Below are 222,514 nucleotides of genomic sequence, written 5' to 3'. Positions count from 1 at the left end.
ACATCAGCTATGAGCCGGTTCCGATCGAAACCAACGCTGAAGCGCAGCAGCAGTACCTGGCAGGCGCCTGTGACGTCTACACCACCGACGCGTCTGGTCTGGCGGCAACCCGCGCGACCTTTGATGATCCTTCGGCGCATGTTCTGCTGCCCGAAATCATCTCCAAAGAGCCGCTGGGCCCGCTGGTTCGTCACGGCGACCACGAGTGGGGCGACGTTGTCCGCTGGAGCCTGAACGCACTCGTCGCAGCTGAAGAGCTGGGCGTGACCTCCGCCAATATCGGCGAGATGGCTGCAGGTACCGAGAACCCGGAAATCAACCGTCTGCTGGGCACCGAAGGCACCCTGGGCGAAATGCTGGGTCTGTCGGCTGACTGGGCGAAAAACGCCATCGGCGCCGGCGGCAACTACGGCGAAGTCTTTGCGAAGAACATCGGCGAAGACACTCCGATTGGTCTGGCACGCGGTCTGAACGCACAGTGGACCGAAGGCGGCCTGCTCTACGCACCGCCCTTCCGCTAAGAACGACTGAGGAAAGGGCGCAGGACCAACCTGCGCCCTTTTTTCCTACCGACCTATCCTAACAAAAACGCTTGAGGTCTGACGCGAGCAGGGAACCAACCCCGCCGATCAGTTGACCTATAAGCCACGGGGATCACACATTCATGTCAACTCTCACTGACCCTCCAAAGGCACAGTTTCAGCTGTCCATGTTGGTCAACGATACCCGCTATCGTTCGTTGACCTTCCAGGCGATTGCTGCACTGGTTCTGGCCTTGGCCATCTGGTATCTGGGGAACAACCTTATTCAGAACCTGCGGGCCGCGGGTCTGAATATTTCATACGGGTTCCTTGGGGATCCATCCGGTTACGACATCAACCAGCGTCTGATCGAATACGACAGCCAGTCCAGCCACGCGCGTGCGGCGGTTGTTGGTGTTCTGAACACGCTGCTGGTGGCCGTTCTTGCCTGTATCACCGCCACCATCTTTGGTGTGATTGCGGGTGTTCTGCGCCTGTCGAACAACTGGCTCGTCTCCAAATTGATGGCCGTTTATGTGGAAATCTTCCGCAATATTCCGGTTCTGATCTGGATCATCATCATTTTCACCGTCATGACCGCCGTGATGCCGGGGCCTCGGGAATTCCGGGGTGACAACGCCACGTCGAGCATGCTGTTTGACCTCTTCGCCTTTACCAACCGTGGTGTCTACATCCCGATGCCCTGGTTCGAGAGCGGTTTCTTCGCCTCGGGTGCGTTGAACTGGCTGGTGATCATCGCAGTGTTGGTCGGGTCCTTCCTTGTGATGCGCAGGGTCGAGACCAACGCGACCAAAACGCAGGAAAAGACCGGCGTACGTCCCAACACCAAGCTGATTGCCTTGGGCGTCTGGCTGGTGCCACTGGCGCTGGTCCTGTTTGTCATGGGCCTGTCCTGGGAAGTGCCTGAGCTGAAAGGCTTCAACTTCAAGGGCGGTATCAAGATCGGTGGGCCGCTGATTGCCCTGTGGTTTGCCCTGTCGATCTACACCGGTGCCTTCATCGCGGAAAACGTGCGTGCGGGTATTCAGGCGATCAACAAGGGTCAGACTGAGGCTGCCGCAGCACTGGGTCTGCGTCCGGGCCGGATCATGAACCTCGTGGTGCTGCCGCAGGCGCTGCGCGTCATTATTCCGCCGCTGATCTCCAACTTCCTCAACATCACCAAGAACTCCTCGCTGGCGATTGCTGTGGGCTATGCCGACATCACCGCGACCCTGGGCGGCATTACGCTGAACCAGACCGGCCGCGCCATCGAATGCGTGCTGCTGCTGATGTTGTTCTATCTCACCGCGTCGCTGCTCATCTCCATGGTGATGAACGTCTACAACGCATCTGTGAAACTGAAGGAGCGCTGAGACATGAGCGATACACACGCACAAACTGTCGCCTTTGTCCGCGAAACCCAGATCCCACCGGCGCCGCCGCCGGGCCGCGAGACCGGGGTCTATAAATGGATGCGCGAGAACCTGTTCTCCAGCATCCCCAATTCGATCCTGACCCTGGCGGCGCTGGCGCTGATCTATGCTCTGCTGAGCAGCACCCTGCCGTGGTTGCTGAATGGCGTCTGGACCACCAACTCTCTCGCGGAATGTCGTGAGGTTCTGGATGGCAAGGTTGGCGCCTGCTTCTCAGTTCTCACTGAGCGTTGGAACCAGCTGCTCTATGGCTTCAAATATCCAGGCACGGAATATTGGCGCCCAAATCTTGCATTGGTGTTGTTGCTGGTCGCATTGGCACCCGTGCTGTTCTTTGATCTGCCGCGCAAGCTCCTGGCCTTCACCGCAATCTATCCTTTCCTGGCCTTCTGGTTGATCTGGGGTGGTTCCATCCTGGTGCCGATCGTTGCCCTGCTTGGCTTTGTTGCTGCCGGGTTCGTGTTTCAGAAATTCGGTAAGGGCAGCTTTGCTCTTGGGTTCTTCGGTGCGATTGTTGCGGCGATCGTGGTCTGGAATGTCGGCGGCTTTCTGATCCCGGAAGGGGCGTCTGACAACGCGATGCTGTCGGCTGTGCCCTCGCGAGATCTGGGCGGCTTCATGCTGAACATGATGCTGGGTGTCACCTGTGTGTCGCTGTCGGTGCCGCTTGGTATCGCGCTGGCACTGGGGCGTCAGTCCAACATGCCTCTGATCAAGTGGATCTGCGTCGTTTTCATCGAATTCGTGCGTGGCGTGCCGCTGATCACCCTGTTGTTCGTGGCATCTGTGATGCTGTCCTACTTCTTCCCGCCAGATGCCACCGTGGACCTGTTCCTGCGCGTGGTCATCATGATCACCCTGTTCTCTGCGGCCTATATCGCCGAAGTGATCCGGGGCGGTCTGGCCGCGCTGCCCAAGGGGCAGTATGAAGCAGCAGACAGTCTGGGGCTGGATTATCCGCAGGCGATGCGCCTGATCATTCTGCCGCAGGCCCTGAAGATCTCGATCCCCGGTATCGTGAACGTGGCCGTCGGCCTGTTCAAGGATACCACGCTGGTGTCGGTCATCTCGATGTTCGACCTGGTGGGCATGATCCGTGGCCCAATCCTCGCCTCCACTGAGTGGAACGGCGTTTATTGGGAACTCCTCGGCTTCGCCGCCTTCCTGTTCTTCATCGTCTGCTACGGCATCTCTCAATACTCACAGTGGCTCGAGCGTCGTCTCGCCACCGATCACCACTAAGGAGTTCAACATATGTCTGAACTTATGTCCGACCGCGCCATCGACCGCTCCAAAATGCAGGTGAGCGACGAGGTTGCTATCGAAATCAACAATATGAACAAGTGGTATGGCTCGTTCCATGTGTTGCGCGACATCAATTTGACCGTCAATCAGGGCGAGCGGATCGTGATCGCGGGACCGTCGGGGTCCGGCAAATCCACCCTGATCCGCTGCCTCAACGCGCTGGAAGAGCACCAGCAGGGCAAGATCATGGTGGATGGCACAGAACTGTCCAACGATCTCAAGAATATCGACAAGATCCGGTCCGAGGTTGGCATGGTGTTCCAGCACTTCAACCTGTTCCCGCATCTGACGATTCTTGAGAATTGCACGCTGGCGCCGATCTGGGTGCGCAAGACGCCCAAGAAAGAAGCCGAAGAGCGGGCGATGCACTTCCTGGAAAAGGTGAAGATCCCCGACCAGGCGCATAAATATCCGGGCATGCTCTCCGGTGGCCAGCAGCAGCGTGTGGCGATTGCCCGCTCGCTGTGCATGATGCCGCGGATCATGCTGTTTGATGAACCGACGTCGGCACTGGACCCGGAGATGATCAAAGAGGTGCTCGACACTATGATCGAGCTCGCAGAAGAGGGCATGACCATGCTCTGCGTGACGCATGAGATGGGCTTTGCCCGTCAGGTGGCGAACCGCGTGATCTTCATGGATGCGGGGCAGATCGTGGAGCAGAATGAGCCGGAAGAGTTCTTCAACAACCCGCAGAGCGAGCGTACCAAGCTGTTCCTGAGCCAGATCCTCGGCCACTGAGGTCTGTCTGCTATGATATTGAAAAGGCCGGGCGTCTGCCCGGCCTTTTTTGGTTTGCGGCCCTGGCCAGGGCAGTGTCAGGGAGCACCGGCAGGGGGCGCTGCCCCCTGACCCCCGGAGTATTTCTGGAAAGATGACAGGGCGCAGTTGCGCAGATGCTAGCTGTGGTGTGCGAAGATTTCGCTGGTGCCATCCTCGCGGATCAGCAGCGTCGCGAAGGGTTCGATGTCGTCGCTGATCTCCATGCCGGGAGAGCCGATCGGCATGCCGGGCACGCTGAGACCGCGGGCACCCGGGCGTTCGGCGAGAAGGCGGCTAATATCTTGTGCGGGCACATGGCCTTCGATCACATAGCCCGCGATTATTGCAGTGTGGCAGGAGGCCAGCGCATCGGTGATGCCAAGCCGGGATTTCATCTGCCAGAGCTGATCGTCGCTGACATTCCGGACATCTGTCTGGAAGCCTGAGGTGCGGAGGTGGTCCACCCAACCGGTGCAACAGCCGCAGCTTGGGGACTTCATCACCTCTATCATCGGGGTGGCGTCTGTGACGGCCCATGCGCCTGTAGCGAGGGGTAGCGTGGCGGTCGCGGTGAGCAGAAAGGATCGGCGGTTCATCTCAAAGGGGCTCCATATGCGGTGGTCTCAAGTCCCCCAGATGGTAGGGGATATCCGCAAAAGGGGGCGAAGGGGTTCCCGTGTGGGAGCGACAGGATGCCACAGATGCGGTGGCCGCAGCGCCGCGCTAGCGGCGCCACGCCCAACGGGAGCGGTTGCATGGTGATGCAGCTGTGACGGGCGGGAGGCCTGCGGGTGCGGCGCTGTCAGGTCTGGGGTCAGGCGCCCAGCAATTCACGCGGGACAGTGAACTCTGCCACCTTGCCGCTGCTCCACGTCAGATCGGCCCAGCTGTCGATGTCGAAACGGGCGATCAGCGTGGCGCCGGTAGGGAAGTCGTCAAACCGGGAATGATCCGGCGGGTGGCGGACGATGGAATGGGCAAAGGCGGCAAGTCCGGGGTTGTGGCCCAGAATCAGCACCCGCTTGTGTTCGGCCTCACGCAGCACCTGAAACAAGATCTCCGCGCTGGCATGATAGAGCCGTTCGATGAAAACCGCAGGCGCACCAAGCTCCATCAGATCACAGGTCTCGCGGGTGCGCTGCGCCGAGGAGGAGATCACTTGATCCGGGATCATCCCGATTTCGCGCAACCAGGTGCCGACGGCCGCGGCGGAATGGCGGCCACGGTTGTTCAGCGGGCGGGCGTGGTCGCTGGGGGCGGAGGTATCCCAGGCGGATTTGGCGTGGCGGGTCAGGATCAGCGTGCAGGTCATTTTATGTGAAAATACCTCATGTGATGGGCGGATTGCGCCGGGAGACGGTCAGCGCCTGCGCTCAATGGGCAGGCGCGGCGGGCGAGGCAGCCATCGGACAGGCAGGGCGCACCTGCGGGGCTGTCTAGATGGTCATGGCAGGCTGCCAGATCATAGGGGCCACCATCGTTCAGGGCGGCCACCGGGCAGGTGGTCAGGCAGGGGCGGGCATCGCAGCTGAGGCAGGGCGTCTGGGCCCGTGGTGCAGGTGGCAGGTCCAGAGGAGTGGTGAAATAAAGCGCACTGCGAAAGGAAATCATCATACCGTAGCGATCATGCACCAGCATTTGCGACGGGGATGTGAAACAGCGGCCCGTTGTCAGCGCCCAGTCCACAAACGGCGCATAGGGCGGGCCTGTGAAGGGGAAGGCCGGTGTGGCCTGCCATGTTTCTGCCAATGCGGTGATGACGCGGCGCGACCAGCGGTCAACCGGGTCGGCAGCGCCGTCCTGCGCCTCTGGGCTGCCGCGAAAGTGTGTCCAGAAGGACTGCGCCGTGCCCAGCAGGATCAGCGTGCCATGGGGGAGGCCGGGGGCGGCATCCACGGGCAAGGAAGCGCCGGGGAAGCGGGACATGTCTGCAGGTGAGGGATGAAAGCCGCCGTAGATATCCAACCCAAGCCTTTCGGCGGCGTTTTGCAGCCGGGCGTAACCTTGGGTGGTCTCAACAGGGTCAGCGACAGGTGCCGCTGCTAAATCCATGGCAACGGGCCTGTCCGTGTCGGGGGGGCTGGTCATGGCCCCAGTCTAGCGCAGTTTGGCCAGTTTCCCTAAGGGGATTTCACTGTCGTCAATTGGGCGTAAAGCGCGCCGAAGCAATCAAGTAAAGCTCAGGGGCGGATCATCGACCCGGCCCCGTGGTCGGTGAACAGCTCCAGCAGCACCGCGTTGGGCACCCGTCCGTCGACGATGGTACAGGCCCGCACACCGCTGCGGACGGCCGACAGTGCGGTTTCGGTTTTCGGGATCATGCCGCCGATGATCACACCGTCGCGGGTCATCGCCTCGACGTCGGCGGCTTTCAACTCTGTAACCACCTCACCTGCGCCGTTCTTGACGCCGGAGACATCAGTGAGCAGCAGCAGCCGGTCGGCCTTCAACGCGGAGGCAATGGCCCCAGCGGCGGTGTCGCCATTGATGTTGAAGGTCTCGCCATTGGGGCCTGCGCCAATGGGGGCAATGACCGGGATCATGTCCTGTTCAAACAGGTGGTGGAGCACGGAGGGGTCCATCTGCGACGGGGTCCCGACAAAGCCGAGATCCGGGTCCGCCTGGGTGCAGGTGATGAGATTTGCATCCTTGCCCGAAAGGCCAACACCGGCGCCGCCTTGACGGTTGATCGCCTGCACGATGCGTTTGTTCACCACGCCGGACAGCACCATTTCGACCACATCCATGGTGGCAGCATCGGTGACCCGCTTGCCGTTCACGAAATCGGATTTGATCTGCAGTTTTTCCAGCATGGCATTGATCATCGGGCCGCCGCCATGAACGATAACCGGATTCACCCCGACCTGCCGCAACAGCACGATGTCGCGGGCAAAGGTTTCCATCGCCTCGTCGCTGCCCATGGCGTGGCCACCCAGTTTGATCACGACGATGGCACCGTCATAGCGCTGCAGATAAGGCAGGGCGCTTGAGAGGGTCTCGGCTGTAGCAATCCAATCGCGGTTCATGTCTTGTTTCTTCATCGTTGCAATCCCTGGAACTGGCCGCAGCAAACGGCGCAGGCGTGGGCCATGTGTTACGCGGTTCTGCTCGCTGTGCCAAGCATCGGGCAGAGTATTCGCCCCATTGCAGTTGCCTGTTGGGGTGCTAGGTTCGCCTCAACGTGCCGATGATGTGGCGCCGATCGTCTGACTGTCAGACGGAACCTCGGGACTGGCTTTGGGCCAAGGATGGTAACATGCGCAAGAAGACCCTGTTGTTGACCGGTGCAAGCCGGGGCATCGGCCATGCGACGGTGCAGCGGTTCAATGCCGAAGGCTGGCGGGTGATCACCTGTTCGCGCCAGCCCTTTCCTGCCGAATGCCCCTGGGGGGGAGGGCAGGAAAACCATGTGCAGGTGGACCTCTCCGACCCGACGGACACCATCAACAAGGTGGGGGAAATACAGGAGCTACTGAACGGGCAGCTGGATGCGCTGGTCAACAATGCCGGCGTGTCGCCCAAGGGACCAAAGGGCGAGCGGCTGAGCACGCTGGACACCGACCTGATGACCTGGGGCAAGGTGTTCCACGTGAATTTCTTTGCCTCTGTGGTGCTGGCACGGGGACTGAAGGATGAGCTGGCCGCGGCCAAGGGATCTGTTGTCAATGTAACGTCGATTGCGGGCAGCCGGGTGCATCCCTTTGCCGGGGCGGCCTATGCCACATCCAAGGCGGCCCTGGCGGCGCTGACGCGCGAGATGGCCCATGATTTCGGCCCGCTGGGCGTGCGGGTCAATGCGATTGCGCCGGGAGAGGTGGAGACCGCGATTCTGTCGCCGGGCACCGACAAGATCGTGAAGAAACTGCCGCTGCAGCGTCTGGGCCAGCCGGAGGAGGTGGCCGCGGCGATCTACTATCTGTGTTCGGACCAAAGCTCTTATATCTCGGGTGCGGAGATTGAGGTGAACGGCGCCCAACACGTCTGATATCGGCTCTACCTTGCGGATTAGAGACAAAACGCCCCCGGATCAGCGGATCACGGGGGCGTTTGACATGTCACTGAAAGGGAGCTGGCGTCATTCCAGCCCGGCGATGATGGACCGCAGGGTGGCGATACCGTCGCCCTTCTCTGAGGAGGTCAGGACAATCTCGGGATAGGCGGCAGGGTGTTTGGACAGGGCGCTGCGCACCTGTTCCATCACCGCGGCGCGGTCCTTGTCCTTGACCTTATCCGCCTTGGTCATCACGCATTGGAAGGTTACGGCAGAGCTGTCCAACCGGGTCATGATCTCGTCATCGACCTTCTTGATCCCATGACGGCTGTCGATCAGCACAAAGGCGCGACGCAGGGTCTGACGGCCGGAGAGATATTGTTTCAGCAGGCGCTGCCATTTCTCCACCACGGGCAGGGGCGCATTGGCATAGCCATAGCCGGGCAGGTCGACCAGATAGAGCTCTGGCCCTTGGGTGAAATAGTTGATTTCCTGTGTGCGCCCCGGCGTGTTGGAGGCACGGGCCAGACCTTTGGTGCCGGTGAGGGCGTTGATCAGGCTGGATTTGCCCACATTGGAGCGGCCGGCAAAGCAGACCTCGATGCGGTCGGCAGGCGGCAGGCCTGACATCGCAACCACGCCTTTGACAAATTCCGATTGTCCGGCAAACAGCTTGCGACCCTTCTCGGTCATGATTTCATCTGGCGTCTCGGCCAGGGGGAACGGCATCTGCATCAGAGCACCTTTACAGTATCGCCGACGCGGATCGCGCCGTCTTGGATGACCTCTGCATAGACAGCAAAGTCCTGATGACCCCAGCTCTCGCGCAGGGTCTTCAGCGTATCGGCGTCGCGGACGCCGGTCTCGGGGTTGGTTGTGGTTGCAAGGCAGCGCACGGTGCGCTCGCGGACGGTCAGCACCGCCTCGCCAATCTGGACATTGCGGCCGATCCAGTCGTTTTCCTCCCAGGCGGTGTCTGTGTCGAACCAGATGTTGCCGCGCCAGCGCTGCGGGGACAGCGGATTGCCGATGGCGGTCTCCACCGCGCGGTGAGAGGCCCAGTTGCACAGGCTGATCGACGGGAAATCGCTGTCGGTCATGCCCCGTCCCGGCACCCGCAGAATACGGGCGGAGGCGGCGCGATCTTCGGGCATCAGGGGGCGTACCCAGTCAAGGAACCGGGGCAGGTCAGCCGCGCTATCAGGATTGAAGGTCAGCGCATCCTGCGTCGGGTGGGTCAGTGTCACCGCGCCCTTAGCCGCGTCGTAAACCGCCTCAATCGCCATCAGCTGTGGGGCCTTGGCCACACGGCTGAAGTTGGCGCAGGGCACCCAGGCGCTGCCGTCAGCCTTGGAGGCCTCATGGGCAACCGCCCAAACGCGATCGCCGGGCAGACACTGCCCGGCGACCAAAGAGGCGCTCTCCAGCGGCTCCCGACCATGTGATTTGATCGGATGCCGCCAGATATGAGTTATGCCTTCGCTCATTTCTTTTCAGCCTTCGGCGTCTTTTTGAAGCCAGATTTGATATTGCCGAACACATCGGGTTTGTAGCCGTGGCTGCGCATAATCAAATACTGCTGGGTAAAGGTGATGGTGTTGTTCGCAATCCAGTAAACCACCAGACCCGAGGCAAACCCGCCCAGCATGAACATGAAGACCCAAGGCATCCAGGCAAAGATCATCTGCTGAGTCGGATCGGTCGGCGCCGGGTTCAGTTTCTGCTGCAACCACATGGAGATACCCAGAAGGATCGGCAGAATCCCGATGAAGATCGTCGCCATCAGCGTGCCTTCGACCGGGGCGGCAAAGGGCAGCAGGCCGAAGAGGTTCATGATCGAGGTCGGATCTGGCGCGCTCAGATCCTGGAACGGACCAAAGAACGGCGCGTGGCGCAACTCCAGCGTAACGAAAATCACCTTGTAGAGCGAGAAGAAGATCGGGATCTGGATCAGGATCGGCAGACAGCCGGCGGCCGGGTTGACCTTTTCCTTCTTGTAGAGCGCCATCATCTCCTGCTGGAGCTTCTGACGGTCGTCGCCCGCTTTCTCCTTGATTTCCTCCATCCGCGGCTGCAGCTCTTTCATCTTCGCCATGGAGGCATAAGATTTATACGCCAACGGGAAGACCAGAAGCTTGATCAGCACGGTCAGGCCGATGATCGCCCAGCCCATGTTGCCGATCAGCGCGTTCAGCCAGTGCAGGACCGCAAAGATCGGTTTGGTCAGGAAGAAGAACCAACCCCAGTCGATGCTGTCGAGGAAGCCCTCGATGCCGTCTTTCTGGTAGCCGCGAATGGTGGCCCATTCCTTGGCGCCGGCAAACAGCATGGTGGTGGCTTCAGAGGTGTCGCCATCCGCCACTGTGACGGTCGGCAGCACGATATCGGTCTGATAGATCTCGCGACGCTCGTCGAATTTGGCGATGGAACGAAAGGCCTGACCCGGCTCTGGCACGAGGGTCGACATCCAGTAGTGGTCGGTGAAACCGATCCAGCCATTGGTTTCAACCTGGGTCACCTCGGCGCGGGCACCGCTGCGGGCGTCCACCTCGAAATCGGTCATGTCGTCATAGTCGATTTCGGCGAGGGTGCCGTCCGCCATGCCAATCACGCCCTCATGCAGGATGAAGAAGTTCTTCAGATCCTGCGGCTCGCCATGGCGGGCCAGCGTGCCGTAAGGCGCCAGCGCGACGGTGTTGCCGGAGGCGTTGGTGACCGATTGCGTGATGGTGAAGAGATAATCCTGATCAACCGCGATGGTGCGGTTGAAGGTCAGCCCCTTGCCATTGTCCCAGGTCAGGGTGACCGGGCTGTCCGGCGTCAGGGTTGCGTCACCTTCGGCCTGCCACAGGGTGTTGGCACCGGGCACATCATCAGGGCCAAGACCAGCACCCGGCGCCCAGCCATAGAGCGCGTAATAGGCGTTCGGATCACCGGCGGGGGACAGCATCTTGACGATGGCGGCATCCTCTTCCAGCGAGACGCGGTAGTCCTTGAGGGACAGGTCGTCAAGACGCCCGCCCAGCAGGGAGATGGTGCCGGAGACGCGGGGCGTGTCGATGGTGAGACGCGGCGCATCGGCGACCGCGTCTGCCTCAGCGGTGACAGCGGCGCCTTCGCTGCCAGCTGCGGGGCTGGCGGCGGCTGGCGCGGTCACGACGTCGCCCGCAGGCGCAGTCTCGGCCACAACAGCGTCCGGCTGCGGTTCCGGCGGTGGGAAAAAGACATACCACCCCAGAATCACCAGGAAGCTAAGCGCGGTTGCGAGAAGAAGGTTTTTGTTCTGATCGTCCATTGGGGACCGCCACCTCGTGTATGGAATGACAGGGTGTGGTTCAACAGAGATGCCCCCCAAAGGTCAAGCGGAATCGCCCCCATGGCGGCCTCGCGACGCGGATGACGGGGTATTTCCTTGTATCACCGCTGTAAAAGGTCGAATTGCCGCCTCACGACGAGTGGAAGGGCGGGCGGCAGGGGAGCGGGTCGGGCTGAGGTCACCACGCAGGGTCACATCAGATCCGCATCAAGCCCAACCTCAGAATAGGCAGGCTCTGGAAGGCGGGGCGTTGGCTGGAACGGAAGGCTAGAGGCGCAGGGTCCGGCGACGGGATTGGCAGGCAAGACGGGCGGCCCGCTGAGGTAGCCAACCTGCGACCGGTCAGATTGGTCATGGTCAGGGGGGGGCGCTGTGTGCTCGGGGCTGGATGCCTTGCGCAATGACTGTATGGATTAGTTGCCCTGACGCCCTATCGTGGGCGCCTCTTGCAACTTGGCCTCATGCGCGGCGATCCAGTCGAGTGTTTGGTCAAACGGCATGGGGCGGCCAATGCCAAAGCCCTGCACATGATCACAACCCAGCTGCGACAGGAGCGCGTGTTCACCGACGGTCTCCACCCCCTCGGCGAGGGTGGCCAGATCCAGCCGTTCGGCCATGGTCAGGATAGCAGCGATCAGTTTTTGCTGTTCGGGATCGCGGTCCGCCTTCATCACGAAAGAGCGGTCAATCTTGATCCGCGAGACGCGGAACCGCTGAACCGCCGCAATGGAGGCATGGCCGGTGCCAAAATCATCCAGATCAATACCGCAGCCCAATTCGCCAAGGGCGGCGATATTGCGCACGATCATATCATCCGGACGATCCGTCATCACGGTTTCGAGGATCTCTATGCTGAGCCGATCCGGCGTGAGGCCAAACCGCTCCAGCTCCCAGCTGATCCGCTCGACCAGATTGGCGTTGCGCAACTCATCCGTGGCGAAGTTCACGCCGACAGAGGGTACGTTGAGGCCAGCCGCATCCCAGGCCTTCAGCGCGGTCAGTGCGTTGTAGAGCATGATTTCGCTCAGACGCTCCATCAGGCCGGCGCTTTCCAAGGTCGGGAGGAAGGACATCGGCGCGATCATGCCGCGCACCGGATGGGCCCAGCGGGCCAAGGCCTCGAACCCGGAGACACGGCCGGTGTCGGTGCAGATCTGTGGCTGGAACCAAGCCTGGATCTGGCCATTTTCCAGCGCCTCAGTCACCTCATCCAACATATCGCCGCGGGCCTTGCTGCGCTGATCCATCTCGGGAGAGAAGGCGCGAATGCCGGAGGGGCCGTTGTTCTGAGCATCCAGCAAGGCGGTGCAGGCCGCGCCCATCCAGTCGTTGCCGGTTGGTCTGGGGCTGCGGCTATGAAGGCAGAAGCCGACCGAACAGGAGATGTAAAGCGACGCGCCATCCACTGCGATCGGCTCTTCAATGGAGGATTGTAGGCGCCCGGCCATCTGGATCGCCAGTTCGAGATCCATCTGCAAAACCGGCGTGAGGCAGATGGCGAAACGCGAATCACCTATGCGGGCGACGTAATCCTGCGGGCGCAAGATAGACATAATGCGGTCACCACAGCGGTTGACCAGCTGATCGGCGGTTTCCTGTCCGTGGCGCTGTGCCAGCTCCTTGAATTCATCAAGTTCGACGATGAAGACCGCAGACCGCAGGCCAGTATCGGCGGCGCTATCATAGATCTCGGAGACGATTTCATCGAATCCCTCGCGCAGCATCATCCCGGTAAGGCTGTCGCGGGGCATGGTCGGGCGACGGAAATAGGCAAATCCGCCTGAAGCGGCAAAGATCAGCGGCAGACCGAGGGCCACGGCCAGCAATGCCGCCTCGCCGCCCAGCCAGAAGGTTGCCAGTGTAAGGGCCGGCAAAAACGCAAGCAGCGGCGGCCCGAGCAGCACCGGGGCAATCCGTTTCCTGACCTGTGTCAGCGTCTGCGACAGCGTTTTTGTCATCTGTAGACCTTTCACCTACGGCATATGGCGCCTGCTGTAGACTAAGGTCGCGGTCTGACCGGCAAGTTAACGCAAATCGGGAATCTCATCGGAATCTGCCCTCAAATCGGGATTTTTCAGCATAAGCGCAGAAAAATCGAACAGTTTGGGGTCCAGAAGATGCGACGGGCGGGCATTCATCAGGGCGCGGAACATCACTTGACGGCGTCCCGGGCTGTTTGATTCCCACTGATCGAGAATCTGTTTGACCTGCTGGCGCTGCAATCCGTCCTGACTGCCGCAGAGATCGCAGGGAATGATCGGGTAATTCAATGCTTTGGCGAATTTCTCGCAATCCGCTTCGGCAACATGCGCGAGGGGGCGGAACACGAACAGATCCCCTTCCTCATTGACCAGCTTTGGCGGCATGGTTGCCAGACGGCCGCCGTGGAAGAGGTTCATAAAGAAGGTCTCAAGAATATCGTCGCGGTGATGGCCAAGAACCACGGCAGAGCAGCCTTCCTCACGGGCGATCCGGTACAGGTTGCCGCGCCGCAGACGCGAGCAGAGGGCGCAAAATGTGCGCCCCTGCGGGACCTTATCCATCACGATGCTGTAGGTGTCCTGATATTCGATGCGGTGCGGGACCCCCATCTTCTCCAGAAACTCGGGCAGCACGGTGGCTGGAAATCCGGGCTGACCCTGATCCAGATTGCAGGCGAGCAGATCCACCGGCAAAAGCCCGCGCCACTTCAGTTCATAGAGAACCGCAAGCAGGGTATAGCTGTCCTTGCCACCGGAGAGGCAGACCAACCATTTCGGCGTGCTGCCGTCCTCGCGCCGTTCCACCATGCCGTATTGGTCGATCGCCTCGCGCGCGTAGCGCACGATCCGTTTGCGGAGCTTCTTGAACTCCGTCGTCGAGGGGGCGCCGGCGAACAGCGGGTGGATATCGTCCAGATCATCATCAAGCATGGGCGCGCCCTAGCCGAGGATCGGCGTTTTGCCAAGAAGAAATGGCTCCGCAGGCGCGTCGCAATGCCAGGATCGGAGGGCAGGCCGGGTGGCAGAGTCATCCAAAACCGGGGCCGCTGCGTAGCCAACAGCGAGAGACACAAGACAAAGATGAGGTGTGCGACATGGCATTTGTGACGGAAACACCACGGCGGTTTCGGTTTGGGCGCTGGGCGGCTCTTGGCGCGGGGGCAGCAGCTGTAGCGGCATTGGCGTCTTGCGGGCGGCCCAGTCTGACGGATGAAAAGCTAAGTGATAAGACCTTCAATCTGGAGGAGTATTTTGAAGGTAAGACGGTAGCTTATGGGCAGTTCGCGGATCGGTTCGGCACTGTGCGGCGCCGGTTCAAGGTGGATATCACCGGTGAGTGGGACGGCCGTGTACTGACGCTGGCGGAGAATTTCCGCTACGCCGATGGCAGTACCGAGCAGCGGATCTGGTCGCTGACCAAGACCGGGGAGAACACCTGGGAGGGCAGCGCCGATGGGGTTCAGGGCATCGCCAAGGGTGAAGAGCGCGGGGACACCTTCAACTGGGGCTACACAATTGATCTGCCGGTGCCCGGGGCCGACACCATGCGGGTGACATTTGATGACTGGATGTGGCTTCTGGAGGACGGCAGGTTGCTGAACAAAGCATATATGAGCCGCTATGGCGTCACGCTGGGCGAAGTCACGATTTTCTTTGAGAAGCTCTGAACGGGTTATCTGGGGCCAGCAGCCGGGTCCTGTTTGGCCCGGTCATGGTCGGGGTCACAGCCGGGCACCGGATCGTAGCCATCCCCGCCGAGGGGGTGGCAGCGCCCGATTCTGCGCGCGGTGAGCCAGGCGCCCCTGATGGCGCCGTGTTTCTCCAGTGCCTCCAGCGCATAGGCTGAGCAAGTGGGCTGGTAGCGGCAGTTGAAGCCGACCCATGGGCTGAACAGCAGCCGGTAGGCGCGCACAGGCAGAGCGAAGAGATGGGCGAGCAGGGTCATGGCGCATAGATAGGCGCGATCGAGCCCCATAGCAATCTGCGGGGGTGTCGCGGCTGCCGGGGGAGGGCGCACCAGCAGGCGCGGCCTGATGGGACTACTTGCCGTGAATTTTCTTCAACGCGTAGATCAGATCGTTTTTCAGATCGTCGAACGGGCGGTCAGCGGTCCCACCGGCACGGCCAATCAGCACATAATCCCAGCCAGTGCGGCCGTGGATTGGCAGAATCATCCGCGCCACCTCGCGCAAGCGGCGTTTGGCGCGGTTGCGGGCTACCGCATTGCCGACCTTTTTGGAGCAGGTAAAGCCCATGCGAATGCCATCGCCGACGGGATCATCAGCGTGGCGTTTGCGGCCCTGAACCATCATCCCCTTGGTGCCCTGACGCCGTGCCCGCGCCGCCGCGAGAAAATCACGGCGCTTGGCGATCACAACGGGTTGCGGCTGGGGGAGGCTGCGTGCGGGTGTTTCAGACGCAGAAACGGACACCGCCGGAGACCTGGTCCCTTGGGCAGCTGAGCCATCCTTGGGGGTCTCCGGCGGTGTCATGTCCGTCTGAACAGTGCTGGGCGCGATTACGCGCTCAGCGACTTACGACCGCGTGCGCGGCGTGCGTTCAGGATCTTGCGGCCTGCCTTGGTGGCCATGCGCGCACGGAAGCCGTGGCGGCGTTTGCGAACCAGGTTCGAAGGCTGATAGGTGCGTTTCATCGCTCCGGTCTCCAACTGTTTACATCGGGACGGCGCGGAATCGGCCACCCGGGGGTCTATCTCGAAGCCCGGTCTCTAGAAGGGAATGACCTGCGAGTCAAACCCCAACGCTGTTGTTTTCTGCACGAAATGCAACATTTCCATGAAAACCGGACGCTGGAGGCTCTCTAACAGAAGAGAATTGTAACAGACAGGGGGCAGATTGGTGTTTGGCTCACTTTTTCGCAGGGGATGATCAAGCGGACGTGAAGAGGTGGCGCATGGTCTCGTGCAGGGCCTATTTACCGGATAGCCAGAGACAAAGCCCATAGGGCCTATGTCGACCAATCCGAATAACCGCAGCTGCGGGACGATGAACGACCGGTCAGCCATGGCCCCAGACAGCAGGATTTACATAAGATGCCCGATCAGTCCGACCAGCCAGATATCGGAGATAATTCACAGACCCAGACCCCCGCAGACGAATCGGGGGGGAGGGGCGAGAAAAAACCAGCGCTGACCCGGTTTCTGCCGCTGGTGCTGGTGCTGGTGGTTGCGGTGATCGGCGCGATGACCTTGGGCGACTATCTGACGTTTGAGACGCTGCGCGACAACCGGGTGGCGCTGTTGGCGTTTCGTGATGACAATTATCTGGGTCTCGTTGGTCTGTTTGTGCTGGCCTATGTGGTGATTGTCGTTTTCTCGCTGCCCGGTGCGGCTGTGGCCTCTGTCACGGGTGGCTTCCTGTTCGGGTTGGTTGCGGGCACGGTGTTCAATGTGCTGGCGGCCACGGTCGGGGCTGTTGGCATCTTTCTGGCGGCACGTTGGGGGCTTGGGGCGATGCTGACCCACCGGTTGGAAACGGCAGAGGGGCGGGTGCGAATCCTGAAGCAGGCGCTGCGGGAAAATGAGATCGAGGTGCTGCTGCTGTTGCGTTTGGTGCCGGCGGTGCCGTTCTTTGTGGCCAATCTCCTGCCCGCGCTGGTCGGGGTCAAGCTGATCAATTTTCTGTGGACGACGGCAGTGGGCATCATTCCCGGTGCTGTGGTCTTCACCTGGATTGGTGTGGGCCTTGGCGCGGTGTTTGACCGGGGCGAGACGCCGGATCTGTCGATCCTGTGGGAGCCGTTTGTGATCGGGCCGATCCTTGGTCTGTGTGTGTTCGCGGCCCTGCCCATCCTGCTGAAGAAACGCCGCCCTGCAACCCCCGGAAAGGACCAGTGACCATGCATGAGATAACTTGCGATCTTCTGGTGATCGGGGCCGGGTCTGGCGGATTGTCCGTCGCGGCAGGGGCGAGCCAGATGGGCGCCGACGTGGTGCTGCTGGAAGGTCATAAGATGGGCGGCGATTGCCTGAACTACGGCTGTGTGCCGTCCAAATCGCTGCTGGCCAGTGCCAAGGTTGCTTATGGTCAGGCCCATGCCAGCGCCTATGGTGTCGCGGATCAGGCGCCGGTGGTGGATTATGCTGCCGCGAAGGATCATGTGCAGGACGTGATCGCCACCATCGCGCCCGTGGACAGTCAGGAGCGCTTCGAAGGCTTTGGTGTGCGGGTCCTTCGCGACTACGGGCGGTTTGTCGATGATCGCGTGGTCGTGGCGGGTGAGCACCGGATCACAGCCCGCCGGATTGTGATCGCTACGGGGTCCTCTCCGCTCGTGCCGCCCATCGATGGGCTGGCGGATGTGCCCTATTATACCAATGAAACGCTGTTTGAGCTGCGCGAGCGGCCAGAGCATCTGCTGATCATCGGCGGCGGTCCTATCGGTATGGAAATGGCGCAGGCCCATATCCGGCTGGGCAGCAAGGTGACCGTGATCGAGGGCGACCGGGCGCTGGGCAAGGATGACCCGGAGCTGGCAGCCATCGTATTGGACCAGCTGCGCGGCGAAGGTGTCGAGACCGCCGAGGGCGCGCAGGCCGAAACGATCACCTCTACGGAAGCCGGGGGCATTCGCGTGCGCACCAAGGATGGGCGTCAGTTCGACGGCAGCCATCTTTTGATGGCGGTCGGGCGGAAGGCCAATATCGACAAGCTGAATCTGGAAGCCGCTGGGATTGAGACCAATCGCGCGGGAGTGGTGGTTGATGACAGCCTGCGCAGCAGCAATCGCCGGGTTTATGCCATTGGCGATGTGGCAGGCGGGATGCAGTTCACCCATGTGGCGGGGTATCACGCCGGTGTGATCATCCGCTCGATCCTGTTTGGCCTGCCGTCCAAGGCCAAAACCAATCATATCCCCTGGGCGACTTATACCGCGCCGGAACTGGCGCAGGTCGGCCTAACGGAGGCGCAAGCACGCGAGACACATGGCGACCGGCTGGAGGTGGCGCGGTTTGATTATCACCACAACGACCGCGCCCTGGCTGAACGCAAAAGCAAGGGGCTGATCAAGGTGATGGTGGTCAAGGGGCGCCCCGTCGGGGCCTCCGTCGTGGGGTATCAGGCGGGGGAGCTGGTGGCGCTGTGGTCCATGGCCATCGCCAATAACCTGAAGATGAGCCAGGTTGCTGGCATGGTGGCGCCCTATCCCACCATATCGGAGGTGAATAAACGCGTCGCAGGGGCCTATTTCTCGCCACGGCTTTTTGATAGTCCAATGGTGAAACGAGTGGTGCAATTTGTGCAGCGCTGGCTCCCGTAACGCCGGAAGGGGCTGAATGCTCAACACGCTTTCAGGCAGATTCCTGATCCTGACCACGGTCTTCGTGATGTTGGCCGAGATCCTGATCTTTGTGCCCTCCATCTCCCGGTTTCGGCTCGATTATCTGGCAGACCGGCTGGAGCGGGCGCAGATTGCCTCGCTGGCGCTGCTGGCCGATGACATGCTGGAGACCGAGCTGGAGGCTGAGCTGCTGGAAAACGCAGGCGTCTTTAACGTGGTGCTGCGACGGGATGAGGTGCGCCAGCTGGTGCTGTCCTCACCGATCCCGGCCCCGATTTCGGGCACCTATGATTTGCGGATGAGCAGCCCGTTTGCGCTGATTGGCCATGCGATGCAGCGGCTGGTGACGCCGGAAAATCAGATCATCCGGGTAATCGGCGCGCCGGTGCGTGACGCCGGGCTGCTGATCGAGATCACGATTGAGACCGACGGGCTGCGGGCTGCGATGATCGACTATGGCGTGCGCATTCTGCTGTTGTCTGCGGTGATCTCCATCTTTACCGCAGTGCTGTTGTTTGCGGCGGTGCGCCGGTTCATGGTGAAACCGATCAAGGGTGTCATCGGCTATATGCAGCGCTATGCCGCCGCACCGGAGGACGCCCGCGGCATCATTCATCCCACCGCCGGGGTCCGCGAATTGCGTGAGGCGGAAGAGGCGCTGATGCAGTTGCAGACCGAGCTGACACAGGCGCTGAAGCAGCGTGAGCGGCTGGCGCAGCTGGGCGGTGCGGTGGCCAAGGTGAGCCATGATCTGCGCAATATCCTGACCTCGGCGCAGCTGTTCACCGACCGTATCGAGATGAGTGAAGATCCGCTGGTGCGCCGCCTTGCGCCCAAGCTGGTGAATTCGATCACCCGCGCGGTGTCGCTTTGCGAGGGGACGCTGGCGTTTGGCCGGGCGGAGGAACCGGCGCCGACCTTTGGCCGCGTCGCCCTGCATGGGCAGGTGGAGGATATTCTGGAAAGCGAGAGCCTGGCCGGGGGCGCTGAGGGGCGGGTCCGTTTCCTGAATGAGGTGCCTGTGGATCTGAGCCTGCGGGCCGATCCCGAGCAGCTGTTTCGGATCGTGATGAACCTGGTGCGCAACGCGCGTCAGGCGATCGAGGCCACGGGGCAGGAGGGGCAGATCACCCTCTCTGCCCGCGAAGACACCGAAAGCTGGTGGATCTCGGTTGCGGATACCGGCCCCGGTCTACCGCCAAAGGCACGAGAAAACCTCTTTACCCCGTTTCAGGGTGGCATCCGCAAAGGCGGCACCGGCCTGGGCCTTGCCATCGCCGATGAGCTGGCGCGCGGTCATGGTGGCATGGTGGTTCTACGCGAAACCGGTCCGGAGGGCACGGTGTTTGACATCTGCCTGCCCAAGGGGGACGGGACGCTTTGAGGGTTGGTCGGCGGTAACCCATACCGGATGCGCAAAATTACGAAAACCTGCGCCAAGCTGACATTTTAGGCTTGCACCCGCGCGCCGCTGCGCATAAACCCCGCCGCAGTGGACCGATAGCTCAGCTGGATAGAGTACTTGACTACGAATCAAGGGGTCGGGGGTTCGAATCCTCCTCGGTCCGCCACTACCTCCCTTGTGGGACGACACATAGTTTTGCCATTTGGCACCCATAGTCGTTCCACTGGCGATAGACCCTTCATTTTCGTTGATTAGCTGTGTGGCAGTCGGTGATCGCTAATACCGGAATCCGATTAGACAGAGGTGGTTGGGTCTGGCCGCATTTTTCGTGACTGCGGGTCTGCTCACTCAAGGTGCGGACGCGTAAGCCGCAGCTTCCCAAGAACCGAAGTTGACCAATTCTGCAATTGGCTTTCATGAGGCGAAGGCTGCGGAGCATTCTCAACAACCTTCTGTCTATCTTGGCTATTCAGTAGATTTATCTGCTCGCTGGCTGGCGTAAGCTTTGAGCATCATTTCAGTGTACTCAACGGTACTGGAGGTGTGCTCGCCCAACCCCGGCCAAGCAAAAGGCAACTCCCGCAGGCATAGCTCTTGCTCAACATTGATTCCGAGAAGAGCCGCTACCTTCAGAGCAGAAACTGGTTCCTTGTACTCCGGCCAAAGGTCTTCATCAAAGGTGAACCGAGACCGTATTTTCGCTGCAGCCAGGTCGGACACAACAGACGCGCAACAAAGCGCTATTTCGCTGCGGTTGCGCCAATGGCTGCTTTCGGTCACAGCAAAAGAATCATTGAAGTGCCTGCGACTGCCAGAAAAGCTCCGGCAATAGCTTGGAAGCGAGGGATCAAGCCCTCTTTAAGCCAAAGGATAGGAAGTATCAGGACGGGCGAAAGAGAGCCCAAAACGGCGGCGATCCCCGCATCAAGCGATGAGAAGGCATAAAGCAGGAGAGTCGACGAAACGCCATATCCGATAAAACCCGGTAGAATGGTTCTGCCAAGAAGATAGGGCGTGACAAAAGCCTTCGGCTGGAAGGATTTCGCAGGCCAAAGAGCCACAACGGAAATCAGAAATGCCGCTCCCAGCAAGCGCAGTGCCGATACTGCCAGCGGATCGGTTCCGGCCTGCATCGCGGGTTTGACAACAAGAAACCCAAAACCTTGAAACGCAGTAGCGGTGATGCCCAGTACTATGATGATTGCAAGACTGCCAGTCGTCCTGTCGCTTTCTGAGCGTTCGTCGCTGCCGAAAAACACAGCAAGCCCCACGCCAAAAAGAGCTATGGCGGCTCCTATGATGTTATTCAAACCCGGCGTTTCATTAAGCCACACATATGCCATGACACCAACCAGAGGCGCTTTAAGCGACAAGATAAGCTCGGTGCGCCTTGGCCCCCCACGTCGCAAACATTCGATCATGGCGAGATTTCCCAGAACAATGCCGATAACCGTGCTTGCGATAAATGCAGGCCAATAGGCCCATTCGATGGTCGTCCAGTATCCGAGCAGGCTGACAAGGGCAGCTAGGATCGCAGAACATGCAAACAGTTGAATTCGGGTGAATTCGAATGCACCTAACTGACGTGCTGGCCACTGCGCCAGAACGATGCCTGTTGCCCATCCAGAAGACGCCCCAACCGCTGCAAGAACAGGAAGAATAAGCATGACAGTATTCCATAGATTCGCTACACTATCGGTATCAATATATCGCTACACAAAATGTAGCAACAGGAGGTTTCTATGACAGATGGGATACCCGTTCCGGGTCAGCCGGTCAGAGGTTCCAAATCGGGCAAGCCAATCATGGCGCTGTTTGATCTGCTTGGCCGGAGTTGGGCGCTCGGAATTGTGTGGCAACTTTCAGAAAGGCCGCTCACATTTCGTCAAATCCAAACGGCTTGCGAGAAAATGTCCCCGACTATTTTGAACCGACGCCTCAAAGAACTGGTGGCCAGCGATATCGTGGCGCGAAGCGACCATGGCTACCAGCTTACTGACAAAGGTTCGGAGCTATTCACCTTCCTCAAGCCGCTCGGCTCATGGTCTAAGGAATGGGCTGAGGGGCTAACTTCGGACAGTGACGATCGTTGCGGTTAGGACGCTGCCATTTATGCGGAGCGCAGCATTGCTCAATATGGGCTCTTCACCCTATTTCGCCGCTTCCGGCCCGGAGGTCGGCTCATTAAACACGAACGACCGCCCCGCGAAAGAGACCACTGAAGTTCAAGGGTTTAGCCCTTTTCGCTGATGGCCGGTTCCGTCCTGTCCCTATCGAGGTGCTTGCTGCGTTGGCATTCGGCGGCACTGAGCCCGTTTTACCGGATGCTGCGCCGAGATTGAATGTCAGCTTGGTATTGTCGGTTTGATTTCAGAAGTTGGCCGAACGTCAGCGTAACTGGCAGCCAACGGTGCCATGATTGCCGCATGAACCATCGCGGCGGGTACGCTGACATCGTCGTGCAAAACATTGGCGGCAGCGCAGGCATCTTGAGCGACCGTAACTTTAAAGCCCAGATCAACGCCCCCACGGACAGTTGCATCGATGCACATCTGGCTCATGGCGCCACAAATGACGAGGTGACCAATCTGGGCTTTGCGCAATAGCGGCTCTAAATTGGTGCCGACAAAACTGTTTGGCCTGCTTTTTTCGACAATACCTTCACCGGCCTTTGGCGAAACGCGGTGGTGAATTTCCGCTCCCTCGGATTCGGGATGGAAAAATGGGGCCGCATCTGATGCCATCAGATGTCTTACATGGATCACTTTCAAACCGGCATCGCGCGCTGTTGCGAGCAGGTCGGCAGCGTTTTCCACAGCGGCGTCCATGTTTGGCAAAGGCATCTTGCTGCCGTCAAAGCTGGGGAAATAGTCGTTCTGTATATCAATCAGGAGGAGAGCGGATTTGGTCATAGTGTTCTCATTTCAACATTGGTTTGAGTTCATATGCGTGTGTACAACGTGGTGCCATGTGGATACGATTGGCGGAAATGACAGATCATGTGCCAAATACGCCAAAAGTCGCAATTGTCGCTTACTCAGGGGCTCAGCAATCCGCTCTGCACGGGCTTCGAGAGATGTTCGATGTTGGCAATAGTCTTGTTGACGAAGACAATGGTCCGCAGATTGCCCACCAGATCTTGACACCACCCGAATTCGAACATCGACGGGATGTAGACGCTATCATTCTGCCACCGAACCTGACAGGGAAGAGAGGTGGAGATGATCAGGCGCTGCACCGTTGGATTGCACATCAGCATGGCGAGGGTACAATCATTTGCTCTGCCTGCGCAGGAAGCTTCTGGTTGGGACATGCGGGCATTCTAGAAGGGCGTCCCGCTACAACACATTGGGCGCTTGAGGCGGAGTTCAGGTCTCAGTTCCCCAAAGTTCGCTTGAGTCCCGAGCATATACTCGTCGATGACAATGACATCGTGACTGTCGGTGGCGTGATGGCATGGGTGGATTTAGGGATTCATCTGATTGGCCACTGGCTTGGCGCGGTTGTCGTTTCGCGCACCTGCCGCCAGATGTTGATTGATCCGGCGGGTCGGGAACAGCGCAACTATCGTTCTTTCCGCCCCCACATGGCGCATAAGGATCAAACCATCCGAACACTGCAAATCTGGATGGAAGGTAACGTGGAGGCCGATCTTTCAGTTGGGGGTCTGGCCCATAGAGCAGGTCTTTCTGAACGATCACTGCACCGGAAGTTTTTGCACAGCACGAACCTTTCCGTAAACCGATATGTGCAGGAGCTTCGTGTTGAAAAGGCCAGGGGGCTACTCGAACTCACAGCTCTGACGGTTAGCGAGATTTGCTGGCAGGTTGGGTACCAAGATGTTTCTGCATTTAACCGTCTTTTCAAGTCCATTTCTGGCCTCAGCCCTGGTGAGTATCGACAACGTTTCAGAATTCATCCCGAGTAAATGAAGTGAGCGGTTCTCTGTTTGCGGGATCGTCAAGTGCGGGTTCTATTTGTGGTGACCTGCAAACATAATCTGCTCGACCTGCAATCATCGCGATTTTCAGCCCGAATTATTTGCATCTATCGAAGGGGCCAAACCCGAATTATTTGCGAATGAACCCACATTATTTGCAACCAGCCTGCAATCATCCGGTTCAGCTCACAATAAATGCGAACGGAGCTTTCTCTGTGTTTTCAATCATCTGACTTCTCATCGAATTGCCCAGGTACTGAACGTAGATTGTTGGACGAGATTTCGAGACAATATTCTTCAGCGGTTGTGGCACCGTGGATGGCCGTGCTCTGCTGTCTGGAAATCCCCGTTTCCTGAACTGCCCAAGGTCGGCTTAGCCCAGTCCAGTCCCTGGCTGTCTGCGCGGCGAAGGCTCTAGCAGAGCCCAATTTACCGGATGCTGCGCTCTGCATGAATGGCGGTTTTGTTGACTGTCAGCTTGAAACAAGCTTGACGTGCAGCGCAATTCCTTTTTGTAACAGCGCCCGAATAAGCGTTAGGCTTCTTCAAGTTCCTATAGGACAAACCTGTCAACCCGGCTCCGATCAGGCGTTCAGCCAACGTATCCGAAAACAAATATGACATGGATAAAAATTTATCATGCCACATATGATGGCCAGACACTTTTTCCTTGTCGAAAGCAATACGATCCAGGCTCTTATCCCTGTCTTTGTAGTCTTCATTAAACTTATCAATGAACCCGCGATCATTCCTTGGCGGAACACACAGGGTGTCATGCAACGTATCTAATCGCTGGCAAATCACCATCCAATAGCCGTCGCCAATTTTCACTTTCCCTTTGCTGTCATAATATTCCATCGGGAAAAACTGGTGCATTCCAGGTTCAAACTCTTCAACAATATCCTTGAAGGTCTGGTTGACCAAATCAAGACTGCCGGTCTGGCGGTTGACGTCCAGCAACTTCGCGCGCTTGATGCCTGGGCCTGAGCGCTTCAATTTCGTCGGAAAATTCTCGTCAACTTTAACAGAGCGCCCCTTGTGCCAAGAGGACTTGCCAATGCGCACCCCCCCGTCCGGCGTCAAATCGGCGACTTCCGCAGCCCTCAACTTGCCATCCATGCCTTCAAAAAAATTTCCAGGCTCGACGTCCAGGGTCGGATCATAGTCTGTGTTGCCGCCCGCCATCGCATAAACCATGATATACCTCCTTAGTGCTGATGTGGTGTGTCTTCAGAAACGGCCGCGCCTTGTTGCAACGCGCCCATCTTCTCCAGCGCCTCCGCATCCACCAGCTTGGCGATCACCGGATGCAGGCGCAAGTCGCCATCCTTGATCACCTGCTTGAAGTTGCGCAACATTCCCGACAATGAGGCGGGTCGGCTGCACCGCTTCCCCATTTTGAGCTGCATTAAACAGATGAACGTAGAACAACGCACACCGGAACTTCGCAAGGCGCCTGCGAATGACAACTCCGTCCGCAACCTGTAGATTGCCGCTGACAACCTCGCTGCATCCCGAGCGAATGGCCGCGCTTCACGCCGCATGGCGGCGCTGAAGATGATGCAATCTCGGCGATTTTGGTGCTGCGAGCGCACGCAGCGAGAAATGGCAATGGCAGCCTTGGGCTCTTTTCTGCCACTCACCGCGGCCTTTGCAAACGGCTGCTTCGCTGGCTGGGTCAGATATGCTTGACGTTTGGGTCAGAATTGCACGGTGCAATTCACTCATTTATTGAGGTTTTGGCTGCCGATAGAGTCAAAGTTTCGTGACGTTCCACACTCCCTTATAAGAAGACGCGCTGATTTGCGGTATGGCGAAGGTAGCCATCACTGCCCCGTTCTTTCTCTTTCCACATGATCGCTGCTGGTTTGAAGGTAATAGGCTGAGGAAAGCTGTTCCTGTTGATCTGCGACGCGGTGAATAAGGCGGGGTTTGGGATTGCCGTTCGGTGGGCACTGCGGCCCCGCAAGCGCAGCCAGGAAGAGGGTCTGGTCTATTAGGTGGGAGGCGGAAGTCAGCGCGCGCTTTCTGGGCATCACAGGCATTTTGCGTGTCGATACCCCGCTTGCCAAAGGGGCTAAGGGACGGTTCGCCTGCCACCATTTCGACCGTTCTGAAATTTGAGATGCGGCGGCTGAATCGCGTCATCTTATGCGCAACTGTCAGAAAGTACTTTCAGAAACCTTCTAGTCGCGAACGTTTCATCCGACCACGGAGGTCTTTTTGCAATCTCTTACAGCGAGAGATTTGAAAAGGTAAACCGTAAGGCCGGGTCTGCTCTGAATTGATCACTTATTGTGGGCAGGACCAGTCGCAACTGCGCCAACATGTCGTCACCACGACGGGATGCATGCATCAGTGCTATTGGCTTGCCGATAGTCTCACCTCTCGACACCATCCAATCAATGGCATTCTTCAGGCCACCGGGGATCGCAGGGCATATTCAGGGCTTGAGATAATGAGCGCATCGCTTTGCCGCACCTAGTCTGTAAACCTCTGAGCGGCGGGAGGCACCGTGCCATGTTCGGCATCCGACGAGAACACGGGTAAATCGGCTAAGCCAGAAAAACGCCTATCTCGTGGCTGGCAGCAGTGATCTCGGCACCTGCATTTAGCATCGCAGTATTTATCGAACCAGCGCGGGCTCCCAGAAATGGCGAGAATTCTCATGTGCTCACGTCTAGGTCAGAGCGGCGGGGCCTCAATGGCTGCAAAGACCCGCATCGGGTCGGGTTCCTCTGACATTCGATATTCCCCTTAAGACCTTCCCGGTATTGAGCGGCAGCGGGGACGGTTTCAGAACGGTCATGGCGCGTTTGTCAGATGCAATGCGCCAGTTAATCTCGGCAGGTGGTATGTGTGGGGTAGATATTCGCGCTGATTTGCCGCCGGGGGATCCATTGAGGGCATACACAGGCTCTTGTAAGTTTTTTAAAAAAAACTGGGGGATACAAGCGATGATCCGTGGACACCGGATAAAAAATTGCGCTGCCGCTGAGGACAGGATCCTGCTGATCCCCGAGGGGCTTCACGATTTTGCCGGGGCGGAGGTGATCATGACCAGTGGTCGTGCCGGGATCTTTCATAAGCTGCTGTATCAAGATGCCTTTGGGACGGAGTTTCTTTCCAACGCGCCCTGTCTTGCATATGTGCTTCGAGGGCGCGAAACTTTTGTCGACGCGGATGGCGACGAGACAACTGTGGTAACGGGGGACACGCTGCTGGTGCCGCGGCATCATCACATGGTGTCTGAGTTCTCAAGTGAAACGGGGCCGCTTGAGGCGGTCTTGTTCTTTTTTAGCGATGCTGTGATCGCGGAGTTTCTGGCTGCGACCTCACATGGAGTCACAACGGCACCGCGCAGCCGGACTGCCCTGTTTGCGGGGTCGCCATCGCTGCACGAATATGTCAGTGCGCTTCCCCGGGTATATGGCGGCCTGCAAGCCTCTCCCGCACTTGTGAAATCGAAACTGTTGGAGCTGCTGTTGCTGCTGGATCTGCATGACCACCAGGGGCAGCTATGGCGATTTCTTGTCCATGAGAACTCCCAGCGCGCCCGTCGCAATATCAAGCAGGTCATGCGGGCACATGCGCTCGCGGATCTTTCGGTTGCGGATTACGCGACGCTTTCGGGGCGGTCAGTTTCGACCTTTCAGCGTGACTTCAAGCGTGCCTTTGGCGAGGCGCCGAGTGTCTGGCTGCGGCGCGCGCGGCTGGACCATGCTCGGGTCCGGGTGATCGACGGCAAAGATACCATTGCCGACATCGCGCTAGCAGCAGGGTACTCCGACACCTCACATTTCATCAAAGCCTATAAGGCCCATTTCGATCGGACGCCGAAGCAGCACCGTTTGCAACTGGCCTAATCTGGCGTGTGTAACTGACCTATAAACCCGATTTTTGAGGCTGGTTTTCTATCTCTAGATGCAGGTTGCGGTGACACTGCCCCTGTCACAAAGAAGGAGACTATTCATGACGATTTGGGTCACGCTTGAAATGCGCGTAAAGGACGGAGCGTTTGACGCATTGTCAGCGTTTCTGGAGGTAAGCCTGCCAAATGTGCGCGGCTTCGACGGGGCGTTGAGTGTTACGCTTTATTATGATGCGCAAACAATGGCGTTCCTCATCCACGAAGAATGGCTGAGCCGTGAGCACCATCAGGCCTATCTCGCCTTCATTGAAGAACGCGGAGTTATGGCGGCGCTGCTCGGGTTCATGGAGGGGCCACCTAAGGTTACCTACTACGACAGGCTGGTGGTGTGATGGCCGGGTTGTTGCGCCTTTCCCGGCGCAGTGTGGTTGCTGCAATGCCCGTCTGTCTGCTGGCGTGGCGCGCAGCGGCTTGGGGTGTGCCTGACACGCCGGCACCCGGTACTCAGCACGTTTTGCGAGTCGAAACGGGTATATCGGAGGCTGCGGCGGCTTCTCTGGCGACGGCGTTGCGGCGCGCAACAGGATGTCTGCGTGTTGATGTCTTCCGGGGTGAGGGGCAGGAAGTTGCGATGTTCCAACGCTGGCGCACGCAAGCCGATGGCGACGCATTCTGGTTGGGCCAGACCGACGCGCGGGCCTTGGCCTACCTGAGCAGGCTCGAGATCTAACCCGATTATCCGCCAGGGTGTGCGGCGGCGTGGTCATCGGCCTCTGTCGCTGGCGATAGCCTGCAGAGGATATCGATCTGGCGCGTCCTCAATCGGTCACGAAAGACCAATTGGTCTTTCGTGTTTCTCCGGGGCGGTGATGCTACAGGGACAGGGTCTGCAAGACTGCGGCAGCGTTGTCGCGTTGGTGGAACGCCCTGGGCGCCTGAGGGCAGCGTTCCAGATCTGCCAAGGTCACGACGTTCCCCTTGGCCTTATGCACCTAGGCCGCTTGAACTGCTCCGGGAGCGTAGGACCAACAGAGGGCCATGAGGCTTGCGCGGCAGGGATTTACGCGGCGTGGCGATTGGCGATGTCGCGACGTCTGAGGGAGCGGCGGGCGAGATCGCCGTAGGTTTTGCGGACCTGACGGCGGCCGGGCTCGCCTGACAACCCATGCACGGTTGCCAGCTCCGGGAATAGTGTCAGCAACTCGCGCAGGTCATCTACGGACAGGCCGCGGATCGCCTCCGGGCCGGGCCAGAAGGTTTCGGTCGCGATGCCTTCAGCAAAGATGACTTCATGCTGCTCCGTCATCAGGTGGACATAGGTGACAGGTGTCTGCTGCGTCACCTGTGCTGCAAAACCGCCATCCATTTCCGCAAGAAGTTTCGCGGAAACAAAGCTTTCGTCACGTGGTTGTTCCGGCATCAGGCAGCCGTCATTGACGATCAGGCGGTGTTGCGGGGACAGCAGCATCGGTCGGTCCGGTGACAGCAGGCCGCCCGGACGCAGGCAGTAGGGGCGCAATTGTGGGCGGTGCATAAGATCGGCCGCGCTGAGGTGGCGCCTGCCAACCCAGATCACCGGCTGAAACCCATTGTCTGCGGTTTGCAGCAAATCCCCGACCCGGATCTGACCCGCAGGGACAGCGCCCCGGCGCGTGGCCAATAGCACGTCAGGCGTAAAGCAGGGAATGCCCGCCGCGTAGAGCTGGTTGTGACTGCTCATTTGCGCAGGTGTGACCCCCTGAAGCACCAGTTGCTCCCCGCCGGGGAAGGTCAGGAGCGCATTGCCGAACCCATCGTCTGCCACGGCGACATCACCGGTGCGCACGGCTCCGTTGGTTCCGCTGCCACCCGCCAGGTCTGAGACGTCGAGTTGGTCATTGTAAAACCCGTTGCCATCGTCATCGTTCAGGTCGAAGTCGCTGACGGTATCGACGCCACCGCCCTCCGTCAGGATCAGCTCATCGTCGCCAGCTCCACCGGTGATGGAATCATCACCTTCACCAAAAGTGATGGTGTCGTCGCCAGCGCCTGCATCGATATCCACCCCGGCGTTGTCAGTCGAAGCATCAACAATATCCGCCTGGTCGGTCAGGGTCAGCTGTTCAATCTCGCTGAAGGAGATGGTGTCGGCGCCATCGGTAATCTGGCCGGCTTCATATCCGGAATAGGTGACGGTAACACTGCTGGTGACATTCGACAGGTCGATGTGGTCGGAATCATTCCCGGCCTCACCGCCAGAGATGGTGTCATTGCCAAAGCCATCCGACATCTGGAAGGTATCGGCATCCGCCTCGCCATACATCTTGTCATCGCCGGCGCCGCCGACCAAAAGGTCATTGTCATTGCCGCCGTACATGGTGTCGGCACCATCGCCGCCTTCCAGTGTGTCATTGCCGTCTGTAGCGACGATGCTGTCATCACCGGTGCCGCCGACCAGGCTGTCATCGCCTGCCGAATTGCGTAGCGTGTCATTGCCTGCGCCACCAATCAACGTGTCGTTGCCAAGGCCGGTTGTCAGACTGTCGTCGCCGTCGCCGCCGTCGATATAGTCGTCACCATCCCCGCCCGCGATGGTATCGGCGCCGAGGCCCCCCATCAGCGTATCGTTTCCGGTGCCGCCATCCATCACATCGTCGCCGGTGCCGCCATCCAGGCTGTCGTCGCCCGTCTCGCCATACATCAGATCGTTGTCGGCACCCCCAACCAAAAGGTCGTTGTCATTACCGCCGTACATGGTGTCGGCGCCATCGCCGCCTTCCAGCGTGTCATTGCCATCTGTGGCGACAATGCTGTCATCGCCGGTGCCGCCGACCAAACTGTCATCACCTGCCGAGTTGTTCAGCGTGTCGTTGCCCTCTCCGCCAAGGAGCGTATCGTTGCCGATGCCGGTTGACAGTCTGTCGTCGCCCTCACCGCCCTCGATGTAATCGTCCCCATCGCCGCCAGAGAGCGTATCGCCACCGGCGCCGCCAAGCAGGGTGTCGGCCCCTGTGCCTCCCTCCATGACATCGTCGCCTTCACCGCCGTCCAGCAGGTCATCACCTTCCTCGCCCAGCAGGGAATCATCGCCCCCCTGACCATGGACAATATCATCACCGACGCCAGCCATGACCGTATCTGCCCCCTGGTCGATGATGGTGGTGACCGGATCCTCCAGAATGTCGCCAGATAGGGTGAACCCAGCCAAGCCCGCACGGGTTTGCAGGGTGAATTCAATTGAAGAGCGGTCCTCAAACGAGGCGGAGAACCAAGAGTCCTGATCGGTGTAATCATTCAGCTCTGATCCGGTGGCTTTGACTACATCTCCATTGATGTCGGTGGTCAGAGAAGAGTCTGCCGAGACGCCAAAGGAGGTAAAGCTGCTGCCATCGATGATGACGGCTTCGGCGTCGCCGTAGTAGCTGTTGTCGTCGATATCATTGAAGGTCGCGGTGGAGTTGAGGTAGACCGTCTCACCGGTGGCCGGATCAAAAAATTCAAGTCGGAACTTGGCCTGATCGCCAGGCTGATCCCCATCCAGCAGGATTTCTGCGCCGCTAGTATACCCAAATTCCACCGACATATTGGCGTTGGATTTTTCGACCAGAACCAATTTGCCGGAGATGCTGGTGCCGTCCTCAAGCGTGGCGACATTGCTAAACACAGCGTAGTTGCCGGCCGAACCTGTGCCACCATCATGGGATACGCTGTGCATATTGTTGATATCAAGGGTCAGCGGAGAGGCCTGCATCCCTTGGTCAAACCCGTCCCCCATGTCGCCATAGATGATGTCGTCGCCGTCGCCGCCGTCAATCAGGTCGTTGCCTTCTTCACCGGCGACAGTGTCGTCCCCCTCGCCGGCATCCATGGTGTCATCACCCGTGGTGCCGCCAAGTTTATCCTTGCCCCTGCCACCGATCAGATTTGTGAGGAGATTTTCGAGCCAATTTGAAAGGGGCATGGCGGGTCTCAATCCTTAACCGATTTATACAATTGTTGTGCTGACCATAGTGCGCGCTGCATGGTCGATGGTGGGGACACACATGAGCAGAAGCTTAGGTGTTTCGCGATAACAAAGCGTAAATCGGCAAGGCGGTCTGCTGCGCAGCCGAGCAGCAAGCCTCGTAGGGTGGAATGCGACGTGCGGCGCGGGCGCTACGAGGTAACAGGAGTGGGCGCTGTGCTGTTTGACGGGTTCTGCAGTAAGGTCGCAACCGGTGCTGCAATCCGACGCCGCACCAATGGACACGCTGTGCCTAAACGGCGCCCGCAGCAATCACTGGTCTCTTCGGGAGAAGATGACGTTGTGCTGGAATTTTTAAGGAAGTTTGGTGGAGCCTAGCGGGATCGAACCGCTGACCTCCTGCATGCCATGCAGGCGCTCTCCCAGCTGAGCTAAGGCCCCGAACCGCCGCGTTTCGTTTCCGTCTCGCGGTGTGTGTCGGTGATTTAAGGGAGGCTGGCGCGTGCCGCAAGCGGAAAATGCACCATCGTCCGAGATTTTTTCAACACCGGTTTCCCGGCGGTCATTCGCGGTATCCGGGGGAGGTGGCAGCACCTCCCCCAAGGGCCTTGTGGCCTTAGGACTCGTCGTCTTCGGAGGCGACGTCGGCGATCTCGTCGAGCGAGACGTTGTCCTCGTCATCATCATCGTCCAAGACGTCGTCGCCCAGATCCAGATCGACATCATCTGCATCATCAAGCACCGCGTCATCACCGTCGGTGTTTTCCTTGGCCTTGCGGCTGGCCGCATCTTCGGCGTCGGCTTCGATCATGCGGCTTTTGCCGTTGTTCAGTTCGACAACCTCACCGGTGTAAGGGCTGACGATCGGGTTCTTATTCAGGTCGTAAAAACGTTTGCCGGTTGTCGGGCAGACGCGCTTTACACCCCATTCTTCATTGGGCATGTGGATCCCCTTGATTTTCTGCTGAGTCGGTTCGACGATTCAGGTGCCTTGCCATATGCGCCGGGTGCTGTCAAAGCCTTTGCCAAAAGGGGAGGCCGTCATGGCTGATCATCACCTGCCCGGAGATCCGCCGGTTCCGCTGACGCTGCGCCGCTCTGCGCGGGCACGGCGGATCAGTCTGCGCATCTCAGGGCTGGATGGTCGGGTGACGCTGACGTTGCCGTCACGGGTCCCGGATCGCGAAGCGCTGGAGTTTGCGCGAGAAAAGGAAGGTTGGATTCGCGGGCATTTGGCGAAGCATCCGGAATGTATCGACGTGGATTACGGCAGCGTGCTGCCGATTGATGGCCAGCCACGGCATGTGGTTGCTGGGCGGGGGCGCAGGGTGCTGTTGGCACCAGGTCAAGTGACGGTGCCGGGGGGCGCCAGCGGGGCGAAGCCGGGGCGCCGGATTCAGCGGTATCTACAGGAGCTTGCGCGTGACAGGCTGGCGGCGGCCTCTGATCACTACGCGGCGGCGCTGGGTCGTCCATATAGACGTATCAGCCTGCGGGATACCCGGTCGCGCTGGGGATCGTGTTCGTCCGACGGGGCGCTGATGTATTCTTGGCGGTTGATCCTGGCACCGCCGGAGGTGCTGCGCTATGTCGCCGCGCATGAGGTGGCCCATCTGGCGGAGATGAACCATTCGCCCGCATTCTGGGCGACCGTCCAGCAACTATATGGCAACTATGATGGCGCGAGAGAGTGGCTGCGCAGCGAGGGCAATCAGCTGCATCGCTACCGTTTCTGAGGGCATTGGGGCCATGGGCCTGTGTTCGGCCAGCTGTACCAGTTGACCTGATCGGGGTTTGTGATCACAACACCAATATGTCCGATCCTGTACCCAACCCCATTCGCCCGACTGTTGAGCCTCCCACCGGCTCTGCCCATGACCGTGTCTATCGCGCATTGCGCACTCGCATCATGCACGGTGAGATGGCACCGGGGGAGGCGCTGACGCTGCGCGGGATTGGCCGTGAGTTTGAAGTCTCAATGACGCCCGCCCGCGAATCGGTGCGGCGGTTGGTAGCAGAAGGGGCCTTGTTCCTGTCGTCTTCTGGTCGGGTATCGACACCGGAGCTGACAAATGAGCGGATCGAGGAACTGGCAGCCCTGCGGGCGCTGATCGAGGTCGAGCTGGCCAGTCGGGCCCTGCCGCGCGCGCATATCGCGCTGATCGACCGCTTGCAGAGCATTAACAGCAATGTGGCTGAGATGATCTCCAAACGGGATGCTGTTGGCTATCTCCGAACCAATCTGGAGTTTCACCGTACGCTATATCTGCGGGCGCAGGCACCGGCGATGTTGGCAATGGCGGAGACCGTCTGGCTGCAGCTGGGGCCGACGATGCGGGCGCTTTATGGCCGGTTGCGGCGCACCGAACCGCCGCAGAACCACAAGTTGATCATTGCCGCGCTGAAGGCGGGGGATGAGCCGGGCTTGCGACTGGCAGTGCGTTCCGACGTGACGCAGGGGCTGCGGATGCTGACGGGATAGGTCGCGTCGTCATTTGCCGCTGAGTGCATCACCGAGGGTCTTTGTGCCGCGGTCACTGGCCTTGGGCACGACGCGATACAGTGCATTGATGCAGCAAAACAAGGCAAAGCCCAAGAGGCCGAAACAGAGGGCGGTGACGAGAATCTGGCCAAAGACTTGTTCCCGTAGCCAGTCGAATACACTGCCGATACCACCTGGGTTGTCGGCAGACGCAAACATGGCGGCCTGAATGATCAATACACCGATAACACCGATGACCACGCCGTTTGCAGCGACACCAATCTTCAATAACGTATTGAGGCGTTGGGTGATCGAGTTGGCTTTGAGATGTGTCCGGTAGTTTTCACTCCAAGCCTTGTGAAGGTAATAGCCTGCTGCGCCCAGTGTCATCAGTCCAACCGCGCCTAGAAGGATTGAGCCAGCGGAAGAGGACACCAACCGTGTAAATTGCCCACCGCCGGACGCATTACCGGACCGATGGTCGATCAAAACTGTAATGGCTATGCCTGCCATGACGAGGTGCACAAGACCCGTCACTACCATCGCCGTACGGGCGATCAGCCCCTTGATACCAGCCCCGTATGCTTCGAGGTCCCAGACGCTGTCGACCACACGCCAGACTGCGTAGGCCATAAGTCCCAGAATGATTGCGAGTAGTACAATTGTCCCCCAGCCACCATCCAGCCATTCTAGTGCTTCCGTGGTGCCTTTTGCCCCGCCGCCCTGCCAGATCGACCAAAGCGATGTGCCAGCGATCGTCAGGTAGACCAGTGCCCGCCCGCCGTAGCCTGTTCGCATGATGGGTATTGCCCAAGAAAAGTCATCTGGGTTGATCTGATCAAGGATCTCGTTGCGGGTTTTCTGAGAGGGCAGGGCGCGATTTGCGAACCCCGATAGCAGGTGATCTGACATGTTGGCGCTCCTGACCATGGGAAAGGATATTTGCTAGTCAAATGCACAAACCCGCAGGATTGTTCCGAATCAGCTTGGCCCCATACGAACAAACATAAAAAAACCTCGGCGCAAAGGCCGAGGTTTCATACCGAAATCAGGGTGTTGCGCGTGGCCCTAGGCCGCCAACCCCTTGGAGCCGATGTCCAGGAATTTCTGGCGACGATCCTTGATGAGGGCAGCGGCGTCCATACCTTCTAGCTCTGCCAGCATCTCTGTCAGCGCGCCACTCACCGCCTCAAAGGTGGCTTCAGCATTGCGGTGGGCGCCGCCAAGCGGCTCGGGGATGATCTTGTCCACCACGGCCAGCTCCTTGAGGTTCTGAGCGGTGAGGCGCAGGGCTTCGGCGGCTTCGCGCATCTTTTCGGCATCCTTCCAGAGGATTGAGGCGCAGCCCTCGGGGCTGATCACTGAGTAGACCGAATGTTCCAGCATCGCCACGCGGTTGGCAGAGGCAAAGGCCACAGCCCCGCCAGAGCCGCCTTCACCAATGATGATGGAGATCAGCGGCACACCAATTTTCAGGCACATCTCGGTAGAGCGGGCGATGGCCTCGGACTGGCCGCGCTCTTCCGCGCCCTTGCCGGGGTAGGCACCAGCCGTATCCACGAGGGTCACCACCGGCAGACCAAAACGTCCGGCCATTTCCATCAGGCGGATTGCCTTGCGGTAGCCTTCGGGACGGGCCATGCCGAAATTATGGGCGATACGCGCCTTGGTGTCCGAGCCTTTTTCATGGCCGATCACCATGACCGGTTGGTCGTTGAACCGCGCCAATCCGCCCATCACCGCCAGATCATCGGCAAAGTTCCGGTCGCCGGCCAGCGGGGTATATTCGGTGAACAGCGCATCAATATAATCACGGCAATGCGGCCGTTCGGGGTGACGAGCGACCTGGCATTTGCGCCAGGGTGTCAGATCCTTATAGAGATCGATCAGCAATTGCGCCGCCTTGGCGTCAAGGGCGGCGGCCTCATCGGTCAGATCAGCTTCTTCATTTGCCCGTGCCAGGGCGCGCAGTTCTTCCGCTTTGCCTTCGATTTCGGCCAACGGTTTCTCAAAATCCATGTACTGGGTCATGTCGTCTCACTCGGGCGGTTTGCCCGATATATGGCCCCAAGGGCCGACGGATGCAACTCAGCAAGATTTGTGAAGTGCTACTATGGCATCCAAATCGGGTCAGAAGAGGGACGTTTTCCATGAGCAACGCCTATGAGGACCGCATTCTGCGGGTGCTGGGCTATATCTACGACAACCCGGAGGGGGATCTGTCGTTGGATGCGCTGGCGGATGTGGCGGCGATGTCGCGGTTTCACTGGCATAGGGTGTTTCGCGCCCTGACCGGGGAAACTTGCGCGCAGGCGGTGCGCCGGATCCGGCTGCATCTGGCCGCAACTGCGCTGGTGCAGGACGCAGCCCCGATCGAGAGCATCGGCCGCGCCGCAGGATATCCCAATAGCCGCTCTTTTGCGCGTGTCTTTGCCGAGGCTTATGGGGCGTCGCCCGCGGCCTTTCGCAGGAAGGGCCGTCTTCTGCCGCCCAATCCCAATCTGATGTCCCAAGGAGACCCCATGTATCCCACCACCATTCGCGATGAACCCGCCCGCACCCTGGCCGCATTGGCCCATAAGGGGGCCTATAGCGAGATTGGCCGCAGCTTTGAGGCGTTCTCAGCCCTGTGTACGGCGCGCAATCTTTGGCCGCAGATGCGCCAGATGATCGGTGTCTATCTCGACAGTCCAGATACAGTCCCGGATGCCGAGCTGCGCAGCTATGCCGGGGCCAGCACGGCCGAAGGTGTTGCCCTGCCTGAAGATATGGAAGAGGTAGCGTTGCCTGGTGGGAAGACTGCCGTGATGACCTACAAGGGGCCGTATTCCGGCATCCATGCCGCCTATGGTGATTTGTTCGGCGCGTGGTTGCCCCAGTCGGGCGAGGAGCCTGCTGATGCGCCCTGCTACGAGATCTATCTTAATGATCCGCACCAAGTCGCACCGGAGGAGTTGCTGACGGAGATCTGCCTGCCGCTGAAGTGACGCTCAGCGCTGCAGCAGGATCGCGGCCAGCGACGCAAGAAGCAGGGCTGCCATGGTCCAGTTGAAGGCCCGCAGCTGTGCGGGGCGGGTCAGCAGCCGACGCAGCTGCTGGCCCAGCAATGTCCAGGTCGAGGCCGAGAAACTGCCCACCAGCAAATAAGTGCCCGACACCCAGAGAATGGCAGTCACATCGCGGCTGGCCGCATAGAGGGTGATTGCGCCAAGGGCCATCGCCCAGGCCTTGGGGTTGACCCATTGGAAGGCGCAGGCCTGAAGGAAGCTCAGCGGTGTCCCCTGCGCCTCGCCATCGCGTGGCGGGGCCGCATTGGCAACTTTCCACGCCAGCCACAGCATATAGGCCACCGAAAGTGCCGTCATGATCCACGTGAGCGCGGGGAAGGCATCAAACAGCTGCATCACCCCAAGGCCAACCGGCAGAATCATCAATGGAAAACCAACCGCGACACCCGTGAGATGCGGAAGGGAGCGGCGAAAACCGAAGTTGGCGCCGGAGGCCATCAGCATCAGATTGTTGGGGCCGGGGGTGAAGACAGTGCCAAAGACAAAGCCAGCGAGGGCGAAGAAGAGTTCGTAGGTCATGGCGATGAAGATGAAGAGTATTTGAGCGAATGAAATTGCGTTCTCTATGCGTTGGCGTCATATTTTGCAATAAATGGCGAAACTGGATCAAATAAACGACAAGATATTGCAGGAGCTGAGCCGCGACGGGCGGATCAGCAATTTGGAATTGGCGGATCGTGTAGGGCTGTCGCCTTCTGCCTGTTTGCGCCGGGTGCAGGATCTGGAGCGCAGCGGGGTTATTACCGGTTATCGGGCGGTGTTGAACCGGCAGGCGCTGGGAGTTGGTTTTGTCACCTATATCGGGGTGGGGCTGGGCGAGCACACCAAAGAAGCACAAGAGGCCTTTGAAATCGCCATGCGGCGGGCGCCCGAGGTGGTGGAGTGCCACAATATCACCGGCACCATCGAGTACCTTCTGCGGGTCGAATGCGCGGATTTGCCCAGCTACAAGCAGTTTCATACCGATATTCTGGGGACGTCTCCCTATGTAACCTCGATCACCACCTATGTGGTGATGGGATCGCCCAAGGACATGCGGGCCTGAGAGCCGGGGCGTGGGATATTGAGTATTTGGAGAAAGGTGACGGGGTTGGCGTCAGCCCGCCCCTGTGAGGCTCCGCATGGCGATGGCAGGGGAGGCCAGCACCGGGATCTCTGTCTCAATCAGCGCGGCGGCTCCAGCCATGGAAGCCTGCGCCAGCACCACGCAGGAAGTATCGGCCACCAAGGCGAGGCTGGTGCCGACCCAGGTGGCGATCTGTTGGTGGAACAGATCGGTATCGCCTGCAGTGAAGTGCGGCCAGAGGCCGGTCAGAGGCAGAGTGCGAATTTCTGCTGATGTGTCGAGGTCGCTGAAGGCGCGCTCCAACAGGGCCGTAGAGGGCGCGCGTGTGCTTTCCAGACAATACGCAATCAGCACCGGCCCGCCGATCTGTGCTGCGGCCTGCATCATCGGCCAGTCGAGTCGGATGGCGCCGAGACTTTCGGCCAGCTCTCCGAATGTGGTGCACGTGCAGAGGATGGGGCTGGTCAGGCGCTGGATTTCGGTGGTGATTTCCCGGCGCAGGGCGTCGTCAATGCCATCTTGCGCCCGCTCCAGCCAGTCGGGACGGACGATATGGTGTAGCTTTGCAGCACCCGCCAGCGCATCGAAAGTGGCGACATGGGTCTTGGCCGTGTGAATCAGGGTGAGATCGACCATGTGCTTCGCCTGCCTTTGTCTCTGTCTTGACGGCCATTGTTTTACCGGGGGCATTGTCGCACCCCCGGTTTTACAAACCGTTAGCCGTTTTGGGCGATCAGCTCCGATTGCGCGACGATCACCTCGGCTTGTTTGATAGAGGCGATATCGACCAGACGGCCCTTGTAGACTGTTGCGCCTTCGCCTTTGGCCTTGGCTTGTTCCATGGCTGCGAGGATCTCACGCGCCTCAGAGACTGCTTCATCAGATGGGGTGAAAACCTGATTGGCCAACGCGATCTGTTTCGGGTGGATCGCCCATTTGCCCACCATGCCGAGGGTGGCGGAGCGTTTGGCCTGGGCGATATAGCCCTCATCATCGGAGAAATCCCCAAACGGGCCATCCACTGGCAGAATGCCATGGGTGCGACAGGCGGCGACAATGGCGGCCTGGGCCCAATGCCAGGGGTCCGACCAGTGTTTTTCGCCAGCGCGCAGCATATAGTAATCCTCCTGCGTGCCGCCGATGCCGGTGGTCTGCATGCCCATGGAGGCGGCGAAGTCTGCAGCCCCGAGGCTCATGGCCTGAAGGCGCGGGCTGGCGGCGGCGATGGCCTCAACATGGGCGATGCCGGCGGCCGATTCGATGATCACCTCAAAGGATATCGGTTTTGTTCGGCCCTTGGCGCGTTCAATCGCGGTGACTAAGGCGTCAACAGCATAGACATCTTCGGCGCAGCCCACTTTGGGGATCATGATCTGGTCCAGCCGGTCACCAGCCTGCTCCAGGAGATCGACAACATCGCGGTACCAATAGGGTGTATCCAGCCCATTGATCCGCACGGAGATATATTTGTTGCCCCAGTCGACCGTGTTCAGGGCCTCGATCACATTGGCACGGGCTGCATCCTTATCCGACGGGGCGACCGAATCCTCTAGGTCGAGGTTGATCACATCCGCTGCTGAGGCTGCCATTTTCGGAAAGAGTTTGGTGTTGGAGCCTGGGCCAAACAGCTGACAGCGGTTCGGGCGGGCCGGGGCGGCGGGTTGGATGCGAAAGCTCATGTCAGCGACCTCTGGGTAATGATGTGTCGTAGTTGCTTGCTGTTTTGGTATTAAATTGCATCGCGGCCCGCAAGCGTTTTGTGCAGTCGCAGCATTGCGAGCGCAGAAACAGTCACTGGGGGGCCGAGTTGCACGACAGCGTAAGCAAGGAACCGGCGTATATGATCATTGATTGGGAAGATCTTCGGGTTATTCCTTCTGTAATCGAAGATTCATGCGCCAATTTTCAGATGTTGCGCAGAATTCGGGATCCTCTCGCAGGCGCGCTCTCCTACACTTGCGCGGAACTCGACTTTTTCTGAGGAGGCCCCGCCATGATCGAGACCCCATATCTGCTGTTCCTGGGCGATGCGCCCGACATGCTGGCCGCCAAGGTGGCCATCGGTATTCGCGACTGGCGCCCGGATCACGCCGTGGGTCAGATCCGCCTGCCCGGCTGTGGAGCCGATCTTGGGTTGAGCGATATGACGCTGGCCGAGGCCAAGGCGGCGGGTGCCAAGACACTGGTGATTGGTGTGGCCAATCGTGGCGGTGTGATCTCCCCGGCGTGGAAAGAGGTGCTGATTGCAGCCTTGGAGATGGGGTATGACCTGGCGTCTGGTCTGCACAATCTGCTGCGGGACGAGGGTGATCTGGTTGCGGCGGCCCAGACCCATGGCGGCACCCTGCATGATGTCCGCGTGCCGACCGTCGGCTATCCGATCGCCAATGGCGTGAAGCGCAGCGGCAAGCGCTGCCTCGCTGTTGGCACCGATTGTTCCGCGGGAAAGATGTATACCGCCCTGGCCATGGACGCTGAGATGCAGAAGCGCGGCATGAAGTCGACCTTCCGCGCGACGGGCCAAACCGGCATTCTGATCACCGGCCACGGCGTGCCGCTCGACGCGGTAATCGCGGATTTCATGGCAGGGTCCATTGAGTATCTGACCCCGGATAATGACGATGACCACTGGGATCTGATCGAGGGGCAGGGTTCATTGTTTCACGTGTCCTATTCTGGTGTGACCATGGCGCTGGTGCATGGGGGCCAGCCAGATGCGCTGATCCTGTGCCATGAGCCGACCCGTGAGCATATGCGGGGCCTGCCGGGTTATAAGCTGCCGAGCCTTGAGCAGCTGCGTGACACCGCGCTGCCGCTGGCGCAGGTCTCCAATCCGGAGTGCAAGGTCGTGGGTATTTCGGTGAACACCCAGCATCTGAGCGAGGAGGAAGCGAAATCCTATCTCGCCGAGGTTGAGGCCCGCATGGGGCTGCCAGCGGTGGATCCCTATCGCCATGGTGCGGGCCGTCTGGTGGACGCGCTGGACGCTGTGTGATCTAACCCCTGCTGCCGCTGGGGGTGAGCCGAACGGTTCGAAGCCTCCGGCGGGAGTATTTTTGGAAAGATGACATTGGGGTGCCCGGCCGCGCGGGTGTCCTTTGGGCCTTTTCCGGTTCTTTAGACAAAGACAACTACCGCAGTTATGGAGAGACATATGCAGATCAGCGTGACACCCGATATTTTCAAGCTGGCGCAGGTCTTTACCATCTCCCGAGGATCACGCACCGAGGCCAAGGTGCTGACCGTGCGTATCGAACAGGATGGCGTGACGGGCTGTGGTGAATGTGTGCCCTATGCGCGCTATGGTGAGACGCTGGAGAGTGTGACGGCTGAAATTGAAGGTCTGCCAGAGCGTTTCAACCGCGAAGAGCTGCAATCGCTTTTGCCTGCAGGGGCCGCGCGCAATGCCGTTGATTGCGCGCTGTGGGATCTGGAAGCGAAACAGGCGGGCAAGCGCGTGTGGGAGCTGGCAGGTCTGCCGGAGCCAAAACCAGAAATCACCGCCTATACGCTGTCACTGGACAGTCCCGAAAACATGCAGGCGCAGGCCGCCAAGAATGCCCATCGCCCACTACTGAAAATCAAGCTGGGCACCGCCGACGATATGGCCCGCCTGGAAGCGGTGCGCGCTGGAGCCCCTGAGGCCCGCATCATTGTCGATGCCAACGAGGGCTGGAGCGCCGAGGTCTACGCTGACCTTGCCCCACATCTGGTACGACTGGGAGTGGCGCTGGTGGAACAGCCACTGCCTGCGGGGGAGGACGCTGCGCTGCTGGGGATGGAGCGTCCAGTGCCAGTCTGTGCCGATGAGAGTTGTCATGATCGCGAGAGCCTCGCAGCCCTTGAGGGGAAATACGACGTCATCAACATCAAGCTGGACAAGACCGGTGGGCTGACGGAGGCGCTGAAACTGCGCGACGCGGCACTTGCGCGGGGCTTTGAGGTGATGGTGGGTTGCATGGTCGGATCCTCGCTTGCCATGGCGCCTGCGACACTGGTCGCGCAGGGGGCGGTGGTCACCGATCTTGACGGGCCGCTTCTGTTGGCCGAAGACCGTGCGGAACCGTTGAAATTTGACGCAGACGGCGTGCACCCGCCGGAAGCGGCCTTGTGGGGCTAAGGAGAGCACAATGACCCGTACCGTATATGTGAATGGCGACTACCTGCCGGAGGATGAGGCCAAGGTCTCGATTTTTGACCGCGGTTTTCTGATGGCGGATGCTGTTTATGAGGTGACCTCGGTTCTGGGCGGCAAGCTGATTGATTTCGAAGGTCACGCCGTACGTCTGAAACGGTCGCTGGACGAGCTGGAGATGGCGGAGCCTTGCTCGAAGGAAGAGCTGCTGGAGATCCACCGCAAGCTGGTGGAGTTGAACGACATCGACGAAGGTCTGGTCTATCTGCAGGTCAGCCGTGGCTCTGATGGGGATCGTGATTTTGTGTTTCCCTCGGCTGAGACCACGCCGACCATCGTGCTGTTCACCCAAAACAAACCCGGTCTGGCGGACAGCCCGGCGTCGCGCAAAGGCGCTAAGATCATCTCGATCGAGGATATTCGCTGGGGCCGCCGCGACATTAAGACCGTGCAGCTGCTTTACCCCTCCATGGGCAAGATGATGGCGAAGAAGGCCGGGGCCGATGATGCCTGGATGATTGAGGATGGTCACGTGACCGAAGGGACCTCTAACAACGCATATTTCGTGAAGGATGGCGTGATTGTTACCCGCCCGCTGTCCAATGACATCCTGCACGGCATCACCCGCAAGGCGGTTTTGCGCATGGCAGAAGAGGCGCAGATGAAGATCGAAGAGCGCCTGTTCACCATTGAGGAAGCGAAAGAGGCAGATGAGGCGTTTACCACATCGGCCTCCGCCTTTGTGATGCCGGTTGTTGAGATCGACGGCGTAGCGCTGGGCGATGGCAAACCGGGCCCGATCGCCAAGCGCCTGCGCGAGATCTATCTGGAAGAAAGCATGAACGCGGCGATCTGATCACGCGCTCATCACGTGCGAGAATAAAAGGCCGCCCGCATCACTGCAGGGCGGCCTTTGTACTGAGCGCTGCGGTTTTCGCAGGCTTGCGGCCTCAGAGTAGGGCGAGCAGCTGTTTCGCGGCCTCTTCCGAGGAGGCGGGGTTCTGACCGGTGACCAGCTTGCCGTCGGTGATGGCAAAGGAGGCCCAGTCGTCGCCTTTCTCGTAGGTGGCGCCATTTTCAGCCAACATGTCTTCCACCAGGAAGGGCACCACGTCGGTGAGGCCGACGCCGTCTTCTTCGCTGTTGGAGAAGCCGGTCACGCGTTTGCCCTGTACCAGCGGCGCGCCATCGGCGTCTTTGGTATGGCGGAACACGGCTGGGGCGTGGCAGACAGCGCCGATGGGACGGTCGCTGTGTGCGAAGGCCTCGATCAGGCGGCGGCTGTCGGCGTCTTCGGCCAGATCCCAGAGAGGACCGTGACCGCCGGGATAGAACACCGCGTCAAAGCCATCATCTTTGACCTCTGCCAAGACCTTGGTGTTGGCCAAGGCGTCCTGCGCGGCGGTATCTTCCTTGAACCGGCGGGTGGCATCGGTCTGGGCGCTTTCATCATCGCTCTTGGGATCGAGCGGGGGTTGCCCCCCTTTGGGGGAGGCCAGTGTGATGTCGGCGCCTGCATCTTTCAGCGCATAGTAAGGCGCGGCGAATTCCTCCAGCCAGAAGCCGGTTTTTTCGCCTGTGTCGCCCAGTTTGTCATGGGAGGTGAGAACCATCAGGATTTTCATCTCGGGTCTCCTTATATTTTTTAAGTTCAGATCAGTCGGCGAGGTGGATGACACGTTTGCCAAACGCTTCGCCTCTCAAAAGACCAACGAATGCTGCGGGCGCTTGTTCCAGACCTTCGATCATTTCTTCGCGGTATTTCACTTTGCCATCCTGCACCCAGCCGGTCATCTGCTTGGCGAACTCCGGGTAGAGATGGCCGAAATCGTCAAAGACGATGAAGCCGCGCATGGTGATGCGTTTGCGCAGCAACTGGCCCATCAGGTAGTTCATCCGATCAGGGCCGTCGGGGAGGGCAGTGGCGTTGTACTGCGAAATCAGGCCGCAGAGCGGGATGCGGGCAGAGGGGTTGAGGAGCGGCATCACCGCGTCAAAGACAGCGCCGCCGACGTTTTCGAAATAGATGTCGATGCCATCTGGAACCGCCTTGGCAAGGTCGTCCGCAAAGCTGCCGGCCTTGTAATCGATGCAGGCGTCAAAGCCCAAAGTATCGACCACGTGCTGGCATTTCTCCGCACCACCCGCGATGCCAACCACGCGCAGGCCGAGGATTTTGCCGATCTGGCCAACCGTTGCGCCGACCGGGCCGCTGGCGCCTGCGACGACCAGTGTTTCGCCTTCTTTTGGCTGGCCGATCTGGGTGAGACCCGCCCAAGCGGTGAGGCCCGGCATGCCCAGAACACCAAGCGCCCAAGACGGGTTCTGCGGGGTCTTGCCCATATTGATCACACCGGTGCCATCCGACAGCGTGTAGTCCTGCCAGCCACCGAATGCGACGACCCAATCGCCTTTTTCATATCCCTTAACGTTGGATGTAACGACCTCGGCAACGGTGCCGCCCACCATGACCTCATCGATCTCGACCGGCGCGGCATAAGAGGGCGCGCTGCTCATTCGGCCACGCATATATGGGTCCAGCGACAGATACTCGTTGCGCAGCAGCATCTGGCCTTCGCCTGGGGTGGGCACTTCGGTGGTTTCCAGGCGCAGGGTGCTGTCGGTTGGCTCACCCTTGGGGCGCTCGGCGAGGACGTACTGGCGGTTGGTGGTGGAGGTCTGTGTCATATTGGGGTCCTTTCTGTAGGGATTAGACCGATCGTCTAGTGAACGGTAAATTTTTTACGGCACACAAGGGAGCCAGAATGTTTCTGACAGGTTAGGTGTGCCCGGGTGGGGGGAGCATGGCCCGGGTCTGGACCATGGCGGTGTTGAACGGGGTGCTGTCCTGCGACAGATGCGCCATCAGGCTGGCGCCAAGCCAGATCTGATAGAGTGTGATGGCGGTATGGATTGGGTCGACGCTCGGGCTGAGGGAGCCGTCCCGTTGACCTTTGCGCAGGCAGTCAGCCAGCCGCGCTGTAATGCCTTCGACAGCCTGTTGCAGAATGCCGCGCATCGCGGGGGAGAGGTCGGCAATTTCGGCGGCCAGTTTGACAATAAGGCATTTTTGACCGGCCATGTCCGAGCTCTGCCGCTCCTGCCAGGCGGTGACATAAGACAGCACCTGATCGCGCCCGGTCAGCTCTGGGTTGTTCAACGTGGGCGTCAACTCAATCCGGTACTGGTCGACGTAGTGACGCAGCAGGGCGCAGCCGTAGTCTTCTTTGGAGGAAAAGTAGTGATAGAAGGACCCCTTCGGCACCTGCGCCGTCGCAAGCAGCTCCGTCAGCCCGACGGAGGTATAGCCGCGCTGCGCCGTCAGTGCGCGTCCAGTGTCCAGAATATGCAGTCGGGTGTCACTCATGCGAGTAGACATAAGATCACTAGACCGATTGTCTAGTGGGGTTGGCAACTTTTTCTACCTGTCAAAACGAGACAAGGCCCCGCGTCTGCGAGGCCTTGCGCTGGCTGACATCAAGTGATCGGGAGGTGTTACTTGATCATCAGCTGAGGGGAGACAACATCAATGCCCAGAGCCTTGCCGACCGCGAAATAGGTCAGCTTACCAGCGTGGACGTTCAGGCCATTCAGCAGATGTGGATCGTCTGCGCAGGCTTGCTTCCAGCCTTTGTTTGCCAAATTCAGCAAGAATGGCAGAGTGGCGTTGCCCAAAGCCTGGGTCGAGGTGCGGGCAACAGCGCCGGGCATGTTGGCCACGCAGTAGTGCATTATGCCGTCGACCTCATAGATCGGGTCGGCGTGGGTAGTGGCCTTTGACGTCTCGAAGCAGCCGCCCTGGTCAATGGCGACATCCACCAGCACTGCGCCGGGTTTCATCTCGCTGAGCTGGGCCCGTGAGACCAGCTTTGGTGCTGCAGCACCGGGGATCAGAACCGCGCCGATCACCATGTCTGCATCACGCACCAGCTCGGCCGTGGCGCCTGCGGTGGAGTATTGGTTCTTGAAGTCGCGGCCGAAGACATCGTCGAGATATTTCAGGCGTGTGAGGGAACGGTCGAGGATGGTGACATCCGCACCCATGCCAGCAGCGATCTTGGCTGCGTGGGTGCCAACGACGCCGCCACCGATCACCACAACCTTGGCCGGGGCCACGCCAGGGACGCCGCCCATCAGCACGCCGCGACCACCGTTGGCCTTCTGCAGGGTGTAGGCGCCCACTTGTGGGGCCAGACGGCCGGCAACTTCGGACATCGGCGCCAGCAGCGGCAGGCCGCCACGGTCGTCGGTCACGGTTTCATAGGCAATCGCGGTGCAACCGGAATCCAGCAGATCACGGGTTTGATCGGGATCGGGGGCGAGGTGCAGATAGGTGAACAGCAACTGGCCTTCGCGCAGCATCTTGCGCTCAACGGCTTGGGGTTCTTTCACCTTCACGATCATGTCTGCGGTGGCAAAGATCTCCTCGGCGGTGTCGATGATTGCGGCACCTGCTGTGGTATAATCTTCGTCGGTGAAGCCAGCGCCCATCCCGGCACCGGCCTGAATTAGGACGGTATGGCCATGGTTTACGGCTTCGCGAGCGGCGTCCGGTGTCATCCCGACGCGGAATTCCTGCGGCTTGATCTCAGTGGGGCATCCGATTTTCATGCGATCTCTCCTCCAGCATGCTTGCGCTATGATGCCGCAGGAGCGATGAGATTTGCTGCTTTTTTAGGCGAAATAAAAAGGTGCATATAGAAGGTTCTTCTAATATGTTCATCCTTCATCGAAGGATCTTTCGCAATATGTCACTTGACCACACAGATCGTCGCATCTTGCAGGTGTTGCAGAAGCAGGGACGGATTTCCAACGCCGAGCTGAGTGAGCAGGTAAACCTGTCGGCATCGGCCTGCCACCGGCGTGTGCAACGGTTGGAGACAGACGGGTATATTCGTAATTACGTCGCTCTCCTGGACGCGCGCAAGATGAACCTGCCGGCAACCGTCTTTGTGGAGATCACGTTGCAGAGCCAGGCGGATGAGCTGCTGGATGCCTTTGAGAAGGCGGTGGGGCGCATTCCCGATGTGTTGGAGTGTCATCTGATGGCGGGGACGGCGGATTACATCCTGAAGGTTGTGGCTGAAAACACCGATGATTTTGCCCGCATCCATCGCCAACACCTGACCCGGCTGCCTGGTGTGGCGCAGATGCAGAGTTCCTTTGCGCTGCGCACGGTGTTTAAAACCACGGCGCTTCCGGTCTGATCTACGCGTCTGCGCGGGCCTTTGCGTGACTTGTCAGGCAGGGGGATCTGGGAAAGACTGCCCCGACAGAACAAGACGGCAGGATTGTCGCGGGCGGGGGCGTATGGACTGGGACTATATCATTATCGGCGCAGGCAGCGCGGGCTGCGTGCTGGCCAACCGATTGAGCGCGGCAGGCCAGCGGGTGCTGCTGCTGGAGGCGGGCGGCAAGGACAACTACCATTGGGTGCATATCCCGATGGGGTATCTCTATTGCATCAACAACCCGCGCACTGACTGGATGTATCGAACCGAGGCGGAGGCGGGGCTGAACGGGCGCGCGCTGATCTATCCGCGCGGCAAGGTGCTGGGCGGCTGTTCGTCCATCAACGGAATGCTCTATCTGCGTGGACAGGCGGCGGACTATGATGGCTGGCGCCAGCGCGGGCTCACCGGCTGGGGCTGGGATGATGTGCTGCCCTATTTCAAGAAATCAGAGGATTACGTCGACGGTCCGTCTGACATGCATGGGGTCGGTGGCGAATGGCGGGTGGAAAACCAGCGCCTGCACTGGGATGTACTGGACGACTGGATGCAGGCTGCTGCGGAATGGGGCCTGCCTAAAGTCACCGATTTTAATACCGGCACCAATGAGGGCGTCGGCTATTTTCGGGTGAACCAGCGGGGCGGCTGGCGGATGAACACCGCGAAGGCGTTTTTGCGCACGGCGACTGGTGAAAATCTGAAGGTAGAAACCGGCGCCCACACCCGGCGTATCCTGATCGAGAACGGCCGTGCCGTAGGGGTGGAATACAGTCAGGGCGGTGTCGTGAAAACAGCGCAGACGGGCGGTGAGGTGCTGCTGTCTGCGGGGGCCATCAACAGCCCACAGATCCTTCAGCTGTCTGGTCTGGGTCCGGCAGACCTGCTGCGCGACCACGGGATTGCGGTGCAGCGGGACATGCCTGAGGTTGGTCAGAACCTGCAGGATCATCTGCAATTGCGTTGCGCCTGGCGACTGCAAGGGGCAAAGACACTGAACACTCTGGCCAATTCGCTGCTGGGCAAGGCAAAGATTGCGGCCGAATATGCCCTGCGCCGGTCCGGTCCGATGTCGATGGCGCCGAGCCAGCTGGGGGCGTTTTCCCGTTCGCGCCCGGATCTGGCGACGCCGGATCTGGAGTATCACGTCCAACCGCTGACGCTCGACGCCTTTGGTCAGCCGCTGCATGATTTTCCGGGATTGACGGCAAGCGTGTGTAACCTGCGACCTGAAAGCCGGGGAGAGGTAGCTATCGCCAGCGCGGATCCCATGCAGGCGCCCCGGATCGCACCGAAGTATCTCTCGACCGAAGGCGACCGTCAGGTGGCCGTGGCGGCCATCCGGCAGGCGCGGGCGATTATGGGGCAGGGGGCCATGCAGCGTTATGTACCGCAGGAGCTGAAACCCGGCGGCGGTTCGGATGATGAGGCGGATCTGATGCAGGCGGCAGGCGCGATTGGGACAACCATCTTTCATCCGACCTGCACGGTACGGATGGGCGCGGAGGAGGCGGCCCCGGTGGACGGCGCGCTGCGTTTGCGCGGGGTTGGTGGGCTGCGGGTGGTTGATGCCAGCGTGATGCCGGTGATTCCCAGCGGCAATACCAATGCGCCGACGATCATGATCGCGGAAAAGGCAGCTGATATGATTTTGAGCGATCATCGCGGGTAATTGGCCGCGCGGGCAGCATGCCCCCTTGCGTCTCCCGCCAATATTCGATTCCCTGTTCCGATCCGGCTGGCGCGTGGCCTGCGGGACGCGCTGGTCTGTTTCAGCGACCAGAGGGGCTGACAGTGCTGATCGCTTGCCTGACTGTGACACGAAACGATCACATCCGCCTGCTACAGCCGCGTGACTGACCAAAGACCGACCAAGGAGCTTTAGTGTGACCAGCGACCATGACCCTGATTCCTTTGACTGGCTGGACGCCGAACTTCAGGACACGCTGGACGAGGATTTCGAGATCGAATTCGCCGAGCCGATGCTGTCAATGGAATTGCGCAAGATCTACCGGTCACAACACCCGGAGATGCTGGATCGCAAGGTCTATTTTCGCAACTTGCTGCGGTTGCAGGCTGAGCTGATCAAGGTTCAGGATTGGGTCCAACACACCGGGGCCAAAGTTTGCATCCTGTTTGAAGGACGCGACAGTGCCGGCAAGGGTGGGGTGATCAAGCGGATCACCCAGCGGCTCAATCCACGGGTGGCGCGGGTGGTGGCGCTGCCTGCGCCCAGTCGCCGTGAGCAGAGTCAGTGGTATTTTCAGCGTTATGTGCCCTACCTGCCGGCTGCCGGCGAAATCGTGCTCTTCGACCGGTCCTGGTACAACCGGGCCGGGGTCGAGCGGGTGATGGGCTTTGCCAGCGATGATCAAGTCGAGCAGTTTTTTCAGGACGTTCCGGAATTTGAACGGATGCTGGTGCGGTCGGGCATTATTCTGCTGAAATATTGGTTCTCCATTACCGATGAGGAGCAGCAGCTGCGGTTTCTCATGCGGATCCACGACCCGATGAAGCAGTGGAAACTGTCGCCAATGGATCTGGAGAGCCGCATCCGCTGGGAGCAGTATACCAAGGCCAAGGAGGACATGTTCGAGCGCACCAACATTCCCGAAGCGCCCTGGTATATCGTGGAAGGGAACGACAAGAAGCGCGAGCGGCTGAACTGTATTGAGCATCTCCTGACCAAGATCCCCTATTGCGATGTCCCGAGTGAACGCGTGTCGCTGCCGGATCGCGAATATAAGCCCGATTACGAGCGCAGGGTGCTGCCGGACGACCTCTATGTGCCCAAGATTTACTGACCATAGCTGACGTGGCGGCCGCACTGGAAACGGGCGCAGATGTGCCATGCTGGCGTTTCTGCGCGGGTATGAGGCGGGGAAGAAGGAACCCGGAGCGGCAAATGCCTTGGTTGTAAGGGGGTAAGACAAGCGCCTGATGGGGGGGAGACGCTGCCTGCTCCGGGTTAGACCATCGGGTGTTCCAAATCCGATGGAGCGGGCAGCTGCTGGGGAAACGCGTCAGCCTGCCCGTGCATTAACCACAGTAGCGCAGTTTGTTCAAAACGAACACACGTATTGCGTGTATTTTTTGATAAAATATTAAGTTTATAAGTGACGGATTGTCGCACTCGCTATTTATGGGGAGGCCAAAAACGACAAACCCCCGCGGCTGAGCCTCGGGGGTCGTCATTTTGCGTCCAGAACTGCGGACAAAGGGCTCAGAGGAGGCCTTCGCGCTGTGCTTTCTTACGTGCCAGTTTACGGGCACGGCGAATCGCTTCAGCTTTCTCGCGCGCTTTTTTCTCGGACGGCTTCTCGAAATGTTGCTTGAGCTTCATTTCACGGAAGACGCCTTCACGCTGCAGCTTTTTCTTCAGGGCACGAAGCGCCTGATCGACGTTGTTGTCGCGAACACTAACCTGCATGTGGTTTTCACCACCTTTCTAAGTTGAGTTGCAAGGATTTGCAGGAAGTGGCCGTATAGCAAGGTCGCCCTAGCTTGTCCAGTACCGGGCCAGTTACTGGGCAGGGCCACTGCGGCGATAGATCGCGGCGCGCCAGTGAGACGATTGGCCGGGTGGATATTGCCCCTGCGGCATCAGATATCTTGTGTCAAACAGATGCGATTGCAATTAGTAAGACGTGAAATTTCGGAAGGCGAGACCATGACGATTGAGGATCACACCGACCCGCGCACTGAGCCTGAGGCAGGAGATATCATTGGGCAGCTGCTGGATGCAGCTCTGTTGCATGTGCCCTTTGATGGCTGGAGCGCGCAAACGTTTGCGGCGGCTGTCGAGGAGGCAGGGATCACGCCAGCGCTGGCCGAGGCGCTGTGCCCGCGTGGGGCGGTGGATCTGGCGATTGCCTTTCACAAACGCGGCGATCAGCTGATGCTTGACCGTCTGGCCGAAGAGGACATGACCGGCCTGCGGTTTCGCGACAAGATCGCACGTGCCGTGCGGCTGAGGTTGGAAGTGGTCGATGACAAGGAAGCCGTGCGCCGCGGCACCACGCTGTTTTCCCTGCCGCAATACGCGGGCGACGGAGTTCGCCTGATCTGGGGCACTGTCGATGCGATCTGGACTGCACTGGGCGACGCATCCGAGGATATCAACTGGTACACCAAACGCGGCTCGCTTGCCGGGGTCTATTCGGCAACGGTGCTCTATTGGTTGGGGGACGACAGTCTGGAGCATCAGGCCAGCTGGGAGTTTCTGGATCGTCGGATCGACAATGTCATGCAGTTCGAAAAGCTGAAGGCTCAGGTACAGTCCAACCCCCTGCTGAAACCATTGCTGGTGGGGCCGAACTGGCTGGCGCAGCAGATCAAGGCGCCTGGCACCCGTGATGATCTGCCGGGCAGCTGGTCCGCGCCGCGGCGCTGAGCCGCGCAACGTTACAGCGATCCGCAGCGGTGCGGGACCTATGACAGTCGGGCGTCCTTTGCTAGTCAGTGACAACAGCGGAGGAATGCGAATGACCGAAATGATGCGCGCGATTGAGATCCAGGAGCCCGGTGGCCCGGATGTTCTGCAGGCCTGTCAACGCCCGGTGCCGACACCCGGCCATGGGCAGGTGGTGGTGAAAGTCGCCTATGCGGGCGTCAATCGCCCCGATGCGCTACAGCGTGCTGGCAAATATGCTCCGCCCCCGACCGCAAGCGACCTGCCGGGGCTGGAAGCCTCAGGAGAGGTTGTTGCCCTTGGGGCGGGGGTCAGCGAGCTGGAGATTGGCGACCGCGTCTGCGCCTTGCTGCCCGGTGGAGGCTACGCCGAATATGTGGCGACCCCGGCGGCGCATTGCTTGCCAATTCCTGAGGGGCTTTCACTGAAGCAGGCGGCCTGCCTCCCGGAAACCTGTTTCACGGTTTGGTCCAATGTCTTCACCCGTGGTGGCCTACAGGCGGGGGAGCGGTTCCTGGTGCATGGTGGCTCGTCCGGGATTGGGACGACAGCCATTCAACTGGCATCGCAGCTGGGCGCACGGGTGTTCACCACCGCCGGGTCGGATGAGAAATGTGCGGCCTGCCTGAAGCTGGGGGCCGAGCGGGCAATCAATTACCGGGACGAGGATTTCGTCGAGGTATTGAAGGCTGAAGGTGGCGCCAATCTGATTTTGGATATGGTGGGCGGTGACTATATTCCCCGCAATGTGCGCGCATTGGCGGATGATGGACGTTTGGTGCACATTGCATTTCTGTCCGGGCCGAAGGTTGAGCTGAACTTTGCCCAGATCATGGCGCGGCGGCTGACGCTGACGGGCTCAACCCTGCGCCCGCAAAGCGATCTGGCCAAGGCGCAGATCGCCCAGGATCTGCGCGAGGTGGTCTGGCCTCTGATTGAGGCGGAGAAGTTTGCCCCGGTGATGGATCAGACATTTGCGCTAGAGGATGCGGCCGCCGCCCATACCCGGATGGAGGCATCGAGCCACATCGGAAAAATCGTACTGGAGGTCGGTGGCGAGGTGTAGACCGCACTGGGTGGGTGGCTCAGCAGGTGTCACCCGCCGCTTCCCTTGCTTGCCGTCACGCAATGGCACGACGATAGAGATGCCAGGTGGCGTGCCCCAGTACAGGGACGACCACGATCATGCCGACAAACATCGGAATCGCACCAAGAATGAGTAAGGCGGTGACGATGACGCCCCAAAGCAGCGAGACGAGAAGGTTCTGACGCACCACCCGCAGAGATGTGGCCACTGCGATCGGAAGGCCGACATGGCGGTCCAACAGCAGCGGAAAGGATACAAGGCTGACCGCGAGTGCGGCAAATGCAAAGACCGCGCCCACCGCGCTGCCAATCACCAGCATTGCCCATCCGGGTGCGGTGGTGAAGGTATCCCGCGTGAAGCTGATCACCGACTGTGGCGCCTCTGGGCCAAGTGTCCGGTTGTAGATGGCGGCGGCGACCGTCAGCCACAGGATGCAGAGCGCGGCAAGATACAGGCCCAGCATCAAAATCGACAGAAACGCGGGAGACCGCAGCACCGCAAAGGCGTCCATCCAGCGCGGCGTGAACCCGGCCTCACGGCGCGATGACATCTCATACAGCCCGACAGCGGCCACCGGTCCGACCAGCGCAAAGCCCAGAACCAGCGGGAACACCAATGGCAGCAGGTTCATCGACAGGCTGAGCACCACGAGGGCAACACCAATCAGCGGATAAAGGAAAACAAGCGCCATGGCGTCGGATCGGCAGGCGGTGAAATCTTGCCAGCCGGCCCGCAAGGCAGCGCCCAGATCCGTGATGTCCAATTGCAGTACGCGCGGCATCTTGCCAACCTTGTCGCTACCAAGGTGGTCCACCGAGGCGGAGACGTGAGAACTGGTTAGGCCAAAGGACTTAGCCAGCCAGCTGATGGGATTTCCGATGGTGCGTTCCATGATCCTTCCTCTCGTGTTGGCGCAGGGCGTACGGAGGGGGCGGGTCAGGTGGAGGCGGGCGTAGTCGGTCCGGATCAGTGACGCCCCAAGCCGGTGCGTATCCGCATGGTACCATAAAATCAGCGCAAAGTATGTCACTATGGTGCGAGGGGGCGAGGGTTGGCAGGCGAGCGGGTCGGCGGGCAGAAGCCGTACCAACCTGACAGGGGGGTTAGCGGATCGGCTCAAACACCGCGTTTTTCTGTGTGCAATCGCGGATCACGTCGCGGCCGCAGGGAACTGGTTGCAGATCGTGGGACAAACAGATCCGGGCCTCCTGGATGTGACCGTCGCGGCAGGTGATGGTCAGCGTGTTGGAAGCCAGCTCTGGGTTGTCCTGCAGAAAAGCCTGCTCGACCAAGCTGGCAGGCAGCGTCACCGGTTGCTGCAGTTTGCGGAAGGCGGCGGGACGTTTGATCTGCCCATAGGCCTGTCTCGACAGCTCAAAATAGGCGCGGGGCGACAGGCCGGAGCAAGTGCCGTGTTTCTTCCACTGATGCCAGGCGAGGCCGGGGCTTCCCATGATATCCGCCATCTGCCGCGTCTGCTGGCGGTTTGGCGGGGCCTCGGCTGTGCGGCAGTAGCTGGGCCAGCCGCGGTGAAACTGCGGCCACAGACCATGCAGGGTCCAGCCGTGGTCATGGCGGGGGTCGCATTGGTCGGATTTCCTAGCATCCCCCTCCAGTGCGCACCAATTCGGTGACCAGCTGAGCGCCAGAACGTAATAGTCGAATTGTCCGGCAATCTCACCTTCGGCCTTTGCCGGTGTTGTTGTGCCGACGTTCAGCCCGACGCCCATGACTGCAATAAGGGCCGCCATCAGGGCCAGTTTGATCCCGCGCATTCGCCTCTTTCCTTATAGAAACATCGCGACTATATAGAACTGAAGTTCCCCGACAACGGAAACCGCCCCAAATCGGGGAAGCCTCTTTCAGGCGACGGGAAAGATGTATCTGGGACAACCGTGTTATTAAGGAGATGAGCGCATGGCAAAACCGTTGATGGCCAAGGCGACCGCCGTGTGGCTGGTGGACAATACCACGATCAGCTTCAAACAGATCGCCGATTTCGTTGGCATGCACGAGCTGGAAATCCAGGGCATTGCAGATGGCGATGTGGCTGCGGGCGTCAAGGGGTTCGACCCGGTTGCCAACAACCAGCTGACGCAGGACGAGGTCGACAAGGCCGAGAAAAATCCGCTGCATAAGCTGAAGCTGAAGTTCAACCCGGCTGCCGCTGGCGAAGAAAAGCGCCGTGGCCCGCGCTATACCCCGCTGTCCAAGCGTCAGGACCGCCCGGCCTCGATCTACTGGCTGGTGAAGTTCCATCCGGAACTGTCCGATGGCCAGGTGTCGAAGCTGGTTGGCACCACCAAACCGACCATTCAGGCGATCCGCGAGCGGACCCATTGGAACATTGCCAATATCCAGCCGATTGACCCGGTTGCTCTGGGTCTGTGCAAACAGTCCGAACTGGACGCCGCCGTCCAGAAGGCTGCGGCCAAGAAGGCTGCCGAAGGTGGCGTGATGAGCGATGACGAGCGTCGCAAGCTGGTGTCGACGGAACAGTCGCTGGATATGGACGCGGAACCCCGCATGCCGTCTGCGATCGAAGGTCTCGAAACCTTCACTCTGGGTGGCAACGACAAGCCTGATGCGGCCGAGGAAGAGACTGTTGTGGATGCTGACAGCTTCTTCAACCTGCCTGCCGGTAGTGACGATGAGGACGAGGACGAGGACAACATCGATCCCCGCTTCTAAGATCCGCAGGCCGCCGGAGTGGTGGCATGTCAGATAGCAAAGACCACGGTGCGCGCTGCGTTCCGTGGTCTTTTTGCGTCTGGGGGCGACTGATGCTGTAGGTGCCGCCACGGCGATTTCGTGACGCAGGATAGGGTGCGTGGAGGTCGATTATTCGACCGTCACAGAAAATTCGCCTTTCGATGCCGATCCCTGCATTTTTCTGACTTTTCCGCCTTGACGCGCGGGCGTGGCTGGCGTACCTCGCACCCCGACGGCGCGGTAGCTCAGTTGGTTAGAGCGAACGACTCATAATCGTTAGGTCGGGAGTTCGAGTCTCCCCCACGCCACCATTCTTCTCTTGAAAATATAGACTCGACCACTGGCAGATTGCCGGATGCAACCTGCGCTTTTCAGGCGATGAGCGGGTATTACAGCTGGCCTCGGTTGCTCTCGTCAGAAGCCGATGGGGCGAGGCCTGCCACGGGCCTGTTGCAAAGCTTTAGATGTCCTTACGCGCGCGCAGGGCGGCTGTGATGGTGCCTTCATCTAGATAGTCCAGCTCTCCGCCGATGGGTACGCCCTGGGCCAGCGACGTCAGACGGACCTGCCCGCTGAGTTGATCAGCGATGTAATGTGCCGTCGTCTGGCCGTCGATTGTGGCGTTGAGCGCCAATATGACCTCGTTGACCTGTTCGGCCTGCACCCGGTCCACAAGGCGGGGAATGCGCAGCTCCTCCGGGCCGACCGCGTCCAAGGCCGAGAGTGTCCCGCCGAGTACGTGATAGCGCCCTTTGAAGACACCCGCACGTTCCATGGCCCAGAGGTCCGAGACATCCTCCACCACACAGAGCTCGCCGTTCTCACGGGTCATATCCTCGCAGATGGTGCAGAGATCACCGGTGCCGACATTGCCGCAGTTCAGGCACTCCCGCGCGGTGGCGGCCACCTCGCTCATGGTCTCGGCCAATGGGGTCAGCAGCAGGGCCCGTTTACGGATCAGGTGCAGCACAGCTCGGCGGGCAGAGCGTGGCCCCAGCCCCGGCAGCTTGGCCATCAGGGCAATCAGATCCTCGATATCGGTGGTTGAGTTCTTGATCATGCCTAACACCCCTGTCTGCCCCGCTATATAGGCTGATTGCGCCCTCGGAGTACAAGGGGGCGCAGGGCAACTGTTCAGGTTTTGTTTTTGCGTGCGCGCGGCGGACAAAAGAAAAGGCGACCCGAGGGCCGCCTGATGTTGTGTCTATGGTGCCGAGCGTCAGAACGGCAGCTTGATGTCCTTGGGCAGGCCCATGCTTTCGGTCAGGCTGGCCATTTCTTCCTGCGCTTTTTCGGCGGCTTTGGCCTGTGCATCCTTGATCGCGGCGAGGATCAGGTCTTCGACAACTTCCTTGTCGTCGCCATTGAAGATCGACGGATCGATATCCAGCGCTTTCAGATCGCCCTTGGCCGAGGCCGTTGCCTTCACCAGACCTGCGCCTGCTTCGCCGGTGACCATGACATTGTGCAGCTCTTCCTGCATCTGCGCCATTTTGGTTTGCAGTTCCTGTGCCGATTTCATCATCTTGGCCATATCGCCAAGACCGCCGAGGCCTTTGAGCATCTGTTTTCTCCTAAGTGCGAGGGCGCAGGGCGCCGTAAGTCATCACCGCACATATTGCAATTGCGAGGCCGATGAACAAGTGGGGTGGTCCAAGGCAGCCTTCAGCAAGGGCGGAGGCTTCCCCATAATCAAGCGCGTTTTCATATCGGTCAACCGCAAGGACAAAGGCGATGCCGGCCCAAAGCACGGCGGCGATTACGTAGGTCGGGCGGTTTCGTGTGGCCAGAGCGATGCCCGCAAGGGCAAGCAACGCAAGGGACACGGGCAGGGTGGAGAGGTTAATCAACTCATCCCAGGCGGGGGCGGGACCATCACCTGGTTGCCAAAACGGTCGTGCCTCATCACAGGCCTCTGCAAGGGCTGCGGCGGGAAACAGCGTCGCCATGAAGCCTATCGCCCAAGTCACTCTTCCTCGAAGGGATCCCATTCGTCTTCTACTTCGGGCAGGGCGTCTGCTTCGACCTCGGCGGCGAGATCTTCTGCTGTGCGAATGTGTTTGATCTTCGCCTTGGGGAAGCTCTCAAGAACCGCCTGCACCATCGGGTGGGTGCTGGCCTCCGCTCGCAGGGCGTTCTCAGCGGCGTTGTCGCGCTCAGTGATGGTTTCACCGCCACCCTCATTGGCGAGGGAGATCACCCAACGGGCATGGGTCCAGGTCTGCAACTGCTGGCCAAGACGCGCGGCGAGATCCTTGGGCGCGTCATCCGTGGGCTGGATGGTGATCCGGCCGGGTTGGTAAGACACCAGACGCAGGTAGGTTTTCACGTATTCCAGCAGCAAACCGTCGCGTTTTACCCGGATCAGTTCGATCACATGCTCAAAGCTGGGATAGCGGGCAAGCGCACTATCTACCTGCGGGGCGAGCGCGGTTGCCTGTCCGTTGCCTGCCGACATCGTTGGTCCGCCCTGGGGGCCGCTTGGCATGCCGCCCTGCGGTCCGGGTTGCTGAGGGACGTAACCGCCTGCGCCTTGGGGGGCGCCAGATGGTCCGCCAGAGTTCCCCGTCGGCGCGTTCATATGACCGCTGGGTGGCGGGGACGGCGGCGTATCCTGCAGGGTGCGCATCAGCTGTTCAGGCGTCGGCAGATCTGCCACATGGGTTAGGCGGATCACCGCCATTTCGGCCGCCATCATTGCATTGGGGGCTGCGGCGACCTCTTCCAGCGCCTTCAGCAGCATCTGCCACATCCGCGTCAGGACACGCATCGGCAGCGCCTCTGCCATTTGGCTACCACGGGCGCGCTCATCCGGGCTGACAGTGGGATCTTCCGCCGCATCGGGGGTGATTTTCACCACGGACACCCAATGGGTGATTTCGGCCAGATCGCGCAGGACGGCCAGCGGGTCGGCCCCCTCGGCATATTGCGCGCTGAGTTCGGTCAGCGCCGCAGCCGCGTCGCCTCGCAGAATCATGTCGATGAGGTCCAAGACCCGCCCGCGATCCGCCAGCCCCAACATGGCGCGGACCTGATCCGCGGTTGTCTCGCCGGCGCCATGCGAAATTGCCTGATCAAGAAGCGAGGTGGCATCGCGGGCAGAGCCTTCGGCGGCGCGGGTGATGAGCGCCAGTGCGTCATCGGCGATTTGCGCGTTTTCTGCCCTCGCGATCTTTTGCAGAAGGGCAATCATCACCTCAGGCTCGATCCGGCGCAAATCGAAGCGTTGGCAGCGCGACAGGACGGTCACTGGTACCTTGCGGATCTCCGTGGTCGCGAAGATGAATTTCACATGTGCGGGCGGTTCCTCCAGCGTCTTCAACAGCGCGTTGAAGGCGGAGGTCGACAGCATGTGGACTTCGTCGATGATGTAGATCTTATAGCGGGCAGAGGCTGCGCGGTACTGCACCGAATCGATGATTTCGCGGATGTCGCCCACGCCCGTTCGGCTGGCGGCGTCCATCTCCATCACATCGACATGCCGACCTTCCATGATCGCCGTGCAATGTTCGCATTTGCCGCAGGGTTCCGTGGTGGGGCCTCCCTGACCATCCTCGCCGATGCAGTTCATGCCCTTGGCGATGATCCGTGCGGTGGTCGTCTTACCGGTGCCGCGAATGCCCGTCATGATGAAGGCCTGGGCAATCCGGTCGGCGGCAAAGGCGTTTTTCAGCGTCCGCACCATGGCGTCCTGGCCCACCAGATCGGCAAAGGTTTCGGGCCGGTATTTGCGTGCCAGAACCTGGTATTGGCCAGACCCTTGGTCCGGTGCTTGGCCTGCTGTGTCGCCTGCTGTGTCGCTCATGATCTCTCGTGCCAGATTCGGGGGTCGGTCGTTTGTATTCGGGTAAAGTAGGCAAGCGCGCGCGTGGCGTCCACCGCTGATGCAGATCCAGAAGGCGCAGGTGTCCACCGCCAGAGCGGACCCAGAAACCATTAGGTGCCGGAGGGGCGGACCGCTACATTGAAGGATGTGATCATCCGGGGGGATTGGTGGCGCAGGATTTGCGGCGCGCTTGGCAGTGGGGGCTGACAATGGAGCATGGATCTGAGGGTGGCGATACCGATAGCGCGCAGAGAGGCGCACCGCTGGTGCTGCACGCGTTGTCGGTGACGGATGGTATTTTGGCGCTGTGCCCGCTGCCGGGGGCAAGCGGGGATTATCAGGCCGACATAGAACATATTCGAGAATGGCAGCCCGGGTTGGTGATTTCCCTGACCACGGTTGAGGAACACGCCGCCGTTGGCGCAGCGAGCCTCGGCAGTGATTTGCAGAGCCTTGGCAGCCGGTGGATCCACCTGCCGGTTCCCGACTTCAGCACGCCACCTCCGGACATTCTGAACCGTTGGCCTGAAGCCAGCCATATGGCCCGCAAAGCGCTTGTCGGGGGTGGTCGGGTGTTGGTGCATTGCCGGGGCGGCTGTGGCCGGTCGGGAATGGTTGTGCTGCGATTGATGACAGAATGCGGTGAGCGGCCCGATCTGGCGCTGGCGCGCCTGCGCACGGTGCGCCCCTGTGCCATTGAAACTGAAGAGCAGATGGCTTGGGCCTATGGCCCAAGACGCATTCCCGGCAACGCGCGCTGACTTGGGTAACTTGGGAGCGCGGCGCCGCAAATTGGTCAACCTCGCCATGGTGTTTCATTCGGATGCAGCGCCGCGCAATCGCGGCGCCGGAGACCGGTTCGACAGGTTGATCTGGGTCGTCAGGCGGGCACGGATTGCAGCGCTGCCGCTGTGCGCGCGGGTTGCGGTGTCAAGGGCAGAGCCTGAGCCAAGCCACAGGGGTATTCCCGCAGGCAGGTAATGGGGCGGCTGTTCGCAGTTTGGCAGAAAAGTGCGTCCGCGAATTGGTCAAGGCTGCCCTGATCCACCTCGGGAGAGATGCCGAAGTAGATGCGGATGCGATCGTGGCTGGCCGCAAACCGTGCCTGGCAGGGCCGGTCGCAGGCGGTCAGTTCACAGGTGCCCGCAATTTCAAAGTCATCAGTTGTGACCGCACGGGCCTGTCCTAAAGCAGCGGCCAGGCGTGACAGCATGCGTTCTGCCGCAGGGCAGGGTTGCCCCAGATGTTGGCAATTGCTGAGTGAGTAGCGGTGTGTTGTGTCAGTCCAGTTCATTGCGCCCTCCGCGCGAAGGAGGGGATGAATGGTCAGAGCTGGCAGGCCAATGGGCAGACATGCAGACCCTGCCAGAACACCCCGCCTGGTTTCGAGTTTCTTGTCTGATGGCAGGTCTCCTGACTCGCGGGTCGTCACAACACCGGTGCCTTCCCAATGCGGCAGGTCCATATGGACCTCGGCATCAGTGGCATAATCCGGGGTCGCTCACCGCTTACAGTTGCGGGGGCAGTCGCGGCATTGATCTGGCAAGTCTGCCATCTCGCACCGTGTTCCCTTTTCATCCTGACCACCCGAAGGCGATACAGGAACCATCTATCGAAGAGCTAGCGGGGGCGGGGGCGAGTCGTCAAGCATATCGTCGGGTATGTCCCGGAATTACTGACCCGTACTGGCGCTACAGATTGTGCTGCCGGTTCAGCGGTATCTATATATTGTGCTGCCTAGCATCTCTTATGCGGAAGTGATGCTTTGCGCTCACTGCCGCCGACCAGTCATCTCATAAGAAAGGGAAAGGTGAGAGGTTGGACATCGACCCAAGCGGGGCTCGTTGTGGCTGCTTCCTTCCGGATCTGACCAGGTTGGCGAGGCGCTTGCCCGCGCCAACCTCTCGACCCCGATATAGGAGGGCAGGCGGAGAATGGCAAGCCCGTGCGATGCGCAATGTAAACGGAGCGACGAGGTGCATCATATGCTCTGACCTTACAATCTGACGCCAATCCGCAAGAACCCGTCGGGCGTGGTACCACGCAGGCTGTGGCGGGACGGATCAAGATCGCTGAGATAAGCGCGGGCCCCGGGGCCGGTAAAGATCTCGGCCTCGGTGGAGGCGTGGCTGACCAGGCGCCAGGGCGCAGGTGCGTGTTCCAATGGGTCACGGTCGAGACGCCCGGCCACATAGTCACGGATCACGTCTCTGACCCGTAATGGGGGGATCGGCAGCGGCGTGGCGGACTGGGCCATGGCGAAATTGCCGCCACCACCGATGCGATAGCTGCTGACTGCGACTGCGAAATGCTGGCTGTCGCGCACTGGCGCTCCCTTCCAGCGGAGGTTGCGAATTCGATGGCTGTCGGGATTGGCCAACTCGCCATCGATTGCAAACCTCGCCGGTGCGGACACATCGATATCATATTGAACACCAAAAATAACGTCGAAGTTGTGGCCAGCCCGGTCATTGTCAAGCAATGGTTCACCAGTTGAGCCCGGCGCGATCTGATTGAACAATCCGGCCGACATCTCCAGCCAGGCGCGCAATTGGGCGCCATTCAGAACCACTGTGCGTAGCTCATTTGGGAACGGCTGGATATCGACGACATGGCGCATATACATCTGTCCAACCGGCACATCGGTATAGTTCGACGGACCAGAGCGCGCGCCGAACTTTCCAGGCGCCGCAGCAGAAAGCAGTGGCAGATTGCTTGCCACAGTATCTGTCAGGGCCGGGCGAACCGCAGCGGCCTGTGCCCGAGCCACCAGCGCCAGCGCTTGATCGTGTCCAAGAAAGGTAAAATAGGAATGCAGCGGTTGGCTCGTGCGTCCGACAGGTTGCGCCATGCGGCTTCGTGTTTCGGCATGATCTTCTGCGAGAGCCTCTATGACCGAGGTGTCTTCGTCGACTAGGGGGGTCAGAACACTGTCCGTGTCACAGGTCGGCCTGCGTTCTGCAATAGGGCGGAGCGCACTGGAGGCATAGGTCACCTCCCAGCGACCTGTGCTGAGCCTAATACTCAGATCGATCACTCCGAGATGCGAGCCATGGGCACCCGGCATGACAATCGGGACCGAAACTGGATGCCGCGGATCAGGCAGCGTCAGGTGTGTGTGACCGCCAATGATAGCGTCCAAGGAGCCAAGGTTGGCAAGCGGATGAAGGGCATTCTCGATGCCATAGGCGGCGCCTGTTTCCCCGATTCCAGTGTGGGCCAGAGCCACGACAATATCGCAGCCGTTCCTCCGTAGCGCCGCAGAGTGCTTGCTCGCCGATTGCACCATGTCATCAATAGTAACTTTGCCGTGCAAAGCATGGGCTGCCCATTTGAGTGTTTGCATCGGCAGGACCGACAGCAGTCCGATTCGCAGCGGCGCAGTATTGTCGGCACCAGGAAGCACGCGCTCCAATACGGCAGACTGACAGAACGGCAGTGACAGCTGCGGGTTCAGGGCTCGCATATTGGAACACAGGACCGGACAGTTGATCCGAAGCAGCGCCTGTCGCAACTGATCCAATCCAAAGTCGAAGTCATGATTTCCAAGGCCGATGGCGTCATAGTTGAGCAGATCAAACGCGCGTGCAACCGGTGCAGGGCGGACCTCACTGAGCTCTAGCGGGCGCTCTGCAATCGGGGTTCCGAATATGCTGTCGCCATTGTCCAGAAGCAGGGTGACAGCACCGTTTGCGGCCGCCTCGCGGCGCGCCTGAGCGATCAGCGTGGCCACACGCGAAAGCCCCAGCGCAGGATCAGGTTGATCGGAATAATAATCGTGACTGAGCAGGTTTGCGTGAAGATCTGTGGTCGCCAGAATACGCAGGGATCCGACCTTACTGTCTTCGGCTTTATCCGATCCTGTCATTTGGTATTTCTTAGAGGTCGCACGGTAAATCCCGAGGTGGCGTTGGTTGCCAATTTATTAACAAGCCTGTTTGCCTCTTTGAAGCAATCAAATGTGACACTCGAAAGCCGCTTATTGCTGAGAATTCTATTCAATCGTGTTGCTTTCCTCTTGAGATGCTGCGGAATTAGGGTTTTCACCCGCTAGGCAGGGCCAGAACTTTCTAGGTTACTGTGGCGTAGAGGAAACAACTTTACACCCTAAAGTTGCATTCTTGCGACGATTTCAGGTGGAGTGGCGCATGTGTGCGCAGACGTAGAATTAGAGGGCGCGATGCGACAGGCAGAACAGGTGACATTTGGCGGCAGTGGTTTGGACCGGGCGGCGCATCTCAGGGACGATCCTGCGGCTTTGGCTGCGCTGTGGAAAGGTGGGAACTGTCGTATCTTGTTGATCTGGCGTGGAAAGCCATTGTGCACCCTGCCTTCAGAGGTTGCCGTGGCATCAGACAGTGCGATTGTCCCTGAGGCTCTGGCCTGGATCCGGCCCGATCATCCTATGGTCACGGGCGCGGCGGCGGGTGCTGTCTTCCTCGGGATCTGTACAGCAGGGCGGGCACGATTCTCGGTTGATATCAGTGATTGGCAGCCGGACAACCTTGACGATACAGCGCTGCTTGGCTTTGTGGACAGCAGCGAGCAGCGGCATCCGGATCTGCCGCAGGGCACTGGATTTGTCGAACTGCGCCGCATCATGGCGCAGCTCAGCCGCGAGGACGCAGAACTTGCGGCGACCGCACGGGCGGTGTTTGGCTGGCATCATTCGCATGGGTATTGTGCCTGCTGTGGTGCCAAAAGCGATATGGCGCAGGCGGGGTGGCAGCGGGTCTGCCCCAGCTGTGACGCCGCGCATTTTCCGCGCACTGATCCCGTCGTGATCATGTTGATCACGCATGGCGATGCGGTACTGGTCGGGCGGTCGCCGGGATGGCCCGAGGGGATGTATTCCCTGCTGGCCGGGTTCGTGGAACCAGGCGAAACACTGGAGGCCGCTGTGCGGCGTGAGACTGCGGAAGAGACCGGCGTAGAGGTCGGTGCCGTCAGCTATCTGTCCAGTCAGCCCTGGCCATTTCCAATGTCGCTGATGTTCGGCTGCGCGGGCGAGGCGCTGGGGCGTGAGATCACCATTGATCCCAAAGAGATCGAAGATGCGATCTGGGTCTCACGTCAAGATATGATGACGGTATTCGAAGGGGAGCACCCCGATATTCGCCAGCCGCGCAAAGGTGCAATTGCGCATTTTCTGTTGCAGAACTGGCTTGCAGATACGCTGGATTGAGACGAATAGTAGCAGTCAGTACAAGACCGCCATCGGATTTTCCGATCCGCTGTAACAACAGGACGCCCATGGATTTTTCCAGCAAAGAAGACATCGACGCACCAATTGCAGAAGTCTTTCGATCAATCGCAGATTTCGAAAACATGGAGCGTATGGCGCTGCGTCGGGGTGTGGATGTGCAGCGGATGGGGGATGTTCATCACCCCGAAAACGGGCTGGCCTGGGAGATCGAGTTCCAGTTTCGCGGCAAGAAACGCAATCTGCACCTATCGCTCAGCACTTATGAACCTGTGACACAGATGGTGCTGACCGGCACAGGCAGCGGCCTGGATGGCGCGATGGATATCGAGTTGCTGGCCCTGTCGCCGCAGCGCACCCGCTTGTCGGTGACCTTATCGCTGACACCCAAGACGCTGTCGGGGCGTTTGATGGTTCAGTCCCTGAAGCTGGCGCGCAGCAAATTGAACCGCGGCTTCAAGAAACGCGTGTCCGAGTTTGCCAAACAGACCGAAGACCGGGTTGGCCGCTCCGCCTGACGCGAATTGCAGATCAGAAACGATCGTCATTCGCCGGGTAGACTCCCAGGATTTCGATGTTTGTGGTGAAATAGGCCAGTTCATCCATGGCGAGGCGGACATTGGGATCGTCCGGATGGCCATCAATATCAGCATAGAACTGGGTCGCGGTGAAGGACCCGTCGACCATGTAGCTCTCGAGCTTTGTCATGTTGATGCCATTGGTCGCAAAGCCACCCATCGCTTTGTAGAGTGCGGCGGGTATGTTGCGAACCTGGAAGACGAAGCTGGTGATCATGCCATGGTTGCCCCGGCGGTCCATATTCGGCTCGCGCGACATGGTCAGGAAACGGGTGGTGTTATTGCCATGATCCTCGATATGGCGGGCCAGCACCTCCAGACCGTAGATCTCGCCAGCCAGTTCACTGGCCAGCGCGGCGTGGGTCTTGTCCCCTTGTTCGGCCACGTCACGGGCAGCGCGGGCATTGTCGGGGCTGACACGGCCGTGGATGTTGTTTTCGCTTAGAAACCGTGCACATTGCGGCAGCAGCACGAGATGCGAATGCGCCTCTTTGACGTCTTCAAGCTGCGCGCCCGGTACGCCAAGAAGATTGATATGCACGCGCACAAAGGCTTCGTCGATGATATGAAGACCACTGTGCGGCAGCAGGCGGTGAATGTCGGCAACGCGCCCATAGGTGGAATTCTCCACCGGGAGCATGGCCAGCTCAGCGGCGCCGCTGCGCACGGCGTCAATGGCGTCCTCGAAATTGCGGCAGGGCAGCACGTCCATGTCAGGGCGTTCCTTGCGGCAGGCTTCGTGGCTGTAGGAGCCAAGCTCCCCCTGAATGGCAATTCTCTGGGTCATAACTGCGACATCCGTGCAAAACTTCAAAAAACGGGCGTTTCGTCGCGCTGTCTATACCTTGCCACTTGAGAGGGGAAGCCTTAGACACCCTCCCAGACAGCTGAAATGGACTCGCGATCATGTTTGACACGATGACCCTTACCAAAGCGACCGCAGGCGTTTGCGGCGCGTTCCTCGTGTTCCTCCTGGGCAAATGGGCCGCAGAGGAACTCTATCATACCGAAAGCCATGGCGAGGCTTCTTATGTGATTGAAGTGGAAGAGGCAGGTGCGGAAGAAGTTGCTGAAGTCGTAGACTTTGGTGAACTGATGGCCGCTGCAGACGTTGGCAAAGGTGCCAAGGTCTTCAAGAAATGCTCCGCCTGCCACAAACTCGAAGCCGGTGAAAACGCCACTGGCCCCTATCTCTATGGGGTGGTTGATCGTCCGATCGCCGCAGCGGATGGCTTTGGATACTCTGCCACTCTGGCCGGTCTTGGCGGTGAATGGACAGCAGAAGAGCTGGATGCCTTCCTGACCAAACCGTCGCAATACGCGCCGGGCACCACCATGAGCTTCAGCGGGCTGAAGAAGCAGAAGGATCGGGTGAACCTGATCGCCTATCTCGACAGCCTCGACGACTGATTTTCATCGACTTTTGACAGAATAAGGAGACCGCGCCATTCGGCGTGGTCTTTTTCCGTTTAAGGGGTGAGCGGCGCAGAAGTGATCAGGGTCGACCGCGACTTGGCAATTTCATGCCCCTTCGGTTCTTGACACACGGGAAATTCAGCCAATCTGAACTTGAATGTTAGGGGGGCAGCCGCTTAGCTTTGGGTCAGACAATGATCCTGGCAGCGAACGCCGGACAATGGAGGTATTGGCAGATGAAGACGCCCACCGCACCCCGCCGCGCCGTTTCGGCCCGAGTGGTTGATCCGCAACCATTTTTTCGCATCGTGATGACAGGGTTTGCCACGCTCATCATCTGCGCGATGGCGGCCTCGCTGGCCTTTGCTGAGGAGCGGGTGATCAAAAGTCACGGTTTCACTGAATTCGGAGAGTTGAAATATCCCGAAGGCTTTGCCCACTTCGACTACGTCAATCCTGAGGCCCCGAAAGGCGGCGAGCTGTCTCTCTCTGCGGTTGGAACCTTCGACAGTATGAACCCCTACACCCGTAAGGGCCGTGGGGGCGCCATGTCGGCTGATCATTTTGAATCGCTGATGATAGGCTCCTACGATGAACCGGGATCCTACTATGGTCTGCTGGCCGAGAGTCTGGAGTATCCGGAGAGCCAGGACTGGGTGATTTTCAACATGCGCCCTGAAGCACGGTTTTCTGATGGGACGCCCGTCACGGCTGAGGATGTTGTCTTTTCGCACAACCTTCTATTGGAGCAGGGGCTGCAATCCTACGCGGAGGCCGTCAAAAAGCGCATTCCCAAGGCCGAAGTGCTGGGGCCGCATCGGGTGAAGTTCTATTTCTCGCCGGATTTCCCGCGCCGGGCAATGATCACACAGGTTGGTGGAACCTCGGTGTTTTCCAAGGCCTGGTTTGAGGCAGATCCGGAAAACCGGCGTCTGGATGAGCCGCGATTGGACCCAGGGATCGGGTCTGGTCCATATGTGCTCGAAAGTGCTGACGTGAACCAGCGTATCGTCTATAAACGCAGCCCTGATTACTGGGGCAACGACGTGAATGTAAATGTGGGGCGCCACAACTACGATCGCATTCGGATTGAGTATTTCGGCGATAGCGTTGCCGCGATGGAAGGGTTCAAGGCCGGGGTCTACACCATGCGCCCGGAGAACAGCTCCAAGAGCTGGGCCACTGCCTACGGGTTTGACGCGGTTAAAGAGGGCGATGTGGTGAAGGGGGAATTCCCCGATGGTAATGTTCCCGCTGCCAGCGGGTTTGTGATGAACCTCCTACGCCCCAAATTTCAGGATCCCCGCGTTCGTGAAGCGATCCAGCTTGCCTATAATTTTGAATGGACCAACGACAGCCTGCAATATGGGCTGTTCGCGCAGCGCCATTCGTTCTGGCAGGATTCAGCTCTTGAAGCAAAGGGGCTCCCAAAGGGGCGCGAATTGGAGGTGTTGCAGGATCTGGGTGATCAGATTGACCCGGCGCTGCTGACAAGTGAGCCAGTAATGGCGCATAGTTCAAAACCTGCGCGGCCAGCGGATCGGCGCAACCTGCGCCGGGCGATGAAACTGCTGGATGAGGCGGGCTGGGCTGTTGGCGATGACGGGTTGCGCCGCGATGCCAAGGGAGAAGTGCTGAAACTGGAATTTCTGATCGATTCGCCCACGATTGAGCGAATCGTGCAGCCCTATATCGCCAACCTGCGGCAGATGGGGGTGGATGCCATCTCTAACCGGGTTGATTTCGCGCAATATACCAGCCGTCGCCGTGAAAAAGACTTCGATATGATCACCTTCGCCTATCCAAAGTACCTGCAGCCCTCGACCGGGTTGTACCAGCAGTTTGGATCCGATGCGCATGAGTTTTCCGTGTTTAACCCGGCGGGGATGGCGGATCCGGCGGTTGATACGCTGATTGGTGCCATCGTAAAGGCGGAAGATCAGGAAGAGCTCTACGCCAATGTGCGTGCGTTGGACCGCGTTCTTCGGGCCAAGCGATTTATGGTTCCCACCTGGTATCTGGATGTGAATTGGGTGGCCTATTGGAATTTCTATGAGCAGCCCGAGACCTTGCCGTTGTTCGATCTGGGGCTGCGCGATGTCTGGTGGGTCAACGCCGAGAAAGAAGCGGCATTGAAATCCTCTGGCGCGTTGCGGTAAGCGCCTGACATGGCAGCCTATATCCTTAGACGTTTTCTCCTGGTGATCCCGACGCTGTTCGGGATCCTCGTTATCAATTTCGCTCTGGTGCAATTTGTGCCGGGTGGTCCGGTCGAACAGATGATTGCACAGCTGGAAGGCGGCGGCGATGTATTCGAGGGATTCGCCGGGGGCGGCGGTGACGCTGGCGGAGAGGCCATCGCAGCCAATGACAATTACGCTGGTCGACAAGGGTTGCCGCCTGAGTTGATCGCAGAGCTGGAGCAGCAGTATGGCTTGGACAAACCGCCGTTGGAGCGGTTTTTCCTCATGCTCGGCAACTACATGCGCTTTGACTTCGGTGAGAGCTATTTCCGCAAGATTGATGTGATGGATCTGGTTCTGGAGAAGATGCCGGTGTCAATCTCGCTGGGGCTTTGGTCGACATTAATCGCCTATCTGATTTCCATCCCATTGGGCATCCGCAAGGCTCTGCGGGACGGCAGTCGGTTTGATACATGGACCAGCGGTCTGATCATCGCCGCCTATGCAATCCCCGGTTTTCTGTTTGCAATCCTGCTCTTGGTGTTGTTTGCCGGCGGGTCCTATTGGCAGATTTTCCCGCTGCGGGGGCTGACCTCTGACAACTGGGAAAACCTCAGCCTTTTCGGTAAGATCGCCGACTACTTCTGGCACATCACGCTGCCGGTTGTGGCCTCGACCATTTCGGCCTTTGCCACGCTGACACTGCTGACCAAAAATTCGTTCCTGGATGAGATCAAGAAGCAATATGTGATGACCGCCCGCGCCAAGGGGCTGAGCGAGCGGCGGGTGCTTTATGGTCATGTGTTCCGCAATGCGATGCTGATCGTCATTGCGGGCTTTCCGGCGGTTTTTATCGGGGTCTTCTTCTCCGGCAGCCTGATCATTGAGACGATTTTCTCTCTCGACGGTCTGGGGCGCCTGGGGTTTGAGGCCGCGGTGGCGCGCGATTATCCGGTGATCTTTGGTACGTTGTTTATTTTCGGACTGATGAGCCTCGTGGTCGGGATTATCTCCGACATCATGTATGTGATTGTCGATCCGCGTATCGACTTTGAAAAGAGAGAGGGCTGACAGATGGCATTGTCCCCGCTCAACCAGCGCCGCTGGAGCAATTTTTGCCGCAATCGCCGGGCTTTCTGGTCGCTTTGGATCTTTTCCGTTCTGTTCGGGATTTCGCTGTTTGCTGAGTTTGTCGCCAATGACAAACCGATGCTGGTGAACTACCGGGGCGAATATTTCACGCCTGTGTTCAACTTCTACCCGGAGACGGCTTTTGGCGGGGATTTCCAGACGGAGGCCGCTTACCGTGATCCGGAGGTACAATGCTTGATTGCATCTGGCGGTGTTGAGGACTGCTTTGACGATCCCGAAGGAATTCTGGAAGAGATCGAAGCCGGCACGTTTGCGGCGGATGGGTTTGTGGAAGGGTGGGCGATCTGGCCGCCGATTCCCTATTCTTTCAACACCACGGTCGACCGGCCCGGTGCGGCACCTTTGCCACCAAATGGGCAAAACCTGTTGGGCACGGATGATACCAAACGCGATGTATTGGCGCGCGTCATTCACGGGTTTCGTCTGTCGATCCTGTTCACCCTAATGGTCACCGGAGCCGCCACCTTGGTGGGGATCGCAGCGGGTGCGGTTCAGGGGTTTTTTGGTGGCTGGCTAGATCTGATTTTCCAGAGGGTGATTGAGATCTGGGGCTCCATCCCGCAGCTCTACGTCATCATCATCATGTTCGCCATTCTGGGACGCAGTTTCTGGCTATTGGTGGTACTGATGATCCTGTTCAGTTGGACAGCCTTGGTCAGCGTGGTCCGGGCGGAGTTCCTGCGTGCCCGCAATCTGGAATATGTGCGCGCGGCCAAGGCATTGGGGGTGGGCAATATGACCATCATGTTCCGCCATATGCTGCCGAATGCAATGGTTGCGACCCTGACGTTTCTGCCGTTTATCGTGACCGGCACCATCGGGACGCTTGCTGGGCTGGATTTCCTTGGCTTTGGGCTGCCATCCTCCGCGCCGTCGCTTGGGGAACTGACATTGCAGGCCAAGCAGAACCTAGAGGCGCCCTGGCTCGCTTTCACCGCGTTTTTCACCTTTGCGATCATGCTGTCCCTGCTGGTCTTCATCTTTGAAGGGGTGCGCGATGCCTTTGATCCGAGAAAGACATTCTCATGAACACTGACACCTCTCAGCTCCTGAATGTCCGCGATCTGCGGGTTTCCTTCCGCCAGGATGGCAAGGTGACAGAGGCAGTGCGCGGTGTGTCCTTTTCGGTGGGCCGCGGGGAGACGGTCGCGTTGGTGGGGGAGAGCGGTTCCGGCAAATCGGTTTCGGCGCTGTCGACAGTCTCACTGCTGGGTGACAGCGCCACGGTCACTGGTTCCGTTACTTATGATGGCACCGAGATGGTCGGCGCCAGTGAGCGCCATCTTCGGCAGGTACGAGGCAATGATATCAGCTTCATTTTTCAGGAGCCGATGACCTCTCTCAACCCGCTGCACACGATTGAGAAACAGTTGGCAGAGTCGCTTGCTCTGCATCAGGGGCTTGGCGGCACGGCGGCGCGGGAGCGGATTGTGGATCTGTTGAACCGGGTTGGTATCCGGGACGCAGAGACCCGTCTGGACGCGTATCCGCATCAGTTGTCCGGCGGGCAGCGCCAGCGGGTGATGATCGCCATGGCTCTTGCCAACAAACCCGATATCCTGATCGCGGATGAGCCGACAACTGCCCTTGATGTCACCATTCAGGTGCAGATCCTCGACCTGCTCGCGGATCTGAAATCCAGCGAGGGCATGGGGTTGCTGTTCATCACCCATGATCTGAGCATTGTCCGCCGGATCGCGGATCGCGTCTGCGTCATGCAGGCGGGTGAGATCGTTGAAAGCGGTCCCACGGCTGAGATTTTTGCTAATCCGCAGCATCCCTACACGCGCAAACTGCTGGATGCCGAACCGACTGGCCAGCCTCAACCGGTGCCGGAGGATGCCCAGGAGCTGATCCGCACCGAAGATCTGAAGGTGTGGTTTCCCATTCAAAAAGGCTTACTGAAACGCACTGTCGGCCATGTGAAGGCGGTAAACCCAACGTCGCTTTCGGTCCGCGCGGGTGAGACGTTGGGCATTGTGGGCGAAAGTGGCAGCGGCAAAACCACGCTGGCATTGGCCATCATGCGTCTGATCGCCTCTGAGGGGCGGGTTGAGTTTCAAGGACAGGATTTGCGGCAGTGGTCAACCCGCGATTTGCGCCGATTGCGGGCGGATATGCAGATCGTGTTTCAGGATCCTTTCGGGGCACTTAGCCCGCGAATGACCTGTGCGCAGATCATTTCCGAAGGGTTGGCTATTCACAATGTGGATCAGGACCGTGATCCGCGGGATCTGGTCGCTGAGGTGATGGCTGAGGTGGGGTTGGATCCGGCATTTATGGATCGCTACCCGCATGAATTTTCAGGTGGCCAGCGGCAACGGATTGCGATTGCGCGGGCGATGGTGTTGCGGCCGAAACTGGTGGTGCTGGATGAGCCAACATCGGCACTGGACATGACTGTGCAGGTGCAGATCGTCAATCTGTTGCGCGACCTGCAGGAGCGGTATGGGCTCGCGTATCTGTTCATCTCGCATGATCTGAATGTGGTACGGGCCATGTCACACAAGATGATCGTGATGAAGCAGGGTGATGTGGTTGAGGCGGGATCGGCCGCTGACCTGTTCAACAATCCGTCAGATCCCTACACGCAGCAACTTCTGGCCGCAGCCGGGTAGGCTGCGGTTCGCGCAAGCATTTCCGGCGCTGCACAGTTTTGCGCTTTGATTGTCGCGACAGAATGGCGCATCCGGCTATAGAGCCACAGTCATTGGCCCGTTGAAACGGGTAAATCATTGTCTTTGTTGGAGCGTGAAGCGTCACCGTCGTTGGCAACTACGGCTGCAGTCGCTTCGCAAGCTAAAGACTAACGCGGAGTCGCCAATTGTGATTTACGCCGCACATGTTTAAATTGACACTGCCAGGTGAGCATTAGCCTTAGCGCAGATCAAATCGGACCTCTCATGAACACTCCTACCATTCAGAACGTCAATTGCGGCGATTGCCCTATTCGTCACCGTGCCGTTTGTGCGCGCTGTGATGCGGATGAGCTAGAGGTGTTGGATTCGATCAAATACTATCGCACCTATGATGCGGGCCAACCAATCACCTGGTCCGGTGACCGGATGGATTTTGTAGGCTCCGTTGTCTCGGGCATCGCAACCCTGACGCAGACCATGGAGGACGGGCGGACCCAGATGGTTGGTCTGCTGCTGCCCAGCGATTTTGTTGGCCGACCCGGACGCGATACGGCAGCTTATAATGTGGTGGCAACCTCCACCGTGGTCATGTGCTGTTTTCGCAAGAAACCGTTTGAAGAGATGATGGCCCATACCCCGCATGTGGCGCATCGTCTGCTTGAGATGACATTGGACGAGCTGGACGCTGCCCGGGAATGGATGCTGGTTCTAGGGCGTAAAACGGCGCGCGAAAAGATCGCCAGCTTGTTGTCTATTCTGGCCCGGCGCGATGCCTCCTTGCAGCTCCACAAAGACAGCAACCGTCGCGTTTTTGATCTGCCGCTGACCCGCGAGGCTATGGCAGACTATCTGGGGCTGACGCTGGAAACCGTCAGCCGCCAAGTTTCCGCCCTGCGCAAGGACGGCGTGATTGAGCTTGAAGGCAAGCGGCATGTGACCGTGCCTGACATGGGGCGCCTTATGGAAGAGGCGGGAGATGACAGCGACGGCGGCTGCCTGATCTGACCACTCCTTGAGGAAGCGAAGGGGCCGAACGTGTCGCCCCCTTCTTACTTGAGCCCTTGCATTAGTGGGCCATCATAACCGGCACTTTTGCCTTCTCCAGCATATTGCGGGTTGCACCGCCCAGGATCGCCTCACGGAAACGGGAATGCCCGTAGGCCCCCATCACGATCAGATCTGCCGCTGTATCGACTGCATGTCGGTTCAACACGTCCGAGACGCGGGTCATGGTTTTGCTGAGCACATCAATCTCGCATTTGACCCCATGGCGCGACAGCATCTGGCACAGCAACCCGCCCGGATCTGAGCGCTCCGGTCCGTGCTGCGGCGGGTCGATAACAACGACGCGCACCACATCCGCCGCCTGTAGCATTGGCAGTGCTTTGCGAATAGCGGTCATGGCTTCGATGCTTTCGTTCCAAGCCACCAATACGGTTTTTGGCTGCGCGGGCAGGGGCGCATCATCCGGCACCACAAGCACAGGCGCGCGGCCTTCGAAAAGGGCCGCTTCGACAATGGCCTCCGCCTCGGCGGGACGGTCCTTGCCGTAGGGCTGGCCCAGCACAACAAGATCACAAAACCGCGCCAAACGCGCAACGTGGCGGCCAATATCAGCCATCTGTGCGACACCTGTCTCAACGTTAAAGCTGACCGCTGACCGGGTCAGACGCTCGGTCGCAGTAGCTTCGATGCCACTGACCTCTTCCTTGGCACGGGCCAGGGTTTCTTGCAGCACCATCGCATTGGCACCAGCGTAGTAATAGCCGGTTTGGGTGCGATCCACGCCAAGGCACAGTGCGTCAACATGGCCGTCGGCCAGCCGGGTCAATGAGATCGACTGCTCCAGCTGAGTGTCGGTGTTTGCGGGGGTGGTCAGAACAGTCAGCAGTGTCTTGTAGGACATATTAACCTCGCAGGGATATGTGCGACCGCAACGAACTTGTGGTTGTGCCGCGAGTTGCGTCATTATGAAGGTGCTTCTCACATTCTGCGGCAAACTGTCTTGATACAGATCAAGGCGTTGTCTGGCGCAGTTTTGCATTTAGGGCTCAGAAAAAACTGTCTGACGCGGACCAGAGAATCGTGTCGGGCAAGGAAAAGGGACGCAAGATGTCTAATTATATCAAGCTAATCGTGCTTGGTTTGGTCACGCTCTTCGCGATGATCGCGACCAATTATGCGCGGGATTTGGCCTATCAGGTTCATGCGATCATCATCATGATCGTGGCTGGCGGGCTGTTTCTATACACCCTTCGACACACCGATGAGCCTGTGGTTGCAACGGGATCGCTGCAGGGCGAGTACTTTGACAGTGTGGTGCGCGCCGGTGTGGTGGCAACCGCGTTCTGGGGCGTGGTCGGGTTTCTGGTGGGTGTCTTCATCGCTTTCCAGTTGGCCTTCCCGGTCCTGAACTTTGAGTGGGCGCAGGGGCTGGCCAACTTCGGGCGGCTGCGGCCTCTGCATACTTCGGCAGTGATTTTTGCCTTTGGTGGCAATGCGCTGATCGCGACCTCATTCTACGTGGTGCAACGCACCTCGGCCGCCCGTCTCTGGGGGGGTAATCTGGCGTGGTTTGTGTTCTGGGGCTATCAGCTGTTCATCGTGCTGGCGGCGACCGGCTATCTGTTCGGGTCAACCCAGTCCAAGGAATATGCAGAACCGGAATGGCATGTTGATCTCTGGTTGACCATCGTCTGGGTGGCCTATCTGGCGGTGTTCCTGGGCACCGTGATCAAGCGTAAGGAGCCGCATATCTATGTGGCAAACTGGTTCTACCTTGCGTTCATCGTGACCGTTGCCATGCTGCATTTGGTCAACAACATGACGATCCCCGTCAGTATCTGGGGTTCCAAATCGGTGATCATGTGGTCGGGCGTGCAGGACGCGATGGTGCAATGGTGGTACGGTCACAACGCTGTGGGCTTCTTCCTGACCGCGGGTTTTCTTGGCATGATGTACTACTTCGTGCCGAAGCAGGCTGAGCGTCCGGTGTTCTCATACAAGCTGTCGATCATCCACTTCTGGGCATTGATCTTCCTCTACATCTGGGCGGGTCCGCACCACCTGCATTACACCGCTCTGCCGGATTGGGCCTCGACCCTTGGTATGGTGTTCTCGATCGTGCTGTGGATGCCCAGCTGGGGTGGCATGATCAACGGTCTGATGACCCTGTCCGGGGCCTGGGACAAGCTGCGCACCGACCCGGTGATCCGGATGATGGTGATCTCGATCGGCTTTTACGGCATGTCCACCTTTGAAGGTCCGATGATGTCGATCCGTGCCGTGAACTCGTTGTCGCATTACACCGACTGGACCATTGGTCACGTTCACTCCGGCGCGCTTGGCTGGAACGGCATGATCACCTTTGGTGCGCTGTACTTCCTGGTGCCGGTTCTGTGGAAACGCGAGCGTCTCTACAGCCTCAGCCTGGTGTCCTGGCATTTCTGGTTGGCCACCATTGGCATCATTCTCTACGCGGCATCCATGTGGGTGACCGGCATCATGGAAGGCCTGATGTGGCGTGAAGTCGATGCCAACGGGTTCCTCGTGAACTCCTTTGCAGACACGGTGGCTGCGAAATTCCCGATGTACGTGGTGCGCGCTCTGGGTGGGGTCATGTTCCTCGCTGGTGCCCTGATCATGTGCTACAACCTGTGGATGACTGTACGGCGTGCGCCGGCCAAAGAGGCCAGCCTGACCGTCGCAGTCCCTGCTGAATAAGGAGGGCCCGAGCAATGGGAATTCTCGACAAACACAAAATCCTCGAGACCAACGCGACCCTCCTGCTGGTGTGTAGCTTCCTAGTTGTCACCATCGGTGGTCTGGTCCAGATCGCACCGCTGTTCTGGCTGGAAAACACCATCGAAGAGGTGGAAGGCATGCGTCCCTACACCCCGCTGGAGCTGGCCGGGCGTGATATCTACATCCGCGAAGGGTGCTACGTCTGCCACAGTCAGATGATCCGCCCCATGCGCGATGAGGTCGAACGTTACGGACCATATTCGCTGGCCGCAGAGTCGATGTATGACCACCCGTTCCAATGGGGATCAAAGCGAACCGGTCCGGATCTGGCCCGTGTGGGCGGTCGCTACTCGGACGAATGGCACGTCGATCACCTGCGCGATCCGCAGTCGGTGGTGCCGGAATCCGTGATGCCAAAGTACGGCTTCCTTGAGAACAACCGGATTGATGGTGAATACATCGGTGATGTGATGGCGGCGAATGCGTTTGTCGGGGTGCCGTATTCCGAAGGGATGCTGGAGAACGCACAGGCAGACTTTCGTGCGCAAAGCAATCCTGATGCCGACTATGACGGCCTGCTGGAGCGCTATGGCGAAAAGGTCAGCGTCCGGAACTTCGACGGTCAGCCCGGGATCTCCGAAGCTGACGCTTTGATCGCCTATCTGCAGATGCTGGGGACCTTGGTTGATTTCTCGACCTTTACCCCCGTCGCCAACCGCTGATTGGAGGCAGACATGGACATTTATACTCTGCTTCGGGAATTCGCCGACAGCTGGATGCTGCTCTTCCTGTTTGTGTTCTTTCTGGCCGTGGTGGTCTGGGCGTTTCGCCCCGGCAGCACCAAGGTTTACAAGGATACCGCCAACATCCCCTTCCGGCATGAAGACAAACCCGCCCCAGAAATGGGTAAAGCCAAGGAGGCGCGGTCATGAGCAAGAAAGTGAAGAAGTTCGAGGACGACCCGAACACCACCGGCCACAGCTGGGATGGAATCGAGGAATTCGACAACCCGATGCCGCGCTGGTGGCTCTGGACCTTCTATGCGACCATTATCTGGGCCATCGGCTATACCGTTGCCTACCCGGCCTGGCCGGGGATCCAATCGGCAACAGCCGGTGTGTTGGGCTGGAACTCCCGGGCGCTGGTCGCTGAGGAAATCGCAGCTGTGAACGAGGCCAACGCCCCGATCAACAGCCGTCTGGAGGAGATTGAGCTGGCGTATATCACCACCGATCCCGAGTTGAACGGCTATGCGGTTTCGGCTGGTTCGGCGGTGTTCAAGACCTGGTGCGCCCAATGTCACGGCGCTGGCGCAGCCGGGGCGAAAGGGTATCCGAACCTTCTGGATGACGACTGGCTTTGGGGCGGGTCGATGGAGGACATCCACGCCACCATCGCCCATGGTATCCGCAATGAAGAGAGCGACGATGCGCGCTACTCTGAGATGCCAGCCTTTGGCCGGGATGAGTTGCTGGAGAAGGAAGAGATTGATCAGGTCGTGAACTATGTGATGTCTCTTTCGGGTGAACCTCAGGATGCCGCCAAGGTCGAGGCGGGGTCTGTGATCTTCGCGGACAATTGTGCTTCTTGCCACATGGACGATGGCACCGGTGACCGCTCCCAGGGGGCGCCGAATCTCGCAGATGCCATCTGGCTCTATGGTGGGGATCACGCGACACTGACCGAAACCGTCTACAACTCGCGTTACGGGGTCATGCCAAACTGGAATGCGCGCCTGACAGAGGCCCAGATCCGCGCGGTCACCGCCTATGTGCACCAATTGGGTGGCGGTGAATAGGGCTGCGCCCTTTCATACAGTATCAGCATCAAGCGGGGCTGCCTTTGGGCGGCCCCGTTCCGGTTCAGCATGTTGGCACATGGTTGATTTTCCCCTTGAAGCTACAGTCACTGTAGGATGTAGCAGGGGTGGGCAATCAAATAGGTGATCTCATGCCCAATACCCGTTTTCTTGACGTAACACCGATGCTCGACAGCAAGGCACCAGCGATAGCTGCGTTGATCTCAGAACGTGGCTGGCAGCAGCTGTCCCCTCATGAACGGATCGGTGCAGCCTATGACTACGTCCGCGATGAGATCCTGTTTGGCTATAATGTGGCCGACACGCGCCCCGCCTCGTTGGTACTTGCGGATGGCTACGGTCAGTGCAACACAAAGGCGACGCTGCTGATGACCGTGTTGCGCGCGCTTGGTATCCCGTGTCGACTGCACGGGTTCACCATCGACAAGAGCCTACAACGCGGAATAGTGCCTGAACTTGTGTATTGGATGGCACCACGCAACATCCTGCATTCTTGGGTTGAGGTTCGTCTGGACGCCCGATGGATCAATCTTGAGGGGTTCATTCTAGATCAGCAGGTCTTGGGTTCGTTGCAAGCGGCGTTTCCGGGCCGGACGTCGTTATGTGCCTATGGCGCGGGGACCGATTGTCTGCAAGCGCCAATGGTCAGCTGGCAGGGGCGAGATACCTACATTCAGCGAACCGGTATCAATGGCGATCTTGGTGTTTTCGACAGTCCGGATGCGTTCTTTGGCGAATATGAACAGGCACTGACTGGGGGGCGGGGGTGGCTCTACCGAAACATCATTCGTCATTGGATGAACCACCGAGTGGCTGCGATCCGGCGCGGGGCTGTGCCGGCGCTGCCTGGCGGCGATAACGCACTGATGCCGGATGTTCCGGCTCGGGTTTTTACGGATCGCTGAAATCGCAGCACCTATTTTACGGGTCTTTGATCCCTATCAAATACCCAAGCAGCGTTTCTGGGTAATATCCCTTCTTGAGACAGTGCCGTCGGTTCGCCCTTTCCAGCGCCGATGGCTGTCCAGTTCGCCCTCCTGCTTTGCAGGGGCGGACCCGGCGTCGGCTTTTCGATCTGTTCGCGCGTTTCCTGAAAAGCCGACGCCCTGACGCTCCCAGAAGACTGACAGGGCTGATGTGTCCTTGTGAACGCCGCGCTACCCAGCGCGCAGCGATCACGCTATGCTCTTTCTCAGAGAGAAGGTGCTTAGCGAATGAGCCTGCGCTCTGGTGTCACATCTGCGACGCGGCGACGCGCGGGGGCTTGTCGCAATAACATGTAAACACCTGTATTATATGAGATTATGGTGGGTGCTGTAATTTCGGACAGAATGCCGCGCCCGGTTGACGGCGTCCGAGTAGCGGCAAAGATGCGTTCCGTATATGCGTTTGATCCACGTCAAGGTTCGTCCGTGGCGCATCTGGGACAACCGCTGCAACAAAGCAAGATTTGGAGTGAGTCCGTGAGCGATTCCGATCCCGCCCCCAGCCTGTATGCCGCCCATGAGCCGATATTCCCTCGCCGTGTGTCCGGGCCGTTTCGAAACCTGAAATGGTATATCATGGCGGTGACGCTGGGGATCTACTACCTGACGCCCTGGATCCGGTGGGACCGGGGCCCGGCACTGCCGGATCAGGCGGTGTTGCTGGATCTTGCCAACCGGCGCTTTTATTTCTTCTGGATCGAAATCTGGCCGCATGAGTTCTACTTCGTCGCCGGCCTGCTGATCATGGCCGGTCTGGGGTTGTTTCTGTTCACCTCGGCGCTTGGCCGTGTCTGGTGTGGCTACACCTGTCCGCAGACTGTCTGGACCGACCTGTTCATTCTGGTGGAACGCTGGATCGAAGGGGATCGAAACGCACGATTGCGTCTGCATCGCCAGAAAAAGCTGGATTTCCGAAAGGCGCGGCTGCGGGTTACCAAATGGGTCGTCTGGCTCCTGATCGGGCTCGCAACCGGGGGCGCATGGGTGTTCTACTTTGCGGATGCACCAACCCTGCTGCGGGATCTTCTGACGGGTCAGGCCCACCCCGTTGCCTATACCACGATGGCCATTCTGACCGGCACCACCTTCCTTTTTGGCGGCTTTGCCCGAGAGCAGATCTGCATCTATGCCTGCCCCTGGCCGCGTATTCAGGCCGCGATGATGGATGAAGATACTTTGACCGTAGGCTACCGCGAATGGCGCGGAGAGCCACGTGGCAAGCCTCGCAAGACCGATGAGCCCGGTTTGGTGCATGGCGACTGCATTGACTGCATGGCCTGCGTCAATGTCTGCCCGATGGGGATCGACATTCGCGATGGGCAACAGATGGAATGTATTACCTGCGCCCTCTGTATCGATGCCTGTGATGATGTGATGGAGCGGATCGGCAAGCCGCGCGGATTGATCGACTACATGGCGCTGAGCGATGAGGCGAATGAGCGCGCAGGACATCCCCCGAAGAACATCTGGAAACACATCCTGAGGCCGCGGACCATCATGTATACGGCGCTATGGGGGAGTGTTGGTCTGGCGCTGTTGTTTGCCCTGTTCATCCGCTCTGACATCGAACTGACGGTTGCTCCGGTGCGCAACCCGACCTTTGTGACCCTCTCCGACGGATCGATCCGCAACACCTACGACGTTCGGCTGCGCAACAAGACTGGTGAGCCTCGTCCGTTTGAGCTGTCGATCAAGGGGGAGCCTGCAATGCAACTGGAACTGGAAGGGGTCGATGGCACGATTGTCACCGTACCTGCGGATACCAGCTTCCTTCAGCGGGTCTATATCGTGGCACCAAAAACCGCCGAGGCTGCATCTGCACGCAGTACGCCAGTACGGATCTGGGTCGCTGATCTCGACAACGGAGAGCGCGCGTATAAGGATACCAGCTTTAACGGGCGGGGAGCCGGGCAATGAGTGAAGGTAAAACATCACGGCAGTTCACCGGCTGGCACATGCTCATGGTTTTTGGCGGGGCGTTCACCGTGATTATCGGCGTCAATATTGCGCTGGCGGTCAATGCGGTGCGCACCTTTCCGGGGCTTGAGGTGAAGAACAGCTATGTCGCCAGCCAGAGCTTTGATGCCCGCCGCGATGCGCAGCAGGCGCTGGGCTGGTCGGTCTATGCCTCGGCTATCGGCGATCAGGTGAAACTGGAAATCACCGATGTCGATGGTGCCCCGGTTGAGGTCGCCGCGTTGCGCGCGACCCTTGGCCGTGCGACCCATGTGAAGGACGACCAGACCCCGGATTTCCGGTTTGACGGCACGGCTTATGTTGCTCCGGCTGAGTTGAGCGCTGGAAACTGGAACATCCGAATGGTCGCACGGGCGGAGGACGGTACGGAGTTTACGCAGCGTGTCATCCTGCATGTGGCGCGGTAAACGATGAGCACCGCCGTCCGCCCTCAGCTTGCGGCCTGTCCGGGCTGCGTTGCCGCACCAAATGGCACAGTAGAACAGGCGCCAACGGAGGCGCGTCTGGCGCTGTCACTGCCCAGCATTCACTGTCAGGCCTGTATCTCAACCGTTGAGCGCGGATTGAACGCGGTGCCGGGCGTGCGGAGCGCACGGGTGAATCTCACACTGAAGCGCGCGCTGATTGAGGCGGACCCCGACGTGCGCGCATTGGATCTGGTGCCGGTGCTGGAACGCTTGGGGTTCGAGGCGCACGAGCTGGACCTCGCGGCGCTAAGTGCAACCCAGACAGATCAGGCCGGTCGTGACCTGTTGATGCGGTTGGCGGTTGCCTTCTTCGCCTCCATGAACGTGATGCTGCTGTCGATTTCGGTCTGGTCCGGGGCGAGCGACGCTACCCGCGATATGTTCCATTGGATCTCTGCGGCGATCACCTTCCCGGCGATCTTGTTTGCGGGGCAGCCGTTCTTTCGCAATGCTTGGCAAGCCCTTCGGGTGGGGCGGTTGAACATGGACGTGCCGATTGTTCTGGCAATTGTTCTGGCCCTGCTGACATCGCTGTGGGAGACCTCCCTGTCCGGAGAGCATGCGTATTTCGATGCGGCGCTGACGTTGACCTTCTTCCTGCTGGCCGGGCGGTATCTGGATCATCGCACCCGCGCGGTCGCCCGGTCCGCTGCGGAGGAATTGGCCGCCCTGGAAGTGCCGCGTGCGCTACGCCTGGATTCGGCGGGGCAACCGGTGGAAGTGGCGGTCGCAGATCTGGTCATTGATGACCATATTCTTGTGCGCCCAGGTGGGCGAATGCCCGTAGATGGCGTCGTGCTGGAGGGGCAGTCTGAACTGGACCGATCCCTGCTGACCGGCGAAACGCTGCCGGTTTTTGCCGAAGTCGGAAGCTCGGTTTCTGCGGGTGAGGTCAATCTGACCGGTCCCTTGGTGATCCGCGCGACGGCGGTCGGGAACGAAAGCTCTCTGCATCAGCTGGCGGATCTTGTCGCCATCGCGGAATCCGGACGCTCGCGCTATACCTCATTGGCGGATCGTGCGGCAAAGCTTTATGCGCCGGGGGTTCACATTCTGTCGGGGCTGGCCTTCCTCGGCTGGTATCTCTTCACCTTCGACATGCGGGTCGCGCTGAATATCGCGGCAGCTGTCTTGATCATCACTTGCCCCTGTGCGCTGGGGCTGGCGGTGCCTGCGGTGACCACGGCAGCCTCGGGCCGTTTGTTCAAAAAAGGTATGTTGATCAAACATGCAACCGCGCTGGAACGTCTGGCTGAGGTGGATACCGTCGTTTTCGATAAAACCGGCACGCTGACCAACGGGCAGCCGCGCTGTGATGATTTCGACCAATTGTCGTTGTCGGACCAGAGGCTGGCCTATGCGTTGGCGCAGGGATCGGACCACCCGCTGTCAGTCGCAATCTGCCGTGCGGCCGCGCAGGCCGGGATCAAGGCGGCCGTCGTGACGGCACAAGAAGAAGTTCCCGGATATGGCAGTGAAGCCTTGTATGGGGGGCAACGTGTGCGTCTTGGTCGTGCGGCCTGGGTCGGAGCCGAACCGGGGGAGAAGACAGCGGCCTATCTTGATCGGGGGGCAGGCGCACCGCAGGCTCTGACGTTTTCCGACAGTCTGCGGCCCGGCGCTGCTGACGCCGTTAGGGCGCTTTTGAACGCGGGCAAAGATGTCTGGCTGATCTCCGGTGATGCAGAGGGGGCGGTTTGTGATCTTGCAACGCGTCTTGGAATTAAGAGCTGGATTGCCGCAGCCTTGCCACAAGACAAATGTGACCAAGTATCACTGTTGTCTCAGCAGGGGCATCGGGTGTTGATGGTAGGCGATGGGCTTAATGACACGGCAGCGCTGGCGGCGGCCCATGTCTCCATTTCGCCGGCCTCAGCGCTGGATGCAGCACGGGTGGCCTCAGATATTGTTCTGCTTGGGCAGGATCTGTCACCTATCGCTGAAGCCTGCACCGTTGCCCAGAAAGCCACCCGCCGCATCCGCGAGAATTTCCGCATTGCGACGCTTTACAATGTGATCGCAGTTCCCCTCGCAGTCGCTGGGCTTGCGACCCCATTGGTGGCCGCCTTGGCGATGTCGACCTCGTCGATTACAGTATCCCTGAACGCGCTGCGCCTGCGTTAGTGACCCGCGCAGGCTGCGGCTGATCCAGACCAAGAGAGTTTTGATGAGCGTACTGACCTATCTGATCCCGATATCCCTGTTCCTGGGAGGCGTTGGCCTTGTCGGGTTCCTTTATACCGTACGTTCGAATCAATATGATGATCCTGAAGGGGACGCCCGCCGCATCCTAAGCGATGAGTGGGACGATCATCCAAAGCCCTAATAAGGCCCTTTCCAACCTGTAGCAGTCAGTCACAAGAAAAGGCGCCTCAGGGGCGCCTTCTCCTGTTGGCTCTGCGATCCCGCGGTTAGGAGGGACCGACCGTTTCGCAAGTGATATTGCGGGCAGAAAGGCGGCGGCAGGCGAGGGCCGCACTCTCTTTGGTCATGCCAAGAAAATTGGCATCAAAGCCACGAGGTGTTCTGACAACTTTGCGCAGGCTGCCGTCCAGGGTGGCCATTTCGGCCAGGGCCGTACGCAGCAGCACCTTTTCAGCCTGATAGCGGCTGCCGTAGCGCCCGACATTGATCCCCCAGTACCGCCCGCCTGATGTAGACAGGCGGGTGACAACGACGGGTTCCGGTTCTGCGGTCGTCTGGTTTTCGGCCAGCCGCGCGGGACGGGCCATCGGACGCAGCCCGACAAAGGGACGCGGCTTGGCGATCGGGGTTGAGGCCTGCTCGGCGACGGCAGCGATGACTTCTGCCTCCGCAATTGCTGCGGTGATGCTGGCCTGTAGCACATCGCGATCCAGCTTTGGTGCGGCTTCGCTTGCGGCTGAAGGTGCTTCGCTGGTTGGCGCATCGGCGGTCGTGGTGCTTGTCTGCGCCTCTGCCAGCAGCGTCGATGTGTCCGGTTCGGCGGATGCCGGGCGACCTTTGGGACGCAGGCTGGTCTTTACTAGACCCGAAACGCGGATGGTTTTGCCTGCGGCACCATTTGGCGCGCTGTCACCAGCGCTGGCCAACTGCGTTCCGAGACCCCGATTGCCTTGATAAGGCGGGCGAGCCGGGCGGCGGAGTTTGGCGCGACTGGGCGCGCGGCGAAAGCCGAGATCCAGCAGTTCGGCCACCTTGGCATTGCGGGAGGTAGAGGATTTGCCACCAAAAACCGTTGCGATGACCCGTTCATTGCCACGTTCGGCCGAGGCGACGAGGTTGAAACCGGCTGCACGGGTGTAGCCGGTCTTTATCCCATCGGCGCCACGGTAGGCCGCCAGCAAGCGGCGGTTGGTGTTGGGCACCTTGCGCACGCCCGCATCCGTCGAGCGGCGCGAGAAGAGGTTGTAGTATTCGGGATAGTCATAGAGCAGATGCCGCCCCAGCGTTGTCATGTCGCGGGCAGTGGACATATGCCCCTTCTGGGTCAGGCCGTGCGCATTTTTGAAAGTGGTGCGCGACATGCCAAGCGCCTTGGCAGTGCGGGTCATGCGCCGGGCAAAAGCGGCCTCAGATCCGGCCAGTGTCTCGCCGATGGCGGTGGCGGCATCATTGGCGGATTTCACTGCAGCGGCGCGGATCAGGTAACGAAAGGCAATGCGCTGACCAGTTTTCAGGCCCAGCTTGGAGGGCTGTTCAGAGGCAGCGTTGCGGCTGATTTTTACCTTGGTATCGAGGCTGATCTCGCCGTTGCGGACCGCCTCGAACGCGATATAGAGCGTCATCATCTTGGTCAGGGAGGCGGGGTGCAGCCGGGTATCAGCGTTGCGCGAGTGCAAGACCTCTCCGGTCCGGGCGTCAATCACCATCGCAGCGTATGGCGCAGCCATTGCATCGGGGGGCGCAGTTGCGACCATCGATAGGAAAATAACCAGTCCCAAGACCCAACGCCCCAGACGGGAACACGCCCGTCCTGCGCGGATCAGCGGAGTCCGCCTGACCTGCACGATATCTGCCATTTTTGCCTCTTGCCGCCGGTTTTCCGACTGACGTTTTTTGCCTGTATTAAAAAAGCGTAACACAGGGTCTGTTCGGAATAAACAGTGAGGTTTTTAAGGGAAAATAGCGAACGGGCCAGAGGCTTCGATATCTAGTGGAGCACCCGGAGAGCACCCACTACATCGGCGGTTGGTTAAGGAAGTGTTAGCAAAAAAAGTCGCAGAGCTTGGGGTCTTGGGCGGTTGGGCGCTGCCATCTGGTGCAGGGATGCAACAAGGTTGAGCGCAGGCACTTCCTGTTGGCTCCTCGCCAGTGTGATGGGTCGCTTGCGGCACTCTTGCCCGGGCGCCTCATCAGGGGTGATGCTGGCCGGTAAAGTAGAAGGGACCTGTATAGGCCAGTTCCAGAGAAAACGCGCAGGGGGCAGAGATTCGCGCGGTGATAGCCGCCCGCAGCGCCGCAAGTAACGTGTTGGAAAAATCTGCATCGCGATGCGGCTTCACCAGCACGGAGACCTTCACCGCAACATGGGTGTGGTGATAGGCATCGGTCGGGTAACCGCGCCCCTTGCAATCGCCCGCACCGTCGTCGTGGGACAGGATGACCTGTTCGATCTCAGCAAGGATCGCAGGGATATCGAGATCGAGATCGCTGCTGTATTTTATTTCGGCATGAGGCATGGGCGTATCCATCGGGTTGGGCCATTGTGCGTTGGGTGAGGCCGGGGGCGGATCAACTGATCCGCGCCACCAGCGCGGGCAGGGCGCTCAGATCGGCAATTTCAGTATATCGGGAGCTGTGAACCGGGGCTGGGGCGTATTCCACTTCCCAGACCAAACCATGCGGTACATAGGTGCCCCAGCCGCCCGCCTCGATGATGGGCACCACGTCGGATCGCATGGAGTTTCCCACCATCATCGCATGTTCTGGACCATCGCCGTGTCGTGCAAAAATCTCGGCATAGATCTGAGGCGTTTTCTCCGACACGATCTCAACGCCGTCGAACAGATCCCCCAAACCGGACTGCGCCAGTTTGCGCTCTTGATCCAAAAGATCGCCCTTGGTGACCAGCACCACCCGGTGGCTGTCAGCCAGCGCCTCAACCGCGTTTTGCGCATTGGGCAGCAATTCGATCGGATAGGATAGCATCATCTGGCCTGCGACAATCAACTCCTGAATCACGCTTGCCGGTACGCGGGCATCCGTCACCTCAATGGCGGTTTCGATCATCGACAGAGTGAAGCCTTTCACGCCGTAGCCATAGCGTCCAAGGTTCTGCTTCTCCGCGGCCAGCAGACGCGCTCCGAGAGCTTGCGAATCGAGGTCCCGCGGGACGTGGTCCCTCAGCAATTCAGCAAAGCGATCCTGAGTAATGCGGAAAAATCGTTCATTATGCCAAAGGGTATCATCGGCATCGAAGCCAATTGTTGTCAATTTTCGGGTCAATACGACACGCTCAATGCCTTTTCCTATTCACCAGAAAGGCTATATAAGCGGAACACCAAAATCCATCCACGATCGGAAGTCTGTGCCAATGCTGCCTACGCCAGTTATGATGTCGGATCACTCAGATGACGACACCGATCTCGGTGTCCTCACCAAGACCCGGCCCAAAACGCAGCGTCCGCCGCGCTATAAAGTGCTGTTGCTGAACGATGATTATACCCCGATGGAATTCGTGGTCATGGTGCTGGAGCGGTTCTTCAACATGACCCATGCCGAGGCGTTTGAAGTGATGCTGACCGTGCATAAAAAGGGCGTCGCTGTGGTTGGCGTGTTTAGCCACGAGATCGCCGAGACCAAGGTCGGGCAAGTAATGGATTTTGCCCACCGCCATCAGCATCCTCTGCAATGCACGATGGAAAAAGAAGAATAATAAGAGGCTCCTAAATGTCTGTGCGTCTGTCCCTGGCCGTCGAGACGGGTGTATTTCCCGTGCCCGAAACCGGCCATATCGCGGTGTTTCACCCCACCTCTGATATGGATCTGTCGGCACTGCCGAAAGAGCGGGTTCTGATCGTTCAGCCCTTTGCCCCTGATCATGCTGCGCTTGTGGCGCGGGGCTATGACTGCGTGCCTGAGGTGCCTGCTGAGGCACGGTTTGCGGCAGCAGTTGTATTCCTTTCGCGTGCTAAGGCGCTGACGCGTGGTCTATTGGCGCAGGCGGCAGAGCTGTGCGATGGGCCTGTCCTGGTCGATGGCGGCAAGACGGACGGCGTCGATTCGGTGCTAAAAGCTCTGCGCGCGCGCTGCGAGGTGTCAGCACCCATCTCAAAAGCCCACGGGAAGGCGTTCAGCTTCGATGCGACAGGCACAGATCTGAGCGACTGGCAGGCTGCAACCACGCGGATTGACGGAGGATTTCAGACCGCTCCAGGGGTGTTTTCCGCCGATGGTGTCGATCCGGCCTCGGCCCTGCTTGTCGCTGCACTGCCGGAAAAGCTGGGCCGTAATGTGGTCGATCTTGGCGCCGGCTGGGGATATCTGTCTTCAGCGGTTCTTCAACGAGAGACCGTGCAGACGCTGCATCTCGTCGAAGCTGACCACAGTGCGCTTAACTGTGCACGACAGAATATAAACGATCCCCGCGCTCAGTTTCACTGGGCGGATGCCCGCAGTTGGCAGACAACGGAGCGGGTCGATTGTGTCATCTCCAACCCGCCGTTCCATACCGGTCGCGCGGCTGAGCCATCGCTGGGGCAGGCCTTCATCACCGCAGCCTCCGGGATGCTGGCACCTGCCGGGGTGTTCTGGCTGGTTGCCAACCGTCATCTTCCCTATGAGGCTACGCTTGCCGAACAGTTCGCCACGGTGACGGAGGTCGCAGGTGACAACCGCTTCAAAGTGCTGCAGGCCAGCCGCCCACGCCGTCATCGCCGCTGACGCAGGCGGACGACAAAGGATGGTTCACTTGTTTCTGTCCGCAGTCTAGGTTGCAGAAAAGAGGCTGGCCGCTGGTGCATCCTCTCGATCCTGACGGAGGTCATTTATGTCTTTTTCCATTTCCGGCAAAACGGCCATCGTCACTGGCTCAGCCAGTGGTATTGGCCTTGCGATTGGTAAACAATTCGCTGCGGCTGGGGCCAATGTGATGTTTGCGGACACAGACGAAGCAGCCCTGCTTAGTGAACTGGGCACACAGGCAGATGAGAGCAATATTCGCTATTTTGCCGGGGATCTGAGGGAGCGGTTGACCATCGCCAACCTTCTGTCTGCAACCATCGATGCTTTTGATGAGGTCGACATTCTGGTCAACGGCGCGCGGCAGGTGGTGCCAACCGATCCGCTGGATCCGGATGACGACTCGATGGAACTGCTGCTCAATGAAACCCTGCTGCCGACCATGCGACTGTCGCAACAGGTGGCGCGGCGTATGATCAAACAGGGGGAACAGCGTGACAGCAGCGGACCCAATGGCGCGATCATCAACCTGTCATCCATCGCGGCACGTCGGTCCCACCCTGAGCTCATGGCCTATTGCGTGGCCTCGGCCGCACTCGATCAGCTGACGCGCTCTTTGTCGGTGTCGCTTGCACCGCATCGGATTCGGGTCAATTCCATTGCTTTCGGATCGGTTATGAGTGCCTCGATGCAGGCCACGCTGAAGGACAACCGCGCTTATCGGCAGGATATCGAACGGCATACGCCACTTGGCCGGATTGCTTCTCCCAGTGAACTGACCGAGGCTGCGCAGTTCCTTGCCTCCGACGCAGCCGCCTTTATGACCGGACAGATTGTCACATTGGACGGCGGGCGCACGTTGCTGGACACGGTTGCCGTGCCGGTCCATTAAACCATCTCCCACCTCTCCTGCGGACATAGGCGACCAGATGAGCACCGATATGATCAACGAAAAGGCCCGCGCAGCGGCCTGGTTCAAGTCTTTGCGCGATGACATCGTCGCAGCTTTCGAAGCACTGGAAGACAGCCACAACAGCGGCCCGCTCTGTGATCAGCCTGCCGGCCGGTTTGAGGTCAGCGACACCACCCGTCGCGCCGAAGATGGCAGCGATGCGGGCGGCGGCCTGATGAGCGTGATGCGCGGTGGCCGGGTGTTTGAGAAGGTTGGCGTCAACATCTCCGAGGTTTACGGCACCCTGGGGGCACGCGCCCAATCTGCCATGGCGGCCCGTAAGGGGATCCCCGGCATGCAGGACGATCCGAGGTTCTGGGCCTCCGGCATTTCCCTTGTTGCCCATATGCAGAACCCCCATGCGCCCGCAGTCCACATGAACACGCGGATGTTCTGGACCCCGCATGCTTGGTGGTTCGGAGGTGGCTCCGACCTCAACCCTTGTATTGAGTATGACGAGGACACGGCCCATTTCCACCGCACCCAGGAACAGCATCTGGCACCGCATGGGAACGCGCTCTATGAAGAGCTGAAAGACTGGGCGGATGAGTATTTCTATATCCCCCACCGCAACCGGGCGCGAGGCGTTGGCGGGATCTTCATGGATGATCGCAACACGGGTGATTGGGAGGCTGATTTTGCACTGACGCAGGACATTGGCCGCGCGTTTCTTCCCGCCTATCTGCCATTGGTTGAAAAACGACGGCCGATGGCATTTGGCGCACCGGAAAAGGACATTCAACTGGTCCATCGTGGCCTCTATGCGGAGTATAATCTGGTCTATGACCGCGGAACCAAATTCGGGCTCGAAACCGGTCATGATGCCAATGCGGTGCTGATGAGCCTGCCACCAATGGCCAAATGGATCTGACGTCGCGGTGTTTTGCTGATTGCGGCATGGGGATGCCTTGGTCATTGCTCTGATCGGCCGGTCGCGCTTTACTGAGGCAAAGCGTGGCATTGCACGCAGATCCGGGGCAGATCAGGGCAGGTCCATATGAGCAGACTTTGGCTGTTGATTGCAGCAGTGTTGATGCTGGCCTCTTGCGGGTCACGCACCTCATATGTCGCGCCGCCTTCACCGCCGATCGGTCAGCCGGTCCAGCCGGGGGAGACCGCTGCCAGCCTCGCCGTGGCGCGCGCGCGGTTGATCACCCATCCCAAATTTGGCGACAGTGATCCACACCCCTGGGATGGCCGCACGCCCTGGTCCTATCCGATCCACGGGATTGATGTTTCGCGCTGGCAGGGTGACATCGACTGGCAACGGGCGAAAGCGGCGGGCATCAGCTTTGCCTATCTCAAGGCGACCGAAGGCGGCGATCTGGCGGATCCAAAATTCCGCGAGCACTGGCGCGGCGCGCGGCGGGCCGGTGTGAAACGCGGGGCTTATCATTATTTTTATTTCTGCCGCCCTGCGGCCGAGCAGGCGCGCTGGTTCATCCGCCATGTCCCGCGCGACAGCGCCGCCTTGCCCCACGTGCTGGATATGGAATGGACGCCCCATTCACGTACCTGCACAAAACGGCCTTCCGGCAGTAAAATCCGTGCTGAGGCGGATCGATTTCTCGATATTCTTGAGGCGCATTACGGACGTCGCCCGGTGCTCTACACCACCGTTGATTTCTACCGTGATACTGGCATCGGCCGCCTGAGGGGCACCGAATTCTGGCTGCGCTCTGTTGCGGATCACCCCCATGTTACCTATCCCGGCGCGCTTTGGCGGTTCTGGCAATATACCGGCACCGGGCGGGTGCCGGGGATTGAGGGGAACGTCGATCTGAATGTCTTTGGTGGCGGGCCAGAGCGGTGGTTGCGCTGGTCCGGTCAGATCTGAGGCACTACACTTGGCGGATCTTCTGGCTGAAAATATCCCGGAGCGCGAGGCAGCGCCTCGCACCCCTTGGTCAGCCCTTAGCGTTTCCAGTCAAAGAAGCCTGCCCCGGCTTGGGCCAGCAGCTTTGCCGCCATCTCACGGCCCAGTTCCGCGCCGTCTTCAACCGGGCAGAACTGCTCATCGCTGATCGCCTCGGAACCGTCTGGGCGTAGAACTTCGCCGCGCAATCGCAGTGTTCCGCCGTCCAGGGTGGCCAGCCCGGCAATCGGGGTTTCGCAGGAGCCGTCAAGTGCGGCCAGAAACGCGCGCTCTGCCGCCAGCCGCTCTCCGGTTTTGCGGTCGTGAAGGGCGGCCAGCATATCGCCGGTGCGGCTGTCATCCGCGCGCCGCTCAATCCCGATGGCGCCTTGGGCAACGGCGGGCAGCATGTCCTCAGGTGGAATGGGGGTTGCGGGCACCTGATCTGCGCCGAGCCGGTTCAGACCGGCCATTGCCAAGAATGTGCATTCCGCGACACCATCGCGCAGCTTGGTCAGGCGAGTCTGAACGTTACCGCGAAACTCCACCACCTGCAGATCGGGGCGACGATGCAACAGCTGGGCGCGTCGTCGCAGGGAGGAGGTGCCGACAACCGCTCCCTCGCGTAGATCAGCGATGGCGGTGACATCTGGCGAGACGAAGGCGTCACGCACGTCTTCGCGGGGCAGATAGGTCTCCAGCAGCAGCCCGGCAGGCTGCGTCACGGGCATATCCTTCATCGAATGCACCGCAATATCAATGGCGCCGGACAACAGATCCTCTTCGATTTCCTTGGTGAACAGACCTTTGCCGCCCAGTTCCTTCAGCGGTTTATCCGCCGCGATCAGCGCCTGATTGTCGCCGCTGGTTTTGATCACCACGATCTCAAAGGCATCTTGTGGCAGATCGAACGCCGCAACCAGCCGGGCGCGTGTTTCATGGGCCTGGGCCAGCGCCAGAGGCGAACCGCGGGTGCCGATTTTCAGGGGCGAAGCGGGGGAGGGCAGATCAATCTGTGTCATGTATTGACCCTTAATCGCGACATAATGCCATGACAAGCACCGGTCCTGCTGCCCTTGACAATTTGCCGCCAAGGCTAGACCTCAGATGCAACATAGATATGAGGGTGACCATGGCCGAACAGAAGAAACTGCTGCGCGCATTGGCGGGCGAGACACAGGATGTGCCGCCGATTTGGATGATGCGTCAGGCCGGTCGCTATCTGCCGGAATATCGCGCCACACGGGCCGAGGCGGGCGATTTTCTGTCGCTATGCTACAATCCGGAGATGGCAACCGAGGTCACCCTGCAGCCCATCCGCCGCTACGGGTTCGACGCCGCGATCCTTTTTGCCGATATTCTTCTGGTGCCGCAGGCTCTGGGGGCGGATCTGTGGTTTGTAACCGGCGAGGGGCCGCGCCTTTCGACAATCACCACCGAAGCGGATTTTGCCAAGCTGGGCCCGGTCAGCGATATTCACGAAACGCTGAACCCCATCTATGAGACGGTGCGCTTGCTCTCTTCGGCGCTACCTTCTGAGACCACGCTGATCGGCTTTGCCGGTGCGCCCTGGACTGTCGCGACCTATATGATTGCCGGGCGCGGCACCCCAGATCAGGGGCCTGCGCACGTGCTGCGTCAGGAGAACAACCCGCTGTTTGAGGCCCTGCTGGCGCGCATCACAGAGGCGACCATTGAATATCTGTCGATGCAGATCAAAGCCGGTGCGGAGGTGGTCAAGATTTTTGACAGCTGGGCAGGCTCGCTGCGTGGCGAGGCGTTTGAGAAATACGCGCTGGAGCCGTGCCGCCAGATCACCGAGGCGTTGAAAGAGCGTCATCCGGATATCCCGGTCATTGGCTTCCCGCGTGAGGCCGGTGACAAATATGTCGGGTTTGCCAAGGCAACCGGGGTGGATTGCGTCGCGCTCGATAATTCGGTGGATCCTGAATGGGCGGCAGCCCATGTTCAGATAGACGGCTGTGTGCAGGGCAATCTCGCGTCTCGTCATATGGTCACCGGCGGTCAGGAACTGGTGGATGACACCCGCCGCATCGTCAAAGCCTTTGGGAACGGGCCGCATATCTTCAACCTTGGTCATGGCATCACGCCTGACGCGGACCCGGACAATGTGCAGCGCATGATTGATGCGGTGCGGGGCGGCTGATCCGTCTGCACGCCACAATGTAATGCTAGCGATAATCTTGCGCGCTGAGGCCAATTGCGGCATCAGCGCCTTTTGCGATCACGCCGAAAGGGCAAGTCGATGGACTACAAGAAATCTGGCGCCCCCAAAAAGGGCAAGAACAGCCCGCGCCACCAAGAACACAACGCCAAAGGGTCCGACAAGAACCCCTACGGCGGCCGCGAAACAAAAGCCGACCTGCTGGCGCGGATGAAGGCGGCAGCTGAGAAAGCCAAGAAAGCCGACTAACCTAGCGCCGGCGCTGCATCAGCTCCGCCAGTATCTGGGCCGTATGCTCACCGCGTTCTGGCGCGGGAGGGGCGGTCCAATCGCCCTGATCCGAGAATCGCGGGGCGGGTGCCGCCTGCAGGCCATTGTCTGCCATGATCCATGTCCTGCGCGTGTTCATGGGGTGGGTCACGGCTTCTTCCGGCGACAGAACTGGGGCCACACAGGCGTCGCTGCCATCGAATAGATCGGCCCAGTAGTCGCGCGTCTGGGTCGCAAAGATCCCCGTCAGCCGCGCGGCGAGCACGGGCCAAAGCCTTTTGTCATGCTGCTGGGCAAATTGCGCGTCCTCGTCCAGATCCAGACGTGACAGAAACTCCGCATAGAACTGCGGTTCCAGACATTGCACGCTGATATGGCCGCCGTCAGCGCAGAGGTAGCAACGGCTCCAATGGGGCCCATCCAGCAGGCTTGCCCCGCGCGGCGTTGCAAACTGCCCGGCCTGTTGCAATGTCATCAGCAGGTTCATCATATGGGCCGATCCATCGTATATCGCTGCGTCGACCACACATCCGGACGGGCTATCATCGTGGGCGTTTCCACGCTTCACAAGTGCCGCAAGGATACCAGCGACCAGATAAAGCGCACCTCCACCAATATCGCCCACCAGCGTCGCAGGCGGCTGGGGTGGCGTTCCTGGCGTCGCGTCATACCAAAGCGCGCCTGAGAGCGCGGTATAGTTCAGATCATGGCCTGCAGTCTGCGCCAGTGGGCTGTCCTGCCCCCAGCCTGTCATGCGGCCATAGATGAGATCAGGGCTACGGGCATGGCAGGCCGCAGGCCCAAGGCTTAGACGCTCCATCACGCCGGGACGAAACCCCTCAAGCAGCGCATCGGCGCTTTCGACCAGCTGCAGCAGCGTCTCCACATCGGCCGCTGATTTCAGATCCAGCATGATGGAGCGTTTGCCACGGTCGATGATCGGATGGGGTGGCATCAGACCTGCGTTGTGCCCTTTGCGGTGGACGCAAATAACGTCAGCCCCAAGATCTGCCAGCATCATCGCGGCAAAGGGCGCAGGCCCCAGCCCTTCAATTTCGATCACACGAATACCCTGCAGCACGGCGGCGCCTCCTTGGTCGTGGTGCTGGCGGATCGGCCAAGCATTCTGCGCAGCTTAGCGGCTTTCTGTTCTTTCCCAACAAGGCCGTTGCGGCACGTCTTGAGCGAGGCTGAATTTGGATCGGCTTTTCTGAAGAAATGTCTTGAAGCTCTAGTGGCTGTAGCAACTACATAGGTCGCTGACAGAATATGAGAGCAGGAAAGGCGGCGTTTAGATGGCCAGGGATACGGGTGAGCAGCTGGAGTGGCGGGTCACGGGCATGGACTGTGGGTCCTGCGCGACGAAACTGCGCGGCGCGGTTGAACGATTGCCGGGCGTCAGCGGCGTTGAGGTCGCGATGATGGCCGAACGGCTGCGTCTGGATCTGGACCCACAAGAGGGATCGGTGATCGCCGTGGAGAAAACGGTGCGCAAGTTAGGGTTTGATCTAATGGCCCGTAGTGATGGTTCGGGGACTGACCGGACGCCGTGCTGCAACGCCACGCAGATCGGCTCTGCCACCGCAACCGAGACACCTGCATGGTATCGCAGCGGTAAGGGGCAACTGCTCCTTGGGACCGGTTTTCTTCTGGTGCTGGCCTGGGGGATCAAACTTATGGCATCCCCTACGGTGGGTCTCTGGGCGTTTATGCTGGCAACCCTGATTGGCGTGGCCCCCATCGCACGCCGCGCCTTTGCGATGCTGCGGGCGGGAATGCCTTTCACCATCGAAATGCTGATGTCGATTGCGGCGATTGGTGCCTTGTTTATTGGCGCTGCCGAAGAGGCCGCGCTTGTGGTCTTCCTCTTTGCCGTGGGCGAAATGCTGGAAGGATTGGCCGCGAACAAAGCACGAGACGGGATTCGTGCGTTGGCCGATCTCGTGCCCAAAACTGCGTTGGTGGAGCGGGGAGATGTATTGGAGGAGGTCGCAGCAGACAGCCTGCGTGAAGGTCAGATCGTTGTGGTGCGCCCCGGTGACCGCGTGCCCGCCGACGGCGCGGTTATTGATGGTGTCTCTGGCGTCGACGAGAGCCCGGTGACAGGCGAAAGCGTTCCGCGCCTGAAAGAGCCCGGTTCCGAGGTTTTTGCCGGATCCGTCAACGCCGAGGCCGTCCTGCGGGTGCGCGTGAGCCGTGCGGCGGCGGACAACACGATCTCGCGGATCATCCGCTTGGTCGAAGAGGTCGAAAGTGCCCGTGCCCCGACTGAGCGATTTATCGACCGTTTCAGCCGTGTGTACATGCCCATCGTTGTTGGGGTCGCCCTACTGGTAGCGCTGGTGCCACCGCTTGGGTTCGGTCTGGATTGGAACACTTGGATTTATCGCGCGCTTGCGCTGCTGCTGATTGGTTGCCCCTGCGCGTTGGTGATCAGTGTTCCGGCGGCCATTGCGTCGGCTTTGTCAGCTGGTGCGCGCCATGGTCTGTTGCTGAAGGGAGGCGCGGTCATTGAGGCCGCGGCGGGCACCACGCATGTGGCTTTTGACAAGACCGGGACACTGACCTGCGGGCGGCCGCAGGTCACGGATATCGTCGTCTATTATGGCAGCGAGGATAAGCTGTTGGAACTGGCCGCCGCGGTTGAACGCGAGTCGAGCCACCCGCTGGCGGAAGCGATTTGCACGCGGGCGGCGGACAGCGGCGTGGATATTCCGTTGGCACAGGAAGCCCGTGCGGTGCCAGGCAAGGGCGCCTCAGCCAAAGTCGGATCCATTATGATCACAGTTGGGTCCCCGCGTTTTGCCTCAGAGACCAGTGTCATGACAGAGGCCGCCCTTGCGCAGGCGGCCAAGCTGGAATCGCAGGGCAAGACGGTCGTCGTCCTGTTCAGCGAAGAGATACTCTACGGGCTGATCGCGCTGCGTGATGAACCCCGCGAAGATGCAGCTGACGCGGTGCGCGCGCTGGCGCGGATGGGGATCACCGCGACCATGCTGACCGGAGATAATGCTCGCACGGCAGAGGCAATTGCCGGGCACTTGGGCTTGGATCATCACGCGGAGCTGATGCCGGAGGATAAGGTTACGGCGCTACAGGCTCTCACCCAGAGCGCTCAGGTCATGATGGTTGGCGACGGGATCAACGATGCGCCTGCGCTCGCGACCGCTCAGGTCGGGGTTGCAATGGGATCGGGCACTGATGTGGCGCTAGAGACCGCAGATGCAGCGATCCTGCGCAACCGTGTTAGCGACGTGGTTGGCGTAATTCGGCTGTCCCGTGCGACGTTGACCAATATCCGTCAGAACGTCGCCGTTGCGTTGGGGCTTAAGGGGGTGTTCCTTGTCACATCGGTCCTGGGCATGACCGGCCTGTGGATCGCCATTCTGGCTGACACCGGCGCCACGGTGCTGGTGACGCTCAATGCGTTGCGCTTGCTGTCGTTCAAACCGTCCCCGGCAAGCAGCGACAGCTGACAGGCGCCGCAGTCAGCCGTCACAGAAGATCAGTAATGCGGTGGGCGTTCGTCACCGATGACAACCCCGCCGCCGCCATCCTGCTCACGGGCGGCTTCGCGCTGATACAGCATCGCGACACGGTGGGTCAGTCGGTCGATCTCTGATTGCTGCCGGTTGATGACCTCGCTCAGCTCATCGACGGTGCGCGTCAGGTGGGCGATCTGCTCTTCAAGATGTTGCATGGCTGTCTCCTTGGGGCTCACGCTCTCATATGCGCTGGCGGCGGGCGCGTCCATGCTGTCACAAGTCTGAAACACGGTGCCCGCATGTGAGGCAGCGCGGAGACGCCCTGCCGGGAGTACACCTCTGCCGCCTTGCTGTCAGCCCGCCCTTGGGCTAGACCGCCGGGCGAGTATCTGACCCATTTGACACCCCGAGGAGGCCAAGATGGCCAAAGTCAAGAAACAGCCCCGCCCCAAGGCGATCACGCCCAAGGGCTTCCGTGACTATTTCGGCGAAGAGGTGAGCCAGCGCAGCGATATGCTGCAGGCCATCGCGGGGGTTTATCATCGCTACGGGTTTGATGCGCTGGAATCTTCTGCGGTGGAAACCGTTGAAGCGCTGGGCAAATTCCTGCCTGATGTCGATCGTCCCAATGAGGGCGTTTTCGCCTGGCAGGAATACGACGAAGGCGGCAACGGTGATTGGATGGCGCTGCGCTATGACCTGACGGCCCCTCTGGCCCGGGTTTACGCCCAGCACCGCAACGACCTGCCGACGCCATATCGCCGCTACGCGATGGGGCCGGTGTGGCGCAATGAGAAGCCCGGTCCTGGGCGTTACCGCCAGTTTTACCAATGTGACGCCGATACCGTTGGCACTGCCTCGATGGCGGCGGACGCCGAGATCTGCGCGATGCTCTCTGATACGCTGGAAACCGTCGGCATTCCGCGCGGCGACTATCTGGTGCGGGTGAACAACCGCAAGGTTCTGAATGGCGTGCTGGAGGCCATGGGGCTTGAGGCAGGCGATGCCAAACGTGACGATGTGCTGCGCACCATCGACAAGTTCGACAAGGTGGGCGAGGCCGGCGTGCGCAAATTGCTGACCAAGGGGCGACTGGATGCCTCTGGTGCCTTCATCGATGGTGTTGGTTTGTCGGAAGATCAAGCCGCACCGGTGCTGGCCTTCCTGACGTCCAAGGGGGTGGATGCCGCCAAGACCCTTGCCAACCTCAGCGACGCGGTTGGCAGCAGTTCCATTGGGGCTGAGGGTGTTGGCGAGCTGGAGCAGATCGGCGATCTACTGGCCGCAGGCGGCTACGGTGCTGACCGCATCGACATTGACCCATCGGTGGTGCGCGGTCTGGGGTATTACACCGGACCAGTTTATGAGGCCGAACTCACCTTTGAGATCCTTGACGAGAAAGGCCGCAAGCGGCAGTTCGGCTCGGTCTCTGGCGGTGGTCGTTATGATGATCTGGTAAAGCGGTTCACCGGTCAGGAAGTTCCTGCAACCGGCGTGTCCATTGGCGTCGACCGTCTGTTGGCGGCGCTGCGCGAAAAGGGGCGGATCAAGGCCGAGGCCACTGGACCCGTCGTCGTTACCGTGATGGATAAGGCCCGCATGGCGGATTATCAGACCATGGTGGCTGAATTGCGCAATGCAGGCATCCGGGCTGAGGTCTATCTGGGCAACCCCAAGAATTTTGGCAATCAGTTGAAATATGCGGACAAGCGCAATTCGCCGATCGCCGTGATTGAGGGTGGTGAAGAAAAGGACCGCGGTGTGGTCCAGATCAAGGATCTGATCCTTGGCGCTCAGATTGCTGAAAACGCCACCTTGGAAGAGTGGAAAGAACGCCCCAGCCAGTTTGAAGTGCCACGCGGTGATTTGGTCGCCAAGGTGCGCGAAATCCTTGCAGGGCAGGGCTGAACGATGGGGGATCGTCTAAGTGCCCTGACGCTGGCCGCCCGGCTGCGCATGAGTTTTGAGGCTGCTGGCGCACGGGTGGTGGAGCCGCCCTTCCTGCAGCCTGCGGAGACCCTGTTGGATCTCTATGGTGAGGACATCCGTGCCCGCGCTTACGTGACCTCAGACGCGCTGCGCGGAGAGCAGATGCTGCGCCCCGATTTCACCGTGCCAGTGGTCGAGATGCACATGCGCGACGGTGCAGAGCCTGCGCGTTATACCTATGCAGGCGACGTATTTCGCCGTCAGGAACACGACGAGGACCGCGCCAACGAATATCTTCAGGTCGGGTATGAGGTCTTTGAACGCCATGATCCGGCGGGATCCGATGCCGAGGTGTTTGCGCTGATTGCGTTGCAGCTGCGCGACCTGCCCGTGCGCGCCGCAACCGGTGATATTGGTATTCTGATGGCAGCGGTTGAGGGGCTAAATACCACGTCGTTGCGCAAGGCAGCCCTGATGCGCCATATCTGGCGACCGCGCCGGTTTCGGGCAATGCTCGACCAGTTTGCCGGACGCAGCCCAGTTGCGGAAAGCCGTCGCAAGCTGCTGTCTACCGAAGGGGTGCTGACGGGGAAGGTGCCCGCCATTGGCAAACGTCGCACGGCGGAGGTGGATGCCCGTGTTGAGGCTCTGCGCGCTGATGCAGCAGCCCCGCCGATTGCGGAGAATGAGCTGACCGCGCTAGAGGCGCTGATGGCGGTGCGTGAGACCATTCCGTATGCATCTGAACAGCTGCGCGATATCGCGGTGGACCTGCCTGCGATCAACCCTGCGCTAGACCGGCTTGATGCGCGTACCGCGGCGATGAAGGCGCGTGGCATTGATGTCGACAGCCTTGATTTTGAAGCTTCTTACGGTCGCACGTCGATGGAATACTACGATGGCTTCGTGTTCGGCTTTTACGCCGATGGGCGTCCAGATCTGCCGGTGATTGCCAGCGGTGGTCGCTATGACGCGCTGACGCGGCAGCTGGGACAGGGGGCAGAAATTCCCGCCGTTGGCGGTGTGGTTCGTCCCGATCTGATGCTGCTGCTGGAAGGGGCGAAGTCATGAATCTGAAGCTTGGGGTGCCGTCCAAGGGGCGGCTGATGGAGAAGACCTTCGAATGGTTCGCCAAACGCGGAATTACCCTGTCACGCACGGGGTCGGACCGTGAATATGCCGGCGCAGTCGAGGGGATTGAGGGGATCGATCTGGTGCTGCTATCCGCAGGGGAGATGCCCCGCGAACTGGCCGCCGGACGCATCCATCTTGGGGTGACCGGGACCGATCTGGTACAGGAAAAACTACCCCTCTGGGAGCAGCAGGTTGAAGAAATCGCAGGGCTCGGCTTTGGTCATGCCGATCTCATTCTAGCGGTGCCACAAATCTGGGTCGACGTGGAGACCATCGACGATCTGGATGCGGTCGCCGCCGCTTTCCGTGCGAAACACGGCCACCGGCTGCGGATCGCGACGAAGTATCACCGTCTTGTGCGTGAGTATCTGATGGATGCAGGTGTTGCGGATTATCAGCTGGTAGATAGCCAAGGCGCGACCGAGGGCACCGTTAAGAACGAGACGGCTGAAATGGTTGCCGATATCACATCGACCGGGGAAACCCTGCGGGCCAACCACCTAAAGCTGATGTCAGATGGTCTGATCCTGCGCTCGCAGGCCACGCTATGGCGCAGCCGGGTGGCGAAATACAGCGCCGAGGAAAAGGCCACATTGGGCGACCTGTTGGAACGCCTGCACGGGTAGTCCGGGCAAGAGATTCGAGCCTAATTGGCGGATCAGAACCAAACTCGCGATATGTGAAACAAGGCCGCACTGACATCGCTCAGTGCGGCCTTGTTTTGTTATGACGCTCACTCTTGGCGGACATGCTGGCCTTTGTTTGAAAACCTTCTGCGGGCTTCTACCTAAGAGACTGGGTGGCGTATGCGCGCGCAGGGCAGGATCCGTGACTGTAGCTTCTGTCGGGAGGCGATCAGGCGCCCCGTTCGATACAACAGGGGAGACCATAAGATGACAGTGACCATAGCTGCGGCCAAAGCCGCGCTGATCTCTATTCCGCTGCTCTTGAGCGCCGGTGGGGCTGCGCTGGCCCAGGACACTAGCATGAGCTTTTTCGTGACCAGCGTCGGCTCGGGACAAGGCGGCGATCTCGGCGGACTCGAGGGCGCAGACGCACATTGTGCCAGCCTCGCCGAAGCTGCCGGTATAACTGGCAAAACCTGGCGCGCCTATCTCAGCACACAGGAAGAGGGTAAGCGCGGGATTTCAGCGCGTGACCGGATTGGCAGCGGTCCATGGCACAATGCCAAGGGCGTGCAGATCGCGGGCAATCTGGATGAGCTGCATCTTAGTCCCAATATCGTCAAATCCACTGGGCTGGATGAGAATGGCAATCTGGTGAACGGCCGGGGTGATCGCCCGAATGCCCATGATTTGCTGACCGGCACCATGGCGGATGGCACCGCTTATTTCCCTTGGATGGAAGGCGATAAGACCTGTAGCAATTGGACCAGTTCCGGAGAGGGCAGTGCCACGGTCGGACATCATGATCGCCATGGTGGCGGCAATACATCTTGGAACGCGGCGCATGATACGCGTGGCTGTTCGATGGAAGCTCTTGCTATGACAGGTGGCGCCGGACTGTTTATGTGCTTTGCTAATAACGGCGGTTAAGGGCGGATCACGAACCTGAAAACACAAAAGGCGCCCAAGGGCGCCTTTGCATATTTGGTCGGAGCGAGAGGATTCGAACCTCCGGCCCCTGCCTCCCGAAGACAGTGCTCTACCAGGCTGAGCTACGCTCCGACCGTGGCGCGGAATTACACGGCAGGGCTTGGATATGCAAGCCCTATTCCGCCGGATTATCCTCGCTTTGCCGTTTCAGCATGAGTGATACATTGGTGCCGCCCGCAGTATATCCACGGCTCCGGGTGCGCAGAACCGGAGTATTGTCGGAGCGTCCGCCAAAGGCTTCACGCAGCACAATAAAAATGCCGCTGGCGATGATGATGGCAGCACCGACCAATGTCATCAAATCGACCTTTTCGTTGAAAAGAACCACGCTGAAGATGGTGGCCCAGATGATCTGGGAATACTGCATAGGGGCGACGATCGCCGCCTCGCCAATGGTATAGGCGCTGACTGTCAGCAACGTCGCGCAAAACCCAAACAGGGCCACAATCGCGATGCCGCCGAAGGTCACACCTTCCAGTGGGACATAGACCAGCGGCAGTGCCAACCCCATGACGGCAAAGGTCATCAGCATCGGATAAATCATCAGTACGACCCGGCGCTCATCCGCGCTGATTTTGCGCAGAACGACCGACTGAAAAGCGGCGCAGAAAGAGGCAAAAAGCGCTGCCGCATGACCGAGGCCAAAGCTGGTCGCACCGGGGCGCAGCACCACCATCACGCCGATAAAGCCAACCACGACCGCCGCCAGTCGCGGCAGACCGACACGTTCGCCCAAGATCGGGATCGACAGCAGGGTGATCAGCAGCGGCGTGGCAAAAAGCAACGCATAGGTTTCCGCCAGCGGCAGTTCGGAAAACGCGTAAAAGGCACTTGCAGGGATCACAGCCATGGTTGCCGACCGCGCGGCCATCCACCAAGGGTGGACCGGGCGCAGGTGGCCGGGGGTTGCATCCTTGATCAGCATCAAAACCAGCAGCGGAAAGGACAACAGGCTGCTGAAGAACACCAACTGAACCGGTGACACATCCGCGCCGAGGATCTTGACCACCACATCATGGGTGGAAAAAATCGCATAGGCCAAGAGGGCAAGCAAAGCGGCTTTTATGTTCATAGGGTCATCCGGGTCGGCGCAACAATACGGCAGATGGCCTGCACTATAGCGCTAACACCGTCAGGGAAATACTAAAAAAGCCGTCAGTTGTCGCGGATCGAACCGTCAGTCCGCGCGCGCAATCTGGGCTGTTGCCTGCCAGGTCTTAGATCGGTCTGAGCAGGATGCGGCGGGGCCATTGGTGGCCCGCACCGCGATTATATACCGAAGCCCTTAGAGGCTGGCGTCGAGGGCGGCGATGATCACATCGCCCATTTCAGACGTGCTGATCGGCGAGACGCCTTCTTCGCCCAACAGATCGCCGGTGCGGTGACCATCAGCCAGAACCTGCTCCACCGCAGTTTCCAGACGGTCCGCCTCGGCCCCCTGATCAAAGCTGTAGCGCAGCGCCATCGCAAAGCTGAGGATACAGGCAATCGGATTTGCCTTGCCCTGACCCGCGATATCCGGCGCGGAACCGTGTACCGGCTCATACAGTGCCTTGGGTCGGCCGTTTGCCATCGGCGCGCCGAGCGAAGCAGACGGCAGCATGCCCAGAGAGCCGGTCAGCATTGCGGCACAGTCGGACAGGATGTCGCCAAAGAGGTTGTCGGTGAGGATCACGTCAAACTGCTTGGGCGCGCGCACCAGCTGCATCGCGCCATTGTCGGCATACATGTGGGACAGCTCGACCTCTGGGTAGTCGGCGGAGACGCGGGTTGTGACTTCGCGCCACAGGATGCCGGACTCCATCACGTTGGCTTTTTCCATCGAACAGAGTTTTTTGTTCCGGCGCATCGCCAGTTCAAACGCAGACCGTGCGGCGCGTTCGATTTCACTCTCTGTATAGCGCTGGGTATTGATGCCGACGCGCTCATTGCCCTCTTCGAAGATGCCGCGTGGCTCGCCGAAATAGACACCCGAGGTCAGTTCGCGCACGATCATGATGTCGAGACCGGCAACGATGTCCTTCTTCAAGGAAGAGAAATCCGCCAGCGCGTCAAAGCATTGCGCCGGGCGCAGGTTGGAGTAGAGATCCATCTCCTTGCGCAGACGCAGAAGGCCGCGTTCTGGTTTGACGGAGAAGTCGAGATCGTCGTACTTGGGGCCACCTACGGCGCCCAACAGAACCGCATCGACTTCTTGTGCCTTCTCCATAGTCTCATCGGCCAGCGGTTTGCCGTGCACATCATAGGCAGCCCCACCAACAAGATCCTCGCTCACATCGAACTGTAGATCGCGCTTTTCGCCATACCAGGTGATGACCTTGCGGACCTCGGCCATGACCTCGGGGCCGATCCCGTCGCCGGGCAGAATCAGAATCGATGGGTTGGACATATGGGTACTCCTTGAAAGCGTTGCAGCCGGGGTAACGGCACATCGCCCTTGGGTCAATGTTCCGGGCGCAGATAGCGGCTGATCGCTTTGTTTTTATGGCTGAGAGGGCGGATTTCGCGCCATCTTGTTGCAGTGAAACTGCTACGGAATTTGCAGATCTGTCCAGACCAGGGCATGACGGCTGGAAGGGCGGTCCGCGTCGTCGTCTTTGGCCGGGATATTAGCAGGCCATATCAGCCCTGACGCAACAACCTGCAACGCTTGTGAGGGCAGGACGTAGTCGACACGCATCGGACCGGATGTGCCCCAGTTGACGGTATCTGTGTGTCCTGCACTATCCCGTGGTCGTGGGTCTTGCAGGCGCGGATCGCGGAGTAGATCCGCGATGGCCGCGCGGCGGCCGGCGCCTTTGTCGGGGTCGAGGTTCGCACCGCCCACGATGACCCATGGGTCGGCTGGTGTGGGACCAAGCCCGCCATCCAGCAGGACCTGCCAAAGCCTGATTTCGTCTTGGTTGCGCAGTCCGTTGCGGTCTTCCGGCCCGTCGAACAGCGGGGGTGTTGCCTGAAATGCCAGAACTGACAGCGGCTCACCACTGGGCAGCAGGACAGGGACAACCCAGTGCCCGGTTGTCGACAGACGCTGAGCTGCCAGCGCGTCACGGCTGGGGAAGGGCGTACCATCGGGGTGTGTTGGCAGCGTGGCACCGGGCAGATCCTGCCAGAGCAACGCCGATAAGTCTCTCACGTCATCGCGCAGAATGGGCAGCCGAGAGAGGATGGCCATGCCGTCCTGGCCGGTGAACCGGCCATAGCCCTGTGCATCCCGCGCGGTGCCCAAACGCCCATCGCCGTCCATGTCGTGCCCGGTCTGCATGCCAGTATTGGGCCGCGCGGCGTAGATATGACCATAACTGGGGATGCGTTTGGCCAGGAGGTTGCGTAGTTCGGCCAGGCTGCGACCTTCGTAGTCCCAATCAATCCCCTGCAAGACAAGTACATCGGCGTCGGCCTCGGTGAGTGTTTGCAAAATGGCGGCTATCTGCGGATCCTTGCCGCGTTGCAGATCCCGCAACAACAGGCCGGGTCCCTTGCGGGACAGCTCCGTATTGAAGCTGGCGATGCGCAAGGTCTTTGCAGGGTCCGCTTCGGCAAGGTTGATCAATGGGAGGAGAGCGGCCAGCAGGAGCGAGGCCAGCGGTCTCATGCGGTTTGCAATGCCTCTGAACTGGCATAGGCGGCACGGCGCTTCTGCGCGATCAGATCTGAAATCCGCAGCATTGCAAGCCCGCGCATGATCATCGACGCAGGAACAAAGGCCCAGGCCGAAACGACCCAGACCAGGGTCTGCGGGGCCGCCAGCAGGCTAGGGTCCACGACACCGGAGGTGAGCTTCACCATCGCAGGCAGCGCGAAGGGCAGAAGCACGCCACCAACGATATTGATCCGGGCATCCCGTTGCAGCCGTTCAACCACATCGCCGCCGGTCGTCGGGTCGAAGAGAGGCAGGTTGGTCCAGACATTGAAAGGCCCATTACTGAGCGGCCAGTCCCGAAGCCGGATCGCCAGCGCAAAACCAAGGATGGTGATGAGGGCAATCATATAGCTGAGCGCCGCTGCCGCCATCACCTGTGAGATAAGATCTGGCGCCACATGGGCGGGCATCATCAAACCGGTCAGCTGGATCGGGGAAAACGCGAAATCAAGTGTGTCGCCCAGCCCTGAGGCCAGACCATGCACCAGAGAGGTGAGGGCGGTGGCTTCCATTGGATGGCGGGCCACCAGGCTGACCAGAATGACGATCAGGGCCAGCGATATGAACCGCATTCTGTTCAGCGGAGGAGCCTCGCGAAACTCCACGAAACTTGGATAGCTTGAGAAATACTCGGCGAAGGTCAGTGCCGCGGCGAGGATGGCAAGCAGGGCGATCACCTCGGGTGACCGTGTCGCTGCATCCGGCAACAACAGCGATGGCATTGCAATCAGCAATGCAACAAAGATGCCGCGGATGGCCGCGCCTGTAATCCGTGCTATCACGCCTCGATCCCTTCAAACTGGACTGGCCGGTACATTGCCGTGCCGTTGTTCCAACTTGATGCCCGCATGCATTTCTTGGTGAAATGTCTCTGCTGAGCGCTGCCTCATTTCCGCCTTATTTGTGCCTGTCAGCGGGATATTGCTCAAGTTCGCACCGGGGTTTCAGCAGGGTTTTGCGTGTTTTGGGTGGTAGGGTGGTGCTGGTTTGCATCAGTGATCGTGGCTGCGTGTGAGTGAAAACAAGGGTTTATGCGGTGGTCCACAATATGTTGTGGGAGAACCGCGCAACTGGGATAGTGGGGATCGGGGCAGATTTCGGCGCAGGTCAGTCGCCTGCGTGCTGCTCGCGGTTTGGTTGGAGACTGGGATGATCCCTCACATTGCAGAACGCTACATCAGATTCGTGCAATGGGAGGCCGCAGGTCGGTCGCCCATTTATGAGAGGCTGGCGCTGCATGTGGCTCACTCGCAAAACTGTCTCGGCTTTCTGTCGGCGTTGCCTGCGGATCGTCAGCAACCCAATTTGCTGTTTGCGGCAGTGCGCCACGTTGCAGGCCACATTTCCTGTCCGGAAGCATTTGACAGGGTCATCCACGACCAGGCCGAGGAAGTTGCCACGGTAATGCGAAGACGGACGACGCAGACGAATGAGCCGGGACGCTGTGCTGTCTTGCTGCCCCTTTTGGCGCCGATCACTGGGCCGATCGTGCTGATTGAGGTGGGCGCCTCCGCTGGTCTGTGCCTGTTGCCAGATATCTATGGGTACGATTGGGGCGACCATAAGCTGCCACCGCCGCAGGAGTTTGCAGGTTGTGCCCCGATATTTCAGTGCAGCGCGTCACCGGGTACACCGCAACCGGTGACGCACCCTGATATTGTCTGGCGGGCGGGGCTGGATCTGAACCCTCTCGATGTCAGTTGTGACGCTGACGTGGCTTGGCTGGAACAGTTGGTCTGGCCTGAACATCAGTTGCGCCTTGTTCGGCTGCGGTCTGCGATTTCGGTCGCAAAGCACTGTCCGCCACATGTGGTCTCCGGAGATTTGACGCAGGATTTGCCTGCGCTGGTCGCTGAGGCACCGGCCAATGCAACCCTTGTCATCTTTCACACCGCAGTTCTGACCTATGTCGCCGATCAACAGTAGCGGGATGCCTTCGCCAAGCAGATGCTTGAGAGTGACGCAATCTGGATCAGCAATGAGGGGCCGCGCGTCTTCCCTCAGTTTTCTGCCCGTGCAGGTCAGCCTCGGGACGATATGTTCCTACTTATGCAGAATGGCCAGCCCTTGGCATGGACCGGCCCGCATGGGCAGCAGATCGCGTGGCTGTCTGCAACTGGAGCATAGCCTCACGACAAAAAAGCCGCCCATGGGGGCGGCTTTTCGCGGCGTTATCAAAGGTGACCTGATGTCGGGTCAGACCCAGGGGCGCTCTTGCGCAGCCTTGTCTTCAAAGCTGGCGATAGAGGCGGATTTCTCCATGGTCAGACCAATGTCGTCGAGCCCGTTCAGCAGGCAGTGCTTTTTGAACGCGTCGACTTCGAATGTGATCACCTCACCATCGGATGTGGTGATTTCCTGCGCTTCCAGATCGACAGTCATGCGCGCGTTTGCGCCTTTTTCCGCGTCCTTCATCAGCAGATCCACCTGCTCTTGCGGTAGGACAATTGGCAGGATGCCGTTCTTGAAGCTGTTGTTGAAGAAGATGTCGGCAAAGGATGTCGACACAATGCACTTGATGCCAAAGTCGGCAATCGCCCAAGGCGCGTGTTCGCGCGAGGAGCCGCAGCCAAAGTTGTCGCCCGCAATCAGGATCTCTGCATCACGGTACTGCGGCTTGTTCAGCACGAAGTCCGCAATCTCGGTGCCGTCGCGGTTATAGCGCATCTCGTCGAACAGGTTCTTGCCGAACCCGGTGCGCTGAATGGACTTCAGGAACACCTTCGGGATGATCATGTCGGTGTCGATGTTGACCAGCGGCATGGGGGCAGCGATGCCTTGGATTTTTGTGAATTTTTCCATTTTGCTGGCTCCTTAGTTCAGCTCGCGCACATCGGTCAGCTTGCCTGTCAGGGCAGCAGCGGCAGCCATGGCAGGGGACACCAGATGGGTGCGACCCTTGTAGCCCTGACGACCTTCGAAGTTCCGGTTTGAGGTTGCGGCACAGCGCTCACCTTCGGACAGCTGGTCGGGGTTCATCGCCAGGCACATGGAGCAGCCCGCAAGACGCCATTCAAAACCGGCGTCCTGGAGGATCTCGGCAATGCCTTCTTCCTCAGCTTGGGCACGGACCAAACCGGAGCCCGGAACGACCATGGCGCGCATGCCGTCCTTGACCTTCTTGCCCTTCACGACCTCAGCCACGGCGCGCAGGTCTTCGATGCGGCCGTTGGTGCAGGACCCGATGAAGACGGTGTCGATCTCAATGTCGGTCAGCTTCTGGCCGGGAGTGAGCCCCATGTATTCAAGCGAACGGCGGGCCGCCTCAACCTTGCCGCCGGTGAAATCCTCAGGTGCCGGCACCACACCGGTGATCGGCAGCACGTCCTCGGGCGAGGTGCCCCAGGTCACAACCGGCTGGATGTCTTCGCCCTTCAGGGTGACTACCTTGTCGAAATGGGCGCCTTCGTCAGTGAACAGGGTTTTCCACCAGGTCAGCGCGGCTTCCCACTGGGCACCTTTCGGAGCGTGCGGGCGGCCCTTGACATACTCGAAAGTGGTCTCGTCCGGGGCGATCAGACCGGCGCGGGCGCCGCCCTCAATGGCCATGTTGCAGACGGTCATGCGGCCTTCCATCGACAGATCGCGGATCGCTTCGCCGCAATATTCGATGACATAGCCGGTGCCGCCGGCGGTGCCGGTCTCGCCGATCACGGCCAGGGTGATGTCCTTGGCGGTCACACCCGGCTTCAGCTTGCCGGTGATCTCCACCTTCATGTTCTTGGACTTCTTCTGGATCAGCGTCTGGGTGGCCAGCACGTGCTCCACCTCCGATGTGCCGATGCCATGCGCGAGCGCACCAAAAGCACCGTGGGTGGCGGTGTGGCTGTCGCCGCAAACCACGGTCATGCCGGGCAGGGTCCAGCCCTGTTCGGGGCCGACAATGTGCACGATGCCCTGACGGACGTCATCCACCGGGTAGTAATGCACGCCGAATTCGCGGGCGTTCTTGTCGAGCGCTTCGACCTGGATGCGGCTTTCCTCGTTCTCGATGCCTTTGGCGCGGTCAAGCGTGGTCGGCACGTTGTGGTCCGGCACCGCGATGGTTTTGTCGGGCGCGTGTACCTTGCGACCTGCCATGCGCAGGCCTTCGAACGCCTGCGGGCTGGTCACTTCGTGAACCAGATGGCGGTCGATATAGAGCAGGCAAGTGCCGTCCTCGGCTTCATGCGCAACATGCGCATCCCAGATTTTGTCGTAAAGCGTCTTGGGGGACATGAGTCCTCTCCCGTAGTTTTTGGAATGTAGCTGGCAAAATGGCTTGGCGGCAGCCTTATAGCCGCGCCAGGACCGTGCGGGCGGCACCAAAGAACCGTTCGCGCAGGCGTGCGCGGTCTTGCAGCTCGATATGATGGGCCAAAACGAGGGTCATGGCTGTCAGATACATCCGCTGGGCGTGGCAATCAAGATTCGTTCTGAAACGCAGTCAACAGGATGGTCGCACTTGGAATTGCGATATCACCCAAAGTCGCGCCTTGATTGGAACCTGAAGGCGCGTCAGACTCGCAAGCAAAAGGGAGCGTCATGGATCCGGACGAACAGATCGAGACCAAAGATGCGCTGGCCGAAAGCACGGCTGAGGCAATTGAGCTGGGGCAGCAGCTGTGGGATTTCCTGACCAACACGGCGGAGGTTCTGCTGCGCCCATGGAATGCCTATCAGCTCGGGATCGCAGTCGGCCTGTTGGTCCTGGCCGCGGTGTTGGCCAAACCCATCGCAGGGGCTTTTCATGATTGGCTTCGTGGCCGCACCGGCTGGCCGCGTTGGCGTATGCGGGCAGGGTTGGTCTTGCACAGGCGTATTCGTGGCATCCTCTTTGTATTGCTGATTTGGACCACGGTTCTGATCATGCAGGATATCACCTGGCCCAGCAGATCACGCCTAATGGTTGTGATCGCAAACCTGTCTCTGGCCTGGCTGATCGTGTCCTTTGCGACGCGGCTGGTAGCCAATCCCCTGCTGCGAAAGCTGGTAAAATATGGCGCCTGGATCTGGGTCACCCTACGCATCCTCGGCATCACAGCTGAAGCAACGGCGTTTCTCGACAGTGTGGCGATTGATTTCGGGGATTTGCGCATCTCGCTGTTCTTGATCGTTCAGGCGGTGGTCATTCTGGGTGTCATGCTCACGCTGGCGCGTGCGATTTCATCCGTTGCCGCGAACCGGATCCGCAACAATCCGGATATCTCACCGTCAATGCAGGTGCTTGGTGCCAAGCTGGCGCAGATCCTGCTGCTTGGCGGTGCCTTCTTCATTGGATTGAAGGCGATTGGAATTGATCTGACGGGCCTTGCGGTTCTGTCTGGTGCCATTGGTGTCGGTCTTGGTTTTGGTCTGCAGAAAGTTGTGTCCAATCTGGTGTCAGGCCTCATCATCCTGCTGGATAAGTCCATCAAACCGGGGGATGTGATTTCGCTGGGCGAGACCTTTGGTTGGATCAATTCCCTTGGCGCGCGCTATGTGTCTGTAGTGACCCGGGATGGCCGCGAATACCTGATCCCGAACGAGGATTTCATCACCAATGAGGTGGTCAACTGGTCCCATACCGACCGATTCGTACGGCTGGATCTGAAGTTTGGCACCGGCTACAGCGATGACCCGCATGAGGTGCGCCGTGTCGCGATTGAGGCGGCCAAAACCGTGGGGCGTGTGCTGAGTGGCGGCAACCGGGCGCCGGTCTGTCACATCGTCGGATTTGGGGACAGCAGCGTGGACTATGTGCTGCGGTTCTGGATCAGCGATCCGACCGGCGGGCTGACCAATATTCGCGGCAATGTCTATCTGGCGCTCTGGGACGCCTTCAAGGAGGCCGGAATCTCGATCCCCTTCCCGCAGCGGGAGGTGCGTGTGCTGAACGAGGCCTTGCCGGTGGCGATGCAGGACTGAGACGCGTTCTGGCACGGCAGGAGGCAGTTACATTGTCATTTCACGCTGATCTTACGCCTGCGCGGCGCGCATAGCAGCCGGCCGTCAAGGTTCATTGAAAAACCGCATATGGCTTGCTACATTAAGGCAACCCCAGCGCCGGGGGACCGGCGGCGCGTTACAAGGAGGACAATGTCCTGTCACCCGAACCTCAGGCGGCCCCAGATGCTGGCCGCGGAGTGGCCGTAATGGCTACCAAATCACAGCCAACCAGCGATGAGCTGCTGGCGCGTGTTCTTTCCTCGCTGAATGACGACAAGGCTGAAGATGTCGTGCAGATCGACCTGCGCGGCAAAACGGCTATTGGCGATCACATGGTTATTGCCTCGGGTCGCTCCACCCGTCAGGTGGCGTCTATGGCTGAAAAGCTGGCTGACCGCCTGAAGCAGGACTACGGCATGGTCTGCAAGGTCGAAGGCAAAGACACCGGCGACTGGGTGCTGATCGATACCGGCGATATCATCGTCCATCTGTTCCGTCCGGAAGTGCGCGAATTCTATCAGCTCGAAAAAATGTGGCTGCCTGCGGGCACGTCACCTGCCCAGAGCGAGAACTGATCCCCAGATCGGATCCGGTTCCATCAGATCGGCCCGTGCAGAGCGTAGTATGCGCCTGGCGCGGGCCTGTATCGAAAGTGTCCTCATGAAAGTTCATTTCTGTGTGGTCGGGCGGCTGCGGGCCAGCCCGGAAAAGCAGTTGATCGACGACTATATTGAGCGCTTCGACCGCACGGGCCGGGCCCTTGGTCTGGGCCCTTGTCGCATTGTCGAAGTCGAGGACAAGAAAAACGCAGGCATGGCCGCCGAGGCGGAGCTGCTGCGCAAGGCAATCCCCAAGGGGGCTGTCATCTGCACATTGGACGAACGCGGCAAGCTGCTGAGTTCGCCTGATTTCTCAAAACGCCTTGCCGATTGGCGCGATACCGGTCGCCAAGATGTAGCCTTCGTGATCGGGGGAGCGGATGGGATTGATCCCAGCTTGCGTGCTGAGGCGGATTTCTCAATCTCACTGGGCAAGATGGTCTGGCCACATATGCTGGTGCGGGTGCTGTTGGCAGAGCAGATCTATCGCGCCGCCACTATTCTTGCAGGCAGCCCGTATCACAGAGTCTAGCCTAAGGGCTCCGCAGCAGATCTGTGCCATCGATGGCGTCAGCAGGAGGAGCAGGCAAGAGGCAGCACATAGGTTGCTTCGGACCAGCCATCGACATTGCAGCGGGCCTGGATCAGCACTGTGTCCAATCCCTTCGGTATTGCCACACCAGCCAATGACCGGGTGAAGGGCTGTTCGGTTACATGCGGATGGGCAAGTTCACGCAGGCCGAGCACATTGCCGTTGGTGTCCAGCACTCGCCAGCCGTCCGCATAATGGTTCCAGCCGCTGTCCGGATGGGTGAGTGTGACACTGATACGCCAGCTGTCGCCCGTCTGCTGTGCGGTCGCTTCGGTTATCCGCGGGTCATCTGCCAGCGCCACCGCAGGCAGCCAAATCAGAGAGAGAAGAGTGATGCATCGGATCATGGCCCGAGTATAGGCGTGACGTGCATTTCGTCGCTGTCACATCTGCGTGTTGCCCCGATCGGTACTTGTGGGAGTGTTTGGCGCAGGTGGCGTCGTATTTGCGGGTACACGTTGCAATATGCTGCGAGATTGTGAGGCAAACTCGCGGCGGTAGAGCACGGCAAAGGTCACAAGGCTGGCTGCAATCAGCGCCCAGGAGCCGATCAGCCAAGCCACGGCGGCAAGGGCGAAATAGGTGGATCGCATGGCGCGATTGAAACTGCGTGCCGCAGTAATGCTAAGATCCGCCGCCTGGCTGGCGCGGGGATAGGCCTGCGCATCCGCGTCGGTGTTGGGCACCGCCGCCATCAGCACAAAGCAATAACCGAACAGGCGGTGCGCCCAGACATACTTCAGAAACGCATTGGACAGTAGCAACAGCACCATCAGGATTTTGACATCCCAGACAAAGGCGGGGGCGCTTTCCAGGCTCAGGTCCTGTGCGACGCCAGCCAGTTGATCCGTGTTGCCGATCAAGGCGAGCCCGCCGCCAATGGCGATCATTGAGGCCGAGGCAAAGAAAGCACTGCCTTGCCGCAGGTTCGAGATCAGCTGCGCATCAAAGATTCTCGGTTCGCGTTGCACCATCTGAATCATCCAGGCATGCCGGAACTCAGCCATCAGGCCAGAGACGGAAGGATGCTCTGCCGTGGCATTTTCGATACGCCATCCAATGCCAAGCCAGCATAGGATCAAAAGCACGCAGGCCGCCAGATCAGCGGGTGAAAACAGGGCGATACGGTCGAGCAAGGTCATGTGCTGACCCTAGCTGTGGAACTGCAGACTTGCCAGTTGTGAAAATTGGTAATATTAGTTTACCAAATACCGCATCCACAGGAGAGCCCCATGGACATGCCCATCCCAGATCAGACAGTGCTGTCACAGAAGGCTGAGCTGGCATCGCGGCTTGCGGCGGTCTTGCCGGATGATGCTCTGGTTCAGGACCCGGCGGAGACCCGCGCCTATGAATGCGACGCGCTGACGGCATATAAATGCCCGCCGATGCTGGTCGTCCTGCCGCGCACGACCAAGGAAGTTTCCGATGTGCTGCGGATCTGCCATGCGGCTGGTGTTCCGGTGGTGCCGCGCGGCGCGGGCACCTCGCTTGCCGGTGGCGCTCTGCCGACAGCTGACTGCGTGATCCTTGGTGTCGCGCGGATGAATGCTGTGCTGGAGACGGATTACGACAACCGCATTATCCGGGTGCAGACCGGGCGCACCAATCTGAGCGTGTCAGGCGCGGTTGAGGAAGAAGAGTTTTTCTATGCGCCGGATCCGTCGTCGCAGCTGGCCTGTGCAATTGCCGGCAATATCGCGATGAACTCGGGCGGTGCCCATTGTCTGAAATATGGCGTCACCACAAACAACCTGATGGGGGTGACCATGGTGATGATGGATGGCTCCGTTGTGGAAATAGGCGGCGCCCACTTGGATGCTGGTGGGCTGGATCTGCTGGGCGTGATTTGCGGCAGTGAGGGACAGTTGGGGGTGGTGACCGAGGCCACTTTGCGTATTTTACGCAAACCCGAAGGGGCGCGCCCCGTGCTGATTGGCTACGACAGTAATGAAGTCGCCGGTGCCTGTGTCAGCGATATTATCAAGGCAGGTGTGCTGCCGGTCGCGATTGAGTTTATGGACCGCCCTTGCATTGAGGCCTGTGAAGCCTTCGCCAAGGCGGGCTATCCGATGTGCGAAGCCCTGCTGATCGTCGAAGTCGAAGGCAGCGATGCGGAGATCGACCACCAGTTGCGGCTGATCACCGAGATCGCCCGCTCTCATAATCCGGTGGAACTGCGCGAGGCCCGCGACAGCGATGAGGCGGCTCGCATTTGGCTGGGCCGGAAATCAGCCTTTGGTGCGATGGGGCAGATCAATGACTACATGTGTCTGGACGGCACAATACCGGTCACATCGCTGCCCCATGTGCTACGCCGCATCGGAGAGATGAGCCAGGAATTTGGCCTGGATGTCGCCAATGTGTTTCACGCAGGTGATGGCAATATGCATCCTTTGATCCTGTTTGATGCCAACAAACCCGGCGATCTGGAAACCTGCGAGGCCTTTGGCGCTGAAATCCTGAAGCTGTGTGTGGAGGTGGGCGGCTGCCTGACAGGGGAACATGGTGTCGGGATCGAAAAGCGTGATCTGATGCTGGATCAATATGGCGCTGCGGATATCGAGGCACAGCTGCGGGTGAAGGATGTGTTCGATCCCAAGTGGCTGCTGAACCCGGCCAAGGTTTTCCCCCTCTCGACCACGCAAAGCCGTCGAACTCCGGCAGCTGTCCCCCTGTGACAGTGGCCCATGGCAGACCCTGTGCGGGTCTGCAGCGGGGGCTTTGCCCCCACGACCCCCAGAGTATTTTGGAAAGGTGAAAGAATGACACCTCAGAGCGAGGCCGAGCTGGCCGAGATCATCGCAGGGGCAACAGCGCCTCTGGCTGTCAGCGGCGGAGGCACCCGTGGTCTGTCGATGGGCGGTGAGACGCTCAGTGTGGCGGGTCTCAATGGCGTCACACTTTATGAGCCCGGCGCCCTGACACTGGTTGTGCAGGCGGGCACATCGGTGGAGGAGGTGCAGGCGCTGCTGGCGGGGGAAAATCAGCGTCTGGCCTTTGAGCCGATGGATCATCGCGGGCTGCTTGGAACCACAGGAACGCCAACCATGGGCGGGGTGTTCGCTGCCAATGTCTCCGGCCCCCGGCGTATTCAATGCGGCGCGGCGCGGGACTTCCTGCTGGGGGTGCGTTTTGTCGATGGGCGCGGCGCGGTGCTGAGCAATGGCGGCCGGGTGATGAAGAACGTGACCGGTTACGACCTGGTGAAGCTGATGGCCGGCTCTCATGGCACCCTGGGGGTGTTGAGCGAGGTATCGCTGAAGGTGCTGCCGTGTTCGGAGGCCTGCGCGACGGTGACGGTGCATGTGGCGGATCTGGGGTTGGCGGTTGCTGCGATGTCGACGGCACTCGGCTCGCCCTATGATGTGACCGGCGCGGCGTATGATCCGGCTTTGGCCGCGGTTCATATTCGGATAGAGGGGTTTGAGGCCTCCGTCACTTATCGCGCCGAGGCCTTGAAAGAGGCGCTGGGTCGATTTGGAGAGGTGAGCCTCGCCCCTGGCGCCGGGGATGCGCTGTGGAAGGGAATCCGCGATGTCGCGGCGTTCCATGACCAGCCCGGTGACGTCTGGCGAATTTCGGTCAAACCGTCGGATGCGATTGCACTGGCGCCTGCGCTGGAGGCTGAGGGCTTGCTGTTCGACTGGGGCGGAGGGCTGATCTGGGCGCTGGTTCCGGCAGGGAGCGATCTGCGATCCCGGCTGACGGTGCCGGGTCATGCGACCTTGGTGCGCGCCAGCACGCAGACACGGGCTGAGCTGGGCCAGTTCCAGTCACAACCGGGGCCACTCGCTGCGATATCTGAGGGGCTGCGGCGCCAGTTTGACCCGCGCGGCATTCTTAATCCGGGACTGATGGGGTAGACGATGCAGACGACATTCAGCGAAAAACAGCTGCGCGACCCGGGCACCCAGCGTGCCAACGAAATCCTCAGGTCGTGTGTGCATTGCGGCTTCTGCACTGCGACCTGCCCGACATATCAGGTGCTGGGCGACGAGCTGGACAGCCCCCGCGGTCGAATCTACCTGATCAAGGATATGCTGGAAAACGAGCGGGTCCCGGATGCCAAGACCGTGAAGCATATTGACCGCTGCCTCAGCTGTCTGGCCTGCATGACCACCTGCCCGTCGGGGGTGCATTACATGCATCTTGTGGATCATGCGCGCGCCTACATCGACAAACACTATGACCGGCCATGGAGTGATCGTGCCCTGCGTTGGCTGCTGGCGCGGATCCTTCCGTATCCGGGGCGGTTCCGTCTCGCCCTGATCGGGGCCAAGCTGGCACAGCCTTTCAAGGGGCTCATGCCGGATGCTCGTCTGCGTGCCATGCTGGATATGGTGCCGCGGCATATCCCACCGGTCAGCCGCAACGACGACCCCCAGAGCTTTGCCGCGAAGGCACCACGCAGGAAACGCGTTGCCCTGATGACAGGTTGTGCGCAGAAGGCGCTCAATACCGATATCAATGATGCCACCATTCGTCTGCTGACCCGGCTGGGATGTGAGGTGGTTGTGGCTGCGGGGGCGGGCTGCTGCGGAGCGCTGACCCATCACATGGGGCGCGAGGCGGAAAGCCATGCCACCGCCGCAAAGAACATCCGTGCCTGGACAGACGAAATTGACGGGCAGGGGCTGGATGCAATCGTCATCAACACCTCTGGCTGCGGCACCACAGTCAAGGACTATGGTCATATGTTCCGCAATGATGCGTTGGCAGCGGATGCGGCGCGGGTTTCGGCAATCGCTATGGATATCTCCGAGCTGTTGGTACAGCTGGACCTGCCGGAAGGGGAGGATAAGGAAACAACAGTGGCCTATCACGCGGCCTGTTCCTTGCAGCACGGCCAGCAGATCAAGACCCACCCGAAAACGCTCCTGAAGCGCGCAGGCTTCACGGTGGTGGAACCTGCCGACAGTCACCTCTGCTGCGGTTCGGCCGGAACTTACAATTTGCTTCAGCCGGAAATTTCGGCTGAATTGAAGGCCCGCAAGGTGACGACATTGGAAGCCAGGCAACCGGACCTGATCGCAGCGGGCAATATTGGCTGCATGATGCAGATCGGCTCCGCCACGGACATCCCAATCTTGCACACGGTGGAATTACTGGATTGGGCCACCGGAGGTCCGAAACCACAGGCACTGGTGGCGGGTGGGCCGGGCGCTGATCCCCGCGCGGGAGAGATCCCGATCCTTAGATGATGCAGCTCGGCAAGATGTCGCTGCCGACCGCCCACAGGCCGGGTGCATTCCGGATCCTGCTGCCGTAATTTCGCCCCAAGCAAAGCATACCCTGAAACGGGAGCGATTGGGACATGGGGCTGGCAGGGTGATGAGCGTAAAGAAACCGATCCGGCAGCGGATGCTGTCACTGGCGGCAGCGCTGGTCTCCATCGGGCTGGTCTGTATCGCCGCGCCGACGAGTGCAAGCGCTGACGACAGCCGCCTGCTACGGTTGGAAACCACAGAGGCGGGGCGGGATTGGCAGGCGGTCGGACGGCTTGACGTCAACGGAGAAGGCTTCTGTACCGGTGCATTGATTGCGCCTGATCTGGTGCTGACAGCGGCGCATTGTCTTTATGACCGCGACAGTCGGACCCGGATCGCACCGCAGACCATCGAATTTCTTGCGGGATGGCGCAACGGGCGCGCCTCGGCCTATCGCAGCATCCGCCAGGCGGTCATCCACCCCAGCTACATCTACGATGGCAAAGTCTCGACAGACCGGGTGCGCAACGATATCGCGCTGCTGCAGTTGCAGCGGCCCATCCGCAACACCACCGTGATGCCATTTGAAACCGATCAGCGCCCACAGAAGGGCGCGCGGATTGGTGTGGTGTCTTACGCGCATGACCGCTCTGAGGCGCCGTCGCTGCAGGATGTCTGCGCGGTGATGGCTCGGCAGGAGGGCGTGTTGGTGATGTCCTGCGACGTGGACTATGGCTCGTCCGGTGCGCCGGTGTTTTCCTTTGACGCAGGGCGCCCCAAGATCGTGTCGGTGGTCTCTGCCAAGGCGGAGGTTTCCGGTCAGCAGGTCGCCCTTGGCTCGGCTCTGGCAGAGGAATTGGCGCTGTTGCGTGCGCAGCTCACCGGCAGTCGGATCGGCGGCCAAATGCCCCCCGGTGTTGGCCGCGTGAAAGTGGGTGAACGTCGGAGCAATTCCGGCGCAAAGTTCATCAGCCAATGAGACTCGGCGCGTTTGTCCTAACTGTTGTGACCGCGCTCTATGCGACTGTGGCAGCCGCACAGGATACCGGGTTGCGGCGTCTGACCGACCGTGATGACCTCCTGGGGTGGGAGGCAGTCGGGCGGCTGGAGCTGAACGGGCAGGGGTTTTGCACCGGCACGCTGATTGCGCCGGATCTGGTGTTGACTGCGGCGCATTGCGTCTATGATCAGCGCCACAACCTGCGCCCGGCTGACCAAATCACCTTTCGCGCGGGCCTGCGCGATGGCGTGGCCATTGCCGAGCGCCAGGCCTTGCAGATTGCAGCAGACCCAGAGTTTCGATCGGGTGGGCGGCTTGATCTTGAGAATATCCGCCATGATGTTGCATTGATCCGGCTGGCGGCCCCTGTGACCAGTGGTTTGGCGAGTGCCTTCGCGCTGCATTCCGGCCGGGACTACGGACGCGATATATCGGTGACGTCCTACGGGATGGGCCGTGCCGAGGCCTTGTCGCGCCAGCGCCATTGCAATCTGATGGCCGAACGTGCGGATGTCTTGATGATCGATTGCAACGTCACCTTCGGCTCTTCCGGTGCGCCAGTGTTCTCGCAGGTGGGGGGACGAGGGCGTATTCTAGCGCTGATTTCCGGCGGAGGCCTATACGGTGGTAAGCAGGTGGCCTTTGGCATGAAACTGCCGCAAAGGGTGGCCGAGCTGAAAGCACAGCTGCGCCGCAGTCCAGTGGCGGCACCGGATCGGCGAATTAAGCGTATCCGCGTGGGCAGTGGCACGTCGGCGGGCGGTGCGAAATTTGTCCGCCCCGGCGGATAAACCACCTCTTGAACCGACAATTTCAGCCCTTATCTCAGTTCTGTTCGGATCGCCGATGATCGGGGTCCGACATTCCAAACGCCTGTCCCTGATGGGAGGGCACGTAGAAATCGCTCACGAATGAGGATGACACATGCGTAGTTTTGATTTTGCACCGCTGCACCGGGCCACCATCGGCTTTGATCAGATTGCCGACCTGATGGATCGCGCCCTGAGTTCTGACGTCGCGCAGCCGAGCTATCCCCCTTACAATATCGAAAAAACCGCTGCAGATGCCTATCGTATCTCGATTGCCGTTGCGGGCTTTTCCGAGGCTGATCTGGGTGTCGAGGTGAAAGAAAACGCGCTGGTCGTTTCGGCGAAGAAGTCCGAAGACGACGGCGACCGTACCTACCTGCACCGTGGCATCGCCACCCGCGCATTTGAACGCCGGTTTACCCTGGCCGACCATGTGCGCGTCACCGGTGCCAGCCACTCCGACGGTATGCTGCACATCGATCTGCAGCGCGAGGTGCCAGAGGCGCTGAAACCGCGCCGGATCGAAATCGCAACCGGCAAGGCGCCTGAACTGGACGCCAAGACCGTCAACTAATTCAACTAAGCTGCCCTGATCTTCCTGATCTGACAGCTTTGAATGCAGCAGCCCCCCGATGCTATCGGGGGGCTGTTTTGGTATGTCGACACGCGGAGTGGATGAGGTCAGTTGACGGTCGGCATGTTCATCTGACCGATGGAAAAGAACATCGTCTCGCCGGAGGCATCATCGACGCCATCATTATCGGTTACGATGAACCCTTCGCCCTCGGCGGTGATGGCCAGCCCTTCGATCTTATCCAGAACATAGCCGCCGGTCGCGGTCAGATCCGGCAGCAGATCACGCACCAGTTCTTTGCTGACCACCGGCAGATCACCACCCAACGGGGTCGGCGTCATCTCGGCCAGCGGAACGCGATAGACCTTCTTGGTGACAGCGCGGAAATCATGCTGGTTGTCGCGTTCAATCACATAGACATAGTCGCCATGGGCCACGATCTCCGACAGGCCAACCCATCCGGTGTCCGGTTCTGCCTTGGGATAGTGGACGGCGCCCCATTCCTTGGTCTCAAGGTTGTAGGCTACAAGTTTGACGTGGTTTTTGGGGTCATCCTTCCATTCGCGCTGGATCGCCATCCAGAGCGTGTCACCAACTTTGCTGATCCCTTCAAAGCCAAAGCGTTTTTCAACGGCCATCAACTCGGCAGGCAGCCCGATTTCGCCACTCTTGGCTTTGATGAGGCCGTCTTTGGAGACGTGGTAGATGGCATGTGGGGTCACCCGATCAGTGCGCCCTTCAGAGGCAACATAAAAGCCACCTTTGCCGTCCAGTGTAATGCCTTCCAGATCCAGTTTCTGGGCCGGGTTGCCGTCTTGGCGATGGATGCGGATCACGTCGGTGATACGGGCAGGTGTCTGACTGGGATCAATTTTGAAGATCGACGGCTGGAAGCCATAGAAACTGTCGTTGACCGCGTAGATCATGCCATCCGCATCCGCCACCATGCCAGAGAGCGCGCCCCAGCCGATCAATTCATCCGCTCCGGCAGAGGTCAGATGCGGATAGGTCGGCGCGCCGTCTTGCAATTCATACATCATGACGTGGGCGCGGGGGCCTTTGTCTTCGATCAGATCCTTCTCATTGGCCGAAACCAGCAGATTGCGTTCGGGAATGACGGCGTATCCTTCTGGCCCAACCCCAGACGGTAGCAGCTGGGTGAGAACCGGATTGGCAGGATCCGTAACATCATAGACCCCCACCACCGACGCGCGTTCTGCCCCGACAAACACATAGGGTGTGCCGTCGAATTCGGCGAAGGTCACGCTTTCGGGTTCAACCCCTTTGGCATCAGAGCGTTTGTCCGGGTAGTGTCCGATCTGCACGATGGCATGTTCAAAGGAGGCGCCGCTGTCGTAAATGATGGTGCCGTCCTTGTTGAAGATCGTCCAGCCCCGCGATCCCCCGTGATAGTCGCCTTCGTTTGCGGTGGCGAAGTGCGTGTCGTCAATCCAAGTGACGGCATCGGGTTCACGCAAGCGCTCTGTCTGGCTTTCGTCAAATATCAGCGCACCGCGTTCGTCCGAGGCGTCGATACCGTCAAGGTCCACAGAACCGGCAGAGAAATGGTTCAGGATCTCGCCGTCCTTAGAGACAATCACGAGGTGGTTGTTTTCCTGTAATGTGACGACGGTTTCCCCAAGCCCGTTGATCGCGACATATTCAGGCTCCGGATCCTCACCTGCGATATCTGCAAGACCCGTGAGGCTGACAACTTTCATCGACGCGCAATCAAGGCCTTCCTTGGTGGTGTTCATCAGCACCAGATTGCCCGCGGGCATCTGTGGCAGCATGCCATCGTTCAAGTCTTCGTCCCGCTCGTTTTCAATCGCCACAGCGAGAAATCCGCCGTCCCTGGATTTCGCGACCGAGTCCGGCTGGCCCCCCAAATCACAGGAGCCCGTTTCAGCGCCGGTTTCCGTGTCGATAGATTTCAGCAGGCCCGAGGGCTGTGTGTAGCTTTCGGAGGTATTGATGCCGACATAGGCGGTGCTGCCAATGACTGCGACCGATGTCGGCTCACCCGGCAGTGCGATATTGCCCTTGGGCGCTGGGGTGGCCGGATCGGTGATATCAATCAGCCCCAGAGCCTCCAACGGACTGTCGGTGTAGACCAATGTCATGCCATCGGCTGTGGCGCCGATGATTTCTGGCGAGGTTTCGCGTGATGTATCTTCTCCGGCGGCCATGTTCTGAACCACCGGGAAGGCGGCGATGCGGTTAAAGGATTTTTCTGCCTGGGCAATACCAGCGGTAAGGGCCAGCGCAGAGGTCAGGCACATGAGACGCGGAAACATCGGCTACTCCGAAAATTGGACAGTTGATTGCCCAACCTCCTGCCGTGCCCGCGTAAAAGGACTGTGACGGTTCGATGTCGTTTTGACGATGATCGGCCCCGGCTGCGGTCAGCCGAGGCCTTCCGATGCGGATCAGACCGACATGCAGATGTATTTCATCTCCAGATAGTCTTCGATGCCGTGATGGCTGCCTTCGCGGCCCAGGCCCGACTGTTTGACGCCACCAAATGGGGCCACCTCTGTCGAGATGATGCCGGTGTTGACGCCGACGATCCCATATTCCAGTGCTTCGGCCACCTTGTAGACCCGGCTCAGATCCTTGGCGTAAAAGTAGGAGGCCAGGCCAAAGATGGTGTCATTGGCCATGTCGATCACGTCATCTTCGGTCTCAAACTTGAAGAGAGGCGCCATCGGGCCAAAGGTCTCGTCCTGAGAGAAAACCATGTCCTGGGTCGCGCCCGTAAGAATGGTCGGCTCAAAGAAGGTGCCGCCCAGCTCCGATGGATTGCCGCCTAGGATCACCTCAGCGCCTTTTTCCTTTGCATCGGCGATATGGGCTTGCACCTTTTCGACGGCTTTCTCGTTGATCAGTGGGCCAAATTGGGTGCCCTCAGCGAGCCCATCGCCCACGGTCATTTTGGCCACGGCTTCTTTCAGCTTCGCAGCAAAGGCATCGTAAACACCCGCCTGTACATAGATCCGGTTGGCACAGACACAGGTCTGGCCGTTGTTGCGGAACTTGCACATGATCGCGCCCTCGACCGCGGCGTCGAGGTCAGCATCATCAAAGACGATGAACGGTGCGTTGCCGCCCAGTTCCATCGAGCATTTCATAACGGTATCTGCCGCCTGCCGCATCAGGATGCGGCCAACTTCGGTGGAGCCAGTAAAGGTCAGCTTGCGCACAGCGTTGTTCTCGCAGAACTCCTTGCCGGTCTCAGATGCATTGGAGGAGGTGACGACGTTGAACACACCTGCCGGAATGCCCGCGCGCTCTGCCAGGACGGCCAATGCGGTCGCAGACAGCGGTGTCAATTCGGCAGGTCGCGCGACAAAAGCACAGCCCGCAGCCAGTGCCGGACCGGCCTTGCGGGTGATCATCGCGTTGGGAAAATTCCAGGGCGTGATGGAGGCGGCCACCCCGATGGGCTGCTTCAGCACCGTGATGCGCTTGTCGCGCTGATGGCCGGGAATGGTCTCGCCATAGATACGTTTGGCTTCTTCGGCAAAGAACTCAATGAAGGACGCGCCATAAGCGATCTCGCCGCGCGACTCGGCCAGGGGTTTGCCCATTTCGGCGGTCAGGATGACGGCCAGGTCTTCCTGATTCTCCATCATCAGATCAAACCATTTGCGCAGAACATTGGCACGCTCCTTGCCGGTCCATTTGGCCCAACCCTTCTGAGCAACTTCAGCCTGCGCGATGGCGCCTGCCACCTGCGAGCGGCTGACGTCCGCCACATTGGCAATCACATCGCCACGCGCCGGGTTTTTCACTTCGAATGTGCCATCCTGGCCATCGACAAAACCGCCGCCAATATAGGCACGCGGTTCCAGCAGGCTGGGATCGGTGAGCAGTGATTTCAGATCAGTGGTTGCGTCGAGCATTGCGGACCTCCCGTATGTCATTTGCGAAATGCAAATCAGCTGTGACTTGATATGTCCAGAAAGATAGGTGAGTCCAGAATTTGATCAAATTCAGGGCGCGACCTCCACGGCATCGCTGCTCAGCAGGGAGCGGGTCATTTGACATGTTCTGTGCCAGACTGTCAGGTAGCGGCAACAAGAAGAACAGGGAGATTGGGCATGGAGCTCGACGACGCGTATTCAAATGGCGCCTATATCGAAAACGCTGACAGCTACCCGCCGCGCTGGGCAGCCTCGGCCGAAGATTTTCGCAACGCAATGCGGGACCGGTCCCGTCTGGATGTGCCCTACGGCGACGGTCCCCGGCACCGCTATGATCTGTTTCTTCCCGAAGGGGCTGCCAAGGGGCTGATGATCTTTGTGCATGGTGGCTATTGGTTGGCGTTTGATAAATCCAGCTGGTCGCATCTGGCGGTGGGGGCGTTGGCGCATGGCTATGCGGTCGCCATGCCCTCCTATGATCTTTGCCCGGAGGTAAGGATTTCTGATATCACCCAGCAGATCGCCGCGGCTGTCACCGCTATCGCGGCTGAGGTAGAGGGTCCGATTGCGCTGGCGGGCCATTCTGCAGGCGGGCATCTGGTCGCGCGCATGTTAGACCGGGATCTTTTGCCGAAGGAAGTGGGTGAACGAATTACGGTGGTTGTGCCTATCTCGCCGCTCGCGGATCTGCGGCCACTGCTGCGCACTTCCATGAACGGAAAGTTCAAACTGGACGCAGCAGGCGCTGCCGCAGAAAGCCCAATTGACATGGAACATCGCTACCCGGCGGAGGTCACAGTCTGGGTGGGCGGTGACGAGCGCCCGGCCTTTCTAGATCAGGCTGTCTGGCTGACCGAAGCCTGGGGAGCCGATCACGTCATTGCGTTCGGCAAACATCATTTCAACGTGATCGAACCCTTGGCTGATCCCGAAAGCGATCTGGTTGCGGTATTGGTCAAGTAAGCCGACCCTTCAGAAAAAAAACGACAAACGCCGTAGAAACCTGCGGCGTTTGTCGTTTTTCGACCCTATCGCGGGGAATCAGACTTGCCAGCATCGCAGCTCTGCCGCATCCTTTGCGCCAAGGGCCAGGCGATGGCGTCGCCGCATGGATCCATGCTGCCCTCACTCACAACATTGTCCTGAACGCCGGGACCTTTCTTGTAAGATGGAAGGGTCGACTATGACTGCACGTCCTGAAATGTATCGTTTTCACAATGGTGAAAAGGCGCCGCTGCAATTTGCTGTCTCCGAATATGAGGCGCGGATCGCAGGTCTGCGAAAAATCATGGCAGAGACCGGCGTAACCGCCGCTGTCTTCACCTCGATGCACAATATCTCCTACTATTCGGGGTTCACCTACTGCGCCTTCGGTCGCCCCTATGGCATGGTGGTGACCGCATCTGAGGCAGTGACAATCTCAGCCGGTATTGACGCAGGCCAGCCCTGGCGCCGGTCGTTTTGTGACAACATCACCTATACCGACTGGCAGCGCGACAACTTCTGGCGTGCGATCAAATCGGTTTCGGGCGATGGCGCGGTTGTCGGCTATGAGAGCGATCACCTGACCCTGCTGCAGAAGGCAAAACTGGAACATTTCCTGGCGCCATCTCGGCTGGTTGACCTCTATGAACCGACGATGCGCCAGCGCATGGGCAAATCCGCCGCAGAACTGGACATGATCCGCGCCGGGGCGGCGGTGGCTGACGTCGGCGGCTTCGCGATCCGGGATGCGGTCAAGGAAGGCGCGCGCGAGATCGACGTGGCGATGGCCGGTCGCGATGCGATGGAGTTGGAAATCGCCAAACGCTTCCCGGATGCGGAATACCGCGACAGCTGGGTCTGGTTCCAGTCCGGGATCAATACCGATGGCGCCCATAATCCAGTGACCGCCCGCAGGCTGGAACGTGGCGATATCCTGTCGCTCAACACCTTTCCGATGATCTCCGGCTACTACACCGCGCTGGAACGCACCATGTTCGTGAAGGAAGTGGATGCCGAGTCCCTGCGCATCTGGGAGGCCAATGTGGCTGCCCATGAGCTGGGTATCTCGCTGCTGAAACCGGGCGCGAGCTGTGCGGAAATCACCCATCAGATCAACGCCTTCTTTGAAGAGCAGGATCTGCTGCAATACCGCACCTTCGGCTATGGCCACTCCTTTGGTGTGCTGTCTCACTACTATGGCCGCGAGGCCGGTCTGGAGCTGCGCGAGGACATCGACACGGTGCTGGAGCCGGGGATGGTGATCTCCATGGAGCCGATGTTGACCATCGCGGATGGTCAGCCCGGTGCAGGCGGCTACCGCGAGCATGACATTCTGATCATCCATGACGATGACAATGAGAACATCACCAAATACCCCTATGGGCCGGAATTTAACGTCGTCGGCTAAGGGCGCTCCTAGGCACTGTGACAATTGGCAGGCGGGGGCTCCCGCCTGATCTTCGCCTCCCTTGGGGGAGGCAATCCCAGTTGGGCGTGGCACCGTGCATTGCACGGTGCTTTCGCATTCTTACTGAGAGGTGGTGCTCAGGCCGCCATATCGGCACCAGCGTCCTGCCGCGGGTCGCAAAGATTGCACCAGCGCCTTGGTTAAGGCATATGTGCGCAAAGGCGACACCTGATCCTGCGATTGTGCCCCGCTTCGGGGCGCTGGGAGCGTGGTGGCTCCCTGCCGTGAACAAGGAAACACCACCGCTATGCATCACCCACCGGAAAAGCGAAAATCCGAATACGCGCTGATCCAGCTGTTGCCGAACATGATGACCATTGCGGCCATCTGTGCCGGGCTGTCTGCGATCCGCTTCGGGGTGCAGGGCAATTATACCCTGGCGGTGCAGCTGATCCTGGCGGCGGCGATCCTGGATGGGTTTGACGGGCGTTTGGCGCGGATCCTGCGCAGCGACAGCAAGATGGGTGCAGAACTCGACTCGCTGGCAGACTTTCTCAATTTCGGCGTCGCCTCACCACTGGTGATCTACTATTGGGCCCTTCAAGACATGCGTGGCTTAGGGTGGCTGGCGGTGCTGGTGTTCTCGGTCTGCTGCGTGGTGCGGCTGGCGCGGTTTAACGTCTCGACCAAGTCCGAGCAGAAAGTCACCGCAAAAAGCGTTTATTTTGAAGGGGTCCCATCCCCAGCCGGCGCACTTCTGGCGATGCTGCCGATGTTCATCTCCTTTGCCTTTGCCGATGCGCCGGTCATTCCGGATATTTTGATCTGCCTTCATATGGGTGTCATCGGATTGCTTATGATCAGCCATGTGCCAACCTGGTCGCTGAAGGCAGTCAAAATTTCGCGCGAAAACGTGAAGTATTTTTTGGTCGGTTTTGCCTTTGCGGGGGCAGCCGTCCTGATTTACGCATGGATTACATTGGTGATCCTGTGCCTTGGCTATGCTGCGATGGTGGCCTGGGGATTGGTTAAAAAGAAAACGCCGGAGACCGGCGCATAAACGAGTAAGGGTGGATAATTGGATATTAAGGCTGTTGAATCGTCGTATGCCCGTTGGGCCCCTGTCTATGACAAAACATTTGGGGCAATCACCAATGTGGGCCGTCGCCGTGCTGTCGGCTACGTCAACGAACATCGCAGCGGTCGGGTGCTGGAGGTGGGTGTCGGCACCGGACTGTCCTTGCCTCTCTACAAATCCCACCTAAAGGTCACCGGCATCGACTTCAGCGAGGATATGCTGAAAAAGGCGATGAAACGGGTGGAGGAACATGATCTTGACCACGTCGAAACCCTCCGCCAGATGGATGCCCGTGCGCTGGATTTCCCCGATGCCACCTTCGACACTGTTTCAGCCATGCACGTGCTGTCCGTTGTACCGGACCCGGAACAGGTGATGGGTGAAATTGCCCGCGTGCTTAAGCCCGGTGGCAAAGTGGTGATTACCAATCATTTCCTGCGCGAACAGGGCGTGCTGGCGTTCCTCGAACGGGTTTCCGCGCCGTTTGCCAATGTGCTTGGCTGGCACTCGGATTTTGAGATCGACACCGTGCTGGGCGCGGATCATCTCTCGGTGGAGCATCACCAGCCCTTGCCGCCCTTCGGTCTGATGACCTTTCTGGTGCTGTCCAAAATCAAACCCGTCTGAGGCGCGACAGCGTCCCGCCGATGAGCACCTGCGGACCGTAACCGGTCGGTCTGCGGGCCGGTCTTCCCTTTGCGGGGCGGCTCTGCAAAACTGCTTTCAACTGACCTGAGCGGTGCTGCGCAATGGCTGCAGCAAGAGCGGGTTTTATTTACATAGGGGATGTAAATCATGTTCACATTGCCCATATGACACACAAGACATTGCAGAAAGGGCACTTTATGAGCCAATCACAATTTGACGAGATGGTGCGGGCGTCGCAAGCCAAGGTGAGCGAGTCGCAGCAGAAGATCACGGCGCTGACCTCGCGGATCGAAACCGCGCGGGCCAAAATTTCGGCCGGTGAAGATGCCAGCATCGACATTGAGAACGCGACGCTGGATGACGTGCACGCTCATACCGAGGTGATGAACGCCAATATCGCTGAGCTGATCATGGGTCTGGATGATGTGACCACGGCCTTCTCCAAGGATTTCGACGAGATGCGGTCGAAAACCGGCTGGGAGAGCTTTGTTGGTTTCTTTTCCAAGGGGAAATCAGACTCTCTGCGCCAAGAACGGATGCGCACCGCCAATATCGACGACAAGCTGCAGGATCTGATCGCCAAATCGGATGTGATCGTGAAGTTGCTGGAGGGCCAGCTGGCCACGCTGGAAGATCAGCGCGAGAAGGTTCAGGTAAACCTTACGTCCACGCTGGACGACCGCGAGCTGACCGTGCAGGAGCTGGAGGCCGTCCGCGCCGAGATCGTGGCCCTGGATCCGCAGATCATCGAGCTGGAGAATAAGATCTCGATCGAGCAGGACGCCGCCGCGCGCACCAAGCTGGAGACCGAACTGGCGGATATCAATGCGAAATACAACGCCTTGGTGCAGGAGGAGCAGGTGAAGCTTGCGAAATCCCAAACGCTGGAGCGTTATATCGAGAAGGGCAAGACCTGGGTCGATAGTTTGCAGAACCAGGCCGCGACGCAGATGGTGCTGATCAACAAGCTGCAGACGGACACTCAGCAGCGGGTGGTGCTCTATGACGCGCTGACCAAATCGCTGAAGACCGCGCAGCAGCAGGATGTGGCGCACCGGATCAACGAGATCGGCGTGCAGACCGACAAGGAAGCCCAGACCGCGATGGCCGCAATCGGCACTGCGACCAACCAGAAAATGGCCGACATGCTGGAAAGCCACGAGGACAACATGGTGTTTGCCCGCGACGTGCTGGAGAAGAAGGCCAAGGCGGATGAACGCTTCGCCCGCCGGTTTGCCGCGATTGTCGAGAAGCACGACAAGAACCTCTATGGGGGGTGAGTGTGGATTGGCTGGAGTTCCTGAATATCCCATCCCCACCGAACTGGTTTTGGTGGAGCATGCTGGCGGTCGTTTTCGGAACTTTGGCCACTCTCTACTACGCCGTTGACGGCCCTTTTTCAGGTTGGGTTGCCGTTGCAGTTGCTGGGGTATTTGCAGGCTTTGCTTGGGACCTGTGTGAGGCACAGGACGGTTAGACACATCGGGTCACTAACTAGTGGAGTTGAGATGATCAGGAAATTCATCAGAGGATTGCGCCCGGCCCGCGGACTGGCGCTGTCCTTAGCGCAAGCTGCACATCAGGGAAGGGGACATGTATGACCGACCCTTCGCACGACCACACAGGCCTTAGCGACACTTTCGCCTCACGCCGGTACTTCAAGAAGTTCGACACCATCATCCGGCATCTGACCCGGGTGGCGGCGGCGATGCAGGCGGAGGGGCGGCTCTCGAAATTCGATGTGAAGGTACTGACCGCATATCTGATGCGGCTCAACTTCACCTTCCGCGCGCTGTCGATGAAATACCTGATGGCGGGGCGCGATACCGGGCGGTTCTTTGGCAGCCTGGCGATGGATAAGCGCGACAGCGGCTTTCCGGTTGCGGCTGAACTGATGACCATGGCCAACGACGCTATGCAGGCGGAGCGGCATCTGGCCAATATGGCCAGTGAGGACCAGCTGAAGGACGATATGGTGCGCACCATCATCTCGGACCGCGCGGTGCCGTCGAAGCTGCAATTCGCCCTGTCGCAACGGCTTTATTATCAGGAGCTTCTGAAAGGGCAGCTGTTCTGGACCCAGAACGACCCGGTCTGCGACTGGCTGGAGAACATTGGTGATCGCCGCCGCCGCTTCCTGCTGCATTGGGCCGCCTATGACAGCCAGGTGAACCTGCCGGTGATCTACCTGATGGAGCTGGAAGACAGCGGCAAGGTGGCGCTGCCGAAGGACGAACGCCGCTGGCCGGAGGTGCAGGCGCATCTGATGGCGCAGGCGCTGGCAGGGCTAAAGCTGGTCACCATCGCCAAAGGGTTCGACGAGGATTTCGACGATCTCCACCCTAAACATCTGCGCCGCTTTCATGTGGGGCCGATGTATTCCTCCGCCTATACAGAACAATCCGGCCCGCTGCACCAGGTGCTGGAGCAGGCAGAGTCACCAGCGGGCCACGACTGGGCGCTGGCCTGGACGTTGGAGGAGCTGGAGAGCGAGGACGTGCGCGAGGAGCGCTCGGGCTGGTTCGGCACCGTGGAGCGGGAGATCTTTGCGCTGGATCCCTTTGGCGGCCGCGGCGCGGATACCGGGGCGACCCGGACCCAGCGCGCCATCATCCTGCCGCAGCGCCCGTTTCAGGTGCTGGCAGAGCTGGACCCGCCGGGGTTCGCCGATGTGCAGAAATTCGTGGTGAGTGAGGCCGGGCAAGTGCTGCGGTATTGAGCGCCTGCGTTTGTTGAAGCCGGGGGAGCCTCCCCTCTCGGCGGCAAAGACGCCTGCCGGGTAGCGGGGCGGGGATATTTTTAGCCAGAAGATGGGCGGGCCGGATTTTTTGCCGGCGATGAGACGAATTGAGAGGGTGAGATGAGCATTTCAGGCAATCAGATGGAACTGCGGGAAGAGGATATCCGCAAGCATTATGCGGCTGCGGCGGCGATGCTGGAGGGGTTTGACCACACGCCGCGCATTGCCAAGCCTGCGGTGGAGGCGAAGACGCCGGAGCGCTCCTCGGGGCTTGGCACGCGGCGGCGCTTCCGCTCGACCACGCCGGGGCTGGTGACGCGGTCCAGCGCGCGGCCCGAAGGGGTGCATCTGATCGCCCGGATTGAGGCGGCGGATGACGATGACCCTCTGACCTCGCCCCTGCAGGCGACCTTGCAGCATGCCTTGCGCCGGGCGCTGGCGATCTCATTGGCGATGGGGGAGGCTTATGCGGATGTCTCTGGCCTCGCCGATCTGAAACGGGCCAATCTGGCCGGGTCATTGGACGGCGCGCGCAAGGGGGAGTTTACCGAGCTGCTGGCGGCGGAGGCGCTGATTGCGGCGCATGTGTTTGCCAATGCCGCCGCCTATTTGCTGGCACCGCATGGGTCTGAGGCGCAGGTCGAGGTGGGCGAGGCGGAGGAGCTGCTCACAGACAATGCGCCCCTGGCCCTGCACGGGGCGCTGTGGGAGCTGGATCAGAAGCTGGCGCAGCATGGCACCGACGATGCGCATCTGATTGCGGCCACAGCGGCCTATGCCGAGCAGCTGATGGAGAAGGCGGCCCTGCGGGCGCAGACCGCGCCACGTCTGGAAGGGTTCAGCGATGCCGCTTGGCGGGTGGAGGCGGATGATCTGACCATCAGCGGCTTTGAGCCCGCGTCCAAGGCAAAATCCACTACCCTCACCATGGCGTTCAAGAAGCCGCATGAGGTGGTTGGCAACCATATCGCCAAATACCAGGCCCTGCGGCTGGCCAAGATGCTGATGGCCTATGATTTCGACCGCAGGCTCAACCCCTTTGCCGAGATGGGCGGCTTCATCTTCACCTTCATGGGCGACGGCAAGCCGGGCACCGGCAAGACGACACTCATTCAGATGATGGCGGGCCTCATCCATGATTATTGCCAGAATGCGGGCTATGCCTTTCGCTATCAGAATTTCGGTATCGATAATATCGACAGCTATCAGGGCAAGTCCGGCCAGAACGCCAAGAGCTTCATCCAGAATGTGATTGATCCCGGCGTGATCGGTTTTGGCACCATCGACGACATCGACCAGATCGCAGGGAAGCGCGGCGACCGCCAGTCCAGCGCGGGCCAGCAGGAGGTGACGGCGGTGTTCATGGAGGCCTTTGCAGGGGCAAACACCGTGGTGCGCGGCAACTGCACCTTTGGCATGTTCTCCAACTATCCGGAGAATGTGGACGACGCGCTGCGCCAGCGGGCGGGTGCGCGGTTCCTGGTCGACGGGCCGCAGACGCGGGAGGATTACATCGACATCCTGACGCTGCTGATGGGCAAGAACCATGCGATCCCGCTGGGGGAGCATGATCTGTACGGTGCGCAGGAAATCAGGAAGGCGGTCGCGCGGTCCTTCGAGGCCTACAGCCGCCCGCAGGAACCGGGGCTGGCAGAGGTCTTTGGCCGGGTGCAGGATCAGCTTGGAGAGCTGGATGATCTGGCCAAGCTGGGCACCTATCTGAAGGCGATCCAAGCGGCGGATGAGCGGTTCACCGGCCGCGCCATCAAGAACATCACCGATGCGGTCAAGGTCCGGGCGATGGATTTTGAGCTGCCGGATGACTGGATGGAGAACCCGGAGCTGTTCCTGTTTAAGGATTACGACACCAAATCCGCAATGATTGCGGAGCTGCGGGTGCCGATCACCATCGACATGGTGGTGCAGGAGATCAACCGCTACGCCGATAGTGAGTTCCGCTATGCCGACAAGTCGGACGAGGTTGCGATTGACAATATGGTGCGCGATTTCGGGCGGCAGGAAGAGGCCAAGCGGCGGTATCTGGAGGGGCAGGGGTGATCGAAAGGATCGAAAATCACTGGCGCTCTATTAAGGAAGGCATGAAAAGCGATCGGCCAATGGATGTTGGGAAGGCTTTGACGAAGGCCTTTCTAACAGTAGTGGCTATTCTAGCGATACTTCCTCAAGTTGACAGTGAGGGTGATTGGCAGTTTAGGGCTTTTGCGTTACTTTTTTCGCCGTCGAATGAAATCGGCGATACTTTCGCTGGAGTAGCGGGAGTATTGGCCTTTCTCTGGATCATCGTGACTGTCTGGCTGCAAAGCGAAGAGCTTGCCGAGCAACGGAAAGAACTTAAGCGCCAAGCTGATGAGTTCAATGCTATGAACACCAATCTGAGATCGCAGCAGTTTGAAACGACCTTTTTCGAGCTTCTGAGAACCCACTCGGAGATCGTTGGCGGCTTGGATGTAGTGAAAAAAGATAGCAAGGAAAAATTAGCGGAGGGGCGAGACTGCTTTGTTTTCTGTTACAGGGAACTGAATAAGGTTTATCGTGAAAAATTGAAAAAACACGATGAAGGCATTGCCCTGTTTTATGCCTATAGAGATTTCTGGAACAGAAGAGGCAATGACCTAGGGCACTATTTTAGGTTTCTGTATAACTGCTTCCGTGTTCTTGATGATGAGAAAGAGTTCTCTAAGCCTAGGCATGCCAAACTGCTAAGGGCGCAGCTATCTGATGCGGAACTGCTCTTATTGTTTTATAATTGCGTGTCTTTGAAAGGTGAGCCGTTTCAGACCTATGCGAACAAGTTTGAGCTGTTTGACAACTTGCCTACTTTGAAATTGCTCAACCACTCTCACATTGGGCTTTTGAGATCTGAAGCCTTTGGAGACAATCCGAAGCTGACACCCAATGAAAACCGGAAACTCGAACGTGCGCACATTTTGGCACTTGAGACAAGTGTGAGGAGCAGGCCATGAAACGCCTCATCCAGAACGGTCTGATGTTCGGCAATCTCTTCCATGTGGCCTCGCCCGCATTGGTGGAGAGGTATAACCGCGCGTTGAAACATCTGACCGGCAAGACCACGCGCCTCACGGAATTCCACGTTGATATCTCTGGCTACTCCCCCGAAGTGGGCGATGAGCTGGGGGATGACCACTATCTGAACCATGCGGGTGTGAACCGGCAGTTCATTCTCCTCAGCACCGAACAGAAGCGTTGCCCGCTTCTGAATGTGAAATTCTCCACCAGCCGGGACATCCTGCGCCGGTTCATTGCCGCAAATGAAAGCCAGCTGTTTGCGCTGACCGCGACCGATGCGGTGGCGGGTGAATTGGTCAATTCGGTGTTTGAGGTCGCAACGCCCGCGCAGCTTTTTGACATCCGGCAGGTCAGGGTCGAGGCGGACACCACAAGGGGCACGCTGCGGCAGGCCGATCAGCTGGCCGAACTGGTAGATCGCTTCAAGAGCGAGGAAGACGGCTGGTTTGACGACGCGCTGATCGCTGAGATGATCGCGACGGCGGAAAAAACCGGCGATGTTACCCGCAACCCGGTGCGGTTGAAGCATGAGGTGTTTGAGCAACAGAATTTCTGGACCGCGCATTTTGGCGGGCTTTATGTGTTTCAGGATGTCGAGCATCCGGCCCTCATCGCCAGTGGGGAAAAACCCGAAGGCGTGCCGCTGGACCGGGTGTTTGACCTAACGCAGGACAATGCGATTGCGAAATTTCTGGAACTGAACGGGCTGGTGGAGCCAATCATCCGCGCGCGCGGCGTCGATGGTGCGGCCATCCTGCGCCAGAAGATGGGATTTCTGGCCGTCAGCGTGCTGGCGGACAAGGGGATGGACCTCTCGGGCCTGTCGCGCAGCGATCTGCGGCGGATGGCGGCCCGCCACGCAAGCGAGCTGCCGGCTGAGTTCGAAGGTATGGCGGCGATGGTTCGCTGGGCTGAAAGCGGTGGCAAATGGCCCCGGATCAAATCGGATCACCCGGCCTATTTCTACTGCCTGCGGGCCACCAACACGCCGAACCGCGATCTGGTCAATATGCTGCTGGCAGAGCTGACGCCGCTGGATTTCCGCCAGCTGTTCATCTGCCACAAGGAAGCGTTTTATCAGCAGTATCGCAGCTGGCCGGAGGCGAAGAAGGACCACGTCGTCGCCTTCCTTGCGCGCGAATACGCGATGGACAAGGCAGGCGCGCGGGCGGCGCTATTTGGCCATGAGCCGGACATGAGCGGTCGCAGCACGAGCGCGCAGGATCAGCCGAAGCAGCGCCGAACAGACAGTCTGGTCGAACGGGTCGGCCCCTGGGGCGCTGTCAGCAGCAGATCTGGCAACAGGGGGCGCCGCTGATGTTTGCCTTTATCCGCCTGATGGCGATTTTGCTGGTGGTGCTGACTGTGATCTACGGCATTGTCTCGCTCTACTCGCGCGAGGTGCGGCGCGCCAAGCTGAAACGTCGTTGGGCCGAGAAGGGGTTGACCGGAGACCGTTCCGCCTTCATCCAGCGCGGGTTGCACCAATATGACAGGTCACTGCGGCGCAGATTGATCCTGTTGGTCTATGTCGTGCCGCTGGGGGCCATTGCGCTTCTGGTCTATGTCATGAATTTCATGTGAGGTCGCTGAGATGCGTTATATCAAATGGGTGTTCATTCTCACCATCTGGCTGCTGGCAGGGGCCTTTCTGCATTACACGCTGCCGCAGAATGATGTGGTGCGCGTGGTCAAGACTGAGGTGCGCCGGGTCGATTTCGGCGAAAACTCGATTTTCTGGGCGCAGCAGGACACGGCCCAGGAAAGCGCGACCAGCGTCAATCGCGATGTCCGCTTCGTGGAGGCGTTCCTGCCCAATGGTCGCCCCATCGTTTATCGAAACGAGGACACCGGCTGGGGCTGGCCGCCCTATTTCAAGCTGGACAGCTCCAACCTGCAGGCCGAGCTGACCGATCTCGCCTCCACCAAGGCTGATCCACAATGGGTGCTGCTGCGCCACTATGGCTGGCGAAATGAATTTCTGTCTATCTTCCCGAATGCGGTTGCGGTGAAGCCTGTGAGCGGGCCGAAGTATAGCCAAGTGAATTGGTTCAACATCATCTTCCTGACCATGTTGGCGGCGGTGATCTGGGCGCTTTATGTACGCTGGCGCCGCTTCCGCCGTGCCCGCATCGACCCGATGGTCGAGAATGTCGAGGACAGTCTTTACGCTGCGGGTGATGCGCTCTCAGAGCGGCGTGGCCGGGTCCGGCGCTGGCTGGACAGCTGGAAGCAGAAGTAACACGCCGCGCTCGGATCAGGATAGCAGACTAGGGCGGCCCGATGATAAGGCTGCCCTAGTCTGAGAAGAGATGCTCGGTCCGCGCAAGTGTCAGAGCGGCCTCATGATCCAACGCCAGAAACGGCATCAGCTGTTCGGCGATCTGCTCATCACTGTCGCTTTCGCGGATCAGGCTGTGGTGGTCAAACCCAACATCGCGGATACGGTCGGATTCGTGCTGGATGTCGTTGCGGATGGTCGGCAGCAACCGTTCCAGCGCGGCGGTGGCGGTCTGTTGGCCGGCCAGCCCGATGCGCTCGGCATGGCCGGTTAAGTAGTCGTCGCTGAGACTGCATTCGATCTGCAGGATGCGCGTGATGGCCCGATCCGCACAGAAATCCTGCATCAGCTCCAACGCTGATGGATCAAGGCAGATCACCAGGCGGTCGGTTTCATAGTAATCAAACAACATCCGCACCAGCGCGCGACGGTGGCGCGTGCGCTTCCAGAGCGTCGCCTCGATGCCGCCAAGATCGGGCATGTCGGTGCCTTCCTCGTCAAAGAGATAGGCCAGCGCCGGGACGTTGCTGACCTCGCGCAGCCGCTCAATCAGGCGCTTGGCGACATGCCATTTCTTACAGCTGATGATCAGCAGTTCGCGGTTGCGCCCCAGCGTACTTTCGGTTTCCCAGAACCGGGGGGCAAAGCGCAGCCCGTTGCGCCCGCGTTTGGTTAGAAACCCATAAAGATTGCGCCCCTCATTGGAGATCTGAAATTCAACACCCTGCTCGGCATACAGCGCGCCAAGACGGGATTTCAGCTCCTGCGCTTCGGGGCTGATCTTGCGGGCAAAGAGGAAATCCTGCCCCATCAGCATGTCGTAGTGATCATTGTAGAACTGCACCGGCATCCCGTAGTCCGAGAACATCAGCAATGTCAGTGTGCGGCTTTCGATCTCCTTCGTGGGGACCAGGTGACGCACCAGGGTCTGAAAGAAGGTCTCATCCGGGATCCAGGTGGTGCGAAAAAATCGCAGCACATCGCGCCGCTCACTCAGGAAGGACAGGATCCACTCGACGGTGCGGCGACGCAGGCACCACCATTGGCTGCCGATCTGGATCTGCATGTCCTCAGGCAGGGCGCGGGTCAGGCCCAGGCGCTTCTGCAGGCTGTGGCTCAGATCGAAGAGGCGCTTGTTTTTGCGTTCGTTGAAGACATGGCGATAGATCAGTCGGTCCTCTTTCATACCGGTCTTGATCCAGTTGCTTTCAAAGAAATCGAAACTTTCGATATAGTCACAATCCCGGCTGTCGAGCAGCTGATGGGCATATTCCGCGGTCTTGATCGCCATGCAGTCGCCCGACACCATGTAGAAATGTGTCGCGCGCCGGAAGGTGGCGACCGCGCTTTCCAGCGCGTAGAGCGTTGCCTGAACCAGCGACCATTCCCCCCAGCCGCATTTGACCCGCTTGCGGGCAAAGCAGATGTTGGGATTGTCCTTCAGGGCGGTGCGGATCTGCTGATAATCGCTGGCCGGAGAGCGCCCATCGAAGTGGATCGCCATATAATCACCGGCTGCGGTTAGTCGCTCTGCCTGCTGAATAATCGCCTCTGGGTCCTTATGGCACAGCAGAACATATGCGATTTTTGCCATGACAGCGCCCCGGTGTCGTATTTTGATTGATTGTTTCCTTGATACTGACGAATTCTCACTGAATAAACCGCATTATTTCGCTTTTAACGACTAGAGTCGTACGTGGCGCCAATTGCGGCGCATGGGGACGGGGGAGAGACAGATGGGATTTCCAGGCACCTGGATGACGGAGAGCGAAAGCGTGGTCTATCGCGTGGTGCCCAAATGTGCCTGCTCCACCATCGGCCAGATCATGTATTACTCCGACCACGGGCAGTTCTTTGACGGTGATATTCACGATGCCAAGGGCGGTCTGCACAAATGGGCGCTGCCTGACAGCCAGCCGTTGATCACCAGCAATGTTCAGGCGCAGAAATCCTACGCATTTACCTGCGTGCGTAACCCTTACACCCGCGTGCTGAGTTCCTTCTTCGACAAGATTTGCGGCATTCAGCGCAATGGCAAACGTTACCGGGGCAATCTGGTGCCGCGGCTCACCTATGACTACGGGATTGATGTGGGCGGCGATGACGGCAAAGAGCCGTTTGATCAGATCAAGAGCTTCCGCCGTTTTCTGTTGTTTGTCCGAGACACGGTGAAGTTTCGCCGCCCGATGGAGCCGGACATCCACTGGTCAGCCACATCGGGCCATGTCTCGACCTTCATCTGCAACGGTGGCCGGTACGACAAGGTGATCTGGACCGAAGCCTTCAATGAGGGCATGCAGGATGTGCTGGACGCGATCGAGACGCCGCATCAGGTGGATCTGACCCAGATCCCGCGCTTTAACGAAAGCGAAGGCCACGGCCCCAAACGCGCCCATCCGGTCGAAGACTATTTCGACGACCTCTCGATGCATCTGATTTATGAAATCTATAAGCGGGATTTCGAAGTGTTCAAATATGACTTCGAAAACCCCGCCAACAAGATGCCGGTGGGTGAGATCGATCTGGATGAGGTGCACGCCAAATTGGGTGAGTGATCCCAAGCCGCGCGATGCTCCCGCCCGGGGTGGCGATCATTGATATGATCTGACCCGGTTGGGCCTGGCGCCGCTGGCGCGGCGCGCCTCCGGCGGGAGTATTTCGGGAAAGGTGAAGGGGTTCGTGCCTTATGCGCGTGTCGAGGATCCCAGATCTTGCAGATGCGCTTTTAATCCGGTTGGAAACAGCTCTGTCCCGTCGGCCTCCAGTGTATCAGGGTGAAACCATCTGGCGATACATTTCAGACCGTTGTCTTCGAAAAACTCAATTGTATCGCCTGCCAAATGCGGGGTCTCTGGCCAAGTAACCTGTGCGGCGAAGATGATCTCATGACCGATCTGGCCTTCGTGCTGATAGATGTTTTCCAGTACCACCGGCGCGCCGATTATGGTGATCTCCACACCGAGCTCTTCCTGAAACTCCCGTTGCAGCGCCTGTTGCCAGGTCTCGCCAAATTCAACCGTGCCCCCCAGAGGGCGGACACCTTTGGTTTGGCCGCTGTCATCGGGGACCTCCGCCGCGAGAAAATGGCCTTTGCGCCAGGGCAGACCAATGGTTTTCACGCGAATGGATTGGGCGGGGCGCCAAATGGTCATGTCGGATCTCCAGCGATTCTGCGGTCTGTCGAATAGGGTCCGTTTCCTATGATAGAAAAAGCCCCGACATCCAAGATGCCGGGGCCTTAAATGAGGAGTACCTGACAGCGTCGATTATTCGTCGTCAGGCAGGGCGCGCACGGCGCCTTTGGCGGCTGATGTGGCCAGCAGCGCATAGGCCTTGAGCGCGGTGGAGACTTTGCGTTTGCGCGGCTTTACCGGTTTCCAGCCAGCTGCGTCCTGAGCGGCGCGGCGTGCGGCCAGTTCTTCGTCCGAAACCGCCAGATGGATGGTGCGGTTGGGGATGTCGATCTCGATGGTGTCGCCCTGTTGGACGAGCCCGATGATGCCGCCCTCTGCCGCTTCGGGTGAGACATGCCCAATCGACAGGCCCGAGGTGCCGCCGGAGAAACGGCCATCGGTCAGCAGCGCACAGGCTTTGCCGAGGCCCTTTGATTTCAGGTAGGAGGTCGGGTAGAGCATCTCCTGCATACCGGGGCCACCGCGCGGACCCTCATAGCGGATCACCACCACGTCGCCCTCTTTCACCTTGCTGGTCAGGATGTCGTTTACCGCCTGGTCCTGGCTTTCGCAGACATAGGCGGACCCGGTGAACTTCAGGATGTTCTCATCCACACCGGCGGTTTTCACGATGCAGCCGTCACGCGCGATATTGCCAAACAGCACCGCCAGACCGCCATCCTGGCTAAAGGCATGGTCTTTGGACCGGATCACGCCCCCCTCACGGTCGGTGTCCAGCTCCTTGTAGCGGTTGGACTGTGAAAACGCTTCGGTGGTGCGTACGCCGCCGGGGGCCGCCTTGAACAACGCTTCGGCGTCGGGGTTGTTGGCGACCTTGATGTCCCATTTGGCGATGGCTTCACCCATGGTGCTGGAATGCACGGTGCTGCATTCATTGTGCAACAGGCCCGCACGGCTCAACTCGCCGAGGATGGAGAAGATGCCACCGGCGCGATGGACGTCTTCCATATGCACATTCTCGATGTTCGGTGCGACCTTGCAAAGGCAGGGGACCTTGCGGCTGAGGCGATCCATGTCGGTCATGGTGAAATCAACCTTGCCCTCATTGGCGATCGCCAGAAGATGCAGCACGGTATTGGTTGAGCCGCCCATGGCGATATCGAGGCTCATGGCGTTTTCAAACGCATCAAAGGTGGCGATTTCACGCGGCAGCAGGCCTTTTTCCTCGCCGACATAGTGGCGCTTGGTGATGTCGACGATCTTGCGGCCTGCTTCCAGGAACAGATGCTTGCGGTCGGCATGGGTGGCGAGGGTTGAACCATTGCCCGGCAGCGCCAGCCCCAGTGCTTCGGCCAGGCAGTTCATCGAGTTTGCGGTGAACATGCCGGAGCAGGACCCGCAGGTCGGGCAGGCGTTTTCCTCGATGTGCTGCACTTGCTCATCGGTCATCGTGTCGCTGGCGGCGGCGACCATGGCGTCCACCAGGTCAATCTTTTTCATGTCGAGATCGGCGATGTCGATCTTGCCAGCTTCCATAGGACCACCGGAGACGAAGATCGCCGGAATATTGAGGCGCATGGCGGCCATCAGCATCCCCGGCGTGATCTTGTCACAATTGGAGATGCAGACCATGGCGTCGGCACAATGGGCGTTGACCATATATTCGACGCTGTCGGCGATCACCTCGCGGGAGGGCAGGGAGTAGAGCATGCCGTCATGGCCCATGGCGATGCCGTCATCCACCGCGATGGTGTTGAACTCCTTCGCGACACCACCGGCCGCTTCAACTTCGCGGGCGACCATCTGGCCCAGATCCTTCAGGTGGACGTGGCCGGGCACGAACTGGGTGAAGGAATTGACGATGGCGATGATCGGCTTGCCGAAATCATCATCCGTCATGCCGGTGGCGCGCCACAGGCCGCGTGCGCCGGCCATGTTGCGGCCATGGGTGGAGGTTCTGGATCGGTACATTGGCATCTGGCTGGTTCCCTTGTCTTTGCCCCTCAGGGACACGATTTGCGCAACAAAGGCAACATGTCGGGGCGGTCTGCGGTAATTATCTGGTGGTTTCTGCGAAATTTTGCAGGCTTTGGCGGATCATGGTCGGGCCGGATTCGCGGCAGTGCCCGCTGTTGCCGTATTTGGTGGCGGGGGTGTGATCAGGTGATTCACGGCAATACCCACCACAAGCGCCCAGAACGCAGCGCCAATTCCAAAGAAACTGACGCCGGATACCGTGACCATGAAGGTGATCAGCGCAGCGTCGCGCCCCCGTGCATCCGCCAGTGCCGCCGAGAGGCTGTTGCCGATGGTCGACAGAAGCGCAAGCCCTGCCACAGTGGTGATCAGCGCCGTGGGGGCGATCAGGAACAGGCTGATGACCGTTGCGCCACCAAGCCCGACGAGGATGTAAAACACCCCCGTCATCACCCCGGCCATGTAGCGGGTCTTGGGGTTTTCATCCGCCTCCGGTCCGCAACCGATGGCGGCGGTGATGGCGGCGAGGTTGAAGGCAAATCCACCAAAGGGCGCCAGCACGAATGAGGCGGCACCAGTCACGATCAGGCTGGCGGAGACCGGCGGCGCATAGCCCGCGGCCTTCAGCGTGACCACGCCGGGCATATTCTGCGAGGACATGGTGACGATATAAAGCGGCAGACCAACCCCGATCAGTACCGGCAGTGAGAAACTCGGCATCATAAAGACCGGCTCAGCCATCGTCAGATCCACTGAGGCAGAGTGGGTGAAGCTGCCATCGCCAAGGCACCACAGAATGCCCACAGCCAGCACAGCCGGGATGGTATAGCGTGCAAACAGCCGCCGTCCGGCCACAAAGGTGACCGCCATGGCCGCGACCAGAGCGGTGTCAGATTGAAACGCGCTGAAGGCCGCCAGCCCAAAGGGGAACAACAACCCGGCCAGCATGGCATTTGCCAGGGCATCCGGGATCAGCCGGGACAGCGCGGCAAACCAGCCGGTCACCCCGGTCAGGATCAGGAGGGCAGCGCAGAACAGAAACGCGCCAATCGCATCGCTCAAGGGCACATCTGTCAGACTCACAGCGAGCAGAGCAGCACCCGGCGTGGACCAGGCGGTCAGGATCGGCATCCGATACATCAGTGACAGCGCAAGGCTGGTCAGCCCCATGCCAAGCCCCAGCGCCAGCATCCAGCTGTTGGCCTGTGCCTGACTGGCACCGGAGGCCTCAATCGCCTGAAAGATGATCGCGACAGACCCTGTGTAGCCCACCAACACGGCAACCGCGCCTGCAACAATATGCGAGAGTTTCAAGGAACTGAGCATCCGGGTTTTCCTGAGGTGACGGATCCGCTAGAGATCGGAGGGGCGTACGTTATAGCGCACAGTACTGCTTGTGCGTTATAGCGCACAAGTGTTTTTTGAGCGGCGGCTTGAAACGCCGTGTGACCGACAGAAAAGCGACGGGCAGCACAATGAGCGAAGCGGGCATCACTCTGAATTTGCGGGACATTCGTCAGGGCGCGGGGCTCAGCCTGTCCAAAGCGGCTGAGATCACGGGTGTCAGCAAGGCGATGCTGGGCCAGATCGAACGAGGCGAATCAAGTCCGACAATTGCGACGCTGTGGAAGATCGCCAAAGGGTTTCACCTGCCTCTGACAGCGCTGATTGGTGAAGCCTCGCAGCCCGAAGGCAGCAGTGGCCGCAGCTTTCGCTCGGTGCAGTTCCCCGGTTCTATCGCGGTGAAAATGGTGTTCCCCTTCGATCCTGTGCTAGGGGCGGAGACCTTTCATGTCAGCCTGCGACCCGGCCAATCGCATCAGTCGCAGCCCCATGATACCGGCGTTACCGAAGAAGTCTTTGTGCTGGAGGGCGCCATGGAGGTGCTGCGGGATGGCAGCTGGGTGCCGCTGGAGACCGGCCAGGGGTTGCGGTTCGCGGCCGATCAGCCGCATGGGTACCGCAGCGGCGACAGTGGGGCAGCATTCCTGAACATGCATCACTATCGTCGTGTGGGTCGCACTGACTAGGCTGTTCTGGCGGATCAATTCGCCGCAGGCGCGCGGCTTGTCCCTGGGCCGCGGTCTGCCTAATGCTTGCACCATTGCGCACCGCAGTTGCCGCCTTGGGGAACGTGCGAATACCGATCTTTTATGACCCATCGCCGGTGCATTTTCCGGCCCTTTAGGAAAGCGATTTGATCCATGGATACACTGCGCGGCAGCCTCCTGATGGTGCTGGCCATGGCGGCCTTTGCGCTGGAAGACATGTTCATCAAATCCGCCGCCCGCAGCCTTCCTGTGGGCCAGATCCTGATCCTGTTCGGCGCAGGCGGCATGGTGATTTTTGCAATTGTGGCGCGTGCGCAGGGGCACCGCCTGTGGAACCCGGTGTTCTGCACGCGCGCGCTGCTGGTGCGCTCGGTTGCGGAGGTTGCGGGGCGGCTTTGCTTCACGCTGGCGATCGCGCTGACACCGTTGTCTTCAGCCTCTGCCATACTGCAGGCGACACCGCTGGTGGTCTCCGCCGGGGCGGTGGTGTTTTTTGGCGAGCATGTGGGCCTGCGCCGCTGGCTGGCGATTGCGGCGGGATTCATCGGGGTGCTGATGATCCTGCGTCCGGGTGCAAGCGGATTTGAACTGGCTTCACTTTTTGCGGTGGCGGGAACGCTGGGGTTTGCCGGGCGCGATCTGGCCACGCGGGCGGCGCCTGCGGGGCTGTCGAATGCGCATCTGGGGCTGGCAGGTTTTGCCATGCTGGTGGTGGCGGGCCTGATCGCGCTGCCTTTTGGGGCGCCGATGAAGACACCGGACGGGGCGACCACCATTGATTTGGTTGCCGCAACGCTGGTGGGGGTGGTGGCCTATCAGGCCCTGACCGGGGCCATGCGGGTTGGTGAAATTTCTGTCGTGGCGCCCTTCCGCTACACCCGGCTGATTTTTGCCATGGTGCTGGGGGTCGTGGTCTTCCATGAGCGTCCGGATATATGGACCTTGGTCGGCAGCACCGTGATTGTGGTCAGCGGTGGCTTCACCCTGATGCGCAGCAATCGCCGTCAGGCGGCCTGAGGCCGACCCCTCATCTGCATCACCATCTTGCACCTCTGTCTCCGGCACCTTACATCTGCGCCCCATGGCCAAGCAAAAATCAGACCCGAACTACAAAGTGATCGCAGAAAACCGCCGCGCGCGGTTCGACTATGCGATTGAAGACGATCTGGAATGCGGGATCCTTCTGGAAGGGTCCGAGGTCAAATCCCTGCGCGTGGGCGGCACCAATATCGCCGAGAGCTACGCAACGGTTGATGATGGCGAGCTTTGGTTGGTGAACTCTTACATCGCGCCTTATGAACAGGCGAAGATGTTCAAACATGAAGAGCGCCGCCGCCGTAAGCTTCTGGTGTCCCGCAAGGAGCTGTCGACCCTGTGGAATGCAACACAGCGCAAGGGCATGACCCTGGTGCCGCTGGTGATGTATTTCAATCATCGCGGGCTGGCCAAGATCAAAATCGGCATCGCCAAGGGCAAGAAGAACCACGACAAGCGCGAGACGGAGGCCAAACGCGATTGGTCACGCCAGAAGCAGCGCCTGCTGAAAGATCACAGCTGATCCGCGAACAGCCGACAACCTTCGGTATATCTGCTGCGTGGCCCCGTCACGGAGGCATGAGTGATACCCTCTACCGAGGTATCGCAGCGACAACCGCTGCAAGCCACAGCGGAGCGTTGCAATATCTGACTGAATAAGTCAGATAAGCCGCACCCAGCAGACTCATCCCTCGGTCAGGCCCGGCATCCTTCGTGTTCCTGTTTGAAAGAGGATGACTTCCGTGCCGATTTCTGAGCCTCAGACCCCCGCGCAATCTCTACCCGCCGCACCCGCTGCCGCAACTGTTTCACCGGGAGAGGCCGCTCTGGCAGATCTTGGACTTGATGCATTTGAGGTGGCCCTGCTGCCGCAGCTGCGCCATTTCAACACCTGTCTTCAGACGCCGCAGAGCCAGGCCTGGCAGTTGGCCTATCGCAGTGCGTCAGAACGCTGGGGGGATACATTCGGGCTGGCTGTGGCCCATGCGCTGTTCAAGGTGGTGCGTTGCCTCTATGACCTGCGAGGTGATCACTACCTGGGACATGACGCGTTGACACTGGAAACACGCACAGTGGTGACAGCGGATGAGGCGGCGTTTCTGCGCATGATCCACCACATGCGCCGTGATGATACCCCGGCCGCGCGGGACGCGGTTGCGGATCTGACCGGCGGCTGGATGGATCCCCATGTGATCCGCGCCGCGCTGTCCTTTGCCGATCGGTTTCCGGCTGGCAAGGCACAGCCGACTGAGATACCGCAGGCCAACGCCAAGATCGATCAGCCGCCCCGCCTGCGGGTGGTCCGCTGACGAACGCCGTTTCAGGACCTGTAGGGTAACACAGGCTGACCCTTGAGACAGATTGTTGCGCTACGGCTCCGGCGTCCCTTGCGACTCTGCCCGCACGGTTGTACGGATGCCTCAGCACATATGAGGGGAGACGGTAACGTTGGACGATCCTAAAACGCTTGTGTCGACAGACTGGCTTGCTGCGCATCTGAAGGACCCCGATCTGCGGATCCTCGATGCCTCGTGGTATATGCCGCAAGAGGGGCGCGACCCCAAGGCTGAATACGCTGCGGCCCATATCCCCGGCGCGCGCTTCTTTGACATTGATGATATCGCTGACAATCGCTCCGACCTGCCGCATATGGTCCCACCGGTGGAGAAATTCATGTCCCGATTGCGGGCCATGGGGGTCGGTGATGGCCATCAGGTTGTGGTCTATGACGGCACCGGTCTGCGCTCTGCGGCGCGGGTGTGGTGGCTGTTCCGTCTGATGGGGCAGACCAATATCGCGGTTCTGGATGGCGGTTTGCCGAAATGGCAGGCCGAGGGCAACCCGGTTGAGGATCTGCCACCGGTGATCCGCGACCGCCATATGACCGTGCGGGTGCAGAACCACCTCTTGCGGGATGTCACACAGGTCTCCTCCGCCGCCAAGCTGGGCGATCACGAGATTATTGACGCCCGCGCGGCAGAGCGCTTTCAGGGTGCCGTGGCCGAACCTCGCGAAGGCCTGCGTGCAGGTCACATCCCCGGGTCCCGGAACGTGCCCTATACGGAGCTGTTGAACGCCGACCAGACCATGAAATCGCCGGACGCTCTGCGCGCGGTGTTTGAGCAGGCCGGCGTCGATCTCAGCAAACCAGCCATCACCACCTGTGGGTCAGGTGTCACCGCTGCTGTCCTCAGCCTCGCCATGGAGCGTTTCGGCAAGACCGATCATGCGCTCTATGACGGTTCCTGGACGGAGTGGGGCGCCTTCCCGACACTGCCCGTTGCAACCGGAGAAGCCTGATGTTCGAAACCCTCAAACCCCAGCCAGCGGATAAGATCCTGGCGCTGATGCAGATGTATCGCGACGATCCGCGCGACAGCAAAATCGACCTCGGCGTCGGCGTCTACAAGAACGCCGAAGGGGTGACGCCGGTGATGCGCGCCATCAAGGCGGCAGAGCATAAGCTCTGGGAAGAGCAGACCTCCAAATCCTATGTCGGTCTGGCCGGGGATCCGGCCTATTCCGACGCCATAATCAAGCTGATCCTCGCCGACAGTGTCGCGCGCGCCAATGTCGCTGCTGCAGCCACCCCCGGTGGCACCGGCGCTGTGCGTCAGGCGTTTGAACTGATCAAGATGGCCAACCCCGGCGCGCGTGTTTTCGTGTCGAACCCCACCTGGCCGAACCACATTTCGATCCTGAACTATCTCAACATCGAAACCGTCGCCTACCGCTATTTTGACCGCGAGACCTGCGGCGTGGATTTCGACGGCATGATCGCGGACCTGAAAACCGCCAACAAGGGCGATGTGGTGCTGCTGCACGGCTGCTGCCACAACCCGACCGGTGCCAACCTCAATATGGTTCAGTGGCAGGAAGTCGTCGCCATCCTGAACGAGCGTGGCCTGATCCCGATGATCGACATTGCCTATCAGGGCTTTGGCGACGGGCTGGAAGAGGACGCACAGGGCGTGCGCTATGTCGCGGCCAATACGCCGGAATGCCTGATCGCGGCCAGCTGTTCGAAGAATTTCGGCATCTACCGCGAACGCACCGGTCTGTTGATGGCGGTCTCCCAGGACGGCGGCGCGCAGGCGCTGAACCAGGGCACTCTGGCCTTCCTCAACCGTCAGAATTACTCCTTCCCGCCGGACCACGGCGCGCGTCTGGTGTCGATGATCCTGAACGATGACGCGCTGCGTGCCGATTGGGCGGCTGAGCTGGAAGAGACCCGCCTGGGCATGCTGGCGCTGCGTCAGCAGCTTGCGGATGAGTTGCAGCGCCTCACTGGCTCTGACCGCTTTGGCTTCTTGGCGCAGCACCGTGGCATGTTCTCGCTGCTTGGCACCACGCCTGAGATGGTCGAGAAAATGCGTGCTGACAGTGGTATTTACATGGTGGGCGATAGCCGGATGAACATCGCAGGCCTGAACACGCAGACTGTGCCGATCCTGGCTCAGGCGATTGTCGACGCCGGCGTCTGACGCTGAGAAAACCCAGAACGACATGAAGCGCTCCGCCACAGCGGGGCGCTTTTTCGCGGCGTGGTCCCAGACTTTTGGGCAAGATCAGGCGGTGGGCGCCACATACAAGGGCGGCCCCCATTTCCGGGAGCCGCAGTGATATCTCTGGATCTGGTCGGATCAGCTGGGAGAGAATTCGGGATAGGCTTCCATCCCCAGTTCCGCCATATCCAGCCCGTTCACCTCATCTTCCTCGCCAACTCGGATCCCCGTCACAGCCCGCAGGATCAGCCAGACCACAGCGGAGGAGATCACGACGAAGAGCGCAATCACCACGATCCCGGTCAGCTGGGTGACAAGGCTCGCTTCGGGGTTGGTCAGAACCACCGCGAGTGTGCCCCAGATCCCTGCAACCAGGTGCACAGGGATAGCGCCGACCACATCGTCGATCTTCATCTTGTCCAGCATCGGTACGACGAAGACCACGATAACACCGCCAACAGCGCCGATTAGGGTAGCCATGCCAAGGCTCGGGGTCAGCGGCTCAGCGGTGATTGACACCAGACCAGCCAGCGCGCCGTTCAGCACCATGGTGAGATCGGGTTTCTTGAACAGCAGCTGGGTCAGCAGCAGGGCAGCAACCGCACCACCCGCCGCAGCGGCGTTGGTGTTGGCAAAGATCCGGCTCACATCGGCCACATCGCCCACGGTGCCCATCGCCAGCTGCGATCCACCGTTAAAGCCGAACCATCCGAGCCACAGGATGAAGGTGCCCAATGTGGCCAGCGCCAGATTGGAACCCGGCATCGGGATGGTTTTGCCCGCTTTGTATTTTCCCAGACGCGGGCCAAGGATCAGCGCGCCGGTCAGCGCAGCCCAACCGCCGACCGAATGCACCACTGTGGAGCCTGCAAAGTCGAGGAACCCCATCTCATCCAGGAAGCCGCCGCCCCATTTCCAGCTCGCTTGCAGCGGGTAGATCACGGCGGTCAGCACGATGACAAAGGCGAGGAACGGCCAGAGCTTCACCCGCTCCGCCATTGTACCGGAGACGATCGAGGCGGTCGTGGCGCAGAACATCAGCTGAAAGAAGAAATCGGACCCGGTGGAGGCATAGGAGTAATCATCTGCCTGCTCGGCGGTGATGCCGACCGCTTCCAGCACGCCCGGCCCCCAGACACCCGACAGCACACCATCAATCGACCAGGTGCCCAGCGGATACATCAGGTTGTAGCCTATAAGGTAGTAAAAAATCGCCGCGAGCGAGAACAGCGCCACATTCTTGGTGAGCTGCATGGTGACATTCTTGGAGCGGACAAGCCCGGCTTCCAGCATGGCAAACCCGGCCGCCATCCAGAAGACAAGGAAGCCGCCCACCAGAAACAGCAGCGAGTTGAGGATAAACACAGTGTCGGTTGCCGCAGCGCCCACAGGGGCGGCGGTTGCGGTCTCCTGCGCAACGGCGAGGCCGGGCAGCGCCAGCGCCGCCGTCACAGCCGCAAGGGAGAGGGGTGATTTACGCATAACTGATTTCCTTCCTTTGCGCGTTTTCACAGCGCGTCGTGATTGGTTTCGCCGGTGCGCACGCGGATTGCCTGCTCAACGTCGAGAACAAAGATCTTGCCGTCACCGATTTTGCCGGTGCGGGCGGTCTGGGTGATGGTGTCGACCACTTGGTCAGCGAGTCCGGAGGGCACCACCAGATCGAGCCGCATTTTCGGTACGAAATTCACCTCGTACTCCGCACCGCGATAGATTTCTGTGTGGCCTGACTGGGCGCCGAACCCCTTGATTTCCGTGACCATCAGCCCGGACACGCCGATGGATGTCAGCGCTTCGCGGACCTCCTCCAGCTTGAACGGCTTGATGGTTGCTATGATCATTTTCATCCCCGAACCCCTGTCATGATGACGGCGCGTGATGAGAGCGCCTGAACTGTTTGCAGGTGCAGCAAATCCGCAGAACCGAGTCGGTGGAACGTTTTGAGGGCGGTTTCAGGGGGATGTCGCAGCGGGACGGTGAAAAAATAGGCGGTCTTTTGCTGGTGCGCTTAAAAAACACCCGGCTTGCAGAGGGGAATTGCTGTCAAACTGCCCCTCAACAAACCGGATGGGACGCGGTATTGTTCGCAAAACGGGCAAACCGGGCAGGATCTGGAAGATGGCACAAGGAACGCGGCGCCGACCTCTGGTCGCAGACAAGCGCTACGCGACAGCGGGGCGCGGCACGCAGGGCAAACCCTCTGCGCGCAAGGCCAAACCACGGCCAAAATCCACCACGACACGGCGCAAATCCGGCTGGTTTGGCCTGTTCGGTGGCGGGCGCAAAACCGGTGGTAGAGCTGGCGGCGGCGGGGGCGGTGGCCGGGGGCCACGCAAACCGCAGAAGCCCAAGACGCTGCTGGGGCGGCTCCTCGCGCTGATCCTGGCCCCATTCCGTTGGGCGTTCCGGCTTGCCTGGGGGTTTACCTGGCGTGTCGGCATGATCTCGACAGCGCTTGTGGCGTTGGCTGTGGGGTATCACTACATGAAACTGCCGGACGCCTCAGCCCTGCTCGACGGGCGCGCACGCGGCTCCGTCACCCTGACCGATCGCAACGGTGAGGTCTTTGCCTGGCGCGGCGATCAGTTCGGCGGTGTCGTCACCAGTGACACGGTGTCGCCCTTTCTCAAGAACGCCATCGTCGCGACTGAGGACAAACGGTTCTACCGCCACTTTGGCGTGTCGCCCCGCGGTGTCGCCAGTGCTGTGCGCATCAACTTGCGAGAGGGACGCGGTCCGCTGTCCGGTCATGGCGGCTCCACCATCACCCAGCAAACCGCCAAACTGCTTTGCCTTGGTGTCGTTTATGATCCCACAGAATGGGAGAGCGAGCGGGCGTATGAGCGCGACTGTCGCCAAGGCTCGCTTTGGCGCAAGGCCAAGGAAGCCATCTTCGCGATGGCGATGGAGGCCAAATACACCAAGGATGAGATCCTCTCGATCTACATGAACCGCGCCTATCTCGGGGGCGGCGCCTATGGTGCGGAGGCTGCGGCGCAGCGCTATTTTGGCAAATCTGCCAATCAGGTGGATGCAGCGGAGGCGGCGATGCTGGCGGGCCTGTTGACTGCGCCATCAACGCTGGCACCGACCAACAACTTGCAACGTTCGCAGGATCGTGCCGCCACCGTGCTGCGGCTGATGCAGGAGCAGGGCTATCTGACAACGGCTGAGATGCGTTCAGCCCAGAACAGCCCCGCTGTGCTGAGCGAGGCTGCCGCCGCCCGTGCGGGGGGGTATTTTGCCGATTGGGTCATGGATACCATTCCGGACTTCTTTGGCAGCGAGACAACAGAAGATGTGGTGATCCGCACCACCATCGACCAGCGCCTGCAACGCGCCGCCGAGGACGCGCTGAACCATGTGTTTGATACCAAGGTCCGCAAGGGATCGAAGGCACAGGCCGCCATCGTGGTGATGAGCGCGGATGGCGCAGTCCGCGCCATGGTTGGCGGGCGCAAGTCTCGTGTGTCGGGCGTGTTCAACCGTGCCGCACAGGCCAAGCGCCAGACCGGCTCGGCCTTCAAACCCTTCGTCTATGCCACGGCGCTGGAGCTGGGGTATTCACCGCTCGACCGGGTTCTGGACGCGCAATATTGCCTGGATGTGCCGGGTTCTGGCCAATGGTGCCCCAAGAACTACACCCGGAAATTCTATGGCGAGGTGACGTTGGCGCGGGCTCTGCGCGACTCGCTGAATATCCCGGCCGTCAAGGTTTCCGAGGCCGTGGGCCGCGATCTGGTGCGCCGCGTCGCGGGCGACTTCGGACTGGACAGTGAACTGGCCGCTGGTCCTGCACTGGCGCTCGGCGCATCGGAAAGCACACTGATCGATATGACCGGTGCCTATGCAGGCATTCTCAACGGTGGCTCATCGGTGACCCCTTACGGGGTGACGGAGCTGACATTGATCGGTGACAACACACCCATGATGGGGGCCAGTGGCGGTCTTGGGGAGCGGGTGATCCAGACCAAGGCCGCGCGGGAGTTGATCTGGATGATGGAGCAGGTGGTCTCACAGGGCAGCGGTCGTCGCGCCCAGATCCCCGGCTGGCAGGCCGCAGGTAAAACCGGCACCACGCAGGCCGCACGCGATGCCTGGTTCGTTGGTTTCACCGCCGACTACGTGGCCGGTGTCTGGATGGGCTATGACGACAACACGCCGCTCTCCGGTGTGACGGGTGGGGGCTTGCCCGCTGATATCTGGCGCGAGGTCATGGTGCGGGTGCATGACGGGCTGACGCCCAAACCGCTGCCGATGATTGCGCCCAAACCCATCGCCCCGCCGCCGCAACCGCAGCCCCGACGCCGCCAGCGTCCCAATGTCGGGCAGGAGCTGGGTCGTGCGGTGGATGGCCTGCTGCGCGATATCTTCGGGAATTGATCAGACATGCCCCTAGCGGATCACCTATCCATCAGATCGGCCTGTCCCGGTGACGAAACCGGGATGAGCATGGTGTTAAGGGAGGTGTTGACCGATTGGAACAGCACCCGCCCCGGAGACCCCGCGCATGTGCTGGCCGCCTATATCGGCCATCCTGAACGGATCGAGTGCGCGGTTTGCGAAGGTCCTGACGGGATCGTCGGGTTTCAGTCTCTCAGGCTGGCGGTTCCCGGCAACACCTATGAGGTTGAGCCAGGATGGGGGATCATTGGAACCTATGTGCGGCTCAATCTGGGGCGGCAGGGCATCGGTCAGGCGCTTTTTGCCCATAACCTGCGCGCTGCTCAAACGGCGGGGCTAAGCTGGATCGAAGCAACCATCGGTGCCGACAATCTAGGAGCGCAGGCGTATTATGAGGCAATGGGGTTTCAAACCTACCGAACAGAGAAGGGCGCTGTGCGCAAACGCTGTACGGTGCCACCTCTGTCTTTAACCCTGACATGACAAAGGGGCCGCTTGGCCCCTTCTTTTTGCTCTCATTGGTGCTTGAGGTGTCAGCCGCTCAGCTCAACCGCTTCAGCTCAGCGATCAGCTTGTTGATGTCGCCCTTGTTGCGGTCAAGGATGGCGCCGATCTCGGTCCGCTCGGTCAGCAGCAGGTTCACGCCTTCGATGAACATGTTGTAAAACTTGTCGCGCCCGGATTTATCCGACACGAGGAAGGTCACCTCGAACGGCGCCTGACCTTTCAGCTTGGCCAGTGATTTGATCTCATAGCCAGCCTTGATCTTGCGCGCGGATTGCACCTCGACTGAGCCACCGATGAATTCGCGGAACCGTCTGCCGTATTTACGGGCGATATAGCTCTGGAATGCGCCCGAAAAGGCGCGCATCTGTGCTGCGCTGGCCCGGCGGGCATCCACTCCCAGCGCATAGCGGGCCATAATGTTCACATCTGCATAGCGGACAAAGATCTTTTCAAAGTCGCGGATCATCGCGCTTTCGGATTTTCCGGAGGCAATGACCTTGTTGATATCGCCTACAACGCTGCCAACAAGGGTGCGCGCACCAGCTTCGGTCAGGGCAAGTAGCTTGCCTGGCAGGGCGGCAAGCCCGACAAAGGCAATGCCAGCGGCCAGAAAACTGCGACGGGTCAGAAAATTACTCGGCATAGATGTCCTCATACGGATCTGAATAGGGATCGCCATAGATCCCTTCGTATTCGCTTTGATCGCCGCCCAACTCAAAACGGCGATTTTGCAGGTAGATCAGCCGCGCCTGCGCGTAGCTGTCTGCACTCTCATACAAAATCGAGTCGATGGTGTCGGAATATGTGCCACGATCCCCCAGACGGCGCACCACCTCGGCGTAAACGCCAATGTTGTCGGCTGGATTATGCCGAGCATAGCTGATCGGGTTGGTGAAGAAATCGACCAGAATGCCGGTGCCATCGCGTGCGGTCGACGGGCCAAAAAACGGCAATTCCACATACGCCCCTTCGCCAACACCCCAGACATGCAGGGTTTCGCCGAAATTCGTATCCACCCGCGGCATATTGAAATCCGACGCCGGATCGCCAAGACCACCAATGCCAAAGATCGTGTTGACCACAAACCGCGACAGGGCAATGCCGGATTCCTTCAGGTTGCCTTGCAGCAGCGCGTTTACCGCCTGGCCCGGCATCGACAGGTTCTCGGCGAAGTTGTTGAAACTCTTCACCATATCCGGAGGGACAACCGCCACGTAGCCCTTGGCAGCAGGGCGAAAGGCAAAGCGGTCAACACCGCGGTTGAAATTGTGGATCGACCGGTTGGTGTTCTCATAGGGATCAAACACCTCACCCGAGTTGCGCGAGACGCTATCTTGGGTTGCACAGCCTGCCAGTGCCGACGTAACAGTTACCAGGGCCATCAATACAAAAGGTCGCAGCGGGAAGGTCATGCGCTTCGGTGTCCAATCTGTCTGCTGTGGGCATACCGGACCCACTTATTATGTTTCTCGTCTCTGCCTAGTCGGAGACTGAGCTTGTTTACACTGTTGTGGCAGATTTGGAACATGTGAAGGTCCAGATTTCTGCGCGCGTGGCTGATACATAGGGCATATCGATAGGGAATTGCAGGCCTCTCATGACGAAAACCTCTCATAAATCCGGATTGGAGGAGCTGCGCGCGCATCGTCGCCGCAGTCGCGGCCTCTATTGGTCGGTCGGCATTTTCAGTTTCTTTGTGAACATGCTGATGCTGACTGGCCCTCTCTATATGATGCAGGTCTATGACCGGGTACTCGGCAGCCGATCGGTGGCGACCCTCATCGCGCTGTCGCTTCTGGTGGTGTTTCTCTATGGCACTATGGGGGTTCTGGATTACGCGCGGGGCCGCATTCTGGCGCGTGTCGGGGCGCGGTTTCAGGCTGGGCTGGACCAACGCGTGTTTGATGCGATGATCCGCCGTTCTGCGGTGGCGCAGGATCCGGTGGCCCAGACCGGCCTCAGCGATCTGGAATCTGTACAGCGACTGATCGCCTCGCCGGTGCTTGGGGCTGCATTCGACCTGCCGTGGACGCCTATCTTTCTCTTTGGCATTGCCCTGTTTCATCCCTGGCTGGGGCTTCTTGCCCTTGGTGGCGGCGCGGTTCTCATTGCCATCGCAGTGCTGAACCAGTTCCTGTCACGCCGCCCGCAGATGCAGGCGGGCATGTCCGGCCACCGTGCCAATCTGATGTCAGAGGAAATCCGCACCGAGGCGGAGATGATTCAGTCGATGGGCATGCGCCACGCGGCCTTTCAACGCTGGAAGGCAGGCCGTGACGCCGCATTGGTCGACAGTGTCACCGCCAGTGACGTCGGGGGAGGCTTCACCACACTGACCAAGACCCTACGCCTGTTCCTGCAATCGGCGATGCTGGGTCTGGGCGCCTATCTGGTGCTGCAGAACCAGGTCACTGCCGGGGCGATGATCGCAGGCTCCATTCTGATGGGCCGGGCGCTGGCGCCTATCGAACTGGCGCTTGGCCAATGGGCCATGGTGCAGCGCGCCCTCAAGGGATGGCGCAATCTTGCCGAGTTGCTCGACAAGGTGCCGGAAGAGGCCGAGCGGACCGAATTGCCCAAGCCGACCGCCAATCTTGAAGTGCAGGCCCTGGCCGTGGTGCCGCCCGGCGACAACCGCCCGCAGCTGCGCAATGTCAGCTTCCGGGTGCAGCCGGGACAGGCGATTGGCGTGATTGGTCCGTCCGGCTCGGGCAAATCCACTCTTGCACGGGCGCTGACCGGGGCCTGGCGCCCGGCGGCGGGCACCGTCCGGCTGGATGGGGCTTCGCTCGATCAATACGCGCCGGAGGTGCTGGGCCAGAACATTGGCTATCTGCCACAGCGGGTGCAGCTGTTCGAAGGCACCATCGCGCAGAACATTGCCCGCCTGTCCTCCAACCCGGATTCCGCCAAAGTGGTCGCCGCGGCGAAGAAAGCCGCCGCCCATGACATGATCGTGCATCTGCCTGACGGCTATGACACCCATATCACTGCCGGGGGCGGGCGGCTGTCCGGTGGGCAGATGCAGCGGGTCGCACTGGCCCGCGCGCTTTATGATGATCCGGTGATCGTCATTCTGGATGAGCCGAACTCAAACCTCGACAATGATGGGTCGGTAGCGCTGAACCGCGCGATCAAGCAGCTGAAGGCCGATGGCCATTCGGTGCTGATCATGGCCCATCGCCCCGCCGCGATTCAGGAATGTGACCTGCTGTTGGTGATTGATCAGGGGGTTCAGACTGCCTTCGGGCCCAAGGATAAGGTGCTGCGCGAGATGGTGTCCAACCACCAAAGCATTCAACAGGCAGCGCCGGGAGGTGTGCGATGAACCAGAGCAAACCTGAGACCAATTCCTGGTCCGCCCGCCGCCCGCTGATCATCGGGCTGGTTGGGGTGCTGATCCTGCTTGGCGGTTTTGGAACATGGTCGGTTGCCACGTCGATTGCCGGCGCGGTTGTCGCCTCAGGCCGGATCGAGGTTGACCGCAACCGGCAGGTTGTCCAGCATCTGGACGGCGGCATCGTGCAGGAAATTCTGGTGGAGGAGGGCGACACCGTCGCCGAGGGGGAGGTTCTTCTGCGTCTGGATGCGAAGGAGCTGCGCTCTCAACTGGTCATCACCGAAGGACAGCTGTTTGAGCTGATGGCCCGCCGTGCCCGCCTTGATGCGGAACGCGACAGCGCTGAGACGGTAGAGTTCGACGCTGAACTGCACGACCTGGCGGAAACCCGACCAGAGGTGGCGGATCTGATGCAGGGGCAGGTCCGCCTGTTTCAGGCCCGCAAAGAGTCCGTCGCGCGGGAAATTGACCAGTTGGAGAAGCGCCGTACCCAGATCCAGGATCAGATCACCGGCGTCCGTGCCCAACAGGCCTCGCGCCGCACCCAGCTTAACCTGATCGAGGAGGAGCTGGCCAACCAGCAGTCCCTGCTGGACCGTGGATTGGCGCAGGCCGGCACCGTCCTGAACCTGCGTCGGACCGAGGCCGATTTACAGGGCTCGCTGGGCGAGCTGATCGCCACCGAAGCGCAGGCCGAGGGGCGCATCACCGAGATTGATATCGAGATCCTGAAACTCGGCACCCAGCAGCGCGAAGAGGCGATCACCCGCCTGCGTGATTTGCGCTATCAGGAGTTGGAACTGGCCGAGACCCGTCGCGCGTTGAAGGACCGCCTGGCGCGGCTCGATATCACGGCGCCGGTGTCAGGGGTGGTATACGGCCTGCAGGTGCACACGCCCCGCTCGGTGATCCGGGCGGCGGATCCGGTGCTGTATCTGGTGCCACAGGATCGACCGCTGGTAATTGCCGCGCAGGTGGCACCCACGGATGTTGATCAGATCTTTGTCGGTCAGGCGGTGACCCTGCGCTTCCCGGCGCTGGATCAACGTTCGACGCCGGAACTGTTCGGCTCGGTGAAACAGGTCTCCGCCGATGCGTTTGAGGATCAGTCCAGCAAGCTCTCCTACTACCGGACCGAAATCGAACTGAACCCCGGTCAGCTGGAGACCCTGCCCGAAGGCACCGTGCTCATTCCCGGCATGCCAGTTGAGGGCTATATCCGCACCGCTGACCGAACCCCGCTTGGCTATCTGGTGAAACCGCTTGCGGATTACTTCGTGCGCGCCTTCCGGGAAAGCTGAACAGCACGGCGCCGCCCAGTGTGCCCCGCGTCGCAAAACCGTCCCTTCAGGGGCGGTTTTTTGCTTTCCGCCCTGCCGCTTCCCGGTTAGCGTTCCGCAAAACCCGACGCAAAGGACCACATCCATGGATATCGAAGCCAAACTCAAAGATCTGGGCATTCAACTGCCAAGCGCACCGGCCCCCGCAGCCAACTATGTGCCCTATGTGGTGGTCGATAATATGGTCTATATCTCCGGCCAGATCTCTGCCGGGCCTGAGGGTCTGATCACCGGCAAACTGGGTGCGGATATGGATGTAGCCGCCGGTCAGAAAGCCGCCCGCCAATGCGCCATCGCGCTGCTGGCGCAGCTGAAAGCTGCCTGTGGCGGTGATCTGAACCGTCTGAAGCGCGTTGTGAAACTGGGTGCGTTTGTCAATTCTACCGACAGCTTCACTGACCAGCCGCAGGTGGTGAACGGGGCGTCTGACCTGATGGTTGAGGTGCTGGGCGATGCTGGTCGCCATGCCCGTGCCGCCGTCAGCGCGCCCTCGCTGCCGCTGGGTGTGGCAGTGGAAATCGACGGCGTGTTCCAGATCTCATGACCTCAGATCTGCCTGCCGCATTCCTGCGCCAGCCCATCACCCATCGCGCGCTGCACGACGTGCGCGATGGTCGCCCGGAGAACAGCCGCGCCGCCATTCTTGCGGCGATTGAAGCGGGCTATGGCATTGAAATGGACCTGCAACTGTCCTCCGATGGGCGCGCCATGGTGTTCCATGACTACAATCTGGAACGGCTGGCTGAGGGGGCTGGGCTTGTTGCGGATCACACCCGCGACCAGCTGCGCGCCATCCCTCTCAAGGGCGGTGATGGCGAATGCATCCCGGATCTGGCTGAGGTCCTCGACCTGGTTGATGGGCGGGTGCCCCTCTTGATTGAGCTGAAGGATCAGGACGGCAATATGGGGCCAAATATCGGCGCGCTTGAGGCCGATACTGCGGAACAGCTGAAAGACTATAAGGGCGAGGTCGCGCTGATGTCTTTCAATCCGCATACCGTGGTCGAACTGGCGCGCTTGGCGCCGGGTCGGCCGCGTGGCATTACCACCAGTAGCTACAGGGTTGAGCATTGGCCCGAGCTGACGGCGGAGGTCTGCGACCATCTGCGCACAATCCCGGATTTTGACCGCTCCGGCTCCTGTTTCATCAGCCATGAGGTGGCCGATCTCACCAGCCCGCACGTCGCGGAACTGCGCGCCCAGGGTGTGCCGGTGCTGTGCTGGACCGTGACCTCCGCCGCGATGGAAAAGGAGGCGCGCAAAATCGCGCATAATGTCACCTTTGAACGCTATCTTTCTGATATCCCGGCTTGATCCCATCCGCGGCGGACCCAGATACTGTCTGTCGCGGAGGAACTGAATGGAACAGGCGCAGATTGAAATCGAAGTGCTCGGCGCGCTGTCGCAGCTATCGGCCGAGGAATGGGACGCCTGCGCCTGTCCTGAGGCCGCTAACGGCGGTGCCCCACGAGATCCCTTCACCACGCACCGGTTTTTGAGCGCGCTGGAGGATAGCGGTTCCGTCGGGCGCGGCACCGGCTGGCAGCCGCAGTATCTGACCGCGCGCCGCGACGGCGAGCTGATCGCCTGCGCGCCGATGTATGCCAAATCCCACAGTCAGGGCGAATATATCTTCGACCACAACTGGGCCCATGCCTATGAACAGGCGGGCGGGCGCTATTACCCCAAGCTGCAGATCGCAGCGCCTTTTACCCCGGCCACAGGGCGGCGTTTTCTGGTAAAGCCGGAATTCGAAGGCCTGGGCCAGTCCGCACTGGTGCAGGGGGCTGTACAGCTGGCGGCAGACAACCGCGTCTCCTCCCTGCATGTGACCTTCTGCACCGAGGATGAGGCGCAGATGGGTGCCGAAATGGGGCTGATGGCCCGTGTCACGCAACAGTTTCACTGGCTGAACGACGGCTACCGCAGTTTTGACGATTTCCTTGGCGCACTCTCGTCGCGCAAACGCAAGACCATCCGCAAGGAACGCGCGCAGGCGCAGGGCTTTGGCGGGGAGATCCGCGCCTATCACGGCAGCGATCTGCGCCCCGAACATTGGGATGCCTTCTGGACCTTCTATCAGGACACAGGCGCGCGCAAATGGGGCTCGCCCTATCTCAGCCGCGCCTTTTTCGACATCGCGCATGACACCATGGCGGACGACATGGTGCTGATTCTCGCCGAACGTGGCGGGATGCCGGTCGCGGGTGCGTTGAATTTCCTAGGCCGTGACACGCTTTACGGCCGCTACTGGGGGTGCCAAGAACACCACCCCTGCCTGCATTTCGAACTGTGTTATTATCAGGCCATCGATCAGGCGATTGCCCGCGGGCTGGACCGGGTCGAGGCGGGCGCGCAGGGGGAACACAAGCTGGCGCGTGGCTATCTGCCGACGCAAACGCATAGTCTGCATTGGGTGGGCGATCCGGGATTTGCCGATGCCATTGCCCGCTATCTGGAGGCCGAACGCGGCGCCATCGAAGAAGAAATCGAGATCCTGACGGACTACGGTCCGTTCCGCAAACCCCATGTGGAGGAGCAACAATGACCGAGAAACTCTCAGACGCCACGCGCGGCCCGCTGCTGGATCCGCTGTTCAGCGCCGGTTGGCAGGTGGTCGACGGCCGCGATGCCATCACCAAGACCTATAAATTCGACAGTTTTGTCGATGCCTTCGGCTGGATGACCCGCGCCGCAATCTGGGCCGAAAAATGGGATCACCACCCGGAATGGAGCAACGTCTACAACTCCGTTACCGTGACCCTGACCACCCATGATGTCGGCGGCATCAGCGCGCTGGATGCAAAACTCGCCCGCAAGATGGAGAGCCTTTAGCGGCCACCACCCGACAGATATGAATAGACTAAGGCGCGGCTTGGATCCGCGCCTTTGTTTGTTTGATACTTGCGGCTCAGCCGATGGAGTCCAGCAGCGCCTCGCCCGCAGACAGTTCACATTGGCCGGGATTGTCTTCGGCGTTCATGACTTCAACCTTGCCATCGCGCGCCAACATCGCATAGCGCAGCGACCGCCCGATCAGACCCGCCGCAGGTGCATCCAGCCGCATCCCGATCGCATCGGTAAACCCGCATTCGGCGTCCGACAGCATGGTGATACCGGCAGCACCGGCACCCGTGGCCTCCGACCAGGCCTGCATCACAAAGGGATCATTGCCCGCAATGCAGATGATTTCATCCACGCCTTTGGCGGCCAACGCGTCCTTATTGCGGATGAAGCTGGGCACATGGGCCGAATGGCAGGTCGGGGTAAACGCGCCCGGCACCGCAAAAATGGCAACCGTGCGCCCCTTGGTGAGCTCCGCCATGCTCACCTGTTCAGGGCCCTCTGCCCCCATGCGGGTCAGTGTCGCCTCAGGCAGGGTTTCTCCAACGGAAATCATGATCTGTTCCTCTCCCGTGATTGTGTTTTATATCCCCACACATATAGGGTCGGGCAGCTGGCATGCCAGAGGCGTGTGACAACCAGCAGCCGCAGACCGGGACAGCAGAAAGAGAGGGGAACCATGACCCATTTCGTCGTGATCGGGGCAGGGCAGGCCGGCGCCTCGCTGGTGGCTCAGCTGCGCAAGCAGGGCTTTGACGGGGAAATCACCCTGATCGGCAGCGAACCGGTCGTGCCCTATCAGCGTCCCCCCCTCTCCAAGGCCTATCTGCTGGGCGAGATGGAGCTGGAGCGGCTCTATCTGCGCCCTGAGAGTTTCTACGTCGATAGCAATATTGCCCTGAAGCTTGGCCGACAGGTGCAGGCCATTGACCCAGCGGAGAAGACCGTCACCCTCGCGGATGAGGTGCTGCACTACGACCAGCTGGCGCTTACCACCGGGTCCAGTCCGCGCCGTCTGCCTGCCGCTATTGGTGGTGATCTGAACGGCGTTTACGTGCTGCGCGATCTGGCAGATGTGGACGCCATGGCGCCCGTGGTCAAAGACGGCGCGCGCACGCTGATCGTGGGCGGTGGGTACATCGGGCTAGAGGCCGCCGCCGTCTGTGCCAAACGCGGGGTCTCCGTCACGCTGGTGGAAATGGCCGACCGCATCCTGCAACGGGTCGCTGCGCCGGAAACCTCGGACTATTTCCGCAGCCTGCACACAGGCCATGGTGTCGAGATTCGCGAAGGCATCGGACTGGAGCGGCTGGAGGGCGAGGGTGGGGCCGTCAGCCGCGCCGTGCTCAGCGATGGCTCAACGGTTGAGGTGGATTTCGTCATCGTCGGCGTTGGCATCACCCCCGCATGTGATCTGGCAGAGGCGGCGGGCCTGACGCTGGAGAACGGCATCAAGGTGGACGAGCAGGGGCGCACTTCTGATCCCGCGATCTGGGCCGCCGGGGATTGCGCCTCCTTCCCCTATCGCGGCAGCCATATCCGGCTCGAAAGCGTGCCCAACGCCATTGATCAGGCAGAGGTCGCTGCCCGCAATATGCTCGGCGCGGGGGAGACCTATGTGGCGAAGCCCTGGTTCTGGTCCGATCAATATGACGTCAAACTGCAAATCGCGGGCCTCAACACCGGCTACGACAATGTCGTCACCCGCGCGGGACAGGATGGCACCATGTCCTTCTGGTATTACACCGGCGATCAGCTGGTGGCGGTGGATGCGATGAATGATCCCCGCGCTTATATGGTCGCCAAACGCCTGATTGAGGCGGGACGCACCGCCGACAAAACCGTGGTGGCTGACCCTGAGGCGGATCTGAAACCGCTGCTGCGCGCATGAGGATCATCGCCGGAGATTTCCGAGGCCGCGCGCTCACCAGCGTGGGCAAGGGGGATGCAGGCGCCCATCTGCGCCCCACCACTGACCGGGTGCGCGAAAGCCTGTTCAACGTGTTGAGCCATCTGGTCGATTTCGATGGGCTGCGGGTGCTGGATCTGTTCGCGGGCACCGGTGCCTTGGGGCTTGAGGCGCTGTCGCGCGGCGCGGCGGATGCGGTGTTTGTCGATGATGGCCGGGTCTCGCAGGGGCTGATCACCAAGAACATCGACCTGCTGCGGATTAAGGACCGCGCGCGCCTTATTCGCCGCGATGCAACCCGCCTGCCGGTCAATGATGGCGCGCCCTGTGATGTGATCTTCCTCGATCCACCTTATGGTAAATCTTTGGGGCAGAAGGCGCTGACCGCCGCGATCAAAGGCAGCTGGCTGACTGAGGATGCGCTGGTGATCTGGGAAGAAAGCAGCCCCATGCAAGCCCCCGCAGGATTTACCCTGCACGACAGCCGCAAATACGGCGACACGCACATCACCCTCCTGTGGCGCGAGAGCTGAACACCAAAACAGAGGACGCATTTCATGCCGATCACATATCCGACGCCGAAACTGGTGATTTTCGACTGTGACGGCGTTTTGGTCGACAGCGAAACGCTCAGCAATCAGGTGCTGGTCGACAACCTCGCACGCCACGGACTTCAGCTGTCACTTGCGGAATGTATGGATCTCTTTGTCGGTGGCACCATGGCAGATGTGCGCACCAAGGCCATCGCGCGGGGCGCTGACCTGCCCCAAGATTGGATCGCAGAGATCTACGAGGAAACCTATAGCCGTCTGCGGCAGGGGGTCGATCTGGTGCCGGGGGTGTCCGATCTACTGGCGCTATTGCAGGCGCGAGGCATCGCCTTTTGCGTGGCCTCCAACGGCAGCGAGGAAAAGATGCGCATCACCCTTGGCCAGAACGGCCTCTGGGATCTGTTTCATCCCCACGCCATGTTCTCCGCTCATACGCTCAAGACCGGCAAACCGGACCCTGATCTGTTCCTTGCCGCCGCCTGCCATTTCGATGTGCAGGCCCGCGACTGCCTGGTGATCGAGGACAGCGAAAACGGCGCCATCGCCGCCGCCCGCGCTGGCATGCGCTGCCTCGGCTTTGATCCCCACGGCACGGGCCACCGCCTGACACCGCATAACGCCGAGCATATTACCACTATGACAGATGTCCCACGTCTGATCGGCCTGCGTCCCTAACGGTACTCTCAGGTAGAGTGCGACATTTTCACAGCAATCTATGCGTTTTGCCTGGCGGAACTCCCCGCAGTCCGACCGCAGGATTTACACGCACTCATGTTCGCCATATTCGGCCTGGAAAACGGACGATCAATCGGCCCGTTCGGCATCTCATTTCAGATGTGCAGAATTGAAGTAGGACACAATATGAAACTCAATCTCCGCATCGGCCTGGCCCTGGCCAGCGCCTTGGCCCTGTCGGCCTGCGTATCGCCCGATGTTGTCACCAAAACGCAGGTGGGTGATGCCAAGCTGACCTGCACCGAAATCGCGGTGCAGCTGAACCAGCTGGAAGAGATCCGCAAAGAAGCCAAGAAGGGCAAGAGCATGTCCGGCGAGAATATCGCAGCCGCGCTGTTGTTCTGGCCCGCGGTGATCGGCAACCATTCCAACGCCAAGCAGGCGCTTGAAGCCGCGAATGAGCGTCACGAGGTTCTGGTTGCCTTGGCAGAGCGCAAACGTTGCAAGCTCTGATACCGGTACGGGGCAATCTGTATCGCTGAACGACAAAGGGGCGCGCCAGATGGCCCGCCCCTTTTTTAGTGGAGTGATACGGTCTCAGCCGTAGGTCGGGTGAAACTTGCCCGCAGGCGACAGCGTGAAGATCTCAGCACCATCTGCCGTCACCCCGACCGAATGTTCAAACTGCGCAGACAGCGATTTGTCGCGGGTCACGGCGGTCCATTCATCGGCCAGAATCTTGGTTTCCGGACGGCCAAGGTTCACCATTGGCTCGATGGTAAAGAACATGCCTTCCTCCAGCACCGGACCGGAACCCGCGCGGCCATAGTGCAGCACGTTGGGCGGGGCATGGAACACCTGACCCAGACCGTGGCCGCAGAAATCCCGCACCACGCTCATGCGCTGCGCTTCGACGTAGGACTGGATGGCGTGGCCGATATCACCAAATGTGTTGCCGGGTTTCACCGCCTCGATCCCCTTCATCAGGGAGTCATGTGTCACCTGGATCAGTCGTTCGGTTTTGCGCGACAGCTTGCCGGCCACATACATCCGGCTGGTATCGCCAAACCAGCCATCGACAATCACGGTGACGTCGATATTCAGGATGTCGCCATCCTTCAGCTTTTTCTCACCGGGGATCCCATGGCAGACCACGTGATTGACGCTGATGCAGCTGGCGTGCTGATAGCCTTTGTAACCTATGGTCGCTGAGGTCGCGCCTGCGTCCTCCACCATCTGGGTGATCAGCCGGTCCAGCTCACCGGTGGTCTGACCGGGCACGACATGGGCGGCAATATCGTCAAGGATCCGGGCCGCCAGCGCCCCGGCCGCGTGCATTCCGGCAAAATCGCCGGGCTCATAAATGCGAATGCCGTCTTTTGTGGTGCGGCCGTCTTTCGATCTCATCAGATGAGGCTCCATCGGGTGTCTTTGACATAGCTATGTAAGCGGTTCGCGCCAAAAGGGCCAGAGCCGGCACACCCCCGTATCGGGAACTTTTTACCGGTGGCGTGCGTTCTCCTTTTTGACGAATTGCTACCGCACCACGGAGGGAGGCGCACATATGGACAGTCTGAATGCCCTGATGCAGACCGAAATCTACAACGGCAAATCGCTGGCTGATCTGGTCACGCTGGAGTTTCTGGCCCAGGCCATGGGCAGCGTGCTTGCCGCCATCGTGATCCTGCTGGCCGGGTTTATCGTTGCCAGCTGGGTCAAACGCCGCATCGTGCAGATCGGTGACAGCCACGCCAGCCTCGATGTGACCCTGTTCCACTTCCTCGGCAATCTGGCACGCTATGTGATCCTCGCCTTTGCGCTGTTGTTTGTGCTCAACACCTTCGGGGTTGAGACCACTTCTATCATTGCCGCTATCGGTGCTGCCGGCCTCGCCATCGGTCTGGCAATGCAGGGCGCGCTGTCCAATGTGGCGGCTGGCATCATGCTGATCCTGTTCCGCCCGTTCAAACTGGGCGATTTCATCGAGGTGAATGACGAAATGGGCACGGTGAAGGAAATCACCCTGAACAACACCGTGATCGCCAGCCTCTCTAACCTGAAGGTGATCATCCCCAACTCAGAGGTTTGGGGCAACACGATCACCAACTATTCCGAATTCGACACCCGCCGGGCCGAGTGGAGTTTTGGTGTGGGTTACGGTGCCAATCTTGCCACCGCCGAGCAGGTGATCCGCGACACCATCATGTCCGACAGCCGCTCTCATGCAGAGCCGGAGCCGTTCATCCAGGTCAATAATCTGAACAGCAGTTCGGTTGATTTTCTGGTCCGCGTCTGGGTCGATGCGGCAGAGTATTTTCAGTATCAGGCCGACATGAAGCGCCGGGTGAAGGAAGCGCTTGATGACGCCGGGATCGATATTCCCTTCCCGACCCGCACGCTGGTTCAGGCGGCCCCCGATGCCTCGCAGGACGTCGCGGACACATCTGACGCCGATGCCAAGGAGCGAAGCGCCGCCTGAGGGATCAGCCCGCGATCATACCAGCGATCTCAACGCCTTGCGGGCTAATGCGGGTGCCGATCACCAGACGTTCCACACCTGACGCCGCCGCCGCCTCCCAGGCGGCGGCATAGGTCGGGTCGATGTCGCGGGCAATCTCAAAACGATCACAATCCTCGCGCTGCACCAGATAGAGCAGCACCGCCCGGTGTCCGGCGCGGCACATATCCGCCAGATTTCCCAGATGTTTGGCGCCGCGCGCGGTCACACTGTCGGGAAACTCCGCCAGGCCGGGCTGCCGGGATAGGGTCACGCTTTTCACTTCAACATAGCAATCAGGCAGGCCGGGCTGGCTCAGCAGGAAATCAATGCGGCTCTTCTCGGCATATTTCACCTCGGCCCGGACCGTTCCGTATTGCGCTAGGGCCGGGATCTCGCCTGCCTCCAGCGCCGATTTCAGCGCGCGGTTTGGCACAGATGTATCCACGCCGACCAGAGCCCCGCCCGCAACCTCAACCAGCCGCCAGCCGTATTTCAGCTTCTTCTTGGGGTCGTCATTGGGCTCCAGCCAGACCGGGCTGCCAGGCTCGGCCAGTCCCAACATCGATCCGGGATTGGCACAATGGGCGGTTACTTCGCGCCCATCCGGCAACTGGCAGTCCGCCAGAAACCTTTTGTAGCGTCGGATCAGCACGGCGGACAGGAGAGGGGTTTGAAAGCGCATGTGACTGGGCCTATACCTGCGCTATCATTGGATCAAGAGGAGGAGCGCAGATGGCAAACCCAACCGCCGCAATGCTGGTGATCGGAGACGAGATTCTGTCCGGGCGCACCCGCGATGCCAATATGTATTACCTCGCCGGTGAGCTGACAAAACATGGCATCGACCTGCAGGAGGTGCGGGTGATCAGCGACAACGAGCCCGCGATCATCGCGGCTGTGACGGCGCTGTCTGACAGCTATGACCACGTCTTCACCAGCGGCGGCATCGGCCCCACCCATGATGACATCACCGCTGATTGCATCAGCAAGGCCTTTGGTGCCCATCTGGACGTGCGCGACGATGCCCGTGCCCTGCTGCAGGCCCATTACGACAAATCCGGGCAGGAGCTGAACGCCGCCCGCCTGCGGATGGCACGGATCCCCGATGGCGCGACGCTGATCGAAAACCCGGTCTCCACAGCCCCCGGTTTCACCCTGCGCAATGTGCATGTGATGGCCGGTGTGCCCAGCGTGTTTCAGGCCATGGTCGCCTCGGTGCTGCCCACGCTCACCGGCGGCGCGCCGCTGTTGTCGCAGACCCTGCGTGTGCAGCGGGGCGAGGGCGATATCGCCCCCATCCTGACCGCCATTGCCGAGGCCTATGATGACCTCTCCATCGGCTGTTACCCATTCCAACAAAACGGTGCCTTTGGCGCCAATGTGGTGGTTCGGGGTGCCGATGGCGCGCGGGTGGATGCGGCGATCACAGCGCTGGCGCGGGATCTTGATCTTTGACGACTGCTCACTCTCTGACCGACCCCAAGTATTACGACGTCACCGACCACACATGGCCCGCCGCTGAAATGCGGCAGCTTGGCCCGGTAACCCTGCGCCGGGGCGCTGGCGGCGGCAGCCGCGTGTCAGCGGCCACTGTCACCACAGGTCACGCCAGCGAGGCGGAGATCACCGCCGCCGAACAGGCCATGGGCGATATGGGACAGGATCCTCTGTTCATGATCCGCGATGGTCAGGACGCCCTTGATGCGCAGCTCGCCGCGCGGGGCTATGTGATCAAGGATCCAGTGGTGCTTTGGACGTGCCCGGTTCAGCAGCTCTGCACGGTGGAGATCCCGCCCGTGACAGCCTTCTGCGTCTGGGAGCCGCTGGCGATCCAGCATGAAATCTGGGCCGAGGGGGGCATCGGCCCCGAGCGCTTTGCAGTGATGCAACGGGTTGCAGGGCCGAAGACTTCGCTGCTGGGCCGGTGTGACGATTCTCCGGGGGGCAGCGGCTTTGTGGCGATCCACGACAGCATCGCCATGATCCACGCGCTGGAAATCCTGTCTCATCAACGCCGCAAGGGTATGGGTGTTTGGCTGATGCACCGCGCTGCGCAGTGGGCCGCCGATCAGGGCGCACGCGAATTGGCGGTTCTCTGCACCGAGGCCAATGCTGGTGCAAACGGTCTATATGCCTCACTTGGCATGCAGCGCACCGGGCGTTACCACTATCGCCACAACCCAGAGGGAGTGTAACCCATGACTCGCGACACCAACGCACCCACCGCGCTTGACCTGCCGATGGTGGACCCGCTTCCGCCCGAGACGCAGAAATACTTCGACATCTGCCAGGAGAAGCTGGGCATGGTGCCCAACGTGCTGCGTGCCAATGCGTTCGACATCGACAAGCTCAACGCCTTTACCGGGATGTATAACGACCTGATGCTGGCGGACAGCGGGTTGTCAAAGCTGGAACGCGAGATGATCGCGGTGGTGGTCTCCGCCATCAACAGCTGTTTCTATTGCCTAACGGCCCATGGTGCTGCAGTGCGCCAGCTGTCAGGCGATCCAAAGCTCGGCGAGATGCTGGTGATGAACTACCGCGTCGCCCCGCTGGAGCCGCGCCAGCGTGCGATGCTGGATTTTGCCGTAAAGGTGACCAAAGCCAGCGCCGAGATTGAGGAGACCGACCGTCAAATCTTGCGCGACCATGGGTTTAGCGACCGCGACATCTGGGACATCGCCAATGTGACCGGCTTTTTCAACATGTCCAACCGGGTTGCCAGCGCCACCGGCATGGTGCCCAACGACGCCTATCACGCGCAGCACCGGTGATCCGTCGCGCCGTTCTGACCAGCCGCTGGCTGGCGCCTGTTCTGGCGGGCCTGTTTTGCGCAGGCCTGCCGTTGGGTGTCGCCGCACAGGGGATCAATCTGCCCGCCGGCGCGCGCCAGCTGGCCGAGCGCGCCACCGCCCTTGGCAGCTATGCAGTGCCGCTGGGCCCCGCCAGCGACGACGGTGTGCCCGAACGCCAGGTCGAGGGGCAGATCCTGCGCCGCAGTTGGCGTGTGTCCGGCGATTCCACAGTGTTGCAGATACTGGCACCGCTCCGCGCACAGTTGGTCGCGGCCGGGTATGAGCTGCTTTATCAATGCCCTGCGCGCAGCTGCGGCGGCTTTGATTTCCGCTTCGATATTGAGGTGATCCCCGCCCCGGACATGACCGTCGATGTCAGCAACTACAGCTTTGTCTCGGCGGAACATCCCGATGGGCGCATCGTTACGCTCTTGGTCTCGCGCTCCGGCAACGCCACCTTTGTGCAGGTGATCGAGGTCACGCCTGAAGGGGACAGCGCGCCGGTCATCACCGATGGCACCAGCCCGGCAGACGGCGGCTCCGACGCAGCCCCGACTGCTGCGCTGCCACTCATTGGCGCGGCAGAGCTGATCACCGGGTTGCGCCGCAATGGGCGGGCCGTGCTGGCGGACCTGGAGTTCGAAACTGGCGCCGTGACACTGGGGGCCAAACCTTATGACAGCCTTACGGCGCTCGCAGAGTTCCTGAGTCAGAACCCGGATTTCGATGTGCTCTTGGTGGGTCATACCGATACGGTGGGGTCGCTGGCGCAGAATATTGCGATTTCTGAACGCCGCGCCGATGCGGTTCGTCGCCGCTTGCTAGCCGATAGCGCCCTGAACCCTGCGAGGATTTCCGTAGCCGGGGCCGGGTTCATGGCGCCACTGACCACCAACCTCACCCCAGAGGGGCGCGAGGCCAATCGCCGGGTTGAGGTGGTGCTGATCAGACGCTGATGTGGTGCGGTCCCGCTCAGCCTGTCGGACAGATACAGAAAACCCGGCACAACGGCCGGGTCCTGTCCAATCCCAAAGAGGCGCGCCTCACCAGGTGATGCCATCCTTGTCGGCAAAGGCATTGGCGAGGAAGTCGATAAAGGCCCGCACCTTGGGTTGGGTGAAGCGGCCAGGAGGGTAGACCGCATAGATGCCTTGGGTCTCCATTGGCAGTGAGGGCATGACGTCCTCAACCAGCCCTTCGGCCATGGCATCTGAATAAAGGTAGCTCGGCAGATAGGCGATCCCCAGACCGGAGATTGCCGCATTCAGCAACGATTGTCCGTCATTCACTGACAGCCAGCCGGAGGTCCGCACCTGCCGCTTTTCGCCGGACGGCGCAGTGATCTTCCACATGCTGCCACTCGATTGGTTGGAATAATGCAGCAGCTTGTGCATGTTCAGATCGTCGATCTTCTGAGGGCGGCCGAATTTCTCCAGATAGGCAGGAGAGGCGATCATCCGTTTGGTGGTCTCGGTCAGCTTACGCGCCCGCAGGGAGCTGTCTTCCAGCTCACCAATGCGCAGCGCCATGTCGAACCCTTCAGAGATCAGCTCCACATAGCGGTTGTTCAGCACCATATTGACGGTGATATCGGGGAAATCGCGCAGGAAATCCGACAACACGGGCGACAGGTGGTTGACGCCAAAATCCGTCGCAACAGAGATCCGCAACAGTCCCGAAGGCGCAGATTGCATCGAGGTCACCAGCGCATCCGCCTCCCCGGCATCATTCAGCACCCGGCGCGCCCGGTCGTAATAGGCGAGGCCGATTTCTGTGGGGGACACCCGCCGCGTGGTCCGGTTCAGCAGCCGCGCGCCAAGACGGGCCTCAAGGCTGGACACATGTTTGGACACCGCCGATTTGGAGATCCCCATCTTCTTGGCCGCATCGGTGAATCCGCCCTGATCCACCACATTGGCAAAGGCCTCCATTTCGGTCAGTCGATCCATAGCACTCGCGTCCTTATCCATCCGTGTTCCCCTATTTTTCGCGGTGAAATCGGGCAAGAACGGGGCAGGGATGGGATAATTGCGAGGTTATTCATCCATAGTTTACCAGCTGGAAACACCTGCCCGCGCGACGGAAGATCGAAAACCCGCCCGCTTCCCCTATGTTGAAAGAGGTTATGTCAATGGGAGGACATCTTATGAATGCGATGATCAGATCCACACTGGCGGCTGTGGTGGCTTGCGCCTTGCCCGTCTCTGCGGCCGTTGCGGGTGGCGAAACCCCGGCGCCGGAGGGGGCAGAGGTCTATTTCGTGACCCCCAAGGATGGTGAGGTGGTGTCTGCGCCGGTAACCGTGGTCTTTGGCCTGCGGGGCATGGGGGTGGCACCGGCCGGGACTGAGAAAGAAAACACCGGCCATCACCACCTGCTGATCGACCGCCCGCCACTGGGGGAGGGCGAAGACGGTGCGGATGAACTATCCTACGGCCTGCCATCGGATGAAAACCACATTCATTTTGGTGGCGGACAGACCGAAACCACGCTGGATCTGGCGCCGGGAGAGCATACGCTGCAGCTGGTGATGGGCGACTACGGTCACGTCCCACATTCGACACCCATCATCTCAGAAGTGATCACCATCAAGGTCGAATAGGCCTGTAAGGTAGGTGGGACACTTCGGTGCAGGGCGAAGCAATCCCCAGATCCTGCCTGCTAGATCGGGGGCGTATTTTCCAAGAAAGGACGCCCCTGATGCTCACCTGTGTCATCCGCTATCATATTGACCCCACCAAACGGGACGATTTCGCCACCTATGCCCGCAACTGGGGGCAGGCGATCCCGCGCTGCGGCGCCAATCTGATCGGGTATTATGCCCCGCACGAAGGCTCATCAACGCTGGCTTATGGCATCTATAATGTGGCAAACCTTGCCGAATACGAAGCCTACCGCGAGCGGCTGGCGGCGGATCCGCTGGGGCGCGAGAACTATGCCTTCGCTCAGGAACGCCGCTTTATCCTGCGTGAGGACCGCACCTGGCTGAAAAAAGTCTCCGACCCGGAAGGATCCACAGGATGATTGCCGTTATCTTCGAGGTTGAAATCAAGGACGGGGCCAAGGGCCGTTATCTGGAGATCGCTGCCGATCTGAAACCCCTGCTGCAGGAGATTGAGGGGTTTATCTCGGTCGAACGGTTCCAGAGCCTCACCACACCGGGCAAACTTCTGTCGCTCTCCTTCTGGGAAAACGAGGACGCGGTCGCCAACTGGCGCTGCCTTAGCGCCCACCGCGCCGGGCAGACGGAGGGCAGGGAGGCCGTATTCAGCGACTACCGTCTGCGGGTGGCAGGCGTGTTGCGTGACTATGGTATGACCAACCGTGATGAGGCCCCCGCCGATGCCCGCGCCGTCCATGATCCTGTTGCCACGTGAAACACCAGCTGCGCAAATTATGCCGCTGGGACTATGCGGTGATCGGCATGGTCTTCGTCACCTCACTCGTGGGCATGGCAGGAGCGCAAGAGGGCGGCGCGGCGATCCTGTCGCCCCGTGACGGGGACATCGTCTCCTCTCCCGTGACAGTTGAACTCCAACTGCCGGAAGAGGGCGCATATCACCTCTATATTGATGGCGCTGCTTTCAGTCCCGAGACATTGCCGATGGGCGGAGTCCGTCTGACGTTGGATATGCCAACCGGGATCCACCAGATTGATCTGCGCCGCGGAGGCACCGCCTCCAGAGATCATGCCATCACCGTACTTGTTGATCGGGTCACTTTGCCGGACGACAAGAACTGCCTCAGCTGTGGTGGTCTGCGCCGCCCCTGATCGGTACGGCAAAGACCCCGGTGCCGTACCGGGGCCTTTGTAGAGGTAGACGTTTGATCTGTCGTCGGATCAGCGCGCGTGTTGGCCTTCTTCGATTTCCTCGACAATCTTGCTGACGAAGGCCTTCAGATCATCGGGATTACGGCTGGTCACGATGCCTGCGTCGGCCACCACTTCGCTGTCCTGCCAATCGGCCCCGGCGTTGATCATATCGGTTTTGATAGACTGGAACGACGTCATGGTACGGCCCTTGACGACCCCAGCCTCGATCAGGAGCCAGGGCGCATGGCAGATCGCGGCGATGACTTTGCCTTGATCGTAGAAACCGTTGATCAGCTCGATCACATCGTCATTGATCCGCAAGACATCCGGGTTGATCTGGCCGCCGGGCAGAACAAGCGCGTCATAGTCTTCAACCCGCACAGCCTCCAACGCCAGATCGGCTTCGGCCTCGCGGCCCCAATCGTCGCCCTCCCAGCCCTTGATCGGCTTGCCGTCCAAACTGGCAACCGCGACTTCGGCGCCTTTGACTCGCAGCTGATCGCGGGGAAATTCCAGTTCGGACTGTTCAAAACCATCGGTGGCAATCATCAGGATTTTGGCGTCACTGATACGGGGCATGGGAAACTCCTGTCTGTCGTCAACATATGACGCCGCAAAGGCGGCGCCGTTCACGAAGAAAACGCAAAGGGGGCGCGCAGGGTTCCAGACAGAAACCCCCACCCCGCAGGCACGGGGAGGGGGAGGGCATCGTTTCACTATTTCGCAGGGGTCAGAGGCTGGCGGCCAGCCGTGTGCCCTGATTGATGGCGCGTTTGGCATCGAGCTCGGCGGCCAGATCTGCCCCGCCGATCACATGGCAGGCGGTGCCCTGTGCCTCCAGCGTGTCGGCAAGGGAGCGTTCCGACAGCTGGCCCGAGCACAGCACCACGGTGTCCGCCGCAATCACGGTCGGGTTTTCGCGCGCCTCGCCAAAGCTGACATGCAGCCCGTCATCATCAATCCGTTCATAGTTCACGCCGCCGACGAAATTCACGTCCTTCATCTTCAGCGTTGCGCGGTGGATCCAGCCGGTGGTCTTGCCCAGCCGTTTGCCGTGACGCTCCGCCTTGCGCTGCAACAAAGTCACCTCGCGCGCGGGCGCTTCGGGCTGCGGGCCTTCGGGAGACAGACCGGCACGGTGCTCGGCGGGGTCGGCAACACCCCATTCCTTCATCCACAATGGCAGGTTCTCGGTTGCGCTGTCGCCTGCGTGCAGCAGGAATTCCGACACGTCAAAGCCGATGCCACCGGCGCCGATCACTGCAACTCGCTTGCCGACCTCGGCCTTGTGGCGCAGCACGTCGATGTAATCGACCACATTGTCACGATCCTGACCGGGAATCTGCGGATCACGCGGCACGACGCCGGTGGCAATCACCACCTCGTCAAACCCCTTGAGATCGCTCGCAGACACCTCGCGGTTCAGTTCCAGCGTGACGTCGCTGTCGGCCAGCATGGTGCGGTACCAATCGACCAAGCCCCAGAACTCTTCCTTGCCCGGCACTTGTTTGGCCATATTCAACTGACCGCCAATCTCGCTTGCGCGGTCAAACAGCGTCACCTTGTGGCCGCGCTCCGCCGCGGCCAGCGCCGTCGACAGCCCCGCCGGACCCGCGCCGACAATGGCAACAGTCTTGGTCGTTGCAGCAGGCGTCAGCACCAGCTCGGTCTCGTGACAGGCGCGCGGGTTCACAAGGCAGGAGGTCAGCTTGCCGCCAAATGTGTGGTCCAGACAGGCCTGATTACAGGCAATACACGGCGCGATTTGATCGGCTTTGCCCTCGGCGGCCTTGGCCACAAAATCCGCATCCGCCAGCATCGGTCGCGCCATCGACACCATATCAGCGCAGCCGTCGGTCAGCACCTGCTCGGCGACCGCCGGCGTGTTGATCCGGTTTGAGGTAATCACCGGAATGCCGACCTTGCCCATCAGCTTCTTCGTGACCCAGGCAAAGGCCGCACGGGGAACCGAGGTGGCAATTGTCGGGATCCGTGCCTCATGCCAGCCGATCCCGGTGTTGAGGATGGTCGCCCCGGCTTTCTCGACCTCTTGCGCCAGCTGAACCACCTCATCGTAGGTGGAGCCATTGGGCACCAGATCAATCATTGACAGGCGGTAGATGATGATGAAATTCGTTCCCACCGCCTCGCGGGTGCGGCGCACCACCTCAATCGGCAGGCGCATCCGGTTCTCATAGGAGCCACCCCAGCGGTCCTCGCGCTTATTCGTATGGGTGACCAGGAACTGGTTGAGGAAATACCCCTCGCTGCCCATGATCTCAACGCCATCATAACCCGCCTGCTGCGCCAGTACGGCGGCGTTGACGATATCTGCGATCTGCTTCTCGATGCCGTCTTCGTCCAGCTCATTGGGCGGGAAAGGCGAGATCGGTGATTTCACCGGGCTGGGCGCGACACATTTTGGTCCGTAGGAATAGCGCCCCGCATGCAGGATCTGCATGGCGATCTTGCCGCCGGCCTCATGCACGCGATTGGTGACGATGCTGTGGTTTTCCACATCCTGATCGCTGGTCATCATCGCCGCCCCGGGCAGAACCGAGCCTTCGAGGTTGGGACCAATGCCTCCTGTCACCATCAGCGCCACGCCACCGCGCGCCCGGTCCGCATAGAACTCCGCCACCCGGTTCCAATCCTTGGTTTCCTCAAGCCCGGTGTGCATGGATCCCATCAGCACGCGGTTTTTCAACGTGGTAAAGCCGAGATCCAGCGGCGCCAACATTTTCGGGTACGCAGTCATGACACTCTCCCTGGTAGTTCTCTGATACGTCTTAATATCTGGGTTTGCGCGAAAATGGCCCAGCCATAAAGGGATTGTCACTTCGGACGCGGCGTCACCCTCTTGCACGACGCTGGGGCATGGGTGCACAAGGGGGCATCCAACCGAGGAGAGCCTTGATGACGCCCGAAGAAATCGCCGCCTTGCCCTATCGGCCCAATGTGGGTGTGATGCTGCTGAATGCAGCGGGGGAGGTTTGGGTCGGGCAGCGCATGGACCGTCACAAGGACGCCTGGCAGATGCCACAGGGCGGCATTGACGCAGGCGAAGATCCCCGGCGCGCTGCCCTGCGTGAGCTGGAGGAAGAGACCGGCGTCACGCCTGATCTGATCGAGATTATCGCCGAAAGCGACGGCTGGCTGCCCTATGATTTGCCCGTCGATGTGGTACCGCAGTTCTGGGGCGGGAAATATCGTGGCCAGGAGCAAAAATGGTATCTGATGCGCTTTCTCGGGCGCGATGATCAGGTCAATATCGCCACTGATCACCCGGAATTCTCCGCCTGGTGCTGGCAACCGGTGGATCAGCTGGTGAGCAAGATCGTGCCATTCAAACGCGAGGTCTACGAACGGGTTATTCAGGAGTTTCAGGACCATCTATGATGGTTCGGACCCAACTTGCGTCTGACAAAGGACAGCCTGATGCCACCTCTTCGCACGCTTATCGCGCCAGCTGTCATCTCCGTCGCACTCATCGCGACCTTGGCGGGACCTGCATCCGCCCTCAGCTGTCTGCCCTGGGGGCCGTCGGACGCCTATCTTGAGGCCGCGAAATCCGACAAGAGCTATATCGTTGTCGAGGGCGTGCTCAGCTTTGACGAGGGCGCGTTGCCCAAGGCCCCGCAGGACAATCCCAATGACGCGCCGCCGCGCAGTCTGATTCCAGCGCAGATTGAGGGCAAGCTGATGACGGCGCAGGGGTTTTCAAAAGACGTTGATCTGGGCATCACATTGGAAATCCTCTGCTTTGGGCCGTGGTGTGCTGGCGCAGCAGATGGCGTGAACTATCTGGCGTTTCTGGAAGAGCGCGCGGATGGCTATGTCCTGCGGATGGATCCCTGTGGCGGCTTTGGCTTCGGGGGCACCGATGGTGCCGCCCGAGATGAGGTGCTGGCCTGCCACGCGGGCAAATCCTGCACCCCCTGGTCCGAACGTTAACGCGCAGCCAGTTTGGTGGCGGGCTAGGCGCCGGCCACCCGCCGTCTGCGCCAGCGCAAACCGCTTTGCCCCAGCCACAGGCTGAACAGCGCAAGGCCCGCGCCAATGGCCTGTTTTGCCGTCAGCACCTCGCCAAGGAACACCCAGCCCAGGATCACCGCAGACAGCGGGCTGAGCACCCCCAGAAGCGACACCACCGATGGTTCCAGCCGGGCAATGCCACGAAACCACAGGACATAGGTCGCAGCGCCGCCAATCAGGCTCATATAGGCCAGCCCAAGCAAGTTCTCGCCGCTCAGCTGCGGCACGGCGGGCAGGGACCACAGGGTGACCGGGATCAGCAACAGCCCGCCCGCCGTCAACTGCCACGCGGTGAAGGTCAGCAGCGACACAGGCGGCTGCCACTTGCGGCTCAGCACCACGCCAGCCGCCATCGCAATGGCCCCGGCGAGCCCCGCAAAAACACCGATCCCGTCCAGCTCTGCACTCGGCGTCAGAACCAGCAGCGCCACGCCAAGGATGCTCAGGCCCGCCGCCAGAACCGCCGCCATCCGCACCGGTGTCTTCAGCATCAAAGCCGACAGAAACACCACCACCAGCGGCTGCACAGCGCCCAGCGTCGCGGCCACCCCGCCGGGCAGTCGGTAGGCGGCGACAAACAGCAGGCTCCAGAAGATCGAGAAGTTCAGCGCCCCCAGCACCAAGAGCCGTGGCACCCAGTTCAGTGGCGGCAATTGCCGCACCATCAGCATCAGCAAAAGCCCCGCAGGCAGGGCCCGCAACAGGGCGACCAGCAGCGGCGACTGGCCCGGCAGCAGGCTGGTGGTGACAATATAGCTGCTGCCCCAGATCACGGGCGCCAGCGCAGTAAGGATCAGATCGCGGCTCTGCATGGCAGGCTCCTTTTGATTTCTCGACATCAAGATAGAATGGTTTTTCTTGACGTCAAGATATCATCCGATAAAACACGAGCCATGGACCATGTAGATTTTGTGACCCAGCAATGGGAGCGGGAACGTCCCGACCTTGATGTATCGGCGATGGCCGTGATCGGGCGGGTTGGACGATTGGCGCAGGCCTATCAAAAGGAAATGCAGAAAACCTGGGCGCGTTATGATCTGAACGGCGCCAAATTCGATGTGTTGGCAACCCTGCGTCGCGCCGGGACACCGTATCGCCTGTCGCCGGGGGATCTGTTGCAGGCCACAATGGTGGCCTCGGGCACCATGACCAACCGCATTGACCGGCTGGTGGATGCCGGGCTGGTCGCGCGCAGCGTCAACCCCGAGGACAGTCGCGGTTTTCTGATTGAGCTGACCCCGGAGGGGCTGCGCCTGATCAATGAGGTGGTAGAGGCGCATGTCGCCACACAGGCGCGCCTGCTTGATGGTCTTGGTGCGGAAGAGCAGAAGGTTTTGACCGAGCTGCTGTCAAAGGCGCTGACCTCCGCCGACAACGCCTGATCCCGGCCAGCCCACGAACAGGCACAGCCAAAGTTGTGCCCGATGAAAAAAGCCGCCCCCGATCACTCCGGGGCGGCCTTGCTATCAGGTCTGCGGGTAAGTTTCCGGCTCAGATCAGCCCTTCGCGGCGCAGCACCTGGCTCATCACCGCTTTGGGGCGGGGGCCGATATGGCTGATCACCTCAGCCGCGCAGACATTGCCGATCTTGGCGCAGGTCTCGATATCCAGCCCCTTGGCCATGCCAAACAGGAACCCGGCTGCAAACTGATCGCCAGCCCCCGTGGCATCCACCGGCACCACCCGTTCGACCGGGACTGAGACGCGCGTGTCGCCCTCAACCACGGTGACCCCATCTCCGGAGCGGGTGCAGACCACCAGCGGGCAGATGGCAGCGGTCTTGGCCAGCGCCTCTTCCAGATCGTCGGTTTCAAACAGGGATTTGATCTCGGCCTCATTGCCGATCACGAAATCCAAATCGTTTTCGATCAGTGACAGGAAATCGGCGCGGTGGCGTTCCACACAGAAAGGATCGGAAATCGCGATGCCGCATTTGCCGCCACCCTCGCGGCAGTCCCGCGCCGCCTCCATGAAGGCGGTCTTGCCCTTGTCCTTGTCGAACAGATAGCCCTCAAGGAACATCAGCTGGGCCTTGCCTGACACCACGTCGGGCACATCCGACGACGACAACTCGGAGGAGATGCCCAGATAGGTGTTCATCGATCGCTCACCATCGCTGGAGACAAAGATCATTGAGCGCGAGGTGGGCAGCTCACCGCCCTCAACCGGCGGGTTCACAAAATCGACGCCATCGTCGGCCATCGCCTGCGCGTAAAACCGCCCCAGCGCGTCATCATGAACCCGGCCGATAAACGCCGCCTCAAGCCCGAGGGCACCAGCCCCTGCAATGGTGTTCGCAACCGAACCGCCAGGCGTCTGTACCCGTTCCTGCATCGCTGCATAAAGCACCTCGCCGCGATCGCGTTCGATCAGCTGCATGATGCCCTTTTCAATGCCCATATGCTCCAGAAAGCTGTCGTCGCATTGGCTGATCACGTCCACAACGGCATTGCCGATCCCGACGAGCTGGTAGGTTTTCATAGAGTTTTGTCCTCAAACTGGCAGAGATCGCGGATGATGCAGGTGGGGCACATCGGTTTGCGAGCTTTGCAATGGTAGCGTCCGTGCAGGATCAGCCAATGATGGGCATGGAGCTGAAAATCTGCCGGAATATTGTCTTCGATGGCGCGTTCGACCGCATCGACATCCTTGCCGGGTGCAATGCCGGCGCGGTTGCCAACGCGAAAGATATGGGTGTCCACCGCCTGTGCGGGCTGGCGCCACCACATGTTCAGAACCACATTTGCCGTCTTGCGCCCGACGCCGGGCAGCGATTGCAAGGCAGCGCGGGAATTGGGCACCACGCCGCCGTAATCCTCGACCAGAATGCGCGACATCTTGATCACGTTCTTGGCCTTCTGACGGTATAGGCCAATGGTTTTGATGTGTTCGGTCAGCCCCTCTTCACCCAGATCCAGCATTTTCTGCGGGGTATCTGCGATCTGAAACAGCGCGCGGGTTGCCTTGTTGACGCCGGCATCCGTAGCCTGTGCCGACAGTGCCACCGCCACCACCAATGTGTAGACGTTGACATGCTCCAGCTCCCCTTTGGGTTCTGGATCCGCTGCCTGAAACCGCGTGAAGATCTCACGCAGGGTGTGATAATCGAGTTGCTTTGCCATCGCGGACCTTAATGCCGCGCAGGTCTCGTCGGCGCAAACAGAAAAGCCGCGCTAGGTGAGCGAAGCGTTACCCTGTGGTTGCTGACCCATAATCAGCTGTTCGCGCAAGATCCGGGTCGCGCAGCCGGGGTGTGACCCTATACTGAGGGGCAGGAACACAGGTCGGGAGGGGTCCCCATGAACATGCAGGCACGCGAACAGAGCTATCACTACGGTGTCATGCGCCGCGCGATTGAGCTGATTGACGAGGGCGGCGAGGCTTTGACCCTGGCCGAACTGGCCGCCGCCATGGATATGAGCCCGGCGCATTTTCAACGCCTGTTCTCGGCCTGGGTCGGCGTCTCCCCCAAGCGCTACCAGCAGTATCTGCGCCTTGGCCATGCCAAGACCCTGTTGCAGGAGCATTTCACCACGCTGGAGGCGGCCCATGCGGTTGGTCTTTCCGGCAGTGGCCGTCTGCATGATCTGTTCCTGCGCTGGGAGGCGATGAGCCCCGGTGAATACGCCCGCAAGGGGGCCGGTCTGCGCATCCTCTGGGGCTGGTTTGACAGCCCGTTCGGACTGGTCCTGGTGATGGGCACGGAGAAGGGGATCTGTGGTATGGGCTTTGCCGCAGAAACCGGGGCGGAGCCGACCATGGCCGATATGCGCAGCCGCTGGCCCGATGCCGATTTTGTCGAGGATCCGATGGCCCTGCGCGCGATGGTGGAGGCGATCTTTGATCAGCGGGGCGAGGCCGCGCTGCATATGATTGGCGCGCCCTTGCAGATCAAGGTCTGGGAGGCGCTGTTGCGCATCCCCTCGGGGCAGGTCACCACCTATTCCGAGATTGCCCACGCCATCGGCGCGCCCCGTGCGGTGCGCGCCGTCGGCACGGCGGTGGGGCGCAACCCGGTCAGCTGGCTGATTCCCTGCCACCGTGCGCTGCGCAAATCCGGCGCCCTTGGTGGCTATCACTGGGGTCTGCCGGTCAAACGCGCGATGCTGGCCTATGAGGCGGCGCGCGATGAGGGGCAGCAGGACGGCGCGGCCTGATCCGCACCCGCCGCGCCCTGATCCGCGCGCCGCGCAAACAGGCGCCGCAGCAGTCCGGGGCGTTTGGCGGTCGACACCGGTTCTGCCTCTGCGCGCGCTGCGGCTTTGGCGGCTTCCTCAGCCGCCCCCCGGATCTGTGCGGCGTCTCGCTCCAATTCGTAAGATTTGGGAAACCGGCGCTGTGCCTCCCATTTGTCCTTGCCCAGCGTGATCAGAACAATCCAGTCATAGGTCAACATGGTTTCTCTCCTTCTGTCTGAAACGAGAAAACCACAACGCTGCTGACACGCTTTGTCAGCGGGGCGTGCTAAGATGTCAGCAGCCTGTCAGTGGAGAAAACCCATGGAACGCACCGGTCGCCTGTTCGAAGTCATCCAGATCCTGCGCGCCGCCAGCGCCCCGATCCGGGCGGAGGATCTGGCGGAGAAGCTTGAGGTCTCCAAGCGGACCGTCTACCGCGATATCGCCGCACTTCAAGGCATGCGCACCCCGATCGAGGGGGAGGCAGGCATCGGATATATGCTGCGCAAAGGCTATGACCTGCCGCCGCTCAACTTTGACGATGAAGAGCTGGAGGCGCTTTATGTGGGGCTGTCGATGCTGATCCGCACCGGGGATGGCGCCCTGCAGGAGGCCGCCATAAGGGTCTGCCGCAAAGTGATGGAATGCCGCTCACCGGGGGATCGGCTGCAAGTGGCCCCCTGGGGGGGCGCCCCGCCAGATGATCCCGAACTTGGCTGCGTCTCCAAGGGGCTGCTGCGTCAGGCCGTCCGCGAAAGCCGCAAACTGCGGCTCACCTATCTTGGTCCGGACAGTGGTGAGACCCAGCGGATCCTGCGCCCGCTGGCGCTGATCTACAATGTCGAAACCACTTTATTGGCCGCCTGGTGCGAGTTGCGGGGCGGCTTTCGTCACTTTCGCACCGACCGGATGCTCTGCGCCGATCTGCTGGAGGACAGCTTCGTCGGCGAGGCAGATCTGCTGCGCAAACTCTGGATGGAACAGGAGGGCGGTGTCAGCGGCGACGAGGACCAGGTCCCTTCAATCTAAAGCGGAAATTGGGCAGGTTTTCGCCGAGGCAAAAGGGCGTTACCTTGTGATGGCAGCGCCGCAGCACGATATTCTACCGGATGCACGGGCGCTGCCCGGATTGAGCAAGCAAAAGGCAGATTTTGATGATGCAGATGAAACTTACCACCGCCGCCATTGTGGCCGCTGGCCTTGGCCTGACCGCCTGTACCGATCCCGCAACCATCGGAACCCCTGGCAGCAAAACCCAGAACGGCGCGTTGATTGGCGGCCTGATCGGGGCGGGCGTTGGCGCAGCGACCAATGATTCCGACCGGGGGCTGGGCGCCGTCACCGGTGCGCTGGTCGGGGCTGCGGCCGGCAGCGTGATTGGCAACCAGCTGGACGCACAGGAACGGGAGCTGCGCCAGTCGATCTCCAACGACGGTATTTCCATCGTCAACACTGGCGACCGCCTGATCGTGTCGCTGCCCAATGATTTGACCTTCGCCACCGACAGCGCGGCGATTTCGCCTGCGGTGCGCTCCGACCTAAACAAGGTGGCCAGTAGCCTGGTGCGCTACCCCAACAGCCAGGTGCAGGTGATCGGTCACACCGACAGTGATGGCGACGCGGGCTACAACCAAGGCCTGTCCGAGCGCCGCGCCAATGCGGTCGCCGATCAGATCCAGGCCGGCGGTGTGCCCTACAACCGCGTGCAGATCATTGGCCGCGGTGAGAGCCAGCCGGTGGCCTCCAACCTCACTGCCGAGGGCAAGGCCCGCAACCGCCGCGTCGAAATCGTGGTGATCCCACAGGGCGCCTGATCCCGAGATCGGCGAAATAGCCGCGACACTCAGAAAGACCGCGCTGAAGGGTGCGGTCTTTTTTGTGCAAAAATGTGCAGTTTTGACGCTGGCATGTGCGCATTGTGAACTTATGCACATCGGTTGCGCAGGGTTTGGGCTTTTCTTGCGGCTGAAGCGGAATAGGTTGGGGCCAGACAAACATTGCCAACCGAAAGAGGCCTCCTTCCATGTCCGACCCTAAAATTCTCACCATCTCCGGCTCGCTGCGCGCTGGGGCCACCAATCGCAAACTGCTTGCCGAAGCGGTGCGTCTGTTTGGGCCCGCCGAGGTGAGCGAGGCCGATCTCAACCTGCCACTGTATGACGGCGATGACGAACAGGCGAATGGCATTCCCGCTGCGGTTCAAACACTTGCCGATCAGATCGGGGCGGCGGATGCGGTGATTATCTCCACCCCGGAATACAATGGCGCGCCGTCAGGTGTGTTGAAAAACGCTCTCGATTGGGTCAGCCGCACCAGCAATAAACCTTGGCAAAACAAACCCGTCGCCATCATGTCCGCCGCTGCGGGTCGCGCCGGCGGCGAGAAATCCCAGATGCTGCTGCGCACATTCTTGGTGCCCTTCCAGCCCCGTGTCCTGACCGCGCCGCAGGTGCATCTGGCGGCCTCTTATTCTGAGTTCGACGAAGGCGGCCGACTGCTGAGTGATCTCTACACTGAAACGCTTGAGGCACTGATGACTGCGCTGCGGGCCGAAATCGCGCGCTAAGTCAGACGAAGATCCAGCAGACCCGGTGCGAGCTGATCGCTCCGGGTTTTTTGCTGCCTGATGCGAGGTGTCGGGCTAGCCGTCGCGGCTCGGCTCATCCGGGTTACTGGAGAAAAGTGCAATCTTATTGCCCTGCGGGTCACGCAGATAACCCACGTAGAACCCCGCACTATAAGCCGCACGAAACCCCGGTGCGCCCTCATCCGTTCCCCCTGCCGCCACTGCGGCGGCATGCAGGGCGCGCACCTGCGCATGAGTGTCGGCCTGAAAGGCCACCATTACCCCATTGCCCGCCGCAGCGGGCGCGCCGTCAAACGGATGTTTGACATAGACATCCGGCGCGGTCGGAACCTCTCCCTCCGCCACCGGCAGGGCAAAGCTGAGACCGTCGGACCCTTCGCTGAAATCATAGCCAAGTGCCGGCAGGAACGCGGTGTAGAACGCCCGGGCGCGGGTCATGTCATTGGTGCCGATGGTGATATAGGCGATCATCTCTCTGCCCCCCCGCCTGTCATTCAGAAGTTATCTTCGACCCGGAAACCTTCGGGGATATCATCCTGCCCGTCCAGCAGAAGATCGGCCATGGTCTCGGCCACCTTGGGCGCCATGCCAAAGCCGATCTTGAAACCACCGTTGGCAATGAAATGACCGCGCCGATCCGGCCAGCCTCCCAGCATCGGCGCGCGGGAGCGGGCACGGGGCCGCACCCCAGCCCAACGTTCGATCACCTCAGCCCCGTGCAGCACCGGCAGCGCAGCCCGCGCCCGGTCGATCACCTCGTCAAGCTGCGCATCGGTGCCGCTGGGATCATCAAACTCCCGCTCGCTGGTGGAGCCAATTGCCAATGTCCCATCCGCATGGGGAATGATGTGCAGCCCATCGGCATATAGCTGTGGCACCCCCGGGCCTTCGGCAAAGCGCAGGAGTGCGGCCTGACCCTTCACCCCATTGCCCACTATCTTGCCTGCCGCCGGGCCGTCGGGACCTGCCAGCATCCGGTTCAGCTCCAGCAATCCGGCATAGCCCTTGGCATGGACCACCAGCCCCTGATCGGGCGCCTCTGCCTGCACCGTGATCCCCATGACCGCCAGCCCTGCCACCAGCGCAGCACAGGCGCGGCGGGGATGCATCCGGGCGCTCAGCGTGTCGTGAATGACAAAACCGGTGGCGCTGGGCGGCACCCATGGCCCCATCTCAGCGACCGGGCAAACGCGCCATTCGGCCTCGCCCTTCCAGTAGGTCTGCGCAGTCCCTTCGCGGGCGCGGGCCAGATCCAACACGCGCTGATCCTGGATCGGTTGCAGCCGTCCGGTGCGACCGTAACCGGGAGAGACCCCGCCGGTGGCCTCAACCTCGGCCCAGAACGCGTTGGCCATCAGCAGGCTTTCCAACTGGTACTGCTTCTTTGGGTTCCAGTTCTCCGGCACATGCGGGGCCAGCGCGCCGACCAGCCCGCCGCTGGAGCCGGCGCCCGCCCCAAAGGGATCAATCACCTGCACCGATGCGCCGCGTCGCGCACAGGTCCAGGCGATGGACAGCCCAAAGATCCCGGCGCCCCGGACGGTGATATCTGCCATTGCCATTTTCGCACCCTTTCGCCAGTGTCGCGCCGTTCCACCGCATCATTTAGGGGATAATAGCATGGCAGACCAGCAGGCGCGGCTCAGCTGGCGGGATGGCAGCATTCCGGTATCCGATCAGTTCGACGACCCCTATTTCTCCATCCACGATGGGCTGGCCGAGACGGAGCATGTGTTTCTGGGAGGCAATGATCTGGCCACCCGCTTTGCCCGCGCCGCAGAGACAGGGGCCGATTTCCACATTGCTGAACTGGGCTTTGGCACCGGTCTGAACCTGCTGGCGGCCTGGCGCGCCTGGGAGACGGCGCAGGAGGGCTGCGCCGCACCATCGGTGCTGCATTTCACCAGTTTCGAGGCCTTCCCGATGGCGGTGGAGGATATGGCCCGCGCGCTGGAGGCCTTTTCAGAGGTGGCGCCCTGGGCCGAACGGTTTCTTGCGGTCTGGGAGGGCGCCGGGGCGTGCGATCTGGGCAATTTGCGCGTCAATGTCATCACCGGCGACGCCCGCGTGTCGCTGCTGGACTGGACAGGCAAGGCGGATGCCTGGTTTCTGGATGGGTTTTCACCGGCCAAGAACCCGGAGCTGTGGCAGGAGGACCTGCTGGACGAGGTCGCCCGCCACACCGCGACCGGCGGCAGCGCGGCGACCTATACGGCGGCAGGATTTGTCCGCCGCGGGTTGGAGGCCGCCGGATTTGAGGTTTCCCGCACGCCCGGTTTCGGGCGCAAGCGGCATATGACAAAGGCACAATTGCGATGACCATGCGCCCCGATGCGAAGATCCTGGAGCCTCATCCGCCCCGGATCACGCCGATCACCCAGAAGAACAACGTCACCGCCGGTGTGCTTTTGATGATTGCTGCAACGGTGGTCTTTGCCATGCAGGATGGCATCTCGCGGCATTTGGCGGGACAGTACAACACCTTCATGGTGATCATGGTGCGTTACTGGTTCTTTGCGCTGTTTGTGATCGCGCTTGCGGCGCGCGCGCCGGGGGGTATTCGTGCCACAGCCCGCACCGACCAGCTGGGGTTGCAGATCTTTCGTGGGGTGCTGCTGGTCGCGGAAATCTGCGTTGCCGTCTATGCCTTTACCGTGCTGGGACTGGTCGAAAGCGTCGCGGTCTTCATCTGCTATCCGCTCTTGGTGGCGGCTCTCAGCGGGCCGGTGCTGGGGGAGCAGGTGGGATGGCGGCGGTGGGCGGCGATTTCAGTGGGGCTGATTGGCGTGCTGATCATCCTGCAACCCGGTATCGGCGTCTTTGATCCGCTGGCGATCATCCCGTTCATCTCGGCGCTGATGTTTGCGCTTTATGGTCTGATCACCCGCTATGCGGCGCGGCGTGACAGCACGGCGACCAGTTTCTTCTGGACCGGTGTTGCGGGCATGGTGGCGATGACCCTTGTGGGGATGTGGCATTGGGAGCCGATGAGCCAGGGCGACTGGATGTGGATGGCGATCCTGTGCGTCACCGGGGTGATCGGGCATTGGCTGCTGATCAAATGCTACGAGATGGCCGAGGCCAGCGCAGTGCAGCCCTTTGCCTATTTCCACCTGATCTGGGCCGCGGCGCTTGGGGTGATTGTTTTCGGCGAGGTGATCCGCACCAATGTCGCCATCGGTGCGTCCATCATCGTGGCGGCCGGCCTGTTCACCCTATGGCGCGAACGCGTCAAGGGTTGAGCCAGCGAGCTCCTGCGAGAAGGGCACCGGCAGCGGCGTCTTGCCAAGGCGCGCGCGGTAGACAGGCAGGCTCTCCGTGACGCGCATCACATAGTTGCGCGTCTCGTTGAAGGGGATGTGTTCAATCCAGTCGACAATCCCCGGCGTGCCGTCACGCGGATCGCCATAGCGCTCCATCCAAGCCTTGGGGCGATGCGGGCCTGCGTTATAACCTGCTGCCATCATCACCACATTGCCGTTAAAATCACCCGCCAGATCGGCAAGGTAGTTGCTGCCCAGAAGGGCGTTGTAGGACCAGTCGGAGATCAGCCGTCCCGTTGTGTGATTGGCCTGAATACCCATGTTTGAGGCGACCAGCTTGGCGGTGGCGGGCATCACCTGCATCAGCCCCCGCGCGCCCGCATGGCTGATCACGATGGGGTCGAATTCGCTTTCGCGCCGGGCAATGGCGAGGGTCATTTCGCGTGCCATCGGTAAATCCCTCTGCGCGACCGGATGCAGCGGGAAATAGGCCGCCTCCAGCTCTTCGCCCTTTTGAGCGGCGCGTTTTGCAATCATCACCGCCAGATGCGGCTCTTCCATGGCGACGGCCATCTCCCCCAGCTGGCGTGCTTCAATCGGGCCGAGCCCCTCCACCAGATGGGTAAGGAAGCGCTCCGCCAGCGGCAGATCGCCTGCCTGCAATAGCAACAGCCCGGCTTCCGCCACCGTGGAGTTCAAAAACCCAGCCGCGCGCCAGTCAGGCAGCTGCGGCGGGGTGATGAGGTCTGGATCAAAGGGACGGCCCAGAACCTCTGCCGCCAGCAACCCGTAGAAGGATGTCTGATAGTCGGCAGCCTTGGCATAGGCGGCATGGGCTTTCTCAATATCGCCATGGGCACCATAGGCCTGACCCAGCCAATAGCCGCCACGTCCGATTGAGATCGGGCTTTCGACAGAGGCAAGGAACCGTTCAAAGTGATAGGCAGCGAGTTCCGGGTCGTTCAGCTTGCGCAGGGCGATATAGCCGGCCAGCCATTCGCAATCGGAGTAGCCATAGCCCGCGTCCTCGGGCGCGAAGTGATGCGCGGCCAGCTGATAGGCGCGTTCGTGATTGCCGTCGCGCATATCCTGCCGCGCCAGATCCCGGCGACGGCGTAGCCATTTGGCCGGCTCGCCCAGTTTCTTGGCCGAGGTGCTGCGGTCCATCATCAGGGTGATGGCATCCTCTTGTCGCCGCTTGCGGTCGCGCCAGGCAAAGCGGTCATAGGCAAGGCCGGCGTCATCCTTCAGCGCGTCGGGGACGGCAGCGATTTTGCCATCAACGCCCGGCTCGGCGTCTTGCAGCGCCAGACGGGCCGCTGCCAATTTGCGCTGATCCGCGCTGACCAGTGGCAGCATGCGCCGCGCGCTGACTTTGTGACCGTCCCACAACAGCCGGTCCAGCCGTGCTGCGTGATGCGGCGCCAGAAGTTCGGCGTGGCGTTTCAGGTAATCGTCCTGAATGACTGACCCCATGGGCATGGTGCGCCAGGCCAGAACCAGCTCTGCCTCGCCTTCGCCTTTCTGCCCGGCAGCGATCAGCGCGCGGCCATAGCTCAGCGCGCCTTCGGCCGTCTGCGGAGGGGTGTCTTTGTAGAAGGCAAGGATGGTCTTACGCCCGGCCTCGGCAATCTGCGGCTCATTCTTGCGCCGCAGCAGCGCCAGCCCCGGCCAGTCCGACCGCCGCGCCAGAAACGCCATCACATCGGAAGCCGATCCCATGCCTGCGCGCAGCCTGTGCCATTCGATCACATCGCGGGCGACGGTGGCTTCATGGCCGGCACTCCGCCCGGCTTCGCTCCATTTTTCCGAGCGCATCAGCTCCAGCGCGCGACCAAGGTCCACGGCCATGGCAGCGGTGCCGCTCAGAGTGGCGGAAATGAGGGCAATAAGGGCCAGAATGCGTGTCATCTCTTGCATTTTCCAACGTTCCGGGGATAGAGCCAATGACGATAATCCGTGACCTGCCGGTATCAACTCAAATCCCCGGCATGTCCATCACTCAAGCCGGTGCAATTCTGCGCCCGCACGAACAGCAAAGGGAGCGTGCCCATGTTCAAAGGCTCTATGCCAGCCCTCGTCACCCCGTTTTCCAACGGCGAGCTGGATCTGGATACGCTCAAACGGTTGGTCGAGTGGCACATTGATCAGGGCTCTACAGCGCTGGTCCCGGTGGGCACCACCGGTGAAAGCCCAACGCTGACCCATGAAGAGCATGAAACCGTCATTGCCGAAGTGGTGAAAATCGCGGCAGGCCGGGTGCCGGTGATTGCCGGGGCCGGATCCAATAACACGGTTGAAGGCAAGCGGTTCGTGCAATTCGCCGCCGAGGTTGGCGCCGATGCCGCGCTGGTGGTGACGCCCTATTACAACAAGCCAACCCAGCGCGGATTGATTGCGCATTTCACCGAGCTTCATAACTGCGCCGATATTCCGATTGTGATCTACAATATTCCCGGTCGCTCGGTCATCGACATGACCCCTGCCACCATGGGCGAACTGGCCAAGCTGGAGCGCATCATTGGTGTGAAGGATGCAACCGGCGATATCGCCCGCGTGTCCCAGCAGCGCGCCTCTTGCGGCGCGGATTTCATCCAGCTGTCTGGCGAGGATGCCACCGCGCTGGGCTTCAACGCTCATGGTGGGGTTGGCTGCATTTCGGTGACGGCCAATGTCGCGCCGAAGCTCTGCGCCGAATTCCAAGCGGCGACGCTGGCCGGTGATTACGCATTGGCGCTGGAGTATCAGGACAAGCTGATGCCGCTGCATGAGGCGATCTTCATCGAGCCGGGTCTGGCGGGGGCGAAATACGGCCTATCGAAATTGGGCCTGTGCAGCGAGGAGGTGCGCCTGCCGCTGACCGGTCTGGAAGACAGCACCAAGGCCGCAATCGACGCCGCCATGGCGCACGCAGGTCTGCTGTAAGCACAGCACAGCGATCATAGACACGTCATCTCAGGCCGGGACGCTGCTGCGTTCCGGTCTGTTTCGTTTTGGACATCTTAGTCTCTAACCGGTGGTTCAGGGTCATATCCCTAAGACCGGAGCTAGTTGAGATAGAAAGGCGGCGCCGCCCCGGTGAAGATCCCGGGAATGGCTGGAAATTGCGGGGCGCGTCACTGCCCCGGTGCGAAACTGTTTTGCACAACCCCGATGGCAGAGTTGCCGTTGGGGTCGGTTTCCATGGTGTCCGGGGTCGTAAAGCCCGGAAGTGATCGCGATCCACAACAGAATAGGGCCGGCAGATGTATCAGCGGTAAGCAGGGCGTGCGCTGCCTGGGCAACGGCAGATCACCCCAGCACAGATGCCAGATGCCGCGTCTTGTCCGGGTTGCGGGTGACATAGATGCGGGTGATCCGGCCCGCGCGAATATTCAGCGAGGTGGCTTGCAGAATGCCATCTTCGCCGCGGCTCACAATCGCAGGCAGACCATTGAGCTGACACAGGCGCCAGTGATCTGGCGCTGTGTGATGGGCTTTGCGGGCAAGCCCGGCCAGCAGCCGCAGCACCTTGTCGCGTCCATAGATCGGATTGAGTGCCGCCATTGCCTTGCCGCCGCCATCGGAGATCAGCTGCACATCTTCGCTCAGCAACCGGGTGAGGGCGGTCATATCCCCGGTTTTGGAGGCGCGAAAGAACGCCTCGGTCAGCGCCTCGCCTTGGTCTGGGCGGCTGGGGGCCTCCGGTCGCAAGGCCTGCACCTTGCGGCGCGCGCGGGTAGCCAGTTGGCGACAGGCCTCGGGCGAGCGGTTCAGCGCGGAGGCCACGTCGCTAAAAGAGCTGTCAAAGATATCATGCAAAAGGAAGGCCGCGCGTTCCAGCGGGGAGAGGGCGTCCAGCGCCAGCAGAAGCGCAACCGAAACGTCATGATCCAGCAGCTCGGTTGTCTCATCAGTAAGCACCGGCTCTGGCAACCACTCGCCAGGGTAAGTCTCGCGCCGTTTGCGCGCTGATTTCAACTGATCAAGACAGAGCCGCGTGGTGATCCGCATCAGGTACCCGGTCGGGTCGAGAATCTCCCCCTTGGGGGCCGACTGCCAGCGCAGATAGGCGTCCTGCAGGATATCTTCGGCATCGGTCACGCTGCCCAGCATCCGGTAGGCGGCCGCAAACAATCGCGGCCGCGCTGTCAGAAACGCATCAGTTCCTGTGTCTTTGGTCTGTGCTGTCACGCCGCGTTGGCCCCTGTTGCGCTCTCGCTCACAGGGTGGGCGCTGCGAAAGCCGATTGCAATGCGGTTCCAGTTGTTGATGGCGCCGATCAGCAGCGTCAGCAGCACCTGTTCGCGCGGCTCAAACAGCTCTGCCACGGCGTCATAGTCGGCATCGGGTGCGGCGGTGGCTTCTACCAGTGTCAGCGCCTCGCACCACGCCAGCGCCGCGCGTTCGCGGGGTGTGTAGAGCGGCGATTCGCGCCAGGCGTTCAGCAGATGCATACGGTCCTCGCTCTCGCCATGGGCGCGCATCTCATGGGTGTGCATATGGATGCAGAAGGCGCAGCCGTTGATCTGGGAGGCCCGCAGTTTCACCAGTTCCACCACACTGAATTCCAAGGTGCTGTTTTTGAACAGGGCTTCCTGCTCCATCATCGGTTTGAACAGATCCCCGGCGACAGAGAAATAATCGAGACGTTGCGACATCATTTGGTCCTTTCTGATGGGTTCAGAAACAGGACGAGGCAGCGGGCGGGTTTGTGACATGGGTGGTGGGGTTTTTTGAAAAAAGATGTGGGCCACGAAAAAAGGGCGCCGCTGGGGCGCCCTGATTTTAGGTGTTTTGGGATGGCTCAACGCTTGCCGTAATACAGCCCGACCACATGTTCGGCCTGGGCAAAGAACAGCCAGCGCGAGACGGCAATTCCGGCGATGTGCAGCAGTACGGCGACGCCTGCCAGCAGGTGTTTGAGCATCAGGCCTTCAACCGGCAGGATGAGGCAGATCAAGGGCAGCGCAAAGCCTGAGGCAAAGGCGATCACCCGCAGTTTCTGCGCATGTTTGCGCCCGACCACATGCACAAATTCACGCAACAGGTAGTTGGAGCCGGTATGGGGCGGTTCAAACGCACGCACGGTGCCGCGATCGCCAAGGCCGGTGGCGGTGCCCATATCGGTGCCAGAGGTGGCAAAGGCCTGATCGCCCTTGGCCCAATAGGCCAGCTGTACCGAACCTGCGATGGCCAGCAACCAGGGCGCCAGCGCCTCAGCCCCGGCCAGCAGTGACCCGCCCGCAAGACTGAAGGACAGGAACATCACCGGCGTCAGCGCCATGTTCCAGCGCGGAATGGTCTTGAGCTGGGTGTAGATCATCGAGGTCGTGAAGACCGTCGCCAGTGACAGCGCCGCGCCGATCCAGCCGAGTACCCACCAATGGGTGTCCAGAAACACCGCGCCAAAGGCAAAGAGCCCCATCACAATGAGAGCCGCAACTGCGCAGATGCCTTCGCGGCTGAGCCAGCTGGTTTTCCACTGGCTAAAGGCGCGCCAGGCTCGTTCTGGCCGGCCAAGGTGAAAGGTCGAAGCCAGAAGCCCGCCCACCGCAAAACCAAAGGCGATGGCATAGAACACAAAGGCGACCCAGCCGGTTACCTCAGGCTTGCCAAGGCCAAGGAAGGCCAGAAGGCCAAAGCCGAGACCGGAGAGGGTGGTGAAGAGGATAACAGAAGGTGCGGGATGCATCAGCTCGTCTCCTCTGCGGAATTGCCGGGAAGTTTGTCGAGCGCCTTGTCCAGCCAGCCGAGGAAGCCCTTGGGCTCCTCTGCGACGGGGGCCAGCAGCGGGGCCAGAATGTTGATCTGATCCTCGATCTGGTCCTTGGGGCGGGGGGGCAGGTATTTGTTCACCGGTTTGGTGCCCATTTCCGGCATCAGGTCCATCCCGCCGCGCTCTGCCACCAGTTTGGAGACATCGCTGTCAGGATCCCCCAGATCGCCGAAGTGGCGCGCGCCTGCCGGGCAGGTCCGCACGCAGGAGGGGACCCGGTCCACCTCTTCGAGGTTCTCATTGTAGATCCGGTCCACACAGAGCGTGCATTTCTTCATCACCCCTTCGGCCAGATCCAACTCGCGGGCGCCATAGGGGCAGGACCAGGCACAAAGGCCACAGCCGATGCAGTTGGACTCATTGACCAGAACGATACCGTCTTCCACCCGCTTGTAGCTGGCGCCGGTGGGGCAGACGGTGACGCAGGGGGCGTCCTCGCAATGCAGGCAGGATTTCGGGAAATGCACCAGCTGGGCCGCCGGGTTGGGCTGGCTGGCACAGCGAGATGGCTGCACCTCATAGGAGTGCACCCGGTTGAGGAAGGTGCCCGAGGGATCAGCGCCATAGGCATTCTGATCTGATAGCGGCGCGCCATAGTTTTCGGTGTTCCAGCCCTTGCAGGAAATCACACAGGCATGGCAGCCGACACAGGTATCCAGATCAATGACCAGCCCCATCTTGCGGTCGGTCTGGGTGGGAAGCTCGGTCATTGCATACCCTCGGTGCAAGTTGCGGAACCAGGAAAACACCCATTTTCCTGGCAATTTTCTTCGAAGAAAGTTGGATTGATCATTTGCCCACCTTCCATGTCAGGTCTTTGGGACCGGTGCCCACGGGCGAGGTCTGAGGCTCTACCACAGGTTGGCTTTCGCTCAGATCCTGCGGCGCGGCGGCTTTTTCGATCTTTACTTTCAGATCGAACCACGCAGCCTGACCGGTGATCGGGTCGGAATTGGCCCAGCGAAGGCCGTCTCCCTTCGGTGGCAGCAGCTCGTGAATCAGATGATTCAGCAGGAAGCCTTTGGTGGCCTCTGGCGCGTTTTCTTCCAGCGCCCAGGCTCCCTTGCGCTTGCCGATGGCGTTCCAGGTCCAGACGGTGTTTTCATTGAGCGCCGCCATCTCCATCACTGGCACGGTGATTTCACCGTGGGGGGAGGTGACCCTGGCCCAGTCGCCATCGCTGAGGTGGTTTTCGCGCATCAGCTTGGTCGGCACATAAAGCGGATTGCGGCCGTGGATCTGGCGCAGCCAGGCGTTCTGCGTGCCCCAGGAGTGATACATCGCCATGGGGCGCTGGGTGAGGGCGTTGACGGTGAAGCCGTCGTTGCCCTGCTGATCGGTTTCATACCAGATGGGCAGCGGGTCCATCGTCTCTTTGATGCGGGCGCGTAGGTGTTCGGGCGGCTGGCGCTCACCGTGGCCTTCAGCGGCCAGCTGGAACTTGCGCAAGGGCTCCACATAAAGCTGGAACAGATAGGGCTGTGGGCTGTCAAAGAGGCCGAGGTTCACCGCCCAGTCCTGATAGGCCATGTTCCAGGGTTTGAAATAGCTGGCCTCTGCCGGGATATGTTCGACAAAGAAACCGCCGTTTTCGATGTATTTGTCCAGCTGTTCGGGGTTCACCTCACCCCGGCCAACCTTGCTGCCGTCCTCGCCCCTGAACCCTGCAAGCGGGCCGATGCCGGGTTTGCGTTCGTGGTTCACGATATAGTCGGCGTAGTCCTGCCATTTCGCTGTGCCGTCTTCATGGGTGAAGCCGGGCAGTTTCATCTTATTGGCCAGCTGCACCAGTACGGTCTGGAATCCGCGCACGTCGCGGTCGGGTTCCACCACGGGCCAGCGGATCGCATCAGCCGCGCCGTCGGCCTCGCAGATGGGACGGTCGAGCAGCGAGATACAGTCGTGGCGTTCCAGATAGGTGGTGTCGGGCAGGATCAGATCCGCATAGGCCACCATTTCCGAGGAATAGGCGTCCGAGTAGATGATCCGGGGGATCACATAGTCGCCATTGTCGTCGGTGTCGGTGAGCATCTCCATCACGCCGCGCGTGTTCATCGAGGAGTTCCACGACATATTCGCCATATACATGAAGAGCGTGTCGATCTTGTAGGGATCACCGGCATGGGCGTTGGAAATCACCATATGCATCAGCCCGTGGCTGGACATCGGGTTTTCCCAGGTGAACGCCTTGTCGATGCGCGCCGGGCTGCCGTCGGTCTTCAGCGCCAGATGTTCCGGCCCGTGCACGAAGCCCAGATGCGGGCCGTCCAGCGGTTTGTTCGGGGTGACGCGGCAATGGGGGGCGGGATGCGCCTCTACCGGTTTGGGGTAGGGCGGTTTGAAGCGGAAGCCGCCGGGCGCCTCCACCGTGCCCAGAAGGATCTGCAACACATGCAGCGCGCGGCAGGTCTGAAAGCCGTTGGCATGGGCCGAGACACCGCGCATGGAGTGCATGGCGACCGGGCGACCCTTCATGGTTTTATGGGTCTCACCGCGGAAATCGGTCCACTCCTGATCCAGCTCGAATGCCTCGTCAAAGGCGACGCGGGCCAGCTCGGCGGCGATGGCGCGGATGCGTTTGGCGGAGACACCGCAACGCTCGGCCACGGCTTCGGGGGCGTAGTCGTCGCTGAGATAGCGCTGGGCCATCAGTTGGAAGACGGACACATGGGTGATGCCATTGAGTTCAAACGAGCCGCCCAGATCGGGGCGCACGCCATGCATGTCAAAGGGCGCGAGCTGGCCGGTCTTGCGGTTGATCACCAGAGGCGCGCCATGGTCATCGCGCAAGAACAGGCCGTAATCGGCGCTATCTGGATCCTGATTGACCAGCACTGGCGCGTTGGTGAACTGGCTGAGGTACTCCAGATCAATCTTGCCCGCCTTCATCAGCACATGCACCAGCGCCAGGATGAACAGACCGTCGGTGCCCGGCGTGATGCCGACCCAATCGTCAGCCACAGCGTTGTAGCCGGAGCGGATTGGATTGACGCCAATGACCCGCGCACCGCGCGCCTTGATCTTGCCGATGCCCATCTTGATGGGGTTGCTGTCGTGGTCTTCGGCGACGCCAAACAACATGAACAGCTTGGTGTGATCCCAGTCGGGCTGGCCGAATTCCCAGAACGCGCCGCCCATCGTGTAGATGCCGGCGGTGGCCATATTGACCGAGCAGAACCCGCCGTGGGCTGCATAGTTGCAGGTGCCGAAGTTCTGCGCCCAGAAACTGGTGAAGCTCTGGGATTGGTCGCGCCCGGTAAAGAACGCCAGCTTTTCCGGGTTATCCTCGCGGATGGGTTCCAGCCAGCCAGCGGCAATGTCCAGCGCCTCGTCCCAGGAGATTTCCTCGAACTTGCCGGAGCCGCGCGGGCCGACGCGCTTCATCGGCGCGCGCAGACGTGACGGCGCGTTGTGTTGCATGATCCCGGCAGAGCCTTTGGCGCAGAGCACGCCCTTGTTCACCGGATGATCGCGGTTGCCTTCGATATAGGCGACTTTCTTTTGGCCATCTTCATCCGTTTTCATGTGGACGTTGATGCCGCAGCGGCAGGCGCACATGTAGCAGGTGGTCTGGCGGATCTCGTCCGACACGGGCGGCGAGGTGTCTAGCTGGGGCTGGGTATGTGCCATGGTGTCCCTGTTTGATGATGCGCCGGGCCTGCATGGGCCGGGCGGCGCTATGTACTGTGGCGCGGAGTGGGTGGGATCAGCGCGCGTTTAGTGGAATATAGGCGCGGGGTTCCGGCCCGTTGTATAGGGTCAGGGGGCGGATCAGGATATTGCCGCGCTGCTGTTCGATGCATTGGATGATCCAGCCGGGCATCCGGCCGATGGCAAAGATCGGCACGTAGAGATCCATCGCGATGCCGTGCAGCTGGTAGATCACGCCGGAGTAGAAATCGACATTCACGTTCAGACCGTGGCGTGCATAGGGCTGCATGGCCTCCACCACGGCTTGCAGGATTTCATACCATTCCGGCGCGCCCATTTCCGCGCCCAACTGGCGCACGCCTTCGCGCATGTGGCGCGCGCGGGGGTCTTCCTTGCGGTAGACGCGGTGGCCAAAACCGGTCACGGCCTCCTTGGCGGCGCGCTTGGCCTTCACATAGGCGGCGGCTTTGTCGGGCGTGCCGATTTCATGCACCATTTTCATCACGTCCTCGGCGGCACCGCCGTGGGCTGGACCTGCAAGGGTGGAGAGCGCGGTGACGATGCCGCCGTGGAGATTGGTTTCGGTCCCGATGCTGACGCGTGCGGCAAAGCTTGAGGCGTTGGCACCATGTTCGGCGTGCAGGATGAAATCGACATCCGCGAGCCGGGTGGCCTCTGGCGTGGGTTTCTCGCCCTTCAGCATCCACAGCCAGTTGCCCGCATGGCTGAGGGTCATGTCGGGGGCCACCACCTCGCGGCCATTTCGGATCGCGTCATGGGCGGCGATGATGATCGGCACCTGCGAAATCAGGCGGATGCCGTTGGCGACAAAGGCGTCTTCGCCGACCTGCTGGCTGTCTGGTTCAAGCGCGGCGAGGGCAGAGACGGCAGTGCGCAGCACATCCATCGGATGGCCATCCTTGGTGGCGCGGATGATATCCAGCACCGGGGCAGGCAACACGCGGGCGGCTTTCAGTGCGGTGTCAAATTCTGCGAGCTGATCCGCATCGGGCAATTCGCCATGGATCAGCAGATAGCAGACCTCCTCAAAGGTGGAATGCGTGGCCAGATCGTGAATGGAATAGCCGCGATAACTCAGCTCACCCTTGGCGCCGTCAATGTCGGAAACCCCGGAGCGTTCAAAGTAGATCCCCTTGAGGCCGCGGTTGATCTTGACGTTATCGCTCATTGCTGGCTCCTTTCCCCGCAAGGGAGATCAAAATGACTGTACTTGAAAACGCATATGCGCTGGCTCGGGATCGCAGGGCACGGGTGGTGTTTCCCGAGATGGACGACCCCAGAGTGGCAGCTGCGGTAGACCAGCTGACCCGTGAGGGGCTGGTGGAGGCTGTGCCTTTGGCGCCGGTGTCTGCGGCGCATGTGGATGTCTTGATGGCGGCGCGCGGTATGAAGGAGGGCATCGCCAAGCGGATGCTCTCCAAACCCCTGTACCGCGCGGCGGCGATGGTGGCTGCGGGCGAGGCGGATGCGATGGTGGCGGGCGCGGATGTGCCCACGCGCCGGGTGATTGAGGCGGCCAGCATCGGCATCGGGCTGGATGCGGGGGTCAGCACAGCCTCGTCGTTCTTCCTGATGGTGTTTCCGGACGGGCGCGAATTGGTGTTTGCAGATTGCGCCGTAAATGTCGCGCCGGATGCGGCGCAACTGGCGGATATCGCACGGGCCTCTGCACGTTCGGCAGAGGCGCTACTGGGGTCAGCACGGGTTGCGATGCTGTCGTTTTCCACCGGCACCTCGGGCGATGGCGACAGTGTGGCGCTGGTGCGCGCGGCGGCAGAGGCCAGCGGATTTGTAGGCCCGGTGCAGGCAGATGCGGCACTGAACCCTGTGATTGCCGAGAAGAAAGGCATCGCGCCGGTTGAGGCCAATGTGCTGATCTTCCCGACGCTGGATGCGGGCAATATCGGATATAAGCTCTGCCAGGAATTGGGCGGCGCGCAGGCGCTGGGGCCGTTCTTGCAGGGCTTTGCCAAGCCGGTCTGCGATCTGAGCCGAGGCGCCTCGGTCGAGGACATTGTGGCGGCGACGGTCCTGACGGTGGCGCAGATCTGATCTTGCTTGGTGTGTGACAGGCGGACGGGGGCGGCGATCATGACGCCCCCATCAGGGTCTGGGCATCCATGGCGATCTGACGCTCTTCCTCAGCCTCAATCACCCAGATCGCCACCTTGGAGCTGCCGGCATGCAGGCGCGCCTTGCGGGCGTGGTTGGCATCCACATCCATACGCGCGCCGATCCATTCCAGACCGCGCAGAATACGGGCGCGCACACCCACGGCGTTCTCGCCGATGCCACCGGTGAAGGCGATGGCATCCAGACCTTCCATCGCGGCAATCAGGCTGCCTGCGTGACGCAGGCTCCAATAGCAGAAATGCTCGATGGCAAAGGCGCTGTCAGCGCTGGGGTCCAGCATCAGGTTGCGCATGTCGGATTTGCCACCCGACAACCCCAATAGCCCGCTTTCATTGTTGAGGATCGCCTTGGTGCGCTCCAGCCCGTTGTCTTCGACCAGGCGCAGCACCGCATTGGCGTCAATGCCGCCCGACCGGGTGCCCATGGTCAGGCCATCCAGCGGCGAATAGCCCATTGTGGTGGCAACGGACTGGCCATTGCGGATCGCACAAAGCGAGGCGCCGTTGCCCAGGTGAAAGGCCAGAATTCGCGAGGGCAGCGACACGCCGGAAATCTCCGGCAGGCGCCGCACCAGCGAGGCGTAGGACAGACCGTGAAACCCGTAGCGGCGGATGCCCTTGGTCTCTTCCACGCGGGGGATCGCGTAGCGGGTGGCGACCTCTGGATTGGTGGCGTGAAACGAGGTGTCAAAGCTGGCAAACTGCGGCAGCTCAGGCGCGGTGGCGGCCATCGTATCAATCGCCGCGAGACTGTGCGGGTTGTGCAGAGGGGCCAGCGGCGTGCAATCGGCGATTTCACTGCGGATTTCGGGGGTGATGCGCACCGGTTTGGTCAGCTTTCGCCCGCCGTGCACGACCCGGTGGCCCACAGCTGCGAGCCGCGACGGGTCAAGCCCATGTGCAGGCAGTGCCGCCAGAATCGCGGCCAGCGCTTCGGCGTGGGTGGGGAACTGGCTGTCGCTGCTACTGTCTGCAATGCGCAAACGTGATTGCGGCGTGCCGATCCCCTCAGCCAAGCCAGCGATGCGCTGGGTGAGATCCGCGTCGAAGATCGCAAATTTGATCGACGAGGACCCGGCATTGAGGACCAGAATGTCGGTTTCAGCAGATGAGGTCATAGCGCGGCCTTCACGATGTTGAGGGCCGCCAGTGCCGCCAAGAGCGTCACGACATAGCGGCGGAACAAATCCGGCGCGGCCAGAGCAAAGCCGCGTGAGCCGACCCAAACACCTGCACCAAGGATGGGAAAGGCGAGGATCACCCCCCAAAGCGTGTCCGGGCCAGTCAGCCCATGGGCGGACATGACCGGCAGGGCCATTAGGTCGATGCCCGTCAGAAACACGATCATGGTGGCGCGAAACACCGCAGGCGGGATCGGCTGCGCGGTCATGAAGGCGGCAGCGGGCAGGCCGCCCACGCCGGCGCTATTGGCCATGCCGGAGGCCATGCCCACGGCGACATGCCCGGCGGTCCCAATGGGGCGCGCGAGGCGCCAACCGCTGAGCAACAGGAGGCTGAGGCCAAGGATCAGCACGGAAATCACCAGCCGCGCCTGATCCGGGCCAAGGCGGGCCATCACGGCGACGGCAGGCAAAGTGGCAACAGCAGCACCAGCCAAGAGAGCCAGGGATCTGCGCCAGTCGATATGGGGGCGAATGCCGCGCGCCTGAAAGGCGGTCATCGCAATCTCGCAGGCAAAGACCACGGGGATCAGCGGCAGCGGATTTGTGACGAGAGCGGCGAGAATGATGAAGATCGCGGAAAAGCCAAAGCCCGAATATCCGCGGATAAAGGCCGCCGCAAATAATGCGGCGGCCAGAAAGGCGCCCGCGCCCATTGAGAGATCAAAAGGCAGGGGCATAGGCGTCAGACCTGCTGCTCGCGCATGTCGGCCTTGTCGATGCCTGCGACGCGGACCGGCTTCTTCATGGCGTCACGGCGGAACGGCTCACCCAGCTCCTGGTTGATCATGGCTTCGATCAGGGTGGTTTTGCCGTTTTTCTGGTCCTCGATGGCCTGCGCAAGTGCGGAGGTCAGCTCATCCATGGTGCGGGCCACAACACCGTTGAGGCCACAGGCGCTGGCAATGCCTGCATAAGAAACCTGCTCGTCCAGTTCGGTGCCGACGAAGTTGTCATCGAACCACAGGGTGGAGTTCCGCTTTTCCGCGCCCCACTGGTAGTTGCGGAACACGATATGGGTGATCGCGGGCCATTCGCCCCGGCCAATCGCCGTCAGCTCGGTCACCGCGATGCCGAAGGCACCGTCGCCGGAGAAGCCAACAACTGGGGTATCCGGGCAGCCGATCTTGGCGCCGACAATCGCAGGCAGACCATAGCCACAGGGACCAAAAAGGCCGGGGGCCAGATATTTGCGCCCCTCGTCGAAGGATGGGTAGGCGTTGCCGATGGCGCAGTTGTTGCCGATGTCGGAGGAGATGATCGCCTCACGGGGGAGGGCCTGCTGGATAGCGCGCCACGCCATGCGGGGGCTCATCCATTCGGGTTTGTCGGCGCGGGCGCGCTGGTTCCAGGTGGTGCCCGGATCGTCGTCCTCATGGGTCATCTCGGTGAGCTGCTGCGCCCAGCGTGATTTGGTTTCCGAGATGCGGTTCTTGCGCTCCTCGCGGCCCGCATCGCCTGCGCTGTCGCTCAGCTGGGAGAGGATCCCGGAGGCCACTTTGGCGGCGTCGCCGATGATGCCGACGGAGACTTTCTTGGTCAGGCCGATGCGGTCAGGATTGATATCGACCTGAATGATCTTGGCATCGGCGGGCCAGTATTCCATGCCGTAGCCGGGCAGCGTGGAGAAGGGGTTCAGACGGGTGCCGAGGCAGAGAACGACGTCGGCGTCCTTGATCAGCTCCATCCCGGCTTTGGAGCCGTTGTAACCCAGCGGACCTGCAAACAGCGGGTGATTACCGGGAAAGGCGTCATTGTGCTGATAACCAACACAGACCGGCGCATCCAGACGTTCGGCCAGCTTCTGGGAGGCCGCAATGCCGCCCTTGGACAATACCACGCCGGCGCCGTTCAGAATCACCGGGTTCTTGGCTTCGGACAGCAGTTTCGCCGCGTCGCTGACGGCGGTTTCGCCACCGGAGGGGCGTTCAAATTCAACAATGGCGGGCAGTTCGATGTCGATGACCTGGGTCCACATGTCACGCGGAATGTTCAACTGCGCGGGCGCCGAGGCGCGCTTGGCGTTCATGATGACGCGGTTCAGCACTTCGGCCACGCGGGAGGGGTCGCGGACCTCTTCCTGATATGCGACGCAATCGGCGAACATGCGCATCTGTTCCATTTCCTGGAAACCGCCCTGGCCGATGGTCTTGTTCGCAGCCTGAGGGGTGACCAGCAGGAGCGGGGTGTGGTTCCAGTAGGCGGTTTTGACGGCGGTGACGAAGTTGGTGATGCCGGGGCCGTTCTGGGCGATCATCATCGACATTTTGCCGGTGGCGCGGGTGTAGCCGTCCGCCATCATCCCGCCGGAGCCTTCGTGGGCGCAGTCCCAGAAGGTGATGCCCGCGTCGGGGAAGATGTCAGAAATCGGCATCATGGCCGAGCCGATGATGCCAAACGCATGTTGGATGCCGTGCATTTGCAGTGTTTTTACAAATGCTTCCTCGGTGGTCATTTTCATCGCGTATTCTCCTGATGAGACGCCAAAAGGGCCGGCACAAAGGCCGGGATGAATCTGGTGTATTCCGCCGAGCAGAGCCGGGTTAGGGCCAGTTCCCGCCCCGGCTTAGTACCAGTATGCGGTGGGGATGATTGCTGCACTGCAGCGTCAGGCAGAGACTTCGGAAGGGGGCAAACCGCAGATGTGGCAGGCTAACCAGCCTTTGCACAGCTCGGGCGCAGAGCCTCGGCAAGCAGGGCAAGGCCCGGTTCAATCCGGTTGGAGGGGATCGAAGAATAGCCAAGCCGGTAGTAGTTTTGCTTGCGGTGTTCTGCGGCGAAAAAGGGCGCGCCGGGTTCGATCAGGACGCTCGTTGCCTTCAGCGATTGGGCGACCGCTGCGGTATCCACGCCCGCGTCGGCGCACATCCATAGGGAGGAGCCGCCGTAGACGCCGACGCCTGCCACGCTAAGCCCATGATGGGTCACAGCCTCTTCGATCACACAGCGGCGATCATGCAGAACCTTGGCCATGCGGCGGATCTGGGCATCGTAGTGGCCCAGCGACAGGAAATAAGCCACGGTGCGTTGCACATGGCCGGGCGGATGGCGCAGCACATTGGCGCGCAGGGCGCGGGCCTGCCGGATGAAGGGTTCGGAACCCACCAGATAGCCAAGGCGCAGGCCGGGGAAGAGCGATTTGGAGAAGCTGCCGACATAGACCACCCGGCCATCCGCATCGAGCGACTTCAGCGCCGGTGAGGGCGCGCCGAGGAAGGACATCTCGAATTCATAGTCATCTTCAACAATCACCGCATCAATATCGCGGGCGCGGTCCAGCAGCTGTTTGCGACGCGCCATCGGCATGGTGGCTGTGGTCGGGCTTTGGTGGCTGGGGGTGGTGAAAATGACATCGGTGTCATCTCGGATGGTGTCGGGTGGCAACCCGTCATGATCCACCGGCAGGCAGTCGATCTCGCAGCCGCGATAAACCAACTGATCGCGCAGGGTATAATAGGTCGGATCCTCCAGCGCGGCCTTGCGGCCCGGCCCCAAGAGCAGCTGCGCCACCAGCCAGAGTGCGTTTTGCGCCCCAAGGGTGATCAGGATTTCCTCTGGCCGGGCAGAAATACCGCGGCGGGGCAGGGTGTGGCGGGCGATATATTCCACCAGAAGCGGATCGTCCTGATCGAAGTAATCATTGGTGAGCGCGGCAAAATCCTTTTGCCCCAAGGCGCGCAGGGCACAGAGCCGCCAGTTGGCGTGGTCAAACAGCGAGGCATCCGCCTGCCCGTAGATGAACGGGTAGCGATAATCGCGCCAGTCCTGTGGTTTGCGGGGGGTGTCGCCGCCGCAGTAGTTGCCGACGATGGCCGAGGCCCAGTTCACCGTGTCCGCAGATTTCTGCGAAGGCGCGTAGCTGGGCGGCACCGGGGCGTTTTCGGAAACATAATACCCAGACCGTCCCTTGGAGATCAGGTAATCATTGGCCAGAAGCTCGGTATAGGCGAGCGTTACGGTGATGCGGCTGATGCCCAGATGTGCGGCCAGCTTGCGCGAGGAGGGCAGTTTCTCGCCCACCCGCAAGCGGCCGGAGAGAATGCCCTCGGCAATCATTTCCTGGATCTGCGCCTGCAGGGTGCCTTGCGCATCGGGGTTCAGAAAGAAGGTGTCGACAGAGATGGCCATGCCTCACTGTAGGCTGGACATAAATGGGGTGCAATCTGGACTTACACATTTTGATGTCTTGCAGTGAGAATCTTGTCGGTATCGATCTTGATTGCAATCCATGTCCGGCTTTGGGCATGTTCAACTCATGATGAAGTTTGTTGTTCACGGCCTGATTGTTCTGTTTCTGACTGTGGTTACTCAGATCGGCGGGCTGGCTTGGTTGATGTCGAGATTGTTCCGCAGATCCCTGCTTGTCTTTGTTATTGTCTATGTGGCGTTCAGTATTGGGGCGCACTACACGGCCCCGGCCTTTGGGAGAACACCGCTCAGCTGTGTTGGATCAGGCAACCTGCAAGTGCAGTCCTGGTTTTACTGTGCGTTGAACCGAACCTATGTGTCGCCCGCGTTGCTTGAGGTGTTGCAGGACAATGCGGATGAGGTTGCGCGGGAGTACCCCGGCACGATTACACTTGTATTGGATGCCAACTTTCCGTTCTGGGATGGTTTCCCACTGCTGCCACATCTTTCGCATCATGATGGAAAGAAGGCTGACCTGGCGCTCTTTTATAGCGAGGAAGGTCGATATATTCCGAGGGCGGTACGGTCGCCTATTGGGTATTTTGCATTTGAATCTGGGCCGACTGAGTGTCGCAAGGCTTGGTTGTCTCTGCGCTGGGATCTGGATTGGGCGCAGGGGATTTGGCGAGATTTAGTTCTTGAAGAGCGCAGGACATTTTTTCTGGTGAAGGCGCTGGCAGAAGATGCGCGCGTCCAGAAGGTGTTTATTGAGCCGCATCTAAGGGAAAGGATGGGCGCAGGCTTTCGTAAGATCAGGTTTCAAGGCTGCCGTGCCGCCCGCCATGACGATCATATACACGTCCAAATCTAGGTGTATCGAGAAGTTGGTTGGATTGATCTTTATCGTTCTATATAACTAGTTTTATCGAATCAGTTAGGGTCAAGATGGGGCCAGGAGGTGGGTTATGGACTGGGAACAGGCGGCGGGTGGATTTGCGGCGATGGGGTCGGAGGCGCGGCTGGCAGTTTTACGCTGTCTGGTGCGCGCGGGCGAAGGCGGGTTGATGGTGCAGGATATTCAGGGCCGCACGGGGATTGCGCCCTCCACATTGGCCCATCATCTGAAACTTCTGGCTGGAGCCGGGTTGATCCTGCAGCGCAAAGACGGTCGCAGCACCTATAACACGGCGGACTATGATCAGTTGAAACAACTGGCGGGGTTTATCCTCAGTGAGTGCTGTGCGGATGATGTCTCTATCCGGGAGGTGGCAAACGATGGCTGAGCTGACACAAAATCCACGCCCTGCAGGCCTGATTGCGCGGGGGATCAAGACGCCATGGGCGCTTTGTGTGGCGATCCTGCTGGCGGTGGCGGTGCTGGATCCCGGCAATCTGGCGGAGGTCATCCGTTTTGCCGGGGCGGCGCTGCTGCATACCGGGCGTTATATTCTCTTTGCGGTGCTGCTGCTTTCCTACCTCAAGGCGACAGGGGCCGAGGTGATGGTCGCACGCGCTTTTGAAGGGCGGGAAGTGCGGATGATCTTTCTGGCGGCGGTCTTTGGCGGGCTGGCACCGTTTTGTTCCTGCGAGGTGATCCCGTTTATTGCCGGGCTGTTGGCGCTGGGTGCGCCGCTGTCTGCGGTGATGGCGTTCTGGCTGGCCTCGCCCCTGATCGACCCGCCGACGCTGCTGATCACGGCTGGGGCGCTCGGCTGGCCGTTTGCGATTGCCAAGGCGGTCGCGGCGGTGGCGCTGGGGCTGTTTGGTGGCTTTGCCATCAAGGCATTGCGGGGGGCGGGCGCCTTTGCCAGCCCGCTGCGGCAGGCGCCGCGTTCCAGCTGCTGTGGCTGTGGTGCGCCGAAGGCCGAGGCACCGGTCTGGGCCTTCTGGCGGGACCCTGCGCGGCGCAGCCAGTTCCGGCAGGAGTTCGTCAGCAATGGTCTGTTTCTGGTGAAATGGCTGACGCTGGCCTATGTGCTGGAGGCGCTGCTGGTGTCCTATGTGCCGGCTGATCTGATTGCGACCCTGGTGGGTGGCGAGGGGATCCTGCCGATTGCCACCGCAGCGCTGGTGGGGATGCCTGCGTATCTCAACTCCTATGTGGCGCCACCCTTGCTGGCGGGGCTGATGGAGCAGGGGATGAGCGCGGGAGCCGCGATGGCCTTCATGGTGGCGGGTGCAGTGAGTTCGATCCCGGCGATGGCGGCGGTCTGGTCGCTGGTGAAGCCACAGGTCTTTGCCACCTATCTGGCGCTGGGGATCACCGGCGCGATCCTGTCTGGGATCGTGTTTCAGATGGTCTGAGGAGCCGGGACTGGGCGGGATGCTCCCGTCCGGTGCGCGGCATCTGAGATGCCTGACACCCGTTGGGCCAAGCGCCGCGCATTTGCGCGGCGCTGTCGCGTCTGGGGCGGCGTTACCTGGCGGTCCGGGACCGGCGGCCTCCGCGACCCGTTTCCTGCGGGAAAGGGAAGAGCCTCCGCTGCAACCGCATGAAACGGGTCGAGTGCATGTCAGTGAGGCGGTTAGCTCAGGGCGTCAACCAATGGAGGCTTTGATCATGGAACTAAAAGACAAGACACTTATCATCACCGGCGCAAGTAGCGGTATCGGTGCTGCGGCGGCGTTGTTGTTTGCGGCAGAAGGGGCCAATGTCGTGCTGGGTGCCCGGCGGCAGGCTGAGCTGCAAACCCTTGCGGGTCAGATAAATCAGAGCGGTGGACGGGCGGCCTGCCTGGCCGGGGACGTTACCGAGGAATCCTATTCAGAATCTTTGGTGGCCTTGGCGACAGAGGCGTTTGGCGGGCTGGACGGCGCCTTTAACAACGCGGGCATCATGGGAGACATGGGGCCGATTGAGCAGATGGATGCCGCCAACTGGAACGCCGTCCTCACGGCAAACCTGACCGGCGCGTTTTTCTCGGCCAAGGCGCAGATCCCGGCTCTGCGCGCACGCGGCGGTGGCGCGCTGGTGTTTACCGGATCCTTTGTTGGGTTCAGCAATGGCGGCATGCCTGGCATGGGGGCCTATGCGGCGTCTAAGGCGGGATTGATCGGCCTGGTTCAGTCGCTGGCGTCCGATCTGGCTGCAGAGGGTATCCGGGCAAACGCGCTGCTGCCGGGCGGAACCAAAACCGCCATGGCGGGGGACGATCCGGACACACACAGTTTTATCGCGGGGTTGCACCCGATGAAACGGATGGCCGCGCCGGTGGAAATTGCCCAAGCTGCGCTGTTTCTTCTGTCGGACCGGTCCAGTTTCGTGACCGGCGGTCCGGTGGCGGTGGATGGCGGAATCGCGGCGCGGCTTGTCTGAACCCGACCGGGCCAACTGTCTCAACAAGAAAGCGCCCCGGACATACCGGGGCGCAATTCGTTCCTTCAACAGGGGAAATGTATCAGCCAAACACTTTGGTCAGGGCCACATCGACCGCGTCGGTGATCTTGTCCACGTCTTCGGGGGTCACGATCAGCGCCGGGCTGAAGCAGAGGGTGTTGTTCTTGCCAGGAATGGAGCGGTTGGTCACACCGATGATGACGTTCTGATTGCCACATTCGGCCACAACCGCCTGTGCCAGTTTCTCGTCCACCGGCTCCTTCGTTTCGCGGTCCGCAACCAGCTCGGCGCCGAGGAACAGACCCTTGCCGCGCACATCGCCGATGACCTGATGTTTCTCCATCAGCGCCTCGAGGTTGGATTTCATCCGCTCCCCCATGGCGACGCAGTTCTCAAGGAGGTTCTCATCCTCGATGATCTGCATATTGACCAGCGCGGCGGCGGGGCCTGCGGTGCAGCCGCCAAAAGTGGAGATGTCGCGGAAGTAGTTCATCGGATCACTGGCGTCATCCTTGAACATGTCAAAGACCGCTTCGGTGGTGACGAGGCAGGCAATTGCGGCATAACCCGAGGCCACACCTTTCGCCATGGTCACGAAGTCGGGCTCGATGCCGTAGTGCTGGTAGCCAAACCAGGTGCCGGTGCGGCCGACGCCACAGACCACCTCGTCGATATGCAACAGGATGTCGTATTGTTTGCAGATTTCCTGCACGCGCGGCCAATAGCCCTCGGGCGCCTCGATAACACCACCACCTGCGGTCACCGGCTCAAGGCAGAGCGCGCCAACGGTGTCGGGGCCTTCGCGCAGGATGACCTCTTCGATCTGATTGGCGGCGGCGATGCCGAACTCCTTGCCGGAGAGATGCTCCAGACCCAGCTCGTGCTTGCGGTACTCCATGCAGTGAGGAACCTTCACGAAATCGGGCGCGAAGGGGCCATATTGCATATTGCGCTCTTCCTGGCCGCCTGCGGACATCGCTGCGAGGGTGGAGCCGTGGTAGTCGCGGTCGCGGTACAGGATCTTGGTTTTCTTGCCGCCGTATTTCTTGTGTGCGATCTGGCGCACCATCTTGAAGGCTTTCTCATTCGCCTCCGAGCCGGAGTTGTTGTAGTAGACCCGGCTCATGCCCGGCATCTTCTCGATCAGCTTTTCGGCAAACAACGCACCGGGGATCGAGCCTGCGGATTGCGCGAAGTAACAAAGCTTCATCAGCTGGTCGTAGACCGCCTTGGCGATTTCCTCGCGGCCATAGCCGACATTGACGGTCCAGACCCCGCCGGAAACGGCGTCGAGCCATTCCTTGCCGTTCTGGTCCCAGACCCGCATGCCCTTGCCCTCGACGATGATGCGGGGGTCGTTTTCTTCAAAAGGCTTGTGCTGGATCAGGTGATGCCAGACGTTGGCCTTGTCTGCGGCGATGACCCGGCTCAGGTCGTTTTCATTGAACGTGCCATCCATGACATGCCCTTTCCACGTTGTTCGAAAATGCGGTCTGCCATGGATTGGCTGGCCAGACTCGCTCTGTATCCACGAAACGCTATATTTACGTTTTGCTCTAGGTCCAGTTGCCGACGCAATTTAGCTCCAGACGCGGGGCGGGCGGGGGTTGTGGTGAAAAAACATATGTTCTGGATTTGCCGGATTGAGAACATGCGCCGTTATGCGCCAAACCGGTGCAGCCGATAGACCGGCGCAGTGACACAGGCGGAGCGACGCGGTGACGACATATCATTTGATGGTGGCCCCCAATGGGGCGCGGCGACGGCAGGCGGATCATCCGGGGCTGCCGTTGCGCACGGCGGAAATTGCTGCCACGGCAGCGGCCTGCCAGCGGGCCGGGGCGGATGCGCTGCATCTGCACGTGCGCGATCGGGAGGGCGGGCATTCCCTGGATGCGGGGCGCTACCGTGCAGCGATGGCGGCGGTGGCTGAGGCGGCGCCGGGCATGGCGATCCAGATCACCACCGAGAGTGCGGGTATGTTTGACGTGGCGGATCAACTGGCCTGTCTGGAGGCGCTGCGCCCGGCGGCGGCCTCGGTCTCGGTCCGGGAAATGGCGCGGGACTGGACGTTGGCCGCGCGGGCCTATGCGATCTGCGCGGAGGCAGGAACCGAGGTGCAGCATATCCTGTATGGTCCTGACTGCATTGCGGCGTTGCGTCAGGCCTATGCGCGGGGGGATATTCCGGCGCAGATACGGTCGGCTATTTTTGTGCTGGGCCAATACGCGCCGCCGCGTTTGGCTGAGGCGTCCGAGCTGCGCATGTTTCTTGAGGCAACTGCGGATCTGGATCTGGACTGGGGGCTCTGCGCCTTTGGCCGGCAGGAACACGCCTGCCTGCTGGCGGGGCTGGAGGCCGGGGGGCGGCTGCGGATCGGGTTTGAAAACAATACCCAAGCTGCGGATGGATCAGAGTATCCTGACAACGCAGCCTCAGTTGCCGAGTTTGTCGCATTGGCGCGCGCGGCGGGGCATCGCCCGCTTGTGATGCCTGTTTCCGAGGATAAAGGAGCCCAGCTATGAGCCATGTTTTTCCCCGCCACACCAAGGCCAATCTGCCCACTGCCGTCGCAGGGGACGGCTGCTATCTGATTGATGCCAATGGCAAACGCTATCTCGATGGCTCTGGCGGCGCGGCGGTGTCCTGTCTGGGGCATTCCGATGCCGCAGTGATCGCTGCGGTGCAGGAGCAAGTCGGCAAACTGGCTTTTGCCCATACCGGGTTTATGACGTCGGAACCGGCAGAGGCGCTGGCGGATCTGCTGATCTCTCAGGCGCCGGGAGATCTGGACCGGGTCTATTTCGTTTCTGGCGGGTCGGAGGCGACGGAGGCCGCAATCAAGCTGGCGCGGCAGTATTATCTGGAGCGCGGCGACAACGCCCGGCGTCATGTGATCGCCCGGCGGCAGAGCTATCACGGCAATACACTGGGCGCGCTGGCGGCGGGCGGCAATGAATGGCGACGCCAGCAGTTTGCGCCGCTGCTGATCGATATCTCTCATATTGCGCCCTGCTATGAGTACGTCGACCGCGGCGAGGGCGAAAGCAGTTATGACTACGGACAGCGCGTCGCCAATGAGCTGGAGGCAGAGATTCTGCGGCTTGGGCCTGAAACGGTCATGGCCTTCATGGCGGAGCCAGTGGTCGGGGCCACATCAGGCGCGGTGCCTGCGGTTGAGGGGTATTTCAAACGCATTCGTGAAATCTGCGACCAATACGGCGTGTTGCTGATTCTGGATGAGGTGATGTGTGGCATGGGGCGGACCGGGCATCTGTTTGCCTGCGAGGCGGATGGTGTGGCGCCGGATATACTGTGTATCGCCAAGGGGTTGGGGGCTGGTTATCAGCCGATTGGCGCGATGCTGTGCAGCCGGCAAATCTATGAGGCGATTGAAGGCGGCAGCGGGTTTTTCCAGCATGGCCACACCTATATCGGCCACCCGGTTGCGACGGCTGCGGGGCTGGCGGTGGTGCGGGCCTTGCTGGATCGCGGATTGGTGCAGCGCAGTGCTGAGATGGGCGAAAAGCTGCACGCAGCACTGGTCGCGCGGTTTGGCCCGCATCCGCATGTCGGCGACCTGCGCGGGCGGGGGCTGTTCCGGGGGATCGAACTGGTGGCAGACCGCGAGAGCAAAACGCCGTTTGATTCGGGTCTTGGTGTTGCAGGCAAGCTGAAGAAGGCGGCGTTTGAGGCCGGGCTGATCTGCTATCCGATGGCGGGCACGCGAGATGGGCGCAACGGGGATCATATTCTGCTGGCACCGCCCTTTATCCTCAGTGAAGATCAGATCGGCGAGATCACAGACAAGCTGGAGATCGCCTTCGCTCAGGTGCTGCCCTAAGACGGCTATTGGTGGGGGTGGTCAGCGAGGTACTGCGGACTGGCAGATCATCCCATCGGGGTGTCGTCCCGTGTTTGAGGTTTTGATCGGCTATGAGCTGTTGCGTGGTGTCATTTGATGAACACTTAGATTGATTTGTGCAATAAGTGAGTGAATATTCACTGTTCCTGCTTGGTAGTGTGTCTGAAACACAGCAAGAGGACCGTTCAAATGACCACAAATTTCGCCCCTGCCGACCTTCTTGATCGTTTCGGCGCGTCGCTTGCCGGGGCGGAGTGTCTGGACCGCCTGCGGGCCGGTGTCATTGGTGACGGGGCGGAACTGCCCGGGCCGAACGGGCCGGTGAAGATGATATACGCCGATTACGTCGCCTCTGGCCGGGCCCTACGGCAGGTTGAGGACTTCGTTCTGACTGAGGTGTTGCCCTATTATGCCAACAGCCACACTGAGGCATCTTATTGCGGCAGCTTCATGACTCGGCTGCGCGGGGCGGCACGGCAGACCATTGCGCGGATCTGCGGTGCGGATGATCGTTTTGCGACGGTGTTCACTGGATCCGGCGCGACGGCAGGGCTCAATCGGCTGGTGCATTTGTTGGGGGTCTCCGGCGCGGTGGCTGCGGGGCAGACGCCTCTGGTTATCCTTGGCCCCTATGAGCACCATTCCAACATCCTGCCGTGGCGCGAAAGCGGCGCCGAAGTGGTCGAAATTGCCGAGGCCACCGAAGGTGGGCCTGACATGGGCGAGCTGGAGGCCGTGTTGCAGCGGGAGGCTGGCGGCGACCGCCTGATCGTAGGGGCGTTTTCGGCGGCGTCGAATGTCACAGGGATTGTTACCGACACCGATGCCGTCAGCCGGGTGTTGCGTCGCCATGGCGCGCGGGTGGTCTGGGACTACGCGGGGGGTGGCCCTTATCTGCCGATGAATATGGCAGCGGGCACGGATGCCGAGAAGGACGCGATTGTGTTCTCCGCCCATAAATTCCTGGGCGGGCCGGGGGCGTCTGGTGTGATGATCCTGCGCAAGGCTGCTGTCGCATGCACGCGCCCAACCCTCCCTGGTGGCGGCACCGTGAAATTTGTCTCCCCCTGGCGGCATGACTACGCCGATGATCTGGCCGCGCGGGAAGAGGCGGGCACGCCCAATGTGGTTGGCGATATTCGTGCCGCGCTGTGTCTTCTGGTGAAGGAGGCGATGGGGCAGGCGTTCATGGACCAGCGGCAGGAGGAGCTGCGGCAGCGGGCGCTGGCGGCCTGGCAGGATCTGCCCAATCTGCAGATCCTCGGCAATCCGAATGCCAGGCAGAAACTGCCGATCTTCTCGTTTCAGGTGCAGGATCCCGAGACCGGCGCGCCGATCCACCAACAGCTGTTCACCCGGATGCTGTCGGATCACTACGGGGTGCAGGCCCGTGGCGGCTGCGCCTGTGCGGGGCCATATGCCCACCGGTTGCTGAACATCGGACCGGTGCAGTCTCGGGCTATGCGCGCGGCCATTCTGGGCGGACAGGAGATCGAGAAACCGGGTTGGACCCGTCTTAACTTCTCCGCCACGCTGAGCGATGAGAAGGCCGATGCAATCATCCACGCGGTGCGCGACCTCGCACAGGATCCGCGGCGGTTCTGTGAGGGGTATAACGTCGATACCGCTACCGCGCGTTTTGCGCCGAAGGTGGCCTAATGTGCCGTCTGCTCGCCTGGAACGGGGCCCCGCGCTACCTTGAGGATCTGGTGTTTGTACCGGAACATTCGCTGGTGCATCAGTGTCGGAATGCGCTGATCTGCAAGACGCCGATCAATGCCGATGGGTTTGGGATGGCCTGGTATTCGGACCGCCCGGAGCCGTGTCTTTACAAGGACACGCATCCGGCCTGGTCCGATCCCAATCTGGCGCAGATTTCGCGCCATACCAAAACTGGGCTGTTTCTGGCCCATGTGCGGGCCTCCACCGGAACCGCGACTTCGCGCAACAATTGCCATCCCTTTGCCAGCGGCAAGTGGAGCTTTATGCACAATGGTCAGGCCGGCGGGCATATGCAGTTCCGCAAGCGGCTGGATACAATGATCCCGGATGCGTTCTACGATCACCGTCTGGGCGGCACTGAGAGTGAGGCGATTTTCCTGATTGCCCTTGGTCTGGGGCTGGATGCGGATCCCATCGGGGCCGTCGCCGCCGCCGTGCAGCAGGTGGAGGCCGTTTCGCGCGAGAATGGCACCACGCCGCATATGCGGTTTGGGGCCTGCTGGTCCGATGGCACCCGGCTTTATGCGGCGCGCTATGCCTCCGACAGGCATGCACCCAGCCTCTATTACCGGGTCTATAAGGAGGGGGTGATTGTCACCTCAGAACCGCTGGACAGCGATATCAGTGCCTGGATTGAGGTGCAGCCGAACCGGGCGCTGGTGGTCGAGGGGGGCGAGGTCATGGACCTGCCCTTCACCACAGCCTTGGCGGCCTGATCCCGGTTTGGTGTCGGCGAGAGGCAGCTCCTGTGCGTTGGTGACCTGAGAGAGCAAAGCGCGGTTGACTATCCCCGCTTTGCGGCGCAACCCTGTGGCGAAAATGGACGGCGATACCGGAGCGGCCCGAGGCGGCCGGGGCGTCGCCCGTCGCCGCTGTCGGAGGAACCATGTCGCGCGAGGCCCCCCCAATCTATCCGCTGATCCGCAATGTCGGGCTGTCGGGAATGCTGGTCAGTTTTGGCGATCAGCTGGATGAGGCCACCAACCGGGCCACACTTGCCTTTCGCAGTGCGGTCAATGTGTTGGGGCTGAGCGGCGTGGTGGAAACTGCGACCTCTTTGGCCTCGGTTTTTGTGCGCTTTGATGCGGTGGAGCTGCCGCATGATCGGTTGCGCGGGGCGCTGGCAGAGTTGTTGCTGACCCGGGATTGGTATCAGGCGCCGCTGCCGGATGGGCGGCGGTTCTGGCGGGTGCCGACGGTGTACGGCACTGAGCTCGCACCTCAGCTGGAAGAGGCGGCGGATCTGGCAGGGGTGAGCGAGGCAGCAGCGATTGAGGAGTTGGGCGCGGCGCGGGTTCGGGCGCTGACCATCGGATTTGCACCGGGGCAGCCCTATCTTGGGACGTTGGGCGAAAACTGGGACATCCCGCGACAGAGCGAAGTCACTCCGCAGGTGCCGGTTGGCGCGCTGGTATTGGCGATCCGGCAGTTCGTGCTGTTCTCAACCGCATCGCCCACGGGATGGCGCCATGTCGGGCAGACCGGTCTGACGCTGTTTCAGCCGGAGGCCGCCGATCCCTTTGCGCTGCGCGCCGGAGATGAGTTGCAGTTCGAACCGGTGAGCCGTGCGGCGTTTTTGCGGTTGCGGGACAGCGGCGCCCAACAGGGCGGTGCCATTGTCAGCGAGGTCACATCATGAGAGCGCTGCGGGTTCTGCGGATTGGTCCCTCCTGCACGGTGCAGGATCGGGGCCGGGTTGGCTACCTCGGGCAAGGGCTGTCGCAGGGCGGCGCGGCGGATACGCTGGCGCTGGCCGAAGGCGCGGCGCTGTTGCGGCAGGATGCCGGGCTGGCGGCGCTGGAGATGGCCGGAATGGGCGGGTTGTTTGAGGCAAGTGCGCCGATGCGGATCGCCCTGACTGGCGCCGAGATGGTGGCAACGCTGGATGGCGCGCCGTTGGTCTGGAATGCGTCGCACCGGATTGAGCCGGGGCAACGGTTGGAGATCGGCCCTGCAAAACGGGGCGTTTATGGCTATCTGCATGTGGGCGGCGGGTTTGCCACGCCGGAGTTGCTGGGCGCGCGGGCGGCGCATCTGGTGGCGGCCCTTGGGGCGCCAGTGACCAAAGGCGATACCCTGCCGGTGGGAGCTGAAATGCTGCCAGCGGCGCGGCAGGTAACCGGGTTGGGCCTGCGCGTGGCGGATCGCTTCTCAGGCGGGGAGCTGCGGCTGGTCGAGAGCTTCCAGTCTGATCTGTTCCCACCCGAGGTGCGCCGACGCTTTGCCGCGACGCCTTTCACACCGGGGCGGCGTGCCAGTCGCATGGCCTTGCAGTTGATGTCCGAGGGGGCCGGATTTGCCGCTGAGGGGCAGTTGAATGTGCTGTCGGAGATCATTGTGCCGGGAGATGTGCAGATGACAGGTGACGGCCGCCCGTTTCTGCTGCTGCGCGAGGCGCAAACGACCGGGGGCTACCCCCGGATCGGTACGGTTCTGCCCTGCGATCTGTCGCGGGCGGTGCAGGCGGCGGCTGGGGCGGTGCTGCGGTTTCGCTGGGTCACGCTTGAGGACGGGCTGGCGCAGCAGGCCGCCCATGAGGCCGCTGTTGCGGCGCTGCCCTCTGCCTGCCGCCCGCTGCTGCGCGATCCGGCTGATATGGCGGATCTGCTGTCCTATCAGCTGATCGGGGGCGCAATATCAGCCGAGGCTGATCCTTTTGAAACTGGAGCTGAAACATGAGCAAGACCGTCGATCTGAACGCCGATATGGGCGAGAGCTTTGGCCCCTGGACCATGGGAGATGATGCGGCGCTGCTGGATGTTGTCTCCTCGGCCAATATTGCCTGCGGGTTCCATGCGGGTGACCCGGATGTGATGGCGGCGACCATGGCGCGGGCGCGCGACCACGGTGTGGGGATCGGCGCGCATCCGGGGTTTGATGATCTTCAAGGCTTTGGCCGCCGCAGGATGCAGGTGCCACAGGGCACGTTGGCCAATATGATCCGCTATCAGCTGGGCGCGGCACAGGGCATGGCGCGCGCGGCTGGTACCAAAGTGCGGCATCTGAAGCTGCATGGGGCGCTGTCGAATATGGCCTCGGTGGATCATGCTATGGCGCGGGCCTGCTACGAGGCGGCGCTGGAGCTGGACCCAGATCTGATCATCATGGTGCTGGCCGCCACCGCCATGGAAGAGGTGGTGCGGGAGCTGGGCTGCAACTGGTGCGGAGAGATCTTTGCGGATCGGGCCTATAATGATGACGGGACGCTGGTGGACCGCTCCCTGCCCGGCGCGGTGATCCACGATCCCGCGATTGCCGGGCCGCGCATTCTGCAAATGGTGCAGGAGGGGGCGATCATCACCGAAAGCGGTGCGCGGATCCCCACTGCCATCGACACGATCTGCCTGCATGGGGACACACCAACCGCCGTGCAGTTGGCGCGGTCGGTACGCCAATCGCTGTCCGAGGGCGGGATCGAGGTTCGGGCCTTTGATGGGCGCCGGGGGTGAAATTGCCGTGAGACGCAGATTGGATGTCTATTGTTTCATTTTAAAACAATGAATTAAGTGACGTTACTTTAAAATTGGATGTTGGAGCCTATCCTCTGGACGAATTTCTGGGCTAAACCTGTGGCAGCCTTTTGCTGCAACAGGATCCGCCTATGTCTCTCCGTTTGTTTTCGACCCGGTCCCGCCCGATACATATGGGGCCGTTTCCGATGGAGCGGGTGCAGCCGGGGCCGATGCCGGATCTCGCGGCAGTGCCGCCGTTTCAGCCGCTGAATTTCAGACGTCCCGATATGCCTGCCTCCATCGTCAATGCGATGGGTGAATATCAGGCGATGATGGATGCGATCCGCGACGGGATGGTCAACAAGGCGCAAGCGGACTGCCCGAGCGACCCGCAGGAACGGGCCGATCATATCAAGGCTTTTGGCTATTTCAGCGATGCGGCGATGGTGGGGATCGGGCCGATGCCTGGCTCTGCCCGGCTGGATGTGCCCTATCGTAACGCCGATATCGACCGGCTGTCCCATGATCTGAAGACCCGCCAGACCAAGACGCTGGCTTCGGGCATCGATATGATCATGGCGGATCTGCGCGATGCGATGGAAGCGCCGCCGACCACTATTGGCGAGCATACGCATTCGATTGTGTTTCTCTATGACATGCCGCGCGATCCGCGCCCGGATGAGCCAGGCTGTGACTGGCTGGAGGGGGCCGAGCGCCACCGCGCCTGTCTGCGGGCCTCGGAGACAGCGGTGGTACTGGCGAATTACATCCGCTTGCTGGGTTGGGATGCCAAAGCGCATACCGGGACGTCGGCGGATGTGGATCTGAACCAGCTGACCGTTGCCACCGGTCTGGCTACGGTTGAGGATGGCAAGCTGGTGAACCCCTATCTGGGCACGCGGTTTGGTGTGGCGGTTGTGACCACCGATTTCGACATGGCGCAGGACAAGCCGCTGTTGCCGCAGGATCTGCAACCGGTGTTGCAGGTCAAGGGGCCGAAATGGTGGCTGGGGGTCGGCTCCGAACGCTCAGCACTCAATGGCGATCCCTTTGCCCGCCGCGATTTCTGCGATGGGCCGCATCCGTTTGAGACGCTGAAGCGGGTCGCGGATCCCACCACCTATATTGACGAGGCGCGGGTGGCACGGGTGCCAAAACGCGCCGATATGTTTGCCCGTAGCCAGTTCGGCGATATGGGCAAGACCAATCAGGCGGCGGCCACCGGCGGGTTTTACGTGCGCAAGGCCGCGCCTTCGATGGCGCAGCGGCGGATGCTGGGGGCCTTTGTGTTGCTGCAGGATGGCGCGCCCGCCCCGCAGGCGCCGCGCCCCACAGATGCCGAGCGTAACGCCGCCAATATCAAGGCGGCGAGCTATTGGCTGGGGATTGACGCGGTCGGGATCAGCCGTTGCCCGGAGTGGACTTGGTACAGCCATGACGCCACCGGCGCCGAAATCCATCCGGAGCATGATCAGGCGATTTCGATGATTGTTGATCAGGGCTTTGACACCACCGAGGGCACCTCCGGGGATGACTGGATTGCGGTGGCGCAGTCCATGCGGGCCTATTTGCGGTTTTCGCTGCTGGGCGGGGTGATTGCGCGGCAGATCCGTAACCTTGGCTACAAGGCCAAGGCCCATACGGTGATGGACGGCGAGGTCTTGCAGCCGCCCTTGCTGCTGCTCGCGGGGCTGGGAGAGGTCAGCCGGATCGGTGAGGTGATCCTGAACCCCTTCCTTGGACCGCGTCTGAAATCCGGTGTGGTCACCACCGACATGCCGATGGCGCATGACAAGCCAATTGATTTTGGTCTTCAGGCGTTCTGCGAGGCTTGTAATAAATGTGCCCGCGAATGCCCGTCTGGCGCCATCACGGCCGGGCCGAAGCTGATGTTCAATGGCTATGAGATCTGGAAATCCGACAGTCAGAAATGCACCACCTATCGCATCACCACGCCGGGTGGCGCGATGTGCGGGCGCTGCATGAAAACCTGCCCCTGGAACCTTGAGGGGATATTCAAGGAAAAGCCGTTTCGCTGGGCGGCGATGAATATGCCTGCGGCGGCCCCAGCTTTGGCCAAGCTCGACGATATGGTTGGCAATGGTGAGATGAACCCGGCCAAGAAATGGTGGTGGGATCTGGAGCTGGAAGAGGACGGTGGTTATCGCCCGACGCGCCATCCGGTCAATGCGCGCGCGCTGCAAAAGGATCTGGATCTGCGCTATGAGGATCAGACGCTGGCGGTGTATCCTGCGCATCTGGCACCGCATCCCTGGCCCTATCCGTTTCCGATGGACCGGGAAGCGGGCATTGAGGCCTATCAGGCAATGGTCACGGCGGAGGAATACAAAGCCCGCCGCGCCCGTGGCGAGAGTGGTGACTGGGATCACATCTATACCAACGACGGCGACAGTCCGGTTCTGCGGGTTGAGGTGTCGAACGTCAAGGAGATGAGCAGCGGCGTCACCAAATATGAGTTTCGGAGCCTTGATGGCAGTCCCTTGCCGGAATGGACGGCGGGGGCGCATCTGGACATTGTGGTCGCGCCGGAGTTCCTGCGCCAGTATTCCATGTCCGGCGATCCGGCAGACCGGTCGACGTACCAGATCGGTGTGCTGCGCGAGGATCTGGGGCGAGGGGGCTCAAAACTGCTGCACCGGATTTTCACCAAGGGGCGGCGGGTCTTTATCTCCAAGCCGATCAACCATTTCCCACTGGTGGAAGACGCGCGTCGCAGTTTTCTGATGGGGGGCGGGATTGGTGTGACGCCGATGATTGCCATGGCCCATCGTCTGCACGCGCTGGGACAGCCGTTTGAGCTGCATTATTCCGTGTCATCGCGCCAGGACGCAGGTTACCTCAATGACCTCGCAGCGATGCCCTGGGCTGAGCATGTGCGGATCCATGTGTCGGATGAGGGCAGTCGTGCCGATCTTGATCAGGTGCTGGCGGATTATCAGGACGGCTGGCACGTCTATACCTGTGGGCCGGACCGTTACATGAGCGGCGTGATTGAGGCAGCCGAGCGGCAGGGCTTCCCTGAGGAGGCGCGCCATCTGGAGTATTTCTCGGTGCCGGAGGTGCCGGAGTATGAAAACCACGACTTCACCCTGAAGCTCAGCCGATCAGGGCGTGAGCTGCGGGTACCTGCGGAGAAGACCGCCACCGATGTGCTGGCCGAAAACGGCATTCATATTGATGTGAAATGTTCTGACGGCATCTGTGGCGTGTGCAAATGCGGGTTGGTGTCAGGCGAGGTGGAGCATCGCGATTTCGTGCTCTCCAAGGCGCAGCGCAAAGATGCGGTGATCCTGTGCCAGTCGCGGGCGGCAGAGAAAGATGGCGTGATCGAAGTGGATATTTGACAGCGGAGGCCGCGTCTGCGCGGGTCCAGATGTTTCGGGCCGCGTCACAGATGGCGCGGCCCGGTTGCTGCTATATACGTATTCACACTCCGATCAGGTGTCTTCCGCCGTTGGCCCCTCACCCGCGCGGAGAAGGGCGGCGGCCAGCGCGCTCTCAGAGACCGGTTTTTGCACGATCGGGCAGGGCGGGTAGATCTCGATGATGTCCTGCACCTCGCCGTAGCCGGTGGTCAGGACAAAGGGGATGCCGCGTCGCGCCAGTTCTTCGGCCACGGGAACGGATTGCTCGGAACCGAGATTGACGTCCAGCACCGCATAATCGATGCCGCCCTCCTCCAGTTTGTCCAGCGCCTTGCCCACCGTCGAGGCGCTCGCAGTCTCCGCAAAGCCGATATCCTCCAGCATAGCACTTAGATCCATCGCGATAATGAAGCTGTCTTCGACCACCAGTGCTTTGCCGCCCGGTTTGGGCGTGTTCACGACCGGAGAACGGGTCTCAGGGAGGAGGTCGGCCTCACTGTGCCGGATTTTGTAGAGGTACCGGGTCGGAATGCGGAACCGCGCTTCGAGACCAGTTGTCTTATATTGTATCGAGGCGTCTCCTTTCAGCTCATGTGGAATGGAGTTCTCCACGATGGTAGAGCCAAAGCCGCGCCTGGCAGGCGGCGCCACCGGTGGGCCTCCGCGTTCAACCCAACGGATCAGAAGGGCGCCGCTGTCCTCTTCCTCCAGAGCGATCTCGACACGGCCGACCCCATTGCTGAGGGCACCATGTTTGACCGAATTGGTGGTCAGCTCATGCAGGACCAATGCCAGAGTGGTGAAAGCGACCGGGGTGACCAGCACATCGGGGCCTGTCAAGACAACCTCATCATCGCGACCGGTGGTATAGGCCTCCAGCTCGCAGGTGATCAACGCCCGCAGCGAAGCGGGTTCCCATTGCTCACCCGTCAACTGGTCATGCGCGCGCGCCAGTGAATGGATGCGGCCATCCAGATTGTCGGTGAATTCCGTCAGCGTCCGCGCCGTACCTTTGGTCTGGGTCACCAGCCCGCGCATCAGGTTGAGGATGTTCCGAACCCGGTGATTGAGCTCTGATATCAGCAGTTGCTGTTGCTCTTGGGCGCGTGCCCGCTCGGCGTTGTTGGCTTCGGTCACCTTGAGGAAGATTTCCAGCAGCACGGTGCGCAGCATATTGGCGCTGTGAAGGCTGTTGTCTGCCCAGGGGGCGGACCGCCATTCGACGGTTTCCTGCCAGGCCTCAAAGCTTTTGCGGGGGGTAAGCCGCACGCCATTGGGGCCAACGTCCATCGGTTTGGTGGGATCCCCGGCCCAGGCAACCGTCTGCGAGATGCTGCGGCGGCACAGGATGAGGTAATCGCGCGGGCGTTTGGAAATCGGGATCGCGAGGATACCGGCGCAGCGGTCAATGTAATCCCGCGCCGGGTCATGGATGCTCTCCAACTGGTTGGTGGAAAATGCTGTTGCCCCAATGGTGACATCCAGCATTCTGGCGAGGGAGCGGGTTTCCTCGGCGGTGGGGGTGGTGCCGGTGGCATGAAACTCCCCATCGGAGTAGAGCACCAGACCGTCATGAGGGATCACGTCCTGAATGTCTTCGGAGACCGAAATCAGGCTTTCCTTGAACGGGCGGCCATCCGCCAGCATCGCCATCAGTTGGGTCTGCAGGCGGCTCATGTTCTTTTCTTCGCGGTTGCGCTGCGTGGTCTCGAACTGGCTCAGCTCATATGAGAAGACATGCGCGAACATCTCAATGGCGGTGCGACGTTCATAGTCAATATACCGCGGGCGGTTGTGATGGCAGGCAAACAGGCCCCACAACTCTCCGTCTTTCATGATTGATACCGACATCGAGGCCCGCACGCCCATATTGCGCAGATACTCCAGATGGATCGGCGAGACAGCGCGGGTCACCGCCAGAGACAGATCCAGGGGGGCGCCGTCGATTTTGAATGCCGGGCTGATCGGCGCGCCTTCATCGTCCACATCGGCAATCAGCCGCAGCAACGATCGCTTATAAAGTGCGCGCGCCTGGACCGGAATATCCGAGGCGGGAAAGAACATGCCGTCGTATTTCTTGGTTCGGTCGCTGCGGATCTCGGCGATCACCTGTCCGGAGTGATCTGGCTGGAACTGATAGACCATGACGCTGTCGAACCCCGATAGCGCCTGTAGCCCGCGTGCTGCCCCCTGCGCCAGCCGCGAGATATCCCCGTCCCGACGCAGCTGCGAGAAATGCGGATAGATCTCGGACATCACATCGCGGTCGCTGCGCTCGAATTTTGGTTCGAACTCGATGACCAGATGGCGACCGCTCTGATGGATGCTGACATCAAAGGCCTGACTGCGGTCTTTCAGCGGGATGTTGAAGAACCGCAGGCTGCTGTCCGGGGCTTCCAAGGCGCCCAGATTGCGACGTATGCGGGTAAAGGCATCTTCCGCGATCAGATCCGCCAGCGAACGACCCACAGCCTCTTGTGCATCGGTGCCCAAGATTTCAAGAAGATTGTCTGAGGCGTGCTGCACCAGCCAGTCGGTCGAGAGCGCGATCAGCGCGCCGTAAGATTGCACGCGCCCAAGCTGGTGGATGGGTTCGCGGTCACAATTGGTCAGTGTGGTGGTTGAGACTGTCTGTTCCAAAGCCATTGTACAGGCCCTTTTTCTTGATATGCCGACGGTGCGCCCTGCGGACGGCGCTGTCTTATATGTGTTGCACTGTTGTCAGGGTG

At 60.5% G+C, this 222,514-nt stretch carries 220 protein-coding genes, 4 tRNA genes, 1 other RNA gene and 1 riboswitch (2 of these 226 running past the window's edge); of the genes, 131 read left to right on the top strand and 94 right to left on the bottom strand.

Annotated elements, in window-relative coordinates:
• The 4 genes from phaeop14_RS14195 to phaeop14_RS14180 all read left to right on the top strand — a co-directional run.
• Positions 1–521, top strand: the 3' portion of a protein-coding gene (locus phaeop14_RS14195; RefSeq protein ID WP_014875973.1) for an amino acid ABC transporter substrate-binding protein. It extends 496 nt beyond the left edge of the window; only the last 521 of its 1,017 coding nucleotides appear in the window; its start codon lies beyond the left edge, outside the window; its stop codon occupies positions 519–521.
• Between the two features lie 143 nt (positions 522–664).
• Positions 665–1,897: an amino acid ABC transporter permease gene (locus phaeop14_RS14190; protein WP_040180831.1), complete on the top strand. Its 1,233-nt coding sequence runs from the start codon at positions 665–667 to the stop codon at positions 1,895–1,897.
• 3 nt (positions 1,898–1,900) lie between these two features.
• Positions 1,901–3,199, top strand: a complete 1,299-nt coding sequence (locus tag phaeop14_RS14185) for an amino acid ABC transporter permease (RefSeq protein WP_040174776.1) — start codon at positions 1,901–1,903, stop codon at positions 3,197–3,199.
• Between the two features lie 12 nt (positions 3,200–3,211).
• Positions 3,212–4,003 (top strand): amino acid ABC transporter ATP-binding protein, encoded by a 792-nt coding sequence (locus phaeop14_RS14180; protein WP_040174773.1) that lies wholly within the window; start codon positions 3,212–3,214, stop codon positions 4,001–4,003.
• A gap of 158 nt (positions 4,004–4,161) precedes the next feature.
• On the opposite strand, the gene phaeop14_RS14175 is transcribed toward phaeop14_RS14180, so the two are convergent.
• From phaeop14_RS14175 to argB, 4 genes are all read right to left on the bottom strand, one after another.
• Positions 4,162–4,620, bottom strand: a complete 459-nt coding sequence (locus phaeop14_RS14175; protein ID WP_096789922.1) for a DUF411 domain-containing protein — start codon at positions 4,618–4,620, stop codon at positions 4,162–4,164.
• Positions 4,621–4,838: 218 nt separating this feature from the next.
• The gene (locus tag phaeop14_RS14170; RefSeq protein WP_040174767.1) at positions 4,839–5,336 is read right to left on the bottom strand and encodes a SixA phosphatase family protein; all 498 of its coding nucleotides are present in this window, start codon (positions 5,334–5,336) and stop codon (positions 4,839–4,841) included.
• A complete protein-coding gene (locus phaeop14_RS14165; protein ID WP_096789921.1) occupies positions 5,333–6,076 on the bottom strand; it encodes a ferredoxin in 744 nt (247 codons plus the stop codon). Before phaeop14_RS14165 ends, phaeop14_RS14170 begins: the two co-directional genes overlap by 4 nt.
• 128 nt (positions 6,077–6,204) lie before the next feature.
• Complete coding sequence (argB, locus tag phaeop14_RS14160) at positions 6,205–7,065, bottom strand: acetylglutamate kinase (RefSeq protein ID WP_040174765.1); 861 nt, start codon at positions 7,063–7,065, stop codon at positions 6,205–6,207.
• A 215-nt stretch (positions 7,066–7,280) separates the two neighbouring features.
• On the opposite strand from argB, the gene phaeop14_RS14155 reads away from it, so the two are divergent.
• A complete protein-coding gene (locus tag phaeop14_RS14155) occupies positions 7,281–8,009 on the top strand; it encodes an SDR family NAD(P)-dependent oxidoreductase (protein ID WP_040174764.1) in 729 nt (242 codons plus the stop codon).
• A gap of 90 nt (positions 8,010–8,099) precedes the next feature.
• Here the strand turns inward: phaeop14_RS14155 and yihA are convergent, their stop codons facing one another.
• The 5 genes from yihA to ttcA all read right to left on the bottom strand — a co-directional run bounded on the left by yihA (position 8,100) and on the right by ttcA (position 14,243).
• The gene (yihA, locus tag phaeop14_RS14150) at positions 8,100–8,750 is read right to left on the bottom strand and encodes a ribosome biogenesis GTP-binding protein YihA/YsxC (protein ID WP_040174763.1); all 651 of its coding nucleotides are present in this window, start codon (positions 8,748–8,750) and stop codon (positions 8,100–8,102) included.
• The gene (locus phaeop14_RS14145) at positions 8,750–9,502 is read right to left on the bottom strand and encodes an MOSC domain-containing protein (RefSeq protein ID WP_096789920.1); all 753 of its coding nucleotides are present in this window, start codon (positions 9,500–9,502) and stop codon (positions 8,750–8,752) included. The genes yihA and phaeop14_RS14145 overlap by 1 nt, the downstream gene beginning before the upstream one ends.
• Positions 9,499–11,310 (bottom strand): membrane protein insertase YidC, encoded by a 1,812-nt coding sequence (gene yidC / locus phaeop14_RS14140; protein ID WP_096789919.1) that lies wholly within the window; start codon positions 11,308–11,310, stop codon positions 9,499–9,501. The genes phaeop14_RS14145 and yidC overlap by 4 nt, the downstream gene beginning before the upstream one ends.
• A 434-nt stretch (positions 11,311–11,744) precedes the next feature.
• Positions 11,745–13,289 carry a putative bifunctional diguanylate cyclase/phosphodiesterase gene (locus phaeop14_RS14135; RefSeq protein ID WP_040174755.1) on the bottom strand — a complete coding sequence of 515 codons (1,545 nt, stop codon included), beginning with the start codon at positions 13,287–13,289 and terminating at the stop codon, positions 11,745–11,747.
• A 66-nt stretch (positions 13,290–13,355) separates the two neighbouring features.
• Positions 13,356–14,243: a tRNA 2-thiocytidine(32) synthetase TtcA gene (ttcA, locus tag phaeop14_RS14130; RefSeq protein WP_040180826.1), complete on the bottom strand. Its 888-nt coding sequence runs from the start codon at positions 14,241–14,243 to the stop codon at positions 13,356–13,358.
• A 164-nt stretch (positions 14,244–14,407) separates the two neighbouring features.
• On the opposite strand from ttcA, the gene phaeop14_RS14125 reads away from it, so the two are divergent.
• The gene (locus phaeop14_RS14125) at positions 14,408–14,980 is read left to right on the top strand and encodes a DUF3833 domain-containing protein (protein WP_096789918.1); all 573 of its coding nucleotides are present in this window, start codon (positions 14,408–14,410) and stop codon (positions 14,978–14,980) included.
• A gap of 5 nt (positions 14,981–14,985) precedes the next feature.
• Here phaeop14_RS14125 and yidD read toward each other — a convergent pair whose 3' ends face one another.
• The 3 genes from yidD to rpmH form a co-directional block, all read right to left on the bottom strand.
• A complete protein-coding gene (gene yidD, locus phaeop14_RS14120; RefSeq protein WP_040174873.1) occupies positions 14,986–15,258 on the bottom strand; it encodes a membrane protein insertion efficiency factor YidD in 273 nt (90 codons plus the stop codon).
• A gap of 94 nt (positions 15,259–15,352) precedes the next feature.
• Positions 15,353–15,805 (bottom strand): ribonuclease P protein component, encoded by a 453-nt coding sequence (gene rnpA / locus phaeop14_RS14115; protein WP_040174748.1) that lies wholly within the window; start codon positions 15,803–15,805, stop codon positions 15,353–15,355.
• Positions 15,806–15,831: 26 nt separating this feature from the next.
• Positions 15,832–15,966: a 50S ribosomal protein L34 gene (gene rpmH, locus phaeop14_RS14110; protein WP_005980833.1), complete on the bottom strand. Its 135-nt coding sequence runs from the start codon at positions 15,964–15,966 to the stop codon at positions 15,832–15,834.
• 399 nt (positions 15,967–16,365) lie between these two features.
• Here rpmH and phaeop14_RS14105 point away from each other — a divergent pair, with 399 nt between their 5' ends.
• From phaeop14_RS14105 to phaeop14_RS14090, 4 genes are all read left to right on the top strand, one after another.
• Positions 16,366–17,169 (top strand): TVP38/TMEM64 family protein, encoded by an 804-nt coding sequence (locus phaeop14_RS14105; protein ID WP_096789917.1) that lies wholly within the window; start codon positions 16,366–16,368, stop codon positions 17,167–17,169.
• Between the two features lie 2 nt (positions 17,170–17,171).
• A complete protein-coding gene (locus phaeop14_RS14100) occupies positions 17,172–18,593 on the top strand; it encodes a dihydrolipoyl dehydrogenase family protein (RefSeq protein ID WP_096789916.1) in 1,422 nt (473 codons plus the stop codon).
• 16 nt (positions 18,594–18,609) lie between these two features.
• Complete coding sequence (locus phaeop14_RS14095) at positions 18,610–19,998, top strand: sensor histidine kinase (protein ID WP_040174739.1); 1,389 nt, start codon at positions 18,610–18,612, stop codon at positions 19,996–19,998.
• 110 nt (positions 19,999–20,108) lie between these two features.
• Positions 20,109–20,185 (top strand) — tRNA-Arg (locus tag phaeop14_RS14090).
• Between the two features lie 299 nt (positions 20,186–20,484).
• On the opposite strand, the gene phaeop14_RS14085 is transcribed toward phaeop14_RS14090, so the two are convergent.
• Entirely contained in the window at positions 20,485–20,799 is a 315-nt protein-coding gene (locus phaeop14_RS14085; RefSeq protein WP_145957410.1) for a hypothetical protein, read from the bottom strand.
• Complete coding sequence (locus phaeop14_RS14080) at positions 20,796–21,686, bottom strand: DMT family transporter (RefSeq protein ID WP_096789914.1); 891 nt, start codon at positions 21,684–21,686, stop codon at positions 20,796–20,798. Before phaeop14_RS14080 ends, phaeop14_RS14085 begins: the two co-directional genes overlap by 4 nt.
• 75 nt (positions 21,687–21,761) lie before the next feature.
• On the opposite strand from phaeop14_RS14080, the gene phaeop14_RS14075 reads away from it, so the two are divergent.
• Positions 21,762–22,118: a winged helix-turn-helix transcriptional regulator gene (locus tag phaeop14_RS14075; RefSeq protein ID WP_040174736.1), complete on the top strand. Its 357-nt coding sequence runs from the start codon at positions 21,762–21,764 to the stop codon at positions 22,116–22,118.
• A 246-nt stretch (positions 22,119–22,364) separates the two neighbouring features.
• Here the strand turns inward: phaeop14_RS14075 and phaeop14_RS14070 are convergent, their stop codons facing one another.
• Positions 22,365–22,931, bottom strand: coding sequence for a cysteine hydrolase family protein (locus phaeop14_RS14070; protein ID WP_040174734.1), 567 nt, complete (start codon positions 22,929–22,931; stop codon positions 22,365–22,367).
• Positions 22,932–23,008: 77 nt separating this feature from the next.
• Between phaeop14_RS14070 and phaeop14_RS14065 the strand changes: the two genes are divergently transcribed.
• Entirely contained in the window at positions 23,009–23,947 is a 939-nt protein-coding gene (locus tag phaeop14_RS14065; RefSeq protein WP_096789913.1) for a GlxA family transcriptional regulator, read from the top strand.
• A 441-nt stretch (positions 23,948–24,388) separates the two neighbouring features.
• On the opposite strand, the gene phaeop14_RS14060 is transcribed toward phaeop14_RS14065, so the two are convergent.
• The 3 genes from phaeop14_RS14060 to phaeop14_RS20095 all read right to left on the bottom strand — a co-directional run bounded on the left by phaeop14_RS14060 (position 24,389) and on the right by phaeop14_RS20095 (position 26,357).
• Complete coding sequence (locus phaeop14_RS14060; RefSeq protein WP_193438252.1) at positions 24,389–25,156, bottom strand: imm11 family protein; 768 nt, start codon at positions 25,154–25,156, stop codon at positions 24,389–24,391.
• Between the two features lie 11 nt (positions 25,157–25,167).
• Positions 25,168–25,356 (bottom strand): hypothetical protein, encoded by a 189-nt coding sequence (locus tag phaeop14_RS19650; RefSeq protein WP_123580062.1) that lies wholly within the window; start codon positions 25,354–25,356, stop codon positions 25,168–25,170.
• A gap of 836 nt (positions 25,357–26,192) precedes the next feature.
• Complete coding sequence (locus phaeop14_RS20095; protein WP_199537628.1) at positions 26,193–26,357, bottom strand: hypothetical protein; 165 nt, start codon at positions 26,355–26,357, stop codon at positions 26,193–26,195.
• Between the two features lie 559 nt (positions 26,358–26,916).
• On the opposite strand from phaeop14_RS20095, the gene phaeop14_RS14050 reads away from it, so the two are divergent.
• From phaeop14_RS14050 to phaeop14_RS20090, 3 genes are all read left to right on the top strand, one after another.
• Positions 26,917–27,825 carry a helix-turn-helix transcriptional regulator gene (locus phaeop14_RS14050; protein ID WP_052465679.1) on the top strand — a complete coding sequence of 303 codons (909 nt, stop codon included), beginning with the start codon at positions 26,917–26,919 and terminating at the stop codon, positions 27,823–27,825.
• A 106-nt stretch (positions 27,826–27,931) separates the two neighbouring features.
• On the top strand, positions 27,932–28,222 hold the full coding sequence (locus tag phaeop14_RS14045; protein WP_096789912.1) for a putative quinol monooxygenase: 291 nt from the start codon (positions 27,932–27,934) through the stop codon (positions 28,220–28,222).
• Positions 28,222–28,560, top strand: coding sequence for an antibiotic biosynthesis monooxygenase (locus phaeop14_RS20090; protein ID WP_096789911.1), 339 nt, complete (start codon positions 28,222–28,224; stop codon positions 28,558–28,560). The genes phaeop14_RS14045 and phaeop14_RS20090 overlap by 1 nt, the downstream gene beginning before the upstream one ends.
• Before the next feature lie 330 nt (positions 28,561–28,890).
• On the opposite strand, the gene phaeop14_RS14035 is transcribed toward phaeop14_RS20090, so the two are convergent.
• From phaeop14_RS14035 to phaeop14_RS14025, 3 genes are all read right to left on the bottom strand, one after another.
• Positions 28,891–31,770: a Hint domain-containing protein gene (locus phaeop14_RS14035; RefSeq protein ID WP_096789910.1), complete on the bottom strand. Its 2,880-nt coding sequence runs from the start codon at positions 31,768–31,770 to the stop codon at positions 28,891–28,893.
• 368 nt (positions 31,771–32,138) lie between these two features.
• Positions 32,139–32,214: transfer RNA gene (locus tag phaeop14_RS14030), tRNA-Ala, on the bottom strand.
• A gap of 175 nt (positions 32,215–32,389) precedes the next feature.
• Positions 32,390–32,716: a TIGR02300 family protein gene (locus tag phaeop14_RS14025; protein WP_014875934.1), complete on the bottom strand. Its 327-nt coding sequence runs from the start codon at positions 32,714–32,716 to the stop codon at positions 32,390–32,392.
• Positions 32,717–32,816: 100 nt separating this feature from the next.
• Here phaeop14_RS14025 and phaeop14_RS14020 point away from each other — a divergent pair, with 100 nt between their 5' ends.
• Positions 32,817–33,509, top strand: coding sequence for a M48 family metallopeptidase (locus phaeop14_RS14020; RefSeq protein ID WP_096790323.1), 693 nt, complete (start codon positions 32,817–32,819; stop codon positions 33,507–33,509).
• Between the two features lie 77 nt (positions 33,510–33,586).
• Positions 33,587–34,255 (top strand): GntR family transcriptional regulator, encoded by a 669-nt coding sequence (locus phaeop14_RS14015; RefSeq protein WP_040174706.1) that lies wholly within the window; start codon positions 33,587–33,589, stop codon positions 34,253–34,255.
• 9 nt (positions 34,256–34,264) lie between these two features.
• Here phaeop14_RS14015 and phaeop14_RS14010 read toward each other — a convergent pair whose 3' ends face one another.
• Both phaeop14_RS14010 and phaeop14_RS14005 read right to left on the bottom strand, forming a co-directional pair.
• The gene (locus tag phaeop14_RS14010) at positions 34,265–35,167 is read right to left on the bottom strand and encodes a DUF1206 domain-containing protein (protein WP_096789909.1); all 903 of its coding nucleotides are present in this window, start codon (positions 35,165–35,167) and stop codon (positions 34,265–34,267) included.
• A gap of 156 nt (positions 35,168–35,323) precedes the next feature.
• The gene (locus phaeop14_RS14005) at positions 35,324–36,286 is read right to left on the bottom strand and encodes an acetyl-CoA carboxylase carboxyltransferase subunit alpha (RefSeq protein WP_040174702.1); all 963 of its coding nucleotides are present in this window, start codon (positions 36,284–36,286) and stop codon (positions 35,324–35,326) included.
• A gap of 119 nt (positions 36,287–36,405) precedes the next feature.
• Between phaeop14_RS14005 and phaeop14_RS14000 the strand changes: the two genes are divergently transcribed.
• Positions 36,406–37,242 (top strand): AraC family transcriptional regulator, encoded by an 837-nt coding sequence (locus tag phaeop14_RS14000; RefSeq protein WP_096789908.1) that lies wholly within the window; start codon positions 36,406–36,408, stop codon positions 37,240–37,242.
• Between the two features lie 3 nt (positions 37,243–37,245).
• Here the strand turns inward: phaeop14_RS14000 and phaeop14_RS13995 are convergent, their stop codons facing one another.
• Positions 37,246–37,842, bottom strand: coding sequence for a LysE family translocator (locus tag phaeop14_RS13995; protein ID WP_040174698.1), 597 nt, complete (start codon positions 37,840–37,842; stop codon positions 37,246–37,248).
• 73 nt (positions 37,843–37,915) lie between these two features.
• Between phaeop14_RS13995 and phaeop14_RS13990 the strand changes: the two genes are divergently transcribed.
• Positions 37,916–38,368, top strand: coding sequence for an Lrp/AsnC family transcriptional regulator (locus phaeop14_RS13990; RefSeq protein ID WP_096789906.1), 453 nt, complete (start codon positions 37,916–37,918; stop codon positions 38,366–38,368).
• A gap of 51 nt (positions 38,369–38,419) precedes the next feature.
• Here the strand turns inward: phaeop14_RS13990 and phaeop14_RS13985 are convergent, their stop codons facing one another.
• Together phaeop14_RS13985 and phaeop14_RS13980 are read right to left on the bottom strand one after the other, a co-directional pair.
• Positions 38,420–39,025, bottom strand: a complete 606-nt coding sequence (locus tag phaeop14_RS13985; protein WP_096789905.1) for a hypothetical protein — start codon at positions 39,023–39,025, stop codon at positions 38,420–38,422.
• 80 nt (positions 39,026–39,105) lie between these two features.
• On the bottom strand, positions 39,106–40,068 hold the full coding sequence (locus phaeop14_RS13980; protein ID WP_096789904.1) for an L-malyl-CoA/beta-methylmalyl-CoA lyase: 963 nt from the start codon (positions 40,066–40,068) through the stop codon (positions 39,106–39,108).
• 314 nt (positions 40,069–40,382) lie between these two features.
• Between phaeop14_RS13980 and dgcN the strand changes: the two genes are divergently transcribed.
• The 3 genes from dgcN to phaeop14_RS13965 all read left to right on the top strand — a co-directional run bounded on the left by dgcN (position 40,383) and on the right by phaeop14_RS13965 (position 43,380).
• Positions 40,383–41,384: an N-acetyltransferase DgcN gene (gene dgcN, locus phaeop14_RS13975; RefSeq protein ID WP_040180804.1), complete on the top strand. Its 1,002-nt coding sequence runs from the start codon at positions 40,383–40,385 to the stop codon at positions 41,382–41,384.
• A 159-nt stretch (positions 41,385–41,543) separates the two neighbouring features.
• Complete coding sequence (gene dgcA / locus phaeop14_RS13970) at positions 41,544–42,509, top strand: N-acetyl-D-Glu racemase DgcA (protein WP_096789903.1); 966 nt, start codon at positions 41,544–41,546, stop codon at positions 42,507–42,509.
• A gap of 10 nt (positions 42,510–42,519) precedes the next feature.
• Positions 42,520–43,380, top strand: coding sequence for a D-amino-acid transaminase (locus phaeop14_RS13965; RefSeq protein ID WP_040174689.1), 861 nt, complete (start codon positions 42,520–42,522; stop codon positions 43,378–43,380).
• A gap of 94 nt (positions 43,381–43,474) precedes the next feature.
• On the opposite strand, the gene phaeop14_RS13960 is transcribed toward phaeop14_RS13965, so the two are convergent.
• The 4 genes from phaeop14_RS13960 to ald form a co-directional block, all read right to left on the bottom strand.
• On the bottom strand, positions 43,475–44,149 hold the full coding sequence (locus phaeop14_RS13960; protein ID WP_040180799.1) for a type 1 glutamine amidotransferase domain-containing protein: 675 nt from the start codon (positions 44,147–44,149) through the stop codon (positions 43,475–43,477).
• Between the two features lie 31 nt (positions 44,150–44,180).
• Positions 44,181–45,212 (bottom strand): NADP-dependent oxidoreductase, encoded by a 1,032-nt coding sequence (locus phaeop14_RS13955; protein WP_096789902.1) that lies wholly within the window; start codon positions 45,210–45,212, stop codon positions 44,181–44,183.
• Positions 45,213–45,303: 91 nt separating this feature from the next.
• Positions 45,304–45,891, bottom strand: coding sequence for a TetR/AcrR family transcriptional regulator (locus phaeop14_RS13950; protein WP_244905775.1), 588 nt, complete (start codon positions 45,889–45,891; stop codon positions 45,304–45,306).
• Between the two features lie 128 nt (positions 45,892–46,019).
• Positions 46,020–47,135, bottom strand: a complete 1,116-nt coding sequence (ald, locus tag phaeop14_RS13945; protein ID WP_040174681.1) for an alanine dehydrogenase — start codon at positions 47,133–47,135, stop codon at positions 46,020–46,022.
• 137 nt (positions 47,136–47,272) lie between these two features.
• Here ald and phaeop14_RS13940 point away from each other — a divergent pair, with 137 nt between their 5' ends.
• The 3 genes from phaeop14_RS13940 to ppk2 all read left to right on the top strand — a co-directional run bounded on the left by phaeop14_RS13940 (position 47,273) and on the right by ppk2 (position 50,556).
• Positions 47,273–47,731, top strand: coding sequence for an Lrp/AsnC family transcriptional regulator (locus tag phaeop14_RS13940; RefSeq protein WP_024095888.1), 459 nt, complete (start codon positions 47,273–47,275; stop codon positions 47,729–47,731).
• Between the two features lie 103 nt (positions 47,732–47,834).
• Complete coding sequence (locus phaeop14_RS13935; protein WP_096789900.1) at positions 47,835–49,424, top strand: GMC family oxidoreductase; 1,590 nt, start codon at positions 47,835–47,837, stop codon at positions 49,422–49,424.
• Positions 49,425–49,638: 214 nt separating this feature from the next.
• Complete coding sequence (gene ppk2, locus phaeop14_RS13930) at positions 49,639–50,556, top strand: polyphosphate kinase 2 (protein ID WP_014875915.1); 918 nt, start codon at positions 49,639–49,641, stop codon at positions 50,554–50,556.
• Positions 50,557–50,975: 419 nt separating this feature from the next.
• Here ppk2 and rpsU read toward each other — a convergent pair whose 3' ends face one another.
• The gene (gene rpsU, locus phaeop14_RS13925) at positions 50,976–51,182 is read right to left on the bottom strand and encodes a 30S ribosomal protein S21 (protein ID WP_005614280.1); all 207 of its coding nucleotides are present in this window, start codon (positions 51,180–51,182) and stop codon (positions 50,976–50,978) included.
• Between the two features lie 240 nt (positions 51,183–51,422).
• Here rpsU and phaeop14_RS13920 point away from each other — a divergent pair, with 240 nt between their 5' ends.
• Entirely contained in the window at positions 51,423–52,145 is a 723-nt protein-coding gene (locus phaeop14_RS13920; RefSeq protein ID WP_096789899.1) for a COQ9 family protein, read from the top strand.
• Positions 52,146–52,236: 91 nt separating this feature from the next.
• Entirely contained in the window at positions 52,237–53,229 is a 993-nt protein-coding gene (locus phaeop14_RS13915; protein ID WP_096789898.1) for an NAD(P)H-quinone oxidoreductase, read from the top strand.
• Positions 53,230–53,284: 55 nt separating this feature from the next.
• Here phaeop14_RS13915 and phaeop14_RS13910 read toward each other — a convergent pair whose 3' ends face one another.
• The gene (locus tag phaeop14_RS13910) at positions 53,285–54,142 is read right to left on the bottom strand and encodes a DUF2189 domain-containing protein (RefSeq protein WP_096789897.1); all 858 of its coding nucleotides are present in this window, start codon (positions 54,140–54,142) and stop codon (positions 53,285–53,287) included.
• Between the two features lie 211 nt (positions 54,143–54,353).
• Positions 54,354–55,025, bottom strand: coding sequence for a ribonuclease T2 family protein (locus phaeop14_RS13905; RefSeq protein ID WP_096789896.1), 672 nt, complete (start codon positions 55,023–55,025; stop codon positions 54,354–54,356).
• Between the two features lie 142 nt (positions 55,026–55,167).
• On the opposite strand from phaeop14_RS13905, the gene phaeop14_RS13900 reads away from it, so the two are divergent.
• Complete coding sequence (locus phaeop14_RS13900; RefSeq protein WP_040180788.1) at positions 55,168–55,941, top strand: DUF1013 domain-containing protein; 774 nt, start codon at positions 55,168–55,170, stop codon at positions 55,939–55,941.
• 255 nt (positions 55,942–56,196) lie between these two features.
• Positions 56,197–56,273, top strand: a tRNA-Met gene (locus tag phaeop14_RS13895).
• A 149-nt stretch (positions 56,274–56,422) separates the two neighbouring features.
• On the opposite strand, the gene recR is transcribed toward phaeop14_RS13895, so the two are convergent.
• The 4 genes from recR to phaeop14_RS13875 form a co-directional block, all read right to left on the bottom strand.
• Positions 56,423–57,022, bottom strand: a complete 600-nt coding sequence (gene recR, locus phaeop14_RS13890) for a recombination mediator RecR (RefSeq protein WP_040180787.1) — start codon at positions 57,020–57,022, stop codon at positions 56,423–56,425.
• A gap of 159 nt (positions 57,023–57,181) precedes the next feature.
• The gene (locus tag phaeop14_RS13885) at positions 57,182–57,526 is read right to left on the bottom strand and encodes a YbaB/EbfC family nucleoid-associated protein (RefSeq protein ID WP_024095897.1); all 345 of its coding nucleotides are present in this window, start codon (positions 57,524–57,526) and stop codon (positions 57,182–57,184) included.
• Between the two features lie 10 nt (positions 57,527–57,536).
• Complete coding sequence (locus phaeop14_RS13880) at positions 57,537–57,911, bottom strand: hypothetical protein (protein ID WP_167385679.1); 375 nt, start codon at positions 57,909–57,911, stop codon at positions 57,537–57,539.
• 17 nt (positions 57,912–57,928) lie between these two features.
• Positions 57,929–59,767 (bottom strand): DNA polymerase III subunit gamma/tau, encoded by a 1,839-nt coding sequence (locus phaeop14_RS13875; RefSeq protein ID WP_096789894.1) that lies wholly within the window; start codon positions 59,765–59,767, stop codon positions 57,929–57,931.
• Between the two features lie 230 nt (positions 59,768–59,997).
• Between phaeop14_RS13875 and phaeop14_RS13870 the strand changes: the two genes are divergently transcribed.
• Positions 59,998–60,549, top strand: coding sequence for a protein-tyrosine phosphatase family protein (locus tag phaeop14_RS13870; RefSeq protein WP_096789893.1), 552 nt, complete (start codon positions 59,998–60,000; stop codon positions 60,547–60,549).
• A gap of 119 nt (positions 60,550–60,668) precedes the next feature.
• On the opposite strand, the gene phaeop14_RS13865 is transcribed toward phaeop14_RS13870, so the two are convergent.
• From phaeop14_RS13865 to phaeop14_RS13855, 3 genes are all read right to left on the bottom strand, one after another.
• Positions 60,669–61,082, bottom strand: coding sequence for a hypothetical protein (locus phaeop14_RS13865; protein WP_040180844.1), 414 nt, complete (start codon positions 61,080–61,082; stop codon positions 60,669–60,671).
• Positions 61,083–61,174: 92 nt separating this feature from the next.
• A riboswitch (cobalamin riboswitch) is annotated at positions 61,175–61,413 on the bottom strand.
• A gap of 183 nt (positions 61,414–61,596) precedes the next feature.
• Positions 61,597–61,695: signal recognition particle sRNA small type (gene ffs / locus phaeop14_RS13860), an RNA gene on the bottom strand.
• 89 nt (positions 61,696–61,784) lie between these two features.
• Entirely contained in the window at positions 61,785–63,656 is a 1,872-nt protein-coding gene (locus phaeop14_RS13855; protein WP_096789892.1) for a 5'-nucleotidase C-terminal domain-containing protein, read from the bottom strand.
• 312 nt (positions 63,657–63,968) lie between these two features.
• On the opposite strand from phaeop14_RS13855, the gene nudC reads away from it, so the two are divergent.
• Both nudC and phaeop14_RS13845 read left to right on the top strand, forming a co-directional pair.
• Positions 63,969–64,973, top strand: coding sequence for an NAD(+) diphosphatase (nudC, locus tag phaeop14_RS13850; protein WP_096789891.1), 1,005 nt, complete (start codon positions 63,969–63,971; stop codon positions 64,971–64,973).
• A 68-nt stretch (positions 64,974–65,041) separates the two neighbouring features.
• Positions 65,042–65,509, top strand: a complete 468-nt coding sequence (locus phaeop14_RS13845; RefSeq protein ID WP_040174589.1) for an SRPBCC family protein — start codon at positions 65,042–65,044, stop codon at positions 65,507–65,509.
• A gap of 13 nt (positions 65,510–65,522) precedes the next feature.
• Here phaeop14_RS13845 and phaeop14_RS13840 read toward each other — a convergent pair whose 3' ends face one another.
• Complete coding sequence (locus tag phaeop14_RS13840) at positions 65,523–66,356, bottom strand: prephenate dehydratase (protein ID WP_096789890.1); 834 nt, start codon at positions 66,354–66,356, stop codon at positions 65,523–65,525.
• A 119-nt stretch (positions 66,357–66,475) separates the two neighbouring features.
• Here phaeop14_RS13840 and phaeop14_RS13835 point away from each other — a divergent pair, with 119 nt between their 5' ends.
• The 6 genes from phaeop14_RS13835 to fnrL all read left to right on the top strand — a co-directional run bounded on the left by phaeop14_RS13835 (position 66,476) and on the right by fnrL (position 73,964).
• Positions 66,476–66,979, top strand: coding sequence for a c-type cytochrome (locus phaeop14_RS13835; protein ID WP_014875899.1), 504 nt, complete (start codon positions 66,476–66,478; stop codon positions 66,977–66,979).
• A gap of 242 nt (positions 66,980–67,221) precedes the next feature.
• Entirely contained in the window at positions 67,222–69,144 is a 1,923-nt protein-coding gene (locus tag phaeop14_RS13830; protein ID WP_096789889.1) for an extracellular solute-binding protein, read from the top strand.
• A gap of 9 nt (positions 69,145–69,153) precedes the next feature.
• Positions 69,154–70,239, top strand: a complete 1,086-nt coding sequence (locus tag phaeop14_RS13825) for a microcin C ABC transporter permease YejB (protein ID WP_024095908.1) — start codon at positions 69,154–69,156, stop codon at positions 70,237–70,239.
• A gap of 3 nt (positions 70,240–70,242) precedes the next feature.
• Complete coding sequence (locus tag phaeop14_RS13820; RefSeq protein WP_096705737.1) at positions 70,243–71,349, top strand: ABC transporter permease; 1,107 nt, start codon at positions 70,243–70,245, stop codon at positions 71,347–71,349.
• Positions 71,346–72,938 carry an ABC transporter ATP-binding protein gene (locus tag phaeop14_RS13815; RefSeq protein ID WP_096789888.1) on the top strand — a complete coding sequence of 531 codons (1,593 nt, stop codon included), beginning with the start codon at positions 71,346–71,348 and terminating at the stop codon, positions 72,936–72,938. The genes phaeop14_RS13820 and phaeop14_RS13815 overlap by 4 nt, the downstream gene beginning before the upstream one ends.
• Positions 72,939–73,223: 285 nt before the next feature.
• Positions 73,224–73,964 (top strand): transcriptional regulator FnrL, encoded by a 741-nt coding sequence (gene fnrL / locus phaeop14_RS13810; protein ID WP_096789887.1) that lies wholly within the window; start codon positions 73,224–73,226, stop codon positions 73,962–73,964.
• A gap of 61 nt (positions 73,965–74,025) precedes the next feature.
• Here fnrL and phaeop14_RS13805 read toward each other — a convergent pair whose 3' ends face one another.
• The gene (locus phaeop14_RS13805) at positions 74,026–74,865 is read right to left on the bottom strand and encodes a universal stress protein (RefSeq protein WP_096789886.1); all 840 of its coding nucleotides are present in this window, start codon (positions 74,863–74,865) and stop codon (positions 74,026–74,028) included.
• A 206-nt stretch (positions 74,866–75,071) separates the two neighbouring features.
• On the opposite strand from phaeop14_RS13805, the gene ccoN reads away from it, so the two are divergent.
• The 9 genes from ccoN (at position 75,072) to ccoS (ending at position 84,278) form a co-directional block, all read left to right on the top strand.
• Complete coding sequence (gene ccoN / locus phaeop14_RS13800) at positions 75,072–76,682, top strand: cytochrome-c oxidase, cbb3-type subunit I (RefSeq protein WP_096789885.1); 1,611 nt, start codon at positions 75,072–75,074, stop codon at positions 76,680–76,682.
• A 14-nt stretch (positions 76,683–76,696) separates the two neighbouring features.
• A complete protein-coding gene (gene ccoO, locus phaeop14_RS13795; RefSeq protein ID WP_040174578.1) occupies positions 76,697–77,425 on the top strand; it encodes a cytochrome-c oxidase, cbb3-type subunit II in 729 nt (242 codons plus the stop codon).
• A gap of 12 nt (positions 77,426–77,437) precedes the next feature.
• The gene (locus tag phaeop14_RS13790) at positions 77,438–77,635 is read left to right on the top strand and encodes a CcoQ/FixQ family Cbb3-type cytochrome c oxidase assembly chaperone (RefSeq protein ID WP_040174575.1); all 198 of its coding nucleotides are present in this window, start codon (positions 77,438–77,440) and stop codon (positions 77,633–77,635) included.
• The gene (gene ccoP / locus phaeop14_RS13785; RefSeq protein WP_096789884.1) at positions 77,632–78,501 is read left to right on the top strand and encodes a cytochrome-c oxidase, cbb3-type subunit III; all 870 of its coding nucleotides are present in this window, start codon (positions 77,632–77,634) and stop codon (positions 78,499–78,501) included. Before phaeop14_RS13790 ends, ccoP begins: the two co-directional genes overlap by 4 nt.
• A gap of 152 nt (positions 78,502–78,653) precedes the next feature.
• On the top strand, positions 78,654–79,427 hold the full coding sequence (locus phaeop14_RS13780) for a transglutaminase-like domain-containing protein (RefSeq protein ID WP_096789883.1): 774 nt from the start codon (positions 78,654–78,656) through the stop codon (positions 79,425–79,427).
• A 558-nt stretch (positions 79,428–79,985) separates the two neighbouring features.
• Entirely contained in the window at positions 79,986–81,425 is a 1,440-nt protein-coding gene (ccoG, locus tag phaeop14_RS13775) for a cytochrome c oxidase accessory protein CcoG (RefSeq protein ID WP_096790322.1), read from the top strand.
• The gene (locus tag phaeop14_RS13770) at positions 81,422–81,892 is read left to right on the top strand and encodes a FixH family protein (RefSeq protein WP_096789882.1); all 471 of its coding nucleotides are present in this window, start codon (positions 81,422–81,424) and stop codon (positions 81,890–81,892) included. The genes ccoG and phaeop14_RS13770 overlap by 4 nt, the downstream gene beginning before the upstream one ends.
• Positions 81,893–81,895: 3 nt before the next feature.
• On the top strand, positions 81,896–84,076 hold the full coding sequence (locus phaeop14_RS13765) for a heavy metal translocating P-type ATPase (protein ID WP_096789881.1): 2,181 nt from the start codon (positions 81,896–81,898) through the stop codon (positions 84,074–84,076).
• A 43-nt stretch (positions 84,077–84,119) separates the two neighbouring features.
• Positions 84,120–84,278 (top strand): cbb3-type cytochrome oxidase assembly protein CcoS, encoded by a 159-nt coding sequence (gene ccoS / locus phaeop14_RS13760; protein WP_024095921.1) that lies wholly within the window; start codon positions 84,120–84,122, stop codon positions 84,276–84,278.
• 85 nt (positions 84,279–84,363) lie between these two features.
• Here the strand turns inward: ccoS and phaeop14_RS13755 are convergent, their stop codons facing one another.
• The 3 genes from phaeop14_RS13755 to phaeop14_RS13745 form a co-directional block, all read right to left on the bottom strand.
• Positions 84,364–85,953, bottom strand: a complete 1,590-nt coding sequence (locus tag phaeop14_RS13755; protein ID WP_096789880.1) for a D-alanyl-D-alanine carboxypeptidase family protein — start codon at positions 85,951–85,953, stop codon at positions 84,364–84,366.
• 333 nt (positions 85,954–86,286) lie between these two features.
• A complete protein-coding gene (locus tag phaeop14_RS13750) occupies positions 86,287–86,625 on the bottom strand; it encodes a hypothetical protein (RefSeq protein WP_040174562.1) in 339 nt (112 codons plus the stop codon).
• A 40-nt stretch (positions 86,626–86,665) separates the two neighbouring features.
• Positions 86,666–87,379, bottom strand: coding sequence for an HAD family hydrolase (locus phaeop14_RS13745; protein ID WP_096789879.1), 714 nt, complete (start codon positions 87,377–87,379; stop codon positions 86,666–86,668).
• An 88-nt stretch (positions 87,380–87,467) separates the two neighbouring features.
• Between phaeop14_RS13745 and clpS the strand changes: the two genes are divergently transcribed.
• From clpS to phaeop14_RS13720, 5 genes are all read left to right on the top strand, one after another.
• Entirely contained in the window at positions 87,468–87,809 is a 342-nt protein-coding gene (gene clpS, locus phaeop14_RS13740; protein WP_014875880.1) for an ATP-dependent Clp protease adapter ClpS, read from the top strand.
• A 14-nt stretch (positions 87,810–87,823) separates the two neighbouring features.
• Complete coding sequence (locus tag phaeop14_RS13735) at positions 87,824–88,816, top strand: class I SAM-dependent methyltransferase (RefSeq protein WP_096789878.1); 993 nt, start codon at positions 87,824–87,826, stop codon at positions 88,814–88,816.
• A gap of 106 nt (positions 88,817–88,922) precedes the next feature.
• Positions 88,923–89,726 (top strand): SDR family NAD(P)-dependent oxidoreductase, encoded by an 804-nt coding sequence (locus phaeop14_RS13730; protein WP_040174557.1) that lies wholly within the window; start codon positions 88,923–88,925, stop codon positions 89,724–89,726.
• Between the two features lie 37 nt (positions 89,727–89,763).
• Complete coding sequence (hemF, locus tag phaeop14_RS13725) at positions 89,764–90,657, top strand: oxygen-dependent coproporphyrinogen oxidase (protein WP_096789877.1); 894 nt, start codon at positions 89,764–89,766, stop codon at positions 90,655–90,657.
• A gap of 126 nt (positions 90,658–90,783) precedes the next feature.
• On the top strand, positions 90,784–91,623 hold the full coding sequence (locus tag phaeop14_RS13720; RefSeq protein WP_096789876.1) for a glycoside hydrolase family 25 protein: 840 nt from the start codon (positions 90,784–90,786) through the stop codon (positions 91,621–91,623).
• Positions 91,624–91,700: 77 nt separating this feature from the next.
• Here the strand turns inward: phaeop14_RS13720 and hemC are convergent, their stop codons facing one another.
• On the bottom strand, positions 91,701–92,663 hold the full coding sequence (gene hemC / locus phaeop14_RS13715) for a hydroxymethylbilane synthase (RefSeq protein WP_096789875.1): 963 nt from the start codon (positions 92,661–92,663) through the stop codon (positions 91,701–91,703).
• Positions 92,664–92,773: 110 nt separating this feature from the next.
• Between hemC and hemE the strand changes: the two genes are divergently transcribed.
• Together hemE and phaeop14_RS19755 are read left to right on the top strand one after the other, a co-directional pair.
• A complete protein-coding gene (gene hemE / locus phaeop14_RS13710; protein WP_096789874.1) occupies positions 92,774–93,808 on the top strand; it encodes a uroporphyrinogen decarboxylase in 1,035 nt (344 codons plus the stop codon).
• Positions 93,809–93,907: 99 nt separating this feature from the next.
• Positions 93,908–94,075: a hypothetical protein gene (locus phaeop14_RS19755; RefSeq protein WP_014881143.1), complete on the top strand. Its 168-nt coding sequence runs from the start codon at positions 93,908–93,910 to the stop codon at positions 94,073–94,075.
• 1 nt (position 94,076) lies between these two features.
• Here phaeop14_RS19755 and phaeop14_RS13705 read toward each other — a convergent pair whose 3' ends face one another.
• Positions 94,077–95,177, bottom strand: a complete 1,101-nt coding sequence (locus phaeop14_RS13705; protein ID WP_096789873.1) for a CaiB/BaiF CoA transferase family protein — start codon at positions 95,175–95,177, stop codon at positions 94,077–94,079.
• A gap of 214 nt (positions 95,178–95,391) precedes the next feature.
• Here phaeop14_RS13705 and phaeop14_RS13700 point away from each other — a divergent pair, with 214 nt between their 5' ends.
• Complete coding sequence (locus phaeop14_RS13700; RefSeq protein WP_096789872.1) at positions 95,392–97,572, top strand: heavy metal translocating P-type ATPase; 2,181 nt, start codon at positions 95,392–95,394, stop codon at positions 97,570–97,572.
• Between the two features lie 29 nt (positions 97,573–97,601).
• On the opposite strand, the gene phaeop14_RS13695 is transcribed toward phaeop14_RS13700, so the two are convergent.
• Positions 97,602–97,796 carry a SlyX family protein gene (locus phaeop14_RS13695; protein WP_014875870.1) on the bottom strand — a complete coding sequence of 65 codons (195 nt, stop codon included), beginning with the start codon at positions 97,794–97,796 and terminating at the stop codon, positions 97,602–97,604.
• Between the two features lie 205 nt (positions 97,797–98,001).
• Between phaeop14_RS13695 and hisS the strand changes: the two genes are divergently transcribed.
• The 4 genes from hisS to phaeop14_RS13675 all read left to right on the top strand — a co-directional run bounded on the left by hisS (position 98,002) and on the right by phaeop14_RS13675 (position 102,200).
• The gene (gene hisS, locus phaeop14_RS13690; RefSeq protein WP_096789871.1) at positions 98,002–99,489 is read left to right on the top strand and encodes a histidine--tRNA ligase; all 1,488 of its coding nucleotides are present in this window, start codon (positions 98,002–98,004) and stop codon (positions 99,487–99,489) included.
• Positions 99,490–99,492: 3 nt separating this feature from the next.
• The gene (locus phaeop14_RS13685; RefSeq protein ID WP_096789870.1) at positions 99,493–100,581 is read left to right on the top strand and encodes an ATP phosphoribosyltransferase regulatory subunit; all 1,089 of its coding nucleotides are present in this window, start codon (positions 99,493–99,495) and stop codon (positions 100,579–100,581) included.
• Positions 100,578–101,270, top strand: coding sequence for an ATP phosphoribosyltransferase (hisG, locus tag phaeop14_RS13680; RefSeq protein ID WP_096789869.1), 693 nt, complete (start codon positions 100,578–100,580; stop codon positions 101,268–101,270). Before phaeop14_RS13685 ends, hisG begins: the two co-directional genes overlap by 4 nt.
• A gap of 267 nt (positions 101,271–101,537) precedes the next feature.
• Positions 101,538–102,200 carry a hypothetical protein gene (locus phaeop14_RS13675; RefSeq protein ID WP_096789868.1) on the top strand — a complete coding sequence of 221 codons (663 nt, stop codon included), beginning with the start codon at positions 101,538–101,540 and terminating at the stop codon, positions 102,198–102,200.
• A 55-nt stretch (positions 102,201–102,255) separates the two neighbouring features.
• On the opposite strand, the gene phaeop14_RS13670 is transcribed toward phaeop14_RS13675, so the two are convergent.
• From phaeop14_RS13670 to phaeop14_RS13650, 5 genes are all read right to left on the bottom strand, one after another.
• Positions 102,256–102,332 (bottom strand) — tRNA-Pro (locus phaeop14_RS13670).
• 43 nt (positions 102,333–102,375) lie between these two features.
• Entirely contained in the window at positions 102,376–103,332 is a 957-nt protein-coding gene (locus phaeop14_RS13665; protein WP_040174536.1) for a DMT family transporter, read from the bottom strand.
• 213 nt (positions 103,333–103,545) lie between these two features.
• Positions 103,546–104,649 (bottom strand): 3-isopropylmalate dehydrogenase, encoded by a 1,104-nt coding sequence (gene leuB / locus phaeop14_RS13660; RefSeq protein WP_040181112.1) that lies wholly within the window; start codon positions 104,647–104,649, stop codon positions 103,546–103,548.
• Between the two features lie 141 nt (positions 104,650–104,790).
• Positions 104,791–105,855 carry an endonuclease/exonuclease/phosphatase family protein gene (locus phaeop14_RS13655; RefSeq protein ID WP_096789867.1) on the bottom strand — a complete coding sequence of 355 codons (1,065 nt, stop codon included), beginning with the start codon at positions 105,853–105,855 and terminating at the stop codon, positions 104,791–104,793.
• Positions 105,852–106,685, bottom strand: coding sequence for a hypothetical protein (locus phaeop14_RS13650; protein ID WP_096789866.1), 834 nt, complete (start codon positions 106,683–106,685; stop codon positions 105,852–105,854). The genes phaeop14_RS13655 and phaeop14_RS13650 overlap by 4 nt, the downstream gene beginning before the upstream one ends.
• Positions 106,686–107,052: 367 nt before the next feature.
• Between phaeop14_RS13650 and phaeop14_RS13645 the strand changes: the two genes are divergently transcribed.
• Complete coding sequence (locus phaeop14_RS13645) at positions 107,053–107,829, top strand: DUF2332 domain-containing protein (RefSeq protein WP_244905774.1); 777 nt, start codon at positions 107,053–107,055, stop codon at positions 107,827–107,829.
• Positions 107,830–108,099: 270 nt separating this feature from the next.
• Here phaeop14_RS13645 and leuD read toward each other — a convergent pair whose 3' ends face one another.
• Genes leuD through phaeop14_RS13630 form a run of 3 tightly spaced genes read right to left on the bottom strand, consistent with a single transcriptional unit; the run spans position 108,100 to position 110,275 of the window.
• Positions 108,100–108,705, bottom strand: coding sequence for a 3-isopropylmalate dehydratase small subunit (gene leuD / locus phaeop14_RS13640; RefSeq protein ID WP_040174525.1), 606 nt, complete (start codon positions 108,703–108,705; stop codon positions 108,100–108,102).
• Between the two features lie 12 nt (positions 108,706–108,717).
• A complete protein-coding gene (leuC, locus tag phaeop14_RS13635; RefSeq protein ID WP_040174522.1) occupies positions 108,718–110,121 on the bottom strand; it encodes a 3-isopropylmalate dehydratase large subunit in 1,404 nt (467 codons plus the stop codon).
• 55 nt (positions 110,122–110,176) lie between these two features.
• On the bottom strand, positions 110,177–110,275 hold the full coding sequence (locus phaeop14_RS13630; RefSeq protein WP_241770621.1) for an isopropylmalate isomerase: 99 nt from the start codon (positions 110,273–110,275) through the stop codon (positions 110,177–110,179).
• A 152-nt stretch (positions 110,276–110,427) separates the two neighbouring features.
• On the opposite strand from phaeop14_RS13630, the gene phaeop14_RS13625 reads away from it, so the two are divergent.
• From phaeop14_RS13625 to rlmH, 3 genes are all read left to right on the top strand, one after another.
• Entirely contained in the window at positions 110,428–111,789 is a 1,362-nt protein-coding gene (locus phaeop14_RS13625; RefSeq protein WP_096789865.1) for a mechanosensitive ion channel family protein, read from the top strand.
• Positions 111,790–112,016: 227 nt separating this feature from the next.
• Complete coding sequence (rsfS, locus tag phaeop14_RS13620; protein WP_024095960.1) at positions 112,017–112,385, top strand: ribosome silencing factor; 369 nt, start codon at positions 112,017–112,019, stop codon at positions 112,383–112,385.
• Between the two features lie 85 nt (positions 112,386–112,470).
• The gene (gene rlmH / locus phaeop14_RS13615; RefSeq protein ID WP_040174860.1) at positions 112,471–112,941 is read left to right on the top strand and encodes a 23S rRNA (pseudouridine(1915)-N(3))-methyltransferase RlmH; all 471 of its coding nucleotides are present in this window, start codon (positions 112,471–112,473) and stop codon (positions 112,939–112,941) included.
• 38 nt (positions 112,942–112,979) lie between these two features.
• Here the strand turns inward: rlmH and phaeop14_RS13610 are convergent, their stop codons facing one another.
• Positions 112,980–113,348, bottom strand: a complete 369-nt coding sequence (locus phaeop14_RS13610) for a hypothetical protein (RefSeq protein ID WP_096789864.1) — start codon at positions 113,346–113,348, stop codon at positions 112,980–112,982.
• Between the two features lie 36 nt (positions 113,349–113,384).
• A complete protein-coding gene (locus phaeop14_RS13605) occupies positions 113,385–114,143 on the bottom strand; it encodes a DUF599 domain-containing protein (RefSeq protein ID WP_096789863.1) in 759 nt (252 codons plus the stop codon).
• Between the two features lie 90 nt (positions 114,144–114,233).
• Between phaeop14_RS13605 and phaeop14_RS13600 the strand changes: the two genes are divergently transcribed.
• The 6 genes from phaeop14_RS13600 (at position 114,234) to phaeop14_RS13575 (ending at position 120,594) form a co-directional block, all read left to right on the top strand.
• Positions 114,234–115,682, top strand: coding sequence for an FAD-linked oxidase C-terminal domain-containing protein (locus phaeop14_RS13600; RefSeq protein WP_096789862.1), 1,449 nt, complete (start codon positions 114,234–114,236; stop codon positions 115,680–115,682).
• Positions 115,683–115,766: 84 nt separating this feature from the next.
• Positions 115,767–116,867, top strand: coding sequence for an FAD-binding protein (locus phaeop14_RS13595; RefSeq protein ID WP_096789861.1), 1,101 nt, complete (start codon positions 115,767–115,769; stop codon positions 116,865–116,867).
• A gap of 3 nt (positions 116,868–116,870) precedes the next feature.
• A complete protein-coding gene (gene glcF / locus phaeop14_RS13590; protein WP_096789860.1) occupies positions 116,871–118,205 on the top strand; it encodes a glycolate oxidase subunit GlcF in 1,335 nt (444 codons plus the stop codon).
• Between the two features lie 130 nt (positions 118,206–118,335).
• Positions 118,336–119,190 (top strand): trypsin-like serine peptidase, encoded by an 855-nt coding sequence (locus tag phaeop14_RS13585; protein WP_096789859.1) that lies wholly within the window; start codon positions 118,336–118,338, stop codon positions 119,188–119,190.
• Positions 119,187–120,002, top strand: a complete 816-nt coding sequence (locus phaeop14_RS13580; protein WP_096789858.1) for a trypsin-like serine peptidase — start codon at positions 119,187–119,189, stop codon at positions 120,000–120,002. The genes phaeop14_RS13585 and phaeop14_RS13580 overlap by 4 nt, the downstream gene beginning before the upstream one ends.
• A gap of 133 nt (positions 120,003–120,135) precedes the next feature.
• Positions 120,136–120,594 carry an Hsp20 family protein gene (locus phaeop14_RS13575; protein WP_040174502.1) on the top strand — a complete coding sequence of 153 codons (459 nt, stop codon included), beginning with the start codon at positions 120,136–120,138 and terminating at the stop codon, positions 120,592–120,594.
• A gap of 107 nt (positions 120,595–120,701) precedes the next feature.
• On the opposite strand, the gene phaeop14_RS13570 is transcribed toward phaeop14_RS13575, so the two are convergent.
• Both phaeop14_RS13570 and phaeop14_RS13565 read right to left on the bottom strand, forming a co-directional pair.
• A complete protein-coding gene (locus tag phaeop14_RS13570; RefSeq protein ID WP_096789857.1) occupies positions 120,702–122,891 on the bottom strand; it encodes an esterase-like activity of phytase family protein in 2,190 nt (729 codons plus the stop codon).
• Between the two features lie 132 nt (positions 122,892–123,023).
• Positions 123,024–124,499, bottom strand: a complete 1,476-nt coding sequence (locus tag phaeop14_RS13565) for an NAD-dependent succinate-semialdehyde dehydrogenase (RefSeq protein WP_040181126.1) — start codon at positions 124,497–124,499, stop codon at positions 123,024–123,026.
• Positions 124,500–124,697: 198 nt separating this feature from the next.
• On the opposite strand from phaeop14_RS13565, the gene phaeop14_RS13560 reads away from it, so the two are divergent.
• From phaeop14_RS13560 to phaeop14_RS13510, 11 genes are all read left to right on the top strand, one after another.
• Positions 124,698–125,483 carry an alpha/beta hydrolase gene (locus tag phaeop14_RS13560; RefSeq protein WP_096789856.1) on the top strand — a complete coding sequence of 262 codons (786 nt, stop codon included), beginning with the start codon at positions 124,698–124,700 and terminating at the stop codon, positions 125,481–125,483.
• 220 nt (positions 125,484–125,703) lie between these two features.
• Entirely contained in the window at positions 125,704–126,912 is a 1,209-nt protein-coding gene (locus phaeop14_RS13555; RefSeq protein WP_040181128.1) for an aminopeptidase P family protein, read from the top strand.
• A 307-nt stretch (positions 126,913–127,219) separates the two neighbouring features.
• The gene (locus phaeop14_RS13550; protein ID WP_040174492.1) at positions 127,220–127,972 is read left to right on the top strand and encodes a CDP-alcohol phosphatidyltransferase family protein; all 753 of its coding nucleotides are present in this window, start codon (positions 127,220–127,222) and stop codon (positions 127,970–127,972) included.
• An 18-nt stretch (positions 127,973–127,990) separates the two neighbouring features.
• A complete protein-coding gene (locus phaeop14_RS13545) occupies positions 127,991–128,617 on the top strand; it encodes a class I SAM-dependent methyltransferase (protein WP_040174489.1) in 627 nt (208 codons plus the stop codon).
• A gap of 218 nt (positions 128,618–128,835) precedes the next feature.
• Entirely contained in the window at positions 128,836–129,918 is a 1,083-nt protein-coding gene (locus tag phaeop14_RS13540) for a coiled-coil domain-containing protein (protein ID WP_096789855.1), read from the top strand.
• 317 nt (positions 129,919–130,235) lie between these two features.
• Positions 130,236–131,357, top strand: a complete 1,122-nt coding sequence (locus phaeop14_RS13535) for a hypothetical protein (RefSeq protein ID WP_096789854.1) — start codon at positions 130,236–130,238, stop codon at positions 131,355–131,357.
• Positions 131,358–131,498: 141 nt separating this feature from the next.
• Positions 131,499–133,436 (top strand): ATP-binding protein, encoded by a 1,938-nt coding sequence (locus tag phaeop14_RS13530; protein WP_096789853.1) that lies wholly within the window; start codon positions 131,499–131,501, stop codon positions 133,434–133,436.
• The gene (locus phaeop14_RS13525; protein ID WP_096789852.1) at positions 133,433–134,362 is read left to right on the top strand and encodes a putative phage abortive infection protein; all 930 of its coding nucleotides are present in this window, start codon (positions 133,433–133,435) and stop codon (positions 134,360–134,362) included. The genes phaeop14_RS13530 and phaeop14_RS13525 overlap by 4 nt, the downstream gene beginning before the upstream one ends.
• A complete protein-coding gene (locus phaeop14_RS13520; RefSeq protein WP_096789851.1) occupies positions 134,359–135,744 on the top strand; it encodes a DUF6638 family protein in 1,386 nt (461 codons plus the stop codon). The genes phaeop14_RS13525 and phaeop14_RS13520 overlap by 4 nt, the downstream gene beginning before the upstream one ends.
• Positions 135,744–136,010 carry a hypothetical protein gene (locus tag phaeop14_RS13515; RefSeq protein ID WP_024095981.1) on the top strand — a complete coding sequence of 89 codons (267 nt, stop codon included), beginning with the start codon at positions 135,744–135,746 and terminating at the stop codon, positions 136,008–136,010. Before phaeop14_RS13520 ends, phaeop14_RS13515 begins: the two co-directional genes overlap by 1 nt.
• 10 nt (positions 136,011–136,020) lie before the next feature.
• Positions 136,021–136,668 (top strand): DUF1523 family protein, encoded by a 648-nt coding sequence (locus phaeop14_RS13510; RefSeq protein ID WP_096789850.1) that lies wholly within the window; start codon positions 136,021–136,023, stop codon positions 136,666–136,668.
• Between the two features lie 55 nt (positions 136,669–136,723).
• Here the strand turns inward: phaeop14_RS13510 and phaeop14_RS13505 are convergent, their stop codons facing one another.
• A complete protein-coding gene (locus phaeop14_RS13505) occupies positions 136,724–138,301 on the bottom strand; it encodes a DUF5928 domain-containing protein (protein WP_040174474.1) in 1,578 nt (525 codons plus the stop codon).
• 142 nt (positions 138,302–138,443) lie between these two features.
• Between phaeop14_RS13505 and phaeop14_RS13500 the strand changes: the two genes are divergently transcribed.
• Positions 138,444–139,262 (top strand): sulfotransferase family protein, encoded by an 819-nt coding sequence (locus phaeop14_RS13500; RefSeq protein WP_040174472.1) that lies wholly within the window; start codon positions 138,444–138,446, stop codon positions 139,260–139,262.
• A 129-nt stretch (positions 139,263–139,391) separates the two neighbouring features.
• On the opposite strand, the gene phaeop14_RS13495 is transcribed toward phaeop14_RS13500, so the two are convergent.
• From phaeop14_RS13495 to phaeop14_RS13485, 3 genes are all read right to left on the bottom strand, one after another.
• Positions 139,392–139,859, bottom strand: coding sequence for an NUDIX hydrolase (locus tag phaeop14_RS13495; RefSeq protein WP_096789849.1), 468 nt, complete (start codon positions 139,857–139,859; stop codon positions 139,392–139,394).
• A gap of 114 nt (positions 139,860–139,973) precedes the next feature.
• Positions 139,974–141,818, bottom strand: a complete 1,845-nt coding sequence (ilvD, locus tag phaeop14_RS13490; RefSeq protein ID WP_040174468.1) for a dihydroxy-acid dehydratase — start codon at positions 141,816–141,818, stop codon at positions 139,974–139,976.
• Between the two features lie 120 nt (positions 141,819–141,938).
• Positions 141,939–143,144 (bottom strand): benzoate/H(+) symporter BenE family transporter, encoded by a 1,206-nt coding sequence (locus phaeop14_RS13485; RefSeq protein ID WP_096789848.1) that lies wholly within the window; start codon positions 143,142–143,144, stop codon positions 141,939–141,941.
• Between the two features lie 149 nt (positions 143,145–143,293).
• Between phaeop14_RS13485 and phaeop14_RS13480 the strand changes: the two genes are divergently transcribed.
• The 6 genes from phaeop14_RS13480 to phaeop14_RS13455 all read left to right on the top strand — a co-directional run bounded on the left by phaeop14_RS13480 (position 143,294) and on the right by phaeop14_RS13455 (position 148,389).
• Complete coding sequence (locus tag phaeop14_RS13480; protein ID WP_096789847.1) at positions 143,294–143,848, top strand: helix-turn-helix domain-containing protein; 555 nt, start codon at positions 143,294–143,296, stop codon at positions 143,846–143,848.
• A 174-nt stretch (positions 143,849–144,022) separates the two neighbouring features.
• A complete protein-coding gene (locus phaeop14_RS13475; RefSeq protein ID WP_040181143.1) occupies positions 144,023–144,886 on the top strand; it encodes a DMT family transporter in 864 nt (287 codons plus the stop codon).
• Between the two features lie 64 nt (positions 144,887–144,950).
• Positions 144,951–145,427, top strand: a complete 477-nt coding sequence (gene smpB, locus phaeop14_RS13470) for an SsrA-binding protein SmpB (protein ID WP_040174459.1) — start codon at positions 144,951–144,953, stop codon at positions 145,425–145,427.
• A gap of 220 nt (positions 145,428–145,647) precedes the next feature.
• Positions 145,648–146,214: a hypothetical protein gene (locus phaeop14_RS13465; RefSeq protein ID WP_096790321.1), complete on the top strand. Its 567-nt coding sequence runs from the start codon at positions 145,648–145,650 to the stop codon at positions 146,212–146,214.
• A gap of 139 nt (positions 146,215–146,353) precedes the next feature.
• The gene (gene sseA / locus phaeop14_RS13460) at positions 146,354–147,205 is read left to right on the top strand and encodes a 3-mercaptopyruvate sulfurtransferase (RefSeq protein ID WP_040174456.1); all 852 of its coding nucleotides are present in this window, start codon (positions 146,354–146,356) and stop codon (positions 147,203–147,205) included.
• The gene (locus phaeop14_RS13455; RefSeq protein WP_096789846.1) at positions 147,205–148,389 is read left to right on the top strand and encodes an amino acid aminotransferase; all 1,185 of its coding nucleotides are present in this window, start codon (positions 147,205–147,207) and stop codon (positions 148,387–148,389) included. Before sseA ends, phaeop14_RS13455 begins: the two co-directional genes overlap by 1 nt.
• Before the next feature lie 159 nt (positions 148,390–148,548).
• On the opposite strand, the gene phaeop14_RS13450 is transcribed toward phaeop14_RS13455, so the two are convergent.
• Both phaeop14_RS13450 and phaeop14_RS13445 read right to left on the bottom strand, forming a co-directional pair.
• On the bottom strand, positions 148,549–149,892 hold the full coding sequence (locus phaeop14_RS13450) for an ammonium transporter (protein ID WP_096789845.1): 1,344 nt from the start codon (positions 149,890–149,892) through the stop codon (positions 148,549–148,551).
• Between the two features lie 26 nt (positions 149,893–149,918).
• Entirely contained in the window at positions 149,919–150,257 is a 339-nt protein-coding gene (locus phaeop14_RS13445; RefSeq protein ID WP_024095995.1) for a P-II family nitrogen regulator, read from the bottom strand.
• Between the two features lie 271 nt (positions 150,258–150,528).
• On the opposite strand from phaeop14_RS13445, the gene phaeop14_RS13440 reads away from it, so the two are divergent.
• Together phaeop14_RS13440 and phaeop14_RS13435 are read left to right on the top strand one after the other, a co-directional pair.
• The gene (locus phaeop14_RS13440; RefSeq protein WP_096790320.1) at positions 150,529–152,793 is read left to right on the top strand and encodes a transglycosylase domain-containing protein; all 2,265 of its coding nucleotides are present in this window, start codon (positions 150,529–150,531) and stop codon (positions 152,791–152,793) included.
• 84 nt (positions 152,794–152,877) lie between these two features.
• The gene (locus tag phaeop14_RS13435; protein WP_244905836.1) at positions 152,878–153,297 is read left to right on the top strand and encodes a GNAT family N-acetyltransferase; all 420 of its coding nucleotides are present in this window, start codon (positions 152,878–152,880) and stop codon (positions 153,295–153,297) included.
• 58 nt (positions 153,298–153,355) lie between these two features.
• Here the strand turns inward: phaeop14_RS13435 and phaeop14_RS13430 are convergent, their stop codons facing one another.
• Positions 153,356–153,964 carry an MlaC/ttg2D family ABC transporter substrate-binding protein gene (locus tag phaeop14_RS13430; protein ID WP_040174444.1) on the bottom strand — a complete coding sequence of 203 codons (609 nt, stop codon included), beginning with the start codon at positions 153,962–153,964 and terminating at the stop codon, positions 153,356–153,358.
• Positions 153,954–154,733, bottom strand: a complete 780-nt coding sequence (locus tag phaeop14_RS13425; RefSeq protein ID WP_040181154.1) for an MlaA family lipoprotein — start codon at positions 154,731–154,733, stop codon at positions 153,954–153,956. The genes phaeop14_RS13430 and phaeop14_RS13425 overlap by 11 nt, the downstream gene beginning before the upstream one ends.
• Before the next feature lie 185 nt (positions 154,734–154,918).
• Between phaeop14_RS13425 and phaeop14_RS13420 the strand changes: the two genes are divergently transcribed.
• From phaeop14_RS13420 to phaeop14_RS13395, 6 genes are all read left to right on the top strand, one after another.
• Positions 154,919–156,649: a type I secretion system permease/ATPase gene (locus phaeop14_RS13420; protein ID WP_040174440.1), complete on the top strand. Its 1,731-nt coding sequence runs from the start codon at positions 154,919–154,921 to the stop codon at positions 156,647–156,649.
• Positions 156,646–157,962, top strand: coding sequence for an HlyD family type I secretion periplasmic adaptor subunit (locus phaeop14_RS13415; RefSeq protein ID WP_040174437.1), 1,317 nt, complete (start codon positions 156,646–156,648; stop codon positions 157,960–157,962). The genes phaeop14_RS13420 and phaeop14_RS13415 overlap by 4 nt, the downstream gene beginning before the upstream one ends.
• Before the next feature lie 124 nt (positions 157,963–158,086).
• The gene (locus phaeop14_RS13410) at positions 158,087–158,545 is read left to right on the top strand and encodes a RidA family protein (RefSeq protein ID WP_040174435.1); all 459 of its coding nucleotides are present in this window, start codon (positions 158,087–158,089) and stop codon (positions 158,543–158,545) included.
• Positions 158,542–159,315 carry a glycerophosphodiester phosphodiesterase family protein gene (locus tag phaeop14_RS13405; protein WP_096789843.1) on the top strand — a complete coding sequence of 258 codons (774 nt, stop codon included), beginning with the start codon at positions 158,542–158,544 and terminating at the stop codon, positions 159,313–159,315. Before phaeop14_RS13410 ends, phaeop14_RS13405 begins: the two co-directional genes overlap by 4 nt.
• A 46-nt stretch (positions 159,316–159,361) precedes the next feature.
• Complete coding sequence (locus phaeop14_RS13400; protein WP_096789842.1) at positions 159,362–160,549, top strand: GNAT family N-acetyltransferase; 1,188 nt, start codon at positions 159,362–159,364, stop codon at positions 160,547–160,549.
• Entirely contained in the window at positions 160,546–160,836 is a 291-nt protein-coding gene (locus tag phaeop14_RS13395; protein ID WP_040174427.1) for a 4a-hydroxytetrahydrobiopterin dehydratase, read from the top strand. The genes phaeop14_RS13400 and phaeop14_RS13395 overlap by 4 nt, the downstream gene beginning before the upstream one ends.
• Before the next feature lie 76 nt (positions 160,837–160,912).
• On the opposite strand, the gene phaeop14_RS13390 is transcribed toward phaeop14_RS13395, so the two are convergent.
• A complete protein-coding gene (locus phaeop14_RS13390; protein ID WP_040174426.1) occupies positions 160,913–161,401 on the bottom strand; it encodes a peroxiredoxin in 489 nt (162 codons plus the stop codon).
• Between the two features lie 123 nt (positions 161,402–161,524).
• Here phaeop14_RS13390 and phaeop14_RS13385 point away from each other — a divergent pair, with 123 nt between their 5' ends.
• The 4 genes from phaeop14_RS13385 (at position 161,525) to phaeop14_RS13370 (ending at position 164,493) form a co-directional block, all read left to right on the top strand.
• Positions 161,525–162,736 (top strand): NAD(P)/FAD-dependent oxidoreductase, encoded by a 1,212-nt coding sequence (locus phaeop14_RS13385; RefSeq protein WP_096789841.1) that lies wholly within the window; start codon positions 161,525–161,527, stop codon positions 162,734–162,736.
• Positions 162,733–163,287, top strand: a complete 555-nt coding sequence (rsmD, locus tag phaeop14_RS13380; RefSeq protein ID WP_096789840.1) for a 16S rRNA (guanine(966)-N(2))-methyltransferase RsmD — start codon at positions 162,733–162,735, stop codon at positions 163,285–163,287. The genes phaeop14_RS13385 and rsmD overlap by 4 nt, the downstream gene beginning before the upstream one ends.
• Positions 163,288–163,311: 24 nt before the next feature.
• The gene (locus tag phaeop14_RS13375; protein WP_096789839.1) at positions 163,312–163,980 is read left to right on the top strand and encodes an HAD family hydrolase; all 669 of its coding nucleotides are present in this window, start codon (positions 163,312–163,314) and stop codon (positions 163,978–163,980) included.
• A 186-nt stretch (positions 163,981–164,166) separates the two neighbouring features.
• Positions 164,167–164,493, top strand: coding sequence for a hypothetical protein (locus phaeop14_RS13370; protein ID WP_014875807.1), 327 nt, complete (start codon positions 164,167–164,169; stop codon positions 164,491–164,493).
• Between the two features lie 84 nt (positions 164,494–164,577).
• Here phaeop14_RS13370 and map read toward each other — a convergent pair whose 3' ends face one another.
• Positions 164,578–165,387 (bottom strand): type I methionyl aminopeptidase, encoded by an 810-nt coding sequence (map, locus tag phaeop14_RS13365; protein ID WP_040174854.1) that lies wholly within the window; start codon positions 165,385–165,387, stop codon positions 164,578–164,580.
• 157 nt (positions 165,388–165,544) lie between these two features.
• Here map and phaeop14_RS13360 point away from each other — a divergent pair, with 157 nt between their 5' ends.
• Entirely contained in the window at positions 165,545–166,459 is a 915-nt protein-coding gene (locus tag phaeop14_RS13360; RefSeq protein WP_096789838.1) for a mechanosensitive ion channel family protein, read from the top strand.
• 4 nt (positions 166,460–166,463) lie between these two features.
• Here the strand turns inward: phaeop14_RS13360 and sfsA are convergent, their stop codons facing one another.
• Positions 166,464–167,162 carry a DNA/RNA nuclease SfsA gene (gene sfsA / locus phaeop14_RS13355; protein WP_096789837.1) on the bottom strand — a complete coding sequence of 233 codons (699 nt, stop codon included), beginning with the start codon at positions 167,160–167,162 and terminating at the stop codon, positions 166,464–166,466.
• A 50-nt stretch (positions 167,163–167,212) separates the two neighbouring features.
• On the opposite strand from sfsA, the gene phaeop14_RS13350 reads away from it, so the two are divergent.
• The 4 genes from phaeop14_RS13350 to phaeop14_RS13335 are packed head-to-tail and all read left to right on the top strand — an operon-like array spanning position 167,213 to position 170,231.
• Complete coding sequence (locus tag phaeop14_RS13350; RefSeq protein ID WP_040174416.1) at positions 167,213–167,935, top strand: competence/damage-inducible protein A; 723 nt, start codon at positions 167,213–167,215, stop codon at positions 167,933–167,935.
• Positions 167,932–168,675 carry a GNAT family N-acetyltransferase gene (locus tag phaeop14_RS13345; RefSeq protein WP_096789836.1) on the top strand — a complete coding sequence of 248 codons (744 nt, stop codon included), beginning with the start codon at positions 167,932–167,934 and terminating at the stop codon, positions 168,673–168,675. Before phaeop14_RS13350 ends, phaeop14_RS13345 begins: the two co-directional genes overlap by 4 nt.
• 3 nt (positions 168,676–168,678) lie before the next feature.
• Positions 168,679–169,254 carry a peroxidase-related enzyme gene (locus phaeop14_RS13340; protein WP_096789835.1) on the top strand — a complete coding sequence of 192 codons (576 nt, stop codon included), beginning with the start codon at positions 168,679–168,681 and terminating at the stop codon, positions 169,252–169,254.
• Positions 169,251–170,231, top strand: coding sequence for an OmpA family protein (locus phaeop14_RS13335; protein ID WP_096789834.1), 981 nt, complete (start codon positions 169,251–169,253; stop codon positions 170,229–170,231). The genes phaeop14_RS13340 and phaeop14_RS13335 overlap by 4 nt, the downstream gene beginning before the upstream one ends.
• A gap of 87 nt (positions 170,232–170,318) precedes the next feature.
• Here the strand turns inward: phaeop14_RS13335 and phaeop14_RS13330 are convergent, their stop codons facing one another.
• Positions 170,319–171,224 (bottom strand): LysR family transcriptional regulator, encoded by a 906-nt coding sequence (locus phaeop14_RS13330; RefSeq protein ID WP_014875799.1) that lies wholly within the window; start codon positions 171,222–171,224, stop codon positions 170,319–170,321.
• A 197-nt stretch (positions 171,225–171,421) separates the two neighbouring features.
• Between phaeop14_RS13330 and phaeop14_RS13325 the strand changes: the two genes are divergently transcribed.
• The 4 genes from phaeop14_RS13325 to phaeop14_RS13310 all read left to right on the top strand — a co-directional run bounded on the left by phaeop14_RS13325 (position 171,422) and on the right by phaeop14_RS13310 (position 173,047).
• Positions 171,422–171,877, top strand: coding sequence for a DUF4399 domain-containing protein (locus phaeop14_RS13325; protein ID WP_040181170.1), 456 nt, complete (start codon positions 171,422–171,424; stop codon positions 171,875–171,877).
• A gap of 98 nt (positions 171,878–171,975) precedes the next feature.
• Positions 171,976–172,299: an NIPSNAP family protein gene (locus tag phaeop14_RS13320; protein ID WP_096789833.1), complete on the top strand. Its 324-nt coding sequence runs from the start codon at positions 171,976–171,978 to the stop codon at positions 172,297–172,299.
• Positions 172,296–172,652 carry an antibiotic biosynthesis monooxygenase family protein gene (locus phaeop14_RS13315; protein WP_096789832.1) on the top strand — a complete coding sequence of 119 codons (357 nt, stop codon included), beginning with the start codon at positions 172,296–172,298 and terminating at the stop codon, positions 172,650–172,652. The genes phaeop14_RS13320 and phaeop14_RS13315 overlap by 4 nt, the downstream gene beginning before the upstream one ends.
• Complete coding sequence (locus tag phaeop14_RS13310; protein WP_244905773.1) at positions 172,649–173,047, top strand: hypothetical protein; 399 nt, start codon at positions 172,649–172,651, stop codon at positions 173,045–173,047. Before phaeop14_RS13315 ends, phaeop14_RS13310 begins: the two co-directional genes overlap by 4 nt.
• Before the next feature lie 69 nt (positions 173,048–173,116).
• On the opposite strand, the gene phaeop14_RS13305 is transcribed toward phaeop14_RS13310, so the two are convergent.
• On the bottom strand, positions 173,117–173,668 hold the full coding sequence (locus phaeop14_RS13305) for a type 1 glutamine amidotransferase domain-containing protein (RefSeq protein WP_040174849.1): 552 nt from the start codon (positions 173,666–173,668) through the stop codon (positions 173,117–173,119).
• Positions 173,669–173,819: 151 nt separating this feature from the next.
• On the bottom strand, positions 173,820–175,847 hold the full coding sequence (locus phaeop14_RS13300; RefSeq protein WP_096789831.1) for an NADPH-dependent 2,4-dienoyl-CoA reductase: 2,028 nt from the start codon (positions 175,845–175,847) through the stop codon (positions 173,820–173,822).
• Positions 175,848–176,005: 158 nt separating this feature from the next.
• Here phaeop14_RS13300 and phaeop14_RS13295 point away from each other — a divergent pair, with 158 nt between their 5' ends.
• Both phaeop14_RS13295 and phaeop14_RS13290 read left to right on the top strand, forming a co-directional pair.
• On the top strand, positions 176,006–176,488 hold the full coding sequence (locus phaeop14_RS13295) for an RNA pyrophosphohydrolase (protein ID WP_040174398.1): 483 nt from the start codon (positions 176,006–176,008) through the stop codon (positions 176,486–176,488).
• Positions 176,489–176,527: 39 nt separating this feature from the next.
• Positions 176,528–177,043, top strand: a complete 516-nt coding sequence (locus phaeop14_RS13290) for a hypothetical protein (RefSeq protein WP_096790318.1) — start codon at positions 176,528–176,530, stop codon at positions 177,041–177,043.
• A gap of 23 nt (positions 177,044–177,066) precedes the next feature.
• Here the strand turns inward: phaeop14_RS13290 and phaeop14_RS13285 are convergent, their stop codons facing one another.
• Positions 177,067–177,936 carry an EamA family transporter gene (locus phaeop14_RS13285; protein ID WP_096789830.1) on the bottom strand — a complete coding sequence of 290 codons (870 nt, stop codon included), beginning with the start codon at positions 177,934–177,936 and terminating at the stop codon, positions 177,067–177,069.
• A gap of 81 nt (positions 177,937–178,017) precedes the next feature.
• Between phaeop14_RS13285 and phaeop14_RS13280 the strand changes: the two genes are divergently transcribed.
• Entirely contained in the window at positions 178,018–178,506 is a 489-nt protein-coding gene (locus tag phaeop14_RS13280) for a MarR family winged helix-turn-helix transcriptional regulator (RefSeq protein ID WP_096790317.1), read from the top strand.
• 109 nt (positions 178,507–178,615) lie between these two features.
• On the opposite strand, the gene phaeop14_RS13275 is transcribed toward phaeop14_RS13280, so the two are convergent.
• Positions 178,616–179,605 carry an adenosine kinase gene (locus tag phaeop14_RS13275; protein WP_096789829.1) on the bottom strand — a complete coding sequence of 330 codons (990 nt, stop codon included), beginning with the start codon at positions 179,603–179,605 and terminating at the stop codon, positions 178,616–178,618.
• Positions 179,602–180,246, bottom strand: a complete 645-nt coding sequence (nth, locus tag phaeop14_RS13270) for an endonuclease III (RefSeq protein ID WP_024096028.1) — start codon at positions 180,244–180,246, stop codon at positions 179,602–179,604. Before nth ends, phaeop14_RS13275 begins: the two co-directional genes overlap by 4 nt.
• A gap of 177 nt (positions 180,247–180,423) precedes the next feature.
• Here nth and phaeop14_RS13265 point away from each other — a divergent pair, with 177 nt between their 5' ends.
• The gene (locus tag phaeop14_RS13265; protein WP_096789828.1) at positions 180,424–181,281 is read left to right on the top strand and encodes a methylated-DNA--[protein]-cysteine S-methyltransferase; all 858 of its coding nucleotides are present in this window, start codon (positions 180,424–180,426) and stop codon (positions 181,279–181,281) included.
• On the opposite strand, the gene phaeop14_RS13260 is transcribed toward phaeop14_RS13265, so the two are convergent.
• On the bottom strand, positions 181,236–181,520 hold the full coding sequence (locus phaeop14_RS13260; RefSeq protein ID WP_096789827.1) for a hypothetical protein: 285 nt from the start codon (positions 181,518–181,520) through the stop codon (positions 181,236–181,238). The genes phaeop14_RS13265 and phaeop14_RS13260 overlap by 46 nt on opposite strands.
• Positions 181,521–181,623: 103 nt before the next feature.
• On the opposite strand from phaeop14_RS13260, the gene phaeop14_RS13255 reads away from it, so the two are divergent.
• The 3 genes from phaeop14_RS13255 (at position 181,624) to phaeop14_RS13245 (ending at position 183,868) form a co-directional block, all read left to right on the top strand.
• A complete protein-coding gene (locus phaeop14_RS13255) occupies positions 181,624–182,331 on the top strand; it encodes a helix-turn-helix transcriptional regulator (RefSeq protein ID WP_096789826.1) in 708 nt (235 codons plus the stop codon).
• Positions 182,332–182,456: 125 nt separating this feature from the next.
• Complete coding sequence (locus phaeop14_RS13250) at positions 182,457–183,116, top strand: YiaD family glycine zipper/OmpA-like lipoprotein (protein ID WP_040174384.1); 660 nt, start codon at positions 182,457–182,459, stop codon at positions 183,114–183,116.
• A 209-nt stretch (positions 183,117–183,325) separates the two neighbouring features.
• Entirely contained in the window at positions 183,326–183,868 is a 543-nt protein-coding gene (locus phaeop14_RS13245; RefSeq protein ID WP_040181181.1) for an NADPH-dependent FMN reductase, read from the top strand.
• 75 nt (positions 183,869–183,943) lie between these two features.
• Here phaeop14_RS13245 and phaeop14_RS13240 read toward each other — a convergent pair whose 3' ends face one another.
• Both phaeop14_RS13240 and phaeop14_RS13235 read right to left on the bottom strand, forming a co-directional pair.
• Entirely contained in the window at positions 183,944–184,360 is a 417-nt protein-coding gene (locus phaeop14_RS13240; protein WP_096789825.1) for a VOC family protein, read from the bottom strand.
• Between the two features lie 23 nt (positions 184,361–184,383).
• Positions 184,384–185,451 carry an NAD(P)/FAD-dependent oxidoreductase gene (locus phaeop14_RS13235; protein WP_096789824.1) on the bottom strand — a complete coding sequence of 356 codons (1,068 nt, stop codon included), beginning with the start codon at positions 185,449–185,451 and terminating at the stop codon, positions 184,384–184,386.
• Positions 185,452–185,509: 58 nt separating this feature from the next.
• On the opposite strand from phaeop14_RS13235, the gene mnmC2 reads away from it, so the two are divergent.
• Together mnmC2 and phaeop14_RS13225 are read left to right on the top strand one after the other, a co-directional pair.
• Entirely contained in the window at positions 185,510–186,208 is a 699-nt protein-coding gene (gene mnmC2, locus phaeop14_RS13230) for a tRNA (5-methylaminomethyl-2-thiouridine)(34)-methyltransferase MnmC2 (RefSeq protein WP_096789823.1), read from the top strand.
• Positions 186,205–187,131 (top strand): DMT family transporter, encoded by a 927-nt coding sequence (locus tag phaeop14_RS13225; protein WP_096789822.1) that lies wholly within the window; start codon positions 186,205–186,207, stop codon positions 187,129–187,131. The genes mnmC2 and phaeop14_RS13225 overlap by 4 nt, the downstream gene beginning before the upstream one ends.
• Here the strand turns inward: phaeop14_RS13225 and phaeop14_RS13220 are convergent.
• The gene (locus tag phaeop14_RS13220) at positions 187,105–189,063 is read right to left on the bottom strand and encodes a lytic transglycosylase domain-containing protein (RefSeq protein WP_096789821.1); all 1,959 of its coding nucleotides are present in this window, start codon (positions 189,061–189,063) and stop codon (positions 187,105–187,107) included. The two genes, phaeop14_RS13225 and phaeop14_RS13220, sit on opposite strands and share 27 nt — an antisense overlap.
• Positions 189,064–189,204: 141 nt before the next feature.
• On the opposite strand from phaeop14_RS13220, the gene dapA reads away from it, so the two are divergent.
• A complete protein-coding gene (dapA, locus tag phaeop14_RS13215; RefSeq protein WP_014881062.1) occupies positions 189,205–190,077 on the top strand; it encodes a 4-hydroxy-tetrahydrodipicolinate synthase in 873 nt (290 codons plus the stop codon).
• A 366-nt stretch (positions 190,078–190,443) separates the two neighbouring features.
• On the opposite strand, the gene sigJ is transcribed toward dapA, so the two are convergent.
• The 6 genes from sigJ to phaeop14_RS13185 all read right to left on the bottom strand — a co-directional run bounded on the left by sigJ (position 190,444) and on the right by phaeop14_RS13185 (position 197,750).
• Positions 190,444–191,325, bottom strand: a complete 882-nt coding sequence (gene sigJ / locus phaeop14_RS13210) for an RNA polymerase sigma factor SigJ (protein ID WP_096789820.1) — start codon at positions 191,323–191,325, stop codon at positions 190,444–190,446.
• On the bottom strand, positions 191,322–191,792 hold the full coding sequence (locus phaeop14_RS13205; RefSeq protein WP_096790316.1) for a carboxymuconolactone decarboxylase family protein: 471 nt from the start codon (positions 191,790–191,792) through the stop codon (positions 191,322–191,324). The genes sigJ and phaeop14_RS13205 overlap by 4 nt, the downstream gene beginning before the upstream one ends.
• Before the next feature lie 146 nt (positions 191,793–191,938).
• Positions 191,939–192,826: a dimethyl sulfoxide reductase anchor subunit family protein gene (locus phaeop14_RS13200; RefSeq protein WP_096789819.1), complete on the bottom strand. Its 888-nt coding sequence runs from the start codon at positions 192,824–192,826 to the stop codon at positions 191,939–191,941.
• Positions 192,826–193,620, bottom strand: a complete 795-nt coding sequence (locus phaeop14_RS13195; RefSeq protein WP_096789818.1) for a 4Fe-4S dicluster domain-containing protein — start codon at positions 193,618–193,620, stop codon at positions 192,826–192,828. The genes phaeop14_RS13200 and phaeop14_RS13195 overlap by 1 nt, the downstream gene beginning before the upstream one ends.
• Positions 193,621–193,699: 79 nt before the next feature.
• On the bottom strand, positions 193,700–196,540 hold the full coding sequence (locus phaeop14_RS13190; RefSeq protein WP_096789817.1) for a molybdopterin oxidoreductase family protein: 2,841 nt from the start codon (positions 196,538–196,540) through the stop codon (positions 193,700–193,702).
• 76 nt (positions 196,541–196,616) lie between these two features.
• Entirely contained in the window at positions 196,617–197,750 is a 1,134-nt protein-coding gene (locus phaeop14_RS13185; RefSeq protein WP_096789816.1) for a citrate synthase, read from the bottom strand.
• A 32-nt stretch (positions 197,751–197,782) separates the two neighbouring features.
• Here phaeop14_RS13185 and phaeop14_RS13180 point away from each other — a divergent pair, with 32 nt between their 5' ends.
• On the top strand, positions 197,783–198,634 hold the full coding sequence (locus phaeop14_RS13180) for a phosphate acyltransferase (RefSeq protein WP_096789815.1): 852 nt from the start codon (positions 197,783–197,785) through the stop codon (positions 198,632–198,634).
• Between the two features lie 37 nt (positions 198,635–198,671).
• Here the strand turns inward: phaeop14_RS13180 and phaeop14_RS13175 are convergent, their stop codons facing one another.
• The 4 genes from phaeop14_RS13175 to pdxR all read right to left on the bottom strand — a co-directional run bounded on the left by phaeop14_RS13175 (position 198,672) and on the right by pdxR (position 204,023).
• A complete protein-coding gene (locus phaeop14_RS13175; protein ID WP_096789814.1) occupies positions 198,672–199,832 on the bottom strand; it encodes an acetate/propionate family kinase in 1,161 nt (386 codons plus the stop codon).
• Positions 199,829–200,575 carry a TSUP family transporter gene (locus phaeop14_RS13170; RefSeq protein ID WP_096789813.1) on the bottom strand — a complete coding sequence of 249 codons (747 nt, stop codon included), beginning with the start codon at positions 200,573–200,575 and terminating at the stop codon, positions 199,829–199,831. Before phaeop14_RS13170 ends, phaeop14_RS13175 begins: the two co-directional genes overlap by 4 nt.
• 5 nt (positions 200,576–200,580) lie before the next feature.
• Complete coding sequence (xsc, locus tag phaeop14_RS13165; protein WP_040174349.1) at positions 200,581–202,356, bottom strand: sulfoacetaldehyde acetyltransferase; 1,776 nt, start codon at positions 202,354–202,356, stop codon at positions 200,581–200,583.
• A 191-nt stretch (positions 202,357–202,547) separates the two neighbouring features.
• Positions 202,548–204,023, bottom strand: a complete 1,476-nt coding sequence (gene pdxR, locus phaeop14_RS13160; RefSeq protein WP_096789812.1) for a MocR-like pyridoxine biosynthesis transcription factor PdxR — start codon at positions 204,021–204,023, stop codon at positions 202,548–202,550.
• 127 nt (positions 204,024–204,150) lie between these two features.
• Here pdxR and phaeop14_RS13155 point away from each other — a divergent pair, with 127 nt between their 5' ends.
• The 4 genes from phaeop14_RS13155 (at position 204,151) to phaeop14_RS13140 (ending at position 207,339) form a co-directional block, all read left to right on the top strand.
• Positions 204,151–204,894 carry a hypothetical protein gene (locus phaeop14_RS13155; protein ID WP_096790315.1) on the top strand — a complete coding sequence of 248 codons (744 nt, stop codon included), beginning with the start codon at positions 204,151–204,153 and terminating at the stop codon, positions 204,892–204,894.
• Positions 204,895–204,988: 94 nt separating this feature from the next.
• Positions 204,989–205,306 carry an ArsR/SmtB family transcription factor gene (locus tag phaeop14_RS13150; RefSeq protein WP_096789811.1) on the top strand — a complete coding sequence of 106 codons (318 nt, stop codon included), beginning with the start codon at positions 204,989–204,991 and terminating at the stop codon, positions 205,304–205,306.
• Positions 205,299–206,327 carry a permease gene (locus phaeop14_RS13145; RefSeq protein ID WP_096789810.1) on the top strand — a complete coding sequence of 343 codons (1,029 nt, stop codon included), beginning with the start codon at positions 205,299–205,301 and terminating at the stop codon, positions 206,325–206,327. Before phaeop14_RS13150 ends, phaeop14_RS13145 begins: the two co-directional genes overlap by 8 nt.
• 256 nt (positions 206,328–206,583) lie before the next feature.
• Entirely contained in the window at positions 206,584–207,339 is a 756-nt protein-coding gene (locus phaeop14_RS13140) for an SDR family oxidoreductase (RefSeq protein WP_096790314.1), read from the top strand.
• A gap of 82 nt (positions 207,340–207,421) precedes the next feature.
• Here phaeop14_RS13140 and phaeop14_RS13135 read toward each other — a convergent pair whose 3' ends face one another.
• Positions 207,422–208,819 (bottom strand): aminotransferase family protein, encoded by a 1,398-nt coding sequence (locus phaeop14_RS13135; RefSeq protein ID WP_096789809.1) that lies wholly within the window; start codon positions 208,817–208,819, stop codon positions 207,422–207,424.
• Between the two features lie 259 nt (positions 208,820–209,078).
• On the opposite strand from phaeop14_RS13135, the gene phaeop14_RS13130 reads away from it, so the two are divergent.
• From phaeop14_RS13130 to phaeop14_RS13095, 8 genes are all read left to right on the top strand, one after another.
• On the top strand, positions 209,079–209,885 hold the full coding sequence (locus phaeop14_RS13130) for a 3-keto-5-aminohexanoate cleavage protein (protein ID WP_096789808.1): 807 nt from the start codon (positions 209,079–209,081) through the stop codon (positions 209,883–209,885).
• A complete protein-coding gene (locus phaeop14_RS13125; RefSeq protein ID WP_096789807.1) occupies positions 209,882–211,204 on the top strand; it encodes an aspartate aminotransferase family protein in 1,323 nt (440 codons plus the stop codon). Before phaeop14_RS13130 ends, phaeop14_RS13125 begins: the two co-directional genes overlap by 4 nt.
• Before the next feature lie 210 nt (positions 211,205–211,414).
• Positions 211,415–212,884: an aminotransferase class V-fold PLP-dependent enzyme gene (locus tag phaeop14_RS13120; RefSeq protein WP_096789806.1), complete on the top strand. Its 1,470-nt coding sequence runs from the start codon at positions 211,415–211,417 to the stop codon at positions 212,882–212,884.
• Positions 212,884–213,663, top strand: a complete 780-nt coding sequence (locus phaeop14_RS13115) for a class II glutamine amidotransferase (RefSeq protein ID WP_096789805.1) — start codon at positions 212,884–212,886, stop codon at positions 213,661–213,663. Before phaeop14_RS13120 ends, phaeop14_RS13115 begins: the two co-directional genes overlap by 1 nt.
• A 170-nt stretch (positions 213,664–213,833) precedes the next feature.
• Positions 213,834–214,586, top strand: a complete 753-nt coding sequence (locus phaeop14_RS13110; RefSeq protein WP_096789804.1) for a 5-oxoprolinase subunit B family protein — start codon at positions 213,834–213,836, stop codon at positions 214,584–214,586.
• Complete coding sequence (locus tag phaeop14_RS13105) at positions 214,583–215,626, top strand: 5-oxoprolinase subunit C family protein (protein WP_096789803.1); 1,044 nt, start codon at positions 214,583–214,585, stop codon at positions 215,624–215,626. The genes phaeop14_RS13110 and phaeop14_RS13105 overlap by 4 nt, the downstream gene beginning before the upstream one ends.
• Positions 215,623–216,396: a LamB/YcsF family protein gene (locus phaeop14_RS13100; RefSeq protein WP_096789802.1), complete on the top strand. Its 774-nt coding sequence runs from the start codon at positions 215,623–215,625 to the stop codon at positions 216,394–216,396. The genes phaeop14_RS13105 and phaeop14_RS13100 overlap by 4 nt, the downstream gene beginning before the upstream one ends.
• Before the next feature lie 152 nt (positions 216,397–216,548).
• On the top strand, positions 216,549–219,764 hold the full coding sequence (locus tag phaeop14_RS13095) for a 2Fe-2S iron-sulfur cluster-binding protein (protein ID WP_096789801.1): 3,216 nt from the start codon (positions 216,549–216,551) through the stop codon (positions 219,762–219,764).
• A 93-nt stretch (positions 219,765–219,857) separates the two neighbouring features.
• Here phaeop14_RS13095 and phaeop14_RS13090 read toward each other — a convergent pair whose 3' ends face one another.
• Positions 219,858–222,431, bottom strand: a complete 2,574-nt coding sequence (locus phaeop14_RS13090; protein WP_096789800.1) for an HWE histidine kinase domain-containing protein — start codon at positions 222,429–222,431, stop codon at positions 219,858–219,860.
• A 75-nt stretch (positions 222,432–222,506) separates the two neighbouring features.
• Positions 222,507–222,514, bottom strand: the 3' end of a protein-coding gene (locus tag phaeop14_RS13085; protein WP_244905772.1) for a heme oxygenase-like domain-containing protein. The gene runs 724 nt beyond the window's last position; 8 of the gene's 732 nt are visible here — the last part of the coding sequence; its start codon lies beyond the right edge, outside the window; its stop codon occupies positions 222,507–222,509.

Source organism: Phaeobacter piscinae (assembly GCF_002407245.1).
GTDB classification, from domain to species: Bacteria; Pseudomonadota; Alphaproteobacteria; order Rhodobacterales; family Rhodobacteraceae; genus Phaeobacter; species Phaeobacter piscinae.
Note: the sequence above shows the minus strand (reverse complement) of the source record. Positions and strands in the feature narration are given on the sequence as shown.

Bases quoted from the DNA above. Each gene is read 5' to 3' on its own strand.
- phaeop14_RS13765 (WP_096789881.1), top strand. From the start codon at position 81,896: ATGAGCACCGCCGTCCGCCCTCAGCTTGCGGCCTGTCCGGGCTGCGTT.
- phaeop14_RS13735 (WP_096789878.1), top strand. From the start codon at position 87,824: ATGTCTGTGCGTCTGTCCCTGGCCGTCGAGACGGGTGTATTTCCCGTG.
- phaeop14_RS13225 (WP_096789822.1), top strand. From the start codon at position 186,205: ATGACCATGCGCCCCGATGCGAAGATCCTGGAGCCTCATCCGCCCCGG.
- phaeop14_RS13600 (WP_096789862.1), top strand. From the start codon at position 114,234: ATGGACATGCCCATCCCAGATCAGACAGTGCTGTCACAGAAGGCTGAG.
- phaeop14_RS13980 (WP_096789904.1), bottom strand. From the start codon at position 40,068: ATGAGCTTTCGCATCCAACCCGCCGCCCCGGCCCGCCCGAACCGCTGT.
- phaeop14_RS14050 (WP_052465679.1), top strand. From the start codon at position 26,917: ATGATCCGTGGACACCGGATAAAAAATTGCGCTGCCGCTGAGGACAGG.
- phaeop14_RS13685 (WP_096789870.1), top strand. From the start codon at position 99,493: ATGGGGGATCGTCTAAGTGCCCTGACGCTGGCCGCCCGGCTGCGCATG.
- phaeop14_RS13555 (WP_040181128.1), top strand. From the start codon at position 125,704: ATGACTGCACGTCCTGAAATGTATCGTTTTCACAATGGTGAAAAGGCG.
- phaeop14_RS13875 (WP_096789894.1), bottom strand. From the start codon at position 59,767: ATGAGCGACACAGCAGGCGACACAGCAGGCCAAGCACCGGACCAAGGG.
- phaeop14_RS14010 (WP_096789909.1), bottom strand. From the start codon at position 35,167: ATGTCAGATCACCTGCTATCGGGGTTCGCAAATCGCGCCCTGCCCTCT.
- phaeop14_RS13325 (WP_040181170.1), top strand. From the start codon at position 171,422: ATGAATGCGATGATCAGATCCACACTGGCGGCTGTGGTGGCTTGCGCC.
- phaeop14_RS13695 (WP_014875870.1), bottom strand. From the start codon at position 97,796: ATGCAACATCTTGAAGAGCAGATCGCCCACCTGACGCGCACCGTCGAT.
- hisG (WP_096789869.1), top strand. From the start codon at position 100,578: ATGAATCTGAAGCTTGGGGTGCCGTCCAAGGGGCGGCTGATGGAGAAG.
- phaeop14_RS14015 (WP_040174706.1), top strand. From the start codon at position 33,587: ATGTCCGATCCTGTACCCAACCCCATTCGCCCGACTGTTGAGCCTCCC.
- rsmD (WP_096789840.1), top strand. From the start codon at position 162,733: ATGAGGATCATCGCCGGAGATTTCCGAGGCCGCGCGCTCACCAGCGTG.
- phaeop14_RS14170 (WP_040174767.1), bottom strand. From the start codon at position 5,336: ATGACCTGCACGCTGATCCTGACCCGCCACGCCAAATCCGCCTGGGAT.
- phaeop14_RS13295 (WP_040174398.1), top strand. From the start codon at position 176,006: ATGACGCCCGAAGAAATCGCCGCCTTGCCCTATCGGCCCAATGTGGGT.
- phaeop14_RS13750 (WP_040174562.1), bottom strand. From the start codon at position 86,625: ATGGATACGCCCATGCCTCATGCCGAAATAAAATACAGCAGCGATCTC.
- phaeop14_RS14180 (WP_040174773.1), top strand. From the start codon at position 3,212: ATGTCTGAACTTATGTCCGACCGCGCCATCGACCGCTCCAAAATGCAG.
- phaeop14_RS13195 (WP_096789818.1), bottom strand. From the start codon at position 193,620: ATGACCGAGCTTCCCACCCAGACCGACCGCAAGATGGGGCTGGTCATT.
- phaeop14_RS13205 (WP_096790316.1), bottom strand. From the start codon at position 191,792: ATGTCGCAACGTCTCGATTATTTCTCTGTCGCCGGGGATCTGTTCAAA.
- fnrL (WP_096789887.1), top strand. From the start codon at position 73,224: ATGAACACTCCTACCATTCAGAACGTCAATTGCGGCGATTGCCCTATT.
- phaeop14_RS13390 (WP_040174426.1), bottom strand. From the start codon at position 161,401: ATGATTTCCGTTGGAGAAACCCTGCCTGAGGCGACACTGACCCGCATG.
- phaeop14_RS13865 (WP_040180844.1), bottom strand. From the start codon at position 61,082: ATGAACTGGACTGACACAACACACCGCTACTCACTCAGCAATTGCCAA.
- phaeop14_RS13700 (WP_096789872.1), top strand. From the start codon at position 95,392: ATGGCCAGGGATACGGGTGAGCAGCTGGAGTGGCGGGTCACGGGCATG.
- phaeop14_RS13175 (WP_096789814.1), bottom strand. From the start codon at position 199,832: ATGACCTCATCTGCTGAAACCGACATTCTGGTCCTCAATGCCGGGTCC.
- phaeop14_RS13880 (WP_167385679.1), bottom strand. From the start codon at position 57,911: ATGGCGACGCTGTTTCCCGCCGCAGCCCTTGCAGAGGCCTGTGATGAG.
- phaeop14_RS13500 (WP_040174472.1), top strand. From the start codon at position 138,444: ATGGGATTTCCAGGCACCTGGATGACGGAGAGCGAAAGCGTGGTCTAT.
- phaeop14_RS13505 (WP_040174474.1), bottom strand. From the start codon at position 138,301: ATGGCAAAAATCGCATATGTTCTGCTGTGCCATAAGGACCCAGAGGCG.
- phaeop14_RS14025 (WP_014875934.1), bottom strand. From the start codon at position 32,716: ATGCCCAATGAAGAATGGGGTGTAAAGCGCGTCTGCCCGACAACCGGC.
- phaeop14_RS13430 (WP_040174444.1), bottom strand. From the start codon at position 153,964: ATGCCGAGTAATTTTCTGACCCGTCGCAGTTTTCTGGCCGCTGGCATT.
- phaeop14_RS13240 (WP_096789825.1), bottom strand. From the start codon at position 184,360: ATGATCGCCTATATCACCATCGGCACCAATGACATGACCCGCGCCCGG.
- phaeop14_RS13250 (WP_040174384.1), top strand. From the start codon at position 182,457: ATGATGCAGATGAAACTTACCACCGCCGCCATTGTGGCCGCTGGCCTT.
- phaeop14_RS13835 (WP_014875899.1), top strand. From the start codon at position 66,476: ATGTTTGACACGATGACCCTTACCAAAGCGACCGCAGGCGTTTGCGGC.
- phaeop14_RS13955 (WP_096789902.1), bottom strand. From the start codon at position 45,212: ATGACACAGACCTCCACCACCAACCGCCAGTACGTCCTCGCCGAGCGC.
- phaeop14_RS13885 (WP_024095897.1), bottom strand. From the start codon at position 57,526: ATGCTCAAAGGCCTCGGCGGTCTTGGCGATATGGCCAAGATGATGAAA.
- phaeop14_RS13580 (WP_096789858.1), top strand. From the start codon at position 119,187: ATGAGACTCGGCGCGTTTGTCCTAACTGTTGTGACCGCGCTCTATGCG.
- mnmC2 (WP_096789823.1), top strand. From the start codon at position 185,510: ATGGCAGACCAGCAGGCGCGGCTCAGCTGGCGGGATGGCAGCATTCCG.
- phaeop14_RS13105 (WP_096789803.1), top strand. From the start codon at position 214,583: ATGAGAGCGCTGCGGGTTCTGCGGATTGGTCCCTCCTGCACGGTGCAG.
- phaeop14_RS13415 (WP_040174437.1), top strand. From the start codon at position 156,646: ATGAACCAGAGCAAACCTGAGACCAATTCCTGGTCCGCCCGCCGCCCG.
- dgcN (WP_040180804.1), top strand. From the start codon at position 40,383: ATGATCGAGACCCCATATCTGCTGTTCCTGGGCGATGCGCCCGACATG.
- phaeop14_RS13125 (WP_096789807.1), top strand. From the start codon at position 209,882: ATGAGCCATGTTTTTCCCCGCCACACCAAGGCCAATCTGCCCACTGCC.
- rsfS (WP_024095960.1), top strand. From the start codon at position 112,017: ATGGCTACCAAATCACAGCCAACCAGCGATGAGCTGCTGGCGCGTGTT.
- phaeop14_RS13935 (WP_096789900.1), top strand. From the start codon at position 47,835: ATGGACTGGGACTATATCATTATCGGCGCAGGCAGCGCGGGCTGCGTG.
- phaeop14_RS13830 (WP_096789889.1), top strand. From the start codon at position 67,222: ATGAAGACGCCCACCGCACCCCGCCGCGCCGTTTCGGCCCGAGTGGTT.
- phaeop14_RS13780 (WP_096789883.1), top strand. From the start codon at position 78,654: ATGCCCAATACCCGTTTTCTTGACGTAACACCGATGCTCGACAGCAAG.
- phaeop14_RS13100 (WP_096789802.1), top strand. From the start codon at position 215,623: ATGAGCAAGACCGTCGATCTGAACGCCGATATGGGCGAGAGCTTTGGC.
- phaeop14_RS13265 (WP_096789828.1), top strand. From the start codon at position 180,424: ATGAACATGCAGGCACGCGAACAGAGCTATCACTACGGTGTCATGCGC.
- phaeop14_RS13410 (WP_040174435.1), top strand. From the start codon at position 158,087: ATGGATATCGAAGCCAAACTCAAAGATCTGGGCATTCAACTGCCAAGC.
- glcF (WP_096789860.1), top strand. From the start codon at position 116,871: ATGCAGACGACATTCAGCGAAAAACAGCTGCGCGACCCGGGCACCCAG.
- phaeop14_RS13385 (WP_096789841.1), top strand. From the start codon at position 161,525: ATGACCCATTTCGTCGTGATCGGGGCAGGGCAGGCCGGCGCCTCGCTG.
- phaeop14_RS13655 (WP_096789867.1), bottom strand. From the start codon at position 105,855: ATGAGACCGCTGGCCTCGCTCCTGCTGGCCGCTCTCCTCCCATTGATC.
- phaeop14_RS13440 (WP_096790320.1), top strand. From the start codon at position 150,529: ATGGCACAAGGAACGCGGCGCCGACCTCTGGTCGCAGACAAGCGCTAC.
- phaeop14_RS13965 (WP_040174689.1), top strand. From the start codon at position 42,520: ATGACCCGTACCGTATATGTGAATGGCGACTACCTGCCGGAGGATGAG.
- phaeop14_RS13535 (WP_096789854.1), top strand. From the start codon at position 130,236: ATGACCGACCCTTCGCACGACCACACAGGCCTTAGCGACACTTTCGCC.
- phaeop14_RS13870 (WP_096789893.1), top strand. From the start codon at position 59,998: ATGGAGCATGGATCTGAGGGTGGCGATACCGATAGCGCGCAGAGAGGC.
- rpsU (WP_005614280.1), bottom strand. From the start codon at position 51,182: ATGCAGGTTAGTGTTCGCGACAACAACGTCGATCAGGCGCTTCGTGCC.
- phaeop14_RS13420 (WP_040174440.1), top strand. From the start codon at position 154,919: ATGACGAAAACCTCTCATAAATCCGGATTGGAGGAGCTGCGCGCGCAT.
- phaeop14_RS13115 (WP_096789805.1), top strand. From the start codon at position 212,884: ATGTGCCGTCTGCTCGCCTGGAACGGGGCCCCGCGCTACCTTGAGGAT.
- phaeop14_RS13900 (WP_040180788.1), top strand. From the start codon at position 55,168: ATGGCAAAACCGTTGATGGCCAAGGCGACCGCCGTGTGGCTGGTGGAC.
- rlmH (WP_040174860.1), top strand. From the start codon at position 112,471: ATGAAAGTTCATTTCTGTGTGGTCGGGCGGCTGCGGGCCAGCCCGGAA.
- phaeop14_RS13255 (WP_096789826.1), top strand. From the start codon at position 181,624: ATGGAACGCACCGGTCGCCTGTTCGAAGTCATCCAGATCCTGCGCGCC.
- phaeop14_RS13595 (WP_096789861.1), top strand. From the start codon at position 115,767: ATGACACCTCAGAGCGAGGCCGAGCTGGCCGAGATCATCGCAGGGGCA.
- phaeop14_RS13605 (WP_096789863.1), bottom strand. From the start codon at position 114,143: ATGACCTTGCTCGACCGTATCGCCCTGTTTTCACCCGCTGATCTGGCG.
- phaeop14_RS13510 (WP_096789850.1), top strand. From the start codon at position 136,021: ATGCGTTATATCAAATGGGTGTTCATTCTCACCATCTGGCTGCTGGCA.
- phaeop14_RS13150 (WP_096789811.1), top strand. From the start codon at position 204,989: ATGGACTGGGAACAGGCGGCGGGTGGATTTGCGGCGATGGGGTCGGAG.
- phaeop14_RS13405 (WP_096789843.1), top strand. From the start codon at position 158,542: ATGACCTCAGATCTGCCTGCCGCATTCCTGCGCCAGCCCATCACCCAT.
- phaeop14_RS13995 (WP_040174698.1), bottom strand. From the start codon at position 37,842: ATGACCTACGAACTCTTCTTCGCCCTCGCTGGCTTTGTCTTTGGCACT.
- phaeop14_RS13140 (WP_096790314.1), top strand. From the start codon at position 206,584: ATGGAACTAAAAGACAAGACACTTATCATCACCGGCGCAAGTAGCGGT.
- phaeop14_RS13320 (WP_096789833.1), top strand. From the start codon at position 171,976: ATGCTCACCTGTGTCATCCGCTATCATATTGACCCCACCAAACGGGAC.
- phaeop14_RS13585 (WP_096789859.1), top strand. From the start codon at position 118,336: ATGAGCGTAAAGAAACCGATCCGGCAGCGGATGCTGTCACTGGCGGCA.
- phaeop14_RS13645 (WP_244905774.1), top strand. From the start codon at position 107,053: ATGATCCCTCACATTGCAGAACGCTACATCAGATTCGTGCAATGGGAG.
- phaeop14_RS13220 (WP_096789821.1), bottom strand. From the start codon at position 189,063: ATGACACGCATTCTGGCCCTTATTGCCCTCATTTCCGCCACTCTGAGC.
- ccoS (WP_024095921.1), top strand. From the start codon at position 84,120: ATGAGCGTACTGACCTATCTGATCCCGATATCCCTGTTCCTGGGAGGC.
- phaeop14_RS13550 (WP_040174492.1), top strand. From the start codon at position 127,220: ATGCATCACCCACCGGAAAAGCGAAAATCCGAATACGCGCTGATCCAG.
- phaeop14_RS14020 (WP_096790323.1), top strand. From the start codon at position 32,817: ATGGCTGATCATCACCTGCCCGGAGATCCGCCGGTTCCGCTGACGCTG.
- phaeop14_RS13155 (WP_096790315.1), top strand. From the start codon at position 204,151: ATGATGAAGTTTGTTGTTCACGGCCTGATTGTTCTGTTTCTGACTGTG.
- phaeop14_RS13495 (WP_096789849.1), bottom strand. From the start codon at position 139,859: ATGACCATTTGGCGCCCCGCCCAATCCATTCGCGTGAAAACCATTGGT.
- phaeop14_RS13845 (WP_040174589.1), top strand. From the start codon at position 65,042: ATGGATTTTTCCAGCAAAGAAGACATCGACGCACCAATTGCAGAAGTC.
- phaeop14_RS14190 (WP_040180831.1), top strand. From the start codon at position 665: ATGTCAACTCTCACTGACCCTCCAAAGGCACAGTTTCAGCTGTCCATG.
- phaeop14_RS13110 (WP_096789804.1), top strand. From the start codon at position 213,834: ATGTCGCGCGAGGCCCCCCCAATCTATCCGCTGATCCGCAATGTCGGG.
- nth (WP_024096028.1), bottom strand. From the start codon at position 180,246: ATGGCAAAGCAACTCGATTATCACACCCTGCGTGAGATCTTCACGCGG.
- phaeop14_RS13730 (WP_040174557.1), top strand. From the start codon at position 88,923: ATGTCTTTTTCCATTTCCGGCAAAACGGCCATCGTCACTGGCTCAGCC.
- dgcA (WP_096789903.1), top strand. From the start codon at position 41,544: ATGCAGATCAGCGTGACACCCGATATTTTCAAGCTGGCGCAGGTCTTT.
- phaeop14_RS13720 (WP_096789876.1), top strand. From the start codon at position 90,784: ATGAGCAGACTTTGGCTGTTGATTGCAGCAGTGTTGATGCTGGCCTCT.
- ccoN (WP_096789885.1), top strand. From the start codon at position 75,072: ATGTCTAATTATATCAAGCTAATCGTGCTTGGTTTGGTCACGCTCTTC.
- phaeop14_RS14080 (WP_096789914.1), bottom strand. From the start codon at position 21,686: ATGCTTATTCTTCCTGTTCTTGCAGCGGTTGGGGCGTCTTCTGGATGG.
- phaeop14_RS13950 (WP_244905775.1), bottom strand. From the start codon at position 45,891: ATGAGTGACACCCGACTGCATATTCTGGACACTGGACGCGCACTGACG.
- phaeop14_RS13630 (WP_241770621.1), bottom strand. From the start codon at position 110,275: ATGACCCTCGTTTTGGCCCATCATATCGAGCTGCAAGACCGCGCACGC.
- hisS (WP_096789871.1), top strand. From the start codon at position 98,002: ATGGCCAAAGTCAAGAAACAGCCCCGCCCCAAGGCGATCACGCCCAAG.
- nudC (WP_096789891.1), top strand. From the start codon at position 63,969: ATGCGACAGGCAGAACAGGTGACATTTGGCGGCAGTGGTTTGGACCGG.
- phaeop14_RS13530 (WP_096789853.1), top strand. From the start codon at position 131,499: ATGAGCATTTCAGGCAATCAGATGGAACTGCGGGAAGAGGATATCCGC.
- phaeop14_RS13280 (WP_096790317.1), top strand. From the start codon at position 178,018: ATGGACCATGTAGATTTTGTGACCCAGCAATGGGAGCGGGAACGTCCC.
- phaeop14_RS13840 (WP_096789890.1), bottom strand. From the start codon at position 66,356: ATGACCCAGAGAATTGCCATTCAGGGGGAGCTTGGCTCCTACAGCCAC.
- phaeop14_RS13315 (WP_096789832.1), top strand. From the start codon at position 172,296: ATGATTGCCGTTATCTTCGAGGTTGAAATCAAGGACGGGGCCAAGGGC.
- yidD (WP_040174873.1), bottom strand. From the start codon at position 15,258: ATGACCCTGCTCGCCCATCTCTTCGCTCTGCCTGTGCGCGCCTACCGG.
- ccoP (WP_096789884.1), top strand. From the start codon at position 77,632: ATGAGCAAGAAAGTGAAGAAGTTCGAGGACGACCCGAACACCACCGGC.
- phaeop14_RS13120 (WP_096789806.1), top strand. From the start codon at position 211,415: ATGACCACAAATTTCGCCCCTGCCGACCTTCTTGATCGTTTCGGCGCG.
- phaeop14_RS14075 (WP_040174736.1), top strand. From the start codon at position 21,762: ATGACAGATGGGATACCCGTTCCGGGTCAGCCGGTCAGAGGTTCCAAA.
- phaeop14_RS13450 (WP_096789845.1), bottom strand. From the start codon at position 149,892: ATGCGTAAATCACCCCTCTCCCTTGCGGCTGTGACGGCGGCGCTGGCG.
- smpB (WP_040174459.1), top strand. From the start codon at position 144,951: ATGGCCAAGCAAAAATCAGACCCGAACTACAAAGTGATCGCAGAAAAC.
- phaeop14_RS13400 (WP_096789842.1), top strand. From the start codon at position 159,362: ATGGAACAGGCGCAGATTGAAATCGAAGTGCTCGGCGCGCTGTCGCAG.
- phaeop14_RS13445 (WP_024095995.1), bottom strand. From the start codon at position 150,257: ATGAAAATGATCATAGCAACCATCAAGCCGTTCAAGCTGGAGGAGGTC.
- phaeop14_RS14035 (WP_096789910.1), bottom strand. From the start codon at position 31,770: ATGCCCCTTTCAAATTGGCTCGAAAATCTCCTCACAAATCTGATCGGT.
- phaeop14_RS19755 (WP_014881143.1), top strand. From the start codon at position 93,908: ATGGACTACAAGAAATCTGGCGCCCCCAAAAAGGGCAAGAACAGCCCG.
- phaeop14_RS13915 (WP_096789898.1), top strand. From the start codon at position 52,237: ATGACCGAAATGATGCGCGCGATTGAGATCCAGGAGCCCGGTGGCCCG.
- phaeop14_RS14175 (WP_096789922.1), bottom strand. From the start codon at position 4,620: ATGAACCGCCGATCCTTTCTGCTCACCGCGACCGCCACGCTACCCCTC.
- phaeop14_RS13235 (WP_096789824.1), bottom strand. From the start codon at position 185,451: ATGGCAATGGCAGATATCACCGTCCGGGGCGCCGGGATCTTTGGGCTG.
- recR (WP_040180787.1), bottom strand. From the start codon at position 57,022: ATGATCAAGAACTCAACCACCGATATCGAGGATCTGATTGCCCTGATG.
- hemC (WP_096789875.1), bottom strand. From the start codon at position 92,663: ATGACACAGATTGATCTGCCCTCCCCCGCTTCGCCCCTGAAAATCGGC.
- phaeop14_RS13425 (WP_040181154.1), bottom strand. From the start codon at position 154,733: ATGACCTTCCCGCTGCGACCTTTTGTATTGATGGCCCTGGTAACTGTT.
- phaeop14_RS13190 (WP_096789817.1), bottom strand. From the start codon at position 196,540: ATGGCACATACCCAGCCCCAGCTAGACACCTCGCCGCCCGTGTCGGAC.
- clpS (WP_014875880.1), top strand. From the start codon at position 87,468: ATGCTGCCTACGCCAGTTATGATGTCGGATCACTCAGATGACGACACC.
- phaeop14_RS13855 (WP_096789892.1), bottom strand. From the start codon at position 63,656: ATGACAGGATCGGATAAAGCCGAAGACAGTAAGGTCGGATCCCTGCGT.
- phaeop14_RS13375 (WP_096789839.1), top strand. From the start codon at position 163,312: ATGCCGATCACATATCCGACGCCGAAACTGGTGATTTTCGACTGTGAC.
- phaeop14_RS13360 (WP_096789838.1), top strand. From the start codon at position 165,545: ATGGACAGTCTGAATGCCCTGATGCAGACCGAAATCTACAACGGCAAA.
- phaeop14_RS13350 (WP_040174416.1), top strand. From the start codon at position 167,213: ATGGCAAACCCAACCGCCGCAATGCTGGTGATCGGAGACGAGATTCTG.
- phaeop14_RS13675 (WP_096789868.1), top strand. From the start codon at position 101,538: ATGACAGTGACCATAGCTGCGGCCAAAGCCGCGCTGATCTCTATTCCG.
- phaeop14_RS13940 (WP_024095888.1), top strand. From the start codon at position 47,273: ATGTCACTTGACCACACAGATCGTCGCATCTTGCAGGTGTTGCAGAAG.
- phaeop14_RS13485 (WP_096789848.1), bottom strand. From the start codon at position 143,144: ATGCTCAGTTCCTTGAAACTCTCGCATATTGTTGCAGGCGCGGTTGCC.
- yidC (WP_096789919.1), bottom strand. From the start codon at position 11,310: ATGGACGATCAGAACAAAAACCTTCTTCTCGCAACCGCGCTTAGCTTC.
- phaeop14_RS14125 (WP_096789918.1), top strand. From the start codon at position 14,408: ATGGCATTTGTGACGGAAACACCACGGCGGTTTCGGTTTGGGCGCTGG.
- pdxR (WP_096789812.1), bottom strand. From the start codon at position 204,023: ATGGCCATCTCTGTCGACACCTTCTTTCTGAACCCCGATGCGCAAGGC.
- phaeop14_RS13200 (WP_096789819.1), bottom strand. From the start codon at position 192,826: ATGCATCCCGCACCTTCTGTTATCCTCTTCACCACCCTCTCCGGTCTC.
- phaeop14_RS13480 (WP_096789847.1), top strand. From the start codon at position 143,294: ATGAGCGAAGCGGGCATCACTCTGAATTTGCGGGACATTCGTCAGGGC.
- ald (WP_040174681.1), bottom strand. From the start codon at position 47,135: ATGAAAATCGGATGCCCCACTGAGATCAAGCCGCAGGAATTCCGCGTC.
- phaeop14_RS13135 (WP_096789809.1), bottom strand. From the start codon at position 208,819: ATGGATGGCACGTTCAATGAAAACGACCTGAGCCGGGTCATCGCCGCA.
- leuD (WP_040174525.1), bottom strand. From the start codon at position 108,705: ATGGAAAAATTCACAAAAATCCAAGGCATCGCTGCCCCCATGCCGCTG.
- phaeop14_RS14155 (WP_040174764.1), top strand. From the start codon at position 7,281: ATGCGCAAGAAGACCCTGTTGTTGACCGGTGCAAGCCGGGGCATCGGC.
- phaeop14_RS13755 (WP_096789880.1), bottom strand. From the start codon at position 85,953: ATGGCAGATATCGTGCAGGTCAGGCGGACTCCGCTGATCCGCGCAGGA.
- yihA (WP_040174763.1), bottom strand. From the start codon at position 8,750: ATGCAGATGCCGTTCCCCCTGGCCGAGACGCCAGATGAAATCATGACC.
- phaeop14_RS13515 (WP_024095981.1), top strand. From the start codon at position 135,744: ATGTTTGCCTTTATCCGCCTGATGGCGATTTTGCTGGTGGTGCTGACT.
- rpmH (WP_005980833.1), bottom strand. From the start codon at position 15,966: ATGAAACGCACCTATCAGCCTTCGAACCTGGTTCGCAAACGCCGCCAC.
- phaeop14_RS13455 (WP_096789846.1), top strand. From the start codon at position 147,205: ATGTTCGAAACCCTCAAACCCCAGCCAGCGGATAAGATCCTGGCGCTG.
- phaeop14_RS13790 (WP_040174575.1), top strand. From the start codon at position 77,438: ATGGACATTTATACTCTGCTTCGGGAATTCGCCGACAGCTGGATGCTG.
- phaeop14_RS20095 (WP_199537628.1), bottom strand. From the start codon at position 26,357: ATGGTGTCGAGAGGTGAGACTATCGGCAAGCCAATAGCACTGATGCAT.
- phaeop14_RS13300 (WP_096789831.1), bottom strand. From the start codon at position 175,847: ATGACTGCGTACCCGAAAATGTTGGCGCCGCTGGATCTCGGCTTTACC.
- leuB (WP_040181112.1), bottom strand. From the start codon at position 104,649: ATGTCCAACCCATCGATTCTGATTCTGCCCGGCGACGGGATCGGCCCC.
- phaeop14_RS14000 (WP_096789908.1), top strand. From the start codon at position 36,406: ATGAGCAACGCCTATGAGGACCGCATTCTGCGGGTGCTGGGCTATATC.
- phaeop14_RS14135 (WP_040174755.1), bottom strand. From the start codon at position 13,289: ATGACAAAAACGCTGTCGCAGACGCTGACACAGGTCAGGAAACGGATT.
- phaeop14_RS14060 (WP_193438252.1), bottom strand. From the start codon at position 25,156: ATGGTTTATGCGATGGCGGGCGGCAACACAGACTATGATCCGACCCTG.
- phaeop14_RS13475 (WP_040181143.1), top strand. From the start codon at position 144,023: ATGGATACACTGCGCGGCAGCCTCCTGATGGTGCTGGCCATGGCGGCC.
- map (WP_040174854.1), bottom strand. From the start codon at position 165,387: ATGAGATCGAAAGACGGCCGCACCACAAAAGACGGCATTCGCATTTAT.
- phaeop14_RS13985 (WP_096789905.1), bottom strand. From the start codon at position 39,025: ATGGTCGATCTCACCCTGATTCACACGGCCAAGACCCATGTCGCCACT.
- rnpA (WP_040174748.1), bottom strand. From the start codon at position 15,805: ATGACACCGCCGGAGACCCCCAAGGATGGCTCAGCTGCCCAAGGGACC.
- phaeop14_RS14070 (WP_040174734.1), bottom strand. From the start codon at position 22,931: ATGACCAAATCCGCTCTCCTCCTGATTGATATACAGAACGACTATTTC.
- phaeop14_RS13395 (WP_040174427.1), top strand. From the start codon at position 160,546: ATGACCGAGAAACTCTCAGACGCCACGCGCGGCCCGCTGCTGGATCCG.
- phaeop14_RS14005 (WP_040174702.1), bottom strand. From the start codon at position 36,286: ATGACCCAGTACATGGATTTTGAGAAACCGTTGGCCGAAATCGAAGGC.
- leuC (WP_040174522.1), bottom strand. From the start codon at position 110,121: ATGTCCCCCAAGACGCTTTACGACAAAATCTGGGATGCGCATGTTGCG.
- phaeop14_RS13245 (WP_040181181.1), top strand. From the start codon at position 183,326: ATGTCCGACCCTAAAATTCTCACCATCTCCGGCTCGCTGCGCGCTGGG.
- phaeop14_RS13260 (WP_096789827.1), bottom strand. From the start codon at position 181,520: ATGTTGACCTATGACTGGATTGTTCTGATCACGCTGGGCAAGGACAAA.
- phaeop14_RS13920 (WP_096789899.1), top strand. From the start codon at position 51,423: ATGACGATTGAGGATCACACCGACCCGCGCACTGAGCCTGAGGCAGGA.
- phaeop14_RS13290 (WP_096790318.1), top strand. From the start codon at position 176,528: ATGCCACCTCTTCGCACGCTTATCGCGCCAGCTGTCATCTCCGTCGCA.
- phaeop14_RS13520 (WP_096789851.1), top strand. From the start codon at position 134,359: ATGAAACGCCTCATCCAGAACGGTCTGATGTTCGGCAATCTCTTCCAT.
- phaeop14_RS14185 (WP_040174776.1), top strand. From the start codon at position 1,901: ATGAGCGATACACACGCACAAACTGTCGCCTTTGTCCGCGAAACCCAG.
- phaeop14_RS13610 (WP_096789864.1), bottom strand. From the start codon at position 113,348: ATGATCCGATGCATCACTCTTCTCTCTCTGATTTGGCTGCCTGCGGTG.
- ccoO (WP_040174578.1), top strand. From the start codon at position 76,697: ATGGGAATTCTCGACAAACACAAAATCCTCGAGACCAACGCGACCCTC.
- phaeop14_RS13370 (WP_014875807.1), top strand. From the start codon at position 164,167: ATGAAACTCAATCTCCGCATCGGCCTGGCCCTGGCCAGCGCCTTGGCC.
- phaeop14_RS14145 (WP_096789920.1), bottom strand. From the start codon at position 9,502: ATGAGCGAAGGCATAACTCATATCTGGCGGCATCCGATCAAATCACAT.
- argB (WP_040174765.1), bottom strand. From the start codon at position 7,065: ATGAAGAAACAAGACATGAACCGCGATTGGATTGCTACAGCCGAGACC.
- phaeop14_RS13575 (WP_040174502.1), top strand. From the start codon at position 120,136: ATGCGTAGTTTTGATTTTGCACCGCTGCACCGGGCCACCATCGGCTTT.
- phaeop14_RS13560 (WP_096789856.1), top strand. From the start codon at position 124,698: ATGGAGCTCGACGACGCGTATTCAAATGGCGCCTATATCGAAAACGCT.
- phaeop14_RS14095 (WP_040174739.1), top strand. From the start codon at position 18,610: ATGCTCAACACGCTTTCAGGCAGATTCCTGATCCTGACCACGGTCTTC.
- ilvD (WP_040174468.1), bottom strand. From the start codon at position 141,818: ATGCCAATGTACCGATCCAGAACCTCCACCCATGGCCGCAACATGGCC.
- phaeop14_RS13540 (WP_096789855.1), top strand. From the start codon at position 128,836: ATGAGCCAATCACAATTTGACGAGATGGTGCGGGCGTCGCAAGCCAAG.
- phaeop14_RS13275 (WP_096789829.1), bottom strand. From the start codon at position 179,605: ATGAAAACCTACCAGCTCGTCGGGATCGGCAATGCCGTTGTGGACGTG.
- phaeop14_RS13095 (WP_096789801.1), top strand. From the start codon at position 216,549: ATGTCTCTCCGTTTGTTTTCGACCCGGTCCCGCCCGATACATATGGGG.
- sfsA (WP_096789837.1), bottom strand. From the start codon at position 167,162: ATGCGCTTTCAAACCCCTCTCCTGTCCGCCGTGCTGATCCGACGCTAC.
- ttcA (WP_040180826.1), bottom strand. From the start codon at position 14,243: ATGCTTGATGATGATCTGGACGATATCCACCCGCTGTTCGCCGGCGCC.
- phaeop14_RS13570 (WP_096789857.1), bottom strand. From the start codon at position 122,891: ATGTTTCCGCGTCTCATGTGCCTGACCTCTGCGCTGGCCCTTACCGCT.
- phaeop14_RS13905 (WP_096789896.1), bottom strand. From the start codon at position 55,025: ATGCGCGGGATCAAACTGGCCCTGATGGCGGCCCTTATTGCAGTCATG.
- phaeop14_RS20090 (WP_096789911.1), top strand. From the start codon at position 28,222: ATGGCCGGGTTGTTGCGCCTTTCCCGGCGCAGTGTGGTTGCTGCAATG.
- phaeop14_RS13090 (WP_096789800.1), bottom strand. From the start codon at position 222,431: ATGGCTTTGGAACAGACAGTCTCAACCACCACACTGACCAATTGTGAC.
- hemF (WP_096789877.1), top strand. From the start codon at position 89,764: ATGAGCACCGATATGATCAACGAAAAGGCCCGCGCAGCGGCCTGGTTC.
- phaeop14_RS13805 (WP_096789886.1), bottom strand. From the start codon at position 74,865: ATGTCCTACAAGACACTGCTGACTGTTCTGACCACCCCCGCAAACACC.
- hemE (WP_096789874.1), top strand. From the start codon at position 92,774: ATGGCCGAACAGAAGAAACTGCTGCGCGCATTGGCGGGCGAGACACAG.
- phaeop14_RS13960 (WP_040180799.1), bottom strand. From the start codon at position 44,149: ATGAAAATCCTGATGGTTCTCACCTCCCATGACAAACTGGGCGACACA.
- phaeop14_RS14105 (WP_096789917.1), top strand. From the start codon at position 16,366: ATGCCCGATCAGTCCGACCAGCCAGATATCGGAGATAATTCACAGACC.
- phaeop14_RS13625 (WP_096789865.1), top strand. From the start codon at position 110,428: ATGGATCCGGACGAACAGATCGAGACCAAAGATGCGCTGGCCGAAAGC.
- phaeop14_RS13305 (WP_040174849.1), bottom strand. From the start codon at position 173,668: ATGCCCCGTATCAGTGACGCCAAAATCCTGATGATTGCCACCGATGGT.
- phaeop14_RS13180 (WP_096789815.1), top strand. From the start codon at position 197,783: ATGACTGTACTTGAAAACGCATATGCGCTGGCTCGGGATCGCAGGGCA.
- phaeop14_RS13820 (WP_096705737.1), top strand. From the start codon at position 70,243: ATGGCATTGTCCCCGCTCAACCAGCGCCGCTGGAGCAATTTTTGCCGC.
- phaeop14_RS13910 (WP_096789897.1), bottom strand. From the start codon at position 54,142: ATGGAACGCACCATCGGAAATCCCATCAGCTGGCTGGCTAAGTCCTTT.
- phaeop14_RS14045 (WP_096789912.1), top strand. From the start codon at position 27,932: ATGACGATTTGGGTCACGCTTGAAATGCGCGTAAAGGACGGAGCGTTT.
- phaeop14_RS13770 (WP_096789882.1), top strand. From the start codon at position 81,422: ATGAGTGAAGGTAAAACATCACGGCAGTTCACCGGCTGGCACATGCTC.
- phaeop14_RS19650 (WP_123580062.1), bottom strand. From the start codon at position 25,356: ATGGGGAAGCGGTGCAGCCGACCCGCCTCATTGTCGGGAATGTTGCGC.
- phaeop14_RS13285 (WP_096789830.1), bottom strand. From the start codon at position 177,936: ATGCAGAGCCGCGATCTGATCCTTACTGCGCTGGCGCCCGTGATCTGG.
- phaeop14_RS13185 (WP_096789816.1), bottom strand. From the start codon at position 197,750: ATGAGCGATAACGTCAAGATCAACCGCGGCCTCAAGGGGATCTACTTT.
- phaeop14_RS14165 (WP_096789921.1), bottom strand. From the start codon at position 6,076: ATGGATTTAGCAGCGGCACCTGTCGCTGACCCTGTTGAGACCACCCAA.
- phaeop14_RS13565 (WP_040181126.1), bottom strand. From the start codon at position 124,499: ATGCTCGACGCAACCACTGATCTGAAATCACTGCTCACCGATCCCAGC.
- phaeop14_RS13170 (WP_096789813.1), bottom strand. From the start codon at position 200,575: ATGCCCCTGCCTTTTGATCTCTCAATGGGCGCGGGCGCCTTTCTGGCC.
- phaeop14_RS14100 (WP_096789916.1), top strand. From the start codon at position 17,172: ATGCATGAGATAACTTGCGATCTTCTGGTGATCGGGGCCGGGTCTGGC.
- phaeop14_RS13665 (WP_040174536.1), bottom strand. From the start codon at position 103,332: ATGAACATAAAAGCCGCTTTGCTTGCCCTCTTGGCCTATGCGATTTTT.
- phaeop14_RS13145 (WP_096789810.1), top strand. From the start codon at position 205,299: ATGGCTGAGCTGACACAAAATCCACGCCCTGCAGGCCTGATTGCGCGG.
- phaeop14_RS13990 (WP_096789906.1), top strand. From the start codon at position 37,916: ATGGCGAAACTGGATCAAATAAACGACAAGATATTGCAGGAGCTGAGC.
- phaeop14_RS13825 (WP_024095908.1), top strand. From the start codon at position 69,154: ATGGCAGCCTATATCCTTAGACGTTTTCTCCTGGTGATCCCGACGCTG.
- phaeop14_RS13330 (WP_014875799.1), bottom strand. From the start codon at position 171,224: ATGGATCGACTGACCGAAATGGAGGCCTTTGCCAATGTGGTGGATCAG.
- phaeop14_RS13815 (WP_096789888.1), top strand. From the start codon at position 71,346: ATGAACACTGACACCTCTCAGCTCCTGAATGTCCGCGATCTGCGGGTT.
- phaeop14_RS14065 (WP_096789913.1), top strand. From the start codon at position 23,009: ATGACAGATCATGTGCCAAATACGCCAAAAGTCGCAATTGTCGCTTAC.
- xsc (WP_040174349.1), bottom strand. From the start codon at position 202,356: ATGAAAATGACCACCGAGGAAGCATTTGTAAAAACACTGCAAATGCAC.
- dapA (WP_014881062.1), top strand. From the start codon at position 189,205: ATGTTCAAAGGCTCTATGCCAGCCCTCGTCACCCCGTTTTCCAACGGC.
- phaeop14_RS13340 (WP_096789835.1), top strand. From the start codon at position 168,679: ATGACTCGCGACACCAACGCACCCACCGCGCTTGACCTGCCGATGGTG.